Source organism: Geobacter anodireducens (assembly GCA_001628815.1).
GTDB classification, from domain to species: Bacteria; Desulfobacterota; Desulfuromonadia; order Geobacterales; family Geobacteraceae; genus Geobacter; species Geobacter anodireducens.
On record CP014963.1, the window covers coordinates 1063530 to 1294215 of the forward strand.

The window sequence follows — 230686 nt, forward strand, 5'->3', positions numbered from 1 at the left end:
CAGGAGCACCGGGAAGATGCGGCAGGCCAGGACCCCGCGCCTGAGCGCGCCCCGCAGCCGGTCGGCGGAGATATCCTTGTCCTCCAGGAGATCGGCGAGGATGGCGTCGTCGAAATCGGCGGCCGCCTCGGCAACGGCATCCCGGGCCTCGCGCGCCGCGTCCAGCAGGTCCGCCGGCACGGGACCCCGGCTGACGGTCCGCCCCTGGTCCCCCTCGGCAAAGGCAACCAGCTCCGCGGCAAGGAGGTCGATCACCCCGCGGAAGCCGGTTTCCTCGCCCACGGGGAGTTGGAGGAGCACCGGCCGGGCCTTGAGCTTCTCCTCCATCTGGCGCAGGGTGCCCCGCAGGTCGGCGCGACCCGGTCCATCTTGTTGATGAAGCAGATGCGGGGGACCCGGTAGCGGTCGGCCTGGCGCCAGACCGATTCGCTCTGGGGCTGGACCCCCTCCACGGCGCTGAATATGGCCACTGCGCCGTCGAGGGCCCTGAGGCTCCGCTCCACTTCGATGGTGAAATCGATGTGCCCCGGCGTGTCCACCAGGTTGAGTCGGTGGTTGCGCCAGGTGCAGACGGTGGCGGTGGAGGTGATGGTGATCCCCCGCTCCTGCTCCTGGGGCATCCAGTCCATGACCGCGTCGCCGTCGTGGACTTCGCCCATCTTGTGGGTTTCGCCGGTGTAGAAGAGGATGCGTTCGGACACCGTGGTCTTGCCGGCGTCAATGTGGGAGATGATGCCGATGGTGCGGACCTGGTCGAGGGGGGGGCGGGCCATGGGACCTCCGGGACGCGAATTGTCCGACAGTATAGCGAAAAGGAGCGGTCTTTGCCAGACGGATGGAGGGTGCGTTGCGGCCCGTTCATCCGCCGCTACAATTGTGAAACAGCCCGGTGTCCCGCGCGGGACGCCGGAGGGGAGGTTGATCATGGGAATCGCGAGTCGCGCAGCAGCGTTGTGCGCCGTTGTGATCCTCTGGGCCGCGTCGGCTGCCGCCGCGGCCCAGTTGGGCACGGCCCGGCTTTCGCTGGTGGCGGGAGACGTGCAGATGCTCACCGAGGACACCAATGAGTGGGTAGCGGCGGCGGTCAACACGCCGCTGGCCGAAGGAGACCGGCTCTGGTCGCCGGAGGGGAGCCGGGCGGAGATCCAGGTGCGGGGAGGAGTCCAGGTGCGGGTCGATGCCCGGACCGCCCTCGACATCGTCGACCTGGGCCGGGAATCGTTCCAGCTCAGCCTGGCCGAAGGACGGGCCTATCTCACCAATCGCAAGGGCGGGGTCGACCGCATCCGGGTCGACACCCCCTACGCCTCGACCGGCATCTACGACAACTCCATCGTCATGGTTGACGCCACGAGCGGAGGCGCCGCGGTCGTGGCCGTGATCAAGGGCTATGCCGTGGTGGAGACCCGCCAGGGCACGACGCGCGTCTCCGCCGGCAGCGAGCTGCGGCTGACGGTCGACGAGCAGGCGGAGATCGCCCCGATCGGCTCGCCCGACGAGTGGGAAACCTGGAACCGGAAGCGGGACCGGGTGCTGGCCGATGCGGCCGAAAGCCTCCGCTACGTGCCCGACGAGCTGGACGACTACGCGGCCGACCTGGACGCCAACGGCCGGTGGCTCTACGCGGGGGAGTACGGCTACGTCTGGTCGCCCCGGGTCTCAGCCGTCGTGGATTGGGCCCCCTATCGGCTGGGGCGGTGGACGTGGGTGCGCGGCTCCTACGTCTGGATATCCTATGAGCCCTGGGGGTGGGCGCCCTACCACTACGGGCGGTGGGTATTCGTGTCCCGGGTCGGCTGGTGCTGGGTGCCTCCCTCCCGCGGCGCCGCCTACTGGGGGCCGGGGTACGTGGGGTGGGTGTACAGCTCGGACACCGTGGCCTGGGTCCCGCTGGCGCCGGGCGAGGTCTACTACGGCATCGGCTTTTACGGCCCCTTCAGCGTCGATATCACGAACGTGGCGGTGAATCCGGTAGTGGTCCGCACATACCGCCACATCCACGTCCGCAACGCCGTCACCATCATCGACCGGGACACCTTCATCACGGGGAGGAGAGGGCGTTCGATTGCGCGGGAGAACCCGTTCATCTCCGCCAGGGTCGAGGTGGGTCCCCCGGCCATCAGGCCCGCCCGGGAAACCCGGCGCCCCATCGACAAGCGGATAGCCCCCGAACGGCAGCCGCCGGAGCGCATCAGGAAGCTGAAGCCGGAGGAGGTACGGCGCGACCGCCGCCCGGTTCCCGGCGATGCGGGATCGGTCTTCGGCCCCGGCCGCCAGGCCGGCGAAATGCGGGTGAAGCACCGCGAAACGCCGCGCCGCCAGGAGACGGCGCCGGCACTGTCCGGCAATCGGCAGGGCGGAAAAGGTGCCGGGCTCCCCACCGGTCGCGAACGGTTACCAGAAGGGAAGGGACGCAACGCGTCCCCGCCCCCGCGCGCCGTTCCCGGTAAGGAGCCGTCCCCCCGGCCACGCCCGGATGACGCGGCGCGCCAGCCCCGCGTCCAGCAACGGTCGCCCCAGGTGAAGACGCCTGCCCCCGACACGATGAAGCAGGTGCCGGAGAGGAAAAAGCAGGCCCCCGCCCCTGGGAAGCAGGCACCGCAGGTAATGCCGGCGTCCCCCGGCAGTGCCGGCAGCCAGGGACGGGAAATCTCGGAGCGTCCCGCGCCCCGCCCGGAACAGGCCCGCGAGCCCGAACTCCAGCGTCCGGCCCGTGAGCGACGAGACGAGGGGCAGGGAAAGGGTCGAAAAAAGTACGACAAAGATGATCGAGAATAGTACGGTGTATTGCCGGAAATATTTTATTGTTTTAAGTACGACATTTGTGTGGTACCCTTTGGTAAAATTATTTACCAAAGAGGTAAACAATGCGATTCGATCCGCAACAGCTCAGAATTGACGGCGTGTATGCCCAGCGGCACCCCGGAACCTTCATGCTCCGGATAAAGGTGCCGGCGGGCATTCTTTCAGCGGAGCAGGCCGAGGCGGTGGCCGGCATCGCGGACCGGTTCGCCGGCGGCCTGCTCCATCTTACCACCAGGGGAAGCATCGAGCTGCACGGCCTCACCGAGGATCACCTCCCATCGGTCTGGCGCGGCCTTGCCGCCGTGGGCCTCACCACCCGCGGCGCCTGCGGCGGGGCGGTACGCGGGGTGGTCTGCGGCTCGGTCACCGCCGCGGCCTGGCCCCTGGTCCAGTCGCTGGCCCACAAGCTCCATCTGCACTTTACCCGCAATCCACATTTCGAGGCACTGCCTAAAAAATTCAAGATCGGCGTGTTCACCGGCGACAACGAAGGGCGCCACCTGATCCAGGATCTGTCGCTCGTGCACCGGGAGAACGAGGCCGATGCTCCGCGCTACGACGTCTGGGCGGCCGGCGGCCTCGGCCGGGAACCCTTGCCGGCATTCCTGGTGGAGGAGGCGGTGGCCGAGGATCGGATCATCCCCCTGGTGGAGGCCATTGTCCGGGTCTACAAGGAGCGTGCGCCCAAGGGAAAGCGTCTCAAGCATCTGGTCCGCGACCTGGGCCGCGAGGAATTCCTCGCCCTGGTGGCGGAGCGCCGGGGAGACCAGCCCCTGCCCCTGGCCGACTTCTTCAGCGGCGAGCTGTTCCCGTCCGTCGCCGCCGGCAACGTCTGCGTGGAGGCACCGGTCTTTGCCGGCGAACTGACAACGGGCGGCCTGCGGTCCTTGGCCGCCGTGGCCCGTGACGTTGCCGGCGGCTTCATGGTGCTCACCGGCGATCAGAACGTGCGCTTCCTCCTGCCCGAGGCCGCGCGCCGTCAGGACGCCCTCGACGCCATGGCCGCCGCCGGGTTCGCTGCGGACCGCCCCGAACAGCGGGTAGCCTTCCGCATCTGCCCCGGCAGCCACGAATGCGCCATGGGGCTCGCGCCGACCAGGGACGTGGCCCGGGCCGTCATCGGCGCCATGAACGACGACGCCGCGGCGCTCCGGTGGTCCATATCCGGCTGCCCCAACTCCTGCTCCCAGCCCCAGCTTGCCCGGGTGGGGATCGTCACCGCCAAGAGCGTCAAGGGAGAGGACGGACAACGCCGCCCCCTCTTCGACCTCTATCGCCGCGAAGATGACGGCAGCCTGGGTGTCCTGGTCGGGAGCGGGCTCGAACTGGAAGAGCTCGTGGCGGCCGTGCGTCTCGAACGCTGACCGCTGCCACGTGCCGGAGGGACGGGTTGGCATGTTAATTGTAAATTTGCATTACCTAACGAGTTGTATTATACAGGACGGGGTAGTGCGAAGGATCTGCAATGGCCGCAACTCTCCGGAGAAACTTCCGTTTCGCGGAGAGGGCCCTGGTGCCGGTGTAAGCCAATTGACGGGAGGTTGACGTGGAGTTTCTCCATAATGTCACCATAGTGACTATCGTTGAGGTCTTCTTCTGGCTGATCGCCGCCATCATCAGCATCTATTTCAGCATCGGCAATGCCCGCCTCTGGACTAGCATCGCCATCGGCTTCTGCCTCATTTTCTTCAGCCAGGCGTACGCGCTCAACCCCTTTTCCATGTACCACCATCTGGCGGCGGTCCACTACGTGATCAGCACCATCGCCATCATTGTCCTGACATTCGGGTTCCGGGAGTACTACCTCTTCACCCGGACCCTCGAAATAACCGGCAGCAAGCGCACCGTCGCCACCCTGACCGTGGGAGCCATCGCACTGTCGGCTCTGTTCATTTACACCAACCCGCCGCCGTCCGATTACGTCCTGCGCCAGATCAGGATGATCGACAACGCCAACTGGGTCTTTCTTTCCATCGTCAACTTCGACATGATTCTGAAGATTTACCGCCAGATCAAGGACTCCCCCATCTCCGGCGGATTCATCGCCTTCGGCGTTGCCTTTGTCTGCCTGTTCCTCTGGAAGGGGTCGGCCCTCTACCTCCAGGTCTACCAGTGGGACCCGGAGTGGGTTGACCTGATCGAGTTCCTGGGCGGGGCTTCCAATGCGGCCGACTTTCCGGGCCGGATAGCCTTCTCCATGTCGGTCCACCAGGCCATGAGCCTCGTCTCGGCCATGACGGTGGGGGGATCGTTCATCTACCTGTGGCGGTTGATGCGCTGATGGAACTGCTCGAAGGGATTTTTTCGCGCCGCAGCGTGCGGCAGTTCACCGATGAGCCGGTGAACCCCGCGGAGGTGAAGGAGATCATCCGGGCCGGGGCATGGGCACCGTCCGGACTCAACAACCAGCCGTGGCGGTTCGCCGTTGTCCGCGACCGGGAAAAGCTCCGGGACCTGGCGGGGCTCACCCGCTACCGCCACATCGTGGAAGGGGCGCCGGTCAGCATTGCGGTGTTCTGCGACCGGGACGCCATGTACCACGAGACCAAGGACCATCAGGCCATGGGGGCCTGCCTCCAGAACATGCTGCTGGCGGCCCACGCCCTGGGGCTCGGGGCCGTGTGGCTGGGCGAGATCCTGAAGAGCGCCGGCCAGGTGCGAGACCTGCTGGGGCTCCCGCCGAACCTGGAGCTCATGGCGGTGATCGCCGTGGGACGGCCGTCCGGGGTTCCCCACCACTCGGACCGCAAGCCCCTGTCAGAACTGATCGTCGCGGAATTCTGACCCCGCGGTACCTGCCGTTTCCTATCCCCCGTCGCTTCCGCCCCCGTGCAATCCATGCCGCGCCATCTTGTAGCGCAGCGTTCCCCGTGGAATCTTGAGAATCTGGGCCGCCTGCAGCACGTTGTTGCCGGTCATGTCCAGGGCCGCAGCGATGAGCTGCTTCTCGTAGCGGTCGGTGGCCGCTTCGAGCCCCAGGGCCAGGTCCGCGGTCACATCCGTGGCCGGCGGGGCAGCGGCCCCCTCGGTCTGCTTGATCTCGGGCGGCAGGTGGTTCGGGGTCAGTTCCGGGCCGTCATGCATGATGCAGATCCGCTCGATGACGTTTTTCATCTCGCGGATGTTGCCGGGCCAGGGGTGCGTTTCCAGCAGCCGCAGGGCCTTGGCCGAGATGGTCTGGAAACTGCGGTTGAAGGTGCGGCCGTAGCGGTCCAGGTAGAATTTCGCCAGGACCGGGATATCCTCTTTCCGCTCCCGCAGCGGCGGGATGTGGATGGGAAAAACGTTGAGACGGTAGTAGAGGTCTTCCCTGAAGTTCCCCTCGCGGATGGCGTCGCGCAGGTTGCGGTTGGTGGCCGCGATCACCCGCACGTCGATGTCGATGTTCCGCGTCCCGCCGACCCGCCTTATTTTCCGGTCCTCCAGCACCCGCAGCAGCTTGGCCTGGATGGAGACGTCCATCTCGCCGATCTCGTCCAGAAAGATGGTCCCCTTCTGGCTTCCTCGAAGAGGCCGGGCTTGCGCTGGCTGGCATCGGTGAACGCCCCCTTCTCGTGGCCGAAGAGCTCGCTTTCCAGCAGTGAAACCGGCATGGACGCGCAGTTGATGGCGACGAAGGGGGCCTCGCGCCGGTCCGAGAGGTGGTGGATGGTGCGCGCCACCAGTTCCTTGCCGGTGCCCGACTCGCCGGTGATGAGGACCGTTGAGAGGGGGAAGCGGGCCACCTCCTTGACTTGGCGGATGATCTCCTTCAACCCCTCGCCGGCCCCCACCAGGGGGACGTTTTCGAACAGGGTCAGGTCCCCTTTGCGGAGATTGCGGACCTCGCGCCGCAGGGTCTGGGTCTGGAGCGCCAGCTTCACGATAACCCGCAGGCGTCCGCCTTGAAGGGCTTTTTCATGTAGTGGAAGGCGCCCAGCTTCAGGGCGTCCACGGCGCTTTCCACCGAGCCGAAGCCGGTGATGATGATGACGAGGAGCTCCGGGTCCAGGATCTTCAACTCCTTGAGCACCTCGATGCCGTCCTCGGTGCCCAGGTTCAGGTCCAGCAGGACCAGGTCCACGTCCTCGTCGGCAACGATCTCGCGCGCCTCGGTGCCGGAGGCGGCGCAGAGGGCCTGGTAGCCGTCTTCGGTGAGGATCCGCTCCACGTTTTCGCGGATGAACGCCTCGTCGTCTATGATGAGAATCTTTTCCATGGTGTGTAATGACGGGGGAGCGTCGAGCTGCGGGTCAGGCGGACCGGGTGCCGAGCCGGGTCCCGGTCAGCTCGCCGATGAAGGCGAGGGCCGGTGGGGAGAGTTCCCGGCCGGTGCGGGCGACGAGATAAAAGGTCCGGGCGATGGTCAGCCCCTCCACCGGCAGTTCGACCAGCTCGCCCCGGGCGAGCTCCTTGCGCACCGACAGCTCCGACACGAACGACAGCCCCAGACCGGTTGCCACTGCCTGCTTGACCGCCTCGTTGCTGCCCAGGCAGGCGCGGACGTGGAGCCTCTCGGCGGGTAGGCCCGCCTCCGCCAGTGCCTCGGCAACGCTCTTGGCCGTGCCCGACCCCCGCTCCCGGAAGACGAAGCCGTGGTTCGCCAGTTCGGCGAGGGGAACGGCTCCGGTGCCCGCCAGGGGGTGGCCCGGGGCGGCGATGAGCCGTATCTCGTCCCGGCCGAGGGGGGTGAAGGTGAACCCCTCCTCGTCGAAACGGCTGCCGATGATGCCCACCTCCGCGTCCTCCCGCTCGATCCGGTCCAGGATGTCGCGGCTGTCCCCCTGGAGCAGCGTCACCTGGACGCCGGGGTGCCGCCCCAGGAACGAGGCGAGCATGGCGGGAATCAGGTAATCGGCCGGGATGGTGCTGCCGCCGATGCGCAGCTCCGCCTCCTCCAGCCCCCGGAACCGCCGCATGACTTTGCTGATTTCGCGGCTGCCGGCCACAACTTTCCGGGCGTGCTCCAGCAGGATTTTCCCCCCCTCGGTGAGGAGCGCCCCTCGGCTCGTCCGGTCCAGGAGCCGCACGCCCACCTCGCTCTCCAGGGCGGCAATGTGCTGGCTCACGGTGGATTGGGTAAGGAAGGTGGCTTCCGCGCCGCGGGAGAAACTGCCGCTCTCGGCGACTGCCAGAAATACTTCGAGCTGCTTGAGGTTCATGGCGTGATATCGTCTTTCCCGATTGAAGTTATTTCATATATGAAAAATATCAATTTGACCTGATTCTGTCAATTAGTCGATAATTTGCACGGTTTTATCCTATGAATGTATCACGGAGGGATTCTCATGAAAAGGGAAGAAACGGAGTGCCCGGAGTCTTCGGCAGCGGATGCGGTTAGCAGGGGCGACTTCCTCAGGACCATCGGCATGGGGCTCGGCGCGGCAGGCCTTGCCGGGCTCATGGGTGGCCAGGCCTTTGCGGGTGACCCGGAGGGGAAAGGCAAATACGTCATCGTCATCACCCATGGCGGCAATGATCCGAACCGCGCCATCTTTGCCCTGCTCATGGCCCAGGTGGTTGCCGACAAGGGCTGGGGCAAGGTCCACGTCTGGATGACCCTGGAAGGAGCCGATCTGGCCAACAGCAACAAGGCCGGGCGGATCGAATCCCCCATCTTCAAGAAGTTCGGCAATGCCGAGAGCATCATGAAAAAGCTCAAGGACAAGGGGGCCTGGTTCGGCGCCTGCCCGCCGTGCGCCGAATATGCCGGCGCCGTGGGGGGCGACAAGTTCGATTTCGTGGAAAAGGCTGCCGGCGACTGGCTCATGAAGAACATCCAGGACTCCTGGGTCCTCTGGATGTAGGAAGGTTACAGCTTCTATGAAAACGATCGATTGCAGGAACATGGCGTGCCCGGCGCCGGTGGTGTCCACCAAGCGGGCGCTGGAGGAGGCGGGCGGAGAGACCGTGCGGGTGCTCGTCGATGGGGGGCCCCCGCGAGAACGTGGCCCGCTTCGCCGCCAACCGGGGGTTCCGGGTGGCCGTCGAGGAGGCGGACGGCGGCTTTGCCATCACCATCGGCAGCGGGGAGGGCGCCCCTTCAGCCCCGGCGGAGAACCCCGCGCGGCAGGGCCGGACGGTCATGCTCATCACCTCGGACCGCCTGGGCGACGGCCCCGAGGAACTGGGCCGGCTCCTGATGAAGAACTTCATCATCACGCTCCTGGACCAGGAGAGTCTCCCGGACCGGATGATGTTCCTCAACTCGGGCGTGCTCCTCACCACCGAAGGGTCGGAGGTGCTTCAGGCGCTGGAGCACCTGGGCAACCGGGGGGTGGAGGTCCTTTCCTGCGGCGTCTGCCTCGACTTCTTCCACTGCAAGGAGAAGCTCGCGGCCGGAACGGTAACCAATATGTTCACCACGGCCGAGGCGATGCTCACGGCCGGTTCCGTCATTCGCCTGTAATGGGTGCTGATTGTGTGATGCCGCGGCGCGGCTGCGGCGGGAGGCAGATATGGTGAGTGTCGGGATCGACATCGGCTCCACCGCCACCAAGGCCGTCGTGTTCGACGGCATGGTTCGCGGCCGGGCAGTGGTACCAACCGGCTGGGAGCCGCGCGAGGCGGGCCTTCGGGCCTTTCGCGAAGCTCTTTCGTCCGCCGGGCTCCGGGAAGAGAGCGTCTCCCGCGTGGTGGGCACCGGTTACGGCCGGGTGTCCCTGCCGTTCAGCGATCAACGGGTCACGGAGATTTCCTGTCACGCGCGCGGGGCCTGGTACCTGAATCCCGACACCCGCGCGGTCATCGATATCGGCGGCCAGGACAGCAAGGTCATCCTGGTAAGCGATGACGGATCGGTGTCCGACTTCATCATGAACGACAAGTGCGCCGCGGGCACCGGCCGTTTTCTCCAGGTCATGGCGGGCATCCTCGACCTCACCCTCGACGAGCTCGGCTCCCTGGCCGCGTCCAGCGAACCGGTGCCGCTCACCAGCATGTGCACGGTCTTCGCCGAATCGGAAATCATCGGCCTCCTCGCCCAGGGAACCCCCAAGGGCGCCATTGCGGCCGGCATCATCGACGCCATCGCCCGCCGGATGGAAGGGCTGGTGGGGCGGCTGGAGGCCCACGAGGGGATTACCTTCACCGGGGGGCTCGCCACCAACGGCTCCATCAGCGGCGTCATCGCCCGGCGGCTGGGGCTGTCCCTGCACGTGCCGGAAGACCCCCAGACCGTGGGCGCCCTCGGCGCCGCCCTCATCGGCTGCAATGCGTAGTATCCCGGTCCGGAAAGAGGCCATCCTGTCGCCATGATACATTCAGAAACCTTTGTCGAGATAGCCACCCTCAAGGAGCGCAATCTCATTGCCCTCAAGGAGGCCAGGGAAGCCGGCCGGCATGCGGTGGGCACCTACTGTCTCTTTTCGCCGACGGAACTGATCCTGGCGGCCGGCGCCATTCCCGTGTCGCTCTGCGGGACGAGCCAGAAGCCGATCCCCGCGGCCGAGAAGGTGCTGCCCCGCAATCTCTGCCCGCTCATCAAGTCGAGCTACGGGTTTGCCGTCACGGACACCTGCCCCTATTTTCACTTTGCCGACTTCCTCCTGGCAGAGACCACCTGTGACGGCAAGAAAAAGATGTATGAGCTTCTGGGGGAGCTCAAGCCGGTCCATGTAATGCAGCTTCCCCAGATCCAGGACGAGGCTGCCCTGGAATACTGGCTCCTTGAGGTCCGACGGCTCAAGGAGCGACTTGAGAACGAGTTTGGCGTGCAGATCACCGGCAAGGCCCTGACCGAAGCCATCCGACTCATGAACGAAGAGCGCCGGTCCCTCCAGGCGCTCCAGGACGTCTGCAAGGCCATCCCGTCCCCCATCAGCGGGCTCGACCTGCTGACCGTCCTTCACAACCGCGGCTTTTCCGTGGACCGGCGGGCAGCCATCGGGCTGGTGGATCGATTCGCGGCCGAGTTGCGGCAGATGGCCGCAGCGGGCATCTCGCCCTTCACCGAATCCACGCCGCGGATTCTGCTCACCGGCGTGCCCGTGGGGATCGGTTCGGAAAAGCTGATCCGGATCATCGAGGAGAGCGGCGCCTCGGTGGTCTGCCTGGAGAGCTGCGGGGCTTACAAGAAGGTGGAGCAGGTGCGGGAAGACGGCGACCCGCTTCGGGCCATCGCCGAACGGTACCTGAAGGTACCCTGCTCATGCATGTCGCCCAATGCCGGCCGATTGGAGCTGGTGGAGCGCCTGACGCGCGAATTCCGCGCGGACGGAGTCGTGGACCTGACCTGGCTCGGGTGCCATACCTATGCCGTTGAATCATCGGTCCTGAAGAAGCATCTTCAGCAGCGGACCGGTCTGCCGTTCCTCCAGATCGAAACCGACTATTCGGAGTCGGACACGGGCCAGCTGAAGGTCCGGGTCGAGGCATTCCTCGAAATCGTCCACCGTTCAATGAAGAGGACCGCCTAGGGCGGTCCCGGAAAAAAGGAGAATCGCATGAGAAGAGTAGTAGTCCTGGCAGCAATGATGGTGGTGGCCTTGGCGGTGGCGGCGCTGGCGGCCGATTACCGGTACGTGAATCAGGACACGTTCAAGCAGTGGGTCGAAGGGGGCAAGTCCATGGTCATCGTCGACATCCAGACCCCCGAGTCGTTCCAGAAGCGGCATTTCAAGGGTTCCCTCGAAACCAACGCCTATCCCGTCAAGAGCGACGAGGACAAGAAACGGCTCGACGCGACCCTCGAACGGATCAACGCCACCGCCGACGAGGTGGTGATCGTCTGCCCCCGGGGCGGCGGCGGGGCAAAGAACAGCTATGACTACCTGAAGTCCCGCGGTGTGGACGAGAAGCGGCTCTTCATCCTTGAAAAGGGAATGGAGGGGTGGCCCCATCCCCAGCTCTGCGAATCGGGCTCATGAGCCGTCCCCCCTGGTCCGCCGGTGACGTGGCAACGCGTTGCACCGCCTGCGGCATCTGCGTAGCCGAATGCGCCTTCCTGCGGGAGCACGGCACGCCACAGGCGCTGGCAGCGTCCTTTGATCCCCGGCGACAGGACCAGTCCCATCTCCCCTTCGGGTGCAGCCTGTGCGGCCTCTGCCGCGCGGTCTGCCCCGAAGGGGTCGATCCTGCCGCCCTGTTCCTTGCCATGCGGCGCGCCACCGCCGATGCCGGCACGCTGCAACTGTCTCCCTACCGGGGGCTCCTGTCCTACGAACGGGCCGGGACATCGAGACTTTTCACCTGGTACGGGCTTCCCGACGGGTGCCGCACGATCTTCTTTCCCGGCTGCGCGCTGCCGGGGACCCGCCCCCGGACAACGCTGAAGCTCTTCGACCTGCTGCGCGGCAACGACCCTTCCCTCGGCATGGTTCTCGACTGTTGCACCAAGCCGTCCCACGACCTGGGGCGGTCCGGGCACTTTGCGGCCATGTTCGGCGAAATGAAGGCCTACCTCCTGGCGCAGGGGGTGAAAACCGTCCTGGTGGCCTGCCCCAACTGCCACGGGGTGTTCTCCCGCTATGCTCCTGAGCTGGAGGTGGTCACCGTTTACGAGGTGCTGGCCCGGGCGGACATCGGCGTCGCCCGTGCCGCCGGCGGAGAGGTGACCGTGCACGATCCCTGCGTCTCGCGCGATAACGCCGGGGTGCACGCGGCCGTGAGAACACTGCTGGGCGCAGCCGGGCTCAGGGTTCGGGAAATGCCCCACCACGGCGCCCGGACCCTCTGTTGCGGCGAGGGGGGAGCGGTCCGCTGCACCGCGCCCCGCCTGGCCGGCGCGTGGACCTCCCTGCGCGCGGCAGAGGCCGGCGGCAGCACGACGATCACCTACTGTGCCGGCTGCGCCTCGTTTCTCGGCCCGCACACGCCCACCAGCCACGTGGCGGATCTCCTCTTCGAGCCGGAGGCCGCCCTGGCGGGCAGGGTCAAGGTGGCCAGCGGGCCCCTGACCTACCTGAACCGTCTCCTGCTTAAGAGGCGGTTGCGCCGCACCCTCCCGGTTGCCTCGTCGCGGGAGCGGACCTTTCGCGGCGATGCCGATGGCACCCGCAGACCCGCCGGCAGGAGCCGCGCCGCGCTCGTCCTCCTGGTGCTGGCGGTCGCCTGCGCCGTCGCACTGTTCATCCTTGGCAGCGGCATGCCGGGGGGGAGCGTTTTCAGATGATCGCAGGGAAGGCCGGTGTGCTGCGCCGGTCCGGGCGCGGTCAGGCCGGGTTCGACGCGGAGCGCACGGGATGATGTCGAAATGAGGAGGATTTCCCTGATGGAAAGATGCCGCGGGCGTTTCGTTCTGTTGACCGTTCTGGTCGCAGCCGTTGTGGTGGTGCTTGCCGCTTCCGGCGCATCAGCCCGCGATTTCGGGCTGATGGAGCCCCAGTCCCTGGCGCGCGCCGCCGGAACCTGGGTGGTGCTCGACGGCCGGCCGCGCTCCGACTGGCAGGCGGGTCACATCCCCGGCGCCCGGTCCTTTTCGTGGGAGAACTACACCAGGACAGACGACAGGGGGGTCCCCTACAAGCTCTGGCCGCCCCGCGACCTCGCCCGGGCCCTGGGAGCCATGGGGATCGACGAGCGGACTCCCGTGGTGGTTTACGGGGATGCGGACAAAAGCTGGGGAGGGGAGGGCTGGGCCGCCTGGGTCCTGGCCTGGCTTGGGCACAAGGGCCCCGTGCGGATGCTCGACGGCGGCATCCAGGCCTGGACCGCCGCGGGGCTTCCCCTCACGCGGGGCCATGAACGGTACAGCGGTGGCACCCTGACGTACCGCTCTGCCGTCCGGCCCGAGGAAGATATTACCACCGCCGAGCTGGAGCGTTCGCTCGGCACGGTCGCTATCATCGATACCCGCTCTTTTTTCGAGCGGCTCGCCGGCCGCATCCCCGGCTCGGTGCACATCCCCTGGGACAAGTTCTTCACGGGCAAGGAACGCCGGCCCCTGGCACCGGCCGAGGTGCGCAGGCTCCTGGCCAGGAACGGGGTCGATGCGGACCGGCCCGTTGTCTACTACTGCGCCGGGGGAATCCGGTCGGCGTACGCCTGATGGTGCACGAACTGGCCGGCCTGGGCCCGGCCCGCAATTACGAGGGCGGGATGGAGGAGTGGAAACGGCTGCATCGTTGAGCGACGCCGTTTTTCCGGCTGCCTCCCGGCGAACGGACCGAACTGTATGTGAGCCCCAATGCGGGGCATGATGCCCGCGCCCGCTGATCCGGGCCGGTTACCCAAAGGAGGAAGGTAGATGAGGCGAATCGCGCTGTTTGCACTGGTATGCGCTGCCGTGGCCCTGGGCGTCCTGGCCGGCAGTCCCGTCCGGGCCGCCGGGGATTACCCGGTTGTGACCACGGACCACCTGAAGGCCATGATCGACGAGAAGCAGGATTTCCTGCTGATCGATGCCAGGACCCCCGAGGAGTACGCGGAAGCGCACATCGTCGGAGCGGTCAACGTGCCGGAGAAGACCTTCGACAGCGCTTCGGCGCAACTCCCCGCCGACAAGGCGAAGCTCATCGTTCTCTACTGCAACGGCGTCAAGTGCGGCAAAAGCAAGCGGGTGGCCAAAAAGGTGGAACCCCTGGGGTACACCGCCATTGCCGTCTATAACGAAGGGATGCCGGTCTGGGAAGAGCGGGGCCTCCCCATCGTCACGGGGGCGGGCTACGGCAGGAAGATCGATACGACCAAGGTTCCGGCCGCCGAGCTGGACCGGATGATCCGCTCCGGCAGCCAGGACTATATCCTGATCGACGTGAGGGACGAGATGGAGTTCGAGGAGGGGCACATCCCCACGGCCATCAATATCCCGGCCGAGCAGCTTGCGGCCCGGTCCGACCAACTGCCCAAGGAAAAGAAGATCATCGTTTACTGCAATACGGGCAGCCGCAGCTACATGGCCTACAAGAAGCTGATCGGCCTCGCCTATCCCTCAATATTCCAGTCGCTGTTCGTCGAGTGGAAGGAGGCGGGGCTGCCGACGGCACGGTAACCGGATGCGGAACGGAAGGATTGGGCGGAAAAAGGGCCACCGGAGTCGGTGGCCCTTTTCGGTGGCGGGGCTACTGTTTGTGGAGGCTCTGCACGAAGCCGACCAGGGTGTCGATTTCGATTTCCTGGAAGGCTGACCCGAAGGCGGGCATGCCGTTGGGACGCCCCTTGACAATGCTTTCCTTGATAGCCTCGGGGGTCCTGCCGTACTTGAACTGGGCCTGGTCGAGGGCCGGTCCGCTGCTGGTCCCCGTGCCGTTGCCGTCCGTGCCGTGGCAACTGGCGCACCGCTTGTTGAAGATGGCCCGTCCCATGGCGGTCTGTTGCTGGTCGTTCATCCCCTCGGGCATGGCGGCCGGACCACCGGCGGACGGTGCGGGAGCCTGGGGTGCCTCCTGCTTCGAACAGCCGGTTGCGGCAAGGGCGGACATCACTGCCACGAGGACGGTGGCCCGTTGCAGGCGGCGGCGCTGGGCACTGATAGTTTTTGGAATCATGGCGTACCTCCGTTTGATAAAATACATCTCATGAAGTATAGTGAGGACCGATTGCCTGTCAAGAGGAGGGTTGTCAAGGGCCGTCCCACGGCACGTGCCGGGGGATGAGCCGGGCGAGGAGATCCAGGGTGTTGCTGCTCCCGCCCGCTGCGATGATCGGACACCGCGCCGCGCACCCTCACGTGCGCGGCGTTTTTTGTGCAACCATCACCAGGGTACCGCCCCGTCCCAGGAGCGTTTCCCCGATCACCAGCAGCGTCGCTGCCGGCGCGAAGAGCACCGCCAGCAGGAGGCTGATCAGGGTGAGAGCGCCGTGCCCGCCGCGCCGCCGGCCGGTCAGGGCGGCAAAGAGGATGTTGGGCACCGGCAGCAGCGCGTTGAGGGCGCTCTGGAGCCACCCCATCAGGTCGTACTCGAACTCGTGGTGCATGGTGCGGACAACCGCACATCCGTCAGCGGCCAGGAGCCGCCCCAGGGCCGCGCGGTTGAAGTGGTAGAGGTGTCTCGGCACGTCCAGGTGCAGCCAGTGTCGGCCGAAAAGCCAGCATTGAAGCCCGCCGGCATCCGGCACGGCCACCACCAGCACCCCGCCGGGGCCGAGCATGGCGGCGAGCCGCGCCAGGAGCCTCCGGGGGTCAGTCATGTGCTCCAGGCTGTGCCAGAGGGTGATGCAGTCGTAGGGGATGCCGTCGTCGGCGGCATCCACGCTGTGGCGCACATCGAGCCCCGCCTCCCGGGCCGCGGCCGGGTTCAGCTCGGTCCCCACCGTCCGCCAGCCCCGCTGTCCCGCCTCCAGGAGAAACGTCCCGTCCCCGCACCCCACGTCCAGAAGGCGCCTGCCCGCGCCATCGCCCCCGCAGGCAACGGTCACCCACCGGATGCGGCGTCGGGCGCACCAGGCGGCGGTCACGCCGTGCCGGCCCCCGTGATAGGCTGCCCCGTAGTAGGGTGCCATGTCGGCGGGTTGCGGCTCCGTATGCCCCAGGCCGCACCGGCCGCACCTGGTGAGGTGAAACCGTTCGCCGGTCTGGGGGTCGGCAACCTTGTCCAGCCAGGGGGCCAGCGGCCCGCCGCAGGCCCGGCACGCAGAAAGGCGGGTCATTGCGCCGCCGCCTGATCGTTGCGGGGGGTGAATCGCTCGGACCTGATCAGGCCCATCCGCGCCAGCCTGAACTCCAGGGCCGTGCCCAGGACCCCGAGGCCGTAGATGACGCTCCGCCGGAAATTGATGGACGAGGCATCCTCGAAGTACTTGGTCGGGCAGCTCAGCTCGCCGATCCGGTAGCCGTGCCAGATGATCTGGGCCAGCATCTGGTTGTCAAAGACGAAATCGTCGCCGTTGGCGTCCAGGGGGAGCTGCTCCAGCACCTGGCGGGAAAAGGCCCGGTAGCCGGTATGGTACTCGGACAGCTTGTGGCTCAGCAGCAGGTTCTCCACCAGGGTCAGCACCCGGTTGGCCACGTACTTGTAGAGGGGCATGCCCCCCTTCAGGGCGCCGATGCCCAGGATTCTCGAGCCGAGGACCGCGTCGAATTCGCCGTAGGCGATCATGGCGGCCATGGCGGTGATCAGCTTCGGGGTGTACTGGTAATCCGGGTGGACCATGATCACGATGTCCGCGCCCAGATCCAGGGCGGCCCGGTAACAGGTCTTCTGGTTGGCGCCGTATCCCTTGTTCCGGTCGTGGACGATGGTCCTGATCCCGAGCCGCTCGGCCACCTGGGCGGTCCGGTCGCGGCTGGCGTCGTCCACCAGCAGCACGTGGTCAACGTGCTCGAAGGGAATCTCGGCGTAGGTCATTTCCAGCGTCTTCTCGGCGTTGTAGGCCGGAAGCACGACAACTATCCTGCGTGAATTGAGCATGTAGGCACCGGGTCGGGGCCGCCGGCAGCGAAATGGCCGGTCGTGCCGCTTCCGCGCCGGCAACGGCCGGAGACGGAAGGTTGGGGTGTCGGGGAATGCGGCGTTCCGGTCAGGGGGCAGGGGCAGCCCCCGCCGTAGCCCCGGCGGGGGCCGTGGCGCGGAGCTTCGCGAGCCGCGCTTGCACCTCGGGCACGTACTCGCCGTACTCCACCGGCACGTAACGCAGGAAGAGCTCGTACTGTTCCGCGGCCCGGGTCGGCTTTCCCTGGATTTCATAGATCCGGCCCAGGTTGTAGCGGGCCATGACATTGGCGGGATTGGCCTCGACCGCGGCCAGGTAGCGGGCCGTGGCGCCGGCCAGGTCCCCCTGCCGCGCCGCCAGGTCCCCAACTGGGCCAGGGCGCCGGAGTGGCGCGGGTCGATCCCGACGGCGCGCTCCCATGCCGCGCGGGCGCCTGCCGTGTCCCCCCGTTCGATCAGGGCCGAGCCCAGATTGAAATACCCCTCGGCAGAACGGGGGTCGGTCTTGACCACGCTGGCGAACAGGCTGACGTCGTCGCGCCAGTCGCGGTTCCGCTCGAGGGTCGCCAGGGCCAGGAGAACCGTGATGCTTCCCACCACACCCCAGCCCGCCCGGGCCCCCCACCGGTCGAACAGCGGCCGCCCGGGCCCCCCACCGGTCGAACAGCGGCCCCCCCAGCACGGCCCCCGCAACCAGGCAGAACCCGGCGGCGGGCAGATACATGAACCGCTCGGCCATGGGGTAGCTGGGGATGGGGACGATGTTGGCGACCGGCAGGAAGTTGACCCCCAGCCAGAGCAGTCCGAAGCGGGCGGCCGGGCCGCCCCGGCGCAGGAGCAGCCACAGGCCGGCCGCGATGGCGAGCCATGCCGGCACGAGCCAGGGGGCCGACGCCCAGTCCGGCGGCACCGCATGAAAGATGGTGAGCCCGGCCGGGAAAAGGAACAGGGCCAGGTAGCGCGGAATGACATAGAGATTGCGGACCAGGCGCTGGGGAAGCTCCGCCGCTGCCATGCCGGTGCCGAGCACCCCTTCCAGGGCCGCAGACCGCATCAGAAGGTAGATGGCAATGGCGGCAATATAGGGGAGCAGCGACAGCCCCGGCCGGAAAAGGTCGCTTTCCCTGTCGCCGGTACCGTGAAATGGCCGGATCGCGTAGAGGAAGACGGGAACGATCACCATCAGAGCCGTTTCCTTGCACATGAGTCCCAGGAACAGCAGCAGCGCGCCGGCCAGGTGCCACGGCCAGCCGCCGGTGTCCCGCCCCCGCAGGAACGCCAGGAAGCAGGACAGGGCGAAGAAGAGGGCGAACAGGTTGTTGCGCGCCGAGATAAAAGTAACCGTCTCCACGTTGATGGGGTGCACCGCAAAGAGCAGGGCGGCCACCAGCGCGGCCGGCCCGGCGCTGAACAGGCGCCTCCCCAGCAGGTAGACGAGCAGGACGTTCAGCGCATGGAGCACCATGTTAACTGCGTGGAATCCCGCCGGATTCATGCCGAACAACTGGAAGTCAAGCAGGTAGGAGGCCCGGTTGAGGGGCCGGTAGTAGGGTTTCACGATATCGGGCGACAGGAGGATGTCGCGCAGGCTGGTGAAACTGCGGGTGGCCGGGTTTTCCACGATGATGTAGCCGTCGTCCCAGACGAAACCGTTGGCCAGGGTAATGAGATAGACCCCCAGGGCAACCGCCGCCAGGATGAGGGGTGGAAGCAGGGGGTGAGCGCCCGCGGCAGGGGAGCGGGAAGTGTCCATGGTGGTGTGACCTCGTGTGTGCGGAGCTGGGCAGTTGCCCACGGCTTTCAAGTTGAGTGCCATTTCAGCGGTGGCCCGGAACGACGGTTTCCGCCGTTAGCCGGGGTTAATTTGTTGTTGGCTGGCATGGATATTGTTTGTCACCCACGGGGGTCTGCACGGCGCAACTGATTGTTAGTGAATTATCATCATTGGGGTGTGGCACACATAACTGTATTGTTATAATTTGCATATATTGTATTTAAATGTAATGTTATTTCGAGTCCCGCTTTGTCCATGCGCAAAATCAGCCTGAAAACGAAAATCGTCACGATCGTGCTGCTGGTCTTTTTCGGCGTTGCACCGGCCACCTCCTATTTCGTCATCGGTTATTTCAAGGACCGGTTGCAGGAGTCGATTCAGAATCAGCAGATCATCCTGGTGAGCCGGACCGCGTCGGAACTGGATTTCAAGATATCCTCCGCCCAGAGGATGCTGGTATCCGTGGCCCTGAGCATTCCCGAGCCGGTCATCCGCGATCCGCGGGCCGCGGAGCGCTTCCTCTACGAACGGTCGTTCCTCAGGATGTATTTCGACAGCGGCACCTTCCTGCTGGACCCCAAGGGGCACCTGATCGCCGAGACCGCCTGGAAGCCGAGCCGCATCGGCCGCGACTATTCGTTCCGGGAGTATTTCCAGGCCACCATCTCCACTGGCAAGCCGGTCATTTCCGCCCCCTATGTCCCCCGGACCCTGCACCATCCCGTGGTGATGTTCACTGCGCCGGTGTTCGGCGCCGGGGGCAGGCTGATCGCCATCCTGGCCGGCAGCACGGATCTCTACAAGGAGAACCTCCTGGGCGATCTCTCCACCTCCCGGATCGGGTCTCTGGGGTACTTCAGCCTCTATGACCACGAGGGGGTGGTCATCATGCATCCGGTCCGGGAGCGGATCTTCAGCCCCGCGGACAAACAGGCCGAGCATATGAGCCAGCGCATCGCCCGGGCGAGAACCGGCGCCAATGTCCAGGGCGAGCTCGAACTGCGGGACGGCAGCCGGACCCTCTCCACCATGAAGAAGCTGGGCAGCATCGACTGGGTCCTGGCGGCCTCCTATCCGGTGGAGGAGGCCTACGCGCCCGTGCAGCGCCTGGTTCGGCTCTCCTGGTGGATCATGGGCTGCGGTGGCGTCTTTGCGGCCCTGCTCATGTGGATGACCATGAGCCACCTCATCTCCCCGCTGCTCTCCCTCACCCGCCAGATCAGGCAGTTGGGAGCGTCCAACGGCGATCTGCCCATGGTGCTGGTCGACTCCAACGACGAGATCCGCGAAACCGCGGAGGCGATCAATGGCCTGCTGGAGCGGCTGCGGATCAAGGAGATCGAGAAGGAGACGATCCAGAAGGACGCCATGCAGACCTGGCACCTGGCATCCCTGGGCGAGGTGGCGGCCGGCGTGGCCCACGAAATCAACAACCCCATCAACGGGATCATCAACTGCGCCCAGATCCTGGCGGCGGAGCCGTGCCTCAGCGAGCCGGAACGGGGGGTGGCGAACCGGATCATCAAGGAGGGGGAACGGGTGGCCGTGATCGTCCGGAGCCTGCTCTCCTTTGCCCGCTACGAGGGGAGGGAGCGGGTCCCCGCCTATGTGCCCGACATCCTCAGCGATACCCTTGAACTGACCAAGGTCCAGTTGAAGCGGGACGGGGTTCAGCTCCACGTGAACCTGCCGCCGGACCTGCCGGCGCTGCTGGTTCACCCGCACCAGATCGAGCAGGTGTTCCTCAACCTCATCAGCAATGCGCGCTATGCCCTGGACAAAAAATTCCCCGCGAGCGGAGGCGGGGGCAAACGTCTCGATATCAAAGGGGAAAAAATCATCGGCGATGACGGCGTCTTTGTGCGGATCGAATTCAGGGACAACGGCATCGGCATCCCGCGCGACGTGATCGGCAGGGTCATCGACCCCTTTTTCACGACCAAGCCGGCCGCTGAAGGCACGGGCCTGGGGCTGAGCATCAGCCACGGCCTGATCTCGGACCATGGAGGGCGACTGAAGGTTGAAAGCGTCGAGGGAGAGTTCACCCGTGTAATGATTGATCTGCCGTAATGACCTGGGAGGACGAGTATGGCCAGAAGGGTTCTGATAGTAGAGGATGAGGACACGCTGCGGTTCACGTTCGAGCACTTTCTCGCGGCCGAGGGCTATGCCGTCGATACGGCGGCCGATTTCGCGGAGGCGATCGGCAAGGTCGAATCCGCCGACTATGACCTTGTCTTCACCGACATCATCCTGGGCAACGATAACGGCATCGATGTCCTGCGCGAGGTCAAGGAGCGCCAGCCAGCCACCCCCGTGGTGATGATCACCGGCTATCCCAACGTGGAGACGGCGTCCGACGCCGTCCGGCTCGGGGCCTTCGACTATCTCCCCAAGCCGGTCAAGCGCGACGCCCTGTTGCGGGTGGCCCGCATGGCCCTTGACCACAAGGATCTCATGGAGGAGCGGGAGAAGTACCGGACCAACCTGGAGGCCATTTTCCAGAGCGTGGACGATGCCATCCTCACCGTGGACCTGGACATGAACGTGGTGGCCTACAACGAGGCCGGGAAATACTTTTTCAGCCTCGCCGCCGAATCCATCGGCAGGCGCTACGTGCCGGGGGAGGGGAACGGCGCGTTCCTCCATGCGCTCACGGAAACCCTCAAGACCAAGCGGCCGGTGGAGACTCAGCGGACCGAATGCGTGGTCGGGGGGAGCGAAAAGCGCGTGGTGAGCCTCAAGACCTCCCCCCTGGTGGACCGGACCGGCACCTTTTCCGGGGCCGTCATGGTGGTGCGCGACGAAACGCGCCTGGATGACCTGGAAAAGAGCTTCGAGGGGCGGGAGACGTTCCACAACCTGGTGGGGAGCAGCCCCCGCATGAAGGAGATTTACGCCTTTGTCGAGTCCCTGGCCGATGTCCCCACCACCGTGCTGGTCACCGGCGAGAGCGGCACCGGCAAGGAACTCGTGGCGGCGGCCCTGCACTACAAGGGGGGCCGGAGCACCAAGCCCTTTGTCAAGGTCAACTGTTCCGCCCTGGCGGAACCGCTGCTGGAGAGCGAGCTGTTCGGCCACGTGAAAGGGGCCTTCACCGGCGCCATCAAGGACAAGATGGGCCGTTTCCAGAAGGCGGACGGCGGCACGATCTTCCTGGACGAGATCGGCGACATCTCGCCGGGGATGCAGGTGCGGTTGCTGCGGGTCCTGCAGGAGAGGGAATTCGAGCGGGTGGGGGACTCCACCCCCCTCAAGGTGGATGTGCGGGTCATCGCCGCCACCAACGTCGATCTGGCGGAAAAGGTGCGGCTCGGCCAGTTCCGGGAAGACCTCTTCTACCGCCTGAAGGTCGTCCGGATTCACATCCCGCCGCTGCGGGAACGGCGCGAGGATATCCCCCTGCTTGTGGAACACTTCCTGGCCAAGTTCCGCGGCAAGTTCAAAAAGGACGTCAGCGCGGTGTCCGACGAGGTCATGAAGGTGTTCATGTCCTATCCCTGGCCGGGCAATGTCCGCGAACTGGAGCACGTGCTCGAACACGCGTGCATCGTCTGCACCTCCGGCCTGGTCACCCAGGAACACCTGCCTTCGGACTTCATGGAACACCATGAGATCCACGGCCACGAACCGGCCACCGAGCGGGAGACCACCCTGCAGGCGATCCGGAAAGCCCTGGAAAAGTCCGGGGGCAACAAGGCAAAGGCCGCGCGTCTGCTCGGCATCAGCCGCATCACGTTGTACCGTAAACTCAATGAATTAAATATTGTTCACGACGAGTAGCTGTTTAGGGTGTATCATGTAACACATATGTTTCTTAACACCTGTGTTACATGATACACTTTTCCAGCGGCCGGTCGGTCGAAAGCCATAAGTGAAATAGCGATAAGCGAAATTTAATTTATGATCAGGAATGCACTAACATATTAAAATCCAAACATTCATATTCTGATATATAGATGCGGCACTCCCTGCACCCTGTCATCACATCCCCCGGAAACACCTCTGAAACGTGTAACATTCCCTAACGAACCCCCCCTTATCCTGAAAACGCACTTGAAACACAGGGCAACGGAGCAACGGCAGTAGCATCTGAGAAGAAGATTCTTCCTGATTAGCGCTGATCTTCCGCTTGGATGTCACCCCCCCGTTGAGAACGGGGGGCAGGGGGGATTTCGTCGCGAAAGCTCAAAGGCAAATCCCCCTAACTCCCCATTTTCAAAGGGTAACGTGCTCTGGCGGAAGATCGAAGCTGAGCGGGACATTATTTTACATTCATTCGGCAACACCCCGGCGGGGTAGGCGAGATATCGGGTTAACGTAGTGATTTATCTGCTGCTCTGCTGCTCTGTGTTATTCCCATTGCCGTTTTCAGGATTACCCTTCTCCCCCCGAAGCACCGTCCGCACTCCGTTTCCCCGCCGCCCGCCCCTGCGGCGGTCCCCGATCCCTGGCTGCGGGCCGATCCCTGGCCGCGGGCCGATCCCGCGTTCTCTTCCCTGCATGCGTAAGTGTCCCGGCCCGGTTTTACGCCTGGCCCATCCCTGCCGGTGACTTCACGGATACCTCCGGCCACCGGGGCGGACCCGTCGGAATCCAGTCAGAACAAGGGGTTGTGCGGCATGAACCGATCCGGCACCGGCGTTACGGTGAAATCGCAGTGCGTTTTCGCCAAATGACCGCGATGTGCCCGGCTGATTTAAAAAAAATATCTTAATTTTTTTAAAAAACGAACAATTATCGCTAGATACGATTTTGTTACCATAATTAAAAACCGCTTAGGCATGCGCTGTGCTAACTCACTAGAAAACAAACACATTTTGCTGGCAGTCGCTAGAGGCAAAACTTGATTAATCATCTATGCAAACATATTGAAACCCAAATGAAACGGACCGGCAACCGGCACGTGGCACTTCTGGTCATTCTCGCCGCCGTTCTCATGGGTGGACCCACCAATGCGAGCACGGGTGAATTCAAGGTTACGTATCTGTACAACCTGTCGGACTTCACGGGCACGATTCCGTACAGCCTGGCCAAGATCGCCCTGGACGCAACGGCCCGCGAGACCTATGTGATCTCGGGCGAAACGGTCAAGGTGTTCAACAACAGCGGCATGGAAGTCTACCGGTTCACCAACACCATGGAGTCCGGGATCGTGTACGACGCCGCCATCGACGAGCAGGGGCGGATCCTGGTCCTGGCCTACAACAACGGCACGCCCGGCCTGACCCTCTGCAACTACCGGGCGGAACCCATCAAGCCCATCGAGTTCAAGGGACTGCCCGAGAAGCTGGCCGCGTTCAAGCCGAACCGGCTCATCCTGAAGGACGGCACGATCTGCCTGGTGAGCCTGGGTTCCATGATGGTCGTGATGCTCGATCCGGAAGGGAACTACGTCAAGCACATGGACCTGGCCGAAGCAGCGGGCGTAACCGAGGAAGACCGCCTCAACACGGGCATCGGCGCAGTGGCTTTTGATTCGGACGGCAGCGTGCTCTTCACCTCGCCGGTCACCGGCAAGGTGTTCAGGGTCGCGGCGGACGGCAAAGTGGACTCCTTTGGCAAGCGGGGCAGCGCGCCGGGCAAGTTCGGTGTCCCCACGGGGATTACGGCGGACGGCCTGGGCAACTACTACATCTCCGACAAGCTCAGGTGCGCGATCCTGGTGTTTGACCGGCAGTTCAAGTTCATCTACGAGTTCGGCGGTCGCGGCGATGCCCCCGGCAGTCTGGTGGGCCCCGACGACCTGGCAATCGATGCCGAGGGGAAGCTGTACGTGGGTCAGCTCGGCAAGCGCGGAGTAAGTGTATTCAAGGTGACACGCGACTGAACGGGAGTCGTAACTCAGGCCGGCATCCCGCCTTGGAAGGGAGGTGGAGGGACCACACAACGCTGGGGATGCACTGAAGACCATTTTGTATTGCATTGCAGGCACAACACACACGAGCCGAAAGGCGAAACCAAATTTCCTCCGAAAAGAGTAAACCCATCGCAAGGTGGGGACACAAAGCCGACGGGTGCCGCAGGAGCGGGACGGCCGGGTTGCCGGAGAAACCAACCAAATGGAGGAAATGATGAAAAAGGGGATGAAAGTAAGTCTTTCCGTGGCAGCAGCAGCTCTTCTCATGAGCGCCCCCGCGGCGTTCGCGTTCCACTCCGGCGGCGTTGCCGAGTGCGAAGGGTGCCACACCATGCACAACTCGCTGGGCGGCCAAGTGATGAACGGCGCCACTGCCCAGTTCACCACCGGCCCCATGCTGCTCCAGGGCGCCACCCAGAGCTCGTCCTGTCTGAACTGCCACCAGCACGCCGGTGACACGGGTCCTTCCAGCTACCACATCTCCACCGCTGAGAGCGATATGCCTGCCGGTACCGCTCCGCTCCAGATGACCCCGGGCGGCGACTTTGGCTGGCTCAAGAAGACCTACACCTGGAACGTTCGTGGCCTCAACACGAGCGAAGGCGAGCGCAAGGGTCACAACGTCGTGGCCGGCGACTACAACTATGTTGCCGACGCCACCCTGACCACGGCCCCGGGCGGCACCTATCCGGCCAACCAGCTCCACTGCTCGAGCTGCCACGATCCCCACGGCAAGTACCGTCGTTTTGTTGACGGCAGCATTGCCACCACCGGCCTCCCCATTAAGAACAGCGGTTCCTACAACAACAGCGCCGACCCCACTGCCTGGGGCGCCGTTGGCGCATACCGCATCCTGGGCGGCACCGGCTACCAGCCCAAGTCCCTGAGCGGCTCCTATGCCTTTGCCAACCAGGTTCCGGCTGCTGTTGCTCCGTCCACCTACAACCGGACGGAAGCTACCAACCAGACCCGCGTTGCCTACGGCCAGGGCATGTCCGAGTGGTGCGCCAACTGCCACACCGACATCCACAATAGCAGCTACCCGACCAACCTGCGCCACCCGGCCGGCAACGGGGCCAAGTTCGGCGCCACCATCGCCGGTCTGTACAACTCCTACAAGAAGTCCGGCGACCTGACCGGTACCCAGGCTTCCGCGTACCTGTCCCTCGCTCCGTTCGAGGAAGGCACTGCTGACTACACCGTGCTCAAGGCCCACGCTCAGATCAACGACAGCGTGCTGACCGGCGCCGACGCCACCAGCAACGTGAACTGCCTCTCCTGCCACCGCGCTCACGCTTCGGGCTTCGACAGCATGACCCGCTTCAACCTGGCCTACGAGTTCACCACCATCGCCGATGCCTCCGGCAACTCGGTGTACGGCACGGGCGACCCGAGCGCTTCTTCGTCCCTCCAGGGCCGGACGGTCAACGAGATGACTGCTGCCTACTATGGCCGCACTGCCGACAAGTTTGCTCCTTACCAGCGCGCGCTCTGCAACAAGTGCCACGCCAAGGACTAATCTTGTCACCATCTGTTGTTGTGTGATTCCGCCGGGGTCCGCCTGAAAGGGGGCCCCGGCACCTCCTTACCGCCAACCGGAGTCCGACAGAGATCGCCAGGAGGTATTGTATGAAACGCTTCAAGACTCTTCCCGTCACCGCAGCAGCGCTTCTGGTTCTCGGCGCAACCGGCACGGGATGGGCTTTCCACTCAGGTGGCGTGGCAGAGTGCGAGGGGTGCCACACCATGCACAACTCCCTGGGCGGCCAGCAGATGAACGCCGCCACGGCCCAGTTCACCACCGGCCCCTATCTGCTCCAGGGAACGGACCAGAGCTCGTCGTGCCTCAACTGTCACCAGCATGCCGGTGACACGGGGCCCAGCAGCTACCACATCAGTACCGCAGAATCCGACATGCCCGCCGGTTCCCCGCCGCTCCAGCTCACTCCGGGCGGCGATTTCGGCTGGCTCAAGAAGACCTACAGTTGGGTGCCGCGCGCCGGCGCCGCCACGGAGTGGAGCCACGGCGAGCGCAAGGGGCACAACATCGTGGCCGCCGATTACAATTACGTGGCCGACAGCACCATCACCGCGGCGCCGGGGAGCATGAACACCCCCTATCCGGCCAACCAGTTCAGTTGCATCAGTTGCCATGACCCCCACGGCACCTACCGGATCACCTCCCTGGGTGTCCAGGCCAAGACCGGCAAGCCGATCAAGAGCTCCGGCTCCTACGGCGCCGTTCCGGACGCAACCACTGCCGTTGGCGTCTATCGTCTCCTGGGCGGGGCCGGGTACAAGCCCAAGTCCCTCTCCAGCGGCGATGCCTTCGCGTTCGCGGCACCCTATGCCGTGGCCCCCAACAGCTACAACCGTTCGGAAGCCACCAGCGACACGCGGGTCGCCTACGGCCGGAGCATGTCCCTCTGGTGCGCCAACTGCCACGGCCAGATGCACACCACCTTCGGCACCCTGGTCCACCCGGCCGACCAGAACCTGGGCCCCTACGTGACCCAGATCTACAACTCGTACAAGAAGTCGGGCGACCTGTCGGGCTCCGTGGCCGCGTCGTTCAGCTCGCTGGTTCCGTTCCAGAGCGACAACACCCACGACCTGAACGCGCTCAAGACCCAGACCACGTCCACTGCCGGCCCCATCTCCACGGACCGGGTCATGTGCCTTTCCTGTCACCGGGCCCACGCGTCCGGCTTCGACAGCATGATGCGGTACGGTCTCGGCAACGAGTTCATGACCGTTGCCGATGCGGCAGGCAACCCGGTATGGCCCGACCCGGTCACCAACGCGGCCCAGGCCCAGGGACGGACCGTTGCCGAAACGCAGCAGGCGTATTATGGAAGACCTCCCACCAATTTCGCCCCGTTCCAGCGGGTCCTGTGCAACAAGTGTCATGCCAAAGACTGATTCATATGTGATGTAGTCCTGGTCGCGGCCGGCCTCCGGCCGGTCGTGGCCGCTTTTTTCCCGACAACCGGTGAAACATCCCTCGGTTTCCGGCCTCTGCCGGGGCGAGGGTTTTGAGCGTACCATGCCGATCCTCATTACCGCTCTCATCTATCTGATCTTCTTCCTCTCGGGAGCCACCGCCCTGGTCTATGAGGTCATCTGGGTCAGAAAGCTCAGCCTCGTCTTCGGCGGCTCGCACCTGGCGGTAACCACGGTGCTGGCCGTGGTCATGGGAGGGCTCGCCCTGGGGAGCTGGCTCTTCGGCCGGCGCGTCCGCACCACCCGGAACCTGCTGCGGCTCTACGGGGCCCTTGAGATCGGCATCGCCTTTTTCGCCCTGCTCTTCATCGCCCTGCTGAACCTCTACTCCCTGATGCCCGCCTACTCCTTCGAGTCTCTGACCGAGCATTCGCACCAGCTTTCCCGCGTGACCACGCTCGCCCTGCGGGTCGTGCTCGCCGCCATCGCGCTCATCGTCCCCACGACCCTGCTGGGGGGGACGCTGCCGGTGCTGGCCGCGTTCATGGTCCGGGGCCGGCGCGCGGTGGGGCGGGGAGTGGCGTACCTCTACGCCCTGAACACCTTCGGCGCGGTGGCCGGCTGCTTCGGGGCCGGATTCTATCTGCTGGGACGGTTCGGGGTATCGGACACCATGGCCGGGGCAATCACCGTGAACGTGCTGCTGGGCATCGCCTGTTTCGCGCTCCAGGGGCCGGCGGCCCGGCACCTGGCACCCGGCGGGGAGGAGGCCCCGGCGCCCCTGCCCGCCGTTACGCAGGCCGGGGAGAGAGCCCGCATCGGGCTCGTGGTCTGGGGGATCGGGGTCAGCGGCTTCTGCGCCCTGGGGTACGAGGTGCTCTGGACCCGGATCCTGGGGATCGTGATCGGCACGAACGTGTATGGCTTCACCCTGATGCTGGCGGCCTTCCTGACCGGCATTGCCGCGGGCAGCGGGGCCTACGGCCTGTGGGCCCGCCGTCTCCGGCCGCCCGAGGCGGGGGGCTGCCCCGTGTCGAGGCTGATCGGCGGGTTCGGCATGGTGCAGATCGCGATCGGCGTCAGTGCGCTGGTGGTGACGGTCCTCATCCGCGATCTTCCCACCAGGGGGCTCTTTCTCCAGGACTTTTTCACGGCGCACGGCACCGACCTGTTCCGCGCGCGGCAGTTCGCCAGTTTCGCTCTGGTCTTTTCCTACCTGTTCATCCCGGCCTTTTTCATGGGGGTTGCCTTTCCCCTGGCCGGGACCCTTGATGCCTGCCGCCGGCGCAAGGTGGGGCATGCCGTGGGCGAGGTGCTGACCTGCAACACGATCGGCGCCATTCTCGGCACCGTGGCGAGCGGTTTCGTGCTGCTCCAGATCTTCGGCATCGAGCGTTCCCTCTACCTGCTGGCCGCGATGAACGCCGGTTTCGGCCTGCTGATCCTGGCGAGCCTGCTGCGCGGCACCGCACGCGGGCTGGTCACGGCAGGCACCGTGCTGGCCGTGCTCGGCGGCATGGCCGCCGCAAGCACCATGCCCCGGGTCTGGGACGCCAAGTACTTTGCCATCTACCGCACCAACCAGCCGGAGGTGTTCAGGACCCCGGACCTGATCGCCGAGGCCAAGCGGCACACCGATGTCCTCTATTACGCCGAGGGGATCCAGTCCATCGTCAGCTCCATCAGGATCCGGGGGGGCTACCAGGCGTTCCTGCGCAACGGCCGGATCGAGTCCTCCGACCACAGCGAGAGCCTCCAGAACCAGTACGCCCTGGGCCACCTGCCCATGCTCCTGCACCGCAACCCGCGCAAGGTGCTGGTGATCGGCGCGGGCAGCGGCATCATCCTCGGCGCCGTATCGGTCCATCCGAGCGTGTCCGAAATGACGCTGGCCGAGGTGGAGCCGAAGGTGCTGGGGGTGACGCGCTCCTTTGCCGCCTACAATCACGGCGTGCTGGACGACCGCCGGCTGAGGGTGGCGTTCAGCGACGGCCGCAACTACCTGGCGACCACGGGCGAGCGCTACGACGTGATCACCGCCGATCCCATCCACCCGTGGCTGAGCGGCGCCGGCTACAACTACACCCGGGAGTATTTCGAGCTGGCCGCCGAGCACCTGCGGGCCGGCGGCATCATGTGCCAGTGGCTCCCCCTTTACGACCTTTCCGCCGACGATCTCAGGTCGGTGGTCCGGACCTTCCGGCAGGCCTACCGCCACGTCCTGGTCTGGATGACCCAGGGCGATGCCATGCTCATCGGCAGCAACGCCCCCATCCTCCTGAGCGAGGACGAGCTGGCCGCCCGGATCGCCGCGCCGGCGGTGGCCGCCGATCTGGAGCGGGTGCAGATGGGGAGCGCCACCGATCTGCTGAGTTTCTTCGTCATGGGCACGGCGGGTGCCGACAGGTTCAGCCGCACCGGTAGAATTAACACGGACGACAACCTCTATCTCGAATTCTCGGTCCCCCGCTCCACCGGCAAGGCTTCGCTGCCCGAGGTCAACGTGAACGCCCTTGCCCGGCACCGGGAGAGCGTTCTCGCCTACCTGGACGAAACCGTGTCCCCGGCGGACCGGCTCGCCCGGGAGAACCGCTGGATGACGCTCGACCGTGCCGCGTCCCTGGCCCTGGAGGCCCGGGCCATCTTCCTGGGGGGGCGGTACGATTCGCCCCGGTTCGGTCTCCTGGTCTCGGCGCTGGAACGGAACTATGCCTCGTTCGCCCCGTGGCGGTTCCTGCGCAACGAATACCTGGAGGAAATGGCGAGCAGTCCGCAGCCGCTCGATCAACTGGCACTGGCCTTGCTTGATGAATCTGGTCGCCGGGTCGTCGTAAACGTTGCCGCGGTCATGAGCCGCGTCAGCCGTGAGCTGACGGTGGTTGATTTCGTGGACAGCGACGAGCGGGTGATCATCGGCCAGGCGGATATTAACGGCAGGGAACGGGACGGTTCGGCCAAAAGGCTGGCCGCCGAGGTGATGGAGGCTGTCCGGGTTGCCTACAACGAGGAATTGACCGGGGCGGAGGCGCGCGGCAAGCCGCTTCCGGACCAGGCGGTATTCGTCCGCAGGATGCGCGAAATCATCGCGACCATGACGGGCCGGCAGCACGGCAACCCGTACCCGGCCCAGGGACGGCCCATTAAGGAATCGGCGTGAAAACACCCAAGGCCATACTTGCGCTCCTGGTCCTGCTGCCGGCACTGCTGCCGGCCACGGGGGGCCGTTCCCTCGCCTTTCACGAGGGGGGCGCGGGCGAGTGCGAGGGGTGTCACACCATGCACAACTCGGAAGGGGGCTTCGCGGTGGCCTCCAACGGCCGGCCGGCGGGCATGGGCAACCGGTATCTCCTGAAGGGGGGCGATTCCAGCTCCACCTGCCTGAACTGCCATGAGAAGGCGGGGGACGTGGGTCCCACCTCCTATCACGTGAGCACGCCGGGGTCCGAGATGCCGTTCGGCGTTCCGCCCAAGCAGTTGGGGCCGGGCGGCGATTTCGGCTGGCTCAGGAAGTCCTACACCTGGATTCCGGCCTTCGGCTCGACGCTTTCGAACAGCGAGGGGGACCGGCACGGCCACAACGTGGTTGCGGGGGACTACGGCTATCTCCAGGATGCCCTGAAGATGACGGCCCCCGGCGGCAGCTATCCGGCGGCGAGCCTGTCCTGCGTTGCCTGCCACGACCCCCACGGCCGCTACCGCCGCGACCAGGACGGCTCCATTGCGGTCACGGGCAAGCCGATCCGGGGTTCGGGGAGCTACGCCACCGGCGCCGAGCCCGATGCCGCCATGGCCGTGGGCGCCTACCGGCTCCTGGGGGGGAACGGCTATTACCCCAAATCGCTGGGACCGGCCTTTTCCTTCATCAACGGGCCCCCGGCCGCGGTGGCCCCGGCCGACTACAACCGGAGCGAGAGCACCACCGCGACCCGCGTGGCCTACGGCCAGGGGATGTCCGAGTGGTGCCGGAACTGTCACCCGAACATCCACCGGGACGGCAGCGGGGGAGGGCTGGTGCACCCGGCCGGCACCGAAGCCCCCCTGGGCGGCGTCATGGTGGATTACTACAACCGCTACATCAAGACCGGGGATCTGTCCGGCGTGGAGGCCACCTCCTGGCTGTCGCTGGTCCCCTTCGAGGCGGGGACCAACAACTATGCCCTGCTGCGGAACATCGTGACGGCCACCCCCACCAAGGGGCCCAGCACCGCGGACGGCACCCCGCGCGTCATGTGCCTCACCTGCCACCGGGCCCACGCCAGCGGCTGGGACAGCGCCACCCGCTGGAACACCAAGACGCCCTACGTGACCTACAGCGGCAAGTATTCCCAGGAAGGGGAGGCCTACCAGCCCTACGGCCAGGGCCGCAGCGAGATGGAAGCCCTCAGGGCGTACTATGACCGGCCCGCGTCGCTCTTCTCGCCGGAGCAGGCGGCGCTCTGCACCAAATGCCACACGTCCGTGCCATGACCGTGGCTAGGGGATCGGGGAGCACCATGAACGAGAATCCTCCCAAGCGCATGACGTCCCGCGGGACAGCCCTCCTCATCGTCCTGTGGGCCGCCGTGCTCGCCGTGCTGGCGTGCAGCGGCTGCCACGCGCCCGTTGTCGTCGCCAAGCCCCAGTTGTTCGCCGAGGGTGAGCTGTTCCTCTACCTGGAGCCCTTCCCCCGGGACGCCAACCGGCTCGATTTCACCGTGGCGGGGGTTTCGGCGATCAAAAACGACGGCACGGAGATACCCCTCACCCTCAGGTTGACCGAGGCGACCCCCGCCACCATGAAGTGGCAGCGGATGCTGGGGTCGGCGATCCTGCCGGGGGGGCGGTACAGCGGCCTGTCGTTCCGGATTGCGGGGGCGGGCATCAAGACCGACGAGGGGCGGATGGCCCTGCTGCCGCCCGAGAAGCCGGTCATGATCGAATTCCCCTTCGTGGTGGAGCCCCAGAAGGCGGTCCTCGTCTCCCTCACGCTGGATGAAGAGGCATCGGTCAGCAAGCGCTTCAGCTTCTCGCCGGTCTTCAAGGCCGAGATCCCCGGGCGGCCCCTGTGGGGACTCACGGGCTTCGTCACCAACAAGGGGGCCAACACCATTGCGGTGTTTGACAAGCGGGAGGCCCGGGTCACGGAGTTCATCGAGACCGGGCGGGCCCCGGCCGGCATCGTCTTCGACCAGGCGGCGCGGCGGGCCTATGTGGCCCTGTCGGGCGACGACGCCGTGGAGGTCATCGACCTGATGGCCGACTATTCCCTGACCCGCATCCGCCTCAGCATCGGCGACGCCCCGGCCGAACTGGCCCTGACCCCCGACGGCAGGACCCTGCTGGTCTCCAACAGCGGCTCCAATACGCTCAGCTTCGTGGACCCGGCCTCCCAGTCGGAACTGGCTCGGGTCATCGTGGGGAGCAGGCCCGGCGCCGTGATCGTGGACCGGCTGGGACGCACGGCCTACGTGCTCAATACCCTGTCCAATTCGGTGTCGGTGGTTGACATCGCGCGGCGCGCGGTGGTCGCCACGCTGCCTACCGAAACCTCGCCGCTCTGGGCGCAGTTGAACCGAAGGGGCGACCGGCTGCTGGTCATCCACGAGCTCTCCCCCTACCTGGTCGATATCGATCTCACCACCCGGAGCACGGCCAAGCGGGTCTACGTGGGGATGGGGGCGCGGACGATCAAGATCGATACCTCTACCGACCAGATCTATATCGCCAAGCGGGGCGACTCCGTGATCGACGTCTTCGACCCCTTCTCGCTCCTTCCGGGCAATTTCATCACCGGCGGGGGCAGCCCCTCGTACCTGACCATCGACGGCGAGCACAACAATCTCCTGGCCCTCCTCTCCGGCTCGAAGCGGCTGCAGTTCATCGGCCTGGTGGGCAAGAGGGAGGTCGCGCAGATCGACGTGGGCGACGAGCCCTACCGCGTGGTCGTGGCGGGCGAAAGGTAAGGCGGAGCGTGGGCAACGGGATGCGGATACTCCGGAGGGTCATGGCGGCAGCGGCACTCGCGGCCGCGTTGCTTCCGGCCGCGGCAGGGGCCGAGGGGCTCCGGGGGTTCCTGGAGCTGGGCTACGTCACGTCCGATACCCAGTCGACGGATGCCGGCAACGTGACCACGTCCACCAAGAGCAGCTCGATCCTTCAGCGCTACAACCTGTCCCTGGACCGGATGCTCTACCCGACCCTCCGCTTCACGGGCGGCGGCACCGTTGACTACACCATGACCAGTGCGGAGTTGAACGACACCCAGCTCGATACCACCCTGCTGAAGGTGAGCCCCTTCCTGGACCTGACCCTGGGCACCCCCCTCTATTCCGCGGGGCTCGGCTACAACCGGCGCCAGGAGATCGCCGATACCGAGGGGGTCGGCTCGTCCAACATCATCCACGAGAACTATAACGCCAAGCTGAGCCTCAGGCCCGAGGGGCTCCCCTCCCTGGAGTTCCTCTACACGCGGACCAATTCCTATGATTCCGAACGGGCGTTCCAGGACGTGGTGCTCAATTCGTACAACCTGGGCTCCCGCTACAAGCCGGTGGATCAACTGGAGCTGAACTACCAGGGCCTCTACACCGATGCCACGGACAACCTGACCCGGAACAACGCCACGGTCCTGACCCACACCGGCCGGGTGACCTACAACGATCAGTTCTGGCAGGACCGGGTCACCCTGTACGCCAACTACAACATCTCGTCCCAGGAGACCAACAGCGCCCTGTTCCGGCTCTTTCCCACGGCCGGCCTGTCGGCCCTGACCGATACGCCCCTGCTGGTCACCCTGGCCGCCAACCCGGCGCTGGTGGACGGGAACCTGAACACGGGGAGCGCCGTCAATATCGGCATCCAGCCGGTGGGGGGCGACATCAGGCCCCGGAACCTGGGCTTCGATTTCGGCGGCGCAGTGTCCGTGAACCGCATCCGCGTCTGGCTCAACACGGACCTCCCCCCGGACATCGACAACCGGTTCTCCTGGACGATCTACACCAGTAGCGACAACCTGAACTGGACCCTGGTGCAGCTCCTGCCCACGGCCCCGTTCAGGAGCAACGAGGCGGGCACCGGCTGGTTCTACGAGCTGAGCTTTTCCGGCGCCACCTCCCGGTACCTGAAGGTCGTTACCTCGCCCCTGCCCCTGGGCACTGTTTCGTCGAGGGACCCCACCGCGAACCTGACCGACATCCAGGTGACCGAACTGGAGGCATTCGTCCAGTTCGAGGAGGTGCAGCGGCGTACCACGACCCAGCTTTCCCACGTGCTCGACACGAACATGCGGGTGCGGATTCTGGAGAACCCGAACCTGAACTACGAACTGAGCTACTACTACGACCGGAGCGACTCGGATTTCATCTCCACCTCCCGGTACATCCTGTCGAACGGCCTCTCCGCGAGCCACCGGTTCAACCAGTACCTCTCGGCCAGCGCCCGGTTCGCCCGGGAGGACTCCAAGGAGAACCAGGGCGCCCGCGTCTCCTACATCTACAGCACCCTGCTGACGGCCACCCCGCTCCCCACGCTAATGCACAGCCTGGTCTTCAGCGGCCGCAACGAGGAGGTCGCGGGGAGGAAGAGCGACACCAATTCGCTGTTCCTCAACAACAGCGCCACCCTCTACCGGGGAGTGGACGTGAACCTGAACGGGGGCTACAGCATGGCCACCGCCGAGTCGGGCCAGAAGACCAATACCACCATCATCACCTTCGGCCTCACCCTGCTGCCCCACTCGACCCTGACGGTGAACGTGAGCTATTCCGGCAACATGACCGATCAGACCGGCGGCGGCTTGCCCGACAACTCCACCTTCACCCACCGCGGCGACCTGTCGGCGGCCTTTAACCCGCTGCGCTCCGTTTACCTGTTCGGGGCCTTTGGCGTCATCATGGAAAAGAACAAGGACATGGTCACCACCCGGAACATCGGCGGAACCTGGTCCCCGTTCCGGGACGGCGCCCTGCAGTTGAGCTTTTCCTACAACGAGGCGTACAATTCGTCCGCCAACCAGAAGGACCGGACCATCGTGCCGAGCCTGCGCTGGAACATCCGGGGCGGTTCCTACCTGGATGTGTCCTATCTGTACCTGAAGAGCACGTCGGTCAGCCAGTCGTCCGACTCGCGCACCTTCAGCAGCACCCTGAGATTCGCGTTCTGACTTCCACGGAGAGAGGGCATATATGAGATCACGATTCGTCACCCACACCGGCGCCTGATACGGGCATTCTGCGGAATCTTCGGCCTCGTCGCGCTCCTGCTGATGCAGGGCTGTTCCCACGTGGAGCATTTCCGGGACCCCAACATGGACTTCGGGTCGATCCAGAGCGTGGCCGTGATGCCCTTCGGCAACCTGTCCAAGGATACCCAGGCCGCGGAGCGGGTCCGGGACGTGTTCAACACCAAGCTGCTGGCCACGGGGGCCCTGTACGTCATCCCCGTGGGCGAGGTCAGCCGGGTGACGGGGGTGGCCGGCGTCATGAACCCCACCGCCCCCACGCCCGAGGAGGTGGTGAAGCTGGCCAAGATGATCAAGGCCGACGCGGTCATCACGGGCATGGTCCGGGAGTACGGCGACGTCCGCTCGGGCTCGTCCATGGCCGACGTGATCTCCCTGAGCCTCCAGGTTATGGAGGCCCAGACCGGGAGGGTCGTCTGGTCCGCATCGGCCACGGAGGGGGGGATCGGGTTCACGGACCGCCTTCTCGGCGGCGGCGGCAGGCCCCTCAACGATGTGACTGAGAAAGCGGTCGATGATCTCATTTCGAAGCTGTTCCAATAGACTGCTCGCACTGCTGCCGCTGGTGCTGCTTCTCCTGGCGGCGGGATGCGCGCGGCTTCCCGTGGAGGCCGGCCGGACGGACGGGCCGCTGGTGGCGGTCTACCCAATGGAGGACCTGAGCGGCGCCGACGCGCCCCTGGCGGCCATGCGCAGCGGCATTACGGAGCGGCTCCGGCAGAGCGGGATGCGCATCATGGACGAGGCGGATCTGCGGCGGTTCATGGAGCAGCAGCGCATCCGCTACACCGGCGGCCTCGATCTGGAAACGGCCACCGCGTTCAAGGCCAGGGCCGGGGTGGATGCGGTGCTCATCATGACCCTGGAGTACTACAGCGAGGTGAGCCCCCCCAAGGTGTCCCTGGTTGCCCGCCTCGTTGCCACCGGGGAAAAGCCGGAGATCCTCTGGATGGACAGCGTGGGGATGGCCGGGGACGATGCCCCGGGAATCCTGGGGATCGGCATCGTGGAAGACCCGTCGGTCCTGTGGAACCGGGCCCTTGACCGCCTGTCCGGGTCGATGCTGCAGAATCTGGCCGGGAAGGCGGTTCCTCCCTCCGGCTGGGAGGGGCGGTTCCGGCCCAAGGAGGCGTACCGCTTCATGGCGCTGGACCCCAAGCGCCGTTACAGCGTGGCGGTCCTGCCGTTCTTCAACGAGAGCGAGCGCACCTATGCCGGGGAGATCATGGTGCTGCACGTGGTGAAGCAGTTGGCGTCGTCCACGATGTTGTCCGTGCTCGAGCCGGGGGTCATCCGGGGCAAGATGCTGGCCATGAGGATCATCATGCAGAACGGCATTTCCCTGCCCGCGGCGGACCTGCTGGCCAACAACCTGGAAACCGATTTCATCCTCACGGGCCGGGTCTTCGAGTACCGGGACATGCCCAGCGGCTCCGGCCGGCCCAGGGTGGATTTTTCGCTGCAACTGCTGGAGCGCTCCAGCAAGATGGTGGTCTGGGCCACCAAGAGCAGGAACACCGGGGATGACGGTGTTTTCTTCTACGACTGGCGCAGGATCTCCACCGCCAATGTCCTGACCGAGGGGATGATGAGGGCCCTGCTGGGGGTCATGGTCGAGGATACCCGCGAAGTGAAGATGACGCCGCCGCGGATGAGCCCGGAAGAGCTCGAACGGATATTGATGAGCCCGTAACGGAATTTCGTAGTGCCAATCGTCCTGACGGCCGGCCGGAGCGGAGTGCCCGGCGCGGCCACAACCTGCATGGAGAGAAAGGGGAGTCTGATGAAGAAGTCTTTGGTTACGCTGATGGTAGCATGCATTGCCGCGGGAGCTCCGGTGGCGGGATATGCCGGCTCTACGGCAAAGCCGGAAAACGTGGAAGCCGCGCCGGCATCGGCCGACGTGATGACGATCAGGGTGAAGGTGCCCCTGTTCTCGCCGCTGTTTGCCGAATTCCCCGTGGCAACGGTCAACGACGAGCCGATCACCGTCAACGACCTGAATGCTTCCCTTGAAACGGTACACGAGGGGATGGCGGAAGGAACGCAGGCCCCCCGCCGGAACTTTACGGATATCCTCAACCGGATCATCACCTCCAAGCTCATCATCCAGGAAGGGCGCAACATCGGCCTTGACCAGCAGGAGCAGCCCAAGGAGATGATCGATACCTTTTCCCGCAAACTCCTGCGCGAAATGGTGCTCAAGGATCACGTGAAGGACATGCGGCCCGATCCCAAGGAGGTGGAGAAGCGCTACGGCCAGCTCAACGTGGAGTGGACGTTCTCTACCCTCATTTTCAAGGATGAGGCGGATGCCAAGAAGGCCCGCAAGGCCCTGGACAACGGCACGTCCTTTGACGATCTGATGGCCGCGGAGGTCAAGGAGAAGCGCGCCGAGGCCAAGCAGAATGAGAAGCTGAGGTACGAGCACATCCACCCCGATATCGTGAAGATCATCGATTCGCTGAAGCCCGGCTCCGTGGGCCCGGTGATCGACATGCAGAAGGGGGCCATGCTGTTCCGGCTCGATGCCGTGAAGCATTCCGACGACCCGAGGCTGAAGGAGAAGGCCGAAAAGGAAGTGCTCACCGCGGCCCGCTTCAAGGCCCTTGAAAAATACCGCTCCGACCTGATCGAGAAGCATCTCAAGCAGGACAAGAAGCTGATCAAGTCGCTCGATTTCGAGAAGGACAAGGCGGCATTCACCAAATTCCTGGAGGACAAGCGCCCCCTGGCCACCATCAAGGGGGAGAAGCCGGTGACCGTGGCCGACCTGGCCGAGGCGATCCGGATGAAGTTCTACCACGGGGTGGACATGGCCATCGACCAGAAGAAGGTCAACAAGGCCAAGGACTCCCTGCTGTTCGAGATCCTGGCAACGCGGGCCATTGAGAAAGAGGGCCGCGACAAGGGCTTTGACAAGAAAAAGGAATACCTGGACAAGGTCGCCGACTACCAGGACTCCGTGATCTTCGGCCATTTCGTGGAAAAGGTCATCCGCCCGGACGTGAAGGTAACCGAGGATGAGCTGAAGGCCTACTACGAGGCGCACAAGTCCGAGTACTCCTACCCGATCATGGTGGTGCTGGACGGCATTGCCTTCAACGATCAGAACGCGGCCCAGTCCGCCGCGGAAAAGCTGCGCCAGGGCATGGATTTCAAGTGGTTCAAGGAGAACGCCGAGGGCCACGTGGATGCCAAGGCCGCCGGGGTCATCCAGTTCGAGGACGTGCCGGTCACCCTCAAGACCCTGCCCGAGGGGCTGAACAAGGTCATCACCGGTGCCCAGACCGGTGAATACCGCGTCTACTCGGATCCCAACGGCTTCAACTACGTCATTCTGGTCCGCAACGTGATCCCCGAGCAGGTGCAGCCCTTCCCCGAGGTTGAGGCCGCCATCAGGAAGAACGTCCAGTCGGAACAGCTCAACAAGCTGATCGTTGAGTGGGCGGACAAGCTGAGGAAGGCGTCGGACGTCAAGATTTTCGCCGAGTTTTAACGGACTGGAGGAGCTATGCGCACCGTGCATGCACAACGACAACTCTTATTCCTGGTGGTGACCCTCCTGGTGGGGGGGCTCATTCTTCACCTGTCGGAGAGCCCGGCGCAGGCGGCGAAAAAGTTCGCCCGCAAGGAATGCGTCGACTGTCATGGCAAGTTCAATGACAAGTACCTCTCCATGAAGTACATCCACACCATCGTCAAGGAGCAGAAGTGCGAGGACTGCCACCTGCGCCACGGCATCGTGCCGAAACTGCTGCTCAAGAAGGACGGCAACCAGCTCTGCTTCGACTGCCACGGCCGGGACAAGATCGGCCTGGACAAGCCCAAGGTGCACACCCCCCTGCGCCAGGGGAAATGTACCCTCTGCCACAATCCCCACGCCTCCACCACCCCGCACCTGCTCAAGGGTGACGGGCCGGAGTCCTGCTACGTCTGCCACAAGAAGGAGGATTACGAGAAGGGGACCATCCACGGCGCCATCACGAAAAAGGGCTGCGGCTCCTGCCACGCGGCCCACAGCTCCACCGAGGACAACCTCCTCAGGGACAAGGAGCCGAAGATCTGCCTCGGTTGCCACGACAGCGGCGCCGGCAGCTTCAAGAAGGCCCACGGCGGTTATCCGGTGGAAAACAAGCGCTGCACCATCTGCCACAACCCCCACTCGTCCACCGGCAAGAAGCTCCTCCGCTCCAGCGCCCATAACCCCGTTGCCACGGGCGGCTGCGACGGCTGCCACAATCCGGCCGGCGGGCCCGAGCCTTCGGGGTGACCCAGAAGGGGAGCGAGCTCTGCTACCAGTGCCACGATGCGGCCATGCTCAAGGGGGCTGGCGGGGTGGTCGAGCACGCGCCGTTCAAGAGCGGCGACTGCCTCTCCTGTCACCGGGCCCACACCTCCGAGTTCGCGAAACTGCTCACGGCCGACGGCAACAACCTCTGCTTCGAGTGCCACAAGGACAAGAACCTGCGCGTTGCCGTGCCCCACAAGGTCATCACCGGCGACAAGAAGGGGTGCCTCTCCTGCCACCGGCCCCACGCGGCTCCCAACAAGGGACTGCTCACCCTGGCCGGCTCGGATCTCTGCTACTCGTGCCACGCCAAGACCAAGGAAGGCTCAAGAACAAGGTGCAGCACGTGCCCTTCAACGGCGGTGACTGCAGCTCCTGCCATGACCCCCACGGCACCAACTTCGCCGCCATGCTCAAGGAGCGGGCCGATACGGTCTGCTACGGCTGCCACACCGATGCCGAGACCAAATTCAAGAAGACCTTCACCCACAAGCCGGTCATGAACGCCGACTGCGTATCGTGCCACGGCGCCCACGGCTCGGCCGAAAAGAACCTGCTCAAGAACACCGTGCCGCAGCTCTGCGCCCCCTGCCACGCGGACCTGATGAAGGCCGAGTCGGGCGGCTCCAGCCACATGCCGTTCAACGGCGGCCAGTGCCTCACCTGCCACGATTCCCACGGCAGCAACGTGCGGGGGATGATCGTGGACAACGAGGCGAAGCTCTGCTTCGGCTGCCACACGTCACTGGCGCAGGGCGACAAGGCCGCCAAGAGCTCCCATGCCCCGTTCCGGGGAGGGGACTGCACCAAGTGCCACAGCCCCCACAAGGCGAAGCTCAACAAGCTGTTGCTCGCCCAGGGGACCGACCTCTGCGTGTCCTGCCACAAGGGGACCAAGGAGCGGTTTGCCAGCGAGAAGGTTCACACGCCTGCGGAGCAGGATTGCCAGACCTGCCACAAGCCCCACAACGCGGGCCAGCCCTCGCTGCTCACCGAACAGCTCGTGGCCCTGTGCGGCCAGTGCCACTCCTACGACCGTAAGCCGTTCGCGGACGCTCACCTGGGGATCTCCGCCACGGTGATGAACTGCATGAACTGCCACGATCCGCACAGTTCCAAGGACCCGAAGTTCTTCAAGAAGGTGATGCACGCCCCCTTTGCTTCGCGTTCGTGCTCTGATTGCCACGTGACAGGAAAACAGTAAAAGGAGCTCCCATGCACGCATATCGCACATATCTTTACACGCTCTGCGCGGTGCTTGTCATTCTGGGCGCATCCTTTGCGCTCGCCCAGGACAACGCGCTCAAATTCAAGCTCAAGCCGGATGCCACCGGCAAGCTCTGCTTCAACTGCCACGCGGCGTTCAAGGAGAAGATGTCCAAGCCCTTCGTGCACACCCCCCTGAAAAAGGGGGAGTGCACCGGCTGCCACAACCCCCATACCTCGACCCACGGCAAGCTGCTCTCCGCCGATAACGGCGGGGTCTGCTACCGCTGCCACTCGTCGGTGGTGCCCTCCGGCGCCAGGAGCGTCCACAAGGTGGTGGGCGAGGGGAGCTGCATGAAGTGCCACGATCCCCACTCGGCCCCCAACAAGGAGAACCTGCTCAAGGGTGGGAACGAGCTCTGCTTCGAGTGCCACAAGGAGATGGGAGCCACCCTGTCCAAGGTCAAGTACCGCCACATGCCCGTGGCCCAGGGGTGCCTCAACTGCCACGATCCCCACTCATCGGCCAAGAACCCGTACCTGCTGAAGAACGATATCATCCCGCTCTGCGTGGGCTGCCACAAGACCGACCGGCCCATGTTCGCCAAGAAGCACATGAACTATCCGGTGGCCAATGCCCGCTGCACCGGGTGCCATGACCCCCACGGCTCAGACAACCCGGGCATCCTCTACAACACGGTCCACAAGCCGGTGGCAACCCGCATGTGCAACCAGTGCCACGAGGAGGCCACCTCGCCGAACCCGCTGGCCACCAAGAAGACCGGCACCGATCTGTGCCGCGGCTGCCATAACGACATGGTCAACACCACCTTCGGGCTGAACCGGGTCCACGGCCCGCTGCTGAGCAAGCAGGGCTGCCTCAGTTGCCACAACCCCCACGCGGGCAAGCAGAAGGGCATCCTGCGCCAGCCCATGGCCGTGCTCTGCAACAGTTGCCACGTGGACAACATGAAGCGTCAGGAAAAGGTGGCATCGCCCCACGAGCCGGTCAAGAACGGCCAGTGCACGGCGTGCCACGACCCCCACTCATCCAACTACCTCTTCCTGACCAGGAAGTCGCTGGATATCGAACTCTGCGCCGACTGCCACGACTGGGCGCACCACTCGACCCACCCCATCGGCGAGAAGTTCCGGGATCCGCGCAACAAGAACATCCCGATCCTGTGCGTGAGCTGCCACGACGCCCACGGGACCGAGTTCAAGAAGATGCTCTACTATCCCAAGACCAGCGACCTCTGCGTCCAGTGCCACGAACAGTACAAGAGGTGATTCCATGGCAAAAACGATCATAACCATGCTTGCCCTTGCAGGAGCGCTCGCATCGCCGGCCCTGGGCGCCGACGCCATCAAGCTCAAGCACTTGACTACCGAGTTCAACGATGAGAAGGGGGGGACCATGAAGGCCCCCGAGGGGATAGCCTGCGGCAAGAGGCACCTGGTGGTTTCCGACACCGGCGGCGGACGGCTGCTGAGCTACAGCATCGAGAACGGCTCGGTGCGCGGCGGCACCGAGATCAAGGCAGAGCAGGTGCCGTACCCCACCAAGGTGCAGTTGACCTCCAAGGGGGACATCCTGGTCATCGACGGTAAGCTCCGCCGCATCGCCCACTTCTCGCCCGAGGGGAGCTTTGCCGGCTACCTGGATCTGAAGGGGGTTCCGGCGCCGGCCGCCATCGCCCCCCGCGGCATCCGCGTGGACGACAAGGACAACATCCATATCCTCGACATCTTCGGGGCGCGGGTCATCGTCACCGATGCGGCCGGCACCTTCCAGTCGCAGATGCCGTTCCCCGAGGGGTATCGCTTCATCTCAGACCTGGCGGTCAGCGCCGGCGGGACCACGCTTCTCCTGGACAGCGTGGCGTCCAGGGTCTATGCGGCCGCCCGCGGCGAAACCGCCTTCAAGCCCCAGACCGACGGGATGAAGGAGTATCTCCAGTTCCCCTCCAGCATTGCCACCGACAAGCAGGGGAAGATCTTCATCCTCGACCAGACCGGCAATGCCGTCGTCACCCTCGGCCAGGACGGCTCCTTCCAGGGCCGTCAGCTCAACATGGGCTGGAAGAACTCGTTCCTCCACTATCCGTCGCAACTCTGCATCAGCGAGGAGAACGACATCGACGTGGTGATCGCCGACAGGAACAATAACCGCATCCAGGTGTTCAGAGTGGTAAGATAGTTGCTAATGAAATAACAAAGCCCTCCACACGACAAGGCGGGAAGGCTCCTTTCAATTGGCCCGGAGATTTATTCTCCGGGCATTTTTTTTGTACGGCGAGCAATATCAGGCGGTTGGCGGCGCCGGTGGGGCGGCCGGGCGGGGGCAGCACGGATACGGGCCTGTTTCATGAGATACAGTTCTGTTACGTACACTTGTGTAACATGTGACACTTGATTAATGATATTCTTGGGTTACGTTAATGTTGTTCCGGGCGCGGAGGCGGCAGCGAAAAAAAAGAGGGAACACGTCAGGCGGGCAACACGGGATACGAGGAGCCTGCCGGACATGGGAGATCATAGCGGAAATTCGGCTGGGCAAGGACAGGTTTCGTTGATTTTTGGAGCCACTAGTTGTTCTATTGACCGATAACGCGGCGGGATATGGACCACCCGACCGGATTCGCAGCCGATCCGCCCTGAAAAACTATTGCGGGGCCGGTCTGTGGTGCTGACTCGGCCATACGGCCTCGTCCTTCGGGCAGCTTTGGCTGTCCAATGTGCTCCGCACATGGTGCCGTTCGCTCAAAAGCTCAACGTACCGATGGGTATGCCTCGCCTTTTCGCTCTCGTGCGCCGGGCATCCCGGCCTCCTCATAACGTTTTGCAACAGCCTGCTGAGTCCGACAGGCGTCCTAGACGCCATGTCTGGGGAGGACGATGGTGAAGGTCGTTCCTGCCCCGGCGCTGCTTTCCACGCTGATCCTGCCGTGGTGCTCCTCGACGATGCGCTGGGTGATGGAGAGCCCCAGGCCGGTGCCCGCCCCCTTGCGGGTGAAGAAGGGCTCGAAGATGAGGGGCAGGTCGTCTCCGGCGATGCCGGGGCCGGTGTCGGCAACCGTTATCACGGCAGTGTCGCCGTCAACGCCGGTGGCCACCCGGACCGACCCGCCATCGGGCATGGCCTCCAGGGCGTTTTTCACCAGGTTCAGGAGGGCCTGCCGCACCTTTTCCACGTCGATGCGGAACACCGGCACGTCGCCGGGCTCGAAGCCGAGCGCCACGTTCCGGCTCTCGCACTCCCGGCGCAGGAGCAGGAGCGTATCCTGGATGACGCGGTTCAGGTCGGCCTCCCGCAGGAATGCCTTGGGCGGGGATGAGAAGTTGAGCAGCCCGGCCACGAGCCGCTCCACCCGCTCGATCTCCTGGAGCGCCTTGCCCATCATTGCCTGGCTTTCGGGGTCGAGCCCGGCCCGGTCGTGGAGGTCGTCCAGGAGCAGCGACACCCCCGTGAGCGGGTTGCGCACCTCGTGGGCGATGCCGGCGGCCAGCTTGCCCAGGGAGGCCAGCCGGTCCAGCCGCGTCATCTCCTCCCGGAAGCTCTCCTTCTCGGTCTCGTCCCGGATGGTGACGGTGAGCCCGCCGGAGCGGTCGGCATAGATGGGGAAGAAGCCCACCTCGAAATGCCGCTCCTTGCCGTCGGCCCCGAGCACGAGCGGCTCGCGTCCGTACTCGCGCCGGCCGGCCAGGGCAGCGGCGATCCGGCCGGTCATGTCGCTCCATTGGCTGAACACCTTCTGGTAGGGGGCGCCGATGACCGCTGCCGGCCCCAGCAGGCGCGTGCCGGTGCCATTGATGGAGGTGAGCAGCCCCTCGGGCGACAGCGTCATGATGGCACTGGAGATGCTTTCCAGAACGCTTTCCTTGAAGTTGCGCTCATCCATCATGTGCCGCCGCGATTCCTCCAGCTCCTCCAGGGTCTTGAGGAGCCTGTTCTTGCGGAGCTCCAGCTCGTCGGCCATCCGGTTGAAGGTGTCTGCCAGCTCGCCCACTTCGTCGCGCGCGGCCACCTCCACCGTGGCGCCGGATTCGCCCCCCGCCAGCCGCCTGACCCCGTCGGTCAGCAGGGCCAGGGGGCGGGTGACGCCCCGGGAGAGGAGCCAGGCGCAGATGACCACCATCAGGGACGTGGCGGCCACGATGATGGCCGAGAGCCGCAGGTGTTCCCTGAGCTGGAGGTTGATGACCGCGGCGCCGGCCCGGGCCGTTTCGTGGAACTGGTCCGCCTGGAAGCCGATGGTTACCCCCCCGAAGATGCCGTGGCGCTTGTAGTCGCCGGTGGAGTAGGGGATCGGCGCGAAGGCCATGATCTTCTTGGCCCCCCCCACGTTGGTGATGTCCACGTAGCCCGACTGGCGCTCCCGCACCAGTTGGGCCACCCGGGGGTAGTTGGGGTGAATGAAGCCGGCGTGGTCCAGGTTGAAGGGGATGCGGCCCGCCTCGACGTCGGCGGGGGGGGAGTTCTTCGTGTAGGGGGGGACCAGGATGCCGTCGGCGTCCACCCCCCGGATGTCCCAGAACTTGGGATGGGTGATGATCCATCCTTCGTCGTCGAAGATGAAGGCGTAGTTGCCGCTGCGGTAGGAGGGGAAGACCACAGCCCGGTTCTGGCCGGGGCTGATGTGCTGGGAGAATTCCATCAGAAGGCGGTGGTCGAGGGACAGGACCATGACCCCGTCGAACCGGCCCCGCTTGTCGAACAGCGGGGTGGCGAAACGGATCACGCCCCGGAATTCCCTTCCGCCGTAGGCGTCCTCCGGTTCCCGGGCGCCGGCCAGTTGCTCGTCTTTGCCCACGTGGAAGCCGGTGACGTGCGTCACGATGATTTCGCCCCGTTTCAACTGTCGGGCGCGCTGGAAGTAATCCTCCCGCAGGAACTCGGTCCGGGCGGGATCTGCCACGGTGCGCAGCCCGCTTTCGGGCACGATGGACCCTTCGCGGATCACCAGGGTTTCCCGGCCGTGGGCATCGATCACGGCCAGGGAGGCGTAGCGCGGGATCGACTCCCGCACCTCCCGGGGGGCCGCGGCGGTGCCGTCCCGCCGCCAGACCTCGCCGTGGCGGCTCTCGTAGAAGGCGGTCAGGATCCCGGGGGTGCGGGGGAGGGTGACGCAGAGCTTCAGATCGGCCTCGCAGTCCTGCAGGAAGCCGGCTATGCCCTCGGCCACCTGCTCGGCCCGCAGGCGCAGGCTTTCGGATGCCTGCCGGTCCGCGGCATCGGCGATCCGGTCGGCAAGGGTTTCCCGCACGTTGCCCAGGTTCAGGGCCAGGATGGCCGAAGAGACCAGCAGCGGCACCAGCGACAGGGTCAGCATGGCCAGCAGGATCTTCTGGAACAGGGAGAGCCGGTTCACCTTCGGCCTCCGGCCATGCGCGAGCTCTCGGGGCAGCGGCGCAGCAGCCACATGAAGATGGGCCCCGTGAGTGCGCCCGCGCCGGCCGTGGCAAAGGCGATCCCCCACTCGCCGCTCACCCCGGGCAAGGGCTCCCACCCCCGGCAGAGATCCAGCGCCCAGCCGAACACCGTGGGCGAGATCATGCCCAGCGAGTAGCCCACCAGCGACTGGAGCCCCATGGCCGCCCCCAGGTAGCCGGGGGCCACCAGCTCCGTGAGGCCGGTGGAGAAAACCGGCGACTCGGCCACGATGAGATAGCCGTAGGCCAGCCCCACGGCCACGGCCAGGTACGGAGAGACGTTGACCAGCCAGCCGAAGAGGAAGGACAAGGAGCGCTGCCGAGCATGACCAGGGTGATGGTCCGGGTCCGGCCCAGCCGGTCCGAGAGGGTGCCGGTGATGGCCGTGGAAAAGGTGCCGATGCCGACGATGGCTGCCGCCGCGGTGGCAGCCCAGCCGGTGGCCGCCCCCTGGTCGATCCCCTGCCGCACCAGCGACGCCGTAAAGAACGGCGCCAGCCAGCTCCGCATGCCGTACATCTCCCACATGTGCGAGCCGTAGCCCAGAATCATGAGAAACGCCGGCTTGTTGCGCACGATTTCCTTCTGGAAGGTCTGGTCTGATGTCACGTGCCGGACCGGCTCGTATCCCCGGAAGACGATCAGGGAGAGCCCCGCGCCCAGGTAGACCCCGGCCGAGCAGACGAGAATCGCAACCCGCCAGCCCGCCACCGAAGCCACGGCCCCGGTCAACGCCAGCGACAGGGATGCCCCCAGCACCAGCGCCCCCACGTAGATCCCCACGGCACGCCCCCGCTTGGACGGCTCGAACCGCTCCGCCACCAGCTTCAGCCCCGGCATGTAGGTGCCCCCCATGCCGATGCCGGTCAGGGCGCGTAGGACCATGGCGGAGGCGTAGTCATGGGCGTAGAGGCCGAACAGGAGGTTCGCCGTTCCCGACCAGAGGGCCGCGCCGATGAAGATCCGCTTGGTGTTGAGCCGGTCGGTGAGGGCCGACAGGATCACCCCCGACGCGATGTAGCCCAGTTGGTAGACGGAAAAGACCGACCCCGCCATGGTGTTGTTCATCCCCCATTCGGCCTTGAGCAGCGGGAGCACGGCCGAGTAGTTGATGAACACCAGCATGATGAATATCTGCGCCAGGCAGAGTATGAGAAGCCAGCGTGCCTTGTCGGACATGGGGCGTTCCGGGATCGTGGTTGACTGTTGTTTTCAGGTTTAATGAATACGAAAAGTATAGCCAGTTTGATTCACCGGGACAACGGATTTGACCGGTGATCACAAAAAAGAAGGCCCCGCCGGAACGGGGCCTTCACTGGTGCTGGATACGTCCGTGCGGACTGCTTGGTTAACGCATGCCGCGCGGGGTGGAGGGGGTGAAGCCGAGGAAGTCGGCCCAGCCGCGCATGAAGCTCTCCATGAAGTCGCTGCGGGGAACCGGCTGCGCCGCGGCGGTGGCCGGGGTGGCGGCCTTTGCCGGTTTCAGGGCCAGGGAGACGAGGGCACCCACCGTGAGCAGCGCGCCGGCCAGGATGAAGGAGGCGTTGAAGCTGCCGGTCTGGGTGTTCAGCATCTCGGAGGCGCGTCCCATCACGAAGCCGCCCACGCCCCAGGCGGTGAAGAGAATACCGTAGTTGAGGCCGTAGTTCTTGAGTCCCCAGTAATCCTTGCTGAAGGAGGGGAACAGGGCCAGGTTGGCGCCGTAGTTGAAGCCCATGAAGGTTGCCAGCAGCACCACGAGGACGGCGTTGGGATGACCGGCGCTCACGACCGGGATGGCTGCGAACATGAGAACCGCCTGGAACACGAACATGATGAGCAGCGTCGCCATGCGGCCGATCCTGTCGGAGAGGACGCCCGCCACGACCCGGCCGCCCGCGTTGCCCAGGGCCATGATCGCCACTGCCAGGAACGCCATGCTTCCCATGCTCTTCTTGGCGATGCCGGCCACGCTGCCGATGACCATGAGTCCGGCGCCGGCGCCGATGAAGTAGGTGATCCAGAGGATGTAGAACTTGCCGGAACGGAGCATCTCGGAGGCCGTGGCATTGACCGCCGGCTTGGCCGGGGCTGCCTTGGCCGCGCCCTCGGCCTTGGGAACGTCGGCAGGCACGTAGCCGGCCGGCGGGTTGACCAGGAAGAAGGAGAGGCCGCAGACGATGACCGCGAAGGCGGCGGCGTAGATCAGCATGGCCTGTTGGATGCCCACGGTGCCCAGGAGATAGCTGGAAACCGGAGCGATGTAGACCGGGGCGAGGCCGAAGCCGGCCACCACGATCCCGGCGATGAGGCCGGTCTTGGAGGAGGGGAACCACTTGAGGGCCGGGGGCGTGGCAGCGGAGTAGCCGAAGCCGAAGCCCGCGCCGGCCAGGATGCCGAAGCCCATGACCCATGCCATGTAGGCATTGCTCTGGGAGAGGAGGGTGAAGCCGATGCCCACCAGCAGGCCGCCGATGAGGGCGGTGCGGGCCGGGCCGATCTTGTCCTGGCACTTGCCGGCAAGGATCATGGCAAAGGCGAAGGTCAGGCAGCAGACCGCGTAGGGGTCGTTGATGGAAGCCAGGTTCCAGTCGAAAGCCCCCGGGCCCCCCTTCTCGATGGACGTCTTGATGGCGCCCTTGAAGATACTCCATGCGTAGAGAACGCCGAGTGCCAGGTTGATCCCGGTGCCGGCGAGGGCTACTTGCCACCCCTTGTTTTTGACCTGTTCCGACATCGCGCTACCTCCTTATGAACGAGTTCAGACTCTGTGGACGAACGAAGTGCGTTTGTTTCAGATAGAGCAACTTGCATACCATTGTTATAAAATTCTGTTTATTTTAAAAATCGTTTTAAAAACAATATGTTGTAATGATATGAAAATGTGTGGAACATTGCGAAGAGCTGGGGAGATTTTGCATAACTGCAAATTCAGTTATACCTGTTTGGAGCCGTTGGCCGGCGGCACGGGGGGTGGGGTGAGAAATTACGGCTCTAAAATCAGGGGGTTGGAGTTGTGTGCCGCACCGGCGCGATGGAGTTTGCAGAAATGCGAGGGGCAACGGTCACGTGCGAGGATGCGAAAAGGGGGAGGCGTCCGAGGAGGGGCTTACCCCACCTCGGCATATTCGCGCTCCCGGAACTCGACGCCCAGGGACTCGGCCAGGGCGCGCACGGCGGCCACGTCGATGCCCGGCACGGTGACGGCCGTGGCCACCACCGTGGGGATGTACTGCCGGGCCTCCTCCAGGAACCGGCAGATGCCGGTGAAGCCGTTGGTGCCGAAGGGGGTGTTGCAGATGCGGGCGTAGGTGTCGGCGTCGGCGGCGTTGAGGCTCACGGAGATGCAGTCCACCAGGCCCTGCAGTTCGGGCAGGACGTTGCGGCCGTGGACCAGGTTCGCCTGGCCGTCGGTGTTGATGCGGATGCGGAAGCCGCGTTTCTTCAGTTCCCGCGCCACTTCCACGATCAGGTCGATACGGAGCATGGGCTCGCCGAAGCCGCAGAAGACGATTTCATCCACCGGCCCCGGCTCGCCCACGGCGGCCAGCACCTCGGTGCTGTCCGGCTCGTGGTCCAGCCGGAGGTGATGCCCTTTCACCGTGTAGTCGTCGAACTTGGCGCAGAAGGAACAGCGGTTGGAGCAGCGGTTGGTGATGTTCAGGTAGAGGGAGTTCCTGATCCGGTAGGCGATCCGGGCCGCCTGGTCGCTCTCCCCGATGCCGAAGAGCCGCCGGGCGTTGAGGGAGGTGATCCGTCCCACGTCCTCCAGGGAGAGCCCCTTGAGTTCCGCCACCTTTTCGGCGGCGAGCCGCACGTAGGCCGGTTCGTTCCGCTTCCCGCGGTGGGGGACCGGGGTGAGGTAGGGGCAGTCGGTCTCCACCAGCAGGTGCTCGACCTTGACGCCGCGCACCACCTGGCGCAGGGCTTCGTTGGAAGGGTAGGTGACGGTGCCGGGGATGGAGATCAGGAAACCCATGTCAATGCACTCCCGGGCCATGGCCAGGTCGCCGGAGAAGCAGTGGAGCACGCCACCCACGTCCCGGGCCTTTTCCTCGCGCAGGATCGCCATGACCCGCTCGTGGGCGTCGCGGTCGTGCACCACGATGGGCAGGGCCAGTTCCCGGGCCAGCCGGATGAAGCGGCGGAAGACCCGTTCCTGCTCGTCGCGGGGTGAGCGGTCCCGGAAGAAGTCGAGGCCGATCTCGCCGATGGCCGCCACCTTGGGGTTTCCCTGGGCCAGGGTCCTGATCTCGTCGTAGCAGCGGTCGGTCACCCGCCCCGCGTCGTGGGGGTGGATGCCCACGGCGCACCAGATCCGCTCGTGGCGGCTGGCCAGTTCAACCGCGGCCCGGCTGGACTCCAGGTCAGCTCCCACCGTGACGATGTGAGACAGCCCCGCCTCCCAGGCGCGGGAGAGCATGGCGTCGAAATCGGCCGCAAAGTCGCGGCCGTCGATGTGGGCGTGGGTGTCGATGAGAAAACCTGACAGGTTCATGGTGGTCCTTCCCGGTCCGAGAATGCCGATGGCGGCCGAAGAGCCGCCATCGGTGATAAGGCTACCACGAACGGCCGTGCCGTGACAAGCCCGGCCGGGGAGGGTCATCCCTTCAGGTTGTGCCAGAGATTGACCATGAAATCCTGCACGTTGGTGAGGATGGCCCGGGCCTGGCCCGACCCCCGGTTGGCCAGCTTGTCGGCCCCGAATTCGGACATGTCCACGATATAGAAGTATACCGGCCGCACGGTGCCGTCATCCAGCACCCTGTAGCTGGGGGTCATGTTGCCAACGGCAATGGCATGCAACTGGGTGGCCAGGGCGATGACCGTGGTGGCCCGGCGGGCGTGGGCGCGCATGGCGTCCTGGGCCTGGCGGGAATCGGTGATCACGTCGGGGAGCGGCCCGTCGTCCCGGATGGAGCCCGCCAGGACCACCGGCACCCGGCGCTCCAGGCAGGCGCGGATGATCCCGTCGCGAATCCCCAACTCGGCGATGGCCCGCTCCAGGGAGCCGTGCCGCATGACCTCGTTGATGACGTCCAGGTGGTGGTAGTGGCCGCCGGTCACCAGGGCCTGGGTGTAGATGTCCTGGCCCAGCCCGGTATGGAACAGGGCCGCCTCCAGATCGTGGGTGGCCAGGGCGTTGCCGGCCAGGAGCGCGTGGCAGTAGCCCGCCCCGACCAGGCCGGCCATGGCGGCGCGGCTGTCCCGGTCGAACGCCACGGCGGGCCCCAGGACCCAGACGATGTGGCCGCGGTCCCGGTCGTGGCGCAGGATGTCGTACAACTCGTCATAGGAGCGGGAAAAGGGGCTCTCCCGGGTGCCGCGGCTGCGGAAGGTGAACTTGCCGCCCCCCGCCCGGCCGGGCGTCGAACCCCGTGGTGTGCACGTAGATCCCCTCTTCGCCGTTCTCCGTCCGCCCCATTACCACCCGGTCGCCCCGCCTGACCAGGCGGGGCTCCACCACCCTGAGCATGTCGCCGTCCAGCACCAGCACCGCGTCCATCCTGCTTCCCGCTGCCAGGAGCCAGCGGCCACCCCCCAGGTGGACGTATTCGGGATAGTTTGAGGTGGCGTGGAACCCGGCGGGGAGCACGCCGTTGCCGGGGGCCTCGGCCACGCGGACCGGCGGCGCGGCGGCCAGGTCGGGCCGGGTGAAGTCCGGGGACACATAGGCGGGAAAAGGTGTCATGGGCCATACCTCCCGGGGAAATCTCGGTAGCGTCAGGCAAAGTAAAGCCCCTGCCGGGGCGGTTGTCAATGGCCGGGCCTGCATCCGGTCGATCTCTGTGGTACCATTCCTGAGTCATTCATGAAGCCCGGGCCCCGGCAAGGGCCGCGGCAGGCAGATCACCACAGGGGAGAACCCATGACCGACAGCCCGAACCGGCCCATCCTGCTGGTCGCCCTCGGCGGCAATGCCCTGATCCGCCCGGGCGAACGGGGGACCTGCGCGGAGCAGTTCGCCAACCTGCGGCGTCCCATGGGGCAGATCGCCCGGCTGACCGACCGGTACCGGCTCATCATCACCCACGGCAACGGGCCCCAGGTGGGCAACCTCCTCATGCAGCAGGAGTCGTGCGCCGAGGTGCCGGCCATGCCCCTGGAGATCCTGGTGGCCCAGACCCAGGGGCAGATCGGCTACATGATCGAATCGACCTGGAGAGCGAGCTCTTGGCCCTGGGCGGCGAGAAGCGGTGCCTAGTGAGCCTGATCAGCTACGTGCAGGTGGCGGAGGACGATCCCGCGTTCCGCGCTCCCACCAAGCCCATCGGCCCCTACTATGCGGCGGCGGAGGCCGCGCGCTTCGCCTGGCCCATGGTGAGCACCCCCCGGGGATTCCGCCGGGTGGTGGCCTCGCCCGAGCCCCTGACCGTGGTGGAAAAGGACGAGATCCAACGGCTGGTGGAGATGGATTTCATCGTGGTCTGCTGCGGGGGCGGCGGCATCCCCGTGACCCGGGAGGGACGCGCCTTTCACGGGGTGGATGCGGTGATCGACAAGGACCTGGCCAGCGCCTGCCTCGGCCGGGAAGTGGGGGTGGATACCCTGGTCATCGCCACGGACGTGGCCGGCGTGGCCACCGGCTTCGGCACGGCAGGGGAGACGTTCCTGCGGCAACTGGATGCGGCGCGGGCGGAGCAGTTGCTGGCGGCGGGCGAGTTTCCCCCCGGCTCCATGGGGCCGAAGGTGGAGGCGGCCGTCCGCTTTGTCCGGGAGGGCGGCACGCGGGCCGTCATCTGCCATCTGGACGAGATCGGGGCCGCGGTGGCTGGAACGGCGGGGACGGAGATAACCGGAGGGACGACATGACGCGGAAACGGATCATCATCATGGGGGCGGCCGGCAGGGACTTCCACAACTTCAACTGCTGCTTCCGGGACAACCCGGCCTGCCGGGTGGTGGCCTTCACCGCGACCCAGATCCCCTACATCAGCGACCGGCGCTACCCGGCGGAACTGGCCGGAAAGCTCTACCCCCGCGGCATTCCCATTTTCCCCGAAGAGCAGTTGGAGGAGCTCATCCGCCGCCTCAGGGCGGAGCAGGTGGTGTTCGCCTACAGCGACGTGGCCCATGAGCGCCTGATGCACACGGCCTCCCGCGTGCTGGCCTGCGGGGCCGATTTCACCCTGCCGGGGCCCGATGCCACCATGCTCGCGAGCCGGCTCCCGGTGGCCTCGGTCTGCGCGGTGCGCACCGGCTGCGGCAAGAGCCAGGTGGTCCGCTACTTCTGCGATATCCTGCGGGAGCGGGGCATCCGTCCCGTGGTGGTCCGCCATCCCATGCCCTACGGCGACCTGGCCGCCCAGGCCGTGGAGCGGATGGAGAGCATGGCCGACCTGGACCGCTTCCGGTGCACCATCGAGGAGCGGGAGGAGTACGAGCACCTCCTGGACCATGGGGCCATCGTCTACGCCGGGGTGGACTACCAACGGATTCTGCGGCGGGCGGAAAAGGAGGCGGCGGTCATCATCTGGGACGGGGGGAACAACGATCTCCCCTTCTTCCGCCCCGACCTGGAGATCGTGGTGGCTGACCCCCTGCGTCCCGGCCACGAGACTTCCTGGTATCCGGGAGAGGTGAACCTGCGCCGGGCGGCAGTGGTGGTGGTGAACAAGGTGAATGCCGCCGAACCGGCGGCCGTGGCGGCGGTGGAGGAGGCGGCCCGGAGCGTGAACCCGTCGGCTGCGCTGGTGCGGACGGAATCGGTCATCACCGTGGCGGACGGGGAGCGGATCAGGGGAAAGCGGGTGCTGGTTATCGAGGACGGCCCCACCATCACCCACGGCTCCATGCCATCGGGCGCCGGGCTTGCCGCGGCCCGCCAGTACGGCGCCGCGGAGGTGGTCGACCCGCGCCCCTGGGCGGCTGGCTCGCTGCGGGAGGTCTATGCCGCCTGGCCCCACATCGGGCCGGTCCTCCCGGCCATGGGCTACAGCCCCGCCCAGGTGGCCGACCTGACCCGGACCATCGACACGGTGCCGTGCGACCTGGTGATTGCCGCCACCCCCATCGACATCGCCCGCCTCACCGGCACCGGCCGGCCGGTGCTGCGCGCCTTCTACAACGTGGTCGAAGGGGAGGGAGCTCCGCTCCGGCGGACCTTTGAAACCTTCCTGAACACCTGGCAGGCTACATCTCGACCCGCGTCACCACCCCCTGAAGCTTGCTGACCGGCAGCTTGTTGAACTGGACGAAGTTGGCGCTCTGGCGCTTGATGGTGGCAAAGATCCGCCAGACGGGGTTGCCGGTGTCGATGTCCTCGATGCCGTAGAAGATGACCTTTTCCTCGACCCCGTTTTTCTTGAGCAGTTTCTCGATGTCCAGCCGCTCCATGTAGCCGGCGTTGACCTCGAAGGCATCGAGCCCGGTGCCGATTCTCCGCGTCAGCTTCGTCCTCACGTCAAAGGGCTCGTCGGTCCGCGTCAGGGAGACGAACAGGTTCCGCTCGTAGATGATGTTGCTCCGGATGATGCAGTGGATCACGTAGGGGGGCACCACGTGGGTTTCCCGCACGAAAAAGAGTGCGGTGCCGGGGATGTTGTGCCCCTTGGCGTAGATCTGTTCGTAGGAGAGGAGGAAGGTGTCCAGGTCAAGGGGCTTGAGGGAGCGGTACAGGGCTCGCTGGCCCCGGGTCCAGATCACCATGATCGCCAGGGGGATGGAGGCGAGCACCAGGGACCAGTAGCCGCCGTGGGGCAGCTTGTGCATGTTGGCGATGAGATAGGCGAAGTCGATGACGGTCACGGCCAGGGCGATGGGCACCTTCCACTTCTTGGTGGTGCGGGAGAAGATCATGATCATCATGATGCCGGTGATGGTCATGGTGCCGGTGACTGCCAGGCCGTAGGCCGCGGCCAGGTTTTCAGACCGCTGGAACAGGATCATGATGAAGATGACCGCCACCAGGAGCGACCAGTTGACCGAGCCGATGTAGATCTGGGACTTCAGGTGGGTGGAGGTGTAATCCACTTTCATCAGCGGCAGGATGCGGGTGGTGATCCCCTGGTAGACGATGGAGAACACCCCGCTGATCAGGGCCTGGGAGGCGATGATCGTGGCCGAGATGGTGAGGAGCAGGAACGGGATGTAGAGCATCGGCACCTGGCTCTTCACCATGGAGAAGAGGATGTTCGTGGCCTCGGGGTTGCGCAGGATGAAGGCCCCCTGGCCAGGTAGTTGATGACCAGGGCGCAGAAGACGAAGTACCAGGCCCGGATGATCGGCTTTCTCCCCAGGTGCCCCATGTCGGCGTAGAGGGCCTCGCCGCCGGTGGCGCAGAGGATGACCTCGGAGAGGACGAAAAAGCCGGCCAGGCCGTTGTGCTTGAGGAAGAGGACGGCGTGGTGGGGGCTGATCGCCTGGACCACCGTGGGGGTGCCGATGATCGAGGCCAGCCCCGACACCGTCAGGGCCGAGAACCAGACGACCATGATGGGGCCGAAGGCAGCGGCCACCTTGTCCGTTCCCTTGAACTGGAAGATGAAGAGAAACACCGCGATGACCGCGGCCACCAGGATCAGGCCCCCCTGGGCCAGGTCCTCCAGGCCGGGGATCAGCCGCATCCCCTCCACGGCGGAGAGGATACTGATGGCCGGGGTGATGACCCCGTCGCCCAGGAGCAGCGAGACGCCGAGGAAGGCGAGAAAGCCCGCGAAGGCCGCCTGGCGCCCCGATTTGAGCAGCCGGATCAGGATCTCCTTGAGGACGATGGTCCCCCCTTCGCCCTTGCGGCCCAGGCTCATGGCCAGCCAGGCATACTCGACCGTGACGAGGATGATGAGGGTCCAGACGATGAGGGAGAGGATGCCGAGCACGTGCTCCGCGTCGGGCTTGGTCAGGGTCATGATGACCGTGAGGGTGTAGATGGGGCTGGTGCCGATGTCGCCGAACACCAGGCCCATGGATTTGATGATCCCGCCCCAGTAGGATTGGGCTTCGGTCTTCATGTACGCGCCTCCCGGATGATGTGCGTGAAGGGGCGGGAAACGGAAAAGCCGCCGGCAGACGCCGGCGGCCCTGAGACCGCTGTCGTGCCCTTCCAGATGCCTACGAGGTTAGCTGACGGGCTCGAGGCTGAAAGTCCTCTATCCGGCGCCATTGCCGGAATACGCCCCCAAAGTGGGTCCCCCGCATCCGTTCTCGCGAACGGATCTCGGCTGCATGAATATCCTCCATAGTATGCTCCGTTCCACCGGCAGGTCAAGTCCCCCGTGACGGCCGGCGGCGCGCCGTTCATTGGACCCTCAGGCGATAGCCGACCCCGGGCTCGGTCACGAGGTAGCGGGGACGCGAGGGGTCGGGCTCGATCTTGCGGCGGAGATTGCTGACGTTCACCCGCAGCACGTGGGGCTGTTCCAGGTGGGCAATCCCCCAGATCTGCCGGAGGATCTGGCTGTGGGTCAGGACCTTGCCCGCGTGGACCGCCAGGAGGCGCAGCAGCTCGTACTCGGTGGGGGTGAGTTGCACCTCGGCCCCGTCCACGGTCACGCGGCGGCGCGGCAGATCCACCTCCAGCCCGCCGATCCGGCAGATCGGTTCGGGCGCCTGCCGGATGGAGCGGCGCAGCACCACCCGCATCCTCGCCAGCAGTTCCCCGATGCCGAAGGGCTTGGTCAGGTAGTCGTCCGCCCCGGCGTCCAGGGCATGCACCTTGTCGTCCTCCCGCTCCCGGACCGACAGCACGATGATCGGCACCGGCGACCACTCCCTGATCCGCCTGATGACCTCCACCCCGTCCAGGTCCGGCAGCCCCAGATCCAGGAGGATGAGATCGGGCCGGACGGCCGCGGCCGCGGCCAGGGCCGCGTGACCCGTTTCGGCCTGGTGGAGCGAGAACTCCTCCCCATCGAGGACGGTGCGGAGAAAGCGGCGGATTGCCGCTTCGTCGTCCACGATCAGGATCCGCGGCCGGTTGATGCCGCTCGCTTCATGGGCCATGGGAAACACCCTCCTTCGCCCCGATGGCCAGCGGCAGGGTCAGGGTCACCCGGAGCCCCCCCCCGGCCCGGTTCTCGGCCCGGATGGAGCCGCCGTGGGCCTCGACGATTCCCTTGCAGATGGAAAGCCCCAGCCCGGTTCCCTGGGCCCCTTCGGGCACCGCAATGCGGTAGAACTTGTCGAAGACCCGCTTCAGGTCCTGCTCGGGAATGCCCGGGCCGCGGTCCGTCATCTCGATTCGGAGCCTGCCGCCGTCCACCCGGGCCGTAATCTCCACGCCGCTGTCGGGCGGCGAATATTTCAGCGCATTGTCGAGCAGATTCACCAGCACCTGGGTCATCAGGACCATATCCATCCTGACCAGGGGCAGGTCGGGGGGGAGGCGCACGTCGATCCCGCGCTCGCCGATCCGCCGTTCCAGGGCCGCCAGGGCGCACCCGATCAAGTCCTGAACATCGCTCAGCTCCTTCTTGAGCTTGATGGCCCCGGACTCCAGGCGGGTCATGTCGAGGAGGTTGCCCACGAAGCGGTTCAGTCGCTCTGCCTCTTCCCACGCGGTGTCGAGCAGCTCCAGCCGGGATTCGTCGGCCAGGGTGTGGACCTTGTCCCGCAGGGTGTCCAGGCGCCGGTGATGGAGACGAGCGGGGTGCGCAGGTCGTGGGAGATGGAGTTGAGCAGGGCCCGTTCGAGGTTTTCCCGGGCCTGGAGGATCTGGGCCTGCTCGGCCTGGCGGGAGAGTTGGACCCGCTCCAGGGCCATGGCGGTCTGGGAGGTGAAGGCGTCCAGTAGGCGGCGGACCTGGGTGGAGCGGTAGTCGGCATCGTTTTTCAGCCTGACCCCCAGCACCCCGAGGATGGAGCCCGCGGTCTGGAGCGGCAGGTAGAGAAACCCCGCCGAGGCGAGGGTTTCGGTCCCCTGGCCCGCGGTCTGGCGGTTGCGGAACGCCCAGTCGGCCACGGCCATCTCCTTGACGTCGGGCTTGAGCCCCTTGCTGGCGGCGGCGACCCTGAGCCGGTCCCCCTCGGGAAGGAGCACGGCAACCCTGGCGGACAGGGACTCGCCGATGTTCCTGACCACGGCCCCAACGAGGGTTCCGATGTCGGCGGCGGCGGCCAGGTCGCGGCTCAGGTAGTAGAGGGAGGCGGTCTGCTCTTCCCGTTCCCGCACGGCCTCGGCCCGTTCGCGCACCGTGGAGACCAGGGTGCTGATGACCACGCCCACGGTGAACAGGGCGACAAAGGTGATCAGGTACTGGGTGTCTGCCACGGCAAAGGTCAGGTGCGGCGGGATGAAGAAAAAGTCGAAGGCCAGGACCCCCAGAAAGGCCGTGAGGATGGCCGGCTTGAGGCCGAGCCTCAACGCGGCCAGCACCACTGCCAACAGATAGATCATGACCATGTTGGTCGGCGCCAGGAAGGGACGGAGCAGGAGGCAGGCCAGGGAGGCCGCGACGACCAGTGCCAGGCTCGCCAGGTAGCCGGTGAGGGGAATCGGCCTCCGTTGCGCGGGAGGGGCCGCCCCCTTTCCGGCTTCGGCCGGCCCGTAGCTGACCACGTGCACATCGATGGCGCCGCTCAGGCGGATGATCCGGTCCACCAGGGGCAGGCGCAGGAACTCGCGCCAGCGCGGCTTGGCCGGCTTGCCGACCACGATCCTGGTCACGTTGTGCCTGCGGGCGTAGTCGATGACCGCCTCCGCCACCGACGTGGCAGTCACGGTGGCGACCTGGGCGCCGAGGCTTTCCGCCAGGCGGAGATCCTTCCAGACCCGTTTCCGGTTCTCCTGCTCATGCCTGCCGTCGCCGGGTGTCTCCACGTAGACCGTGAACCAGGGGGCCTTCAGTTCGTCCGCCAGGCGGCGGGTGGTCCGGATCAGCCGCTCGCTGAACGGGCTGCCGCTGATGCTCACCAGGAGCCGATCGGCCGCCGGCCAGGGGCCCGGAATGGCCCGCGCCTCCATGTAGGCCCGCATCTCCCCGTCCACGCGGACCGCGGTGCGGCGGAGCGACAGCTCCCGCAGGGCGATCAGGTTGCCGGGGCGGAAGAACTTCTCCGCGGCAAACGCGGCCTGCTCCGGCACGTAGACCTTTCCCTCGCGCAGCCGCTGCAGGAGATCCTCCGGCGGGATGTCCACCAGCCGGATCTCCGCCGCCAGGTCCAGGAGCCGGTCCGGCACGGTCTCGCGCACGGCGACGCCGGTGATCTGCGCCACCACGTCGTTGAGGCTTTCGAAGTGCTGGACGTTGACCGTGGTGTAGACGTCGATGCCGGCCGCCAGGAGCTCCTCCACGTCCTGCCAGCGCTTCTCGTGCCGGGAGCCGGGGGCGTTGGTGTGGGCCAGCTCGTCCACCAGGGCGAGCTGGGGCCGGCGGGCCAGTACCCCGTCGATATCCAGCTCCGGGAGCATGACCCCTTGGTACTCGATCCGGGCCGCGGGGAGGATTTCCAGCCCTTCCAGGAGCGCATCGGTTTCCGGCCGGCCGTGGGATTCCACGTAGGCCGCCACCACGTCGCGCCCCTCATGCCTGCGCTCCCGGGCCGCCTGCAGCATGGCGTAGGTCTTGCCGACGCCGGCGGCGTAGCCGAGGAATATCTTCAGTTTTCCCCGCGCCCCCTCCGCCTCTTCGGCCTGGGCCAGTTTCAGCATCGCCTCCGGCGAGGGGCGTCTCTCGTCGTCCATGTCGCTCATGGCATCAGTGTATCCAATGCCAGATTCAGGGCAAGCACGTTGACTCGCGGTTCTCCCAGGAACCCGAACTGGCGGCCCTCGGTATGGGCGGCGACCAGGCCGGCCAGGGTCTCCTCGCTCATGCCGCGGGCCCCGGCGACGCGGGGAATCTGCGCCCGGGCCGCTTCCGGCGAGATGTGGGGGTCGAGCCCGCTGGCCGAGGCCTGGACCAGGTCGGACGGGATCGGGCCGGGAACGCCCGCGGCCCTGAGCGTCGCGACCCGGTCGGCCACCGTTTTCAGGTACGCGGGATTGGTCGGCCCGGCGTTCGAGCCGCCGGAACCGGCCGGGTTGCAGGCGAAGCCGGGGGTGGCCGAGGGCCGGGGCCAGAAATACTCCGGCGCGGAGAAGGGCTGGCCGATCAGGCCGGAACCGATCTCGCGGCCATGCCGGTCAATGATGAGGCTCCCCGCGGCCTGCTCCGGGAAGGCGAGCGAGGCGATGCCGGTGACGAGCGCCGGGTAGATGCCGCCGCAGATGACGGTAAAGGCGATGACCAGCAGGATGGCGGGTTTCAGGTCCTTCATGGCTGCGTCCCCCTTGTCACACAAATATCCCCACCACCAGATCGATCCCCTTGATCCCGACGAACGGCGCCACGATCCCCCCGACCCCGTAGATGAGGAGGTTGTGGATCAGGAGCTTCTCGGCCGGCATGGGCCGGAACCTGGTTCCCCTCAGCGCCAGCGGCACCAGCAGCGGATGATGAGCGCGTTGAAGATGACCGCCGAGAGGATGGCGGAGAGGGGGGTTGCCAGGCGCATGACGTTCAGCGCGCCCAGTTGCGGATAGACCGAGATCATCATGGCCGGGATGATGGCGAAATACTTGGCGATGTCGTTGGCGATGCTGAAGGTGGTGAGGTTGCCCCGGGTCATGAGGATCTGCTTCCCCACCTCCACGATGTCGAGAAGCTTGGTCGGGTTCGAGTCCAGATCGATGATGTTGGCCGCCTCCCGGGCCGGCTGGGTGCCGGTGTTCATGGCCACGGCCACGTCCGCCTGGGCCAGGGCCGGGGCGTCGTTGGTGCCGTCGCCGGTCATGGCGACCATGAGGCCGGCCTCCTGGCTCTCGCGGATCAGGCGCAGCTTCTCCTCCGGCTTGGCCTGGGCCAGGAAGTCGTCCACCTGGGCCTCGGCGGCGATGGCCGCGGCGGTGAGGTAGTTGTCGCCGGTGATCATAACGGTCTTGATCCCCATGCTCCGCAACTGCTGGAAGCGTTCCTGGATCCCCCCCTTGACGATGTCCTTCAGGTTGACGACGCCGAGGATCTCGGTGTCCACGGAAACCACGAGGGGGGTGGCCCCGGCGCGGGCGATCCTGTCGACCACGTCGGCCAGGTCGCCGGGAACGGCCCTGCCGCCGAGCCCCGTGACAAAGGCGACGGTCGAATCGGACGCCCCCTTGCGGTAGTGCCTCCCTCCCGCATCCATGCCGGAAAGGCGGGTCTCGGCGCTGAACGGTATGTTCACGGCACCGGCGGGAAGCTCATCCATGCGCAGGCCGTACTTCTGCTTCGCCAGTACCACGATGCTGCGCCCTTCCGGCGTTTCATCGGTCAGGGACGCCATCAGGGCCGCCTCGGCAACCTCCTGTTCGGTATGCCCGCCCACCGGCACGAAGGCGACGGCTTCCCGGTTCCCCAGGGTGATGGTGCCGGTCTTGTCGAGCAGCAGCACGTTCACGTCCCCGGCCGCTTCGATGGCCCGCCCCGACAGGGCCACGACGTTCTTCTGGAACAGCCGGTCCATGCCGGCGATGCCGATGGCGGGCAGGAGCGCCGCGATGGTGGTCGGCGCCAGGCAGACGAAGAGTGCGGTCAACACCGTGAGGGAGACCGGCGTTCCCCGGCCGGCCGTCTGCACGCTGTACAGGGAAAGGGGGCTCAGGTTGATGCAGACCAGCAGGAAGACCACCGTGAGCGCGATCAGGAGCACCTCCAGGGCGATCTCGTTGGGGGTCTTGCGCCGCCTGGCCCCTTCGATCATGGAGATCATCCGGTCCAGGAACGTCTCCCCCGGGTTGGCGGTGATCCTGACGATGATGGCGTTGGCGGTCACCGTGGTGCCGCCGGTCACCGCGCTCCGGTCTCCGCCCGATTCGCGCACCACCGGCGCCGATTCGCCGGTCACTGCCGCTTCGTTCACCAGGGCCGCGCCGGCCACCACCTCGCCGTCGCCGGCAATCAGCTCCCCCGCCTCCACCAGGATGCAGTCGCCCTTGCGGAGCTGGTTGGCGCCGACCGGCGTGACATCGCTGCCAAATTCGGGCGTGCCCAGCCGCTTGGCCGTCACCTCCGTGCGGGTCTTGCGCAGGCTGGCGGCCCGGGCCTTGCCGCGCCCCTCGGCCAGGGACTCGGCAACGGTGGAGAAGATGACCGTCAGCCAGAGCCAGAGAGAGACGAGGCCGGTGAACCAGGCCGGTTCCCTGCCCACACCGGCGAGCGACATGACAAAGGTGGCGAGGGTGATGACGCTGGCGATCTCCACGCAGAACATGACGGGGTTGCGCCAGAGGCTGCGCGGGTCGAGCTTCCTGAAGGATTCCGCCAGGGCGGGGCGCACGATCCGGGCGTCGAAGAGCGATATCGGTTGCGCTGAGTGTTTTGACATCAGTGTCTCCTGTAGGGGCACTTCATGGAGTGCCCTTACGAAATCACGGTCAGGTGCTCCACGATGGGCCCGAGGGAGAGGGCCGGGAAAAAGGTGAGCGCACCGATGATCAGGATGACCAGGGTGAGCCAGAGGGCGAAGGGCACCTTGTCGGTGGGAAGCGTGCCGAGGCTCGGCGGAACATACTTCTTCCCGGCCAGGGAGCCGGCCAGGGCCAGCATGGACACGGCCGGCACATACCGGCCGAGGATCATTGCAACCGAGCCGAGGAGGTTGTAGAAGTTCGTGGTGGCGTTCAGGCCGGCAAACGCGCTGCCGTTGTTGTTGGCCATGGAGGCGAAGGCGTAGAGCACCTCGGTGAGGCCGTGGGCGCCGGGGTTGGCCATGGACGACACCGCCTGGGGGGTGACCATGGCGAGCCCCGAAAGCACCAGCACCGTGACGCCGGCAATCAGGACCGTGACGACCGACAGCCACATCTCGCGCACTTCGATCTTCTTGCCCAGGTACTCCGGCGTGCGCCCGATCATGAGGCCCGAGACGAAGACCGCGATCACCGCAAAGGCGAGCATGGTATAGAGGCCGGAACCGACCCCGCCGGGGACCAGTTCCCCCAAAAGCATCAGGGTGAGGGGGACCATGCCGCCGAGGGGCGTGAGCGAGTCGTGCATGGTGTTGACCGCGCCGCAGGAGGTGCCGGTGGTCGCCACCGTGAACAGGCTGCTTCCGGCCGGACCGAACCTGGTTTCCTTTCCCTCCATGTTGCTCCCGTGGACGCCGAGTTTCGCCACCAGCGGATTGCCGCCGGATTCCATGGCATGCAACGCCGCGAGGGAAGCGGCCAGGATCAGGAGCATGACCCCTAGCAGCGCCCATCCCTGGCGGGTGTTCCCCACCATGGCGCCGAAGGTGTAGGTGAGCGAGACGGGGACGAGGAGGATCAGGAGTATCTCCACCAGGTTGGTGAGCGGGGTCGGGTTTTCGTAGGGATGGGCCGAGTTGGCGTTGAAAAAGCCGCCGCCGTTGGTCCCCAGCTCCTTGATGGCCTCCTGGGAGGCGACCGGCCCCATGGGGATCGTGACCTCCTTCACGGTCACCCGTTCGACGGCCGGAATCCCCCCGGCATCGGTCTTCGGCGTGTCGTGGACGACCGGCTGGACCAGGGACACCGTCCTGTAATCGCTGACGTTCTGGATCACCCCCTGGGAAACCAGGACAAGGGCGGCGATCAGGGAGATCGGCGCCAGGATGTAGAGTGTGGCGCGGGTCAGGTCGACCCAGAAGTTGCCGATCAGGGCGGTCGTCCGCCGGGCAAAGCCGCGGATCACGGCGATCGCCACGGCGATGCCGTTGGCGGCTGAGACGAAGTTGTGCACCGTCAGTCCCGCCATCTGGGTGAAGTAGCTCGCTGCCTGCTCCCCGGCATAGGCCTGCCAGTTGGTGTTGGTGACGAAACTGACGGCGGTGTTGAGCGCCAGGGGCCACGGGAAGGCCGGCAGCCGCTGTGGATTGAGGGGGAGCAGGTGCTGCAGCGTCAGCATGGCAAAGAGCGCCGCAAAAAGGACCAGGTTGAAGAGGACCAGGGCACGCGCGTAGCGCTTCCAGTCCATCTCCTCCTCGTGCTTCACCCCGCAGATGCGGTAGAGGAGGTTCTCGCAGGGGACGAGAACGGGAGACAGGACGGTTCGCTCCCCTTGGAAGACCCGGGCCATGAAGGCGCCCAGGGGCTTGACCATAACCAGGAGGAGGGTGAAAAAGAGTACGGTCTGCAGCCATTCGTACAGGTTCATGGTTCAATCTCCGGATTGAACAACGCTAGTAAGTGTATCACATCGGTGGGATGCCGGCGGGGGCCGGTCCCGGCTCTCGTGTTTCGTGCGGGAAGCCCCCGGAAGTAATGGTGAGGCATTGTGGCTGCTGCCGAGGCGCGACGAGTGTCCTGCCCGCTTCATGTCCGACCTGAGCAGAGCCTCAGTCCGGCGTGGGGTGGGGTTTCGTCTTCTGCGGGAGCGTCGTCACGGTCCATGTCCTGCTCCGGCACTGGTAGACCGGTATTTCCCCCCTGCCGTAGGGCGGCGGCGCCACGGTCGTGGCCCCGTCAATCGTGCCGGCCATTGTTTCGTCCTCGAACCCCTCACCCTGGTACACGCCCGTGACGCAATCGAAAAAATAGATTTTCATGGCCGTCCTCCCGCGTGAACTCCTTGTCACTACCATAGCGGAAGGCGCCTCAACGCAGGCTCAAAAGAGGGGGGGACCGCATCAAGAAATCATCAAGAAGAGAGGCCCCGGAGAAACCGTTCTTTCCTGAGGCAGGGGCGGGAAAAAACAAAGGCCCCGGTTGAGCGGGGCCGTGCAGGACGGGAACTTGGCGGTCGGGATGGCGGTGGTTGTCGGGTGATCCGGTGCCGGGCCGGCCGGCGTTCATCCCTGTCGAAGAAGATCTGTCGCATCGCCCGGCTCAGATGTCCGGGAGGTCATGGCGGCAGCTTACTGCAGAACCGGCAGCCCGCTCGCGGTTTCATCGGCGCGGAACACGAAGTCCTGGGCCCGGACGGAGTCGCACAGCAGGCACGGCTTGACGTGGCCAGTGGCACGGCTGTCGATCCAGGCCATCAGTTTGTCGTAGTTGCCCTTCACCGTGCTGTCAGGAAAGGATCGGCACGCCCGTTCCAGGAAATCGAGGGACGTGTCGATCTGGTTGCGTGCAAGGGCACTACACGCGTGCTGGTTGAGGATGATGTTGCCGATGGGGAAGCCCAGCTCCTCTGCCCGAGTCAATGCCGCCGTGGCTTTGTCGAACAGGCCCGCGCGAAGGTATGCGTTGGCGAGCTCCACATGGACAGCGGGCACGTCAGGCAGGAGGGTTGCGACGGCTTCCCTTTCCGCCACGGTATATTCGTAGCCGCCGATGGTTCCGATGCTGCAGTAAACATGCTGCATGACCGTATCAAGGTCTTTTTTGCGCTTTCTTTCCACGGAGATATCCATGAAGTCGTTCCGGAAGAAGATATCCGAGGTCAATCCCTGTTGTTGGCACAGATGACCGTAGTCTTCCGTGCCCGGCAGAAACATCAGGGGCGTGAGGTCGTAGCTGTTGGGCCGACCGGCCCGGATCAGGTCGATGCTCGCCTGGAGCGTGTCGGGCGTTTCTCCGCGATTGATCACGATCATGTAATAGTGAACGAGCATGCCATACTTTTTGGCCGCGCGGGTCACCGTGAGGACCATTTCGGGGGTGATTCCCTTGTGCATCCTGTCGAGGATCTCCGGTGACCCCGATTCCACCCCGATCATGATCTCCTGGCAGCCTGCCCGCCTCATCCTGTGCAGTACCTCGTCCTCCATGGCATCCACGCGGGTGCTGCAGCTCCAGAGAACGTCGAGCTTGTTCCCGATGATCGCGTCGCACATCTTCAGAGTACGCTGCTGGTTGGCGGTGAAGGTGTCGTCTGCGATCATGAGGTAGGGCACCGGCAGCCGGGCCAGTGCCTTCCTGAACATGTCAATGCAGTAGTCTGTGGAGTAAAAACGGATCTTCCGCCCCCACAATACGGGATTGCCGCAGAACGAGCATTTGGAGGGGCAGCCGCGCGACGTCATCACGATATTGCTCGAATAGTAGTCAAAATGGGATGCAAGCGTGTCGAGGTCACTGATCCGGGGGCGCAGTGGACCGAGCGCCACCTCGTCGCCGTTTCGCCACGCAGTGCCCGGGATTCCCACTGCCGGCCGGTGCGAGCGGATATGATCGAGCAGCTCCATGAAGGTCTCTTCGCCTTCGCCGATGACAACCGTGTCGATCGCGCGGTAATAACGCAGCGTTTCAAGGGGGAGCGTCGTTGCGAAGGGGCCGCCGACCGTAATGTGGGCGTGGGGATGATACTGTCTGATCAGGGCGCACAGCGCGCCCATGCCGCGCCGGTTGGAGTTGTAGCCGGATACGCCATACACGTCGGCCCCGGTTTCGGCGATGAGGGCCACGATGTCGGCCCAGGGCGCGTTGAACAGATTGTACACGCGCACGTCGTGCCCGGCTTTTTTCGCCTGGGCCGCGATGGACAGCACGCCCTGGGTAATGGTCTTGAGTTCCCTGCTGATGGCGACCGGTCCGCCGGCGGTGGCGGGCGGACCGAACGGCATGCCTTCCGGTACGTTCAGATCCGCGGACGGTATCTGCCACAAGGGAGGGTAGATCAACACAATGCGCAGGGGGCGGGGCGCGTTTTCGCCTCTCTTGGCAAGGGCTCCCGCTTCGGCAGATCCGTCATGCTCATGGGAGGGGACCCGGTACTTCCGGTCGAGCGATTCGACGGAAGACGCCGCCAGGTGTGACGATAGTTCCCGGGGTGACGGGTGAGGCTGTCCCTCTGCCGCGTCCGCGGCGGGATACTCGGGACCGCGGGTCAGATCCCCGTCCATGAGCAGGGGGTTGGTCAGGCGCTGTAATGCGTTCGTCCAGTCCTCCTGATGCGCAAGAGACAGTTTCCAGCTTTCGAGCGCCTCATCCAGGCGGCCCATTTCCTTAAGGACGTTGCCGAGGCTCGCGTATGCCTCTTCATACGAGGGCCTGATTGCCACTGCGCGGCGATGGCAGCTCTCCGCTTCCTCCAGGCGGCCCAGGGTCTGAAGCGTGCAGCCGAGGTTGTAGTGCGCCTGGGCCAGATCCGGGTTGTTCTCCATGGCGCGGCGGAAACATGCCTCCGCCTCGTCCAACCGCCCCAGGCTGCTCAGGATGTTGCCGAGATTGTTGTGCGCGATGGCGTCGTTCGGCCGCAGCTTCAGCGCGTAGCGGCAGTAGTATTCAGCCTCGTTGAGCTGATTCAGCTCATAGTAGATGATGCCGATATTGCAGTGGATATCCGGGTCTTCGGGCAACAGGCCGGCGGCCTTCAGAAACAGGGGCAGCGCATCCCCGTTCCGCCCCAGCAGCAAGGTGCAGGTTCCCAGTATCTTCCAGCCGAAACCATGATCGGGGAACCGTTCGGTAAGGCCCTTTGCACGATGCGCCGCCTCTTCGTAGCGACCCTGCCGCATGGAGTTGATTACATTGCCGATCTCGTGGGGCGTCGGCTCGCTTGCCTTCAGGTTGGCTCGTCTCAGTTTGCGGTTCATTGATTCACCGTGAAGAGGTTACATAAGTGATGCATGCGTGATCCGCCCCATTCGGGCGGATGTCACGGGGTCACTATCTTTTTCAGAAAGAACCAGCAGGTCCTGATGTCGTGGGAGGCGATGATCTGCGCAACCTGGCCGGGCTGCACGTCGATGGGGGTCTTGAAGAGATACACGCAGTGCTGCCAGCCGGATGCCACATTCCTCTCTGCCGGATGGTTCTCAAAGACGAAGGTATCGTCCATTTCAAGGCGTATCCACTGGATGACGCCGCAGCACCTGCCGGCCCTGGTGATCGGCACGTCTATGCCGTAGCTTCTGCTGGCGGGGAAGTGATCCGTGCCCATGAAGTCGAAATGAATGGCCCCGATGCCGTCGCTCAGCAGCTCGATGTTGAGATCGTTCCTGCCGACATACTGCTTCGGGGGCACGATGTCGTTGAACCTCGACAGGTCGAAGCCGTAGACCTCGTCGACCCGGACGTTCATTTCGATGTCCCGTCCGCCGAACAGGGCAATCCGGACCGAGCCCCGGGCGGGGATGATCCGGGCTCCCGGTTTGAGCAGCCGCCGTTTTGCGTCTTCGATGCTGCTCAGAACGCCTTCGCCGAGAAATTCGCTCGACAGGATTTCCGAGACGAGCAGGTCGGCCCGCTCTTCCAGGTCGACGCCGACCTCCAGGGTGGTTGACAGTTTCGGAATCACGGTGACCTGGTCCGCGAACCCGTTGTCTTTCACGATGGACGCGGCAGTCTCGGCAATTGCCGTGACCACCTCGCAGGTGGTCACGTGCCGGGCGCCCAGGCGGGCCGACATCATTGACAAAAGGCCCGATCCGGTCCCGATTTCCAGAACGCGCGTCTCCGGGGTGACTGCCGCCTGCAATGCATTGAAATAGGCATCGTTCCTGGGCTTGTCGTTCATCATGGGCAGATGCCACAGGGGAACCGTGTCGCCGAGGGTCATGCTCAAGCCGTCATGGGCTTCCAGTTCGTAGGGGGAAAGCTCGATTGCCCGGCGGAAGCTCGCCGCTGCCTTGTCCGGCTGGCGGAGCTTCAGCAGGGTGTGGCCCAGGCCGATGTGGGCGCGGGTATAATCCGGCATCAGCGACAGGGCCTTCCGGTAGGTGGCTTCTGCCTCCTCCAGCCGGTTCAGGCCTTTCAGGCTCGTGCCCAGGTTGTTGAGGGCTTCGGCAAAATCCGCCTTAAGGGCTATTGCCCGCCGAAAGCACTCCTCTGCCTCCCCATACCGCTTTTGATCATTCAGCACATTGCCGAGATTGTTGAGCGCCTCGGGGAAATCCTTGGTGATTTTCAGCGCAGTGCGGTAGCTGCTTTCCGCCGCCTGGAGAAGCCCGATCTCTGCCTGGGCGATACCCAGGTTGGCGAAGGCCTGGGCATAATCCGGCTTGAGGCTGGTGGCCCGCTGCAGCCAGGGTACGGCATTTTCATGCTGCTCGAGCCGCAGGTATGCCACCCCCAGGTTGTGGTGCAGCTGCGCATCGCCCGGCGCCAGGTTTGCCGCCGTGGTCAACGGTTCGATTGCTTCCTTGAACCGCCCCTCCATGAGCATGATGACGCCGATCGCCTTCCAGACCACGGCGTGGTTGGGCCATTTGTGCACGGCCCCATTGATCTTCTGGTCCAGCAGGTCGAAGCGTCTGGAGTTGAACAGCGCCAGCGTGTCTTCAAAAAAAGTGCGGGGGGGATTGGTCACGGACAGATTCGGCCCTTGTCCCGCGGCATGCGCCTTCTTTTTTTTCATGCAGCATCTCCATAACGGGGAATGAACTGCCGGTTCGGGGTTATGTCTCGTGCAAAGTTTGCGCCATGCGTATCCCGCATGGCGCGAGTGGCTGAACGCCAAAGGGGTCCGTCATGGCGCAGGCGGTGCCCGGCGCCGGCGAGCGGCGCAGTAAGCGAGATCGCTACCGCCAATCGTCTTTTAACAGGCACGGCCAGTGCCCTGATCGGCCGGCACCGGCATTCGGGCCGGCCGTGCCGTCGGTTCCCGGGCTGCCGCTCTCAGATCTTCACCGTCTTGTACAAGAAATTCTTGAACTTGAAGAACCGCTTCCGTTCCTCGTCGTTTTCTTCCACATCGTCGCCCACGGCCTTGAGGTAGCGGGCCACCTGGGGCATGCTCCGGCCCGCCGCGTCGCGGCTCCGCTCGATGACGAGCCGGACGGCGTCGCGGGGGATGGCGTTGCGGGAGTAGGGCTCGTAGACCGCTTCCCAGAAGGTTTCGCCATTGGCGATCTTGTCCAGGATTTCCGTCACCATCCGGTCGTTCAGCTCCTGGGTGGCGGTGGCAGGGGCGAACTCGCGCATGCCCGCGGCCAGGGCGCGCCGGACGTCGTCGGCGGTGAGCACCGTGCCCTTGCGGAAGAAGAGCGCCCGCAACAGGATGCTCCGCAGCTCCCTGATGTTGCCGTGGTAGTGGTGGTTCATCAGGAGCCGCTTGGCCTCCTCCGCCAGGGTGGGGGCGGCGTCCTTGGACTCGTCCCCCCGGTAGGTGCGGTAGAGCTTGCCCAGGAAGTGGGTGGCCAGGTCGGGGATGTCCTCGCGCCGCTCGTTGAGGGACGGCACCTGCACCGCCAGCTCCGACAGCCGGTGGTAGAGGTCCTCCCGGAAGTTGCCCTTGCGGATCTCTTCCGCCAGGTCCTTGTTGGTGGCGGCCACCAGGAGCACCCGGCTGAAGCGTTCCTGGTTTTCCCCCAGCCGCACGAACCCGCCGTTGTCCAGGAACCGGAGCAGTTGCACCTGGGTCTTGGGGTCGGCATCGCCGATTTCGTCCAGGAAGACGATCCCGCCGGCGGCATCCTCCAGGATGCCCTTGCGGTCGCTGTAGGCGCCGGTGAAGGCCCCCTTCTTGTGGCCGAAGAGTTCCGAGTAGGTCAGGTCACCGCTGTAGGCCGCGATGTTGGTCTTTTTCACGGGGAGCTGGCCCGCGGGGTTGAGCTTCTCCCGGTACATCTCGTTCAGCTTGTTGTAGAGGTTGTTGAAGAAGAACTCCTTGCCGGCACCGGTCTGCCCCTGGACGAGGATGGAGGGGAGGCCGATGGTCGCCTCCTGGAGGACGTTCTTGCTCCAGAGGGTGATCCGGTTGAAGAGGGGCACCGACACGGTGTTGATGAAATCGACGATCTCCTGGGCCTTGCGGCTGTTGCCGATGATGTTGCCGAGCCGGTAGGAGGATATCTGGGGGTCCTTGTAGGCCACGTCGGTCTTGAGCCGGGTCACCTCGCTCTGGAGCCGTTCGATCCGCTGGATGTCGGAGATGTGCCGGGAGGTGAGCCGGTCGATGATCTGCAGGATCCGCTTGTGCTCCTCCGTGAACCAGGCGGGCTTGAGCGAATTGAGGCAGACCACGGCGATCACCTCGTCGTCGCAGACGATGGGGACCGCGATCTCGCTCTTGATCAACTCGTGCATGGAGCGGTGGAACCCTTCACCCCCCTGCTCGTCCGCCACGTGGGCGATGATCTTCGGCTGCTTGGACCAGGCCACGTAGCCGGTGAGGCTCCGTTCCTCGGGGGGAAGCTCGTGGCCGCCGATCCTGAAGGGGGGAATGTACTTCTTGAGCCACGACTTGTTCTTGGCCCCGACGATGGTCCCTTCCTCGTCTTCCACCACGAGCCATTTTTCGCCGTCGCGCTCCTGCACGATGGCGATGCTGCCGGTGTCGGCGCCGATCAGCTCGGTGGCCATGGAGAGGACCCGGGTGAGGAAGGGAGAGAGCTCCTCGTTGCGCTCCTGGAGGAGTTCGGTGATCTCGGCCAGGACCCGGATCTCCAGGTGCTCGCCGCCGATCTCGTTCACCATCCGCTCCGCCATCTCCGCATGGGTCTGGAGCAGGCCCATCTCAAAGTCGGAGAAGCGGTACAGGTCTTTGGTGAAATAGTTGACCAGGCAGATGACCTTGCGGCTCGATGCCTCGTAGCGGGGCACCACGTAGAGGGAGCGCAGCGCCATCTGTTCGGTGAGGGCCTTTTTCTGGAGCTCCTGCTGGGTCAGGTCCGGGATGAAGAGCGGCCGCAGGAGCCGCTCGTCGGCAATGACCGCGTTGTCGTCCAGGAACCGGGAGATGAGGGAGGTTCCCCTCTGGAGGGCGATCTCTCCCTGCTCGTCGTATTGCTTTTTGAGGCTGGGGTCTTCCGAGTGGCTGGCCAGGATGGCGAGGCGCGACGAGCCTTCCGGGCCGGCAACGGGCACCAGCACCGAAGCGAGGGTCAGCCGGTCGATGAGGCGCACGGCCGACTGCACCATGAACGAGGCCGCTTCCCGTTTCTTGTACTCCTCGACCCGGCGGGCGAGCAGGAGCTGCTGGTGGTAGATGCGGGCGACGTCGAGCCGGTCGGCCACGGAGGTGACGAACTCGCCCAGGAGCGCCTTCCCCTTGCCCCGCAGGATCTCCCCCGGCCGGAAGCGGTCGATGCAGACCACGCCGATGGATTTCCCCTGGCTCACCACTGGCAGGATGTAGCTGTGGCCGATGGCGAAGCGCTCGGCAAAGCCTCGGTCGAAGGTGTGTTTTCCTTCCGGCTCGTAGTGGAACTCGGCGGCGTACTGGGACACGAAGACGCTGGAAACCGACGCCTCCCGGGAGATGATGGGAAAGCTCACCTCACGGATCTCCTCGGTCAGGGGGCCCGAGGCGTGGACACAGGTGAGGACGCCGCGGGTCAGGTCTTCCAGGTAGATGCGAAGCCGGTCTTGGCCGGAGACGAGGCGCACCCCTTCGGCCAGCAGGTGGAGCATCTCCGCCAGGTTTTCCTTGCCATAGGCAACGATCTGATCTCGCAAAAGGGGGAGGTGCGACGAACGGGACTCCATTGGGACCTCTGAGTGTAGAAAGTGTACTCAGGGCCAGTGTAGGTGAAGGGAGGGGGGAAAGTCAAGGGAGGCGGGCGCGCCCGGTCAGCTCAGCCCTTTTCGGATCTGGTACAGCTCCTCCAGGTCCAGGTCGTTCAGCTCGAAGTACTCCCGCTCCAGCTCTTCCACGTAGAAGCGGTCGAGGCCCGAGTTTTCCAGGAAGTCTTCGCGCAGGGCGGTGTCCCGGTCGGCAATGATGCGGGGCAGGAGGCCGTGGAGGTAGACCGCTTCCTTCTGGATGGTGAGGATGGCTTCGTCGAAGAGCCGGTCCGGGACGTTCCCGTCGACGAGCTTCTTGGCGATCAGCTCCTCGTTCACCTCGCGCCTGAGGGCCTGCTGATCCGCCTTGGTGGTGTACTTCGAGTAGAAGTTCCGGATGCGGTCACGCACGTGGGACAGGAGCAGGATCGCCAGGCGCTCCTCCTGGTCGATGGTCAGCAGGTGCTCCATCAGGGCGGCCACCGTGAGCCGGTTCTGCTCGATTTCAGTCAGGCCGCGCCGCAGGGTGGTGATCTTCATCCGGCCGTAACGCCCCAGATACTTGTTTTCCAGGAGCCCCGCGATGAAAAGCTCGTCGAACAGGCCGTCCCGGAGCGAGTCGAAGGCGATCTTGTTGCCCAGCAGGCTGCGGACCATTTCTTCGGTGATCCGGACGTTTTCCATGAAGGCCAACTGGTTGATGGCCTGGGAGGTGGTGTCGTACCGGTCGAAAAAGGTGATCAGGTAGGAGAATCCCTCGATGATGGCCAGGTCGGCGCCGTCGCGCATCTTTTCGTCGCAGAGGCGGCTGGCGTCCAGCAGCAGCTCCTCGAAGGCGTGGTCCCGGTTTTCGGCGGCCTTCTTCTTGGCGAACAGGAGCCGGGCCATGTCCTCCCGGTCGATGACGCTCTCGATGTCCCGCTCGGACAGGAAGATTCCTTCCAGGATCTGGCGGATATCGGAGAGATAGTCCTGCTCCTCGGGCGCAACCAGCTTCTTGTCGTTTTTCAGGACTTCGTCCAGGGTGTAGAAGAGCGCGCCCGGGATCTTGTTGCGGACCGACAGGGTCTTGAGCCGAGTGAGACGGGCATTCTCGAGCCGGCTGATCTCCCCCTTGCGGTGGCAGCCGATCAGGATGTTCTTGTACTCGTCAACGATCCGGCGGTTGGCCGGGTGCTTGTACATGACATCGATCCTGATCCGCTCCTGCTGGTAACGGTCGATGCCGTGGCGTTCGGCAACGGCGGTGAGCATGGCGAAGTCGTCGTCGGCGATCTTCTTGTTCCTGAAGTAGAGCCGCCGGAAGGTGTCGTGGTACTCCCGGTGGTGGACGTTGATCAGCTTGAAGAGGAAGAACAGGGCCGTGGGATCGCCCAACAGGGCCAGCACCTCGGCGATGAGGGCGTTTTCGTCCTGCTCCCCCACGGCGACCGACCGCTTGAGGGTCTTGCCGATGGTCCTGACGATGGATTCCTGCTGCCGTCTCAGGGGGCCGGACACCCGGGCCGGGGAGATGAAGAAAAAATAGTTGACCACGGCGTTGCCTTCGAAAAACATCTTTTCGAACCCGAGCTGGCCACCGGTTCGGTCGTCGAAGACGAGGTTGCCGCTCTCCTCCTCCATGCGGGCGCCGTACATGACGAGCCGGTTGATGACGTCGCCCTTGGCCAGGTCCGGCACCGGCTGGTCCACGCCGAACATGTACTCGCAGAAGGAGCCGCCATTCCCCTCGTGCCTGATGCCCCCCGGGCCCAGGACGAATTCGTTGCCGGGCGCGAAGAAGCGAAGCTCCCCCCCGGGACCTTCCGCGGCATTGAAGAAGTAACGCTGGTGCGAGTCCTCACCCGCCACGATGGCGTAGTACTCGATCCGTTCGTCTATCTGGCCGTGGAGGCGGATGTCTCTGTGCATGGCTGCCCTGTCAGGGGATGCGTCACCCGGAGCGTGTTCACGAATATGCTCTTATATCGGTAAATCACGGGTTTTTCAAGGGTGATGCGCTAGGGGGACGACTCAGAGCGTGACGGTCATTCCGTCGTGGGCGAACTCCACCCCATTCGGCAGCCGGATGCCGTCGGCGTAGGCCACTTCGTGGGTCAGGTGGGTGAAGATCGTCCGCTTCGGGCGCAGTGCCGCAACCACGCCGAGCGCCCCATCGATGTTGAAGTGGTTCTCGTGGGGAGTGTAGCGGAGCGCGTCGATCACCAGCAGGTCGAGCCCCCCCAGCAGCGCCAGGGATGATTCGGGGATGCGGCTGCAGTCGGTCAGGTAGGCAGCCCCGTCGATCCGGTAGCCCGTGGCGGGCATGGCGCCGTGGTGCAGGTGGATGGGGACGATGGTCCGGCCGAACAGGGCGAACGGATCGTGGATCACGTGGGGGTCCAGCAGCGGTGCATAGCCGGACACTTCCATCCCCTTGAAGATGTAAGAGAAGTTCCGCAGTACCGCGTCCATGGTTTCGCGGCTGCCGTAGCAGGGGATCACGCGCCGGTGGATGAAGTGGAATCCGCGCAGGTCGTCGATGCCGTTCACGTGGTCGGCGTGGGAGTGGGTGAGGAGCACCGCGTCGATGTGGGGGATTTTTTCCCGCAGGGCTTGGCGCCGCAGGTCGGGGGAGGTGTCCACCAGGATGTAGCGGCCCGCCGCCTCGATGAGGAGGGAGGCGCGGGTCCGCTTGTCGCGCGGGTCGGTCGACGAACAGACGGGGCAGGTGCACCCCACCATGGGAACGCCGGTGGAGGTGCCGCTGCCGAGTATGGTAATCTTCATGGGGTGAGTCTCCCTGCGAGATGGGCCACGATACCATGAGCGGAAGCGGCCCGGCAAGGGTCTTTGTCCTTGCGTCCGCCGCCGGTTCGGGCTACCATCGGCACCCTGCGGAAGGGATGCGAGCCACCCATGAACATCACCCTGATTACCCCCTATTATCACCCCCCTGTCCGGGGGAATGCCGTTACTGCCAGGCGGATCGAGCGCCAGCTCCGGGCCGCGGGGCACGGGGTGACCGTCCACGCCCTGGACGCCGCGCCCGCCGAGGAGATCCTGAGGCGGATCGCGGCCGATCCGCCGGACCTGATTCACGCCCTGCACGCCTATCTGGGGGGGCGCGTGGCCCGGGAGGCCGGCCGGGCCACGGGCATCCCGTACCTGGTCACCCTGACCGGTTCGGACGTGTATGAGGCGCTGGAGGACGCCCGGCGCCGGGATACCCTGGCGGTCCTGCGCGATGCCGCCGCGGTGGCGGCGTTCCACAAGTGCGTCCGGTGCCGGGTGCTTGATCATCATCCTTCCCTGGCCGAAACGATGGCGGTCATCCCCCAGGGGGTGGAACTGCCCGGGGAAGAGTTCGAGTGGGGGGAAGAGCGGTTCGAGGGGGGCGAGTTCGTCTTCTTCCTGCCGGCCGGACTGCGGCCGGTCAAGAATGCGGCCTTCGCCCTCGGTCCCCTGGCGGAGCTCCACCGGGAGGACCCGCGGGTCCGCTTCCTGCTGGCCGGGCCGATCCTGGACCGGGAGTACGGCGCCGCAACACTGGAGGCCATGGACCGCCATCCCTTTGCCCGCTACCTGGGCGAAGTGGGGCGCGGCGCCATCGGCGCCCTGTTCCACCGGGCCGACGTGGTCATCAACAGCTCGATCTTCGAGGGGGGGATGGCGAACAGCGTCCTGGAGGCCCTGGCCTTCGGCACGCCGGTCCTGGCGTCGTACATCGACGGCAACCGCTCGGTGGTGAAGGAAGGGGCCACCGGTTTCCTGTTCCGGGGCGAGCGGGAATTCCTGGACCGTGCCCGGGACCTGCTCCGCAATCCAGCACTGGGCCGGCGCCTCGGCGAACAGGGACGGGAGCTGGTGCGGGAGCGTTTTTCCCCGGAGCGGGAGACGGAGGCCTACCTGGAGCTCTACCGGCGGATCACCGGCGCGTGAGCGGAACCCGGCGGACGATCGCCGGGTTTTTTTGTGTGCGGAGGCCTAGCCCCGCTCCACGCGGGCCAGGAAGTCCCGCACCATGGGCGCGAAGGTTTCGTGCTCCAGGAGGAAGGCGTCATGGCCGTAGGCCGAGGGGATCAGGTGGTATTCGGCCTCCTTGCCCAGGGCCCGGAGCGTGGTGGCCATCTCCTCGGTCTGGTAGGGGGGGTAGAGCCAGTCGGAGGTGAAGGCGAAGAACTGGATCGGGGCCGCGACGCGGCTGAGCGCGTCCTCCAGCGACTCGTACCCCCAGGCCACGTCGTACATATCCAGGGCCTTGGCCAGGTAGAGGAACGAGTTGGTGTCGAAGCGGTCCACGAAATTGTAGCCGTTGTAGGTGAGGTAGCGTTCCACCTCGAACTGGCCGAAGAAGTCGAACAGGCCGTCCCGGGCCGAGTAGCGGCGGCCGAACTTCTGCCACATGGATTCGTCGGAGAGGAACGTGATGTGGCCGATACCCCGGGCAAGCGCCAGGCCGTCCTTGGGGTTTTTCCGGTACTCCCCCTTTTTCCAGGACGGATCGTTGAAGATGGCCCAGCGGGCCACGGCGTTCAGGGAGATGGCCTGGGGCGACGGACGGCTCGTGGTGGCGAGGGCGATGGCCGAGCGGACCCGGTCCGGGAACTGGGTTGCCCATTCCAGGGCCTGCATCCCGCCCATGCTCCCGCCGAGGACGGTCAGGAGCCGGTCGATGCCCAGGTGGTCCAGCAGCAGGGCCTGGGCCCGTACCATGTCCCGCACGGTGATGACCGGGAAGGAGAGGTTGTAGCGCTTGCCGGTCTTCGGGTTGATGGAGGCGGGGCCGGTTGAGCCGTAGCAGGAACCGATGACGTTGGAGCAGATGACGAACCAGCGGTCGGTGTCCAGGAGCCGGCCCGGGCCGACGATGGCGTCCCACCAGCCCGGCTTGGGGTCGTCTTCGCCGTGCCTGCCCGCCAGATGGGCATTGCCGGTCCAGGCGTGGGCCACCAGGATGGCGTTGGACCGCTCGGCGTTCAGCCGGCCGTAGGTCTCGTAGGCCAGGGTGATGGGCCCCAGTATCCGGCCGCTTTCCAGCCTGAGATCCGTTGCAAAGGTGACGGATTGTTCTTCGACGATGCCGACGGACATGATTCCCCATGGGCGCGTGCGCGCGGCGGCGAAAACGAAAGGCCCCCCCCGGAAACGGGAAGGGGCCTGTACGTGTCGCTGGTCTCAAGCTCCCTCTCATCGCTCCCTTTCGGGCAGGATTTAGCACCTGGCGTCCGCTGCCGGACCGGTTGCTGTGGTTTCACAGGGCCTTTCCCTCCACCACTCTTGATAAGAAGGTCTACTATTCTCTTTTGGTGAAGGATACGGAAGCCCCTGCCGGTTTGTCAACCGGATTTTGCCGCCAAGCTTCCGTATCTGCGTAAACAATGAGCAATTCGTTTGCAAAAGCAAGGACCGTTGGCTATAGTTAACCGCACGCTAAAGCAGCAGCAACGGCGGCCGGGGCCGGGGCCTGTCGGCAGGTGGGCTCCTTGCAATCCCCGTCCCGTGCACTATACTGTTTCCCATTAAGACCGTGGAGGGTCGACTTCATGAGCATTGGCGCACTTGCCGTACTGGTAATGGCCTGCGCACTGGTTGTGCTGGTGGCGTTTCTCATTCCGACGCTGGTGGAGATCAGGAGAACCGCGGCAGAGTTCAGGAACGTCATGGCCCAGGTGGGGCAGGAGTTGAAGCCCCTCACCCAGGAGCTCCAGCAGACCCTTGCCGAGCTGAAGGTCGTCACCGAGGGGGTTGCCGAGCGGGTGGACGACGTGAAGGAATTCATGGAAGCCGTGGGCGACACCGGGCGCAACATCCGGACCATCAATGCCGTCATCGGCAGCGTTGCCCACGCGGCAGCGGCCTCCTCCGCCTGGAGCACCGGCGCCCGGGTGGCCGGAAAGTACCTCATGGAACGACTCATCAAGAAAAGGGGGTAATTCGTATGTCAGAAGAAAGAGGAACGAGCGTCGGAACGGTATTCCTGTCATTCCTGGCCGGAGCCGCGGTGGGGGCGGGCCTGGGGCTTCTGCTCGCACCCAAGACCGGCAGGGAGATGCGCGAAAACATCATGGATCTGACCGATGAGGCCCTCGACAAGATCAAGGGCTTCACGAAAGAGGCCCAGTCCAAGATCAAGGACACCTACGAGGAGACCAAGGACCTCATTACCGAGAAGAAGACCATCATCAGCTCCGCCATCGAGGCGGGGAAGGAAGCCATGGACCGGGAGCGGGAGAAGTTCAAGGAGATGTAGCCACTCCCGGCGCCGCACGAACCAGCCCACCCCGCGTGGGCTTTTTCGTGCGCACTCCGGCAGGGCGGGGGACGCGGATGGAGCAGGGACCAAAGAGTACAATCACCCGCTATCTGGATGCGTTCCGGGCCATGGACACCGACGGGCTCGGGCCGGTCCGCGGCCGGCTGGTGGCCGCGCTCCAGGCGGCGGTGGCCGCCGTGGGCAACTTCGTGGACGACCAGTGCCTGCTGCACGCCTCGGCCCTGACCTATTCCACGCTCCTGTCGATCGTTCCCTTCTTTGCCCTTGCCTTCGCGGTCCTCAAGGGGCTGGGGGTGCAGAACACCCTGGAACCCTTCATTCTCGATCAGGTCGCGGCAGGGTCCCATGAAATCGTCGACCGCATCATTACCTACATCAACAACACCAAGGTCGGCTCCCTGGGCGCCGTGGGCCTGGTGACCCTCGTGGTGTCGGCCGTCACCCTGCTGGGGAACATCGAGGAAACCTTCAACTCCATCTGGGGGGTGCGGGAAACCCGGTCGCTCTACCGGCGGTTCAGCGATTACCTGAGCGTGGTGGTGTTCGGTCCGATCCTGATCTTCGCCGCCATCAGCGTCACCACAACCCTCGAGAGCCAGAAGGCGGTCCTGTGGCTGATCGGTACCGCCTACCTGGGAGACGTGCTGGTGGCGGTTTTCCGGCTGGTCCCCTATCTCAGCATCTGGCTCGCCCTTGTCTTCCTCTACATGCTCATCCCCAATGCCAAGGTGCGCTTCCGCTCGGCCCTGGTGGGCGGGGTCATCGCCGGCACGCTCTGGCAGGCCGCCCAGTGGGGATATATCCACTTTCAGGTGGGGGTGGCCAAATACAATGCCATTTACGGCACCCTCGCCGTGCTGCCGGTCTTCATGATCTGGCTCTATGCGAGTTGGGCGATCGTGCTGTTCGGCGTGGAGGTGGTCTATGCCCATCAGCATCGCCGCACCTTCCGGCGCGAAACCCACATCCCCGACCTGGAGCCCGCGGCGCGCGAGCGCCTGGCCCTGGCCCTGCTGCTGGAGGTGTGCCGGGCTTTTTTTCACGACCGGGCGCCCTGGAACGCCGAACGCCTGGCCGAGCGGCTCGACGTGCCGGAGCGGACCGTGCGGGAAACCCTGGGCATGCTGGTCGCCAAGGGGTGGCTTGCCGAGAGCTGCGGCGGGGAAACCCTCTACCTGCCGGCCCGGGAGCTGGAGCACATGCGGGTCCGGGAGCTGGTCGCGTCGCTCAGGGGCCGGGCCATGCCCCTGGCTGACGGGCGGTTCGACCCGGCGGTGGAGTGGCTGGCAACGAGAATGGAAGGGGCCGTGGCCGCGGAGCTGGGGGATGTGAACTTCAGGACCTGGCCAAGGGGGCCGGGACCGATTAATTATGGCTCATGTCGGCCCGTCAACGGGCGCCGACATTGACAATGCGGGTCTTTTGCCTATATAGTGACGGCAGTCTGCCATCCATTCACAGTGACCCCGCATCCGGGCCGGCGACGCCGGCCGCGATGTTCGCGCGGAATGAACATATATGCAGGATTTTAAACATTTAACGAACAAGAAGCGATTCTCTGCCTCATCCTTCCTCCCGTCGAGGAAGAGCGCCTCCCGCAATGCCTTCAAGAGGCTCGACGAACCACCTCCCCGCAAAAAACGCCTCCGCTTCCTGCTTCCCCTCATTGCCGCGCTCCTGGTAGCCTATCCGGTGCTGTCCCTCCTTCTCTCGGGCCGGCCCGCCGTTTCCAGCGTCCGCGAAGAGGCCCATTCGGGCACGCTGAGCCTCAGGGACCTGGACACCTACGGCGCCTTCCGCGTGGCCGCCGGCGCCTTTCCCACGGCCCGCGCCGAAGGGGGGCGCCTCGTGGCATCCCTTGCCGGCGGAGGCACGGTGGTGTATGCCATCAACGAAGAGGTCCAGGAGCGGGTCAAGGACGTCCTGGCCCGGTTCCAGGTTCCCTACGGGGTTTTCGTGGCAATGGAGCCGCGCAGCGGCCGGATCCTGGCATGGTGGCCCATTCCTCGGTCCTGCCGGGCTGGGAGCAGCAGGCGTTTTACGGCATCTACCCCATGGCGTCGCTGTTCAAGATCATCACCGCCACCGCTGCCCTCGAACAGGGCAAGGTCTCTCCCGACACCGTGATCCCCTTCAGGGGGGGGCTCTATTCGGAGAGTTCCCGCCACTGGAGCGACCTGCCCAAGCGGGGCGCCCAGGAGATGGACCTGACCACTGCCATGGGAAAATCGGTGAACCCGGTCTTCGGCCGGCTCGCCTGCGACGTGGCGGGCCGCGATTCGGTCCTTCGCTGCGCCGAGCGGTTCGGCTTCAACCACGCGCTGCTCCCCGGCACGCCCGTCCTGCCCAGCAAGGCCGAGCACCCCTCCACCGACGACGACCTGCGCCTCATGGGGGCCGGGCTCGGGCGCGAGGTGAAGATATCACCGCTCCATGCGGCGGTGCTGATGGCCACGGTTGCCAACGGCGGCACCATGCTCGCCCCCTCCCTGGCAGACGAGATCCGCGATCCGTCGGGAAAGGTTGCCTATACCCACCAGCCCCGGCCGCTGCGGACCGTGACCACGGCCGAGGTCTCATCGCAGCTCACGCGGATGCTGTCCACCACCGTGACCACCGGCACTTCCCGCCGGGCGTTCCATGACCGCAACGGACGTCCCAAGCTGGCGGACGTCTCCATTGCCGCCAAGACCGGCTCCATCAACGGCACCGACCCCGAGGGACACTACAGTTGGTTCGCCGCCTATGCTCCCACCGACAACCCGCAAATAGCCCTGGCTGCCCTCGTCATCAACCAGGACAAATGGAAGATCAAGGCGTCCTACGTGGGCGAGCAGGCCCTGGAGGCCTTCTTCAAATAGGACGGGCGGCGGCGGTCGCCTGAAATCCGTAGCCAATGATCCGGGTTTTTATGGACTGTCTCAGATGCGGGACCTGCTGCACCGCACCCGACATCAGCACGCTGGGCAAGCCGGTGGGCGTGCGTTGTGCCCATCTGGGCGCGGGGGGGCTGTGCGCCGTCTACGACGAGCGGCCGGCGGTCTGCCGGGGGTACCGTCCCGACGAGATCTGCCTCCGGATTGCGGCGCCGACGCTGGAAGAGCGGGTGAAAAGGTACCGGGAGCTGTTCGGGGTCTAGCGGCGGGGTTACGGTGTTCCGTAGGTCTTCAGCGAAAGGGTGCCGTCGATCCATTCGCCGTAGGTGTAGTGGGTGAGCCAGTCGCCCAGGGAGAGCAGGACCGTGCCGTCGTCGTTGCGATCGATGAACGGCTGGTGGAAATGTCCGGCAACGACCGCGCGGCATCCTTCCCGGAAACGCTCGGCGGCGAAGGCCCGGAGCATGGCGGCGTAGTCCCAGCGGTGCCGGCGCCGGCCATGGTTCTTGCGGCTTTCCCGCGACATGCCCACGGCGATCCGGCAGGCCACGGCGGGCGGAACGATGCGGGTGGCCACCCGCGTCAGGGGGCTGTGGAGAATGAACCGCAGGAGCCGGTAGGGATAGTCCTTCCGGTTGACCTCGTCCCCGTGGCAGAGATAGAACCGTTCCCCCCGGATGTCGACCACGGCGGGGCCCGGGTGGACCGTTGCCCGGAGCGTCTCCGTGAAAAACGGCCCCATGTGGAAATCGTGGTTCCCCTCGAAGTACTCGATCCGGACTCCGCTGTCGACCAGTTCCCGCAGCCGGTCGAGCAGGGGGAGGTAGTGGGTGAAGGGGACCGGATCGTAGCCGATCCAGAACTCGAACAGGTCACCGAGAATGTAGAGGGTGTCGACGTTGCCCCGGAGTCCGGCCAGGAACTCCATGAGCAGCCGGTAGTTTTCGTCCCCCGGTTGCCGCAGGTGGGCGTCGGCGATGAAGATTGCGCGCATGGCGGCACTATAATCGAAAGGCCGCCAAAGGTAAAGGCGCGTTGAGGCGGGCGAGGCGTAAGGTGACCATGGGATTCATGCGAGACATTGAAATACTCTGGGATGATCTTCTGGAGGCGTTCGAAAATCCGGAAACGATGCTGGCCTATTTTCTCGACAGGGAAACGGGCGATATCTTTGCCGTGCCGTCCGATTTCGACGATGACGATTTCTGGCTGGAAATGGAAGAGAGCGAGGACCGTTTCCTCCGCATCCCCGGCTTTGATTACGAGCAGGAGCGGCTGCTGCTCCACGAGTTCATCAGGGGGCTCGACAATGCGAGCCTCAAGGGGATGCTGCTGCGTTCCTTCGAAGGGAAAAAGCCCTACGGCCGGCTGGACGAGATCCTGTCGTTCTATCCCGAGGAATTCGACCGCTACATGGCCATGAAGGAGGAGCTCATCTCCGACCGGGCCCGGCGGTGGCTGGAGGAGAACGATCTCTTCGGCGCCGAAGAGGAGGATTTCTGAGGTGCCGACCTCCGGCGCCCCACAGGAGCAGGCGATGGCTGACAAACAACCGGCGATGAACAGGGTCGTGGCGGCGCTGCTGGCGGGCGGGGCGCTGATCGCCGCAGGCTATGCGATCAGGCATACGGTCTCCTGCTTTCTCCTGTCCTTTGTCACCGCCTATCTCCTGGATCCACTCCTGGTGGCGATGGAGCGCCGCGGCGTGCGCCGCCCCTGGGGCATCCTCTTTCTCTACGCGCTTCTCGCGGTCTTTTCCGTCTTTTTCTTCATCGTGCTCGTGCCGTTTCTCAGCATGCGCTGGGAGGCGTTCATCGCCGGGCTCCCCGCCTATCTCCAGAAGGGCAAGCAGATCGTGCTCGCCTGGAAGAGCCGGACAGTCCCTCCCTATGCGGCGGATGAGTGGCGCTGGCTCTTCGAAACGGCCGCCGGCCAGGCCGACAAGCTGCTGGCCAAGCTCGGCGCCGGGGTCTACGCCGCGGCCGAGGGGCTCGTCTTCAATCTCTTCAACCTGGTGCTCGCGCCGATCCTCGTGTTCTTCATGCTCTGGTACAAGAAGGAGTTCATGGAGACAACGGCGGCGTGGCTCCCCGCGTCCCGCCGCGAGGTCATCCTGGCCCTGGGGCGGGAGGTCAACGGGAGCATCGGCGGCTATATCCGCGGCCAGCTCATGGTCTCGGTCATCGTGGCGGTCCTGTCCACGGTGGCGCTCTTCGTCATCGGCATCGACTATCCCATCGTCAACGGCATCTTTGCTGGACTCGCCTCGGTCCTTCCCTTCATCGGGGTCATCCTGGCGACCCTGCCGCCCCTGTTTTTCGCCTATATCCAGTACGAGAGCGGCATGGTGCTCCTCCAGGTGCTCGCCGCCTTCTCGGTCATCTACTTCCTCGAGGGCTACCTGGTGAAGCCGCTGGTCTTCAAGGAGTCCATGGACCTGAACCCCCTGGTGACCATCATCGCGGTCATGGTGTTCGGCGAGCTCATGGGCTTCTGGGGCATCCTGCTGGCCATTCCCATTGCCGCTGCCGTGCGCGCCGCCGCCGACCACCTCCGCCGCGGCGATTTCCGGAGCTAGGCGGTGCGCCCCCGCGACGCGGCCCATATCACCTGGTCCCTGGCCATAACCTTCGGGCTGGTGCTCCTGGCGGGCCATTTCGCCGGCCACTCCCTGTCGGCGGTCCTCACCTCGCTGGTCATCGCCTATCTCCTCAATCCGGCCATGAAATTCCTGGAGGCCAGGGGGCTGGGGCGGCTGCCGGCCATTGCCGTGCTCTATCTCGCCATTGCCGTGGGGATCTTCCTGGCCCTGATCCTCCTGATCCCTTATCTCAGCCACCAGTTGGAGGCCTTCCCCCGGGCGGTCCCCCGTTACGTGGACAACCTGCAACTGGTCATGGAGACGTGGAAGGGGCGCCTCACTCCCTATTACGGCGGCGAGGAGGGGGCCTGGCTCATCGCCCGGGCCGAGGAGTCCCTGAAGAAGCTTGCCCTTGAGCTCACGGGCAAGGGATACCAGCAGCTCACGCGGGCCGTTTTCGGGCTCTTCAACCTGGTGCTCGCCCCGATCCTCGTCTTCTTCATGCTCTACTACAAGGATTTCGTGAAGGATCTGATTCTCCGGTTCGTCCCCCACCGGGAGCGGCCGTCGTTCCGGCAGGTGGGCGGGCGGATCAAGCATTCCCTGGAGCGCTTCATCCTGGCGCAGTTGCTGGACTGCCTTCTCGTGGGGATTCTGTCGGCCCTGGCCCTCTATGCCATCGGCATCGAGTTTCCCCTGCTCAACGGCCTGGTGGCGGGGTTCGCGTCGGTGGTCCCCTTCGCGGGGGTGATGGTGGCGGTGATCCCGCCGGCCCTGATCGGCTATGCGGAAACCGGCGACGTGTCGGTGATTCCCCTGGTCTGCGCGGCATATTTCGTGATCAGCGTTATCATAGAGGGAAACCTGATCAAGCCCCTCCTCATGCGGGGGACCTTGCGGCTCAACCCCCTGGCGGTTATCTTTGTCCTCATGGCCATGGGCGAGCTCATGGGCTTCTGGGGGGTCGTGCTGGCGGTGCCGGCGGCGGCAGTGGTGAAGATCTGCGCGGCCGAGCTGCGGGGATATCTGACGGAGGGACATCCGAATGCGTAAGGTCTTGTTACCCATCACCGGCATGAGCTGCGCCGGGTGCGCGGCCCGGATCGAGAAGGAACTGGGCGGCGTGGCGGGCATTGCCTCGGCCCTGGTCAACTTTGCCACTGCCGAGCTGTCCGTGGAGTTCGACGAGCGGGTGGTCGACGAGGATGCCGTGGCGGCGCGGGTGGAGGCCCTGGGCTACGGCGTGGTGCGCACGACGGCCGGGGAGCTGCGTTTCGGCGTGCGGGGGCTCCACTGCGCCTCCTGCGTGGCAAACCTGGAGAAAAAGCTCCTGGCCGACCCGGCCGTGTCCGCCGCCGTGGTGAACCTGGCCCAGGAGGAGGCCCTGGTCCGGTTCGATCCCTCCCGCCTGGGCAAGGCGGACATTTTCGCCCTGGTGGTGGCCGCGGGATACACCCCCGTGGAGCCCGAAGCAGAGGGGGGGGAGGCCGCCGCGGAGTTGAAGGGTCAGCGCAACTGGTTCATTGCCAGTCTTCTGCTCTCGCTTCCCATCATGGCCACCATGACCCTCCACGACAACCGGGCCGTGGGCTGGATGAACCTGGTCCTGGCCAGTGCGGTCCAGTTTTCGGCCGGCCTCACCTTCTACCGGGGGAGCTGGTTCGCCCTGAAAAACCGGAGCGCCAACATGGACGTGCTGGTGGCCCTGGGCACCTCGGCCGCCTATTTCTACTCCCTGTTCGCCTTTTTCGGGGCTTTTGGCGAGCATGGCGGCCACGTGTTCTTCGAAACCTCGGCCATGCTCATCGCCTTCATCCGCCTGGGCAAGTACCTGGAAGCCGGGCCCGGGGCAAGGCGGGGGAAGCCCTGAAAAAGCTCCTGCGGCTCCAAGCGGATAAGGCGCGGCTGGTGACCGGCGACCAGGAGCGGGAAGTCCCCGCGTCGGCGGTGCGGGTGGGCGATCTGGTGCGGGTGCGGCCGGGCGAGACGATCCCCGTGGACGGGGAGGTGGTGGAGGGGACCTCGTCGGTGGACGAGTCCATGGTGACCGGCGAGTCGATCCCGGCGGACAAGGGACCGGGGGCCGCGGTCACCGGCGCTACGGTGAACCGCAGCGGCGTGCTCCTGGTGCGGGCCACCAGGATCGGCGAGGAAACGCTTCTCTCCCAGATCGTGCGGATGGTGCGGGAGGCCCAGGCGGACAAGGCGCCGATCCAGCGCTTCGCCGACCGGGTGTCCGGGGTCTTCGTGCCGGTGGTGATCGCCCTGTCGGCCCTCACGTTCGCCCTCTGGTTCTGGGGGCTCCACCAGGAGTTCCTTTTTGCCTTCAAACTGGCCATCTCCGTGGTGGTCATCGCCTGCCCCTGCGCCATGGGCCTCGCCACCCCCACCGCCATCATGGTGGGGAGCGGGGTGGGGCTGTCGCGGGGGATTCTGGTCAAGCGGGGCTCGGTGCTGGAGAACATCTCCCGGGTCCAGGCGATTCTGCTGGACAAGACCGGCACCCTCACCCGAGGCGAACCCTCCCTCACCGACCTGGTGCCGGCGCCGGGGGTGACGGAAGAGCGCCTGCTGGCGGTGCTGGCCGCGGCCGAATCGCGCTCGAACCATCCCCTGGCCCAGGCGGCGGTGAGCGGTGCCGCCGGGCGGGGCGTGGTGCCGGCCCCGGTGGCCGACTACCGGGAGACCGAAGGGGGAGGCGTGGCCTGCGTCCTGGACGGCGAACCGGTCACGGCCGGCAGCGCCCGGTTCCTGGCCGGGGCGGGCATCGACACTTCGCCCCTGGAGCAGGCCGCATCCCGGCTGGCCGGGGAGGGGAAATCGCTCATCCTCGTGGCCGAAGCGGGACGCCTGCTGGGGGTGGCGGCCCTGGCCGACCGGCTCAAGGAGAGCTCGCCCCGGGCCGTGGCCGAGCTGAAGCGGATGGGGATCGCCACCTGCATGATCACCGGCGACCACCGGGAGGTGGCGGCCGCCGTGGCCCGGGAGGCGGGGGTTGACAGCTTCGAGGCCGAAGTCCTGCCGGGCCGCAAGGAGGAAATCGTGCGGGAGTACCAGGCAAAGGGGTACTTCACTGCCATGGTGGGCGACGGGATCAACGATGCCCCGGCCCTGGCCCGGGCCGACGTGGGGATCGCCATCGGCGGCGGCACCGACGTGGCCAAGGAGACCGGCGACGTGATCCTGGTGCGGGACGACCTCATGGATGCCGTGCGCGCCATCCGCCTGGGGCGGGCGACCCTGGCCAAGGTGAAGCAGAATCTCTTCTGGGCCCTGTTCTACAACATCCTCGGCATCCCCGTGGCCGCCGGGGTCCTCTACTATCCGCTGGGGATCACGCTCCGGCCCGAATTCGCCGGGCTTGCCATGGCCTTTTCCTCGGTGTCGGTGGTGACCAACTCGATCCTGCTCCGCCGGGCGGGAAGGAAGCTGGGCTAAGGCGCAGGGAGCACGGAGGCGCATCATGAAAAGGAAGATCGAGAAAACCGATGCCCAGTGGCGCGGGCAGTTGACCCCGGAGCAGTACGAGGTCACCCGCCGCAAGGGGACCGAGCCGGCCTTCACCGGCGCCTACTGGGACTGCCACGACAGGGGGATCTACCGCTGCGTCTGCTGCGGCGCGCCCCTGTTCGATTCCGCGGACAAGTTCGACTCCGGCACCGGCTGGCCCAGCTTTACCGCCCCCGTGGACGGGGCCGGGGTAGAGAGCGAGGAGGACCGGAGTTTCTTCATGCACCGGACCGAGGTCCACTGCGCCTCCTGCGGCGCCCACCTGGGGCACCTGTTCCCGGACGGCCCGGCCCCCACCGGCCGGCGCTACTGCATCAACTCGGCCTCGCTCGTACTCGACCGGGCCGGCGAGGGGGAGAAGGAATGATCTCGCGCCGCCTCCGTTTTCCTGGCGGCCGCGGCGCGGAACTCGCCGGCATCCTCGATCTGCCGGAGGGGCGGGAACCGGTCGCCTTCGCCCTCTTTGCCCACTGCTTCACCTGCTCCAAGGAACTGAAGTCCGTGGTCGCCATCAACCGGGTGCTCACGGAGCAGGGGATCGGCGTGCTCCGCTTCGACTTCACGGGGCTCGGGGAGAGCGGGGGGGACTTCAGCGAAACCGGTTTCACCTCCACCGTGGACGATCTGCGGGCGGCGGCCTCGTTCCTGGAGCGCTCCCATGCCGCGCCCCGCCTGCTCATGGGCCATTCCCTGGGCGGCACCACCTGCCTTGCCGCGGCCGGAAGCATCGCGGGCTGCCGGGCGGTTGTGGTCATCGGCTCACCGGCGAGCCCGGCGGGGCTGCGCCACCTCTTCACCGGCAAGGAGGACGAACTGGCGCAGAACGGCTCGGCCCGGGTCATGGTGGCGGGCCGGCCATTCCGCCTCGGCCGGTCATTCCTGGACGACGTGACCGGCGTCCGCCTGGATGACACCATTGCCGCCCTCGGCGTGCCGCTCCTCATACTCCACGCCCCCGACGACCAGGTAGTTGGCTTCCACCATGCCGAGCGGATCTTCTCCCTGGCTCCCCAGCCCAGGAGCCTGGTAGCCCTGGACCGGGCCGACCATCTGCTCCTGGCCGAGGAGGACGCCCGCTATGCCGCCGGCATCATCGCCGCCTGGGCCGTCAGGTACCTGTCCCCCGGCCCTGGAGTCTGAGATCATCACTTCCTTGGAGTAGCGCCATGACCGAAGAAAACATCATGTTCCAGCCGGTAGGAACGTTCTGTCAGCGACAGGTGGTGACCTGTGCGCCCGGCGACCGGCTCGTGGACGTGGCCGCCACCATGAGTGAGCGCAACATATCCAGCGTGGTGGTCTGCAAGGGGGATACCCCGGCCGGGATTGTCACCGACCGGGACCTGCGGAACAAAGTCGTGGCCCGGGGCGCCGACTGCCACGCCATGACCGCCGGAATGATCATGAATGCTCCCCTCATAACGGTGGGTGAGGACGACTCTATCTTCGAGGCGCTGCATCGCATGTCGCGTCGCGGCATCCACCGGGTCTGCGTGGTGGACGGGGCCGGCCGCCTCACCGGGATAATCACCGATTCGGACATCCTGCGGCTCCAGAGCCGCTCCCCCCAGCAGATGGTCCGGGAGATCGAGGAGGCCTGCTCCGTGGCCGACCTGGAGAAACTCCACGTCCGGGTTCAGAACCTGGTGGTGCATCTCGCCGGAACAGGGGTGCCGACCAGGGACTTGGTCCGGATGATAGCTCACCTCAACGACCAGATCCTGGTGCGTCTCATAACGCTGCTGCGACGGGAGCGCTACCCCGACCTGACGGACCGCTTCGCCTTCATCGTGCTGGGGAGCGAGGGGCGCCAGGAGCAGACTCTCACCACCGACCAGGACAATGCCATTGTCTACGCCGACGACCTCTCTGAATCCGACGTCAGGCGCCTCGAAGCCTTTTCCCTCGACCTGATCGACAATCTCGTCGCCATCGGGGTTCCTCCCTGCCCCGGCGGCATCATGGCCCGAAACGAAGCCTGGCGCCGAAGCCTCAGCCAGTGGCGCGCAGTGCTGGATCAGTGGCTCTCGGCACCCACTCCGGAGAATATCCTCAACACCAGCATGTTCATGGACATGCGCTTAATCGACGGTGATCACTCCCTGGAACAGGCGCTGAAACCCCACATCGTCGGCCGGCTTGCGGGCGACACCGCCTATCTGGCCCACATGGGCGCCAACGTGGTCCGGTTCACACCTCCCCTCGGCATGTTCGGCAGGATCAAGGTGGAGCGCAGCGGTGATCACCGGGGGCTTGTGGACCTGAAAAGGGCGGGAATCTTCGCCATCACTGAAGGGGTGAAGATCCTGGCCCTGGAGGCCGGACTCCTTCGGGGGGGGACGTGGGAGCGCCTCCAGTCCCTGGTCACGGCAGGCACGTTCACCGCCAAGGAAGCGGAGGACCTGGAGGAGAGCTTCAACTTCCTCGTCCTGTTGCGCCTGAGGGGCCAGGTGGAAGCCATTCGGCAGGGCCTCACGCCCACCAACCACATCCCCCTCGACCACCTCAACCGTATGGAGCAGGGCCGCCTGCGGCTCGCCTTCGAGGAGGTCCGTACCCTTCAGGCGTTCATGGCCCGCCGCTTCCGGCTCGATCTGTTTACCTGACGCTGCCGGCCCCGAGCCGGCCGACGCGCCTTTCCACCGATGTTCTGCCCCGCGTACGCCGGCCCGCTTTGAAACCACTCCCCCCTTTGTTATACTTATCCGCGTCACTTCAATCGAGGGCGCTGTCATGACTTTTGCCGCAGGGGCCGACCCCGAGTTCATCGAATCCCTTTTCCAATCCTGGCAGACCGATCCCGCGTCGGTTTCCGCCGAGTGGCGCGCATTCTTCGCCGGCTACGAACTGGGGCGCGGCGAGCCGCCGACCGAGTGCCCCACCCCCGAACTGGCCGCCAAGCAATCGGCGGTCGACTCCCTCATCTACCGCTACCGCGACCTGGGCCACCTGCTGGCCTGCACCGATCCCCTCTCTCCCTGCAAGCTGGAGCACCCGCTCCTGGCGCTGGAGCAGTACGACCTGGACGAGTCAGACCTGGACCGCACCTTCCGGGCGCGCCGTTTCCTCACGGCCGAGGCGACGCTGCGGGAGATTCTGGCAACGCTCCGGGAGACCTACTGCCGTTCCATTGGCGTGGAGTTCATGCACATCCAGGATCCCGCCGAACGGACCTGGCTCATCGAGCGGATGGAGCCGGTCCGGAACCGGCCGTCTTTTTCCCCGGACCAGAAACTGCACATCCTCGAGAAGCTCAGGGAAGCGTCCCTGTTCGAGGAATTCCTGCACCGGAAATTTCTGGGTCAGAAGCGCTTCTCGCTGGAAGGGGGAGAGGCGCTGATCCCGGCCCTGGACGCCGTGGTGGAGCGCGCGGCCCGGCTCGGCGTGGATGACCTGGTCCTGGGCATGGCCCACCGGGGGCGGCTGAACGTGCTGGCCACCATCATCGACAAGCCCCTGGAGAACATCTTTGCCGAGTTCGCCGATAACGTGGAACTGGCGTTCGTGGGGGACGGCGACGTGAAGTACCACAAGGGGTTCTCCAGCGACCGCCGGTTCGCCGACGGCAGCGCTATCCACCTGACCCTGGCCTTTAACCCCTCGCACCTGGAGGCGGTGGACCCGGTGGTGGAGGGGAAATGCCGGGCCCGCCAGGATGCCCGGGGGCCGGGGGGAGACAAGCGGGTCCTGCCGGTGCTGATCCACGGCGATGCCGCCTTCGCCGGCCAGGGGGTGGTGGCCGAGACCCTGAACCTGTCGCAGCTCGAAGGGTACCGGACCGGCGGCACCCTCCACATCGTCATCAACAATCAGATCGGCTTCACCACGATCCCGGCGGACGCCCGTTCGTCTCTCTACGCCACCGACACGGCCAAGATCGTGGCGGCGCCGGTGTTCCACGTCCACGGCGAAGATCCCGAGGCGGCAGTCCACGTGATGGAACTCGCCCTGGAGTACCGGCAGACCTTCGGCCGCGACGTGGTGGTGGAGATCATCTGCTACCGCCGGCACGGCCACAACGAGGGGGACGAGCCCTACTTCACCCAGCCGGTCATGTACGGCCGGATCAAGGACCGGCCGCCGGTCCACGAGCTCTACGCGGCCCGGCTGGCGGAGGAGGGGATTCCCCGGGACCGGCTCGACGCCATGACCGCAGCCATTGCCGCGCGGCTGGAAGAGTCCCTCGCTGCCCCGCCGCGCCCCGTGGCCGGCGGCTTCGAGGGGAAGTGGGGGGAGTACCGGCGGGACTATTCGCCCGCCAAGGTCGATACCGGCGTGGACCCGGCGCGGCTGCGGCACCTGGCCGAAGGGCTGGCCGGCGTGCCCGAGGGCTTTTCCGTCCACCCCAAGGTGGCAACCATCCTCCAGCGGCGGCTCAAGGCCGTGCAGGCGGGAGAGGGGATCGACTGGGGCAATGCCGAGACCCTGGCCTTTGGGACGCTTCTGGCCGAGGGAACCTCCATCCGCCTGTCCGGGGAGGATTCCCGGCGCGGCACCTTCGGCCACCGCCATGCGGTCCTCTACGACATGAATACCGAAGCGGTCCATGTGCCCCTGGACGGCGCCGCCGCCGGCAACGCGGTCTTTCGCGCCTGGGACAGCATGCTCTCCGAATTCGCGGTCCTGGGCTACGAATACGGCTATTCGGTCCAGTCGCCCGAGATGCTCGTCATCTGGGAGGCCCAGTTCGGCGACTTCGCCAACGGCGCCCAGGTCATCATCGACCAGTTCATCGCCGCCGGCGAGTCCAAGTGGGAGCGGGTGAGCGGCCTCGTCATGCTCCTGCCCCACGGCTACGAAGGGCAGGGGGCGGAGCATTCCAGCGCCCGCATCGAGCGCTACCTTCAACTCTGCGCCGATGACAACCTCCAGGTGGCCTACCCCTCCACCCCGGCCCAGCTCTTTCATCTGCTGCGGCGGCAGGTGAAGCAGCCGTTCCGCAAGCCCCTGGTGGTCTTCACCCCCAAAAGCCTGCTGCGCCATCCCCGCTGCGTGTCCCGGTTGGAAGAGTTGTCCGGCGGCTGGTTCCGGGAGGTGATTCCCCCCGTTGCCGATCCTGAAAAAACCCGGCGGCTCCTGCTCTGCTCCGGCAAGATCTATTACGATCTGCTGGAGCGGATGGAGCGGGACGCGGTTGCCGACACGGCCATTGTCCGGCTCGAACAGCTCTATCCCCTGCGGACCGATCTGCTGCGCGAAGCGGTGGCGCCTTTCCGGGGGGCCGGGAGCATCGCCTGGGTCCAGGAGGAACCCCGCAACATGGGGGCCTGGAGCTTTATCCGGCCCCACCTGGCCGATCTCTTCGGCCGCGAACCCCGCTACGTGGGGCGGCCCGACAACGACGTGCCCGCCGTGGGATCGCACCGGCTGCACGGGGTGGAGCAGGAACGGGTCGTCACGGAGGCGCTTGCGGTATAGGGAGCCACCCCTTCGCACGGGGGCCGGATTGCGCATGACGATTGATGCAGATTGACAACATTGTTGCAACGGAGAATTCCCATGGAAATAAAAGTACCATCAGTGGGTGAATCGGTATTCGAGGCCCTGGTGGCCACGTGGCTCCGCCAGGACGGCGACGCGGTCCGCAAGGACGAGCCAATCTGCGAGATCGAAACCGACAAGATCACCATGGAACTGAACGCTGAGGCCGACGGGGTTCTCTCCATCGCGGTGCCGGCCGGGACCACGGTGAAGATCGGCACGGTCATCGGCACCATTCGCGAAGGAGCCGCCGCCCCCGGTGCCGAGCCGCCGGCTCCGGCACAGGCCGCTGCCCCTGCGCCCGCCGCAGAGCCCCCCCTTTCCCCGTCGGTGCGCAAAATGGCGCGGGAGCTGGGGATCAGCCCCGAGACGGTGCCGGGCACCGGCCGGGGAGGGCGGGTGACGGTGGATGACCTCTTCTCCCTTGCCGAAAAGCGGGAGCAGGGTGCGCCGACTCCGGCCGGGGCTCCTCCGCCGGCCGCTCCCCAGCCTCCCGCGCAACAGCCCCGGCCACCCGCGGAGCAGCCTCGCCAGGCCGAGCCGCCGGTGGTCGATCGCACCACCCGCGCCCCCATGACCCCCATCCGCAAGCGGATCGCGGAACGTCTCATGGCGGCACGCCAACAGACCGCCATGCTCACCACCTTCAACGAGGCCGACCTGGGGCGCATCGTGGAGCTGCGCGCCCGCCACAAGGAGCAGTTCGCCAAGCGGCACGGGGTATCCCTGGGGTTCATGTCGTTCTTCGTCAAGGCCTGCGTGGAGGCCCTGAAGGCCTATCCCCTGGTGAACGCCCGCATCGACGGCAACGACATCGTCCGGCACCACTACTACAACATCGGCATCGCCATCGGCGCGGACAAGGGGCTGGTGGTGCCGGTGCTCCGGGATGCGGACCGGCTTCATTTCTGGGAGATCGAGCAGGCCATCGCCGCCTTTGTCGAAAAGATCAAAACCAACCGGCTCGAACTCTCGGACCTGGAAGGGGGCACCTTCTCCATAACCAACGGCGGGGTGTACGGCTCGCTCCTTTCCACCCCCATCCTCAATCCACCCCAGAGCGGGGTGCTCGGCATGCATGCCATTCAGGACCGTCCCGTTGCCCGGGACGGGCAGGTGGTCATCCGGCCCATGATGTACCTGGCCCTGTCCTACGACCACCGGATCATCGACGGCCGCGAAGCGGTGGGATTCCTGCGCACGGTGAAAGAGTATGTGGAAGATCCGGAGGAGCTGTTCCTTGAGGGATAGGGCTGCGGTCGTGGTGTGCCGGGTCGTGACGGCGCTGGCCCTGTCAATGCTGGCGGTTGCGCCGGTGTGGGCCGCTTCCCGTACGGCAAAAGGCGCAAAGGCCGCCAACGGGTATGCCGCCACCCAGGCCGCGGCCCGGCGGGGGGACGCCGCTGCGGCATTCAGGCTCGCGCTGATGCACCTGGACGGCAACGGCGCTCCGCGCAAGCCGGCAGAGGCGGCGCGGTACATGAAAATGGCGGCCGAGCGCGGCCACGTGCGGGCCCAGTACTATCTGGGCACCTTCTACCACGAGGGGACCGGGGTCAAGCGCGACAGCGCGGCCGCGGCTTACTGGATCGGCAAGGCGGCCGCGGGGGGCGATGCCGAGGCCCAGTACGCGTACGGCATGGTCCTTCTCTCCGGTGACGGCGTGCCCGTGGACAAGGTGCGGGCCATGGAGTGGCTGGGCAAGGCATCCCGCCAGGGGAACGAAGGCGCCCGGGACGTGCTCCGGGAATTGGTCGCCTTCCAGGGCCGGCCGACGGAAATCCGTTCCCTGGAGCCGACCATCTCCTCCGCCGGCCCCGCTGTCCGGGGCGAGACGGGCGCCACGGGGGCGCGCCTCGAAGACAAGGGGGTAGTCCTGGACCAGGGCGAGTTCAGCCTCAAGTTTTCCATGCCCGGACTGGGAAGCACCGGTGACCCCTACCGGACCACGACCGACGAGAAACTCTGGGAGCACCTGCAGGGGGGCACCTTCGAGATCATCTACCGGCCGGGGAAATAGCCGGGCTGTGGCGCTGATGGTTCGACTGTTCTCCCCCCTGCTCGCTTCCCCCCTACTTTTGTAGGGAAGGATTGGGGGGCTCTGCGGTTAACGGTTTTTTTCAGGATAACTCTACTTCGCTCCGGGAGGATTTCCCATGGCTGACCAAACCTTTGATCTCATCGTCATCGGCGCCGGACCCGGCGGCTACGTGGCCGCCATCAGGGCGGCCCAGCTCGGCTTGACCGTGGCAGTGGCGGAACAGCGCGACACCCTCGGCGGGGTCTGCCTCAACGAGGGGTGCATCCCCAGCAAGGCGCTCCTGGACTCATCGGAGCTCTTTGCCCAGGCCCGGGACGGCTTTGCCGGCCACGGCATCCTGATTGACCCTCCGCGGCTCGACCTGGCGCGAATGATGGCCCGCAAGGACGATGTGGTGAAAAAACTCACCGACGGCATCGCCTACCTCTTCAAGAAGAACCGGATAACCTGGCTGAAGGGGACGGCCCGCCTGGCGGGCAGGAACGGCGATCTCCTGCGGGTGGAGGTGAGCGGCAACGGCACGGCGGCCGCGCACCTGCTGGAAGCGGGCAAGGTGCTCCTGGCCACCGGCAGCGAGGCGGTGCCGGTGCCGGGACTCGCCTTTGACGGGGAGACCGTGGTCTCGGCCCGGGAGGCCCTGGCCTTCGACCGGGTGCCGGAGCATCTGCTGGTGGTGGGGGCCGGCTATATCGGGCTGGAGCTGGGGTCGGTCTGGCGCCGGCTCGGCAGCCAGGTGACCGTGGTGGAGGTGCTGGCCAAGCCGCTCCCGGCCACTGACGGTCAGGTGGCCGACGCCTGGTGCGCTCCCTGAAGAAGCAGGGGATATCCTTCCGCATGGAGACACGGGTGACCGGCATCGAGAAGCGGGAGGGCACGGCCGTGGTGACGGTGGAATCGTCCGCCGGCGGGCGCGACGCCATCGCCTGCGACCGGGTCCTGGTGGCCGCCGGCCGCCGCCCCGTCATGGCCGGGCTCGGCCTCGAACCCTTCAATCTCGCCATGGAGGGAGGGCGCATCCGGGTAGATGGCAACTACCTGACCTCGGCTCCGGGGATCTACGCCATCGGCGACCTGATCCACGGACCCATGCTCGCCCACAAGGCCATGGCCGAGGGGGAGGTTTTCGCCGAACGCCTGACCGGCGAGGCGTCGGTCGTGGACTATGAATACATCCCTGGTATCGTGTATACGTGGCCCGAGGCGGCCGGCGTCGGCCTGACCGAAGAGCAGCTCAAGGAGCAGGGGATTCCCTATGCCGCGGGCCGGTTCAATTTCATGGCCAACGGCCGGGCCCGCTGCATGGGGGAAACCGAAGGGTTCGTGAAGATCCTGGCCAAGCCCGACACGGGCCGGGTCCTGGGCATCCATGTGGTCGGCCCCCGCGCCTCGGACCTCATCACCGAGGCGGTCACCGTCATGACCTACGGCGGCAGCGCCGCGGACATCGCCATGACCTTCCACGCCCACCCGACCCTGGCCGAGGCCATGAAGGAAGCGGCCCTGGACGTGGAGAAGCGGGCGATACATGCGTAACTAAGGAGAGTTCCATGGGCAAGAACCTCGCGACGAAGATCCTCGAAGCGCACCTGGTCACGGGTGAACTGAAACCGGGCGCCGAGATCACGCTCAGGATCGACCACGCGCTCCTCCAGGACGCCACCGGCACCATGGCTATGCTGGAGTTCATCGCCATGGGAGTGGACCGGGTGAAGGTGGAGCTGGCGGCCCAGTACATCGACCACAACCTGCTCCAGACCGACAACCGCAACGCCGACGACCACGTCTTCCTCATGACCGCGGCCCAACGGTTCGGCATCCACCTCTCCAAGCCGGGGAACGGGGTTTCCCACCAGGTGCACCTGGAGCGCTTCGGCGTGCCGGGCAAGACCATGCTCGGGGCCGACTCCCACACCACGTCGGCCGCTGGGCTCTCCATGGTCGCCATCGGCGCCGGCGGGCTCGACGTCTCCCTGGCCATGGCCGGGCACCCGTTCCACCTCCCCTGTCCGAAGATCTGGGGAGTGAAGCTCACGGGACAGCTCCAGCCCTGGGTCTCGGCCAAGGACGTGATCCTGGAGATGCTCCGGCGCCACACCGTGAAGGGGGGCGTGGGCACGATCATCGAGTACTACGGCCCCGGCGTGGCGACCCTCTCGGCCACCGACAGGGCCATCATCGGCAACATGGGGGCGGAGTTGGGGGCCACCACCTCCCTGTTCCCCTCGGACCACCGGACCCGCGAGTTCCTGGAGGCCCAGGGCCGCGCTGAGGTGTGGCAGGAGCTTGCCGCCGACCCGGACGCCGCCTACGACGAGTACGAGGAAATCGACCTCGCCACGGTGGAGCCCCTCATCGCCTGCCCCTCGTCGCCGGACAACGTGGTGCGGGTGGCCGACATCGAAGGGCTCAAGGTGGATCAGGTGCTCGTGGGGAGTTCCGCCAACTCCGCCTTCCGGGACCTGATGACCGTCTGCCGCATCCTGGACGGCCGGCGCGTCGCCTCTCACGTCTCCTTCAACGTGAATCCGGGCAGCCGCCAGGTGCTGGAGAACGTGGCCGATCAAGGCGGAATCATGATGCTCCTCCTGGCCGGGGCCCAGATCCACCAGCCCGGCTGCCTCGGTTGCATCGGCATGGGGCAGGCGCCGGGCACCGGCCAGGTGAGCCTGCGCACCTTCCCCCGCAACTTCCCCGGCCGCAGCGGCACCAAGAACGACCGGGTCTACCTCTGTTCCCCCGAAACTGCCGCCGCCGCAGGCATCTTCGGCATGGTCACCGACCCCCGCAAGCTGGGCGACCTCATGGCGTGGCCCAACGTGCAGAACCCCGCCAAATACGTGCTGGACGACTCCAGCATCATCTTCCCCCTGTCGCCCGCGGAGGCGAGGCAGGTGGAGATCGTCACCGGCCCCAACATCGTCCCGTTCCCGGACTTCGATCCGTTGCCGGACACCCTGGAGGCCGAGGTCATCCTCACGGTGGGTGACAACATCTCCACCGACACCATCATGCCGGCGGGCAACAAGGTGCTGCCGTACCGGAGCAACATCCCGGCCATCAGCCAGTTCGTGTTCGAGCAACTGGACCCCGAGTTCCACACGCGGGCAAAGGAAAAGGGGTGCGGCGCGGTCATCGGCGGCGAGAACTACGGCCAGGGATCGAGCCGGGAGCACGCGGCCCTGGCGCCGCGCTACCTGGGCATCCGGGCCAAGATCGTCAAGAGCTTCGCCCGGATCCACAAGGCCAACCTGGTCAACTTCGGCATCCTGCCGCTCACGTTCAAGAACCCCGCCGACTATGACCTCCTGGAGCAGGGGGACCGGCTGGAGTTCCCCGACGTGCGGCGGCTCGTGGCCTCCGGGGCCGTGGAGATCCCGGTGCGGGCGGGCGGGAAGGAAATCGTCACCCTGCTGGACGTCTCGGACCGGCAGCGGCAGGAACTGCTGGCCGGCGGGACGCTGAACTACGTGAAGCGGAGCGCCTGATCATGGCCGGGCGTGGACGTGCCCGTGGCCTGTCGATCCTGTCCGCGTTCGCGCTGATTACGGTGCTCGTCGTCATTCTGGCGGCAACCGGGGGCTCCCGCGCCGAATCCGGCGCCGTGTCCCTGACCCCCGAGGAGCGGGCGTGGCTCAACGCCCATCCGGTCATCAAGCTCGCCCCGGACCCCGACTTCAAGCCCATCGAATATTTCGACGAAAACGGCGTCTACCGGGGGGCCGCGGCAGACCACATCCACACCCTGGAGAAGAAACTCGGCATCAGGATAACCATCGTCCACCTGCAAAACTGGGACGAGGTCATGGATGCCTTCAAGCGGCACGAGGTGGACCTGCTCGGGGCAGTGGAAGCCACTGAGGACCGGGAGCGGTACATGCTGTTCACCGATCCCCTCGTGGTGGTCCCCGGCGGGATCTTCTCGGCCAGGGAGTTCGGCAAGCCCCTTGCCATCAAGGATCTGCAGGGGCTGAAGGTGGCCGTGGTCTCCAACTACATGGCCCACGACTACCTGCGAAACGCCTATCCGCAGATCAGCCTGGACGTCGTGCCGGATGTCTCCACGGGGCTGGCCAAGGCATCCCTGGGGATGGTGGACGTCTACGTGGAAAACATGGCCAACGCCACCTTTTACCTCCAGGAGGCGGGGATAACCAACCTCCGGCTCGTGGGAAAGACCGATTTCATGTACCGCTGGGGGATCGGCGTCCGCAAGGACTGGCCCATGATGCGGCAGATCCTCAACAAGGGGCTGGCAGCCCTGAGCGAGGAAGAGAAGGCGGCCCTCATCGGGCACTGGATTCATGTGAAGGCTCCGCCGTGGCGGCCCAGTTGGGCGTTCGTGGCCGGCGTGCTGGCTTCAGTTGCGGGCGTTCTGCTGGTGGCGGCGGTGTTGATCAACCTGACGCTCAAGAGCAAGGTGAGTGCGCGGACCGCGGAACTGCAGCGTGAACTGGCGGAGCGCCAGAGGCTGGAACAAGAGCTTACCCGCCTGAACGAGCAACTGGAGGAGCGGGTCAGGGAGCGGACCGCCGAGCTGGAACGCCAGGTGACCGACCGCCGGCGGGCCGAGGAGGCGCTCCAGCAGCTCACCGCCGGGCTGGAACAGCGGGTGAGGTCACGCACTGCCGAACTGGAGGCGTCCAACCGGGAACTGGAATCGTTCACCTTCGCGGTGTCCCATGACCTGCGGGCGCCGGTGCGACACATCAGCGGCTATGCCGAGATACTCACCGAGGAGCTTGAGGCCAGGGAGTATCACTACGCGGGCGGCTATCTCGCCCGGATAATGGTCTCCTGCCGGCGGATGCAGGAGATGATCGACTCGCTCCTGGCCCTTTCCCAGATAAGCCGGAAAGAGCTCCAGTGCAAACAGGTGGATCTGAGCGCCATTGCCCGGCAGATCATGGCGGAAATGCGCGAGGCCGAGCCCCATCGCCGCGTGGACGCGGCCATCGCCGACGGGGTCGCGGCCACGGGCGATCCGGCCCTGCTGCGGAGCGTCATTGAAAACCTGCTGCACAATGCCTGGAAATACACCGGCAGGAAAGAGGTGGCGCACATCGAGTTCGGCGTCGACACCAGTGGCGGTGAACCCGTCTACTACGTCCGCGACGACGGGGCCGGTTTTGATGCCGCATACGCAGGCAAACTGTTCACCCCCTTCCAGCGGCTCCACACCGATGCCGAATTTGCCGGCACCGGGGTCGGCCTCGCCACGGTGCAACGGATTATCCACCGGCACGGCGGCAGGGTCTGGGCCTTCTCCGAGCCGGGCCGGGGGGCATGCTTCTTCTTTACCCTGAATACCGAATCCGCATGAGGTGAATCATGGCAACCACGCTCCGCGCCATTCTTCCCGATTCCGAACTGCTGAAGATGCACGAACAGATGGTCCTCTCCCGCGAATTCGAGGAATCGTGCGCCGAACAGTACACCAAGGGGCACATCACCGGCTTCCTCCACCTCTACAGCGGCCAGGAGGCGGTGGCGGTGGGCGCCACCGCGGCGCTGCGCAAGGACGACTACATCCTGTCCGCCTACCGGGAGCACGCCCAGGCCATCATCCGGGGGGCCGAGCCGCGGCGGGTCATGGCCGAGCTCTTCGGCAAGGCCACCGGCTTGTGCAAAGGGAAGGGGGGCTCCATGCACCTCTTCGCCCCGAGCCTCGCCTTCATGGGAGGCTACGCCATCGTCGGCGGCCAGTTCCCCATTGCCGTGGGGCTTGCCTTCGCCTCCAAGTACCGCAATGAACAGCGGATCTCTGCCTGCTTCTTCGGCGACGGCGCGTGAACCAGGGCACCTTCCACGAATCCCTCAACTGGGCCCGGCTCTGGGAGCTGCCGGTCCTGTTCATCTGCGAGAACAACTTCTACGGCATCGGTACCGCCGTCTCCCGGGCCTCGGCCCTCTCCGACATCCACAAGCGCACCTGCGGCTACGACATCCCCTCCGTGCGGGTGGACGGCATGGACGTCATGGCGGTGTACGAGGCCGTCAAGTGGGGCGCCGAGTGGGTCAGGGAGCACAGCCGGCCCTACCTGATCGAGGCCATGACCTACCGCTTCCGGGGTCACTCCATGGCCGACCCCGGCAAGTACCGCAGCGCCGCCGAAGTGGAACTCTGGAAAAGCCGCGACCCGATCCCGAACTTCGAGAAACGCCTGGTGGAAGAAGGCATCGCCACCGAGGCTGAACTGGCCGCCGTGCTGGAGAAATGCCGGGGCGTCGTGGCCGATGCCGTGGCATTTGCCGAGGAATCGCCGTGGCCGGAGGATGATGAGGTCTGGGCGGATATTTATGTGTGAAGGGCTCGGCCCTGTGTGCCCGTAGCGTAGTGTTGTGTGGAAATGATGGGCAGCCTTTTCGACAACCGGATATCTTGTTGGGTGATATGCGGTGATGTATATTGGTATCATTGATACCAGGGAGGTGGAATGTATGGGACGCAGCAAACAACTGGGGCTCAGGCTCGATGAAGCCGACAGCATGAACCTGAAGCGGATTGCCCAGCGGGAAGGGCGCAATGAACAGGATGTGCTCCGGGATTCGTTGCGGATGTATGTGCGGCACGCCGACGAACGGCAGGAGTTCTTCGATTCTGTTGAGCGAGGCTGGTACGAACTTCGTTCCGGCCTGGGGACTGTCGTTGCGGAAGGGGATGAATTCTTCGATTCCATGAGGAAAGAGCTGCGGAATGGCAAAACGCCCGCTTAAGCGTTCGCTGGAATATCAGGCCCGGGTTCGGCGGTATGCGGAGAATTTGGCGGAGCGCTACCGGGTAGAAGTTGCGGAGATGTTTCTGGAGCGTATTGAAGCGGCGGAAAGGCTCCTTTACGACAATAACTTTGCCGGCACCGATTCACCCTATCTGCTTGCCGGTCAGCAGGTGGTGCTTAAAGAGTTGTATATCGATTCAGGTCCGGTGAAATACTGCCTTATCTATGAACTGACAGAAGAGTACGTGGGCCTTGTTTTGCTATGGCATGGACTGGGCTCGCGAAAAACCGACATGCTTGTTCGGTTGTGGGGAACGAACAGGTAGAAATGTTCCAGTAGGAGGGATGAGCGGTTCACGCGCGTGCGCGCGTGAACCGCTTAATAGCGAGTTATACATGGAGATAGATAGTGAGAATAATACTTGCGATAATTAACTTCGTTGCTTTGATCGGGGCAATATTTTGGTGGGTAAAATCTCCTGATTACGAACCTGCGGTCACATCAATTGCTTTGTTTGGTGCACTACTCGCTCAAATATTCACAAGTGATGAAATAAAATCTAAGCTTAAACTTATTCAAAAATCCAAGAAAGACTCTCACAATTACCAAGCTGCAGGTGATCAAACCATCACTGATAATAAAAAGATTCAAAGTGGAGGTGATTATTCGCAGCAGTTTCAAGCAGGCGAGATGATAGTGCATGTCGGCATTGACGAGAAGCGAGCGCGAGAAATTTATCAAGAAATGAACCTGCAACTTAGAAATGACTATTCTAAGGAAGCACTAGAAATTGCAAATACCAGGGTTACAGATTTTGAAAATAGGCTCATGTCAAAAATGGATGCTGCAAATGGTGCTTTAGAAGCATTCGCAGACCCCAGTTTTCAGCTATTACTTGTAAAAGCACAAAAGGCTGCCGCTTCTACTGAAAGACCCGCAGATTATGACCTTTTATCCGAGTTGCTAATACACAGATTTCAGAAAGGTGAAAATCGAACTACACGTGCTGGAGTCAGTCGCGCTGTTGAGATAGTTGATGAAATTTCTGATGAAGCTTTACTTGGCCTAACGGTGTCGCATGCAATATCCTCTTTTTTCCCAGCTAGTGGAGATATTAATCAGGGTCTAACAGGTCGTTGAAAATCGGCCCTATTTGAGATTGAAGAACTTTTAGTTCGATTTTTTTGAATCAGTTGAGCGCTTTATCGGGTTTCAGTCCGCCGTTTTGCTCTTTATCAACCTCATATGCTGCTGTTGTTGCCTGATTCGAGGGATGTTCCCCCTGTCAGGTGACACCAAGGCCCAGGTTTTTCATCCGAACCAGGTTGTAGGCCGCAGCGTGCAGATCAAGTTGCATGGCGATCTTCTCGATTCCCCGGTACATCGTCTTGCGTAATCTGCCCACGGTCTTCATCCAGCCAAAGCCTTCTTCGATTCGTTTCCTGATCTTCTGGCTGATGGTGTAGTTCGGATGCTTGGTGGTGTTCGTGGTGTTCTGCGCCACGTGCGGTGTGATCCTGAGCCGGCGGAGTTCTCTGACGAAGGCTTCCGTGTCGTAGCCTTTGTCACCGCCAAGCGATATGCGGCGGGTGGTCCGGGGGAGACGCTGCACCATTGTCTTTGCCGCTTCGCGTTCGCCGGAACCGGATGCCATTGTTACCTTGGTCCTGACAATCAGGCCACTGCGGTTCTCCATCAGGGTGTGCCCCTGGTAGCAGAGCTTGGCTTCCTTGGTCTTTCCCTTGCGGTAGAGACGGGCATCGGGATCGGTAACAGAACCATGGGTTTCGTTGGTAAGCTTCTGCCCTTTGAAATCCACGGTCTCGTTTCTGCCTCCACCGCCAGCTGACGGTGGACCATCCTTGGGCTTGAAGCTCTTGATGGATGCCCAGGCTTCGATGAGGGTGCCATCAACCGTGAAGTGCTCGCGTGACAAAAGGCGCTTTCTTTCCGCCTGAGCCAGTATCCGTGACAGAAACTCGGCAGCAACCTCGGAACCGATCAACCGTTCGCTGTTCTTGGTAAAACTGGAATGGTCCCAGACCTTCTCATCCAGGCCCATACCAAGGAACCAGCGGAACAGGAAGTTGTAGTGGATCTGCTCCACCAGCTGCCGGTTGCTACGGATGGAGTAAAGAATCATCAGCAGTTGGGCTTTCAAGAGCTTCTCCGGCGGGATCGACGATCTGCCGGTTGTGGCATACATACTGTCAAAGAGCTTGTCCATCCCTGCCAGGGCTTCGTCAGCCATTTTACGAATGGCCCGCAAAGGGGTGGTCCTTCGGGACAAAGGATTCAGGAGTCACATAGGTAAAAAGTGCTTCTGTGTTGCTGTCAAAACCGCGCATAACTTTCCTCAATAATTGCAAAGTGTTATGCGCGATAAACTACCATAAAACGCTGTTTTCTCTATTTGAATTTCAACAGCCTGCTAAATGTCTTGAATGATTTATTTGGCAAAATATTTTACGGAAAGCTCCCAGTTGGGAACAGCTGGCTTGATCATTTGGATGTATTGGATGCAGTGCGAGTAACTTCCTTTGGAAATTTAAAAAAAATAGAACAATACTATCCAGAGCAGTTAACAGGATATGTTGATATTGGCATTGAAAAAGGATCAGAAAATTACGCTAAGGCTATTGATATCCTGAATAGCAACGGACTGCCTCCAAACATACTAGTTGATCATGCTTTGAATGACAATTTTCTGAGGATAAATTTGTCCAATAAAAAACAAATAAGTTCTCTTAGTTTACAGCAACAAATATATCACAACGGTAATATTTCTATTATTCCAGTTCCACTATCTAAAGAACAAGTAACAGCCATCAATTCAGTATACGATCTCTACAAACAAGACGGGAATGCAAAACAAAAGAATATTGCTACATTTATGGAAGAGTGGGACAAAAGACCTAACTTGAAGATTCTTAGAGACTGGTGGAACAATATTGATGGCTCATTCCAGATAACGTCAGTTGGAAAAGTGTTGGCCCATTCCAATGCTCAAAGATGTGATAAGAACTTGCCTCCACTTGACTAATCATTGGACGACAAAACAATGTATAACCACGTCCTTGGACCTGCCCGATGGCAGGTCAAGGCCGACCCCGTTATACGAAGGAGAAAAATTCAATGACCAAAGCAAAACTATTCTTTCTTGTCTGTTTTACGATCATGTGCTCTCCTGCAATGGCGGCCAGCGGGAAAAAATTATTTAAAACCTATGAATACGGCACACCCCTCAGTAAATTTTCAGAGCGCAGTGGGTACTATGATTGCTCTGCTGAAGTTAGCGTAGAAAAAGCAATGTGTAAAAATGACGTAGCTTTTTTGGATGAAAAATTCAAACTCATTCTTATGTTTGAAAACAAGAAACTTCAAACAGTTACTTTGCAGAAGTATTTTTCACAAGATATTTACGTCAAATTAGTGGCTGCACTATCTAAAGATTTCAAATTATATGCAATGAAAGGCAAAGATGATAGTTTAGATTTGTTGAATCTAACAGGTAATATTGGGAGTAAGTCAGACCTTGTTGCTTTGATTAATAATTTTGAGAATAACAATTTACTCAAAAGTAGCCTTGTATACTCTTTCATTGAAGCGTCAACAGAACAAACTCAAAAATACAAAAGTATACCCGAATTAATAGCTAATCTGCCAGATTCAGCAAGGAGCGCAGATTTAGCTGTTTATGAGTATGGCAATGAAGTGAACATTGCGGTTATATTTGCTTTACCTAAAACGATAATCAACAAGTTCAAAGAACAAATGAAGTCTCCTTCAGAAAAGTTCTAATTCAAGAGAAATACAATATGCGTATTCACTTAATTCTATTCATTTTGTTGCTATCTGCTACCAACGTAATTGCGGAATCACCACGGCAACCACGACCACCAAAAAGCATAGAACCCAAGCAAACAACGTGAATCGGGTCGGACCAAGCCAACTTGCCGAAATTTCGATAATTAAACCTCAATTTAGGGGGATTTTTACCCTTAGAAACGCATTTTTAGGGTCATAATCAAGCACTCGACATGGCATAGGCAGACCCCCGGGGGACACCTTGTTTATTGACCCGTCCAGAATTCTCCCGGGATTTCGAATCAATCCACACCCATAAGGAGATTTTCCGCATTGGACATCCCACGGATCTTCACCATCACCGAAAGTGCTCACCGCATCCATAATCCGATTACACCCGAAAAGCTCGCCACTCTCGGCGCGGCGCTGCGTCTGGAACCGGGGACCCGAGTGCTGGACCTGGGCAGCGGTTCGGGGGAGATGCTGTGCACCTGGGCACGCGATTACGGCGTCATTGGCACCGGCATCGACATGAGCCAGTTGTTCACCGCGCAAGCGAAACTCCGCGCCGAAGAGCTCGGCGTCGCCGATCGCGTCACGTTCATCCATGGCGATGCTAGCGGCTACGTGTCGGACGACAAGGCCGGTGTGGCAGCCTGTGTCGGTGCAACGTGGATCGGCGGGGGAGTCGCCGGCACGATTGAGCTGCTGGCGCGGAGCCTGCGCCCCGGAGGGATCATCCTCATCGGCGAGCCCTACTGGCGGCAGGTGCCGCCGACGGAAGATGTTGCCAAGGGGTGTCTTGCCAACTCGATCGCCGATTTTCTCATGCTCCCGGAACTTCTCGCGTCGTTCGGCTGGCTTGGCTATGACGTCGTTGAAATGGTTCTGGCTGACCAGGACGGCTGGGACAGATACGAGGCGGCCAAATGGCTCACCATGCGCCGATGGCTTGAAGCCAATCCCGACGACGAGCTCACGAAAGAGGTTCGAGCCCAACTGACCTCGGAACCCGGGCGCTACGCCGCGTACACGCGTGAATACCTGGGCTGGGGTGTGTTCGCGCTGATGCCGCGGTGATGCGTTGGCGCAGTATTCCGGGGACATCTCAGTTGATTCCAGATGAGATATGTGAGGTTTCCCCGAAATTTTGTCCGTTCGTTGTGACAACAGGTTTATCGGATGACCGACGAGAGGAGGGCTCAGCATGAAACGGTTGGCCATTGTTGTTCGAGATGACGCCTATCAGGTCGTTGAAAATCGGCCCTATTTGAGATTGAAGAACTTTTAGTTCGATTTTTTTGAATCAGTTGAGCGCTTTATCGGGTTTCAGTCCGCCGTTTTGCTCTTTATCAACCTCATATGCTGCTGTTGTTGCCTGATTCGAGGGATGTTCCCCCTGTCAGGTGACACCAAGGCCCAGGTTTTTCATCCGAACCAGGTTGTAAGCCGCTGCGTGCAGGTCAAGTTGCATGGCGATTTTCTCGATTCCCCGGTACATCGTTTTGCGTAACCTGCCTACGGTCTTCATCCAGCCAAAGCCTTCTTCGATCCGTTTCCTGATCTTCTGGCTGATGGCGTAGTTCGGATGATTGGTGGTTCTACCGTCAATGGCCGACTTTCTGTTCGTGGTGTTCTGCGCCACGTGCGGTGTGATCCTGAGCCGGCGGAGTTCTCTGACGAAGGCTTCCGTGTCGTAGCCTTTGTCACCGCCAAGCGATATGCGGCGGGTGGTCCGGGGGAGACGCTGCACCATTGTCTTTGCCGCTTCGCGTTCGCCGGAACCGGATGCCATTGTTACCTTGGTCCTGACAATCAGGCCACTGCGGTTCTCCATCAGGGTGTGCCCCTGGTAGCAGAGCTTGGCTTCCTTGGTCTTTCCCTTGCGGTAGAGACGGGCATCGGGATCGGTAACAGAACCATGGGTTTCGTTGGTAAGCTTCTGCCCTTTGAAATCCACGGTCTCGTTTCTGCCTCCACCGCCAGCTGACGGTGGACCATCCTTGGGCTTGAAGCTCTTGATGGATGCCCAGGCTTCGATGAGGGTGCCATCAACCGTGAAGTGCTCGCGTGACAAAAGGCGCTTTCTTTCCGCCTGAGCCAGTATCCGTGACAGAAACTCGGCAGCAACCTCGGAACCGATCAACCGTTCGCTGTTCTTGGTAAAACTGGAATGGTCCCAGACCTTCTCATCCAGGCCCATACCAAGGAACCAGCGGAACAGGAAGTTGTAGTGGATCTGCTCCACCAGCTGCCGGTTGCTACGGATGGAGTAAAGAATCATCAGCAGTTGGGCTTTCAAGAGCTTCTCCGGCGGGATCGACGATCTGCCGGTTGTGGCATACATACTGTCAAAGAGCTTGTCCATCCCTGCCAGGGCTTCGTCAGCCATTTTACGAATGGCCCGCAAGGGGTGGTCCTTCGGGACAAAGGATTCAGGAGTCACATAGGTAAAAAGTGCTTCTGTGTTGCTGTCAAAACCGCGCATAACTTTCCTCAATAATTGCAAAGTGTTATGCGCGATAAACTACCATAAAACGGCTGTTTTCTCTATTTGAATTTCAACAGCCTGCTATGACCGCCTCTACACGCCGTTAACCTTTGCCTATGTTGCGGCGAGCAAGGGCATTGCGGTCGACATTCTATTTGTCTTATGGGCGGTACGGGTTCTCACAGAGAAAGGCGCCAAGGCGGTCAAGATCGATAGCCGGCACGCTGCAGAAGAAGAGTGGTTCAAGGACAGGGTGCGGCGTGACGGTGACCCTCTCGAGATTTACGATTTCATCAAGCTGGTTAAGAAGACGGGCAACGCCTGGTTCTACGGTTGCCGACTCGCAGCGGCCACGTTCGACGTGGACGAGTCGCAGCTCATCCCGGAGGCGGATGGTATTGTGGATTCGCTCTGGTTTTTGGAAGAGAAAGCGATCAAGGCAGATCATTGTCAGTATTTCTGATGCGGAGCAGAACGGGGAGGGGTCTCCACATTTCATGGGTGTATGGTGGAGATTCTCCCCGACCAGGGCTGAAAAGCTCCCCGGTGCGGGTCAAGGGCCGGCCCGTTATCCCCCCCATGCGAAGCGCAGCGAAACCGCGCCGGAATGGTACAATGGTGTCGTACGTTGGCGCGGCAATATCGGCCGGGCCACTGCCCTTCGCCTGCGGACACATCGCTGACTTCGGCCCGGGGTGGCTCATCCCGAAGGAGAAATGACATGGACAAGCCGGCTAAGAACACGATTTGCCTGTGGTACGATGGCGACGCCGAGGACGCGGCGCGGTTTTACGCCCGGACCTTTCCCGATTCGTCCGTTGGCGCTGTGTTCCGCGCACCGGGAGATTTCCCGTCCGGGAAGAAGGGGGACGTGCTGACCGTCGAGTTTACGGTGATGGGCATCCCGTGCCTCGGACTCAACGGCGGACCTGAGTTCACGCACAACGAAGCGTTTTCGTTTCAGGTCGCAACCGTTGACCAGGACGAGACGGATCGCTACTGGAACGCGATCGTCGGCAACGGCGGCCAGGAGAGCGTGTGCGGCTGGTGCAAGGACAAATGGGGAATTTCCTGGCAGATTACGCCGATTGCCCTGACCAGGGCGGTCACCGATCCCGATACCGCTGCCGCCACGCGCGCGTTCGATGCGATGATGCAGATGAAAAAGATCGATATCGCCGCAATTGAGGCGGCGCACCGCGGGTGAGATTGCATTCCTCACACCACCATGAACCCGGAGGCTTCCCATGCCTGAAATGAACTACCGCGATGCCCTGAACCTGGCCCTGAAGGAGGAGATGCGCCGCGACCCGTCGGTGGTGATCTGGGGAGAGGATGTGGCCCTGTACGAGGGGTCCTTCAAGGTGACCCGCGGGCTGTTGGCCGAGTTCGGCGAGGAGCGGGTAAAGGATACCCCCATTTCGGAGAACTCCATCGTGGGGGTGGCCGTGGGCGCGGCCATGGGGGGCTTGAGGCCCGTGGCGGAGCTGATGACGGTGAATTTTGCGCTCCTGGCCATGGACCAGATCGTGAACCACATGGCCAAGATCCGCTCCATGTTCGGGGGCCAGACCTATCTCCCCATGGTGGTCAGGGCGCCGGGGGGCGGGGGGAGCCAGTTGGGGGCCCAGCATTCCCAGAGCCTGGAAACCTATTTCATGCACTGCCCCGGCATCCATGTGGCGGTGCCGGCCACACCGGCGGATGCCCGGGGGCTGCTCAAGGCGGCCATCCGCGACGACAACCCGGTCATGTTCCTGGAGCACGAGCTGCTCTACAACAGCAAGGGCGAGGTGCCCGACGACCCGGAGTCCGTCATTCCCTTCGGAAAGGCGGATGTGAAGCGGGAGGGCAAGGACCTGACCATTGTCGCTTATTCGCGCATGACCATCCTGGCGCTCCAGGCGGCGGAGGAGCTGGCAAAGGAGGGGATATCCTGCGAGGTGGTGGACCTGCGGACCCTGACCCCCCTCGACACGGCGACCTTCACGGCGTCGGTGAAGAAGACCGGCCGGGCCGTGGTGGTGGAGGAATGCTGGCGGAGCGCCGGGCTGGGCGGGCACCTGGCCGCGATCATTGCCGAGGAGTGCTTTGACCGGCTCCTGGCGCCGGTGCGGCGAGTGTCGGGACTCGACGTGCCCATGCCCTATTCGCGCAAGATCGAGAAGCTCTGCATCCCGCAGCCGGAGACGATCGCCGCGGCGGTGCGGGAGACGCTGAGCGGAACGTACTGAGAAAGGGATATCCTCATGGCAACCGACATCACCATGCCCAAACTCTCCGACACCATGACCGAAGGCCGTCTCGTCTCCTGGAAGAAAGGGGTGGGCGACCCGGTTGAGCGGGGCGATATCATCGCCGAGGTGGAGACCGACAAGGCCACCATGGAGCTGGAGGCGTTCGCCTCGGGCGTCCTGACGGAACAGCGGGTGAAGCCCGGCGAGCTGGTGAACGTGGGCACGGTCATCGGCGTGATCGGCGGAGCGAACGAGGCCCGGCCAACGGAGCAGGCCGCACCCGCCCCCCCGGAGCAGGCCGACTGGCAGCCGCCATCGGAGGAACCGGCGAACGGGGCGGAGCCTGAGATCCCGGAGCGGGTGCTGGAGTTGCCCGAAGCATCGGAGCCGCCGGCGCCCCTGTTGCCGGGCGACGACACCAAAGCCTCGCCCGCTGTGCGCCGCCTGGCGCGCGAGAAGGGCATCGACCTGCACCAGGTGCGGGGGAGCGGTCCCGAGGGGCGCATCCTGATGGAGGACCTGGACCAGGCTGCGGCGAACGAGGAAGCCGTGACGGAGCAAGCGGGGCAGCCCTCTGCGGGCGAATCTCCCGCCCCGCCCGAGGCCGAGCCTATGACGCGCATGCGGAGCGCCATCGCCCGGGTCACGGCCGAGTCGTGGCGCACCATCCCCCATTTCTACGAGACCGTCGAGATCGACATGAAGGCGGCCGGTGAGATCGTCCGGGAACTGAAGGGGAGCGGCAGCGCCGTGTCCTACAACGACCTGGTGCTCAAGGCCGCCGCCCTGGCCCTGACGCGGTTTCCCCGGATGAACGCCTCGTTCCGGGACGGAGGCGTCGTTGTCCACCGGGAGGTGAACATCGGTTTTGCCGTGGCCATGGAGGACGGGCTCCAGGTGCCGGTGGTAAAGGGGTGCCAGGGGCTGGCCCTGAAGGAGATCGCTCTCCAGGCCGTGCGCCTGGCCGAGCGGGCCCGGAGCGGCGCCATCACCCAGGAGGAGATTTCCGGCGGCACCTTCAGCGTTTCGAACCTGGGGATGTACGGCATCGATGAGTTTGCCGCCGTGATCATGCCGCCCCAGGCGGCGATCCTGGCCGTGGGGGCCGTGGCGGACCGGCCCGTGGTGCGGGACGGGCACTTGGCGGTCGGCCGGACCATGCGGGCGACCCTTTCCTGCGACCATCGGGTGGTGGACGGGGCCTATGGGGCCCAATTCCTGGGCGAATTACGGAGGGTGCTGGAGAATCCGGTCCTGATGCTGGTATGATGGGGCAGTTTCCGGGCAGGGAGGTGCCGTGAAGATCGTGGATCTCGCCGCCATGGAGTACGCCGAGGCCTTTGCCCTCCAGGAGCGGCTCGTTGCCGACGTGGCTGCCGGCCGCGCGGAGGAGACGCTGCTCCTGCTGGAGCATCCGCCGGTCTATACCCTGGGCCGCGGAGGCGGTGGCGAAAGCCTTCCGGACCCGTCGGTGCGCCCGGTGGAGATCAACCGGGGAGGAGACGTGACCTGGCACGGCCCCGGCCAACTGGTGGGCTATCCCATCCTGGATCTGGGCCGGCGGGGCCGGGACCTGCACCGGTACCTCCGTTTTCTGGAACAGGCGTTGATGGACGCGGCCGCTGCCTTTGAAGTGGCGGCCTGGCGGGTCCCCGGCCGGACCGGCATCTGGACCGACGGGGGGAAGCTGGCCTCCATCGGGGTCGGGGTCCGGCGCTGGGTCACCATGCACGGTTTCGCCCTCAACGTCTGCAACGACCTGGCCCCCTTCAGCCGCATCCATCCCTGCGGCATCGCGGGGTGCCCGGTCACCACCCTGTCCCGGGAAGCGGGCCGGGCGATCAGCGTGGCCGACGCAAAGGCCGCGGTTGCCGCCGCCTTTGCCGGTCTGCCGGCCGACGCCCTGCCGGAGCAGCCCCGGGACGCTGCCGTCCACGCTGCGCCATGCGATGAATTCCATGCACCGTCAACCACTTCAAGGAGGCCACCGTGTCCACTGACCGTCTGAAACTCCCCGTCGAGAAGCTCCGCTGGACCTGCGATCCGGCGCAGTTCGAATTCACCACCACCGATGACCTGCCCGAACTGGAGGGAACCCTTGGCCAGGCCCGGGCCCTGGCATCCATCGACTTCGGCCTCGGCATCCACGAGAGCGGGTTCAACCTGTTCCTGGCCGGAGAGCCCGGCACCGGCCGCAGCTCTACGGTCAAGAACATCCTGAAGAAACGGGCAAAGGGCGAGCCGACCCCCTCGGACTGGGTCTACGTCAACAACTTCAAGTCGCCGGACCTCCCCATCACCCTGGCTCTGCCGGCAGGCAAGGGGAGCGAACTGGAGCAGGACATGCGGGAGCTGATCTCCGCGGTCCGCTCCATCATCCCCAAGGCCCTGGACAGCAAGGAGTACGAGGCCAACAAGGCGACCATCGTCGAATCGTACCAGGAGCACAACAACGAGCTCTTCTCGGCCCTGGAGGCCGAGGCCCAGGGCAAGGGGTTCGCGCTCCAGCGGACCGTGTCGGGGCTGGTGATGGTCCCCCAGAAGGAGGACCGCAACTTCACCCAGGAGGAGTACGAGGCCCTGCCGGAGGAGGAAAAGGAACGGATCAGCACGGTGGGGCAGGAGTTGACCGACAAGCTGAACGACGTGCTCCGCCAGGTGCGCGAGAACGAGAAGCAGACCAAGGACGCCCTGGCCCAGCTTGACCGCGACCTGGGCAACGCCACCGTGGGGCATCACCTGGACCCCCTGCGGGAGAAGTACGGCGACAACCCCACGGTGGTGGAGTACCTGAACGCGGTTCAGGAGGACATCATCGCCAACCTGGAGGACTTCAAGCCCCAGCAGCCGGTCCAGTCCCCCATCCCGGGGCTCAAGCTCCCCCGCCAGGAGCCCTCCTTCGAGCGCTACCAGGTGAACGTCTTCGTGGACAACCACGAGACCGAGGGGGCGCCGGTGGTGTTCGAGCCCAACCCCACCTACAACAACCTGTTCGGCCGCATCGAGCACGTGATGCAGATGGGGGGCATGGCCACCACCAACTTCACCCTCATCAAGCCGGGGGCGCTCCACCGGGCCAATGGCGGCTACCTGATCGTGGATGCCCGGGAAGTCCTGATGAATCCCTTTTCCTGGGATTCCCTCAAGCGCTGCATCCGCAACGCCGAGATCAAGATCGAGGACCCCCTGGAGCAGTACCGCTTCATCACCACGGTTTCCATGAAGCCCGAGTCGATCCCCCTGCAGGCCAAGATCATCATGATCGGTTCCCCGTGGATCTACTACCTCCTCTTCCACCTGGAGCCCGACTACCGCAAGTTTTTCAAGGTGAAGGCCGATTTCGACAGCCGCATCGCCCGCACCGCCGAGGTGATCAGGGATTATGCCCTGTTCGTGGCCACCCACTGCAAGAACGAGAAGCTGCTCCCCTTCGACCGGAGCGGCGTGGCCGGGCTCATCGAGTACTCGGCCCGGCTGGTGGAGGACCAGAACAAGCTCTCCTCGCAGTTCATGGAGATCGCCGACCTGATCCGCGAGGCGAGCTACTGGGCCGGCAAGGACGGCGGCCAGGTGGTTGACCATGGCCACGTGACCCGCGCCATCGAGCAGAAGATCTACCGGAGCAACCGGATCGAGGAGCGGATGCAGGAACTCTTCGACGATGGGACCATCATGGTGGATACCGACGGCGCGGCAGTGGGGCAGATCAACGGCCTGGCGGTCATGACCGTGGGGGATCACACCTTCGGCCGCCCGTCCCGGGTCACGTCCCGGGTCTGGCTGGGGCGGGCCGGCATGGTCAACATCGAGCGGGAGGTGAAGCTCTCGGGCCCCATCCACGACAAGGGGGTCCTGATCCTCACCGGTTACCTGGGCGGGAAGTTCGCCCATGACAAGCCCCTCTCTTTTTCCGCCTCCATCTGCTTCGAGCAGAACTACGAAGGGGTCGAGGGGGACAGTGCCTCGTCCACGGAACTCTACTGCCTCCTCTCGGCCTTCTCGGGCCTTCCCGTCAAGCAGGGAATCGCCGTGACCGGCAGCGTCAACCAGCACGGCATGGTCCAGCCCATCGGCGGGGTCAACTACAAGATCGAGGGCTTCTACGCCGTCTGCAAGTCCCGGGGGCTCACCGGCGACCAGGGGGTCATGATCCCCGCGTCCAACGAGCGGCACCTGATGCTGAGCGACGAGGTGGTGCAGGCGGTGCGCGAGGGGAAATTCCACATCTGGAGCGTATCCACCATCGACGAGGGGATCGAGATCCTGACCGGCGTTCCGGCCGGCGCGCTGCAGGAGGACGGCAGCTACCCGGAGGGGACCGTCAACTTCCTGGTGGACCGCCGGTTGCGGGAAATGATCGAGAGCATGAAGAAGTTCGGCTCGTCCGGCGAGAAGGACGAGAAGAAGAATGGCGGGACTCCCGCGCCCGCCCTCGAGGGAGGGCAATCGTCATGAGACGGCTCGCCCCGGTGGCGGCCTGCGTGGCCCTGGCCCTGGCGGCCGGCTGCAGTGGCGGGTCCGGCGCTGGAGGCGGCGAACTGTTCGCCACCCACTGCGCCGGCTGCCATCCGCAGGGAGGCAACACCGTCCACCCGGAAAAGACCCTGGCGCTGGCCCGGCGGGAGGCCAACGGCATCCGGACCGCCCGGGACGTGGCGGCCTACATCCGCAACCCGGGTCCGGGCATGCCCGCCTTCGGCGAAGCGATGATCCCGCCGGCCGATGCCCTGAAGATCGGGGAGTACGTCGTGGCGAGCTTCCCATGAGAGCCCCCGTTCCGGCCATGGCGGGATCCCGGCGGGGCATCCGGATCGGCGCGCTGATCGCCTGGTGCCTCATGATCTGCACCGGCGCGGCGCTCCTGGCGTCCACCGGGGGCGAGGTGCGGGTGGTCGGCCTCAGGGGGGCCGTGAACCCGGTCACCGCCTCATTCCTCAAGCGCAACCTGGACGATGCGGCCCGGAAGGGGGACCGGCTCGTGCTGGTGGAGATGGATACCCCCGGCGGCCTCGACACGGCCATGCGGGAGATCGTCAAGGACATCCTGGCCAGCCCCGTGCCCGTGGCGGTTTACGTGGCGCCGGCCGGGGCGCGGGCCGCCTCGGCGGGGGCGGTCATCACGCTGGCGGCCGACATCGCCGCCATGGCACCGGGGACCAACATCGGCGCGGCCCATCCCGTTGCCATCGGCGAGAAGCAGGACAAGGTCATGGAGCAGAAGGTGCTCAACGATGCCGAGGCCTACGTGGACGGCATCGCTTCCCGTCGGGGGCGCAATGCCGAGGCGGCGCGGCGGATGGTGCGCGAAAGCCTGTCGCTCCCCGCGGAAAAGGCCCTGGAGGAAAAGGTGGTTGACCTGATCGCCGTCGACCGGTCCGCTCTCCTCGCCCAACTGGAGGGGCGCCCGGTGCCCCGTCCGGGGGGCGACCGGGTCCTGCGGCTGGCCGGGGCTCCGGTCCGGGAGGCGGAGATGACGACCCGCGAGCGGATCCTCGACGCCATCGGCAACCCCAACGTGGCCTACGTCCTCATGATGCTCGGGTTCCTGGGGCTGTTCTTCGAGTTGTCGACCCCGGGCGTGATCCTGCCCGGCGTCATCGGCGGCATTGCCCTGATCCTGGCCTTCTTCGCCTTCCAGACCCTGCCGGTGAACTATGCCGGCGTGCTCCTCATCCTTTTGGCGCTCATTCTCTTCATCGCCGAGATCAAGGTCGTCTCGGGCGGCATGCTGACGGTGGGAGGCGTCATTGCCATGGTTCTCGGATCGATCCTTCTCTTCGACTCGCCGGAGCCCTATCTCCGGGTATCCTGGCAGGTAATCGCCGTGACGGTGGCTGCCGTGTCGGCCTTTTCGATCTTCGCGGTCACCATGGCGGTCCGGGCCCATCGCCGAAAGCCCACCACCGGCGGCGAGGGACTGGTGGGGGAGACCGGCCGGGCCCTGTCGGACGTGAACCCCGAGGGAAGGGTGTTCATCCACGGCGAATACTGGGGCGCCTGGAGCGACGAGCCCCTGGCCGAGGGGGACCGGGTGACCGTGGTCGCGGTGGACGGGATGAGGGTCAAAGTGAAAAAGGCCGGGATCCGGGACCGGTAACGGCTTGGAAACAACGACTGGAAACCGGATGCCGGCCCATTGACATTCATTTTGTTGCGTACTCCCATGACCCTGATTTTCCCGGTCCCCGGTCACCGATTCCGGGTCCCGGCTTCTTAAGGAGGTTTTCCATGTTCGATATTTTCAACTACGTGCCGTTCATGTTCCTCATCGTCCTGCTGATCATGTTCGTGGCCAGCGCCGTGAGGATTCTCCCCGAGTACGAGCGGGGGGTGCTGTTCCGGCTCGGCCGCCTGGCCGGGGCCCGGGGGCCGGGGCTGTTCTTCATCATCCCGGGGGTCGACAAGCTGGTGCGGGTGTCCCTGCGGACCGTGGCCCTGGATGTGCCCCCCCAGGACGTCATCACCCACGACAACGTGACCGTCAAGGTGTCGGCGGTCATCTACTTCCGGGTCATGGAGCCCCAGAAGGCCATCGTGGAGGTGGAGAACTACCTGTACGCCACCAGCCAACTGGCCCAGACCACCCTGCGGAGCGTCCTGGGGCAGGTGGAGCTGGACGAGCTCCTGGCCAACCGGGAAAAGATCAACAAGGAGCTCCAGGAGATCCTGGACCGCCACACGGGGCCCTGGGGGGTCAAGGTGACCGCCGTGGAGGTGAAGAACATCGACCTCCCCCAGGAGATGCTGCGGGCCATTGCCAAGCAGGCCGAGGCCGAGCGGGAGCGGCGGGCCAAGATCATCCACGCCGACGGCGAGTACCAGGCATCGGAAAAGCTGGCCCAGGCGGCAAAGGTCCTGGCCGCCGAGCCCACCTCGCTCCAGCTCCGCTACCTCCAGACCCTCACCGAGGTGGCCGCGGAGAAGAACTCCACCACCATCTTCCCGGTCCCCATCGACCTCATCAAGATGTTCATGGACAGGATCGGGACTGACAAGGATGCGCCGAAGTCCTGATGTCCCGGGGTGCAGATACAAAAAAGGCCCGTCGCTGTGGACGGGCCTTTTTGCGTGCTGCGCACGCCGTGAACCGGTGAGGGTTACTTGTTGGCCATCTCGATCTTTGCCTTCTTCTTCAGGCCTTCCACGAACTCGCTGATCCCTTCCTGAACCTTCTGCTGCTTCAGGAACTGAACGATCCGGTCCTTGGTCTCCTCGAACGTGACGGTCTCGGCGGGGCGCTTGTCGGTCAGCTTGATGATGTGGTAGCCGAACTGGGTCTCGACCACGTCGCTCACCTCGCCGGGCTTCAGGGCGAAGGCGGCCTTCTCGAACGGGGGAACCATCTGTCCCTTGCCGAAGAAGCCCAGGTCGCCGCCCTGGGGTGCGCTGGGACAGCCGGACTCCTTCTTGGCCACTTCGGCGAAGTCGGCGCCGCCCTTCACCTGCTTCAGGATCGCCTCGGCCTTTTCCTTGGCCTTTTTCTTGTCGTCGGCGGAGGCGTTGGGCTCCACCTTGATCAGGATGTGGCTCGCCTTCACCGTCTCGTCCCGCTTGAACTTGTCGATGTTGTCGTTATAGAACTTCTTGGCCTCTTCGTCGGATACGGCGGTCTTGGCCACGACGTCTTTTTCGATCAGATTGTTGATGACCAGGTCTTCCCGGGCGAAGGTCTCAACGTCCTTCTCGGTCATGTCCATGTTCTTGAGGGTCTTCAGGTACTCTTCCTGGGAGGGGAAGCGGGCCTTGCCCTGGCTCACCCGCTCCTGGACCTGCTTGTCCAGGTCCTTGATCTCCAGTTTCCTGCCGGCCTGGTAGAGGAGTTCCTTGGCGATGAGCTGGTTCACCGCCGCCTCTTCCACCTTCTGGGCGATATCGGGTGTCATGGGCTGGGTCATCCGGTTCTGGGAGAGGAGGACTTTCTTTGCCCGGTCAACCTCGGCGCGGGTGATGGATACGCCGTTCACCTTCGCCACCACCGCCGCCGGATCGAGGGGGGCCACGTTCTTTTCTTCCTGCTTGGCCGGGGCCGCCGCAGGCTTGTCGGTTTTGTCTTCCTTCTTGGCGGGTGCCGCCTCCGCCCCGATCGCCGCTCCGGAGAGTGCAACCAGTGCCGCGAGGGAGAGGATGTTCGCACGCAGTGTCTTTGTCAGGTCCATTGCCGTCAAATCTCCTTTGGTAGGGTGCAAAGCGCTTTGATACTATCACTATATGCGTATTCGTGTAACGAAAAAAGTTGTTCCGGGCGGTCCGGCGCCGGCAGCCGCGCTGGCGTGAGCCGGCGTCGGCGGGTCGGCCGGTTGTGAGGTTTTATGTAATGAATGGATTGATTTTAGAACACAAGTTTATCGTTGACAACGTGGGGGCAATCTGATTTATTCGTTTACTCGTGCGCGGTCTTGTAACTATATAAAATAACGAAATAATTTTAGTTTGGCTAAAGTTTTAATTAGGTTGTATTTGTTTTATTTTAGGTAAAAACCGGGGAGGTTCCGATGGAAAAGAGAAAGTTCAGAAAAGTAATGGCCGCCAACCGCGGAGAGATCGCGATCCGCATCTTCCGGGCCTGCACTGAGCTGGGGATCAGCACGGTGGCCATCTACTCGGAGGAGGACAAGCTGTCCCTCCACCGCTACAAGGCGGACGAGGCCTACCTGGTGGGCAAGGGGAAAGCCCCCATCGATGCCTACCTGGGGATCGACGAAATCATCTCCATTGCCAAGCGGGCGGACGTGGACGCCATTCACCCGGCTACGGCTTCCTTTCGGAGAATGCCGAGTTCGCCGAGGCGTGCGAGCGGGCCGGCATTGCCTTCATCGGTCCCCGGGCCGAGATGCAGCGGGCCCTGGGCGACAAGGTCTCGGCCCGCAAGGTGGCCATTGCCGCCGAGGTGCCCGTGGTTCCCGGAACCGAGGAGCCCATCGAGCACGAGGAAGAAGCCCTCATCTTCGCCAAGCAGCACGGCTATCCCATCATCATCAAGGCGGCTGCCGGCGGCGGCGGCCGGGGCATGCGGGTGGCCCGCAACAAGAAAGAGCTGCTGGAGGGGCTGGTGGCGGCCCGCAGCGAGGCCAAGGCCGCCTTCGGCAACCCGGCGGTCTTCCTGGAACGCTACCTGGAGAATCCCAAGCACATCGAGGTACAGGTGCTGGGGGACCACCACGGCAACCTGGTCCACTTCTACGAGCGCGACTGCTCCATCCAGCGCCGTCACCAGAAGGTGGTGGAGTTCGCGCCGTCGCTCTCCCTGACCCAGAAGCTGCGCGACGAGATCTGCAACGCGGCCCTCAAGATCGCGGGGCAGGTGGGCTACGTGAACGCCGGCACCGTGGAATTCCTGCTGGACCAGGAGGGGAACTGGTACTTCATTGAGATGAACCCCCGGATCCAGGTGGAGCACACGGTCACCGAGATGATCACCGGCAGGAACCTGGTTCAGGCCCAGATCCTCATCGCCGAGGGGAAGAAGCTCTCGGACCCCCCCATCAACGTCCCGAACCAGTCGGCCATCGCCATGCGGGGCTATGCCATCCAGTGCCGGATCACCACCGAGGACCCGGCCAACAACTTTGCCCCGGATTTCGGCACCATCACCACCTACCGCTCCTCGGCCGGCTTCGGGGTACGGCTCGACGCGGGCAACGCCTTCACCGGCTCGGTCATCACCCCCCATTACGACTCGCTCCTGGTTAAGGTCACCTCGTGGGGGCTCACCTTCGACGAGGCGGCCCACATCATGAACCGCTCCCTCCAGGAGTTCCGGGTCCGGGGCGTGAAGACCAATATCCCGTTCCTGGAGAACGTGGTCACCCACCCGGTCTTCCTGGCCGGCACCTGCGATACGTCATTCATCGAGAAGCACCCGGAGCTTCTGGCCATCAGCGAGAAGAAGGACCGGGCCACCAAGGTGCTCAATTTCCTGGGCGACGTCATCGTGAACGGCTCTGCCGGCATTGCCAAGCCCCTCAAGTCCGCGGAGATGATCGAGGCCCGCGTGCCCGAGGTGGACTGCACGGTTCCCCGGCCCGCCGGCTCCCGCGACCTGTTCATGAAGCTCGGCGCCGAGGGGCTCTCCAAGTGGATCCTGGAGCAGAAAAAGCTCCTGATCACCGACACCACCATGCGGGACGCCCACCAGTCGCTCCTGGCGACCCGGGTCCGCACCTATGACCTGCTGAAGATCGCCGAGCCCACCTCGTACCTGGGTGCCGGGCTCTTCTCGCTGGAGTGCTGGGGCGGCGCCACCTTCGACGTCTCCATGCGCTTTTTGAAGGAGGATCCCTGGCAGCGGCTCCACAAGCTCTCGGAGGCGATCCCCAACATCCTCTTCCAGATGCTCCTGCGGGGTTCCAACGCCGTGGGCTACACCAACTATCCCGACAACGTGGTGCAGCGCTTCGTGGAGGAGGCCGCCGCCAGCGGCGTCGACATCTTCCGGGTCTTCGATTCCCTCAACTGGACCAGGGGCATGGCCGTGGCCATGGAGGCGGTGCGCAAGACCGGCAAGATCTGCGAGGCGGCCATCTGCTACACCGGCGACATCACCGATCCCAAGCGGGACAAGTATCCGCTGGAATACTACGTGGCCATGGCCAAGGAGCTGGAGCAGATGGGCGCCCACATCCTGGCCATCAAGGACATGGCGGGGCTGCTCAAGCCCATGGCCGCCCACAAGCTGGTAAAGGCCCTCAAGGAGAACATCGGCATCCCGGTCCACCTCCATACCCACGATACTTCCTCCAACGGCAACGCCACGCTGCTCATGGCCTGCCAGGCCGGGGTCGACATCGTGGACGCGGCCCTCTCCTCCATCTCCGGCCTCACGGCCCAGCCGAACCTGAACGCGCTCCTGGCCGCCCTCAAGGGGACCGACTGGGACCCGGCCCTGGACGACGAGGGGCTCCAGCACCTGGCCAACTACTGGGAGACGGTGCGGGACTACTACGCCCCCTTCGAGTCGGGGCTCAAGAGCGGCACCGCCGAGGTCTACCACCACGAGATCCCCGGCGGCCAGTACTCCAACTACAAGCCCCAGGTGGCCGGTCTCGGCCTGCTGGACCGGTGGGAGGAGTGCAAGGAGATGTACTTCAAGGTCAACAGGCTCTTCGGCGACATCGTCAAGGTGACCCCCTCCTCCAAGGTGGTGGGCGACATGGCCATGTTCCTGGTGAAAAACAACCTGGACGTGGACGACGTCTTCACCAAGGGGGACGAGCTCACCTTCCCCGAGTCGGTGGTGGGGATGTTCAAGGGGATGCTGGGCCAGCCCTACCAGGGGTGGCCCGCTGAGCTGCAGAAGATCATCCTCAAGGGAGAAGAGCCGATCACCTGCCGCCCCGGCGAGCTCCTGGAGCCGGCCGACTTCGAAGAGAAGCGCCTGGAGGCCGAGACCAAGGTGGGGCACCCGGTGAACGACAAGGATCTCATGTCGTACCTGCTCTACCCCCATGTCTACCCCGAGTTCGACAAGCACCGTCAGGAGTATTCGGACACCTCGGTCATCCCGACCCCCATCTTCTTCTACGGCCTGGAGCCGGGGCAGGAGACCTCCATCGACATCGAGCCGGGCAAGACCCTCATCATCAAGCTCAACGCGGTCGGCAAGGTGCATCCGGACGGCACCCGCCACATCTTCTTCGAGCTTAACGGCCAGCAGCGGCAGGTGGTGGTGCGCGACCAGTCGGTGCAGACCGACGAGGCCGAGCGGGAAAAGGCCGACAAGGGGAACGCCAAGCACATCGGCGCCCCCATGCCCGGCAAGGTCCTGAAGCTCAACGTGAAGGCGGGCGACGTCGTGAAGGCGGGCGACGTCCTCATGGTTACCGAGGCCATGAAGATGGAGACCAACATCAAGGCCAAAGAAGACGGCGCCGTTGCCGAGGTGAAGTTCAAGGAAGGCGACAAGGTGGAAAAAGAAGACCTTGTGATCGTGATGGCATAGCGAGTCGTAGCGAAAAACACTCGAAACCGTCACGGGAACGTGGTATTAAAGGGGGGCCGCCAATGGGGCGGCTCCCCTTTTTTCGATGACGGTGCCGGATTTCCGCGAACATACGGGGACACAACCCAATCCCAGCAAGGAAGGAGAAGCGCTCGTGTCAAAGAAGCCCGAAGTAACCTTCAAGTACATCTTTACCTATGATTACAATCCGGTCTACGTGAATGGCGCCCATGGCGGCATCTCCCCCCGGGGCGACCTGGTCGTGAACTTCTATCTCGAGCGCCCGCCGCTCCCCAACGAGGTCACCCACGAACTGACCCCCAGCGGCACCATCGGCGCCGAAACCAGTGTGGAGCCGGAAGACTTCGCCCAGAGCCTTGTCCGTTTCGTTCCCACCGGCGTGGTGCTCAACTACCACACTGCCCGTGAACTCCACCACTGGCTCGGCGAGAAGGTCCGCGAGCTGGATGCCCTGGAGCAGCACAAGGCCGCCCTGCGGGCCGCTGCCCAGCAGCCCGGCGACGAGGACGTGCAGCACTGAGGTTGACGGGAAGGCGGGGGGCGGACAGAGTGCCGCCTCCCGTTTTTTGTTCTTCGGAGCGGCACCATCCGGAGAACGTTCCGAAGGGAGAATAGCATGATGAGCGTTGCACGAATCGTTGCGGCCGGGGCGCTCGGCCTTCTTCTTGCCGCACCGGTGGCTGTTTTTGCCGACGAGTCCGGGGCGATCCCCCTGCCTCCTCCCCGGACGGAGGGGGGCACGCCCCTCATGGATGCCCTGCGGGAACGGAAGAGCTCCCGGGAGTTCAGCAAAGAGGCCCTGTCTCCGCGCCGGCTTTCGGACTTGCTCTGGGCCGCCTTCGGCATCAACCGGCCCGATACGGGGGGACGGACCGCCCCCTCGGCCATGAACCGGCAGGAGATCGACATCTATGTGGCGACAGCCGACGGCTTCTATCTCTATGACGCCCGGGGCCACCGGCTCATCCGGAAGGGCGCCGTGGACATCCGCGAGTTGACCGGTCAGCAGCCCTTCGTGGCCGGAGCGCCCGTGAACCTGATCTATGTGGCCGATTACGGCAGGATGGGCGAGGCCAGGGGCGAGGACAAGGCATTCTACGCCGCCGCCGATGCTGGTGCCATCAGTCAGAACGTGTATCTCTTCTGCGCCTCGGAAGGGCTTGCCACCGTGGTGCGTGCGTCCCTGGACGCCCCGGCCCTGGCAAAGGCCATGGGGCTGCGCAGCGAACAGCGGATCGTGCTTGCCCAGTCCGTGGGTTTGTCCGGGACAAAGGCGGAACCAACGAAACCGGCGGCAAAGCGGACCCCGGCGCCGGAGGCCATCTGGTCGACTCCCGCCCGGGTCGACGGCCCCCCCACCTCGGGGGCGCCCGAGGATGCGGTCACGGCACCGCCCCAAACGCCTGCGCCGAAGTCGCCCAATCCCCTCGGCCAGCCGAAGCTGACCATCGAGAAGCCGACGGAATACTGATCGCCTTTCGTATCAGGCCGCGATCAGCACACACGAAAAAGCCTGCCGGATTTCCGGCAGGCTTTTGTGCGTCGTGGGGCAGTGTCCGCTATTTCCGGCTTGCGGCCAGGGCCTGATCCACATCGGCGATGATGTCGTCGATGTGCTCGATGCCGACGGAAAGCCGGATCAGGTCGGGCGTGACTCCGGAGGCGGTCTGCTGCTCGGGGGTCAGCTGGCGGTGGGTGGTGCTGGCCGGGTGGAGGACGCAGCTGCGGGCGTCCCCCACGTGGACCACCAGGGCCACCAGCTTGCACGCCTCCATGAACTTCTTGCCCGCCTCGGCTCCACCCTTGATGCCGAAGGTGAGGACGCCGCTGCATCCCAGGGGCAGATACTTTAGCGCCCGGTCATGGCTGGCGTGGCTCTTGAGGCCCGGGTACTTGACCCAGCTGACCGACGGGTGGCTTTCCAGGAATTGGGCCAGGGCCAGGGCGTTGTCGCTGTGGCGCTGCATCCGGAGCGGCAGGGTCTGAAGGCCGTTGGCGAAGAGGAACGAGTTGAAGGGGCTCGGCGTGGTGCCGATGTCGCGCATGAGCTGGACCCGCGCCTTGATGATGTAGCCATGCTGCCGAAGGTCTTCACGTACTGGAGCCCGTGGTAGGAGGAATCGGGCTCGGTCAGCTCCGGGAAGCGGCCGTTGCCCCAGTCGAAGTTGCCGCCGTCCACGATGATGCCGCCGACGCTGGTGGCGAGGCCGTCGATGTACTTGGTGGCCGAGTGGACCACCACGTTGGCCCCGTGCTCGAAGGGGCGGCAGAGGTAGGGGGTGGCAAAGGTGCTGTCGATGATGAGGGGCACCCCTTTTTCTTTGGCGATGGCGGAGAATTTCTCGAAGTCAAGGACGTTCAGCCCCGGATTGCCGATGGTCTCGGCAAAGAGGGCCTTGGTGTTGGGGCGGAAGGCGGCCAGGATCTCGTCGGCCGGGGCCTCCGGGTCCACGAAGGTCACCTCGATCCCCATCTTGGGCAGGGTGCAGGCGAAGAGGTTGTAGGTGCCGCCGTAGAGGGTGCTGGCGGTCACGAAGTGCTGGCCCGCCTGGCAGATGTTGAAGATGGAAAGGGTGGTGGCCGCCTGGCCCGCCGAGGTGGCCAGGGCGCCGACGCCCCCTTCCATCATGGCCAACTTCTGCTCGAAGGCGTCGGTGGTGGGGTTGCCCAGGCGCGTATAGAAAAAGCCGGCCTCCTCCAGGTCGAAGAGTTTCGTCACGTGGTCCGCGCTGTCGTACTTGAAGGTGGTACTCTGGCAGATGGTGACGACGCGGGGGTCGCCCGACTTGGGGGTATAGCCCCCCTGGATGGCCTGGGTCTCGATCTTCCACGAACTGCTCATGGCGGTCTCCTTTCAACGATGGGTGAGGCCGCGATGATACCAGAGAAACGCCGTTCGGGAAACGGGGAAATGGCAGGATGCCGCCGAAGCGTCAATGGAGTTCCATCTCCCGCGCCACCTGGCCGAGCATCCGGCGGACGGTCCGCTCATCCACGAAGCTGAGGAGGTCCCCCTTGCCGAAATCCACGTCGGTCCAATCCTGCCAGCTCCGAATGGTCACGGGCATCTCGCTGACCCCGTTCCCCAGGAGTCCGTGGAGAACGTGCATCGCGCCGCCGCTGCGGCGGGGATGCTCGGTCCGGCGGAGTTCGAAATAGACGGCCTGGTCGAATTGGTCCGTGGTGAGATAGATCATGACGCACCTCCCGGTTGTGTGATGATGACAGTAAAACCGATTGGTGCGACATAATATGTCGTATATAGTAGTGTGAGGGCCGCCGCGCCACTTCGCTCCGTGTGCCGCCCGCACGAATTCAGGTCGCTATATAAAAAGAGGCCCCCATCATATCGCTCCAGATGGGGGCCTGCCAGGATTGCGGCGTGGCGAACCCCGGTTCAGCAGGCGGCGTTGTCCAGCCTGAACTTGCTCACCATGCTGGTGAGCTTGGTCATCTGCTGGCCGAGTTTGTGCGATACCTCGGACGACTTGAGCGCGCTGTCCGCGTTCTGCCTGGTGATGGTGGTGATGTGGTTGACGGAGCGGCTGATCTGCTCGATGGCGCTCGCCTGCTCCTGGCTGCTCTGGGAGATGTCCTCGGTCAGGGCGCAGATCGTCGTTGCCCCGGTTACCGCCTCGGTGAGGTGGACGTCGATCTTGCGGGACAGGTCCTCTCCCCGCCGGGCCTGCTCGACCGATGTCCTGATGAGCGTGTCGGTCTGCCGCGCCGCATCGGTGGAACGCCTGGCCAGTTGGCGGATCTCTTCGGTCAGCGCCTGGAAGTCGTTGCCGGCCCCTTCCACATGGGCCGCCGAGATCGCCGCGTTCACTCCCAGCAGGCCTGAGCTGGAGGCCACGCTCTTCAATTCGCGAATCAGTTCCAGGTACTCGCTTTCAAGCGCATCGCCCGTGTCCCCGCTCTCCCCGTTGGGGGTGAGAGTGGCCCGGCGCCGGAAGTCATGGAGCCGTGTCACGGCGTCCTCGCACCGTTTCGACAGGTTCCTGATTTCAGAGGCAACCACGCTGAAGCCGTTGGCAGAGGAGCGGATCAGGGTGGCCTTGCTGGTGGCGTTGGAGGAGAGCTGATCGGTTTCCTTGGCAATGGAGTCGATCTGCTGGACAATGCCCACGGTGTTGTCCGCCGCGCTCCGGATCTGCCCCATGGCCTGGAGCATCTGGTCCATGACCGACTTGGCCGTTTTGATGGACTCGGCGGAGCCGCCGGCGGCCTGGCGGGCGTCAATGGTGCTCCGGGCGCTCTTCTGGGAGGTGGCGGCGATGTGATCGAGCACGTTGGACGTTTCGGTCAACTGCGTCTCCTGCTCCCGGGCCCCCTGGGTCACCAGCTGGCTGCTGTCGGCGATCTGCCCGCTGACGGCGGAGACCAGCTCTACCGTTTCGGTCATCTGGGTCACGGCCGAGTGGAGCGATTCCGCGGTGGAGTTCATGGCCTTCTTGATGGCGGCGTGCTCGCCGTGGTATTTCCCCCGCATCCGGCGCTCAGGTCATACTCGGCCAGGTGGCGGAGCACGGTTCCCGCCTCGTTCACCGGATCGATGACCGCGTCGAGGGTGCCGTTCACACCCTTGATCAGATCGCGCCAGATCCCCTCGAAATCCCAGTCGTTGCCCCGGGTCTGGAGTCTTCCCTCGCCGATGTTGCCGATCAGGTGCTGGGTCTCGCTGTGGAGGCCGTAGAGGGTGGCCAGGAGGGTGTTGAGGTTGCGCTTGAGGTTGTTGTACTCCCCGGCGTAGTCGTCGATGACAAAGGGAGGGATCCTGCCGTGGGCGATCTCGTCGATGGCGCCGGCGGCCAGGCGCAGCGGCGTCACCAGGGTGTCCAGCATCCGGTTGACCATGAGAACCAGTGCGGCGTCGTCGCCGGTGAACTGCGCAGGGTCCCCCCGTTCGTCGAGTCTTCCGTGCATCATGGCCTCGGCAAGTCGCTGGATTTCACGGTGCAGGGTCACTTCCGCTGGTTTGGCGCCTGATTTCTTCATGTCAGATTCCTTGTCCGAGAGTATGGAGATAGTTACGGATCAGGGCGACGGCCGGTTCTATGGCTGATGCCACCGCCGGCGACATGGCGTCGCGGGGCCGGTCGAAGCAGCGCCCCTCGATTCCCACCAGGGTCACCGTCGGCGGCAGCCGCTCCGGGTAGAGGAGCTTCCCGATGTCCATGGTTTCCTTCAGGCCGATGGAGTGGGCCGAGATGGACCCGCCCCCGAAATTCGGGAGCTCGTCCCACGCCAGGTGGTGGATCGTTCCGGCCGGTGCGCCGAACTGGACCGCGTCCACCACGATCATGGCCGCTTCCCCGCCGGTCAGGTAGTCCAGGAGGGCGATTCCGCCCACGGCCGCGTAGTGGAGCCGTACGCCCGCGGGGAGGGGCGCCCCGGCCAGCCGCCGGTGGATCTCGTACCCCACGGCGTCGTCGGCCACCAGGTCGTTGCCGACGCAGACCACCACGACCCCCTGGGCCGCTACTGGGTCCTGAGGGTCAGTCGGCACTGGTCCCCGCATGACACGACCTCCGATTTCACCGGGCGGCAGATGAGCTCGTTCAGGATGCCGTCCAGGTAGGCGTGGAAGAGGCGGCACAGGGCCGTGCCCATGGTGAGGCCCCGCTTGGCGCAGACCTCCCGCAGGACGCAATGGTCGAACAAGATGGTGCGCTCGGTGCCGTCCCCCTCCAGCCGGAACCGGTACCCGGCTTCCATGCGGGAGTTGAGGATCGCCACGACCTCGTCCAGGGTGGGGTTGGCCAGGTGGACCGGCAGCTTCCGCGCCATCTCCCGGCCGGCGATCCGGCCGACCGAGGCCGTTGCCCCGCCCATGACGTTGTCGACGGTGGCGGCGAAGATGTCCAGCAGGAAGGCCACTTCCGTGGCGGCGTTGACGTGGTCGTCAAGGGTGACCTGTTCGGTGATCGCGCTCATATGAACTTCTCCATCTTGGTGCAGAAGACCAGGTCGCGGTAGAAGTTCTTGACCACGTGATAGTTCTCCTGGCTGATGGCCCCCGAGGGGCAGATATAGGTGCAACTCAGGCAGGCGATGCAGTCCTCCTGGTGCTCCACCACGCAGAGCCGCTTTTCCTCGTCATAGGCAAAGACCGTGGTGGGACAGATGTCGACGCACATCCGGCAACCCCGGCACGCCTCTTCATGGACCTTGATCTCGACCATCAGCAGTTCCTCCGGATGACGCGGGGCCTTGCGGCACGGTTCACGACGATTTCCAGGGGCATGGCGCCCAGGGCATGGGTGGCGCAGGAGAGGCAGGGGTCGTAGCAGCGGATGCCGAATTCAACCGCATTGAGCAGCGCCTGGTCGTCGGGGCGGTTGATGACGTGGGAGGTGGCGGCCTGGGCGATCATGGCGTTGATCAGGGCGTAATTCTGCTGGGTCGCCACGATCAGGTTCGCCGCCCGGACAATGCCGTTCTCATCGATCTCATAGTCGTGGATCAGGGTGCCCCGGGGCGCCTCCACATGCCCCACGCCCCGGCCACCGGAGAAGGTCACGGGCACGCGGGTCTCGCCGTGGATGGCCGGATCGGCCATGATTTCCCCGGCCCGCTCGGTGCAGTGGAGGAGCTCGATGAGACGGGCCCAAGGCTGGAGCGCATTGGCGTGGCAGGGGCGCCCCACGGTACGGATGAACTCTTCCCGCTCCCGGTCCGCCAGGGGAGTGCCGTAGCGCTCGGAGACGTTGAGCCGGGCCAGGGGGCCCACCCGGTAGTCGTGGCGATTGTCCCCGTCCACAAAGGAAACCTGCTTCATGTAGGAGAACTCCACCGCCGACTCGGACATGTACGAATCGTAATCGGCCGAGGGGAACCGGGCCTTCAGGGCGCCGCCCTCATCCACGGCCCGGATCTCGCCGTTCACCAGGGCCAGGGTGCCGTCGGCCTTGACCGTGCCGACGCTCCAGGCCGGGGCGACCCATTGCTGCAGCATGGCCGGATGGGTGTCGAGCATCTTCATCAGGAGCTGCTTCACCACGGGCGCCAGCTCCAGCACAAGGCCGCGGGCCTCGTCGATCCAGGCGTTGAGCTGCCGCTCCCGGTCGGCGTCGAGCACGAAGGCGATCCCGCCGGCCACCGAGGTGACGGGGTGGGTGCCCCGCCCGCCGACCAGCTCGTTGATCTTCTGGCCGATGGAGCGGCACTGGAGGGCCTTCTTGGCGATATCCGGGGCCGCCTGCACCACCCCGACCACGTTGCGGACGGCGGGGTCGGCGTCGAGGCCCAGGACCAGGTCGGGACCCTGCAGCACGAACAGGGAGAGGCAGTGGGAGTGGATCACGTGCCCCATGTACATGAGCTCGCGCAGCAGTTTCGCGGCCGGCGGCGGTTCCACGCCCGCGGCATTGTCCAGGGCGTTGGTGGCGGCCAGGTGGTGGGCCGTGGGGCAGACCCCGCAGATGCGGGCCGTGACCAGGGGCATCCGGTCCGCGTCCATGCCGGTCAGGATCTTCTCGAAACCGCGCAGCTCGTTCACCACGAGCCCCGCGGCCGTGAGCGCACCCGCATCGTCCAGGTCGATGAAGACCCGCGCGTGCCCCTCGATGCGGGTTACGGGATCAATGGTTATGGTCTTGTTCATAGTCGTCTCGTTCCTCGTCGGTCCATTTCCGGATCAGGAAGGTGGGCTTCTCGCCGATCATGGGGGTGGCCATGGTGTAGGAATAGTGGGTCTTGGCCGTCCGCTCGATTTCCCGGACAATGGCCTCGCGCGGGATGCTGGTCAGGCGCGACATCCGCTCGGCGATCTCGGTCCTGATGTCGCGGTTGGGCTCGGCCAGCACCTGCATGGTGGCGCCGGCGCAGCCGCTGCACGGGATGCCGTTCAGGGGGCAGGGGGACATGCAGCGGTCCAGGGTCACCGACCCCATGCAGAGGTAGCCCTGGCTCAGGAAGCAGCGGTCCGGGTCGGGCACCCCTTCCGAATTCTTCCTGATCCGGTCCACCTCGGTCTTTTCCATGGTTCTCCGGCAGCGGGCACAGACCGTCTCCCGGTTGGCGATGCGGGGCGAGCGTCCTTCCAGGAGCGCCAGGAGGGCATCGAAGACAAAGGCCGGGTGGGGGGCACAGCCGGGGAGGTAGAGGTCCACGTCGATCACGCTGTCCAGCGGCGACACGGACGGTTCCAGGGCCGACACTTCCCTCGTGGGCGGAGTGGTGGTCGCCGTGGTCTTGTTGCCGGTGTAGACCGTGTCCATGATCTCCTGGCAGGAGTGGACGTTGCCGGCCCCGGCGATCCCGCCGTACACGGCGCAGGAGCCCCAGGCAATGATCAGGTCGCAGCTCTTGCGCATCTCCATGGCCGCGTGGCGGTCGTGCTCGGTCCGGATGGCGCCGGAGACCAGCCCCACTTTCGCCTTGGGGTAATCCTTCACGTCGGTCAGAACCGGGCAGCGCTGGATGGTGACCGAGTCCAGGACCGACAGGATCTTTTCGTGCAGGTCCACGATGGCGATATGGCAGCCGGAGCAGTCACTGAGCCATTCCAGGTTGATCGGGACGGTGCTCACGGTTTCTCCTCCCTTTTCTTGTGGATCACCAGCCGCTTCAGGCAGGCGTTCTCGCCGGCGTGCATGATCTCCAGGGTCGAATCGACCCCCATCACGTTCAGGAGCGCGCCGGAGAAGAACCCGAACATCATGGTGCAGAGGGAGCCCTTCTGGTGGTGCCCGAATCGGAACAGGGACTGGCGGATCATGCAGTCCCGGAAGACCAGGTGGATATCCTCGTCGCCGTTGTCGGTGGCCTGGATCAGGGCCGGCCGGTCGTGGGCCTGGAACGTCTCGAAGTGCCAGAGGCAGTTGTTGTCCTGGAGCACCGTGCGGACGGCGGCCAGGGCCTCTTCCACGTCGTCGGTCTTCCGGATGTCGGCGGAAAACTGCATGCCGAGCCGCTTGCCGGCCAAGTAGGTGATGCTGTTGGCGGATTCGCCGATGGCCTCCTCCATGCCGCTGGCGATGGCGCCGAGAAACGTCATGGTTTCCTGGAGGGCGGCTCGGGTAGTCATGAGGTCGGACATGGTCAGGCCACTCCTGTCAGATTGGTGAGTTCATCCTCGGAAAACAGCCGCTCGATATCGAGCACGATGATCAGGCGGTCTCCCATGGAGCAACGCCCGTTATGGCCTCGCCGCCCTGGTCGCCAATGCCGGTGGGGGGTGGGGAAACGGCATCCCGCGGCACCTTCAGCACCTGGCTCAGGGCATCCACGGTAAAACCGACGGTCGTGCTCCCGGCGGCGGCGACGATCACCACCTTTTCCGATTCGTCCACCGTGCACTCGCCGGTGATGTTGAACCGTTTGCGGAAGTCGATGATGGGGACGACCGCGCTCCGCAGGTTGATGATCCCCTCCACGTGGGGCGGGGCGCTGGGCACGGCGGTGATGGGAACGGTCCGGATGACTTCCCGGACCTTGAGGATCTCGAAGCAGTACTCTTCACTCCCCACGGAGAACACAACCACCTGCAGGGGGGCACCCGCAGTCGCGCTTCCGGTCGATAGGGTCGGCAGAGTCGTCATGGGGGGAATCCGTCCTTTCAGTGCCACAATGGAACCGAACTGCTCGATTTATCTCTGTAATCAAGGATGCGCCGGTCTGTATACAAACGCTTTTCGGAGCGGCAGGTCGAAACTTTAGAACTAATTTCTAAAAATCGTCGAATAGAGCGTGGGGTGCAAAATGATGTTTTATGGGGAAGAATGGCTTGTTGCCGTGTAATAGCTGAATATGGCCCGTATTTTCAACTGTTCGGGGCGTGGGGCGTGGAGGGTATTTTCTTAGTGATACTATGTAGTAAGGATTGGCGTTGAATGTGATACGCCATTTGATTTTATCCGCCTAATGGCGGAGTCTGATCGATGGCCTTGATCGCGTAGGGAAGTACCGTATCGGACACGATCCGGTATCCCTCGGCCGTGGGGTGGATGCCGTCGGCCTGGTTCAGGTCGGGGCGCCCTGCAACCCCTTCCAGGAAAAAGGGAATCAGGATCAGGTCATGGCGCTTCGCCACGGCCGGATAGACGGCGGCAAAGGCGCGGGTGTAGTCCCGGCCCAGGTTCGCGACCATCTTCATCCCGCCCAGGACCACGGTGACGTTGCGCTCCTTCAGCGTACGGACCATCTCGTCGAGATTCTTTTCCGTCACCTTCGGGTCGATCCCCCGCAGGCCGTCATTGGCGCCGGTGACCAGGATAACGATATCCGGCTTCAGGGTCAGGACCCAGTTCACGCGCGACAGGGCGCCGCTGCTGGTCTCGCCGCTGATCCCCGCGTTCACCACCCGCCAGGGGCGACCGGCCTCCCGCAGCAGCCGCTCCAGTTGGGCCGGGTAGGCATCGTGTTCGTCGAGGCCGTAGCCGGCGGTGAGGCTGTCCCCCACCGCCACGATGGTCCCTGCCGTGGCCCGGGCCTCCTGCTGCGCCGGAGCAGCGGGCCGGGCAGCCTCCCTGCGGTCGCACTCGGCCAGGGCGGTCAGCGCAATGACCGTTATCAGACCTTTTCTGAGATTCACGATATGCCTCCGTATTCCGGTCCCGACGGCGCCGCTACTCCTCGGCCTGCTCCCGCAGGAAAACCACCGGCTTTTTCCTGATGATGGACAGGGACGCCCCGAGCCCCACGGCCACCACCAGCGCCACCGTTGCCGCCACCAGGGCGGCGCTCACGGCCGGGAAGGCCTGCCAGGATACGTCCAGGACCCGGGTGCAGACGATCCAGCTGGCCGCCTGGGCGAGCCCCAGGGCCAGGAATCCGCTTACCCCGCCGATGATCAGGTTCTCCATGGTGAAAACCGACAGGACGAACCTGCCCCGGGCCCCCAGAATGGTGAAGAAGACCGCTTCCCGCAACCGGGCCTGCCGGGTGGCGATGACTGAGCTGACGATGATCAGGGCCCCGGCCACCACGCTGAACAGGGTGAAGAAGCGGACGATGACCGAGAGCCGCCCCATGACCCGGGCAAAGACCGCCACGGTCTCGGTCAGGTCAAAGATGCTCACGTTGGGGAAGCGGGCCGCGATCCGGTTCTGGAGCTGCGCTATGCCCGGCTTTTCCACCCGCACCGCGGTGAAGAGGGTCTGGGGGGCATCCCTGAGCACACTGGGCTGGAACACGAAGTAGAAATAGGGCTGCACCGCGGCCCTGGTCCGGGTGCGGATGCTGGAGATCCGGGCCTCGATCGGCACCCCCTGCACCCGGAAGGTGATCACGTCGCCCACCGCCATGGGGCTCATCTCCACCACCGTGTCCAGGACCGATACCTGGACCCCCTGCCAGTCGGGGCGGAACAGGCTCTTTCCCTCGACGATCCGCTCGTCCTCCAGCAGGCTGTCCCGGTAGGTCAGGTTGAATTCGCGGGACAGGTTGTCCCCCCGCTTGCGCCGCTCCGCCTCCCGGTCGACCGGCCGGCCGTTGATGGCGGTCACGGTCCCCCGGACAATGGCGTGGAACAGGGCCGGCATCCCCAGGGCATGGCTGAAATCCTCCTTCTGGCCCGGCTGGATGTCGATGAAGAACAGGTTCGGCGCATCCGGGGGATAGGAGCGGATGTAGGAGGCATCCAGGTTCCGCTCCACCAGGGTGATGGCGAAGATCACCGCCAGGGCAGCCGTGAGGGTGACGATGATGGGCCGGGTGGCATTGCGGGGGCGGAAGAGCCCCCGCAATGCCTGGCGCGCTGCGAGCCGCCGGGGCCGCGCCCTGCGCAGGAGCCGCAGCACCGCCTCGGTGCAGGCAAGGGACAGGAGGATCAGCCCCCCCACCCCCAGCACGAAGTTGACGCCGCTCCGGGGCTCCTCCACCTTCCAGAGAACCATGGCCAGGAAGAAGAGGACCACGGCTCCCGTCGTGACCCAGACCGCGCGGCTGCGCACCGCCGGCTCCTCCTTGCCCAGGATGGCCCGGGGCTTCACCGCCCGCAACTGCCAGAGCGGAAGGAGGGTGAAGAGGGTCACGGTCAAAAAGCCGAGCACGAGCCCCTCTGCCACGGCCGGGGCCGCGATGCGGAACTCCACCGTGGCCGGCAACAGCCCCCGGAACAGCTCCGGCAAGACCCCCTGGAGGAGGAAGCTCGCCCCGATCCCCAGCGCCGTCCCCACGATTCCCAGCACCGAGGCCACGGCCACGTAGTGGACCACCAGAAAGCGGCCCGTGGCCCCCAGGGCCTTCATCACGGCGATGGATGGCCGCTGCTCGGCCAGGTAGGCGGCCAGGGAGCTCTGGATGCCGATGCCGGCCAGGAGCAGGGTGAAGATGCCGATCAGGTTCAGGAAGAAGAGGAAGTTGTCGAAGAAGCGCTTTACCCCCGACTGGGCGGTGCGGTAGGTGTCGACCCGCTCCCGGTCGCGCAGGGCCGAGGCCCGCAGCTCAGCGGCGATCCGGTCGGTCTCCCTGGGGTTCGCCACCTTCAGGAGGATGGTGTGGCTCACCCGGCTCCCCTGGCCCACCAGCCCCAGGGAGGGGAGATCGGCGGCGGCCACGAAGAGGCGGGGCCCCAGGGAAAAGACGTTCACGGGCCGATCCGGCTCCTGGGTGACCACGTCGGCAACGGTCAGGGTGGCGTCCCCCAGCCGGAGCCGGTCTCCCACCCGGAGGCCGAGCCGGTCCAGCAGGGTCTGCTCGGCAATGGCCCGGCCCGGCGCCAGCACCTGCCGGAAGGGGCGGCCCGAGGCCAGATCCACGGTGCCGTAGAAGGGGTAGCCCGGCTCCACCGCCTTGATGTGGGCCAGGAGGGATTCCTCCCGCCCTGCCGGGCGGATGATGGAGTAGAACTCGTTGATGCGGGAGCCCTGGGCCCTGCCCGCCGCGATGACCCGGTCCACCGCCGCCGTGAGCCCCGGCGACAGGGGCGAGCGGGACTCCACGATCACGTCTCCCCCGTGGAGTGCCCGGGCGTCCCGCAGCATGGAGCTGTGGACGCTGCGGCCGAAGCCGGCCAGGGAGACCAGGGTAACGATGGAAAGGGCCACGCAGAGGACGAAGATGGCCGACTGGCGGCGCGAGGTGGCGAGCTGGCGGCGGAGGAGGCGGCCGTGGAGGGTCATGGGGCCTGAATCCGGCCGTCGTGGAGCCGCACCACCCGGTCGGCGGTGCGGGCGATCTCGGGGCTGTGGGTCACCAGGACAAGCGTTGTCCGCCGCTCCCGGTGCAGCTCCAGCAGGATGTCGAGAATCCCCCGGCCGTTCACCGAATCCAGGTTGCCGGTGGGCTCGTCCGCGAAGATGATGCGCGGGTCGTTCACCAGGGCCCGGCAGATGGCGCAGCGCTGCCTTTCGCCCCCGGAGAGCTGGTGAGGCAGGCTCGCGGCCCGTCCCGTGAGCCCCACCCGGGCCAGGAGCGCCTCGGCTTTTTCCCGGGCCGCCCCGTCCCCCCGCAGCTCAGCCGGGAACATGACGTTCTCCAGGGTCGACAGGGACGGCACCAGGTGGAACGACTGGAACACGAAGCCGAAGGTTTCGTTGCGCAGGGGGGCCAGATCGTCCTCGGAGAGGTCGGTGATGTCGCGCCCCTCGATGATGACTCGGCCCGAATCGGGACGGTCGAGCCCCGACAGGAGCGAGAGCAGGGTGCTCTTGCCGCTGCCGCTTTCCCCTTCGATGACCAGGAATTCCCCCGGCCCCACGGCCAGTGAGACCCTGTCGAGGACCTGGATGCGGCGGTCGCCGACGGTGTAGGTTTTTGATAGGTCGCGGGCTTCGATGATCATGGCCTGTTCATCATACCAGCAGGGGCGTTGGGGGACAACCGTGCCGGCGGAAATGGGGCGCCGGCGCGGGTGAACGCTTTTGGGGATCTGCGGATGACGGGAATAACCTTCCCGCGTGAATGAATCAGAAGTCGAGCAGGCTGGTGGCCACCTGGTCCCAGCAGGTCACGGCGCCGTCATGCCAGTGGACGAACAGCACCTGGCCGTCCTGGGAGATCACGATGGCCAGGGCATCGTGCAGGGCGTTGCAGAGTCGGTAGGCCGACCGGTGGCGGGTTCCCCGCCCCTTGACCGCCTCGGGCTGCCGGGTCTCTCCCTCGATATCCAGGGCTACCTGCAACCGGGTCACGTTCTCCAGCCCGCCGGAAATCTCCGCCCCGAACCCGAGCACCTCGAACCGCCGGTTCAGCACCACTGCCCCGTCCACCAGGGAGAGGTCGGCAACGAAGTGGGCCAGCTCGAACAGGGTCTCGTCCATCCGGGTCAGGACCGGATCGCTGAGGGCCAGGTATTCGTCCCACCCCAGGGGTCTGCACTCCCGCTGCGACCTGCTGGCCACCCGGGCGAATTCGTTCATGATCCGACGATGTGGGGGAAGATCCGCCGCCGGCCGATGTCGGTCAGAAACGGGTACTTGATGTTCAGGTAGGGGTTGGCCTGTTTCAGCTCATCGGTCCGCTCGCTGGGGATGATCAGCAGGGTGCCGCCGTGGCGATAGCTGCGCATCAGGCTGATGACCCGGCGGAGCAGGTTCTGGCCGAGGATGACCGGGAATTCCGGGTCAATGGGAGGCCAGATGTCGCCGGACTTCTGGCGCGCATCCTGGTGCAGGTCCCACAACTCGTCCCGGTGGGTGGCGAATATCGCCCGGAGCCATGAGGCGGCGAAGACCTCCCGCGCCATGCTGACTACCTGGCCGCCCCGCAGGCCGGCGATCATGGTCGATCCCACCGAGACGCTGATTCGTCCCGGCCCGGTCACGAACACGATGAGCGAGTCGGGCACCGGGTTGATCAATTGGGTGCCCCCGTGGATCGCCTGCATCCAGCGGGTGCCCGAGTGAACCACGCCCCAGATCTGCAGCTCCCCGGCGACATTCAGGTTCACCCCGATCATGGCGCGGTCGAAGCTGATCGCCGGCGAGAGGCGGCGCAGCTCATCCTCGGTGCAGGGGCGCGGTTCCAGGAAAACCATGCGGTGCAGGCCGTCCGGAGGATCCTGGCCCGCCGGGAACCGTTCGGGTTCGCGGAAGATCAGGCGGAAGCGGACCTGGCGCTCCTCCTCCCGCATCAGGCTCGCCTGGTAACAGGTGGAGATGAGCACGGACAGGATCGAGCAGCCGGGGCAGTCCTCCCGGGGCCGTTCCGGGACCTCGGTTTTCAACTGCCGGCAGATGTGGGCCGCGAATTCGCGGGGATACCAGTGACTCATAGTTCTGTAATGGTAGCCGAAAGCCCGCCTTTGGCAAGGGAAGGGCGGCTAGCGGGGTTTGCGGCCCCGGCGCGGAGCGGCGGCCCTGCTCCGCGTCAACTTCGTCGATCCAGCCGGCTCTGGCGTCGGGAAAGGCATCCGCGTAGGGGACGTAGGGTTTGATGTCCAGCACGGGGGTGCCGTCCAGGAGATCCACCCCCCGCAGGTGGAGCGTCCGGCCATCCACGGCCACCAGTTCCACCGCCGACAGGCCGATGGCATTGGGCCGGTGGGGGGCCCGGGTGGCCAGGACGCCCCGTTTCGGCCCGCCCCGCGGCGGTTTGACCCGGCTTTTCCAGCCCTCGCTCAGATGAAAGGCAAAGATGAGCCACAGCCTGCCGAAGCCGCCCAGGTCCCGGATCGCGCTCTCGTCCAGCCACTCGTGAAGCTCCAGGGTGGCAAGCGCCGGCTCCCCGGTTTCCGTCCCCTCCACCACCGTGCCCTGATGGGGCGCGTCAATCCGGCGGGCATAGGGGGAGCGCAGGATGCCGATGGGGCGATAGGTGAACAGGGAGTCGCTGGTCATGGGGGGTGATTGTAGTTGCGATCGCTGCAAAGTGCAATGGGGCGGGACAGGGTGCTTATTATCAGGCATCCCCCGGCTTGCCGTGTGCAGATGATATAATGGTAACGGTTTTATTCCACTTCCAAGGAGGCTCCCCATGTTCACCAAGCTGGCGATAACGGTTGCATTCGGTCTTTTGAGCACTGCTACGACCCACGCGTTCGACCCCCTGGTGATCGAACGCGCCAAATCACTCGGAGAGTGCGAACATTGCGATTTTGTGAGCGCAGACTTGAAGGGGGTTGATCTCAAGGGAATAAAGCTGGACGAATCCGACTTCACCGGGTCAGACCTGCGTGCCGCCGCAATTGATGACTGTGGCGAGTGCAACTTTACCGGCGCAAACCTGACCGGCGTTCACATGGACGGTGCAAGCCTGGATGAGGCGATATTCAATAAGGCCGACATGACTTCGGCACACTGCAGCGGGGCATACATTCATCATTCGAAGTTCATTGGCACGAACCTGTCGGGTGCCGACATGCGCAAGGTGAACGTCGAAAAGGGCAACTTCAGCCAGGCAAACCTGACCAATGCGAATTTCTCGGGGGCCAAGCTCAAGTATGCCAATCTCAGCGGTACCGTGCTGAGGGGGGCAAACTTCTCCTTTGCCGATCTTTCGTCAACCGATCTCGGTTCCCTGGACCTTGAAGGGGCCACCTTTCGAGGGGCAACGTTCAACGGCACAATGCTCAGGGATGCGAAACTGAAGGGAGCGGATTTCACGGGAGCGGATTTACGGCAATCCAGGTTTCACTCCGTGTCGATCTATGACACGGCAACCAACAGATTGGGGGAGAGCTTCGATCCGGTCAGGTGCGCCGATCTTCAGGAGGCAGGAGCTCTGTTCGACGCAACGACGAAATGCGGGAAGTAGAAAAGTGATCCGAGGGACGGTGGTCTGCGATAACGGTTCTGCCGATGACCTGTGAGCAAGGCGCAACAGATCATCAGCGCAGTGGGTGCACTTCTTTCAACGTAGACTGGTTGTATGAGGGAAAGAGCTTTACTGCTTCAATAGAATTATCTGCTTGAATATAAATTGTTTTCCGTATAAAACTTTAAATATGAAAAAAATACGGAAAAAGTATCATTGGATTGATATAGGTGAAGATGCCAGACGTCAATATATCGACGCTCAAGCAACGTTCACGGCTTGGGAAGATGCCCGAAAAGCTGCTTCCGAAGTACGCGGAGGCATGTATTGGAAGAGACAGGGCGAAACGGAATACCTGATCCGGACGTCCCCCGGCAACGCTCAAAAAAGTATTGGTCCTCGCTCTGAGAAGACGGAGCAGATTTACCGGAATTTCACTGCCAGAAAAGCTGAAGCCGAGCAAAGGCTCGCAGATCTTACCAGCGCACTTGAGCGACAACAGCGGATGAACCGGGCGCTCTTTGTCGGCCGGGCGCCTCGTATACTCATCGACATACTGAACAAGCTCGTAAAAGTAGGGCTTTCGGAATATTTCACGGTTATTGGCACCCATTCTCTCTACGCCTATGAAGCTGCCGCGGGCGTTGGTTTTGGAGAAGCGGCAGCATTGGCAACCCAGGACATTGACCTTCTTCTGGATACCCGAAAGCGTTTGAGCTTTATCACGCAGATGACCACCATGGGTACATCGATGCTGAAGCTGATACAGAAGGTAGATCCCACCTTCAGGATTCGCGACGACCAGAAATACACGGCCGTCAACAGCAAGGGTTTTGAAGTCGATATCATCCGAAGGGAGCCGAAAGACGGTGATCCCCACCCGCTGCGGCTGACTGACGAGGATGATGAGTTCTATGCCGTACCGGCCCGGAATGCTGGTTTGCTTCTCGATGGGCCGCGTTTTTCCGCGATGATCGTTGCCACGACCGGCCACATGGCAAGGATGAACACTATTTCTCCGGCTGCCTTTGTCAGGTTCAAACGATGGATGGCTGAACAGCCTGATCGGGACCCCATGAAGCGCCAAAGAGACATCCTGCAGGCAAATATGGTCGAAGAGTTGATTGTCGAATACCTGCCCCACCTCCAGCAATAACCAGAAGAATTCCCCGATTTCGATGAAGCCTCGTCGATAGTGTCAGGGAGTTATCTTTATTCAGATACATACGTACACTCCTGGACACAGCACGTTAACAGCATCCCCCTGAGGGCAGGGGCACACATTCCCTTGCGGCATCATCTGCGCCATTCAAACGGGACTCCATGGCGTGCCGCCTCACCTTCCAGGTCGACGAGTTTCTGCTCCAGAGCCTCGAGCTGTTTTTCGCCCTCGCGGATATCATCGTGCGCGGCCCGGTAATTGTTACGGTTTTCCCTGGGATTGCCGAAAATGCCCTGGGTCGTGGCGTTGCTTACGGCCATTTTGTAATGGAGGGTTTTGAGGTTCTGCCGCTTGGTTTCCAGGTCGGCCCTGGTTTGCGCTATCTCCGCCCGGGTGTTGGAAAATTGTTGCCGCCACCAGCCCTCGCCATGACCGCCATAGCTTTCCACCCTCTGCGGCTGCTGCTTTTTGACAGGGGTGGTCTTCTGCTCAATCACCGCCTGTGACGCTTCTCCTGTGATGGCCGCCCTCCTTTTGATCCGTTTCCTCTGGTTGTCCGGAATGCGCGCCGGATTGTCGGAAAACGTAACCGTCCCCTGGTCATCCGTCCATTCATAGGTGGCCGAATCCTCGGCACGGACCCCTGGACAAACAGAGGCCGAGAAGCACATCGCGGCTATTATGAATGCAGGGCTGAGAGAAACGGCCAGTCTCATGCCCGTTTCTTCCGCCAATAGATTCGGTTCCCGATTGCCAGTTGCTCTACCACGCCCTGCTGCTCAAGAAGCTCCAAGGCTATCTGAGTTGTTACGTCCGATCCTTGGTACATCCCCCAATCTATCCACCAGCATCTGATCCCCTCCACGGTGTCTGCTGAATTGGGGCGAAGCTCGAGGTAGCGCGTAATCGCGTCAGCCACAGCTTGGACCGATAGCTCGCTATAGCCCAAAAGCGGCGGATTGCAGAGTCTGTAAATTGCCACAAGGGCATCCGACAGGGTTTCGGCTTGATCGAAGCTGATCTCTTGGATGGAGAATCGGACAGACTCGGTGTGAGCAACAAGGTCAGAGGCAGGCACCTGTCCAAGAGGATGTCCAAGTCGTATCGTGTCTCGGAACACGTACTCGGATACTGGGTCGATGTCAACAATTGGACCTGTGACGAAGGCACGCATAGCACTAGTCGGGTCATCCAGCATGACACCGATAACGAGTACGCCAGCCTTCCTGGTCTCCGCCGGCAGAGTCATCCGATAGGTCCCGAAAGAATCGCACACCGCTGTCCCGAGAGAACCTTCTTTCTTGTTTCCATAGTCGTCTACCAAGAATGCCTCTACGACTGCCCCGCTAAAGTTGGCGAACGCTGCCTTGGCAACCACGTTGTCCTGTGCCCCCGAAGGGGCCGTGTTGAATTGGAGTTCGGCCACGTGTCCAGACACCATGAACTCGGAAGAATGGTTCCTGTCTCCGCAACTGGCGAATAGTAGTGCTAAGCTCAAGAAAATAGTGCGGGCAAGCAGCTTCATCATTATTTCCTCTCGGCGGCAGAATTCTGGGGAACTCTGGGGGAATTCTTGGAATTCTTGGGGACACCATACTCATCTCTCTTGAATTAGGTATGGTGTCCCCGGAACTCCGGAACTCAGCATTCCTCTCGTGATGAGTATCCACAAAAGAAGGCCGCTCCGAAAGGGACGCGGCCTTCTTCGTCCACCACAAAACACTATTTATTTCATAGTCTTCAGCATCTTTTTCGCCATCGCCAGGTTATGATAAGCAATCATGCGAAGCTCAGCGGTTTTGGAGCTGTCACCTTTCTTTTCCAGCTCTGCCAGAAAGCGCCCGAGTTCATCACGTGCCGCATCGGTCCGCTTCTTGTTATAGGGAATGGCAAAGTTTATTCCCGCCACGTCCCAGGCAGTGGCCGGCAACACAGCAAACGGGGCGAAATCCTCAAGTTTACGGTTTGGTGCCAGACTCGGCTGCTCCCACCTCACGTCAGTGAAACGGATTCCGTTATTATCGGCAACAATTGTATAACTCCCCGCAAATGGTTTGGTTACGTCACGATCTTCAAAGAAACTCCACTCCGACTTACCGACCTGAGCACTGCTGTCATGACAGCTTCCGCAATTGCGAGGCTTGCCCATGGCATGGCTTAGTTTATCCATCTGAATCCAGAGAACTGCGTTGTTGCCCGACGCCAGGTCCTTGCGAGTTCCCACCACAATATAGGCATCATTCACATCGGTGGCTTTCCGTGAGACTTCGAATGTCAGCGGTTCGCCGATCTTTGGGTTACCCGGCACGGAACGCTTGGGAATAGCACGGAACAGCAGTCCGGTCGGCCCTAATTCCTTGGTTTGATTCAACACCGCCATGGGATATGGCTTGACCGGAATCCAGCGGCCGGCAGGATTTTTGATAATGGTGGGCAGATCTCGGGTACCGTAGTATTCCTTGTGTTTACCATAGGGGGTCTCCACCCCGTAGTAATGCCCCTGTCCCCAGAATGTATACTGATATGCCCCGGAAACCGTAATATGGCATGATGTGCAGTCGACCTTTCTGTGTTTTGAGGCAGCCACCGCCTTAACAATAGCAGCATGACATTTTTTGCAGGCATTTCGGGCATCATCAGCGGCCAAATGCCCGAATTGGTGGTTGACTGGCTTGTGACAATCAAGGCATTCCAGACCGGCCTTGACATGGGCGCCTTGGGGCAGATTCGCCGGGAATGCATACTCGCCACGCACGTAGCCGGCTCCGCGGCGACGATCCATGGGCCCGGCGTGGCAGATACTACCCCTTCCCTCACCATAACAGCTGGGAGTATCCGGCTTGCCAAACGCATGGGTTCCCTTGCCGGCAACCGGCTTGAAATGGCAGTCGTTGCACGAAGCATGACACATATTGCATGACCGCTCCATGGCCCCATTCATCGCCGCAGTATAGGGAATTGCCGTCCGACTGCGAATCAGTTCCTCGTTCTGACCGGGCCACATACCGCAGTTTTGTGGTCCGGGCTGTTTCTCAGTCCAATCGCGGAACGCCCGTTGGTTCTTGGTCAATCCCTTTGCGGAACGGTTATAGTCCTTCACGGTCCTTTCATGGCACTTGCCGCAGGTCTGCTCCGCCACTTTCGGTGCATAGGCCATCGTATCGGGATCACGGTCATGCCATTGGATGCCGACTATCCGCTTGATCCCGGCAGCTTCCAATTTTTGGGGATCACCATTTGGAATCATACTGTTCATGCCGTCCCCCTTCGGCACCAACGGCTGAAGAGCCCCAACTGCAGCACGGGGAACTGCCTGTCCCTTAAGGGTTTTACCTGCAGCTACCAGAAAAGGAGCCAGCATGCCCTTATGGGCTGAAACCTTGTCCCGGGCTTTTGGATCACCGAGGTGACAGTCCACGCAGGTCGGTTTTCCGTTCATCCCGACTTCGCGATCGACCTGTTCAGGATCGAGATACATGGCCTCAGCCCCCTGCTCCCTGAGAGAAACCCTGTCACCATGGCAGATCACGCAGCCGGAGGTTGCATCACCCCCCCAGGCAGCCCCGGCACTTAACAACAGTACTGCTGCAATCATCGCCTTCATCTGGTAATCCTTTCTTCCTCGGAGTTGTGAAGAATTAACCATAGAAGTATATCTTCTGCAGGAGGGTAAACAAGGAGAATCTTACAGGGGACTAATGGGGTCTCTTAAATTTCGGGGGCACCTTACGTATCTCATTTACAATTAAATAAGGTGTCCCCGGAATTCTCCGGAATTCTTTGATAAGGTGTCCCCGGAATTCTTTGTCCCCGGAATTCTCGGCCTGGTTTTTCAGCTTAGAACCATCGAAGCCACTGCGAGTATGATTGACAAAAGGCCCAAGCTAGCAGCAACAAACAACCATTTTTTCCTGTGGGTGTTATTTCATTCAGTAGGGCGGGGTCCCACGGTGACATGCGATACTTTCCTCCATGTGCGTAACCGACAAGGATCATAATTATGAAGGCTGTTAGAAAACAATACCCTGCGGCATCTGCTAATATGCCCAGCAACTTCATCTTAAATCCTTTGGCATTTTGATTTCGTCCAACGGGCCGGGGGCGCACCAGCGGCGCAGGTTTATCGCGCCGGCTGCGTGCCGCCACCTGTTGAACAACGGCTCTGGAAACGATAGGCAACATATACACAGGCAGCATGTGCTTGCGAAGAGAATGACAACGGTGTCAGAGCTACAACTGAACGACCGTATATTTCCCGTTTCTAATTCTCTACTTGCTGTTCTTGAGCCGGTGCAAAGGTTATCGTTATATATCTGTCTTCAATAGAAACATTATAAGGTTGCATTCGTAATAAATTAAAGACCACCCGAATCCGATCTGCCACATGCCACACGTTGCAGCTACGCAAATCGGCCTGATAAAAGGTTAAAGAGGTTTGACCCATCCCGTTGTCTGTATTCGGTAAATCGACTACAACACGGGCCGGATTTAAGACAGCAAAACTACTTAGTTGGCCTGTGTATGAATCTCGAAATGCTAAAGTTACGATTGCTTCACCACCTGTCGATGTTGCTTCAATGCTTTCAAGTACATTGGGACTGGAGGCTGAGGCTCCCGGTGGAAGTGGCTCGAAAGTATTTATCGGGTCTGAAGTCTCACCCCCACTACCACATCCCATCATAGAGCACATTAATAAGATAAGTACGGCTACCAAAATCTTCATGTTTTCCATTTTATCTCCTGAAAACTTCGTTAATACAAGCTGTTTTCATTCATGATTCCTCTGCTGTTCAACGGGTCGGGAGATCACCTGACGGATTTTAGGTCAGGTGCATCTTCCTGGTGTACGCCCGGCATGGGCGTGAACTAATGGGGTGCAAGTCCCCTGTACGTAGAATCCAACACTGTCTCGAGACAGGGTACCAAAGTACTAGCCGACGGCAAGGGCGCCTCCGCGAGGAGGGGTCTGAAGGAAGCCCGAGCGCAAAGCTATGAGCCGACGAACAGAAACAGCATACAAGGCCGGGGTATCCGGGCAAGTCAGCACAACATGACGAAGTCCCACGGATTCAGGATGCCAAGGTAAATGCTGCGGTTGTGTAGCCACAGTTCACGTTCTTATCCGGGGAGACCTGCTCCACATGCTAGCGATGTTTGCTGGCGCGGCCTCTGGTAACAGCTGCCGTGACATCCCGGAGATCGACGGCTGGATACGGCGGCGGGTGCGGCTGTGCTACTGGAAGCAGTGGCGGTGGTGCCGCACCAAGATTCGGAACCTGCTCAGACTGGGTGTGCAGCTTGGCACATCCATCAGAGCAGGGCTGAACCGCAACGGCCCGTGGGCCATGTCCCGCAGGCTGGCCGCCCAGCACGGTATGACCAACCAGTGGCTGAAGGATCAAGGACTCGTATCTGTCAAAGAACTGTGGGTGAAGATCCATTACCCGGCCACGGCCCGGTAACTTCGTCGAACCGCCCGGTGCGGACCCGCATGCCGGGTGGTGTGGGGGCTGGGGGGGTAAAACCCCCGGATGTGTAGTGCTGGTAATCACCAGACACTTGGCCGTTTATAAGGGGTGGCCATACCGCCCTTGAATGGATTAAAGATGAAGTTGCTCAGACAACATCTTTCCATCAAGGAGGAACGGTATGACCACCGCAGAGAAAGTAGCACGAAGAAAGCTCAGTTTGCTAGACCTTGCCGGAGAACTTGCCAACGTCAGCAAGGCATGCAAGGATGGGCTATTCACGGCAGCAGTTCTACGAGATCCGGCGCAACTATCAGACCTATGGTGCCGTCGGTTTGCTCGACCGCCTGCCCGGTGCCAAGGGACCGCATCCTAACCGGGTCGATGAGGCAGTGGAAACAGCGATTCTGGAGCACTGCCTGAACCACCCCGGTCATGGGCCGTTACGGGTTTCTCAGGAACTGTCCCTGAAAGGGATTCAGGTCAGTTCTGGCGGCGTGCGGGGTGTCTGGAGTCGGCACAGCCTGTTGACGAAGCAGGAACGTATGCTCCGGCTCGAAAAGAGTGTCAGAGAACAATCTTTCGAACTTTCCGACGAACAGATTCGGCTCTTGGAGCGTTTCAGCCCGGGGTTCCGAGAGCGGCATATCGAGACGAAACATACCGGCGATCTGGTGGCCGTGGACACCTTCTTTGTCGGCACTCTCAAGGGCGTCGGCAAGATCTACCTGCAGTCGGTGATCGACTGCTATTCCCGCTATGCCTGGGGCAGGCTCTACACTAACAAGCTGCCCCTAACCGCCGTGCATGTTCTCAACGAAGACGTGCTACCGTTCTTTGAGGAGCACAACGCCAGGATCAACACCATCCTGAGCGACAACGGCCGGGAATTCTGTGGCAGGCCGGACAACCATCCCTACGAGCTGTTCCTGCAGCTTGAAGAGATCGAGCATCGTACCACCAAGGTCCGGCGGCCCCAGAGCAACGGTTCGTCGAACGGCTTCACAAGACCCTGCTGGACGAGCATTTCAGGGTCATGGGACGCACCAAGTGGTACGAATCTATCGAGGAGATGCAGGCCGATCTGGACGACTATTTCCGGCACTACAACCATGAACGCCCGCACCAGGGACGCAACATGAACGGCAGAACGCCGTACACCGCCTTCATAGAAGGCTTGCCAAAGGACGAAGAATCGGATACTGAGAACTCGAATCTGGCAGCGTAAATCTGAAACCCATTCAAGGACGGACTGTCAGGTGATTACTGTCTCTGTACACTCAAGGCATAGCAATATTTAGTCGCGTTTATGAAAAGAGGTCACTGAGTCATGTCATTGCAACGAATTTCTTTCAATATCACTCAGACCAGTAAAAAGGTTACGCTTGTGATCAAACTCCATGTTTCTGGTGTAATCAGGGTTCAGGAAGTACTTAAATAATATAGTTGCTGTTTTTTTATCTCTTGGTTCAAAGACGATATCTCCATATATCTTCCCATACATGGCCCTGAATAGTTTCCCATTAGTATTAATTTCTGAACGAATACGGAAATAATAGTTATTATCTTCACAAAAACTTGATTTTAAAGACGTACTTGGTGCTTTTTTGACAAAATGTGATATTTCAGATTGATAACCCTCTTCTGGAGCTGATCGTGACAGCTTAAGTCCGCTTCCAATCCTACGCTTTTGCGCTAACAACTGTATTCCGTCGTATTTATTAGGGAATAAAACAGTTAATTTACTGCTGAAATTATTCCTGTCTGTATATTCTTTATCCAGTTTGAAGATCATATCCGGATAAACACCCTTGCCATACGGTGGTACCCAATCGAATTCAATTAGATCAAAACCAACCTTCTTTCCAATTACAGGAATTTCTATTTTTGAGTATTCAGTGTTTCGTGCATACATAGGGACAAGATTGCCAATTTTATACAGTACAATTTTGACTTGTGGATTCCATGGCTGCCAAAATTTAAATTTTACTCTCTTAAACGTATAACCCAATCCATTGAAATAATAGTTATCCTTAGTAGCTGTCAAAGAGTATTCATTAGTTCCACTTAGCGTAACAGAATATTTTCCATTATCATCGGTATAACCATTAACTGAATTTTCTTTTTTACCTCCAACCCCAGTATATGATGAAACAGTTACTGCTGCATTTTTAATGGGATTTCCATATTCGTCTACCACCTCAACAGATAATTTTGCTATATTTATTAAATTGTTATTCAAAATACAGCCATTAAAAAATATAATAACAAATATAGACATCAAACAATGCTTGATCATTTTATATCTCCATTGAAAACGAAGGCATCAAACAAAGTGTAATTATATGGATATGATATATCAACTATATCGCTATGGAGCCAAATGTCATTTCTTTGGATATTTGTTCTTGGCCAAACTATATTGCCACCTATTGATTTAATAAATTTTGTTTGCATATCAATATTATGTTCTGCAACAAGGTCCATTATCGGATTCCTTCCTGCCGCAGCAGTTCTTGCCGGTATAGCTTCCGCCAAAAGCCTGTCGCGATTTGTTGTCGCATAATCACTGCCAGTCAATTCATTGATCAAGGGACTGTCACTCTGCTTGATATTGAAGAATGGTTTTGTTTTTAAATTATTTTCTGGAATATTATTTGCCAAGACAAACGAAATGGGTTTGGGCCAGACAGAATTCGGGACAGAATTCGGGGGACACCATACTGACAGAATTCGGGGGACACCATACTTAACTATCATTACCTTTTGGTCCCGGCTTCCCTTTCTTTAACGGGCGTTCAAGGGCCGATTCCAGGCGTTCGACAAATTCTTCTGTTCCAAGAGGTCTGCCGGTTCGCTCGTGTTTTCGGATATCGTTCAACTGATCTTCTTCTCCTGTTCCGGCAAGAAACAGACTCCAGTCTCCAACCAATTCCAATAGAGGTGCAACCTTGACCAGTTCATCGTCCATCCGGTCAAGGTGCGCCCGAGCACTACTCCAGGGCCACAACGCAGCATTCGGCGTCAAGCGGGCGCGTACCGGGTTCATTTCTACATAGCGAGCGGCAGCGAGAAGATAGGATTCATCCATTGGAAACGAGGCAAAACGCCCTTGCCAGAGATGGCCGCGCCAGTTCTCACGGAAGTTGATCATGCGACTATATCGCCGGTGTGCCTCGCCGATCCCGCGACGCAAGCCGTCATCGGTTTCTGGGACAGCAATAAGATGAACGTGGTTCGGCATAAGGCAGTACGCCCAGATATCTACGCCACATTTCCGGCACCATTCACCGAGCAGAGCGATATATGCTCGATAATCCCCATCATTGAAGAATGTTGGCATTCTTCGGTTGCCCCGTTGCGTAACATGATGGGGAATTCCCGTTGCTATGACGCGTGCAATTCTGGCCATGGAGGCAAGTTAGTGATGGTTAATGCGCTTGTCAATAGGTAATTAAGTATGGTGTCCCCAGAATTCCTAGAATTCCTGTCCCCAGAATTCCTCCCTTGTCTGGTGTCCCCAGAATTCTCAAGCTGTTTTCATTCATGATTCCTCTGCTGTTCAACGTGCATGAGGCGCAGCAGCGTAGCGTCAGCGGTGACTGTCTGCCGCCGATTGTTATACCTTCTGCTCCTCCAACTCAAAGGAGGAAAGACGATGACAGACATTGAGAAGGAGTTTTGCGAGAGGCTCACCGACTTATTACTTGATTGCGGTTTAGGTATTGCCGGTGAGCCCCATATTTACGAGTTGCAAAGTGGTCCAGATAGCGATTATGGCCGTGTCGCCACTATAGATGATGAAGGTCGTCTCTTGTTCGTTTAAGGTAGCTTCGCGCTTAATCCAGAGTTCGGGCCTGCGGGCAATCCAAGCGCCGTGTCAATTCCGATGTTGTTGCAAAGGTCGGCAAGAAGCGAAGCGGGGTTAATAGTAGTTCCTATTTTGGCTTCTGATTCGGCTCTCGGGTTGCTTACTGCTTTAGCACGATAAATTACAAGGTGAGGGATATTATTTTGAATTGCTCGCAGACAAAGACCTCTGAGATAAAACCTATTGAACTCTCCCTCTGCCAACATTTCATGGGCGTTTACGGGAACACTGGCGCTAATTATCTTGCCTTTGACGTTTCGGTTTTCCGTAGCGTTAAACTTCCCCTGGAGTTGAGCTGCAAACCAAGTATCGTCATGTTGTTCAGCGGCCAACTTGAGGATTTCAGGGTAACTTTGTACTCCGGAAGGCTGAGTCGGGCGCTAATGTAGAGTTTCCCTGCGGCGATGTCGGCAAGTATTTCTTGAGTTATGAAACTGCGAGTTTCGGAGTCAAGATTTGTGAGAGTTAAAGCCATTTTGATTCTCCTTTTCTTGGTTTTTTACTTCTTGGTATAACGTTCTGGAAGTTGACCGGGCGGCTGTTCTGCCCCGGTCCAACTTTTTGGTTGGACACCCCAGCTCCTCCTTGCTTATATCTGCTGCCTTTCCATTAACTTAATTCTTGTCACGGCGTTAGCTCCGATATAGATAATCCTACTGCGATAATTTTCATACATCCACTTAAACAAAGTTGTCATAGCAATGACTACCGTAAAGGATATAGAGATAGAAGGTGGCACAGCATCAGAAAACTTTGAACTGGACGCAACAAAGACCGGGACCAGCAGCAACAGAATGCCCCCAAATCCAACATTTGTTTTGTGTATATCAAGATCCAATTTAATTTCACTGTAAATTTGATCTACAACTTTCATATCAAATTCATCTAACAAATCTTTGTTAAAATAGTATTTTTTTATATTAATTGCGGTGACAATATACTTGTCTTCAATATAAGACAAATCTGAAGCTACTGATCTGTAGTAGTAACCAAATGTTACTACAATACATAATAAAACTACAAACAGCATGTACCCATCAATAACTGAATTATAAACTGGTATATAACCTGTAAAAGCGGTGCAAAATAAAAACACTGTGAACAATCCTGAAAACATTGCACCTATATTGTCAATTTTTCTAAATTGAGGCTTAACCGCTCCCGCCCATGTGACAGACAATGGCACTCTTATTGTGCGTGAATTCTGCGAGTTGAGTTTTTCAACGAGACTTTCAATCAACTGCGGCTTATAAGCGTATTCAGCAAGCAAGTAGACTATAGTTTTATCAAATTTACCTGTTATTGTACGCCTGGGTAGAAAACCAGATACTGCAATTACCAAACATAGTAATATCAAAAATCCGAGTACTAAATAGCCGAGCCAGTTCATTTTACATTTCCCTCACATTATCCTGTTGTCCACTTAGAATTCCGGAAAGGGCTGACCCCGCCTCTCGCCGCCTCCACTTCTCTGCTCCTTAAATTCTTTCTGCGATGGTAAGAAGTGGGTTAAATCCGATACATACAGTAGACCCTGATGGAACATATATACCCGGAGCTTTTTCCTGAGAAGCTGACGTTACGGCTCTTTGCGTTATCACCCCTACTGCTTCCCCTTTAGCATTGATAACTGGCCCGCCGCTAGCACCGTAATGCATTCCATTGTCAACATAGAACACGTCACATTCTATTTTAGCGCTTTTGTTCGCAGCGAATATCCTCCTGCAATTTCCAACCACAGCACGTTTTATGAGTGGCCCTGTCATATCAGCCATATAGCCATTATTCATGGCATTGATGAAATCAGTAGCTCCAGTGATCTTTTTGTCTAATAGCTTGTCCACATCAAATGGAAGCTTCAATTCGTCGGAATAACCTGCAATGAATACTTCCTCTCCCAGTTTAGGTGGAGCAGTTTGTACTCTAATATGTGGAAATTCTGTTGCTTTTGTCATTGGCGCTAAAATGGCCATATCGATCTGGACATCTTCTAGGAAGCCAGGCACCTTGATAGTGATGCAACACAGCCCTACTTTGTATTCAGTGACTGGATATGACGGGAATTTTGTGAAAATCTTCAACTCAGGGTCGTTGGCGTCTCTTTGCCGAATAGGATATCGTCCTGTTACAACGTGAGCAGCTGTCATTATTTCTCCAGTTGCTAAAAAACTGAACCCTGTCCCTTGACTTATCTTCTCTGCTCCCAAAAACACGGTAATGATGCAACACGCATTAGATATCTCATTATATAAATCGTATAGCAAACCTCGCACCTCCTCTGATCACCGGGCCGGGAGATCACCGGGCGGCATTTCGGCCCGGTGTATCTTCCTGGATACTATGTAAGGCCCCCCTTGGGCATACGGAATTTTGCCGTATGCTGGACTTTGGCGAAACCCACTCTCCAAAGGAGGCCTTACACATGAGATTCTACACGAAATCACACACACATTACTGCGGCATCGATCTTCATGCGAAGAAAATGTTCGTCTGCGTCCTAGATGCAGGGGGCGAAGTGCTGCTGCATCGGAATATTGCCAGCTCTCCGGAAGCCTTTCTGAAAACGGTAGCGCCTTTCCGTGATGACCTGGTGGTCGGCGTGGAATGCATGTTTGCCTGGTACTGGCTCGCTGATCTCTGCCGCAAGGAAGGTATCGAATTCGTTCTCGGTCATGCCCTGTACATGAAAGCTGTTCACGGCGGGAAGGCAAAGAATGACAAGATCGATTCCCACAAGATCGCGGTGCTTTTACGTGGCGGCTCGTTCCCTATCGCTTACGTCTACCCGCCGGAGATGCGCGCCACCCGCGATCTACTGCGCCATCGAACCCATCTGGTGCGCAAGAGGGCCGAACTTTATGCTCACATTCACAATACGGCCATCCAATACAATCTGCCGGAAATCGGCGTCCATCTTGCTGTTGAAAGCAACCGGCAAGGTGTTGACAAGCATTTTCCCGATCTACAGGTGCGCAAGATCGTGCAAATCGATCTGGCAATGATCGATGCCTATGACGACGTGCTCAAAGCTCTGGAATGGGACATTGAGAAGACGGCCCACCGCCATAACTGGCACTCGCTTTAGAATTCCGGGGACACCATACTTAACTATCATTACCTTTTGGTCCCGGGAGAAATTCCGGACACCTCCCACATTACGTTTTACTTCAAAGTAGTTAATGAACACCCGCACCGAAACTATCTCAGCGCGCACTCACCCTGTCAAGCCAGTGCATGCCATGGGGTCAGGCTTGACAGGTTGCATCTTCAAGCTCACCCCCCCGTCCTAGTCTATCGGCAATTCATGGATCTATTTTCCGTCGCTGTTCCAGTCTGCTGACTGCAGCACTCATGGACGAGACGTCTCGTTCGAACCTTTTGGCAAAATCAGACAACGTTACACCACTGAACTCCTGAACCGCCCATGCGGCCACTCCCCGTGCTTCGGCCGCCCATCTCTTCTGCCCGGGAGAAGCAAGCTCCTCTTCCTCGATCAATAGTTGTTGCTCGTCCGCAACACGCAATAATCACCGACCATTAATCCCCTCGTGTAAACATAGCGCGACGCGTACCTCATGGGACGTAACCACTCTCCCCATTGAGACCGCTCTTCACAAGCCTTTTGGGGACTCCTTTCACATATTCATATTGAAAGAGTTAATGAACACCCGCACCGAAACTATCTCAGCGCGCACCCACCCTGTCAAGTCAGGAAAATCCCGATAAAACGCGGCGATCAACGGTTATAGAAACGAAAAAAGGGGAGCCGATGCTTCGGCTCCCCTTGGCGGGAATCAGGAATGGATTGGTGCTGAGTACTGCGCGGGGGAGGGGGGGCTGGCCTACCGGCCTATTCCCCCGCGGCGGCCTTGCCGTCCGCCACCATCAGCTCGGCCACGAGCCGGGTGAACCGGAGCGGGTCGGCGATGGGCGATCCTTCGGTGAGCAGGGCCTGGTCGTAGAGGAGGTCGCAGTAGTCGGCCAGGCGCGGGTTGCTCTTGTCCTTGCCGAAGAGGGTGGCCATGACCTGCATGATGGGGTGGTCCGGATTAAGTTCCAGGATCCGCTTGGACTCGGGCACGGTCTGGTTCATGGCCCGGAGAATCCGCTCCATGTTGGCGTTGAGGCCGTGCTCGTCGGCAACCAGGCAGCAGGCGCTGTCGGTGAGGCGGTTGGAGAGCCGCACCTCTTTCACCCGCTCGGCCAGCTTCTCCTTCACGAAGGAGAGGAGGTCGCCGTACTGCTTTGCCGCCTCTTCCCGCTTGGCTTCCTGCTCCTTCTTCTCTTCCTCGGTGGCGGGGATCACGTCGCCCCGGTCAACGGCCTTGAGCTTCTTGCCGCCGTATTCCGGCAGCCCCTGCACCACCCATTCGTCCACCGGATCGGTCAGGAACAGGACTTCGTACCCCTTCTTGCGGAAGATTTCCAGGTGGGGCGACTGCTCCAGGGCCGTCCGGCTGGTGCCGGTGATGAAGTAGATCTCTTCTTGCCCCTCGGGCATCCGCTCCTGGTATTCCTTGAGGGAGACGAACGAACCCGCGTCGGTGGCGGTGCTCTCGAACAGGAGCAGTTCCTGGAGTTTGTCCCGGTTGGCGTAGTCGAAGTGGACCCCTTCCTTAAGGACCGGGCCGAACTCCTTGTAGAAGGCCAGGTAGTCGTCGGCTTCCTTCTCGCGCATCTCGGAGAGGGTGGAGAGGATCTTCCCGACGAGGCTCTTCTGGATCCGCTTGATCTGCACGTCTTCCTGCAGGATCTCACGGGAGACGTTGAGGGGCAGGTCGCTGGAGTCCACCACCCCCTTGACGAAGCGAAGGTAGTCGGGGAGGAGCTGTTCGCAGGAGTCGGTGATGAAGACCCGGCGCACGTAGAGCTGGACCCCTTTCTTGCGCTCGGGCATGAAGAGATCGAAGGGCTTGTGGGCCGGCAGGTAGAGGAGGGCCTTGAACTCGCTGGTCCCCTCGGCCGAGTAGTGGATGGTTTTCAGCGGCTTTTCAAAGTCGTGGGAGACGTGCTTGTAGAACTCCTCGTACTCCTCCTCGGTCACCTCGCTCTTGGAGCGGGTCCAGATGGCCTTCATGGAGTTGAGGGTTTCCTCCTCGGTCTTCTCGATGGTGCCGGCCCCTTCGATCTCTTCGCCGTTTACCCCCTTGGGCACTTCGGTGCGGGTCACGTCCATGACGATGGGGTACTGGACGTAGTCGGAGTACTTGCGGACGATGGAGCGGATCTTCCACTCGTCCAGGTATTCCTTCATCTCTTCCTTCAGGTGGAGGGTGATCTCGGTGCCGCGGGTCTCTTTGGCGCATTCCTCCACGGTGTAGGTGCCGTCGCCGGTGGACTCCCAGCGGACCCCGGCCGCCTTGTCGTGGCCGGCCCGGCGGGTGAGGAGGGTGACCCGGTCGGCCACCATGAACGAGGCGTAGAAGCCGACCCCGAACTGGCCGATCAGCTCCGGGTGGTCGGCCACGTTCTGCTCCTTCAGGTTGGCCAGGAATGCCTTGGTGCCCGAATGGGCGATGGTGCCGATGTTCTTCTCCACTTCCTCCAGGGTCATGCCGACCCCGTTGTCGCGGATGGTGATGGTGCCGGCCTCTTTGTCGGGGATCAGCTTGATCTTTCCTTCGGGCTCGCCCTCGATGACCGCCGCGTTCTGGTGGGACTCGAAGAGGACCTTGTCGATGGCGTCGGAGGCGTTGGAGATGAGCTCCCGCAGGAAGATGTCCTTGTTGGAGTAGAGGGAGTGGATCACGAGGTCCAGGAGCTGCTGGACTTCGGTTTCGAATTTCTTGACGGTCTTGCTCATGGGGATGGTGATCTCCTTTGGGGTGTGGTGTGCGCGTGGTCATTAACCTAATCATCGCCGCAACGAATTTCAAGGGGGATGATGTGACGGAGTGGCGTTTCCGGTTCCGGGGCGTAACCTGTGGGGTGTGGAACACTGTTTGCAGACCATCGGGAGTTGCTCGACAGGGACATGCGTAGCCGTGTTGAGGACATTCGTCCACGGAGGAACGATTCCCATGGTAATCAGGCCCGTTACGCGGCTTTTCGCCCTGCGCCCGGCTGCCTTGCTCGTGTGTGCGGCTGTCATGGTTTCGACCATGTCGGGATGCCGACGCGACGACTCTTTGAAAATCGGCTATCTGGGCACCCTCAGCGGCCGCCATTCCGATCTGGGCGTTGCCGGCCGCGACGGCACCATTTTTGCCGTGGAGGAGATCAACCGGGCAGGCGGTATCAACGGAAAGCGCCTGAAACTGGTGGTCCGCGACGACGAGGGCAAGGCCGAGAGCGCGCAGACCGCCGTGCGCGAGCTGATCGCGGCCGGCGTCACCGCCATCGTCGGTCCCATGACCAGTTCCATGGCCGTGGTAACGGTGCCCATCGTCAACAATTCGCGGGTGATCATGGTAAGCCCCACCGTGAGCACGGGCGAGCTCAGCGGCAGGGACGACAACTTCCTCCGCATCTATCCCACCAATGCCCAGAAGATCCGGCAGTTGGCCGAATATGCCCGCAAGAGCCTGGGGCTGTCCCGGCTGGCCGTGGTGTACGACCTTTCCAACCGCTCCTACACCGACGACTGGCGGCAGGCGTTCACCCGGCAGTTCGAGTCGCTGGGCGGCACTGTCGCGCCGGCGGTCTCCTTCGATGCGTCCGGCCAGACCGATTACCTGTCCGTGGCCAGAACGCTCCTGGCAAAGAAGCCGCAGGGGGTTCTCATCCTGGCCGGTGGCGTGGATTCCGCCATGTTCTGCCAGCAGATCCGCAAGCTCGACACCGCCATGGCCCTGTTCGCCACCGAATGGTCCAGCACGCCCGAGCTCCTCGTGCACGGCGGTTCCGCCGTGGAGGGGATCGTCTACTGCCAGAACTTCATCCGTGATGATGACTCCACCCCCTATGTGACCTTCTGCCGATCCTTTGACGCACGCTTCGGCCAGATTCCCGACTTCGGCGCCGTCTATGCATACCAGGCGGTGCGGGTGATCGGCAAGGCGTTCGCGTCTGCCCGCACCGTCGGGGACCTCAAGGGGGCCATCCTCGGCATCGGCACCTTCCCCGGCCTTCAGGGCGAGTTCACCATTGACCGTTTCGGCGATGCCGACCGGAAGCCGTTCCTGATGACCGTGCGTCAGGGCGCGTTCCGGCGGGTGGAGGTGCCGTGAACCGGAGGATAAGCTTCAAGACGGCTCTGCTGGTTGCCCTGCTCGTGGTTGCGGTGGTGCCGGTGCTCACCGTGGGCCTGGTCGCGCGGTCGGTCCAGCGCGGCGACCTTCTGCATCACGTGGGGGCAAGCAACCTCACCCTGGCGCGGTCGGTCGCGCGGGAGGTGGAGAGCAGCCTGCGGGAACCGTCCAACTTCATCGAGCACATCGGCAAGGTTCTGGAGGATGATAAGGACCTGGCCAGCCAGTCTGTCGAACTTGCGGAAGAGATCAGTTCCACCGGTCTCTTCGAATCGCTTTTCCTGCTCGACCGCACCGGCAGGGTCGTGAACGTTGCACTTGCGCGCAATGCAAAGGGCTCGGCCGGCGATTACCTCGGCATGGATTTCTCCAGGCTGCCGATCTTCCTGGAAACGCGCACCACAGGGGAGTTGAGCCGGTCCAAGGTGTTCCTGTCGTCCGTTTCCGGAGATCCGGCGGTCATGTTCGCTGCGCCGGCCGGGGAGGGGGTCGTGGTCGGCACCCTCGGGCTCAGGGTGCTGAGCGACATCTCCGCCCATGCAAACCCCGACGACAAGGGGACGGTCATCATCGTCAGCAGGTACGGCAAGGTCATCGGCCATCCGGATTACTCCCTGGTCCGACGGCAGACCGACCTGGGCGGGCTCGACATCGTCCGCGAGGGGCTTGCGGGCAAGGCCGGCACCCATACCTACATGGTGAACGGCGAGAGCCACCTCGGCAGCGTGGTGCAGATTCCGGGGACGGGCTGGCTCGTCATCGTCGAGGTTCCCCTGGCCACGGCACTGGCCCCGGTGAACGAGATCGAGATAATTTTCCGGATCGCCACCCTGTCGACCATCGTGCTGGCTTCGCTGCTGGCCCTGGCGGGGAGGTCGGTGATCTTCCGTCCGGTCACGGCGCTTATGGCCAGCGCCCGGCAGATCGCCCACGGCAACTATGACGTTGTGCCTCTGCCTCGCAGCTTCCGTGAAATAGACGAACTGGGGGGCGGATTCCGCTCCATGGCCGACGCAGTCAAGACGCGGGAAAGCGAACTGAAGGAGCGCAACGAAGAGCTGGCCATGACCGAAGAGGAGCTGCGCCAGCAGCTTGACGAATACCAGTCGAGCCAGGACCGGCTGGTGGAAAGCGAGGAACGCTACCGCCAGCTCGTGGAATCCGCGCCCGATGCCATCGTCATCCATTGCGAGGGGCGTTACGTGTTCGCCAACCCGGCGGCCCTGCGCCTGTACGGTGCGGACACCGCCGCTCAGCTCCTGGGGCGGGAGATCACGGATTTCGTCCATCCCGACAGCCGCCAGGTGGTTGCCGAGCGGATCAAGCTGCTCTACCAGGAACACAGTCCGGTGCCGCTGTGCGAGCAGCAGGTCATTCGCCTGGACGGAACCGTGGTTGACGTGGAAGTGGTGGGCATCCCCTACACCCATCAGGGCAAGCCGGCCGTCCAGGCGGTGCTGCGGGAGATTACCGAGCGCAAGCAGGCGGAACTGAGGATTCGTCAGCTCAATGCGGAGCTGGAGGAGCGGGTGCGCGAGCGGACTGCCCTGCTGGAGGCAGCCAACCGCGAACTGGAATCGTTCAGCTATTCGGTATCCCACGACCTCCGGGCGCCCTTGCGCCACATAAACGGGTTCGGCCTGGCGCTGATGGAGGAGTGCGGCGACGTTCTTCCCGACGACGGAAAGATGTACCTGGAACGGATCAGGAGCGCGGCCCGGCGCATGGGCCAGCTCATCGACGACCTCCTGGATCTGTCCCGCGTTTCCCGCGAGATCATGAGGCGGGAGCGGGTGAACCTGAGCCGGATAGGACGGGAGCTGGCCCGGGAGCACCAAGAGAGCTGGCCGGAGCGGCGGGTTTCCTTCGAGATCGAAGACGGAATCACGGCGGAGGGGGACCCGACGCTTCTGCGCGTCGCCCTTGCCAACCTCGTGGACAATGCCTGGAAGTACACGGCGAAAAACGAGGAGGCCCACATCCGGGTCGGCGCGACCGACATCGGCGGCACCCGGGCCATCTTTGTCAGCGACAATGGCGCCGGTTTTGACATGCGCTACGTGGACAAGCTGTTCCGCCCGTTCCAGCGGCTCCATCGGGCCGAGGATTTCGAGGGGACCGGCATCGGGCTCGCCACGGTCCTGCGGATCGTCCAGCGCCACGGTGGCCGCGTCTGGGCCGAGGGCGAGGTGGGCAAGGGGGCAACCGTGTATTTCACCCTGGGGCAGTCCGAGGGGGGCAGCATGGAGCAGATCCCTAAAGGGTGAGCACTGAGAACCGAGGCGCCCCATTGCCGATGCGGACCGTGGCGGCGCCACTGCGCCGGTCGACCGGCGGGCGGGCACGGCTATGCCAATGCCCCCGGCGGCTTGTTGGAGTCCAACTCTTTCCTGGAGTCGATGCCCCACCTGACGCCCGGTCCGTACCTTTTCCTCCTGCGCCCTTTCTTGACACTCCGCCGTATACCGTGCTAGTTTAACCCATTCTAAAAAGGGTCTTTTTTCCGTTCCACCTCCCGTGCCGACCCGTTCCGGAGCCTCCCTGTGTATTTCCCCGATGTGGATACCTTCCGCGCCCTGGCGCCCGGGGCAACCTGATTCCTGTCTGCCGCGAGATCATGGCCGACATGGACACCCCGGTCAGCGCCTTCCGCAAGCTCGACGACGGCCGCTACGCGTTTCTCCTGGAGAGTATCGAGGGGGGCGAAAAGTGGGCCCGCTATACCTTTCTCGGCGCCAGTCCTTCCACGGTCATCCGCAGCCGGGGCAACACCGTCGAGATCATCACCAACGGCGAGACCCGTGCAGTGACGACGGACGACCCCCTCGGCTTTGTCCGCGATTTCCTGGCCCGGTTCCGGCCCGTGGAGATCCCCGGGCTTCCCCGCTTCTTCGGCGGCGCGTGGGGTACCTCGGCTACGACATGGTCCGCCACTTCGAGCGGCTTCCCACGGACAAACCCGCCGTGATCGGCGCCTGGGACTCCTGCTTCCTCATCACCGACACCATCGTGATTTTCGACAACATGCGCCAGAAGATCACAGTGGTTTCCAATGCCCACCTGGACGAGGGCGTTTCCGTCGAAGCGGCCTATGCCGACGCCGTTGCCCGGATCGAGGGGATCATCGCCCGGCTCAAGGCGCCGCTTCCGGCCCAGCCCGCCGCGGCCGCGGCCCGGAAGGTCTCCTTTTCTTCCAACGTCACCCGGGAGGCGTTCGAGGATGCCGTGGAACGGGCCAAGGAGTACGTCCGGGCCGGCGACATCATCCAGGTGGTCCTGTCCCAGCGCTTTTCCGGCGAGCTCACCGTGGATCCCCTCGACATCTACCGGGTATTGCGGACCCTGAACCCGTCGCCCTACATGTTTTTCCTCCGCCTGGACGATACCCTGGTGGTGGGCGCTTCGCCCGAAGTCATGGTGCGCCGGGAGGGGAGCCGCGTGGAGCTTCGCCCCATCGCCGGCACCCGTCCCCGGGGCGCCACGCCCGAGCGGGACGAGCAACTGGCCGAGGAACTCCTGGCCGACCCCAAGGAGCGGGCCGAGCACGTGATGCTCGTGGACCTGGGGCGCAACGACCTGGGGCGGGTCTGCCGCACCGGCACCGTGAAGGTGTCGGAGCTCATGGTGATCGAGCGCTATTCCCACGTGATGCACATCGTTTCCAACGTCCAGGGCGAACTGGCCGAGGGGAGGGACGCCTTCGACGTGGTGCGGGCCACCTTCCCGGCCGGCACCCTCTCCGGCGCCCCCAAGGTGCGGGCCATGGAGATCATCGACGAGCTGGAGCCGGTGCGCCGGGAAGTCTACGGCGGAGCCGTGGGCTACTTCTCCTTCTCCGGCACCATGGACCTGGCCATTGCCATCCGCACCCTCGTCATCCGCGACGGCGTGGTGCACCTCCAGGCCGGGGCCGGCATCGTGGCCGACTCTGACCCGGCCTCCGAGTACCAGGAGACGGTCAACAAGGCCATGGCCGTGGTGAAGGCCATCGAGACGGCGGAAAAGGGGTTGGATTAGCCGGTTATGGACGCGAGAAAGCTGCAACAGGCCGTTGTCTTGGGAAAGATATCGTGGCAACGACACGCTTTGACCAGGATGCTTGAGCGCGGCATTTCCCGACAAATGGTATTGACCTGTCTCAGTGACGGTGATGTCATTGAGGTGTACGAGAAAGATAAACCCCTGCCGAGCATTCTGGTACTCGGATTCCCTGCCGGCGACCCGCTCCACGTGGTCGCGGCCTATGATGAAACGTCGGGGAGTTGCTACGTGATAACCGTGTATCGGCCTGATTCACGGCATTTCGAGGCGGATTTCAAGACCCGGAGGTTGCCATGATGAGCGAAAATACTGGCGTCTGCCCGTTATGCGGCGGGGACATGGAAGCAGGAAAGACGACGTTTACGGCTGACCTGGGTTTTGGCGTGGTCGTGGTCAGGAATGTCCCGGCCACCGTGTGCTCACAATGCGGTGCCGACTGGATTGACGACGCCACCGCCGCCAGAATCGAAAAGATAGTGGAAGATGCCCGGTCGCGGCACGCCATCGTCGATATTACCGATCTTGCCGCCTGAGGTTATCTGATTCATGCTCCTGATGATCGACAACTACGACTCCTTCACCTTCAATATCGTCCAGTACTTCGGCGAGTTGGGCGAGGATGTGCGGGTCTTCCGCAACGACGGCATTACCCTGGATGAGATCGAGGCCCTGGCGCCCCGGCGCCTGGTCATCTCCCCCGGACCCTGCTCCCCCGAGGAGGCCGGGATATCGGTCGCCGCCATCCGGCATTTTGCCGGGAAGATTCCGATCCTGGGCGTCTGTCTGGGGCACCAGTCCATCGGCGCGGCCTTCGGCGGCACGGTGGTCCGCAGTTCCACCCTGATGCACGGCAAGACCTCCCCGATTCATCACAACGGACAGGGGCTGTTCCGGGGGCTGCCCAACCCCTTCAATGCCACCCGGTACCACTCCCTGGTGGTGGAGCGGGCCAGCTTCCCGGACTGCCTGGAGATCACCGCCTGGGTGGAGGAGGGGGAGATCATGGGCCTCGCCCACCGGGACCTGCCGGTCTGGGGGGTCCAGTTCCACCCCGAGTCGATCCTCACCGAGGGGGGGATGGACCTGCTCCGTAATTTCCTGGAGATGACGAAGTGAAACGCGGCTTTTCCGCAATCTCCGCGTTGTCCTGCGGAAAGACATGCTCGACGTACTGATCGATACGCCTGCGCTGGCTTTCCCCGGACGCCTTGACCTTGCACGAAATCCACGTTTCACGAGGAAGGTACAATGATCAAAAAAGCAATCGCCAAGGTTGTCGAGCGCATCGACCTCACGGAAGCGGAAATGATCGAGGTGATGGACCAGATCATGTCCGGCGGGGCGACCCCGGCCCAGATCGCGGCCTTTATCACCGCCCTGCGGATGAAGGGTGAGACGGTGGAGGAGATCACCGGCGCGGCCCGCGTCATGCGGGATCGGGCCACCCCCATCCGGGTCGGCAAGGGGGTCCTCGATATCGACCGGGACGACATCAACATCGACCAGGAAACGATCCTGGACGTGGTGGGCACCGGCGGGGACGGCACCAACACCTTCAACATCTCCACCACCGTCGCCTTCGTGGTGGCGTCCTGCGGGGTCAAGGTGGCCAAGCACGGCAACCGGGCCGTGTCGTCGGCCTGCGGCAGCGCCGACGTGCTGGAGTCCCTGGGCGTCAACCTGGACGTGACCCCGGAGACCGTGGAGCACGCCATTGCGAAGATCGGCATCGGCTTCCTCTTCGCCCCGGCCCTGCACGGCGCCATGAAGCACGCCATCGGCCCCCGCAAGGAGATCGGCATCCGGACCATCTTCAACATCCTCGGCCCCCTCACCAACCCGGCCGGCGCCGACTGCCAGGTGCTGGGCGTCTACCGGGAGGAACTGGTGGAGCCCCTGGCCCGCGTCCTTCACAAGCTGGGCTGCCGCCGGGGCTTCGTGGTCCACGGCATGGACGGCATGGACGAGATCACCCTCACCCGCGAAACCCGCCTCGCCGAGGTGACCCGGGAGGGGGTGTCGGTGCGGACCATCACGCCCGAGGAGTTCGGGTTCGCCTTCTGTCCCCCCGGAGAGCTTCGCGGCGGCGACGCGGCCGGCAATGCCCGCATCGTCCGCGGCATCCTTGAAGGAGCGAAGGGGCCGCGCCGCGACGTGGTGCTCCTGAACGCCGCCTACGGCCTGGTGGCCGCCGGCAAGGCCGTTGACCCGGCCGAAGGGGTCCGCATCGCCGCCGAGGCCATCGACTCGGGCCGTGCCCTGGCAAAGCTGGAAGAACTCATCACCCTGACCAACGAGTAAACCCATGACCGATACCCCCGATATCCTGAAGAAGATCGTCGAGCACAAGCGGGGCGAAGTGGCCGCGGCCCGCTCCGCCTCTCCCCTGGCCGAGGTGAAGGCCCGCATCGCGGACCTGGAGGACCAGCCCCGCGGCTTCGAACGTGCCCTGCGGGACTGCCACGCCTCCGGCTGGACCGCCGTCATCGCCGAGGTGAAGAAAGGGTCCCCCTCCAAGGGGGTCATCCGCCCCGACTTCGATCCCCTGGAGATCGCCGAGACCTACGAGCAGAACGGCGCCGCCTGCCTCTCGGTCCTGACCGACGAGCAGTTCTTCCTGGGCAACCTCCGCTATCTGGCCCTGATCCGGGAACAGGTGCGGCTGCCGCTGCTGCGCAAGGATTTCCTGTTCGACCCCTATCAGGTGTACGAGGCCCGCGCCGCCGGTGCCGACGCCATCCTCCTCATCGCCGCCATGCTGGAACCGGCGCAGATCGAGGATCTGGCCGGGTTTGCCCGGGAGCAGTATCTCGACGTGCTGCTGGAGGTCCACGACGAGCAGGAGCTGGAGACGGCCCTTGCGTCGAGCTGCACCCTGATCGGGATCAACAACCGCAACCTCCGCACCTTTGTCACCGACCTGGGCACCACCGAGCGGCTCATCCCCATGATCCCCGCCGACCGGTTCGTGGTGGCCGAGAGCGGCATCACCAGCCGCGACGACATCCTCCGCCTCCAGGCTGCCGGCGCCCACGGCTTCCTCATCGGCGAGTCCCTCATGCGGGAGGAGGATATCGGGGCCACGTTGCGGGAACTTCTGGGGTAGTTCAGTGACCCCCACGATCAGACAGACGCCATCGCAAAGGAGATCCGATGCAAACTAAAATAGTGCTGGACGAAAGCCGCATCCCGACCCACTGGTACAACATCATCCCCGACATGCCCGGCCCCCTGGCGCCGGTCATCAACCCCCGGAACCTTCAGCCGGTGACCCCCGACGACCTCCTCCCCATCTTCCCCATGGCCATCATCGAGCAGGAGGTTTCGGGCGAACGGTGGATCCCGATCCCGGAAGAGGTGCGGGAGATCTACCGGCTCTGGCGGCCGTCCCCCCTCTACCGTGCCCACCGGCTGGAGCAGGCCCTCGGCACCCCGGCCAAGATCTACTACAAGTACGAAGGGGTGTCCCCGGCCGGCTCGCACAAGCCCAACACCGCCATTCCCCAGGCCTGGTACAACAGGCAGGCCGGCATCCGGCGGCTGGCCACCGAGACCGGCGCCGGGCAGTGGGGGAGTTCCCTGGCCCTGGCCTGCTCCATGTTCGGGCTCGAGTGCACGGTCTACATGGTCAAGGTGTCGTGCACCCAGAAGCCGTACCGCAAGAGCATGATGCAGCTCTGGGGGGCCAACGTGATCCCGTCGCCGTCCGAGTTCACCAACGCCGGGCGCTCCATCCTGGCCCACGACCCGGACAGCAACGGCAGCCTCGGCATCGCCATCTCCGAGGCGGTTGAGGATGCCGCCTCCCGCGCCGACACCAACTATGCCCTGGGCAGCGTCCTGAACCACGTCTGCCTCCACCAGACCATCATCGGCCAGGAGGCCAGGGAACAACTGGCCCTGGCCGGCGACTACCCCGACGTGGTCATCGCCTGCTGCGGCGGCGGCTCCAACTTCGCCGGCACCGCCTTCCCGTTCCTGGCCGACCGGGCCGCCGGCAAGAACGTCCGCTGCCTGGCCGTGGAGCCCGCCTCGTGCCCGACCCTGACCAAGGGGATCTACGCCTTCGACTACGGCGACACCGCCAAGATGGCCCCCATCGCCATGATGTACACCCTGGGGCACGACTTCATGCCGCCCGGTATCCACGCCGGCGGGCTGCGCTACCACGGCGAGTCGCCCCTGGTGTCGCAACTCCACCATGCCGGCCTCATCGAGGCCAAGTCGTACCGCCAGACCGCCTGTTTCGAGGCTGCCCACCTCTTTGCCCGGCACGAGGGGATCGTGCCGGCCCCCGAATCGTCCCACGCGGTGCGGGCCGCCATTGACGAGGCAGTCCTCGCCAAGGAGGAGGGGAAGGAAAAGACCATTCTCTTCTGTCTCTCGGGCCACGGCCAGCTGGACATGGTGGCCTACGACGCCTACCTCTCCGGCGGCCTGGAAGACGTCGAATACCCCGAGGAGATGATCCGGGAGTCCCTGGCCAAACTGCCCAAGGTGGAACTGTGAACGGATGGTCCGCGTCAAGATCTGCGGCATAACATCCCTTGAGGATGCCCTCGTGGCGGTGGAGGCCGGGGCCGACGCCCTGGGCTTCGTTTTTCACGACGAATCGCCCCGCCACGTGACGCCCGAACAGGCCGCCGGCATCATCGCCGGGCTTCCGCCGTTTATCCAGACCGTGGGGCTCTTCGTGAACCGTCCCCTGGCATTCGTCAACGACACGGCCGCCCGCTGCCGTCTCGATCTGGTCCAGCTCCACGGCGACGAGCCGCCCGAGTTCTGCGCCGCCGTGGAGCGTCGGGTGATCAAGGCCTTCAGGGTGAAGGACATCACCAGCCTCGACCCGATCCGGCACTACCGCGTGGCGGCCCACCTGCTGGATGCCTATTCCCCCAAGGCCTACGGCGGCACCGGCCTCACCTTCAACTGGGACATCGCAGCTGCGGCAAAGGCGTTCGGCCCGCTCATCCTCGCCGGGGGACTCACCCCCGACAACGTGCGGGAAGCGGTGGAAACGGTGAAGCCCTATGCCGTGGACGTCTCGGGCGGCGTGGAAAGCGCGCCCGGCCGGAAGGACGCGGCCAGGGTGCGGGAGTTCATCCGGCGGGCCAAGGGATGGTAATTAGAAGGGCGGGACTGTGAATGGAAAAGGGGACGGAAGTATTTCCATCCCCTTTTCTTGTTTGAGATGAAGGGGATGATTACCATCAAATTTCGATTTGTGATTCCTAAATATCATGGTATGCCGAATCGTTGTCTGGTGCGATGAACCCTACTTCCAGAGTGTGCACGCCGGCGCGGAGCTTGATTTGTTGATTCAGCAAACCGGGCGGAATCTCGGATTCGAATTCAAGCTGACACGGTCGCCCAAGTTACACAACCACAGGCCCCCCCAATGAACGAAACAACCGGCAACATCTGGGACCACCTCGGCACCGCAATTATCTGCATCACCACCAACGGCCACCTGACAAAGAAGGGGGAGGCCGTTCTGGGGCGCGGCTGTGCCCGGCAGGCCCGGGAGCGGTTCCCTGGTCTGCCGGCCCGGCTCGGTGCTGTGCTGGCCGAAGGGGGAAACCATGTCCACGCCATCGGCGACGGACTCGTCAGCTTTCCCGTGGAGGAGAGCCCGTGGGCGAATCCAGACCTGCGCCCATCCGGCGCTCCGCCGCGGAACTGCGGGCGCTTGCCGACCGGGAAGGGTGGACCCGCGTCATCGTCCCCCGTCCCGGCTGCGGCGGGGGCGGCCTGGCGTGGCAGGATGTGCGGCCGCTTCTGGCGGATATCCTTGACGACCGGTTTACAATGATCACTGCCCCTTGATGGGGCTTGCCCTGATGTGCGAGAATGGTCGGCCTCGGTTTCCGGCTATCAGCCACCTTAACCACTACACGAATACAACCACTGGAGGATATATGAAATTACCCGACAGGCAGGGCCATTTCGGCCAGTTCGGCGGCCGCTACGTGCCGGAAACCCTCATGCCGGCCCTGCTGGAGCTGGAGCAGGCCTACAACCACTACCGGCACGACCGCGAGTTCAAGGAGGAGTTCGACTACTACCTCCGCCAGTACGTGGGGCGGCCCAATCCGCTCTATTTCGCCGAAAAGCTCACGCAAAAGCTCGGGGGCGCGAAGATTTACCTCAAGCGCGAGGACCTGAACCATACCGGCGCCCACAAGGTGAACAACACCATCGGCCAGGGGCTCCTGGCCAAAAGGATGGGGAAGAAGCGGGTCATCGCGGAGACCGGCGCGGGGCAGCACGGGGTTGCCACGGCCACCATCGCGGCCCTGTTCGGTATGGAGTGCGAAGTCTTCATGGGGGAGGAGGATATCCGGCGCCAGGCCCTGAACGTCTTCCGGATGAAGCTCCTGGGCGCCACGGTCACGCCGGTGACCGCCGGGACCGCCACCCTGAAGGACGCCATGAACGAGGCCCTGCGCAACTGGGTGACCTACATCCACAACACCTTCTACGTGATCGGCACCGTGGCGGGGCCCCACCCCTATCCGGCCATGGTGCGCGACTTCCAGGCGGTCATCGGCCGGGAGGCCAAGGCCCAGCACAGGAAGGTCGAGGGGCGGCTGCCGGATGTGCTGGTGGCCTGCGTCGGCGGCGGCAGCAACGCCCTGGGGCTCTTCTATCCGTTCCTCAATGACCGCGAAGTGCGGATGGTGGGGGTGGAGGCGGCGGGCCACGGCATCGCCTCCGGCGCCCACGCGGCGCCCCTGTGCGCGGGGAGCGTCGGGGTCCTCCACGGCAACAAGACCTACCTGCTTCAGGACGAGTTCGGCCAGATCGCCAATGCCCACTCCATATCCGCGGGTCTCGACTACCCCGGCGTCGGCCCGGAGCATGCCTGGCTCAAGGATGCGGGCCGGGCCGAGTACGTGTCGGTTACGGATGAGGAGGCCCTGGCGGCCTTCACGCTCCTTACCCGCGAGGAGGGGATCATGCCGGCACTGGAGTCGTCCCACGCCATCGCCCACGTGGTGAAGCTGGCGCCGACGCTGCCGAAGGAGCAGACCATCGTGGTCTGCCTCTCGGGCCGGGGGGACAAGGATATTCATACCGTGGCCGATGCCATGGGGGTATGCTTTTAGGTGCTCGATATCCGGGGGAAACTCGCTGAAAATGCAGTGTAACATATTGAAAGTAGAGGCGAATCTCAGAAAAAAGCTTGACAAGGCAAACTGTTTTAACTTATAACTTATTTCGCCTGTAAAATAGAACAGGCACAGGGAAAGGACCCCACAGGGGTCCTTTTGCCGTTTCTGCAACGGTTCTCATTCATTGACCAACCTGTCCATAGCCATCGGGCGGCCCCGTTGCCGTCCCCGTTTGGTCCCGCCCGCTGTCCGGGGCGAGGCCGAAATTTACTGAAAGGAGGTTTCAGCCGGAGCCGTTCCCACTGATCACCGCCCGTACTTCGGACCGTCCGGCAAAGCTGCGTACCCCGACCAAAAAACCACTATGAAAAAGATGATACTAGTATTGGCAGGAACGATGCTCTTCAGCGTCTCCTGCAACCAGAGCGGACTTCGCAAGGAAGCCGGTCCGACGGCACACTTCGCCGCCGCGACCGATCTGGAGGTCCGCAGGCTCATGGAGCAAGGCGTCGAGTATGATGAACGACAGCGCCAGGCCCGGGCCATCGCAGTCGTCTTCGCCAAGAGGACGACCCCTGAGCGCGCCCACAAGCTCGCAGCCCTCTGCTACCTGAAAACCCTCGGCACCGACCTCATGCCGCTCGACCTGGCGGAAATAGCCCTCTCGGAAACCGGTTCCCTCGGATTCAATGCCAAGGCAGTCTCGCCCAAAGGGGCGCTCGGCGTGTGGCAGTTGATGCCGTACCGCGCCGCCAGCCACGGTTACCGGCCCGAGGAGATGCAGGACGACGAGAAGTGCGCCGAAGCCGCCGTGCGGGAGCTCTACAGCAAGCTCGACATGGCAAACGGCGACCTTGTCCGTGCCAAGAAACTTTACTGTGGCGTCGGCCCCGAGGCCGATGCCTACGAGATCAAGCGGCGCCGCTACCGGAGAGAGATCCTCCGTGAACTGGAGCCGTCGCTTCCGGTGCGGGCCCAGGAGCTCCGCATCGAAGTGGAGCAGGCTTCATGACAGGAGTGGCTTTCCCGTGAAACAGGTAGTGTTTGCCTCATTCATGCTGCTCTTTCTTTCGGGCTGCTCCCTGTTCCTCTCCGAACCGCGGGTCGCGGTCAAGGATGTGGCAGTGACCCGCATCGGAGCGGACGGGGTCGATATCGAGCTGCTTCTCGGCGTGACCAATAACAACTCCTTTGCCCTGACGCTGACCGGGTACAGCTATGATCTCCAGGTGCTGGCTCTCCCCCTGACCACGGGGGGAGACCGACGGCGCATCGAATTCCCCGGCACCGCCACTACCGATGTGCGCCTTCCTTTCCGCGTCCCCTTCCGCTCTGTCATGGAGATTCTCAAGCGGCATCCGGACCCGGCCGCGATTCCCTACCGGCTGACCGGGGCGCTGGAGGTCGAGACTCCCCTGGGGGCCAGGCTGGTGCCGGTGAGCTCGACGGGCACTTTTTCAGTACCGCAGCGGTACCGTCCCGCAGAGATCCTTAAAGGATTCACAGGAGCCATCAACAGCCTCCGGCGCTGATCGTGCACCCCATGCGGCGGCGTCACGCATCACCGGCGTGGCGCCTCCTTTTCGCTTGATAATGCGGACACCCCTCTGATATATCAGAATCCATCACCTCTACGTGTCCCTTCGGAGTTCTCCGCCATGTTCAAGGAAATGAAACTCGGTTACCGGCTCATCGGCTCCTTTGCCATCATGGCCGTCATCGTCGCTGTCACAGGATTTATCGGCATCCGCTCCATCGGGATGGTCGGGAGCCGGGTTTCGGATCTCATGCAGACCCGTGCGGACCAGCAGAAGCTGGCGTTGCAGCTCCAGGCCGCCGAGCGCACCAGCCGCGTCGCCCTGCTGGAAGCGATGATGGGGCACGTGGATGCCAAGACCATGGCGACGAACGTGGAGTCCTACCATAAGAACCGGGACATCTTCAGGCGCTACAGCAATGCGCTGCGCAAGGGTGACCCGGCCCTGGGCATCCGGCTGGGCGCCGTCGATACCGTCATGGAAGAGCACGCCAAGGCGCTCATGGAGACCTGGAGCGAGTATGAAAAGGTGGCGGACAAGATCATCGCCTACAAGGCAGGGGTCCTGAGCGGCTCGGAGTCCCCTTCGGCGCTCGTTGAGTCCCGGCTCATCTCCGAACTGTCCGGGGCGAGCGAATTCGTTGCCCGCGACATCGATGACCTCATCGAGACGGTCAAGGGGCTGATGCAGGCGGTGGGGCAGGAAACGCGCCAGATCCGGGCTTCGGTCAGCATCACCTTCGTCATCGTCATCATCGGGGCTGCCGTGCTGGCCTTCGTCTTCGGCGTCGTGGCCACCCGCAACATCATCCGGCGGGTGAACATGATGGTCAAGGCGCTGAACAAGGGGGCGGAGGGGGACCTGACCGTCCGGGTGACCACCAGTGCCACGGACGAGCTGTCGCTGCTCGGCCGGGACTTCAACATCATGCTGGAAATGCTGGGAGAGCTGGTCCGGAAGGTGAACCACTCCCTGGTGGAGGTGGGGCAGATTTCCGCCAACATCTTCGAGGCTTCGCGCCGGGTCATGGCTGCGGCGGAAGTCCAGGCCGAGGGGGTGTCCCTGACTTCGTCGGCCGTTGCCCAGATCAATACCTCCATCAAAGAGGTGTCCCGCGGCGTCGACGGCCTCTCCCTTTCCGCCTCGGAAACCTCGTCGTCGATCCTTGAAATGGCCGCCAGCATCGAAGAGGTGGCCGTGAACGTGGACTCCCTGGCCCAGGCCGTTGAGGAGGTGAGCTCTTCGGTGATGGAGATGGCCGCGTCCATCAAGCAGATCGCCAACAGCGTCGTGAGCCTCCAGGATGTGACCACCACCACTGCCTCGTCCGTGGCCGAGATGGACAGCTCGATCAGGCAGGTGGAGAAAAACGCCATGGAGACCGCTGCCATTTCCGAAGAGGTGCGGCGGGATGCGGAAATGGGCAAGGCCTCGGTTGAAGCGACCATTGCCGGTATCCACGAGATCAAGCGTTCTTCCCGGATCACCTCGGAAGTGATCGAAACCCTTTCCGTCAGGGCCACCGACATCGGCGCGATTCTGTCGGTCATCGACGAGGTGGCCGAGCAGACCAACCTGCTGGCCCTGAACGCCGCCATCATCGCGGCCCAGGCGGGCGAACACGGCAAGGGATTCGCCGTTGTGGCCGACGAGATCAAGGAACTGGCCGAGCGGACCACCAGTTCCACCCGCGAGATCGCCCAACTGATCAAAGGGGTCCAGGACGAAACCGCCCGGGCCGTGGAGGCCATCGACCTGGCCGAAAAGAGCATCGCCGACGGCGAGGCCCTGTCCCATAAATCGGGCGAGGCCCTGGCCAAGATCGTTTCCGGCGTCCAGGGGGCCACGACCCAGGTGGAGAGCATTGCCCGGGCCACCATGGAACAGGCCAAGGGAAGCCAGATGATCCGCAGCGCCATGGAGCGGGTTTCAGACATGATCGCCCAGGTGGCCAGCGCCACCCGTGAGCAGGGCAAGGGGAGCGACATGATCATGGCCGCCGCGGAGCGGATGAAGGGGCTTACCTCCCAGGTCAGGATCTCCACCCGTGAGCAGAGCAAGGTGGGCTCGTTCATCGCCCGTTCCACCGAGAACATCACCGACATGATCCAGCAGATCAAGCGGGCCTGCGACGAGCAGTCGCGGGGCAGCGACCAGATCATCCGCGCCGTGGAAGACATCCAGGAGTCGACCTCGACCAACCTCGGCTCGGCGCGGATGATGGACGATGCGGTTTCGCGGCTGTCCCGCCAATTGGAGGTCCTTGAGCGGGGGATGAGCAGTTTCAAGGTGGAGGATCGGCACCCCGGAACCGGGGCCGGGGACCTGCGCACTCCCTGAAACCCAGACCGGCAACCATTCCGAAAGGCTTCCCATGAGCAGAATCGCTGGCACGTTTGCCGAGTTGAAACATAACGGCCGCAAGGCCCTCGTCACCTTCATCACCGCCGGGGACCCGGACCTGGCCGCCACGGAAGCGCTGATTCCGCTTCTGGCTGAGAGCGGCGTCGACATCGTGGAATTGGGCGTTCCCTTTTCTGATCCCATGGCCGACGGCCCCACCATCCAGCTCTCTTCCGAACGGGCGCTCGCCGCGGGGACGACCCTGCCGAAGATCCTCGACATGGTGCGCCGCGTCCGCACCCGCTGCCAGGTGCCCATCGTGCTCATGGGCTACTACAATCCGATCCTGATCCACGGCCCTGAGCGCTTTGCGGCGGATGCCTCGGCCGCGGGGGTCGACGGCGTGCTCCTGGTTGACCTCCCCCCGGAGGAGGCGGTTGAGTTCACGTCATGTGCCGACCGCCACGGGCTCGATGTCATCTTTCTCCTTACCCCCACCTCCGATGAGGGGCGCATCCGGAAAGTGGCGCGGCAGGCTCGCGGCTTCGTCTATTACGTGTCGGTGACCGGGGTGACCGGTGCGCGGAACGGCGTGGAGGAATCCGTTTCCGCCAATGTGGCCGCCATTCGCGGGGCGGTCGCCGTGCCGGTCGTGGTCGGCTTCGGCATCTCGACCCCCGGCCAGGCTGCCCAGGTGGCCGCCTCGGCCGACGGCGTGGTGGTGGGAAGCGCCATCGTCAAATTGTTCGAGCGCTTCACGGGCCCCGAGCTCGGGCGAGAGGTCACAGCCTTCGTTTCCGCGCTGCGCGAAGCGATCGGAAATTGACTTTAGCTGACTTTTTTGGTAATAAAACTTTTCAATTTCACTAAAAAATCCGGGATGCGAACGTCCCGACGGAGTGACGACATGGCGTGGTTCAAACGCGACAAGGCACCGGGCGCGGCTGACAAGAAGGTGAAAGTTCCCGAGGGTCTCCTGACCAAGTGCGTGAGCTGCAAGGAAAACCTTCTGACCAAGGACCTGGAGAAGAACATCAATGTCTGCCCCAAGTGCGGACACCACTACCGGATCTCGGCCCGCCAGAGGATCGATCTGCTCCTGGACCCCGGCAGCTTCACGGAATACGATGCTGTCATGACCTCGGTGGATGTCCTCGATTTCAAAGACTCCAAGAGCTACAAGGACCGGATCCAGCAGGCGGTTGCCAAGGGGGGCTCGCGCGACGCGGTCATCTGCGGCGAGGGCGCCATTGAGGGTATCCCGGTGCAGATGGCGGTCTTCGACTTCTCCTTCATGGGGGGGAGCATGGGGAGCGTGGTGGGCGAGAAGATCACCCGCGCCATCGAGCGGGGGATCGAGAAGCGGACCCCGGTCATCATCATCTCCGCTTCGGGCGGTGCGCGGATGCAGGAAAGCATCCTGTCCCTGATGCAGATGGCCAAGACCTCGGCGGCCCTGGCCAAGCTCAAGGAGCTGGGGCTTCCCTATATTTCCATCCTGACCGATCCGACCACCGGCGGGGTGACCGCCAGCTTCTCCATGCTCGGCGACGTCAACATGGCCGAGCCCAAGGCACTCATCGGTTTCGCCGGCCCGCGGGTCATCGAGCAGACCATCCGCCAGAAGCTCCCCGAAGGGTTCCAGCGGGCCGAGTATCTCCTGGACCATGGCATGGTCGACGTCATCGTGGAGCGCAAGGAGATGCGGGCGAGCCTCGCCCGGATACTTTCCATGCTGTATCGCGGCTGACTCCCGTTCCCGACCGGGATACGCACGAATGGGGCCGGTTCGTTGACCGGCCCCTTTTTCGTGCCAGGTCAAATCAGTGGACATTTATCCTTCCATTTCCTATAATTCCGGCCAGCAATGACCTACGGGGAGATCCTGGCACATATCTACGGCCTGCGGCGCTTCGGCATCAGGCCGGGACTCGAACGGATCGCCACTCTCCTCCAGCGGCTCGGCAACCCCCAGGAACGGCTCAGGGTCGTCCATGTGGCCGGGACCAACGGCAAGGGGTCAACGGCCGCCTTTCTGGCTTCCATTCTGGCGGAGGGGGGATACCGGGCAGGACTTTTCACCTCTCCCCATCTCACCCGCTTCACCGAACGGTTCAGGGTCAACGGCAGGGAGATCGCCGAGGAGAGCGCCGCGCGCGTGGCCGGGCAGGTCCTGGCAAACGCGCCGGAAGGAACCACCTTTTTCGAGGTGGTGACGGCCATGGCGCTGCTCCATTTCGTCGAGGAAGGGGTTGACGCGGCGGTTCTCGAAGCGGGAATGGGAGGCGGTGCCGATGCCACGAGCGCAGCCACGGGAATCCTGACGGTCATCACTCCCGTTGCCCTCGACCATTGCGAGTGGCTGGGCGACACCATCCCGGCCATCGCCCGGGAGAAAGCAGGCCTCATCAGGGCCGGCCGGCCCGTGGTCCTTTCGCGCCAGCCGGCTGGAGCCCGTGACGTCTTCATTGAGCGCGGTCGCAGCCTGGGGGCTCCCCTGGTATGCTTCGGTGCTGATTTTTCCGCCGCGTGGGATGAATCGTCCCTCGCCTATGACGGGTTGTCGCTTCAGCTTGCGGGCCTGCGGCCCGGCATCGGCGGCCGCTATCAGTCGGCGAACGCAGCCACGGCCCTGGCCGCCGCCGAGATCCTGGCCGATAACGGCTTCCGCCTCGACTCCTCCGCGCTACGGGCGGGCATCGATGCGGCCCGTTGGCCCGGCAGGATGGAACTCTTGTCCGGCGCCCCGCGGGTGCTGCTGGACGGCGCCCACAATCCCGACGGTGCCCGGGCGCTCGCCGACTCGCTGACCGATTATCCCCGACAACGCCTGATCGTGGTGACCGGCGTCATGTCTGACAAGGATGCGGCGGGGATTCTCGCCCCTGTTCTGCCCCTGGCCCATGAGGTGGTGGCGGTCACGCCCGCGGTTGAGCGGAGCCTTGATGCCGGACGCCTCGCTGAACTGTGCCGGGAGAAAGGGCTCAATGCCGTTGCCGGCGGCACCGTAGCCGAGGGGCTCGATCTCGCCCGGCAGCGGGCCGGCGCACAGGATCTCATTCTCGTCTGCGGCTCCCTCTTCACGGTGGGCGAGGCACGGGCGATTCTTCTCTCGCAGCGATACGAGCCGTTTCGCGGCTGACCGGCAACCGGCCATGCCGCTCATGTGCAGTTAACGACCCGGACACGGAAACCGTCCATGCCATTGAATCCCATCCGTATAGCTGGAGGCATCGTTCTCGCGCTGCTCCTGGCCCCGCCCCACGCGGCCCGGGGCGCTGGCGGGGGCGAGGAGCCGTTCTACCTCGATGCCGACACCCTGACCCATGAGGCGGCCGGCGACACGGTGGAGGCGAGCGGCAACGTGCGGATCAGGGGGAGGGGGATGACGCTCCTCTCGGACCGGGCGTTCCTGTTCGGCGACAAGGAGGAGGCCGAGGCCCGGGGGAACGTGATCCTCATGCGCGATGGCGATACCCTGCGCGCGGACCGGATCCGGCTCAACTACCGGACCGACACCGGCGTGGTGGAAAACGGCGCTGCCTTCATGCCCAAGGGCAACTTCCACCTGCGGGCGCAGCAGATGGAAAAGCGGGGTCCCGACGCGTATCGCCTGGAACGGGGGGTCTTCACCACCTGTGACGGGGACAATCCAAGCTGGAAGTTCTCCGCTTCCGAAATCGACGTGAACGCCGAGGCTACGCCACCGGCAAGAACGCCCTGTTTTACGTCAAGGACGTGCCGCTCCTCTACTTTCCCTACCTCATCTATCCCGTGAAACGCGAGCGGCAGTCGGGCCTGCTCACGCCCCGCACCGGCAACTCCAGCAAAAAGGGATTCATGGTGGACCTGGCCTATTACTGGGCCATCAGCCCCAGCCAGGACGCGACCTTCAACCTCGACATCCTGACCAAGCGCGGAACCGGGCTCGGCGTGGATTACCGCTACATCCGGAAGCGGGGCAGCGAAGGAAACCTGCGGGGCTTCGTCATCTACGATACCGAGCAGCAGCGTTTTCGGGGCGACCTCTCCCAGCGGCACCAGGAGATCGTTTCGGATACGTTCAACCTGAAGTCCGACATCAACCTGGTGGCCGACCGGAATTTCTACCGGGACTACGCAGAAGAGAGCGGGGTTTACAACCAGAGCCAACTGGAGACCACCCTTTCGGCCACCAAGTATTTCGATCGTCACATCCTTTCCGGCGAGTTCCGCTACGTGCAGGACCTGCGGGAAGAGGTTCCCGACAACCGCAAGACCCTCCAGAAGCTCCCCACCATAACCCTGACGGGCATCCGCCAGCGGCTGTGGGAAACCCCGGTGTTCTTCTCCTTTGATTCCAATTTCATCAACTTCTACCGCAGGGAGGGGATCAAGGGGCAACGGCTCGACCTCTCCCCCGTGCTCACGGGGTACGCAAAACCGTTCGGTCCCCTGGAAGCCGCCGCCTGGGTCGGCTACCGCCAGCGCCTCTACTATGCCCACGGCGTGGAGAGCGGCGAAGGTATCCGCGGATCGGGGCTCTTTTCGGCCGGGACCTCGCTTTCCTCAACGCTTTCGCGGGTGTTCGAAACGGCCAGTCCCACCATGCCCCGGGTCCGCCACGTGATGATCCCCGAGATTCGCTACAACTACGTGCAGGACCGGGACCAGGAATCGCTTCCGTTCTTCGATTACAACGACCGCATCGTGCATGAGAACCGGGTCGTCTACTCCCTGACCAATTACGTGACCGGCCGGTTCGACCGGGGCGACGGGCCGCCCGAGTACCGGGACCTGCTCTATCTTCGCATCGCCCAGGGCTACGAGTTCAGCGGCACCCGCCGCGATCTCCTCACCCTGGTGGATGAGAAGCGGCACTTTACCGATGTGCAGGTGGAGGCCGCGGTGCACCCCCACCGGCTGGTGTCGCTATCCACCGACCTGCGCTACAATCCCTACCGCACGGTCCTTTCCACGGTGGCCGTGTCGGCCGATGCCCGCGACGAAAAGGGGAATGCGGCCGGCATCACCTACCGCCACGCCCGGGACGAGGTGGAGTACCTGGAGGCGAAGGCATCGCTGGCCCTGTTCTCACCGGTGTTCGCCACTTACGCCAACCGGTATTCCTTTGATCGCAAGGGGACCCTCGAGTCCTTCTATTCGCTGGAGTACCGGCACCAGTGCTGGAGCGTGAGCTTCTCCTACCGCGACCGGCCCGATACCAACGAGTTCTTCGTCACCTTTGCCCTGGCCGGCATCGGGTCGGTGGGCAAGATACGGGCATTCTAATTCCCAGGAGGTTGTCATGGGTGACTCCTTTTCCCCTTCCGCCGTGCTCGTGACCGGCGGCGCCGGCTTCATCGGCTCCAATTTCATCAACCACTTCCTGCCGGCGAACCCCGGTTGCCGGGTGATCAACCTGGACCTTCTCACCTATGCCGGCAATCTGCGCAATTTGACCGCCGTGGAGCAGAACCCGGCCTACCGCTTCGTGAAGGGCGACATCGGCGACGCAGAGCTGGTCCGGCGCATCCTGGCCGAGGAGCGGATCGACGCGGTTGTCCACTTTGCCGCCGAATCCCACGTGGACCGCTCCATCCTGGGACCGGAGATTTTCGTGAGGACCAACGTCCTCGGCACCCAGGTGCTCCTGGAGGAGAGCCGCCGCCACTGGAAGTCGGGCGCGGCGGAGCGCTTGCGCTTCCTGCACGTTTCCACCGACGAGGTGTACGGGACCCTGGGGGAAACCGGCTACTTCACCGAGGAGACCCCCCTGGCCCCCAACTCCCCCTACTCGGCGAGCAAGGCCGGTTCCGACCTGCTGGTGCGGGCCTACAACGAGACCTTCGGCCTGCCGGTCCTGACCACCCGCTGCTCCAACAACTACGGCCCCTTCCAGTTCCCGGAGAAACTGATCCCGCTCATGATCCACAACATCGTGGCCGGAAAGCCCCTGCCGGTGTACGGCGACGGCCGCAACGTGCGCGACTGGCTCCATGTGAAGGATCATTCCACGGCCATCGAGACGGTGCTCAAGGAAGGCAAGCCGGGCGAGGTCTTCAACGTGGGGGGCAACAACGAGTGGTTCAACATCGATATCGTGCACCTGCTCTGCGATCTCCTGGATGAACGGCTTGGCAGGGCCGGCGGTGAAAGCCGCGGCCTCGTCACCTTTGTCAAGGACCGTCTCGGCCATGATCGCCGCTACGCCATCAGCGCTGCCAAGATCAAGCGGGAGCTGGGGTGGGAGCCCTCGTACACCTTCGAGCGCGGCATTGCCGAAACCGTGGACTGGTACCTGGCCAACCGCGCCTGGGTGGACGAGGTGACGTCCGGCTCCTACCGGGATTACTACGAAACACAGTACGGAGGCGGGCAATGATCCTGGTGGTCGGTGCCAAGGGAATGCTCGGCCGCGACCTCATGCGGGTGCTGCCGGGGGACGTGCGGGGGGTCGACATCGAGGAGATCGACATTACCTCGCCGGAATCGGTACGGCGGGTCATTCTGACCCTGAAGCCGCGAGTGGTGGTGAACTGTGCCGCCTACACCGATGTGGACGGCTGCGAGACCAACGCGGACCTTGCCATGGCGGTGAACGGCGAGGGGGTGGGGCACCTGGCCGCCGTGACCCGCGAGATCGGGGCGCTGCTCGTGCAGGTGAGCACTGATTACGTGTTCGACGGCACCAAGGGGAGCCCCTTTCAGGAGGATGATCCGGTCAATCCCCTGAGCGTGTACGGCAGGTCGAAACTTCTGGGCGAGGAACAGGCCCGCTGGAATCCGGACCATCTCATCGTCCGGACCCAGTGGCTCTACGGGCTCGGCGGCAAGAACTTCGTGGAGACCATGCTGCGCCTGTCGACGGAGCGGAGCGAAATCGCCGTGGTGGACGACCAGTTTGGCTCCCCCACCTGGACAGTGGACCTTGCCCTGGCCATCAGCGAACTGATCGAGAACAACTGTCGCGGCACCTATCATGCCGCCAACAGGGGGATCTGTTCCTGGTTCGAGTTCGCCCGGGCCATTTTTGCCGAAGCAGGAGTGGAGATGACCGTCCGGCCCCAGACCACCGCCCAACTGGGGCGCCCGGCCCCGCGTCCCCTCTATTCGGCTCTCTGCTGCGACAAGTTGACCCGTGACACGGGACTCGCACTGGAAGGCTGGCGCGAAGCCCTTGCCACCTATCTCGAAAAGCGGCGCGAAGCCGGATTGTCCTGACGGAGGAACACGACGATGGAACTGGAGCGCGGCGAACGCCCCTGGGGCACCTATACCGTTCTCGAAGAGAACAGGAACTACAAGATCAAGCGGATCGAGGTGAAGCCGGGGCAGCGGCTGTCGCTTCAGATGCACCATCACCGGAGCGAGCACTGGATCGTGGTTTCCGGAACGGCCCGGGTCACCTGCGGCGACGACGAATACACGGTGAACGTGAACGAATCCACCTTCATCCCCATTGGCCGCAATCACCGGCTGGAGAACCCGGGCAAGATACCCCTCGTCATCATCGAGGTGCAGAGCGGGGAATACCTGGGAGAGGACGACATCGTCCGATTCGATGATGATTACCATCGCTGCGAGACACCTGCAGCATCCTGCGCCGACGAGGAAGGGTAGGGGAGCCTTCTCTTTTCCCGACAATTCTCAGGCAGGCTGCGGCGTCCCGTTTTCGCGCCGCGCCATCCCACTGATTTCCCGGTTGGTTGAAAACTGAATATGGACAGCGGGTTGATGGTGGCGTGTTCAGCCCTTGAACGATTGTGTCACCATTGCCCTGTTGTAGGCAGCGGCAATGGCGTGGCGGGTGAGGATGCCGACCACCCGTCTCCGCCCGCCGGGCTCCACAACGGGAAGTTCGTCAAGGGGGGTGCGCTCGAACACCCGGAGCGCTTCCGCCAGGGAGTCTTCGCTGGCGATCGTCAGAATGTCCACGGCAGCCATTTCCCCCAGAGTGACCCGGTCGAGAAGCCCGGGCTCGAATGCGGTTCCGAGAAAATCGTGGATGACCACGACTCCGGAAAGCTCTCCCCAGGCAGTGACCACGGGGAAAGTGGTCTGGCGCGGGGAGTGGCTGCGCGCCAGGAACTGGCGGATGGTCATGGTCTCCGGCAGTATTTCCGGGTCGCGCACCATGACACCCCGGACCCGTATCTGTTCCAGCACCGCCTGTTCGCGCCCTGCCCGCAGATCGATCCCCCGTGCCGCCAGATCGGCGGTGTCGATGCCGTCCTTATGGAAGTGCCGGGCCACGGCGGTGCCGATGGCGCAGGCCAGCATGATCGGGACGATGACCTTGTAGGAGCCGGTCATCTCGAAGAGCAGAAAGATGCCGGTCATGGGGGCGTGGGTGACCGAGGCGAGGAACGCTCCCATGCCCACCAGGGCATAGGCGCCCGGCGTTGCGGTGTGGAAGGGGAAGAGGCCGTTCGCCAGGAAGCCGAAGCTCATGCCGGCGACCGAGCCGATAAAGAGCGAGGGCGCGAAGGTTCCCCCGGGGAGCCCCGAACCGACCGTGACACAGGTAGCAACCATCTTGCCGGCAATGAGGAGCGTGACGAGGAGCCACCCAACATCGTTGGAAACGGCTTTTTCGATGAAGTCATAGCCGTTGCCCTGGACCTGAGGCAGGAGCACTCCCACACAGCCGGCGAGAAAGCCGCCCAGAATCGGTTTCCAGAGGGGATTGACCTGAAGGCGTGCAAAGAAGCCCCTGGTCTTGCCGTAGCCGGTGATGAAAAGAGCCGCAAGGCAGCCGCACACCACTCCGAGCAGGGCGTAGAGGGCGAGTTCGAGAGGGTGGACGAGCTGGTAGGCCGGCACGTCAAAGGCGGGGATGTCGCCGTACATGGCCCGGGAGACAACGGTTGCCATGCCTGACGAGATGACGATGCTCGTGAAGGAAGAGAGCTCGAAGGAGGAGAGAAGGACGATCTCGTGGGCAAAGAACACCCCGGCAAGGGGGGCGTTGAAGGTGGCGGCCACCCCGCCCGAAACCCCGCAGCCGATGAGAACCTTGAGCCGTTCTCCCGACATGCCGAGCAGATGACCCACCACGGAGCCGGCCGTGCCGCCGATCTGGGCGATGGGGCCTTCCTGGCCGGCGGAGCCGCCGGAGCCGATGGTGAGCGCCGACGCGATCCCCCTGGTGAACATGAGCCTGAGTGGCAGCCGTCCGCCCCGCAGGTTGACTGTTTCCAGAAACCGGGGGAAGCCGAAGGCCATGTCTTCCCTGAATCTGATAAACAGGGGGAGCATGACGACGGCGCCGGTGACGGGGAAGGCGATGGCCCAGAGACGGTTCGCGTTCCAGGCATAGGGCGAGTAGCCGGTCAGCTGTCCGCCGCTGTCGATGATGAGCCAGCGGAACAGGTCGATGCACGAGCGGAAGGCATGGTTGCAGAGTCCAGCCAGCAGGCCGATCCCCACGGCGAGAATCGCCATGAGCGTGTTTTCGCTGATCCGGACCCGGGAGAGGAGCGAAAAGACCGCCCGCCGCGTTCGGACGAACCGCCGCAGCAGGTGGAAATCCCTGATGAGGACCAGTGGGGTGGTCCAACGGGCTGCTTTTTCGGGGGATTCTGGTTTCATGGCAGGATGTGGCTCCTGGGCGCGAAGGCCCGGCGGCCCGGAACGCTGGATGCCAGGCCCGCTTCAACTGTTTGTATGCAAACTATATACTGCCGTAATTACGATTCGGCAACAGATTTTCCCCGCATTGCCCCCGATTATCTTGTGTTACGTTAAAACCGGCGATAGGATGGGTGCTGGAGGCAGCCACCCCCATTTCAAGCCGGAGCTGACAATGAAAACCACTGATGAACTTATCGCCGATGTGACCGATAACCTGCGCCGGGTCTTTCAGGTGGTGAACGAACACTCGAAACGGGCCATGCGCGAGACGGGGCTCACCGGTCCCCAGCTCTGGGCCATCAAGGTCGTTGCCGGTCACGGTCCCCTCCGGGTTTCCGATCTTGCCCGCAGGCTCTATCTTCATAATGCCACGGTGGTGGGAATCATCGACCGGCTGGAGGCCCGGGGGCTCGTGCAGCGGACCCGGTCCCGGGAGGATCGCCGGGTGGTGATGGTCGACCTGACGGAAGAGGGGAAGGATCTGGTGGCGCGGGCCCCCGAGGTGGCCCAGGGACTTCTCGTGTCGGGGTTGGAGACCATCCCCCGGGAGAAGCTCGAAACCATCTCCGAAGGGTTTCAGCTCATGGTCAGCATCCTCGGGGCCCAGAACCTCCCTCCCCAGCTCATTTTCTCGTCGGAGGTGAACCGGGCGCGGGCAAGGGGCGCCCGGAAGGGTCGAACGGATACGGCGTGAAACAGGATGTCCCAACGAAAAAAGGAGCCATGATCGGCTCCTTTTTTCGTTGGGACAGAAGCGGTTAGCGAAACTCCCGCAAAAAAGGAGCCATGATCGGCTCCTTTTTTCGTTGGGACAGAAGCGGTTAGCGAAACTCCCGCAGTACCGTTTCGACCCCGCGCAGGTAGATGGGAACCCGTTCGGGGCGGTTGGCGAGGGCATAGCCCAGTTCGTAGAGGGCATTGTCCAGGAGAAACGAGCGGAGGAGCGTTTCCAGGTCGCCCCGCTCCGTCGGAACAAGGGGGCTTGTGCCCATCCGCTCCAGGTAGCCGGCCAGGTAGCGGCAGCTTACGTGGTACCACCAGGCCTCCGCCCAGGGCCCCAGGAGCGACATGTCGTCGGGATGGCCCGCCCCGTGGCGGGCGAGGGCGGTCAGGGTAGCGTTGTGGAAGGAGCGGATCATTCCCGCCACATCCCGCAGGGGTGAGCGTTTGATGCGGCGCTCGCCAAGGGTCCGATCCGGCTCGCCCTCCAGATCGATGATCATGAAGTCCTTGCCGGTGAAGAGAACCTTCTCCAACCTGAAATTGCCGTGGATGCGGCTCTTCATGGCTTGAATCCGCTGGCCGACGATGGGGCGCAGGCAGGCGAGGATTTCCTTTTCCGCGGCCAGGATCCGGTCCACCGGTGCCAGATCGTCTGCGGACAACTCCTTGCGGCGCTGGGCCAGGAGCTGGAGGGTACGCCGGGCCTGGTTGCGCATGGACTGGTACACGGCGCGCTGGTAGAGGGTCGAATACTCCTCGGGTCGCCAGGCCGGGTCGTTTCCGCCTGCGGCAAGGGCCTGGTGGAGTTCGGCGGTGCGGCGGCCGAGGAGTCCTGCCATCTCCAGGTAAAAGCCGCCGATGAGCTCGGCCGTCGGCTCCGGCACGGCGCAGGCGCTGCCGTCCATGAGGCTCGAAGACAGCGCCGGCGGGGGAGGCAGTTCGCCCCGGCGCGAGAGAATCCGCTCGAAATACTGTCCCAGGATGTGGAGGGAGAGCCGCCAGCCATCGCCCTGGTTCTGTACGTATCCCTGGAGCAGGCCGATCGTGCGCGGCTCTGCGCCGGGATATCGCAACTCCAGGCTCCCCTGGAACGGGGCAACGTTGGAGTAGCTGGATTGTGCGGTGAGAAACCGCGCCATTTCCACCTCGGAATTGATGCCCGGCTCCACCTTGCGGTAGAGCTTGAGCACGTGGCGGTCGCCGTACGTGATGATGCTGTTGGTCTGTTCCGCCTTGGGGAGTTCAGAGGTGAGATGATGCGTCTCGTCCCTGGGGCCGGTGCGGACTGCCCCGGCGTGGACCGGCGCGACGAGGCCGTTTTTCTCGCCGTGGAGCCGGCGCCGGCCAAGGGCCAGGGCAAGGAGCGCATCCCTGAATTCCCGGTCGTGGACCGCATCGCAGAGGATGCCCTCTTCGTCCCCCACGGCAAGGGCAGCAATGGCCGCCCGGGGGGATTCGGCGCACACCCGCTTCGCCCCGGAGCCGGAGAGGAAGGCAACCGGGATCAGGTAGGTCTCCGAGGGCCCGTCCTGGTAGCGCACCTCAAGGAAGAAGATGGGGAACACCCGGTCACCCTGCCGCAGGAGCACGGTGTCGTGCAGCACGTAGCCGATAATGGCCCGTGCCTTTCCCCGGAACCAGCCGCTTCGCTTGAGGTAGTCGGTGGTCACCCGTTCCAGGTGGGTGTCGCCCCTGGCCTGGCTGAGCGCCTCCCACCAGGGGAGTTCGCCCCGGAGCTTGATCCGCGGCAGTTCTCCCTCGGCCTGAAGCGGTGTCTCCCTGCGTCGCAGCAGGAACCAGAAGTGGTCGTGCGGCCCCAGCGTGAGGGGGTAGGGCGCTTCGCGGATGACCGGAAAACGGTTCCGGCTGAACAGGTCTTCGGGGGATATGCCGGCAAATTCCTGCAGGTCCAGGCTCACCGCCTGGGCGAAGCGGGAGAGGTTGACCACCACGAGGATCACCTCGTCCTCGTGGCGGCGGAGAAACGCCAGAACCTTGTGGTTGGCCGGATAGAGCACCTCCATGGCGCCGCGGCTGAAGGCCCGGTAACGGCGGCGCACTGCGATGATGCGCCGCATCCACCAGAGCAGCGAGGAGGGGTTGCGTTCCTGGATATCCACGTTTACCGCTTCGTAGTGGTATTCGGGGTCAATGATGACCGGCAGGAAGAGTCGCTGGGGGTTGGCGCCGGAGAACCCGGCGTTGCGGTCGGGGCTCCATTGCATGGGGGTGCGGACGCCGTTGCGGTCTCCCAGGTAGTAGTTGTCCCCCATGCCGATCTCGTCGCCGTAGTAGATGACGGGGGTGCCGGGAAGGGAGAAGAGGAGTGCGTTCATGAGCTCGATCCGCCGCCGGTCCTTGCCCAGCAGGGGCGCCAGCCGCCGCCGGATGCCCAGGTTGATCCGGGCCTTGGGGTCCGAGGCGTAGATCCGGTACATGTAGTCCCGCTCTTCGTCGGTCACCATCTCCAGGGTCAGTTCGTCGTGGTTGCGGAGAAAGGTGGCCCACTGGCACCCCTCGGGGATCGGGGGGGTCTGGTCGAGGATGTCCACCACCGGGAAGCGGTCCTCCATCTCGATGGCCATGTACATGCGCGGCATGAGAGGAAAGTGGAAGAGCATGTTGCACTCGTCCCCGTCGCCGAAGTAGGCCACGGCGTCCTCGGGCCACTGGTTGGCCTCCCCCAGCAGCATCCGGTTGGGGAACGAGGCATCCACGTGCTGCCGGAGCCTTTTCAGGAACTCGTGGGTCTCGGGCAGATTCTCGCAGTTGGTCCCCTCGCGTTCGAAAAGGTAGGGGACGGCATCCAGCCGCACCCCGTCGACCCCCATTCCCAGCCAGTAGTCGATGACCCGGAGCATTTCCGCCTGGACCCGGGGATTGTCGAAGTTGAGATCGGGTTGATGGGCGTAGAACCGGTGCCAGTAGTAGGCCTTGGCCACCGGGTCCCAGCTCCAGTTGGAGGTTTCGAAGTCCTGGAAGATGATCCGGGTTTCCCGGTACCGGTCGGGGGTATCGCTCCAGACATAGTAGTCCCGGTGGGCCGAGCCCGGTTTTGCCCGGCGGGCCCGCTGGAACCAGGGGTGCTGGTCCGAGGTGTGGTTGAGGACCAGCTCGGTGATGACCCGGATGCGGCGGGTATGGGCCTCCCGGAGGAATTCCCGGAACTCGCGCAGGGTGTTGTAGCTGGGGTGAACGCTGTAGTAGTCGGCGATGTCGTACCCGTCGTCCCGCAGTGGCGAGGGGTAGAAGGGGAGAATCCAGATGGCGGTGATCCCCAGGGACTGGAGATAATCGAGCTTCCCCATGAGGCCCCGGAAGTCCCCCACGCCGTCGCCGTCGGAATCGGCGAAGGCCTTCACGTGGAGTTGGTAGATGACGGCGTCCCGGTACCAGTGGGGATTGTCGTCCGGCAAGAATACTCTGCGTGTCATGGCGTACCTCCTTTTTCATCCTCGAAAAGCAAATAACACAGCGCAACGGAGAACATGGGGTGACATCGACTGGTTGCTGCTCAGAATCCAGGTTGGCATCGCGTGCCGGACCGACGGCACGCAAATGCAGCACAGCGTATTTGTTGTGTGTTCTCCGTCCCTTCGCGCTATTCAGTGATTGTCACTCATCCCCCACCGCCTCCAAAAGCGCCACCGGGAAATCCGCCAGCACCGCGGTCAGGGGGAGGACCGTCCGCCTCTCCCGCAGTGCGGTTACGACCCGTTCTCCGGTGAGGACGTTGCGGTAGGCGCGGCCGGCGCTCTCAAAGGGGACCACGAGCCGCGTATCTCCCCAGGCCTCCGTCCCCAGCCGGGTAAAGAAGCGGGGCGCCACGGCAATGACCGTCTCCCCGTCGCTGTACCGCTCGAAGGCGCAGACGTTGTCGCTCCGCTCCCCCAGCACCTCAAGGGGAAGGTACTTGCCGGCCTCGAAGAGGGAGCGGTGCTCCCGGCGGTAGTTGAGGGACTTCCAGGTTAAAAAGAGCTTCACTCTTCCGTCGGCCATGGTCTGGAGAAGCGCCCGCGCCAAGGCGAGTGCCCCCCGTTCCCGTTCGATGCTCTGCAATTCCGCCAGCATGCCCATTCGCTTCTCGAAATCCACCGGCCGCCGGTTGTCCGGGTCCACGAGGCTGAAGTCCCAGAGCTCGGTCCCCTGGTAGATGTCGGGGATGCCGGGGGAAGCTACCTTGAGAATGGTCTGGGAGAGGGAGCTCAGCATGCCGCAGCGGACCAGGGGTGGGAGCGTCCGGCGCAGGTCGGCCAGGAAACCGTTGGCAGGGATGTCCCGGAGGATGGCGGCGACGAAGTGCAGGGCCGCTTCCTCGTGGGCCGGGTTCGGGTTGATCCAGCTCGTGTTCACCTTGGCCTCCCGCATGGCCTTGAGCATGTACTCCCTGATCCGGCCGACGAACACGCCATACTCCCCGTCCGTGAATTCATCCGCGGGCCATGCGCCCACGATGGTCTGGTAGATGAGGTACTCCTCGTTCCGGTCAGGCACCTTGACCCCCTGCACGGTCACCTTGTGGCCGCGGTTCATCCGGCTCCAGCGCATCAGGCAGTCATGCCAGGCGGCCGGATCCTCGGACAGCACGCTGATCCGGGCCCGGACATCCTCGCTCCGCTTGGTGTCGTGGGTGGTGGTGGCCAGCATGGCGAAAGGGGTGCTGCGGGCCCGCTCGATGTTCTGGCCGTGGAACGCCTCCAGGGTGAGACCGAACCGCTCGGGCGTTCCCCCCACCTCGTTGAGGGAGACGAGCCGGTTGAACACATAGAAGGCGGTGTCCTCCAGCCCCTTGGCCATCACCGGTCCCGTGAGCTGCTGGAACCTCATGACAAAGTCGAGCCACTGCTCCTGCTCTTCCTTTCCGGTGTTGTCGTAAAAACGGAGCAGAAGGACATCTTCGATAAAGGTAAAGATCGATTCGCTCATGGCCGAGTTGCGCCGCCTGGCCTTGGCCACGGCGTATTCGATGTACTGGCGGTCCCGGTCCGCCACCTTGCGGCTGGCCGTGTAGGTGCGGTAGACGGGAAAGTGGGCGATCACCTCCATCAGGGCCTTGATGAGGCTGCCGAGGGTGAAGTCGCGGGTGTGGCGGTTACTTTCCGAAAGGGTGTTCAGGTGGTGCCCCAGGGTGTTGATCTCGCCCCCCATGGAGAAACGCATGACCTGCTTCTTCTTCTGGCAGGCGATCTCGGCGAAGTTTGGCCGCTCCTGGATGAACCGGGCGTAAATGGCATCGAACTCCCGTCCGTTGCGGGTGTCCACCATGAGGCCGGTCACGGCGTTGGCGAATTCGTACCCGGTGGTGCCGTGGATCGGCCAGTCCTCGGGGAGCCGTTCGTTCTTCATGAGGATCTTTTCGCCGACGATGTAGAAGGGCATGGTCTGGGGCGAAACCTCCAGCATCTCGTCGTACATCTGCAGGATCGTTTCGGCCAGGGCGCCCGGGGACTGGTCACCGGAGCTGCCGAGGCTTGCCAGGCGCCTTTCCAGGAAGCAGGCCCGCTGGAGCCGCCGGAAATACTCGGTGGGGTCATAGAGCCCGTCGGCATGGTCGATCCGCAGGCCGGTTACCGCGTTTTCGCGCACCAGTTCCATGACCAGGCGGTGGGTGTCCTCGAAGACCCGCGGTTTTTCCATCCGGATGGCACCCAGGGCGTTGATGTCGAAGAGCCGGCGGTAGTTGATCTCGTCCGTGGCCGTGCGCCAGTGGGCCAAGCGGTAGACCTGCTGGCGCAGGAGCCCGTCCAGCAGGTCGAAGCTGTGGGGATTCCCTTTCTCTCCGTTGAAAATACGGACGTTTTCATCGATGAATTCCTTTATGGGCCAGTTTTCGGCGCAAAGGACCAAGAGACGCCGCTTGATCACCTCCTTCTCCCGGTAGCGCTCACGGACCCGCTCCGGCTCCAGCTCCGTGTAGAAGGGGAGGTGGCCGATGGCGGTCACGATGCTCAGGAGTTCCCGGTATGCCTCGTGGTTGGCGGGGAACAGCCGCTCCAACTCGTGGAGCCGATGGGTGAGGATGGGGCTGTAGGTTTTGGGGATGATGGGAAAGCGGTGTTCGTAGTAACTGATGAAGAACCCTCCCTCCTCGAAGGAGAGAACCAGCTCGCCGTTTTCCAGGATTCTGCCGTACTGGTCCCCCAGGACCGGGATCAATACCTTGTTGGTCAGTTCTTTCTTGACCGGCGCCCAGTCCACGTCGAAAAAATCCCCGTGGGCGGAGCTGGGGCCGTTTTCCAGAAGGTCGAGCCAGCGGTCGTTGCCGCCTCCTTCCACGCACATGTGGTTGGGCACGAAGTCGAGGATCTGTCCCATGCCGTGGCGCTGCAGCGCCGCGCAGTAGGCGTTGAAGTCGTCCCGGCTGCCCAGTTCGGGGTTCAGGCGGTTGTGGTCGACGATATCGTAGCCATGCATGCTTCCGGTCCGGGCCTTCAGGAAGGGGGAGGCATAGATGTCGCTCACTCCCAGGGCGTCAAGATAGGGGACGATCCGCGCCGCATCGCAGAACCGGAAACCGCCGTTGAACTGCAGGCGATAGGTTGCCGTGGGGATGCGTGCATTGGCAGGGTTTGTCTGATTCATGGGGCACTCCCTTGGAGCCGGGCCGGTCAGCGGGCATTATCCGCTGCCATTGATGGTGACGCTGACGGGGGCGAGGACGAGCCCGGCCCCACCGGCCCCCGCATCGAGGTATTCCGGCCAGGTGCTGCCGGGCCCTGAAGTCGTAGGTGCCGTGGATCGCATCGAGCCGCAGGCCGTCCAGATGGTGCTCGCTTACCCAGTGGAGGGCGTTGGCGATCAGGCAGTGGCGCACTCCGTCGCTGCCGGGTCCGTCGAAGTCGACGGGATATCCCCAGGGGAGCGGTAGCGGTCGGTGAAGTAGGGGGCAAAGGCGTCCGGGTCCACCACCCGGGAGAGGGGGTACGATGCGTCCTCGCCGTCGGCGTAGCGGATGACCTCCACGGAATCGACATGGGGGTTCCATACCCTGAAGTGGCCCCTCCCGGCGACGGGAGTCGCCCCGATATCCAGGCGCCACTGCGCCATGTCAGGCCTCCTCCCGGAGAAGCGACTCCCCCTGCTGCAGCCGAACGGCGTGCATGGGGACGGGGATTTCGATCTTTTCCGCAGCGTAGCGCCGGTGGAGCCTCTTTATGAACTCATGTTTCAGGAGGTGCTGATCAACGTATTCCTGTCCCCTCAGGATCACGGTGAAATTGACGCTGAAATCGGCAAAGGTATGATACCGGATGAACGGCTCGAACCCGGCAACACCCCCCTGGGCTTCACGCATGAGCTCTCTGGCGACCTCCACCGTTACTCTTTCCACCTGTTCGAGGTCGCTCCCGTAGCCTGTCCTCACCTGAACGAGAACTGCCAGTTCCCGGTCCGGCAGGTAGCAGTTCGTGACGATGGCGCTGGCCAGCTTGGTATTGGGGATGATGACCATGTTGTTGGGAAGGGTCCGTATGGTGGTGTTGCGCCAGGTTATATCAGTCACGTATCCTTCCTCGCCGCTGGCGAGCTGGATGTAGTCCCCCTGGCGGACCTGGCGGGTGGCGATGATGTGGAGCCTGAGAAAATATTCGACAGGGTATCCTGGAGGGCAAGCGCCACGGCGAGGCCGCCGACGCCGAGGGCGGTGAGAACCGGCGTTATGGAGATGCCGAGGGACTGGAGGATGATCAGGCGCCGATGGAGAAGACAATGACTTTGGCCAGATTGCTGAAGATGGAGATGGATGGCAGCACGGCCTTTTTCGCATAGTGGGTCACGAAGCCCGCAGCCAGTCTCATGAAAAAGAGCGTGGCGATGAGGATGATGGTTACGAGAAACATGTTGTCCGTCAGTCTCTGCAGCCCGGCCGTCAGCGGGAACTGCGCCGCAGCGGCGTACAGTCCCGTCAGGAGGGCGGAGTAAAGCAGTAGCCCCCGCAGGGATTCGACGACGATTTCGTCCCCCTCCCACGGCGTGCGTTGTGTGATGACCTCCAGGCGACGAAGCACCACCTTGTCGAGCACGAGTCCGGCCAGCAGGCCGGCCGCGAGCATTACCGCCGCCTGTGCGGCACTATGTATGTCGGCTAGGATAGTCATAGAATTTTCCAATTCTATAAATACCTCGTGTGCAAATCAACCGTCAGGGAGCGTTGTTGCGGGTAATGCCGTAAATTCAGGCTGTTGCGCGGTCGCATGCATTGGCGGCACGCGGTCGGGAGGGGTTATGCGTCCGGTGCTTCACGCCAGGATGAGCGGACTGGAGCCGGTCGAGCGAGCGGGTGCATGCCTCCAGTTGACGCCGCTGCTCCGCCAGTTGCCGGTTGCGGGCGAAGCGTGCCGGGAGCGAGGCCAGGTACATGGTGAGGGCACCCATGGCGAAGCTCATGAGGAGGACGAGAACAAGGGCCCCCTCGAAATACCAGCCGAGAAAGTGGACCTGTACGGTTTGAGCGTTCTGGAGCGAAAAGGTCACCATCAGCGCGGTCAGGGCGATGGCGAGGGTCAGAGCGGATTTCATGGTGCCTCCTTTTTGTGGCGGATGGGATGAAGCGTCCCCCGGGCCGGCTGTCACCAGTAATCGTACTGGTAGGTGAGGCCCATGATGAAGAGGAGGTCCGAGTTGCGTTTCCCAGCTTCCGGTCTGCTGTTGAAACGATAATCCACCTCCAGGTTGGCCGCGATGTCGTTCACCAGGGAAATTCGCACCCCCTGGTCAGCCCTGAGCGTGACCCCGGACACCGAGGGGGTGTAGTACCTTCCTGGCGGTGGAAGACCTTGAGCCTGTCGGGGACCGCCTCCCATTCGAGGCCCGCCGCCCAGCGCCCCGCGGCATCCTGCCGGTCTTCTCCCACGATGACGTCTTCGTTGAAGTAGGAAATGCCGGCCTCCGCGTAGAGGCTGAGGGCACGATCGTCGAAGAACTGGTAGCCGGCGCCGAGGCCTTCGGTGTTGCGCAGGTTGAGGTTGGCGAAGGAGTCCTTTTCCAGCAGGGTCTGGGCGTAGGTGTAGACCTTGTCGGTCGTGAAAAAGTCGTATTTGAGACTGCCGAGGGAGTTGCGGACAGTGGTCCGCGAGTCGGCCTCCCCGTAGGCGTACTTGGCCTCCACGGTGAACCGGTGGCGTTTCGTCCGCACCTGGAACAGGGTCGAGAGCGTTGCCGCCTTGGTATCCGTGTTACCCGTGGCAATGCTTCCGCCGGCGGTCAGGAAACCGTGGTAGGTGGCCGGATTCACGGTGCGGAGTTCCTTGAGGGATATGGGATTCGAGGTTCCGGCCCGGGAGCTTTTTATCTGGATGGCGCCGTCAGTGCAGGTCACGGGCCCGACGAGGACTTCGTAGTCAGAGAGCTCCACCGTGAGGTCGCGTTCAGAAGCGATGCACTCCACCTGCTTCCAGTCGATGCGCACCTTGTCGTCGGCGTAGGGGAGCTTCACCGTGAGGCGGTCCTTTTCCATCCTGATTATTTCGCCGTTCAGGCGGTCTCCGTTTTTCAGCCTGATCTCGTCGGCCCGGGCCGTGGCGGCGGCAAGGCTCAGAAACAGGAAAGAGCAGGTCAGGTGTCGGATCATTCGGTACGCCTCCCGGTTAGTTTGGATACCAAGAATAACAGGCAATGCTACAGCGTGCAAAGGGGCAGCGGACAGACGGCTGCGGAACGGGAGGATTCCGGGGAAGTGTCTGAACTGAGGCGGAGTCCGACACGTCGGTTGTGGTGAGGGGGAATTGCTGGTACTGTTAGAGAACGCTGAATAGCGCTGTCTGAGACGACGGCAGAGGAGCGCCGTGCCGAACGCCTACATCCGCTACAGGATAAAACGCCTGCGCGAGTACATCGCCGAGCGCACTTCCGGGATCGACCACCGGGCCATCATCAAAAACGCCGTGGCAGGGGCCGAGCTTACCGGCAGCTACGTGTCCCTGCTGCTCCTGGCGAGCCTCATAGCCCTGCTCGGGCTTCTGACCAACAGCGTGGCCGTGGTCATCGGAGCCATGCTCATCTCCCCCCTCATGGGGCCGATCCTTTCCTTTGGCCTGGCGTTCACCATCGGCGACCTGGCCCTGGCGAGGCGGGGGCTCCGGGTCATTGCCGTGAGCGTGGGACTCACCATTGCCCTGACCGCGTTCGCGACGCTCCTGTCCCCGCTCAAGGAGCCAACGGCCGAGATTATGAGTCGGGTCCGGCCCAATGTCTATGATCTCTTCGTGGCCGTCCTGGCCGGCACGGCCGGGGCCATTGCCCTCTGCACCAAGAAGAACTACATGATCACCGCGACCGGAGTGGCCGTGGCCACCGCGGTCATTCCTCCGCTGTCGGTGGTCGGTTTCGGCCTGGGCAGCGGGCATCCCCTGCTTGGGCTCGGCGGATTTCTGCTGTTCTTCACCAATTTCGTGGCCATCGTCCTGACGGCCGACCTGGTGTTCTTCCTCTTCAACTTCCGTAGCTCCATGGTTTCCGAGGAAGCATACCCGGCCCGCAAGCGGCTCCTGATCCTCGGCACGGTGCTTGCGCTGTTGTCCATCCCGCTCGTCCACACCTTGGTGAGCGACCTGCGCACGGTGAAGCTCGCCAAGCGGGTGGAACGGGTGTTGAAGATGCACCTGGAGAAGGAAGCCCATTCCAGGGTGACCGGATTCTCGGTAGAGGAGAAAAACGGCGGGATCAGCGTGAACGTAACGGTCAACACGGTAAGGCCCTTTGAGAAAAAGGCCGAGGAGGAGATCGAGAAGGAGATAGGCGCGTTTCTCGGACGGAAGGCAGATCTGAACCTGGAGCAGGTGATGGTGACGGCCGGTTCCATCGAGCCGAAGGCCGAGCTGCCGGCCGTCTCTCCCGGGGGCCAGCCTGCGTCTGCCAGGGACGAGAGCGCGGCAGTGGTTCAGGCATCCGCGTCCCGCCTGCTGAGGGATGTCCGGACTGAGCTGGAGGCGCTCATGGCCCCCTTTGCCGTGCAGGACATGGGGCTGGGCTTCGGCGAAAAACCGGGGCCGGCCCAGGTGTCCGTCGTTATCCGGCGGGATTACCCCCTCACCGATGACGAACGGCTACTGCTTGCCCGGGTCCTGGAGCGCAGGCTGCAGGTGCCGGTGTCCCTGCGGGTGGAGCTGGCACCGTTCCTTTCTCCGGTCACCTTTGACGAAAAGGGGGACCCTCCGGGGAGAGCCTGGCGGCCATGGCGCTGGTCAAGGGGCTGCCCGGCGGTCCCGGGGCCTTTTCGTTCAGGGTGGAGGCGGGGGGAAAGGACGGCAGGCGGCATGCCGACCGGCTGAAGCGCTATCTGATGGAGGAACTCGGTGTGCCGGCCGCCAACGTCGGGGTGCATGTCCGGCCCGGGAGCGGTGCGGACACGGGAGCATCGGTCGTGGTGGTGCGGCGGTAGCTCCGCGTGGCAACTTACGGGGGGAGACTTGCATGGTAACGGAAAAGGGTGGGGGATGCATGCCAGAACAGGCACACCCGGCAGGGGACGGCGTGGCCGTGGCGAGCCGCATCCAGCAGTTGCTCCTGCCGAAGACCCCGCCAGCCTGCAGGTGGGGATGCATCGGGGTGATGAACCGGATGGCGACCGCGCTGGGGGGCGATTACTTCGATTTCATTTCCATGCCCGACGGCCGGGAGATGGTGTTCATCGGCGACGTAACCGGCCACGACATCCAGTCGTCGGTGGTGATGTCCCTGGTCTACGGTTTTTTGCACCACTGCGCCCTGACCGTTGACAACCCCCTCAGCATGGTGTCCCAGTTGAACCGGTTCCTCGTCCGTTTCGCCGACCACGGCGTGGAACTGGATCATCATTTTTCATCGACCTTGTTCCTGGGGATCATCGACCCCGCCTCCCTGCGCATGGAGTACGTGAACGCCGGGCACGTCCCGCCGCGGGTGCTGAGGCGGAACAGCCTTCACCGTCTTGCGTCCACGTCGCCGCCGGTCGGCTTCTTTGCCGAAGCCGAGGTGACGACCGGTTTCTTCGGGTTCGAGCGGGGGGACCGCCTGCTCCTCTATACGGACGGCATCCTCGATGCGTCCAATGGTACCGAGACCTTCGGGGCCGAACGGCTTGACGCGTTCCTCAAAACCACGGCCGGGAGCTACATCCGGTTCATGGACGAGCTTGCCGCCGCGTTGCGGGACTTCGGGGCGGGCGACCCGCCCGATGACGACTGCAGCGCCATCGTGATCGACATCCGGGAACCCGGGACAGGAGCCTGAACCGGGCCGTTCCCCTGCCGCCGCCTGCTTCGCGGTGGGCATGGAGTACGCGGGCACTCCGCTGACAACGGGGCTATTCCTATGATTTATGCCATTCTCTCGGGATTCGGGGCCGCTCTGGCCGCCCCTCTGATCCACCGCCGGGTTCCCCGGTGGGGCGGGTGGCTCTGCGCCCTGGTTCCCCTGTCCCTTTTTTGCTTCTTCGGGATGCAAACCGGGACAGTGGCGTCTGGACGAGCGCTCCGAACCGCCTACGAGTGGATTCCGTCCCTGGGGGTCGACCTCTCCTTCTCCCTTGACGGCCTGAGTCTCCTGTTCGCCCTGATCATCAGCGGCATCGGCGTGCTCGTGGTGGCCTACGCCTCCTCCTACCTCCACGGCCACCACCATCTGGGGCGCTTCTACGGCCTGATCCTCGCGTTCATGGCCGCCATGCTCGGCACGGTCCTGGCCGGTGATCTGATTACCCTGTTCGTCTTCTGGGATTTGACCGGCCTCTGCTCCTATCTCCTGATCGGCTTTGACCACGGCCGGGCTGCGGCGCGCAAGGCAGCACTCCAGGCATTGCTGGTGACCGGCGCCGGCGGGCTGGCGCTCCTGGCGGGATTCATCCTGCTGGGGCAGGCGGCGGGGAGTACGGACCTGGCCACGATCTTCCAGAGGGGCGAACTGGTGCGGAGCCATGGGCTCTATCTGCCGGTCCTCCTTCTGGTCCTGGCCGGCGCCTTCACCAAGTCGGCCCAGTTCCCCTTCCACTTCTGGCTTCCCGGCGCCATGGAGGCGCCCACGCCGGTCAGCGCCTATCTCCACTCGGCCACCATGGTGAAGCTGGGAATCTATCTCCTGGCGCGCCTCTCGCCGGTGCTGGGGGGGACCGATGCCTGGTTCTGGTGGGTAACCGTGGCGGGCGGAGCCACCATGGTGGCGGGCGGAGGGGTGGCCCTGCTCCGGAGCGACCTGAAGCAGATCCTCGCCTATTCCACGGTGAGCGCCCTGGGGACCCTCACGCTGCTGCTGGGGCTCCATACCCCGGCCGCCACCACGGCCGCCATGGTCTTTCTCATGGTCCACGCCCTCTACAAGAGTGCCCTGTTCCTGGCAGCCGGAGCCGTGGACCACGGCGCCGCACCCGGGACCTGGCGCGGCTCGGCGGATTGGCGCGGGCCATGCCGTGGGTCGCCGCCGGGGCGGGGCTCGCGGCCCTCTCCATGGCCGGGGTGCCGCCGTTGGTGGGGTTCATCGCCAAGGAACTCCTCTACGAGGCCAAGCTCCAGGCGCCCCTGGCGGCAGGGTTCGTGACCGTTGCCGGTTTCATCGGCAACGCCTTCACCGTGGCGGTGGCGGTCCTGGTGGGGTATCTCCCCTTCTTCGGGCGCAGGCCCGATCCGGATCTGCACCATCACCGGGTGGAGCCGCTCCTCTGGTTTCCTCCCCTGGTGCCGGCCCTGCTGGGGTTCGTGATCGGCGTCTTCCCCGGCCTGGTTGGGCAATGGCTGGTGGAGCCGGCAGTGGTCGCGGTGCGGGGGGAATCGGTGCCGGTGGACCTGGCCCTCTGGCACGGCGTGACTCCGGTCCTCCTCCTGGGCGCGGCCACCGTGGCAGCCGGCGTCGGCATCGCCCTTGCCCGGGAGAGGGTGCTTCGTCGCCTCCCCGCTGGTGATGGTACGGGTTGGGGACCCGAGCGTTGCTACGGGCTCCTCCTCGCGGGAATGATCGCCCTGGCCGAACGGCAGACCCGCATGCTTCAAAACGGCAGGCTCCGCTATTACCTGATGACCGTGGTGGGGACCGCGGTGTTTCTCATGACCGTGGCCATGTTCCGGAGCGGGGAGTTCCCGCGCCAGCTTCCCCGGCCGGACGGCGGGCTCCACGAATGGTTCGCCGCCGGCGTAATCATGGCCGGGGCCCTGACGGCGGCGACGACCACCTCGCGGCTGGCGGCGGTGGCCGGGCTCGGCGCGGCGGGGTACGGGGTGGCCCTGGTCTACATCCTTTTCGGCGCACCGGACCTGGCCATGACCCAGTTCTGTATCGAGACCCTCTCCATTGTCCTGTTCGTTCTGGTGCTCTACCGTCTGCCGCGCTTCTCGCTGCTCTCGCGGCCGGCGGGGAGGATGCGGGATATCCTGGTGGCCTGCTCCATTGGCGGCTTCATGACGGTGCTGGTCCTGCTGGCGGTGTCCCAGACCCTGGTCCCCCACATCAGTTCCTATTTCCTGGAACACAGCATGCCGGCGGGGCATGGCCGCAACGTGGTCAACGTGATCCTGGTGGATTTCCGGGCACTGGACACCCTGGGGGAGATCACGGTTCTGGCCGTGGCGGGCCTGGGGGTCTACGGCCTCATGAAGGCCCGGGACAGAGAGGGGGGCTAGGCCATGCAATCACTCTTTCTGGCAACCGCGGTCCGGCTTCTCCTGCCGCTGCTGCTGCTCTTCTCGCTCTTTCTTCTCCTGCGCGGGCACAATGAGCCGGGCGGGGGGTTCGTTGGGGGGCTCGTGGCCGCGGCCGCCTTTGCCCTCCACGCCCTGGCCCATGGCGTGGCCGCGGCCCGGCGGGTGCTCCGGGTGGAGCCGCGTCGCCTGGTGGCGGTGGGGCTCCTGACCGCCCTGGTGAGCGGCCTCATCCCCCTGGCCCTGGGGCTTCCCTTTCTCACGGGGCTCTGGAGCATCCTGCCGGTGCCGGTCATCGGCCATGGCGGCACGCCGATCCTGTTCGACACGGGAGTCTATCTGGTGGTGGCCGGGATGGCGCTCATGATCGTGTTCAGCCTGATGGAGGAATAGGTGGAAAGCGTTCTGGCAATCGTCATCGGCGGGCTGTACGCAGCAGGGCTCTACCTCATGGTGCGGCGGAGCATCGTCAAGATGATCTTCGGCCTGGCGCTTCTGGGGAATGCGGCCAATCTCCTCATCTTCACCGTGGGGCGCCTCACCCGCGGGCGGCCCCCCTACGTGCCGGTCGGCGGGACCGAGCCGGTCCCGCCGGTGGCCGACCCGCTGCCCCAGGCCCTGATCCTGACCGCCATCGTCATCGGCTTCGGGGTGCAGGCCTTTGCCCTGGTCCTGATCAAGCGGGTCTACCAGACCGTGGGCACCGATGACCTGGACGAGATGACCACGACCGATACCGATCCCCGGAGCAATGGATGAAACTTTTTCTCTTCCTTCCCCTCATCATTCCCCTGGCCACGGCTGTGGCAGGGCTTCTCGCCTGGAACCGGCGAGGGGTGCAGCGGCTGTTGGGCATCTGCGGCACGATGGCGCTCCTGGGGACAGGGGTGGGGCTCCTCGCGATCGTGCAGCGCCAGGGGGTGGTCAGCGTCCAGGCGGGGAACTGGCCCGCCCCCTTCGGCATCACCCTGGTGGCCGACCTGTTCAGCGCCGTCATGGTTGTGGTGGCTGGTGCCATGGGGCTGGCGGTGGCGGTCTACTCCCTGGCGAGCGCCGACATCGAGCACGAGTCCCTGGGGTACCATCCCCTCATGCAAGTGCTGCTGCTGGGGGTCTGCGGATCGCTCCTGACCGGGGATCTGTTCAACCTCTACGTCTGGTTCGAGGTGATGCTCATCGCCTCATTCGTCCTGTTGGCCCTTGGCGGGCGCCGGGAGCAGATGGAGGGGGCCATCAAGTACGTGGCCCTGAACCTGATCGCCTCGGCCTTTTTCCTGGCCGGGATCGGCATTCTCTACGGAATGGCCGGCACCCTGAATATGGCGGACCTGGCGAGGCAGCTCAGGGAGGTCCCCCACGGCGGCACCGTGCCGGTCATCGCCGCGCTCCTCTTTGCTGCCTTCGGGATCAAGTCGGCGGTGTTTCCGCTCTTTTTCTGGCTTCCTGCCTCCTACCACACCCCGCCCGTGGCGGTAACCACCATCTTTTCGGCATTGCTGACAAAGGTGGGGGTCTATGTGCTGGTACGGATATTCACCCTGATTTTCGTCCAGGAGGCCGAGGCCGGCCAGGCCCTGATTCTGGCGGCGGCCGGACTCACCATGGTGACCGGGGTCCTGGGAGCCGTGGCCCAGCACGAGATGAGGCGCCTGCTCTCGTTCCACATCGTGAGCCAGATCGGCTATCTGGTCATGGGGCTCGGCCTCCTGACCCCCCTGGCGCTGGCTGGCACGGTATTTTTCATGGTCCACGTCATCGCGGCCAAGTCGGCCCTGTTCCTGGTGGCCGGCATCGTGAAGCGGCTGACCGGCACCACGGAACTGGGTGAACTGGGAGGGCTCTACGAGGGCGCCCCTTGGTGGGGATGCTTTTTCTGGTGCCGGCCATGGCCCTGGCGGGCATTCCGCCCCTGTCCGGTTTCTGGGCCAAGCTGGCCCTGGTGCGGGCAGGCCTTCTGGAGGGGCGGTACGTGGTGGTGGCCGCGGCCCTGGCCGTGAGCATCCTGACCCTCTTCTCCATGACCAAGATCTGGGCCGAGGCGTTCTGGAAGGATCGTCCCGTGCCGCCGGGGGAGCCCCGCGTCCTCTACCATCCCCACGTCGCCGGAAGGGCGTGGCTGCTCCTGGGAATGCCGGCCCTGCTCCTGGCCCTGACCACGGTGGTCATGGGGGTAGGGGCGGAGCCGGTATTCCGGCTTTCCCTGGCAGCGGCCGATCAGTTGCTCAATCCCGATCTTTATATCGCTGCAGTGCTGGGGGCGAAACCGTGACCCCGTTTCTTGCCAATATCCTTCTGGCCCTGGCCTGGATGGCCCTTACCGGCACCTACACGGCCGGCGGGTTTTTCACTGGCGTGGCCGTGGGGTTCTTCGTGCTCTGGATTGCCCGCCGGGGACGGGGCACGACCGGTTATCTCGCCAGGGTGCGGGCCGTGGCGGGTTTCATTGCCTTCTTCTGCCGGGAACTGGTGCTGGCCAACCTGCGGGTGGCCCACGACGTTCTCACGCCGCGCCATCATATGACCCCGGGCATCGTGGCGGTGCCCCTGGATGTGGAGAGCGACCTGGAAATTACCGTGCTCGCCACCGTGATCACCCTTACGCCGGGAAGCCTGAGCCTTCACCTGGCCGACGACCGGCGGACCCTTTATGTCCATGCCATGTATGCAAACGACCCGCAAGCCCTGGTGAGGGAGATCAAGGAGGGGTTTGAGCGCCGGGTCAGGGAGGTGTTTCGGTGACCCTCGACGCATTTGTCAGTTATGTGGTCCTTCCCCTGCTCGGAGGGGGAATCGTGCTGGCCTTCGTGCGGCTGGTCCGGGGGCCGAGCCTGCCGGACCGGGTGGTTGCCCTGGACCTGATGGCGACCCTCATCATCGCCCTGTCCGCCGCCTATGCTGTGGCTACCGGACAGCACGCCTACCTGGACGCGGCCATCGTCCTCGCCCTGGTCATCTTTCTGGGGACCGTGGCCTTTGCCTACTATCTGCACCGGAGCGGCGGCGGTGCGTGACACGATCATCGCCATGCTCCTGGGCGGGGGGACCTTTTTCGCCGTGGTGGCCGCCATCGGCATCGTGCGGTTCCCTGACATCTATGTGCGGCTCTCGGCGGCCACCAAGGCATCCACCCTGGGGGTAAGCCTCATGCTGGCAGGGGTGGCGCTTTTCTTCGACGACGCCGCCGTCACCGGGAAGATCGCCGCCATTATCGTCTTCATCGTCCTGACGGCGCCGGTGGCGGCCCACATGCTGGGCCGGAGCGCCTATTTCAGCGGGGTCCCCCTCTGGGAGAAAAGCGTCCGGGACGACCTGGCGTCCTCGGGGGAGCGGTGCTCGCGGGACGATGGCGCCGGGGACGGCGGCCCGGCCGATTCCGGTGTCAGAAAAGGACCCGATTAGCATCAAGTCTTCCGCTACCCTTGCCAAACTCCCCATCTCCCGTGCGGGGAGGCCGGGGTGGGGGAGGGTCGTCGGAAGATCAGTGCTGATCAGGGAAAAGGATAAGGAGTCTGCATGATTTCACTACGATCGCTGCGCTTGTCATTACGCTTCATCATTCCGCTGGCCGTGGCGCTGGCGCTGCTGGCCTACGCGGTGGTGCCGCTGGTGGACAGATTGACCCTTCACTGGTTCATCAGAGACCTGGACATCCGCTCCCGGCTCATCGCGGGCACCCTCCGGGAACCTCTTGCCGAGTTGCTGCCGCAGGGAGACCGGACAAAGATCAATACGCTCCTGCTTCGGGCCATTCAGGATGAGCGCCTGCTGGCATTGGGCTACTGCGACGGCAACGGAGTGCTGCGCTACAGCACTCCCACCTTCCCCGATTCGCTCGACTGTTCGTCGGTTGCCCGGCCGGAGGACGGGACCGAGGGATCGCTCCGCCATCTTCCCCAGGGGGCGGTCCATGTCTCCCTTCATCCATTGGGGCTGAAGGGAAATCGATGGGCACCCTGATCCTGGTCCACGACATGAGCTTCGTGGAGCGTCGCAGCGCTGACACGCGCAAGTACGTGATCGCCCTTTTTGCGGTGCTTGGCGTGGTAATCTCCCTTATTACGGTATTCGTCGCCCACCTCAGTTGGCGCGGTTGGGTGGAGGGGGTCCGCGCCATGCTGCGGGGCGAGGGAATCCTCCGCCCGTTCAGCCCGCAGGCCCCCAGCTCCGAACTCCAACCCCTGGTGGGAGACCTGAAGGCGCTCCTGCGCGCCCTCGATGCCGAGCGCCGCTTCGCCGACGACGCCACCATCACCTGGAGCCCAGAGGCTCTGCGGACACTTCTGCACAAGCATCTGGTCGGGGAACGGATCCTGGTCGTTTCCAACCGTGAACCCTATATCCATGACAGAAAGGGCGACAGCATCGAGGTCCACCGTCCGGCCAGCGGCCTGGTCACCGCCGTGGAGCCGGTCATGCGGGCCTGCTCGGGAACCTGGATCGCCCATGGCAGCGGCTCAGCCGACCGGGAGACGGTCGACGTCCACGACCGGGTCCGGGTGCCGCCCCACAAGCCCGAATACAACCTGCGGCGGATCTGGCTCACCAAGGAAGAGGAAGAGGGGTACTACTACGGATTCGCCAACGAAGGGCTCTGGCCCCTCTGCCATATCGCCCACGTGCGCCCGGTGTTCCGCACCAGCGACTGGCAGCAGTACGTCAGGATCAACCAGCGGTTCGCCGACGCCGTGGTCAAGGAGGCGGACAGCGACGATCCGGTGGTGCTGGTGCAGGACTATCACTTCGCGCTCCTGCCCGCTATGATCCGCAAGGCCCTGCCCAAGGCCACCATCATCACCTTCTGGCACATTCCCTGGCCCAACCCGGAGTCGTTCGGCATCTGCCCCTGGCGGGAGGAACTGCTCAAGGGGATGCTGGGGAGCACCATCCTCGGTTTCCACACGCCCTACCACTGCAAGAACTTCCTGGAGACGGTGGATCGCTACCTGGAGACCCGGATCGAGCATGAATCGTCCACCATTTCCCGCCGCGGCCAACTGACCATGGTGGAGAGTTACCCCATCTCCATCCAGTGGCCGCCGGCCTGGCAGGGGACCCTGCCGCCGGTGGACGTGACGCGGAGCGAAATCCTTGGTGAGCTGGGGCTTCCCCCGGACCACCTGATCGGGGTCGGGGTCGACCGGATGGACTATACCAAGGGAATCCCGGAGCGATTCATGGCGGTGGAGCGGCTGTTCGAACTGCACCCCGAACTGGTGGGGCGCTTCACCTTTGTCCAGATCGCCGCGCCGAGCCGGTCGGCCCTGGAGGAGTACCAGGCATTCGAGGCGCGGGTCCATTCCCACGCGGAGCGGATCAACGGGCGTTTCAGCCGTGACGGTCGCCCGGCCATCATCCTCAAGGCCGAGCACCACGAACCCGAGCAGGTCAACCGTTACTACCGCGCCGCCGATGTCTGCATGGTCACCAGCCTCCACGACGGCATGAACCTGGTGGCCAAGGAGTACGTGGCGGCCCGGGAGGACGAGCGGGGAGCCCTGGTTCTGAGCCAGTTCACCGGCGCGGCCCACGAACTGCACGAGGCCCTGATCGTCAATCCCTACCATGTGGAACAGACCGCCGAGGCCCTTCACCGGGCCCTCACCATGCCCGACTACGAACAACGTGAGCGGATGCGGAGCATGCGCTCGCTGGTGCGCGATTTCAACGTCTACCGCTGGGCTGGCCGGATGCTGCTGGATGCGGCGCGGGTCCGCCAGCGGGAGAGGCTGGCCGCCCGGATCGGGGGCGAGTCATGACCGGGGATCACGGGATGACCTATCTGTTCAGCCATGCCGGCCGCGAAGAGCTGCGGGATTTCGTCGACCGGTCCACCCTGTTCGCCTTTGATCTCGACGGCACCCTGGCCCCCATTGTTGCCGACCCGTCACGGATCATGATCCCGCCAGACGTGCACGAGCGCCTGGTCCGCCTGAACGGCATGGCATCCGTTGCCGTCGTTACCGGCCGTGCCCGGGCCGATGCGGCGCGGCACCTCGGCTTCGAGCCCCGCTTCCTGGTGGGAAACCATGGTGCCGAGGGGCTTCCCGGCGCCGATGCCGCGGAGCGCGGATTCGTCAGCCTCTGCCGCGGCTGGAGGACGCAGTTGGGGGCCCTTCTGCCGGAAGGGGAGGGCACCGGCATCGTCATGGAGGACAAGGGGGCCACCTTGTCGCTCCATTACCGAAGCGCCCCTGCCCGCGAGACAGCTCATCAACGCATCCTGGATGCCGTCTCCCGCCTGGTGCCCGCGCCCCGGCGGGTTTCCGGCAAGGAGGTCGAGAATCTCGTGCCGGCGGCCGCGCCCCACAAGGGGGACGCGCTTCGTCGCATCATGCGCCATCTCGGCAACGCCCGCGCGCTCTTTGTCGGTGACGACGTGACCGACGAGGACGTGTTCCGCCTCGGCGACGAAGCCATCTTCGGGGTTCGGGTCGGGAGCTCTGCCGGCACCGCGGCCCGCTACTTCATCCGGGGACAGGATGAGATGGCCTCTCTGCTTGATGAGGTTCTGGCCACGTTCTGAAAGGTTCCCGGTGCACGGGGGCGGTTGCCGGATGCCATCCTCGCCCATGCCCGTGAGAAGTTGAAACCCGTTACGGGATAATTCTGGTAAAGGCATGGTATTTCGAGTTGTTATGAAATAATGCCCACGATCGGCCTGATGGCGATGTATCGTATCGGCACGTCTTTTCATGGCATTCCCGATTTCGGACAAGGAAGGGAGGGGACGGAATGAAAATTCTCCTTGCATTCGATGGCTCACCCAGCAGCGATGCCGCGGCCATGGAAGTATGCCGCCGTCCGTGGCCCCCGGGGAGCGAGGTCCGTGTTATCACCGTGCTTTCTCCTGTTGAGCCGAACCTGTTGGGCGGTGAGGGCGACCAGGCTACGGCCTTTGACTACATCATCAGTCGTCAGGAAACTGCTGCAATCGAGCGCCTTGACGCGGTAACGGCCGAATTCGAGCAACGGGCGCCGGAATTAAGCGTTACCTCGGCACTGCTGGCGGGACGCCCCAAGGACGCCATTCTCACCGAAGCCGAGCGCTGGGGCGCGGACCTGATCGTCGTCGGGGCCCACGGATATGGCATGGTCAGGCGTTTGTTGCTTGGCTCGGTATCCCTGGCCGTTGCACTTCATGCACCCTGCTCCGTGGAGATCGTGCGGGGGGCCTGAAGGAGCCATACCGCGGATTCAGTGATGCTGCGGCCAGATCCTCCCGCGCCGGACGTCATCGCCGAACAGCCGGATCACGGCTCTGTTGCACATAGATATCACCCAAGGGAGCTTGTTGATGGTCAAAAACCGATCTCTTCTCATTCTTGCCGCCGTGTTCGTGGTCCTTCCCGCCGCGCTGTCGCTGATCACCTTCTACACCGACTGGCTCTTTTTCCGGGAAACCGGTTACACCCAAGTGTTCACGACGGCGCTCACGGCCAAGATCGGGGCCGGGCTCGCCTCAGGGCTCTTCATGTTCGCGTTCACCATGGTCAATCTGCACTTCGCGAACCGGGCCTCCTTCCCCCTCACCCCCCGCGGCGTGTTTTTCGAGGGAGGCAATGTCTACCGCCTCCAGCGCGACGAGATGGCGCAGATGGCGAAACCCCTAAGCATCCTGGCCGCCCTTGTCCTGTCGCTTCTTGCCGGCAGGTGGGGCGCCCTGCAGTGGCAGAACCTGCTTTTGTTCGCGAACGGCGTCACGGTGGGCACCAGCGATCCGATCATGGGGAAGGATCTGGGGTTCTACCTGTTCAGCCTGCCGCTGCTGGAGCATGTGAAGGGGTTTGCCGCCTTCACGGTGCTCGTCACCGGCGTCATGGTCGGGGCGGTCTACTTCTTCCGCGGCGGTATCGCCCTGTCGGAGCGGGGGGCCGATGTGGACGGCGCGGTGAGGCGTCACCTGGCCATTCTGCTGGGGATCTTCTCGCTCACGCTGGCCGCGGGCTTTTACCTGGAAGCCGTGCAACTCCTCCTTGCCGGCGGCAACTCCTTCCACGGCGCCGGTTATGTGGATGTCAACGCCCGGCTCCCACTCTACCGGGTTCTCGCCCTGGGCACCCCCCTTGCCGGCGCCGTGGTGGCGTTCGGCATCTGGAAGGGAGCCTGGCGCCCGGCGCTGATCCCGCCGATCATCGTGGCCGCCGTCTACGGCATCGGCATCGCGGGGTATCCGGTCTTGCTGCAGAAATTCAAGGTCGCCCCCAACGAACTGGCCCTGGAAACCCCCTACATCGCCAATTCCATCCAGTTCACCCGGCTCGGCTATGACCTGGACAAGATCAAAACCGTTCCCTTTGATGTGGAACTCAACCTGTCGGCCGCCGACATCGCACAGAACGACGCCACCATCAGGAACATCAGGCTGTGGGATCACGGGCCGCTCCTCAAGACCTACAGCCAGTTGCAGCAGATCAGGACCTACTACAAGTTTTTCGACGTGGACAACGACCGGTACCTGGTGAACGGCCAGTACACCCAGGTGATGCTCTCGCCGCGGGAGCTCTCCTACAACGATCTCCCCAGCAGAAACTGGATCAACGAACGGCTCATCTTCACCCACGGCAACGGCCTGGCCGTCGGTCCGGTCAGCAGGATCAGCAAGGAGGGGCTTCCGGAATTCTTCATCAAGGATATCCCGGCGGTCAGCTTGGCCGACATCAGGGTGACGCGACCGGAGATCTACTACGGCGAGCTCTCCAACGACTATGTCATCGTCGGGACCAGGGTGCCGGAATTCAGCTATCCGACCGCCACGGGCAACATCAATACGGCCTACGGGGGCAAGGGGGGGGTGGCGCTGGACTCAATGCTCCGCAAGGCCCTGTTCGCCGTCCGGTTCAAAACGGAGAAAATCCTCCTCTCGTCCGACATTACCGACCAGAGCCGCATCCTCTACTACCGCACCGTGGGTGAGCGGGTCAAGACGGTGGCCCCCTTTATCCGGTTCGACGGTGACCCCTACCTGGTCGTGGCCGACAACGGCACCCTCAAATGGATCATCGACGGCTATACCCATTCGAGCCGGCTCCCCTATTCGAAGCCGCTCAGGGGCGGCATCAACTACATGAGAAACTCGGTGAAAGCGGTGATCGACGCCTACGACGGCACCCTGGACTTCTATATCAGCGATCCCGACGACGTCATGATCAAGGTCTACGCCCGGATCTTCCCGGGACTCTTCAAGCCCCTGTCCGTCATGCCGGCCGACCTGCGGGGTCACATCCGCTACCCCCACCAGTTCCTCCAGGTCCAGGCAGCCATGTTCGCCACCTACCACATGACCGATCCCAAGGTCTTTTACAACCGGGAGAACCTCTGGGAGATCCCCGTGCTGGGCGAAGCGCCCATGGAGCCCTACTACACGGTCATGAAGCTGCCGGGGGAGACCCGGGAGGAGTACATCCTGCTCCTGCCCTTCACCCCCTCCAAGCGGGACAATCTGGCCGCCTGGCTCACGGCCCGCTGCGACGGCGAGAACTACGGCAAGCTCCTGGCCTACACCTTCCCCCGTGACCGGCTCATCTACGGGCCCAAGCAGATCGACGCGCGGATCAACCAGGACTCGCACATCTCCCAGCAACTGACCCTCTGGAGCCAGCGCGGCTCCCAGGTCATCCGGGGGAGCATGCTGGTGATCCCCATCGAACAGTCGCTGCTCTACGTGCAGCCCCTGTTCCTGGCCGCGGCGGACAAGGCTGGGTTGCCCGAATTGAGGCGGGTCATCGTTGCCTACGGTGACGAGGTGGTCATGGAGGAGAGCCTGGAACTGGCCCTGCAGCGGATCTTCGGCGGGAAACGGGCGCCGGTGGCCGGCGTTGCGGCAGCCCCTGAGGACGGGAAGTCCTCAACGGGCGACCTGGCCCGGGAGGCCATGAGCATCTTCGAGCGGGCCACCAACCTGCAGCGGCAGGGGGACTGGGCCGGCTACGGCGAGGAGTTGCGGAAACTGCAGCAGGTACTGAAGCAACTGGCCCGGTGAAGGGGGGCAGGTACACGGGACCGCGGGCTTGAACCCGTCCGCATGCATCCCTTAGCCCCGGCGACGCTTCTGAACCACTTGTCCAGCGAGATGGCCGGCAGGACGGCTGCCCCCGCCAGCATGGCATAGAGCCAAGAGCTGCCGTCGAGGGGGGCCGTGCCAAAGACGGCCTGCAACTGCGGCAGGTAGATGAAGCACGCTTGCAACAGCAGCAGGATGCCGATGCCGATGAATATGGATGGATTGCTGAAGACCCCCTGGGAGAAGAGGGAGTCGTGCAATGACCGGCAGTTGAGCAGGTAGAAGATCTGGGAGAAGGTAATGCCGGTTACGCAGATGGTCTGGGCCTCGGCCAGGGCGAGGGCATGCCGGGCCGACGTGAGCGGCTCGGGGCCGGCGATGCGGAAGTACTCCCAGAGAAAGAGGCCGCAGCCCCCGGCGGCCATCAGGGCCGCGACGATGATCAGGCGCGCTACGATGAAGCGTGAAAAGACCGGTTCGTCGGGAGAGCGGGGGGCGCGCCGCATGGCGTTGGGCTCCAGCACCTCGAAGGCCAGGGGGATCGACAGGGCAACGCTCGCCACCAGGTTGATCCAGAGCGTCTGGCTGGGGGACATGGCCGTGAGCAGTTCGTTGACCCCGTCGACCCTGATGGTGGGAAAGAAGAACATGGACAGGGACAGGGTGCAAGCCAGCCCCAGGTTGGTGGGGAGCACGAAGGCCAGAGACCTGATCAGGTTGTCGTACACTCGACGGCCTTCCTCCACCGCCGCGGCGATGGAGGCGAAATTGTCGTCCATGAGCACCATCTTGGCCGCTTCCTTGGACACCGCCGTGCCGGTGATCCCCATGGCCACGCCGATGTCGGCCCGCTTCAGGGCCGGGGCGTCGTTCACCCCGTCCCCGGTCATGGCCACCACGTATCCCCGGGACTGAAGGGCCTCCACCAGCCGGATCTTGTGCTCCGGCGCCACCCGGGCGAAGACGTTGGTCGCCTGGGCCACCTCCTGAAGCTGCGCATCCGTGAGCCCGTCCAGCCGGCGCCCCTCCACGGCGTTCTGCCCGTCCTGCAGCAGCCCCAACTGACGGCCGATGGCTTCGGCCGTCACCGGGTGATCGCCGGTGATCATCTTTACGGTGATGCCTGCCCCGTGACAGGCCCGGATGGCATCCATGGCCTCGGTCCGCGGCGGGTCGATCATGCAGAGGAGTCCCGCAAAGGCGAGCCCCCCTGCCACGTCCGCCGGGGAGATCTGCTCCGTCCGCCCGGCATCCTTCCCGGCAAGGGCGATCACCCGCATCCCCTGGCGGGCGTAGGTGTCCATGGCTGCGTGGATCAGGCGCCGCTGCGCTTCATCAAGGGCGCACCGCTCGACAACGATCTCCGGCGCGCCCTTGAGCAGAATGCGGTGCGCGCCGTCCAGCCGGTTGAGGGTGGCCATGAATTTGGTGTCCGACTCGAAGGGGATCACGTCCAGGCGCCCGTGGCGGGTGCGCAGCTCGTGGTCGTCCAGCCCCGCTTTCCGGCCGGCAACCACCAGGGCGGCCTCGGTCGGGTCGCCGGTGATGGCCCAGCCGTCCCCCTCCGGGTGGAGCGCGGCATCGCTGCACAGCACGGCGCAGGTCAGAAGGTCCGCCAGTGACGGCGGGATATCCGCCTGGCGGATGCCGTCATGCTCGATATCTCCCTCCGGCGCGTAGCCGACGCCGGAGAAGCGGTATTCGCGGCCTTCCAGCCAAGCCACCTGCACCGTCATCTCGTTGCGGGTGAGAGTGCCGGTCTTGTCCGAGCAGATGACCGAGGTGGAACCCAGGGTTTCGACCGCCGGAAGATGGCGGACCACGGCGTGGCGGTCGGCCATGCGCCTGACGCCGATGGCCATGCAGATGGTGATGACCGCCGGCAACCCCTCGGGGATCGCGGCCACGGCCAGGGAAACGGCAACCATGAGCGCCTCGCCCGTCGGCGCATCCTTGATCCAGATACCGAAGACTATCAGCACCGTCACCACGACCACCACGGCCACGGTGATCCCGCTGCTCACCGTGGCCAACTGCCGGGTGAGGGGGGTCTCCAGTTGCCCGGTCTGATTCAGCAGCGCATTGATCCTCCCCAGTTCCGTACCGTTCGCCGTGGCCACCACCACTCCGGTGGCCGTCCCCTGAACCACCAGCGTCCCGCTGTATGCCATGCAGGCCCGGTCTCCCAGCGGGGCGTCCGGCGCCACCGGATCCGTATGTTTCGCCACCGGCAGGGACTCGCCCGTGAGAGCCGCTTCTTCTGCCAGGAAATTCTTGACCCGGATCAGGCGCAGGTCGGCCGGGACCTTGTCACCGCTCTGGAGGGTCACGATGTCGCCGGGGACCAGATCCTCGGCCGGCACTGCCACGGGTTGCCCCTCCCGCAGGGCCGTGGCCGCCTCCGGGATCATGGCGGAAAGGGCTTCGATGGCCTTGCCGGCCCGGTATTCCTGGATGAAGCCGATAAAGGCGTTGATCCCCACCGCGCCGAACACCACCATGGCGTCGGTGGGCTTGCCCAGGGCGAGGGCCAGGGCGCCGGCGGCGATCAGGAGCCAGCCGATGGGGTTGTTGATCTGGCGCCAGAGCAGGAGCAGGGGGCCGTCGCTCCCCGTGCGGGACAGAATGTTGGGACCGACCCGCCGGAGCCGCTCCGTCGCCTCGGCCGCCGTCAGCCCGGTGGGGCCTGACTGCAGCCTGGTCAATGCGTCCTGCTCCGGCAAGGCATGCCACGACGGTCCGTCCGGTCTGGGCGCGCTGTTATTCGATGTGCCGGTCAATCCGGATTGTTTCCGCACATGACCCTCTCAATTGCAGTGACAGAGATCACGTCCCGCTTCGGCTGGCGAAATGAGGTGCTGGCAACGGGGAAGTCCGCAGATGGGGCACCGGGGGAGCGCGACGGCATGGTCGGCATCCGTGGTGGAGTCCCGTGGAGTGTCGATTCGATTCTAGCATGGAGATGCCGTTGCGCAACGCACCGCCTGAAAAACCGGTCTCTCATGAAGCCGATTGCGTCCATTCTGGTATAGTTTATTGTCACCGGCCGACGGAGGCCGGAGAACGAAACGATCAAAGAGGGCGCGCGGCCTTTCGTTCGGGAGTGCATCGGTGACCATGGAAATCATGATCGTGCTGGGACTGGTCGTCTCCGCGATAATCCTTTTCGCCACAGAGCGGCTTCCGGTCGACATCGTTGCCCTGATCCTCATGGCAACGATGCTCCTCTCCGGCATTATCACCCCGGCGGAGGCCATCGGCGGGTTCAGCAACCCGGCCACGGTTACCGTGGGGGCCATGTTCGTCCTCTCGGCAGGACTCTACCGGACCGGCGCCGTCAATGCGGTGGGGGGCGCACTGGCCCGCCTCGGGCGGAAGAGCTCCTGGCTGGCTCTTGGCGCATGATGCTCTTCATCGGGACCATTTCCGCCTTTATCAACAATACGGCGGCCGTAGCCATTTTCCTCCCCATCGTCCTCGGCGTGGCCCGCGACACCCATACCAGCGCCTCCCGCCTCCTGATGCCCCTTTCCTTTGCATCCATGTTCGGCGGGGTCTGCACTCTCATCGGCACATCCACCAACATCCTCGTCAGCTCCATTATCGAGCGCCATGGACTTCCCCCGATCGGGATGTTCGAGCTGACCGGCATGGGGCTCGTCTTTTTCTGCGCCGGGACTCTCTATATGCTCCTGGCAGGGGTGCGGCTCATTCCCGACCGGGGAGGCGAGGATAATGGCGAGAGGCGGCTCCGGTCCGGCGATTATCTGACCGAGATCATCATCCAGCCCGAGGCCCGCTCGGTGGGCGCAGTGCTCGCCGAATCGCCGCTGCTGCACGAGTTGGAGTTGAAGAGCGTGGAGGTCTTCAGGGACGGGCGCCGGCTCGACAACGCTCAGGAACAGATCGTGCTCCGGGCGGGGGACCATCTGAAGGTCATCTGTGATCTGGAAAACTTCCGCAAGCTCCAGCAGCGCCGGGGTATCGCCCTGAAGCAGGAGCTCGATCAGGGCGCTGCGGGCGGAGAACCGGAGGCGACTACCCTGGTGGAGGCGGTGATCGCCCCAAACTCGACCCTCGACGGACGGAGCCTCAAAGAGGCCCGGTTCCGCTCCCGCTATGGTGTCACTGCCCTTGCCATCAGGCATCGGGGGCGCGTCATGCGGGAGATCCTGGAGACGACCGTGCTGAGGGCCGGCGACGTCCTCCTCTTCGGCATGGCTCCCCGGGAAATCGAGCGGCTGCGCCTGGACCGCACCTTTGTCGTTATCTCCGAGGTGCAGGCACCGGTCTTTCGCAAGCGCAAGACCGCCATCGCCCTTGCCGTAGTGACGGCCGTGGTGACGGCTGCCGCCCTCAACGTGATCCCCATCATGACCGGTGCCATCGTCGGGTGCATCGTCATGGTGCTTGCCGGCTGCCTTTCGCCGGACGAGGCCTACGAAGCGGTCGAGTGGAAGGTCATCATGCTCATGGCCGGAGTGGTCACCCTCGGCGTTGCCATGGAAAAGAGCGGGGCAGCCCTGTTCCTGTCGAAGTTCATCGTCTCCGCCGTGGGGAGCGCGGGGCCGACGGCAATGGTGGCAACCCTGTACCTCTTCTCGGCCCTTATTACCGCGGTGCTCTCCAACAATGCCACCGTGGCCCTGCTGATACCGATCGTTTTCGCCACCGCCGACTCACTGGACGTCGATCCGCGTCCTCTCATCATGGCGATCACCTATTCGGCGTCCCTTGACTTCATGACCCCCTTCGGCTACCAGACCAACACCCTCATCTACGGACCGGGGCGTTACCGGTTCAGTGATTATCTCCGGGTCGGCACGCCGCTCAACATCCTCTTCTGGATACTGGCGACGATCTTCATCCCCAGGTTCTGGCCCTTTTAACCAGGAGGCCCGATGGAAACGTTCCGCGATATTCTGGTTCAGCTCAGGCAATTTCTCGAGGTTCCCCTCGTGAGGCTGGGAGGGGCTCCGGTCACCCTCTGGGCCATCATTCAACTGGTGGTGCTGGTGGTGCTCCTCTTCTACCTGTCGGGCAAGCTCCGGACCTGGATTGTCGATCAGCTTCTCTCCCGGACCAGGATGGAGCCGGGTGCCCGCCAGGCCACCGGCTCCATCATTCGCTACACGGTCATTGCCGTCGGGTTCGTTGTCATCTTGCAGACCGCGGGCATCGACCTCACCGCACTCAACGTCCTGGCAGGCGCCGTGGGCATCGGTCTCGGTTTCGGCCTTCAGAACGTCGTCAACAACTTCGTCAGCGGCATCATCATCCTCTTCGAGCGCCCCATCAAGGTGGGGGACCGGATCGTGGTGGGGACCGTGGAGGGGGATGTGATCCACATCGGCGGCAGGAGCACCACGGTGGTGACCAACGACAACATCACCATCATCGTGCCCAATTCCAAATTCATCACCGAGAATGTGGTGAACTGGAGCCACAACGAACGAAAGGTCCGGTTCCGGATTCCGGTCAGCGTCGCCTACGGCAGTGATGTTCACCTGGTGGAACGGCTCCTTCTGGAGGTGGCGGCCGCCAACCCCGATGTGCTGGAAAAGCCGGCTCCGGGCGTGCGCCTGATGGCGTTCGGCGAGAGCGGCCTCAACTTTGAGCTGCGGGTCTGGAGCACGACCCTCATCCATCGGCGGGGATTCCTTACGAGCACGCTCAATTATGCTATTTACAAAATATTTGCCGACAATGGCATTGAGATTCCGTTTCCCCGGCGCGATATTCGCGTGCTAACGGATGGTGTCGGTAACCGGGTGCAATGATGAAACAGTCTTCCAAGGCAAAGCACTATGCGGTGCTCATGGGTGTTGCGTGGACTCTTGCCGTTGGCGTTTCGCTGCTCTGGAGTTTCGTCCAGGAGCGGGATGCGAGCCATGAGGCAGCGAGGGTGGCCGCCAGGGCCCAGTTCGAGAAGGACATCGTATACCGGCGCTGGAACGCCGGTCACGGCGGCGTATATGTCCCGGTAACGGAACGCGCCCAGCCCAATCCGTGGCTTGCCGGCCAGAGATACCGGGATGTGGAAACCACCACGGGGCAGCGGCTCACCCTCATCAATCCCGCCTACATGACACGCCAGGTCCACGAGCTCAGTTACGAGAGTTCGGGCATCCGCGGCCACATCACGAGCCTCAGGCCCATCAGGCAGGCCAATGCCCCTGATCCGTGGGAAACCCGGGCCCTGGAATCCTTCGAGCGCGGGCAGCAGGAATACTCCTCGGTCGAACAGATGGACGGCGTTGCCCATCTGCGCCTGATGAGGCCGCTGATGGTGGAGCAGTCCTGCCTGGGATGCCATGCCGGCCCGGGCTATTCAGTGGGAGACGTTCGCGGGGGGATCAGCGTTTCGGTCCCCCTTGCGCCCTATTCGGCCCTTGCCCGGAAACAGATGGCCGCAACGGGCGCGGGCCATCTGACCTTCTGGGCCGTGGGGCTGGGGGGCATCATCCTGGCGGCGCGCCGGATCTCCCGCGACGACCGCTCTCTTCTCTTGCAGCAGGCCCGGCTTGCCGAGAGCGAAGAGCGCAACCGGCTCCTTTCCGAGGTGGCCCTGGAGGGGATCGTTATCCACGACCAGGGCGTCGTCCTGGATATGAACGCCAGATTCGCGAAGCTTTCCGGCTATTCCCGGGAGGAGCTGCAGGGCGTAAACGTGATCTCCCTGCTGTTCCATCCGGACGATATCGGCTCCCTGCTCGATAAGATTGGCAGGGCATATTCCGAGCCCTACCAGGTGCGGGGGGTGAAAAAGGACGGGACAGTCTTCGATGTGGAGATCGAGGGCTATAATATGCAGTACGGGGGCAAGTCCGTGCGGGTCGTGTCGGTGCGGGACATCACCGAGCGCAGGCGGGCCGAGGAGGCCCTGCGCGAAAGCGAGGTGCTCTTCAGGACTCTGTTCGAGCATCATGCGGCCGTGAAGCTGATCATCGATCCCGCCACCGGTGCCATCGTTGACGCCAATAACGCGGCGGCGCGCTTCTACGGCTGGTCCCGCGAGCGGCTCAAGGCCATGAATATCCGGGATATCAACATCCTTTCACCCGCAGAACTGGCGAAAGAGCTGGAACATGCCGAAACAATGGAGCGGATCCACTTCTTTTTCCGTCACCGCCGGGCTGACGATTCCATCAGGGACGTGGAGGTGTTCTGCAGCAGGATCGAGGTAAAGGGGAAAAGGTATCTGCACTCCATCGTTCACGACGTTACCGAGCGCAAACGGACAGAGGAAGAGCTCGTTCTCGCCAAGGAGCAGGCCGAATCCGCCAACAGGGCAAAGTCGGACTTCCTCGCCAACATGAGCCATGAGATCCGCACTCCCATGAACGGCGTGATCGGCATGATCGGGCTGCTGCTGGAAACGGGGCTCGCGGACGAGCAGCGGCGGTATGCCGAAACCGTCCGGACCAGCGCCGAATCACTGCTGCAGATCATCGACGACATTCTCGATTTCTCCAAGGTCGAGGCCGGCAGGCTGGAGATGGAAACCGTGGACTTTGACCTGCGCATCCTGCTGGATGATTTGGCAGAGCAGATGGCGTTCAAGGCGAATGAAAAGGGGTTGACGTTCACCTGCTCGCTCCCGTCCGAGGTGCCCCGATTCCTGAGGGGCGATCCGGTCCGGCTGAGGCAGGTGCTGGTCAATCTGGCGGGGAATGCCCTCAAATTCACCCACCAGGGGGAAATCTCCGTGCAGGTCAGCCCCCTGGCGGAAACGGACGATTCGACCATGCTCCGCTTTGCCGTCTGCGATACCGGCATCGGCATCCCGCCGGAGAAAACGGAGCTTCTGTTTGAGAAGTTTACCCAGGCGGATGCCTCGATCACGCGCAACTATGGCGGCACCGGCCTCGGCCTGGCCATCTGCAGGCGGCTGGTGCAGATGATGGGCGGAGAGATCGGGGTCACCAGCCGGCCCGGCGCGGGGTCAGAATTCTGGTTCACGGCCTCCTTCGGCACACAGCACCTCCCGGACCGGAAGTACTCTCCGGAGAACAGTGCCCGTCCGGGCGACGGAGACGACCCGCTGCAACTGCTTCGGGCTCTGGCGCGCGACAACATCCGTATCCTGCTGGTGGAAGACAACGCCACCAACCGGCAGGTGGCCCTCGGGATCCTGAAACGGCTCGGCCTGCGGGGCGAGGCCGTGACCAACGGCGCAGAGGCATTGGACGCGCTGGCGGCGACTCCCTACGACCTGGTCCTGATGGATGTCCAGATGCCGGTGATGGACGGTTTCGAGGCAACCCGGCGCATTCGCGACGTCCGTTCCCCGGTCCTCAACCACGAGATTCCCGTCATCGCGCTCACGGCCCATGCCATGAAGGGGGACCGGCACAAGTGTCTGGACGCGGGCATGAACGACTATCTGGCCAAACCGATCTTTCCCCGCGCCCTGGCCGAGATGCTGGTCAGGTGGCTCACTGGCCGCTGCCGGGTTTCAGGCGGCAGCGACGGGGAACGCGCGGACCCGGTGCCGGGTGTGCCGGATGGGATTCCCGTGTTTGACCGGCTGGGTTTGCAGGAGCGGCTCATGGGAGACGAGTCGCTGGTGGCAGAGGTCGTTGCGGCATTCCTGGCAGATATGCCCGGTCTGGTAGGACGGCTCAGGGCGGGCGTTGCTGCCGAAGAACCGGCAACCGTGGCCCATTGGGCCCATACCATCAAGGGTGGGGCCGCCAGTGTCGGCGGGGAGCGGCTGCGGACGGCGGCCGCCGCCATGGAACATGCGGCTGTTGCCGGAGACGCGGGTGGTGCCGCCCGCTGCATGAGCGTGCTGGAAGATGAATTCGGTCGTTTGCGCAAGGCCATGGAGCAGGGCTGCGCCAAGGAGTGATGCCTATGCGGATTCTCATCGCCGATGATGATGTAACCTCACGCACCATGCTTACCGGACTGATGAAACGGTGGGGTTACGACGTGGTGGAGGCTATCGATGGGGCGCAGGCCTGGGAAGAGCTGCAACGGAGCGATGCCCCCAGGCTGGCGGTCTTGGATTGGGTCATGCCCGTCATGGACGGGGTTGAGGTGATCCGGCTGGTCCGTGCCCGGTCAGCGGAACATCTGCCTACATTCTGCTGCTCACGGCCAAAAATGGCACTGACGACATAATCCGCGGCCTTGATGCCGGCGCCGACGATTATGTGGCAAACCGTTCAGCCTCGGAGAGCTGCGTGCCCGGATCCAGGTGGGTCGCCGCACCGTTGAGCTGCATTCGATACTGCTCGAGACCCAGAGTGCACTGAATCACCAGGCCACCCACGACCCGTTGACCGGCGTCCTGAACCGGCGCGCGATTCTCGGCCACCTGGAGAAGGAACTGTCCCGGATCAGGCGGGATGGGGGAAGCCTGAGCATCGGCATCCTGGACATCGATCACTTCAAGCGGGTAAACGACCGTTACGGCCATCAGGCCGGGGACGAGGTGCTGTGCGGCTGCGTCGAGGTGCTGGGGGGGCTGCTCAGGGATTATGATCTGCTGGGCCGCCTGGGAGGAGAAGAGTTCCTCGTGGTAGCTCCCGGTACGGGAGATGAGAGCGGGCATCTCTATGAACGGCTTCGGGCGGCCATATCCTCGACAACGTTCACCTCCAGGGTTAAACCGGTGTCCGTAACCGTGAGCATCGGTGTTGCCTCGTGCGACGGCACCACCTGCCTGGACGATTTGCTGGCAGCGGCCGATGACGCCCTGTACCGGGCCAAGAGATCGGGCCGTGACCGGGTTGTTCATTCGGACTCCCCGGATCGGCGGGAGTGACCGGTTGGGGGTACGCGCCCTTTACCGGCCAGGGCCCATGTGCTGCCGCTCCTACCTGAGCACCTCGAACCGGCCCTGCTCCGGCGCATAATCGAGCAGTTCGCCCGCGGCCAGGTCGAAATACCAGCCGTGGAGGGTCAGTTCGCCGCGGGACACCCGCTCATCGATCCAGGGAAAGGAGAGGAGATTTTCCAGGGAAAGGATAATGGCGGCCTGCTCGGCGGCCCGCTGCTGCAGCTCCGGTCCCTTGTCCGGCAGTTCAGCCAGCACCCGCTCCCGGGCCGGGATGGCGATGGACATCCAGCGGGAGATGAATCCGCCTCCCTTGCAGCCGCAGGACCCTTTCATGAGGGCATTGATGCCGCCGCACTGGGAATGTCCCAGGACGATGATGTGCTCGACTCCCAGGTGGCAGACCGCGAACTCCAGAGCTGCGCTCACCCCGTGATGCCCGCCGTTTTCCTCGAACGGAGGGACCATGTTTGCCACGTTGCGGACGCTGAAGATATCGCCCGGCGCGCAGTTGGTGAGGATGGCCGGTCGACCCGGGAGTCGGAACAGGCGATGATCATGGTCTTGGGGGTCTGCCCCTGCTTCAGGTGCTCAAAGGGCGAGTATTCGGAACCGAAGTAATCCTCCCTGAACCGGCGGAACCCCGTGATGAAGCGTTCGATATCCTTCATGGTGCCTCCATGGCGCGGCGCCCCGCCCGGGGGAAGGGGCGCCGCGAGCTCTCATCTCCGTTACTTGACGCACAAGGCGAGTTTTGCCAGGGCCTCGTCGGCGGTCAGGTCGTAGCGTTCGCGCTCCTTCCGGGCCGCCTCCTCCAGGGCTTTGTCGATCTCCGGGTATTTGAGGGCCAGGATTCTGGCCGCCAGCATGGCCGCATTGCGGCTCCCGTCGATGGCCACCGTGGCCACCGGCACGCCCGGGGGCATCTGCACGGTGGAGAGGAGGCTGTCCATTCCCGAAAGGGGGCCGTTGCCGAGCGGCAGGCCGATGACCGGCAACCGCGTGTGTCCGGCGATCACGCCCGCCAGGTGGGCGGCCACGCCGGCGCAGCCGATCAGTACCTGCACCCCTTCCGTATGGGCCCGGTCCAGGTAGGTGAGGACCTTGTCGGGGGTCCGGTGGGCTGAGGCCACCACGATCTCGCTCGGGATGCCGAGCTCGGTCAGGGTGTCGCGCACCTTCACCACCGTGGGCAGATCATTGGGGCTCCCGGTCAGGATTCCCACCAGCGGCGCGCGGTCGGCGAGAGTGCCGGTTGCGCTCGATGTTGCGGCTTTTTCCATTGCTATCTCCTTGCGAATGGGCAGATTCAGCGCTTGGGGATGAACTCGACGCGCCGGTTCCCGGCCCAGGCGGACTCATCGTGGCCTTCGACGGCGGGCTTCTCTTCTCCGTAGCTCACCACGGTCATGCGACCCGCATCGATGCCGAGAGTCTGCAGGTACTTCATGGCAGATTTGGCCCGCTGCTCCCCCAGGGCGAGGTTGTAGGCGTCGGATCCCCGTTCGTCGGTATGTCCTTCGAGGGTGACCGCCACTCCGGGGTTTTTCCGGAGCCATTCGGCATTGGCGGCCAGGATTTCCCGGGTCGCAGCGGTGAGGACCCAGGCGTCAAAGTCGAAGTAAACGGTTTTCAGGGGACTTGCCTGGGCCGCAGTGCCGGCCGGTGCTGTGCGATCCTCGACAATGTCCGCTGCGGCAATGGGTTCGTGTGCGTCAATCGTCGCTGCCGGCGGCGCAGCAGGTTCCGTGGCAGGGGGCTGGGCCGATGCGGAGGTGACCGCCGGCTCCGGCACGATGAGCTCCTTCTTGGCACAACCTGTGGCACAGGCGATGCTGAAAACGACGAGAAGCGTGGCGCGTAGGTATTTCATTGGATTCTCCTTGAGTGTGGTGGTCATGCAATGGTCAGATCGCGGCCGGCGAGGACATGCCGGACGCACGCATGCGCAGGCACGGGCGACAATGGCAAACCTCCCGTGTCGCGTGCCCTGCACTGGGAACGACTATGCGTTGCTGCAGTTACTCTTGCGTCGGTGATGCGTCAGGCGATGTTCTGGGGGGGGACGGAAATCTCCGGATACACCTGTGGCGGCAGCCGGAACGGCTCGGCGAACAGGAGGCGGGATTCGCTGGGCTGGTAGATGGGAACAAGCCCGCTGGGGCAGAAGTAGGTGGTATAGTCGATAAACGAGTGCTTCGGCGGCTTGAAGTCGTCAATATCCGCCTGGGCGCCGTCCGCCTCGATGTTGGCGCTGCAGCAGAAGGCAATCTGCTCCTGAAGGGGGGCAAAGGCCTGCCCCGTGAGCATGAGGGAGCAGCCCGCCACGTGGAGGATAACGATAAGCAGCAGGAGCGCCTTGGCTCTTTTCTGACAACCGTGACGGTACATGGCCGGATCTTTCCTGGAAGATCATGAATCATCCGCATCTTAATCAGGGACGCACATTTGTCAAGATGCAATTTCCGGCCAACTCAGGGGATGCGTCGCACGTTCAGTGCCCTTCCGAGCACGATCGCCACAATGGAGATACCTCCCGACAAAAGGCTCCCATTTTGGCCGACCCCTGGATGTCCGGCTCGATAAAGGCCACTCCAGCCACAAACAGGGCCACGGTGAGGCCGATGCCCGCCACCAGCCCCGTCATTGCCAGTTCCTTGGCACCGACCTGTTGCGGAAGGGGAAAACCGAGGGTTTTGCCAATGTATCCCATGACAAAGATACCGAGAGTCTTGCCGATAACGAGCGATGCCAGCACGAGCCAGGTTGCCGACCCCACGGACGAAAAGCCGACTCCCGCATTGGCAAGGCCAAACATGAAGAGGCCGAAATCCACGATGACCTTCCAGTCGTGCTCGAATCGGGCGAGGGTCGAGCTGTCATACGGATCGGCCTCGAACAGGTGAGCCGTTTCACGGGGGGGATGGGGCAGGAAGGGGATGATGAAGACGAGGGCAAGGGCGGGATGCAGATGGGCCTTGAACAGGCCGGTCCACGCAAGCCCCCCCCCACGATGACATAGGGCCAGTAGTTTCTCAATTTCAGGCTTCTGAGGATGTAGGCGGCAACCATGCCTGCAACCGTCAGGAAAAGCCAGGCCGGTTCGCTCGGATGGCTCGGGTCGGGATAGAACACGGCAATGATGGCAAGCCCTATGGCATCGTCCGCCACGGCGAGCAGAAGCAGGAACGATACCGCCGGGTGCCCGGCTCCAAAGACGAGCCGGGCCACCAGCCAGGCCAGCGCGATGTCGGTGGCGGTCGGAATGCCCCAGCCGCGTGTCAGCTCCGGGCCGCCGATGACGGCATTGAGCCCCAGATAGACGAGCACCGGGCCCACCACCCCCCCGAGAGTTGCCAGAAGCGGATTGACCGCCTTTCGCAACGGGTTCAGATCGCCGCCCGGCAGGCAACTCTGGGTTATTTCCACAGCAGCGATACCGAAAAAAAGGACCATGAACAGCTCGTTCACCACGAAATGGAAGCTCATCCCTCCGAAGAAAGGCTGTTCAATGAAGGAGTGGTAGCCGGCCGGGTCGAAGTTGGCCCAGAACAGGGCAACCATGACCCCTGCGATCAGCGGTACCGAAAATTCACGCAGCAGATTGATCCTTTTTCTCAAGCTCTATCCTTTCAGTCAGCCATACGCGACTGCTATGCGGCATTGCAGAGCCGGCGTCCCGCCATTCTCATCCGATGGTGCTCGTCGATTCCCGCCAGATCACGTACGTGACGGGCCAGGGACCTTACGTCCACTACCGGTCGCGCCCCCGGCACGAGCGGGTCCCTGCCGAGGCTGAGCGCAGTTCCCCCCTGGTTGAGGGTCCAGCGCAGGGCCGTGGCGTCGTTCTCGTCACTGCCGGCACAGACCACTTCTCCGCGGTATCCCAGGAACCGGCACAGCGCGCGGGCGCCGAACTCCATGGTGATCTCGGGAAGGAACTGGATCTCCACCATGGTGGTATTCCGGTAAAGGGCCACCCTCCACCCCTTGAGCACGGCGGCGAGTCGGGCAAAGAGCGTCTGGCGCGCTTGGTGCTCGCCTCCTGGGTGTGGAGCGCCGCGGACCAGCGCCGGTCTTCCAGTTCCACGCCCGGCAGGTCGGCGACTGCCCGCAGCGCAGGCAACAGGGCGTCGCGGGTTTCCATCAGCATATCCTTGGGCTTGCCCGAAAGGGTCATTGATTCACCGCCCGGAATGTGCCATTCGGTCCCGCAACTGCCGCCGAGGTAAATGCCCTCGATCGGCACGCGGGAAACCAGGTCGTCGAGGGGACGGCTGGACAGAACAGCGACACGGTGGCCGGGGAGCGCGGCAAGTTCTTCCAGGAACTGGCGCGTCACCCGGTGCAGGCGAGCCTTGGCGTAGCAGGCTCCGGCCGCGGTGAGCGTCCGGTCGAAAGAGAAAATCCAGAGACGTTTCAAGGTATCTGTAGCAAGCATCGTTGCACCTCCGTTTTCCCGGGACCGCGGTGGGCGGCTTCCCGGAATGCTGTTGCGGCCGAGATTAATGGTAAAAAACGGCCGAGCGCACTATCGGTTGACAGGGACGGGGAGAAACGGTGAATCAGCGCCGGCTGGCGACAAACCAACGACCGGCAGCGCTCTGATCTGACCGAGCCCGGTGAACGAGCGGCCGGTGGGAACGTCATGGCACCGAGGGCTGATTCGCTTCAGACCTGATTCTGTGGTGGGACAAACCAGTCAAGATAGACCTGGGGCGGTGCGCTCAGGGGGTCGTGAGCAGCGAGCAGGGCGAAGGACGGGCAATAGGCCAGGAGGAACGTCTCTTCCGCACAGCAGGGGGGCAGGTCCCCGTGGGCGGAGGAGCACTCGGACGCCGGTGGCGAGCCGCCGTCGTTCCGCTCTTCGTCCGTGGGGCAGAGCCGGTCGGTATCGTGGTGGTGGGACGAATCGACCACCGTGGGGACGACCAGGTGACACGCCACGCCGAACCCCGCGGTGGAGAAGAGGACGATTGCTGTCGCCAGAACTGCCGCCAGGCAGGTATGGAAGATACTCATGGTACGCATACAGGTTATTTTGTACAACATTATGATAATTTTTGTCAAGAACAAGGGAGGCCGGTGCCGCTGAAGCCGTTTGAGTAACTTCGGTAATTGATCAGTCGGTTGATGTCGAAAAGGCCCCGGCTTACGCTGCTCTGACAGCGGGATGCCGGCTGTCGCGAGCCTGCAGTCGTGGAACGGCGTGTGCCCCGGTGTGCCAGCGAGGGGCAGGAACGCTGAATGAAATATAATGGCGGAAATGAAAGAGGGCGGCCCGTGGGCCGCCCTCAATGCGAGGCGGTCTATTTTTTTGCAGCCCTCTTTGCGAAGCGTCCGCCGGTCTGCATCGGGTCTCCTTTGTACCCCAGGGCCTTCCAGTTCATCCGGTTGCCCCCCATGTGGCACTCACCGCACTGCAGCGCCTTGTCCCCAGTCGCCACCTCGTGGTTGATGCTGCCGTAGAAGGCAGTGTTCACGAACTGGTACCTGCCGCTGTAGGGGACCTGGGATCCTTGGCGCCTTTCTTCAGGGCGTTCTCCCAGTCATAGTCCTTCCAGAGCGCATTGTGGGTCTGGGGAATCAGGAGGCAGTTGCTGAGCGAATCCATGGGCTGTTTGCCCGTGTGGACCTTGAAGGGGAAAATCCTGGCTTTCTTGTCAGTGATATCCCCGAGCGGCTTGGAGATATTGACCACCTTTGTCGGGTCCTTGACCTTCTGTCCCTTCAGGTAGCGCTCGATGGAGCCGTTATACCAGGCATAGGTGGGGATGACGTCCTTGCCCCAGGTAAAGGTTCCCTTGTGCTTCATGAAGGTCTCCTTGTCGAACTGCTCCTCGGGCTCGATGTCCTTGCCCACATCGGACCAGTCCCAGCTCATCTTGGTTGCCTGTCCCTTGGCAAAGACCGGAATGTGGCAGGTCTGGCAGGCAACCGTGGCCAGGTGCCGGTTGATGAGGGCTCCGTTTTTCGACTTCTGGTGAGGGGCATTGGCGCCGGTGTGGCAGTCCTCGCACGCAACGCGCTCCGAATAGGTGGCAAGGAACGTGGATGCCCCGGCGATCTGGTGATGGCTCGTTTTGTGGCACTGCTGGCAGGTCATTCCCTGGCCGCCGCTCTCGGTGGTGCCCATGTGGACGTCATGGTCCCGCTTGGGCTTCTCCATGGTCGAGTCCAGGTCGCCGTGCTTCACCGCGTCTCCGCCGCCGCCGTAGAAGTGGCAGACTCCGCAGTTAGAGAGCCCCGGCTTGCCTACTTTCTGGGCCGCCCTTTCCAAGTCGAGCTTGCCGGCCGCAATGGCCTTGGGGTCGGGTTGGCCGGCCAGCCCCTTTTTGTACTGCCGGTCGCTGGTGTGGCACACGAGACAGTCGATGTTGTTCTTGTTGGTGAAGTCGAAGGTGTTGTCGGTCCAGCCATAGCTCGGATGGCATTTGGCGCAAAATTCCTGGTTGTCGCACCGGTCACCCCCCTCGATGGAGATGCAGAAATTGTTGATCAGGTTCGCCTTGCCATACTCGACCGTGCTCTTCTCCAGCCCCTTCACCAGTTTGGGCGGTCCCTTCCACTTCCAGTGGGAAGAGGAAAGAACCTGATCCCCGGCCCCGGTGTGGCATTCGAGGCAGGCCTTGGTCACGTCCTGGCCGGTCTTGAAGGGGCCCTTCACGAACTCCGCGTGGTCTGCGCCGGCAAAGGCGCTAATGGCAGCCATTGTGATGACTGATGCTGCGATGATTGATCCCGTTTTCACTCTCATGCGCTGATTACCCCCGTTGTGCAAGCTTTATATGTAAGGCAGCATATATGAACATATGTATAATTTTGTGTCAACATTTTGTTTTGTTGGATCAGTCCGTTCCGTATCCGCACATAAGGCACGAAGGACTGGACAGTCTCGCGTGCAGCGGAGTAGTATGCACTGGTGAGATAACCGCCATCCGCAAAGAAAGAGCATAACCCGTGAAAAAAAGAGTGATTGCCATGGTCTGCGCGGCCATCATGCTCGGTCATGGTGCCGAGGGGAACGCATCCGAGGTGGCGGTTGCGCCGTCGGAATCGCTCACCTGCGAGGAGTCGCTTGAGCGCCGGCAACAGTTCGTGGAGGAGCTTCAGGCTCTCCAGGTCAGGCTGGAGCAGAAAATCCGGGAGATGGAGTGCAGTCCCACCGTTTCCGGCAGCGAACTGCTGGCGAAGAACGTGCGGCACCTGCAGGAACTCTCGGCCAACACCCGCGCCCAGCGCCAATCCATGGCCGATTTCGAAAAATTCGTCACCTGGATGAGTTCAAGCCTGGCCGGCTACGAAAAGTACATCCAGGCCGGCTCCATGGTGGCCGCTTCGCCCGGGTCCTGCCGATCCCCTACGCGGGACAGGCATCGGTCCTGACCAAATTCGTTTCCCAAGGGGTCCTCTCCCTGAACGCCGCATCAGGTTCCATTGCCTCGTACCTCAAAATCTCAGACAGGTACCTGGCCATGGTCGACGCCATAGATCCCGCCCGGCCCGATGCCGCCCGGGTCTCTGCCGCTGCCCGCTATGCGGATGGCGAGCTCCTGCGTGCCATGACCGATGTCCAGGCTAAACTGCGGACTTCGGCCGATGTCTCCGCGTCCACCCTCTCGTTCCTGGAAACCCTTGATCATTACGCTGGGAATACCGATGAATACTGGGCAAAGACAAAGGCTTTCGTCACCCGCAACGACGCCTATAAAAACGATAAAAGCTATCTGGCCACCAGTATCGAGGGGCTCAGGAACCGCACGGCAGGCTTCAACGGGCGGCTCAGACTTTTCGAAGAGGCGGCGAAAAAGGATCTGCCCCTCATCAAGAACCTGGTGGCCTATGATGATCTCATGCGTGAACTGGACAGGAAAAGGGCGTCCGGTGGCGGGAACGGCGCGACGACACATGTCGTAAATTGACTTGTATAATTGACAATGCGAATATTTAAATGTAATGTTGTTTACTCATTGGTTTTATCGATAGCGCGAACGGCCATGACCCCGGGAGGGGCTTTGATATGCAGGTCTGACGGCGTTTTGCCACGCTTCGGCAAGAACCGCGTGGGTCCGGGTAATGAATCTCAAACAGAGAATGACACTCGCCATATCGGCGTTGATGGTTTTGTTCGCCGTGTTTATGGCGGTAGTCGCGGTCGGCTATTTCGAGCGCAAACTCAACGAGACCATTATCGATCAGCAAAGCTCGCTGGTCAGTTACATTGCCGGTGAAATCGACAACACCCTCGGCATTGCCCAGGGCCTTCTCGTTGCGAGCGCAACCTTTGTTCCCGTCGATGCCCTCGATTCCCCGGAGCGAACCCGGCGCTTCCTCCAGAGCAGGACGAGCCTCAACAAGTTGTTCGGCAACCGCCTGCTGGTCATCTCCGCCAACGGACGGCTGGTCGCCACGTCCCATACCGTTGCCGGTAGCAAACCTCCGCCCAATTTTACCGACACCCCTTTTTCCCGCGAAACCCTCAGAAAGCGAATTCCCCTCATCTCCGAGATAACGACCTGCTGCATCTCACCCCATTCTTCGGAAATCGTCATGACCGCGCCGATCTTTGGCGCGGGCAACGAGGTGCGGGGAGTTCTCGCCGGGACCATAGCCCTGCGCGAAACGAACCTGCTGTCGCGCTTCGGTTCCCTTCGCATCGGCAAAAGAGGCTATCTTCAACTGGCAACCGCGGGCCAAACCTTGATCCTGCACCCTGAACGGGAGTGCATTCTCCAACAGGTCGGACCCCTTCACGGTGATCTTGTGGCGGATGCTGTCACGGGATTTTCAGGCACCCGGCGAACGGTGAACAACAGGGGCGTTCCCATGTTCACCACGGCGCGCAAGCTGGCGTTGAAGGATTGGGTCGTGATGGCCAACTATCCCGAAAAGGAAGTGTTGGCGCCCATACGCGCCGCCCGGGTTGTCATGGGGATTACGACGGTAGCGGGGATCGGTGCGCTGATCGTTCTCATCTCCCTGTCGATTCGGTACCTCACCCGGCAACTCACCGCGTTCACCGGCCACATCCGCGGGCTTTCCGAAAAGGAGGGCGCTGACCGCCGGTTTCCCGTGCCCGATACCGGCGACGAGATCGCCGCCCTGTCAACTGCCTTCAACGAGATGGTAACGTCCCTTGATCAACGGACCGAGAGCCTGCGCGAGAGCGAAGAGCGTTTCCGCAGTACGTTCGAGCAGGCTGCGGTCGGTATTGCCCATGTGGATATGGATGGACGGTTCATCAGGCTGAACAGCCGCTTCAGTGACATCCTTGGCTATGCCGGGCACGAGTTGCTCGGCATGACCGTTACCGACATCACCTGTCCGGAAGATCTGGAGAGCTGCCGGGTTTGCCGGCAGCAACTTCTTGGAGGAAAGCGTTCGTGCGCCACTGAAAACCGCTATCTCCGCAAGGGGGGGACACGGGTCTGGATCAACCAGACGGCATCGGTGCTGCTTGATTCATCGGGCACGCCTAAGTATTTCATCATGGTCATCGAGGATATTTCGGCCCGGAAAGGGGCGGAGGAAGAAGTCCGCCGTCTCAACGCCGGTCTCGAAAAACGGGTTGCCGAGCGGACCGCTGAAATCGAATCGGTCAACGCCCGACTCATGGCGGAAATCGAGCAGCGGGCCCAGGCACAGGAGGAGATCGGCTGGCTGAACGAGGACCTCATGCGGCAGAAGGCGGCCCTGGAAGCCGCCAATCGCGAGCTTGAGGCGTTCAGCTACTCGGTATCCCATGACCTGCGGGCGCCTCTGCGGCACATTGCCGGATATGGCCTCGCCCTTCGGGAAGACTACGGCGGGCAGCTCGACACCCAGGCCCTTGAGTACCTCGAACGGATGAATGCCTCCGCTCGGCGGATGGAACACCTGATCGAGGCCATGCTCAACCTGTCGCGGCTGGGGCAGGGCGATGTCATGCGGGTGTCCATCGACATGAGCGCCATGGCCCGCGAGATCGTGGCCGAATTGCACGAGGCCGAGCCGGACCGGAATGCCGTGATTGCCATTGCCGATGGGATCGCCGCCAATGGGGATCCCCACCTGATGCGCATTGTTCTGGAAAATTTGCTTGGAAACGCATGGAAATATACGAACAGATCGTTGCTGGCCGAAATCGAGTTCGGTGTCCTGGCTGGCGGGCAACCGGTGTTTTTCGTGCGGGACAATGGGGCGGGATTCGACATGGCCTTTGCCGATCGGCTGTTCGGGCCGTTCCAGCGGTTGCACCGCGATGACGAATTCGTCGGAACCGGCATCGGCCTTGCCACGGTCCGGCGTATCATCAACCGGCACCGGGGGCGCATCTGGGCCGAAAGCGCACCAGGTGCAGGCGCCACGTTCTATTTCTCAATCTGATAGTTCTGGGGTGGAAAAGGGAAGATCCGCCCGGCGGAGGGTGAGGGGCGGCGGGAAGCTCAGAGGAGGAACAACTCGTCAACGGCTGCCCGGATTTCAACGATGGAGCCGTCAAGTTCGGCAACGATCAGCTTTTCGTCAAAATCCGACCTGCCCAGCGACCGGCGGATAATGCCCCATGACGGGTGATTTTCGAGAAGCGTGCGGATCGAGTCCACGGGTTTGTGCCCCTCAAACCCCAGGCGCCGCAGGGTGCAGTACTCGTCCGCAAAGGCGACCATGGCCACGATGGCGGCCTGTTTGTAAGGCACTGCCTCGATGTCGTGGTGATACAGAATTGTGTCGCAGATAAACTCATTCAGATTCCACCGCTTGGCTAGAGCGAATCCCACTTCGCAATGGGATGTTCCGAACAGCCTCTCCTCTGCCTGGCCGAAGGTGATCTTTTCATCGTCGACCAGCGTGACTACCTGGGAGAATTCCTTGCCCCTGAAAAAATTGATGAAAACCTCGCCCACATCGTGGAGCAACCCTGCCACATAGACGTTGACGGGATTGAGGAATCCGGTGCGTTCGGCAATGAGCTTGGCAATGCGGGCAACGCCCAGGGAATGAGCCAGAGGGTGGAGCGGTTGAGGGGGCCTTTGCCCGTTTTGAACAGATCCACGATGGCACAGGTGAAAATCGCTTCCCTGAGCAGATCGAGACCCAGGTAGATGACGGCATCTCTGATTGAACTTATCGGGCGGGCGGCACTGTACAACGGTGAATTGGCCAAGTGCACCACCCGGGCGGTCAACACCTGGTCCTGCAGAAGCAAATCCGCCACTTCGTCGATGGCGACGTCGGGGTCGTTAAGCTTGCCTGCTATTCGCAGAACAATGTCAGGGACGGTCGGTAGTTCATCGACCCCAGACATGAATTCCCGTGCCAAGGTGAGCCGGGTTTCCACGTCGCGTCCGGAAATTTCCATCAGTAGCCTCCAATAGGACTCATCATATCATATTATTGCCCCTATTTCCATTGGTTAACACCCATAGTGGCCGGTTTGGCGACTCGCCTGCCCGGCACATACGCGTATCGGTGCACATTCGACACGCCAATGCGCAGTAATTGCACCCTGTTAGCCGTTTCAATGGTGTCGAAATTATAATACATGAATTAAAACGAGCTGTTGGAGGTGGCGGTAGAACGGCACGCCTTTTGGTTTCGTCCTGGATATATCATCGACTGATTGGTTCTGGGGAGGAAAAAGCTTGAGTGAGGTGAACCGGATGGAAAACGGACACAACCATGTATCCTGATTCTAATTGCACTGGTCATGGCTTGCATGGCAACGGCCGTGGGAGTTTTCCACCTGGCCTCCCGTGCCGATGACGGGCTGCTGACCAGCCACGCGGAGCTTTTTTCCTTCTCGGTGCCCCCCACGGCATCTGTCCGGTACCTGGACTCCGGTGGGCGGAGAGGATGGGAAACCCTCTATACCATGGACCTGGTCTATGAGATGTTCGAGGGGACTGGCGTGGAGCACAGGACCCTTGATACCCTGTGCAGGCAATTGGACATGGACCCGCAGCATGCCCGACACACGTTGCGGCAGCGGGGCGTAACGATACGTCCGGCCGAAACCCTCGGCACTGCCGCCCGTCGCTACGGCGTCAATCCGATTGCTCTGCTTCAGGCGCTACTGGTGGGGGAAGAGGTGCGGAGCGGTCAACGGCGGATTGAGGAGGTGCCCCGGCTGCGCCTCATGCCATAGGGGTGGCAATTCATGCAGCTTGCCGTTGTACCAGCCAGTCCCGCGGAGATGGTTTCCATGACCGTCGCCGACGTCCTGGTATGGCATCGCAGGCAAGGAAATACCTCTGCGTTGATGACCGGATTACCACCATGCCAACCCTTTTCGGCATGGGTAGCCTCCAGTGGTCCCAGGTGGCAGCGGGCGCACGTGGAAGGGGTCGTTACGGTGTGCCTGACACCGTCATGCACGGTGGCGTTGTGGCAGGCAAGGCATTCCCGCGAAAGAGAGATCGTGTAGCCGCCAGCCGGCAGGTCATGGAGCTGGTGGCAGGCAAGGCATTCCATTCCTGACCGGGAGATGAGCCGATGGTGCCGGTCTAGATTGGAACCGGCATGACAGGCTCCACAGTCGCTGCTGGTCAGGGTCAGCGCCGAGGTTGCGGGCGGCAGCGAGCAGAGAACCGCCAGTGCCGCTGGTACCGTGGGGCGAAGGGCTCTGAAAAAAGAACGCATGGATATCTCCTCGCAGGGTGGTGTTCTGTCGGTTTTGTACAAACGTTAATAACGTATCATGATTAGAATTGACTTATCAAGCAGGATGTTCGCCCTGTTGAATCATGCGATGCCAGGGGGGGTGTCCGGCGGGTGAGATGTGGCCTACTCTCTGGGCTCCGGGCGGGGCAGGCGAGATCCCGAGTCCGTTCGACGACGAAGTCGGGGGGGATGAGGCTGGGGTGGCCGGTGAGGTGAACGGGCATAGCGTCCCGGTCATGGATGATGACAATCAAGCGGCAGGCGCCGGCCCTGCAGTCGGTCTCCAGCATCATCATTTCCGTGCCGACCGGAACAGGTGTCTCGGTCAGCTACGAATGGATTCACGCCAAGCTGAGGGCTGCGGTGCGGCGCGTCCGGATGGCTGCGCTCTGCTGATAAGAAGGAACCTCACAGCATCCTCAAAAAATCATGATACATGAAAGCCAAATTTTATGCTGTCGCGTAGTTAGCGTGCCTTTTCGTAAGTGCGGATAATTCCTAAGGCATTGCAAAAAAATGTGCGGGGTGAGGGCGCTGGCTCTGCGTCGTGCATTCAGGCGGTGCTACTGTTCGAACTGGCTGTCGGTGACCACAGGGACGAGACCGGATTGGAGGCTGCTCTCGACCCGTTGGGCCAGAAGAGATTCCACGAAGCGAATGCCAGGGTCATCATGCCGTAAATAGCCGTGACGCCGGCAAGCTCATCATAGCGGGCAAGCCCGGGCAGGCACTTGATACAGACTACCAACGCCACCGCACCGAGGGCGCACAGCCCGTGCCGCATCATCCAGCCTTTCTGTCCCGCGATAAGCGCCCTGAGCGCTTCGTCATTCCGGTCACGCAAAAACTCTTGGTAGCGCAGCCAGTCAAGCATGATACGTGGAATCATGACGGCTGAAACGATGGTGGTGAGAACAACCATCATGGTGTAGAGCATTTCCATGTCATCCTCC

136 protein-coding genes, 48 pseudogenes and 2 other annotated features (1 of these 186 running past the window's edge) are annotated in these 230686 nt (G+C 63.4%); of the genes and pseudogenes, 113 read left to right on the forward strand and 71 right to left on the reverse strand.

All coding sequences use genetic code 11. The features are described from left to right. Nucleotides 1-773 (reverse strand): annotated as a pseudogene (gene fusA / locus A2G06_04965) (elongation factor G); it reaches 1296 nt to the left of the window's first position. 151 nt (nucleotides 774-924) lie between these two features. Here fusA and A2G06_04970 point away from each other — a divergent pair. The 4 genes from A2G06_04970 to A2G06_04985 all read left to right on the forward strand — a co-directional run bounded on the left by A2G06_04970 (nucleotide 925) and on the right by A2G06_04985 (nucleotide 5589). Further along, nucleotides 925-2778: an iron dicitrate transport regulator FecR gene (locus A2G06_04970; GenBank protein ANA41595.1), complete on the forward strand. Its 1854-nt coding sequence runs from the start codon at nucleotides 925-927 to the stop codon at nucleotides 2776-2778. 89 nt (nucleotides 2779-2867) lie between these two features. Next, the gene (locus tag A2G06_04975; GenBank protein ID ANA39809.1) at nucleotides 2868-4169 is read left to right on the forward strand and encodes a nitrite reductase; all 1302 of its coding nucleotides are present in this window, start codon (nucleotides 2868-2870) and stop codon (nucleotides 4167-4169) included. A gap of 182 nt (nucleotides 4170-4351) precedes the next feature. After that, nucleotides 4352-5086: a hypothetical protein gene (locus A2G06_04980; GenBank protein ANA39810.1), complete on the forward strand. Its 735-nt coding sequence runs from the start codon at nucleotides 4352-4354 to the stop codon at nucleotides 5084-5086. Beyond that, nucleotides 5086-5589: a nitroreductase gene (locus A2G06_04985; protein ANA41596.1), complete on the forward strand. Its 504-nt coding sequence runs from the start codon at nucleotides 5086-5088 to the stop codon at nucleotides 5587-5589. The genes A2G06_04980 and A2G06_04985 overlap by 1 nt, the downstream gene beginning before the upstream one ends. Nucleotides 5590-5610: 21 nt before the next feature. On the opposite strand, the pseudogene A2G06_04990 reads toward A2G06_04985, so the two are convergent. Both A2G06_04990 and A2G06_04995 read right to left on the reverse strand, forming a co-directional pair. After that, nucleotides 5611-7003, reverse strand: a pseudogene (locus A2G06_04990) (Fis family transcriptional regulator). 34 nt (nucleotides 7004-7037) lie between these two features. Beyond that, nucleotides 7038-7946 carry a LysR family transcriptional regulator gene (locus A2G06_04995; protein ID ANA39811.1) on the reverse strand — a complete coding sequence of 303 codons (909 nt, stop codon included), beginning with the start codon at nucleotides 7944-7946 and terminating at the stop codon, nucleotides 7038-7040. Nucleotides 7947-8072: 126 nt separating this feature from the next. On the opposite strand from A2G06_04995, the gene A2G06_05000 reads away from it, so the two are divergent. From A2G06_05000 to A2G06_05035, 8 genes and pseudogenes are all read left to right on the forward strand, one after another. Then, complete coding sequence (locus A2G06_05000) at nucleotides 8073-8591, forward strand: hypothetical protein (protein ANA39812.1); 519 nt, start codon at nucleotides 8073-8075, stop codon at nucleotides 8589-8591. Nucleotides 8592-8607: 16 nt separating this feature from the next. Continuing rightward, a pseudogene (locus A2G06_05005) lies at nucleotides 8608-9193 on the forward strand (SirA family protein). Between the two features lie 49 nt (nucleotides 9194-9242). After that, nucleotides 9243-10004: a 2-hydroxyglutaryl-CoA dehydratase gene (locus A2G06_05010; protein ID ANA39813.1), complete on the forward strand. Its 762-nt coding sequence runs from the start codon at nucleotides 9243-9245 to the stop codon at nucleotides 10002-10004. A 33-nt stretch (nucleotides 10005-10037) separates the two neighbouring features. Then, the gene (locus tag A2G06_05015; GenBank protein ID ANA39814.1) at nucleotides 10038-11201 is read left to right on the forward strand and encodes a hypothetical protein; all 1164 of its coding nucleotides are present in this window, start codon (nucleotides 10038-10040) and stop codon (nucleotides 11199-11201) included. Between the two features lie 27 nt (nucleotides 11202-11228). Further along, nucleotides 11229-11651, forward strand: coding sequence for a hypothetical protein (locus A2G06_05020; protein ANA39815.1), 423 nt, complete (start codon nucleotides 11229-11231; stop codon nucleotides 11649-11651). After that, nucleotides 11648-12859, forward strand: a pseudogene (locus A2G06_05025) (sulfurtransferase). The gene A2G06_05020 and the pseudogene A2G06_05025 overlap by 4 nt, the downstream one beginning before the upstream one ends. 159 nt (nucleotides 12860-13018) lie before the next feature. Continuing rightward, a pseudogene (locus A2G06_05030) lies at nucleotides 13019-13851 on the forward strand (sulfurtransferase). A gap of 118 nt (nucleotides 13852-13969) precedes the next feature. Continuing rightward, entirely contained in the window at nucleotides 13970-14713 is a 744-nt protein-coding gene (locus A2G06_05035) for a sulfurtransferase (protein ANA39816.1), read from the forward strand. 70 nt (nucleotides 14714-14783) lie between these two features. Here the strand turns inward: A2G06_05035 and A2G06_05040 are convergent, their stop codons facing one another. From A2G06_05040 to A2G06_05055, 4 genes and pseudogenes are all read right to left on the reverse strand, one after another. After that, entirely contained in the window at nucleotides 14784-15209 is a 426-nt protein-coding gene (locus A2G06_05040) for a cytochrome C (GenBank protein ANA39817.1), read from the reverse strand. Nucleotides 15210-15387: 178 nt separating this feature from the next. Continuing rightward, a complete protein-coding gene (locus A2G06_05045; GenBank protein ID ANA39818.1) occupies nucleotides 15388-16311 on the reverse strand; it encodes a hypothetical protein in 924 nt (307 codons plus the stop codon). Beyond that, on the reverse strand, nucleotides 16308-17072 hold the full coding sequence (locus A2G06_05050; protein ANA39819.1) for a glycosyl transferase family 2: 765 nt from the start codon (nucleotides 17070-17072) through the stop codon (nucleotides 16308-16310). The genes A2G06_05045 and A2G06_05050 overlap by 4 nt, the downstream gene beginning before the upstream one ends. 109 nt (nucleotides 17073-17181) lie before the next feature. Further along, nucleotides 17182-18846: pseudogene (locus A2G06_05055) on the reverse strand (hypothetical protein). Nucleotides 18847-19122: 276 nt separating this feature from the next. On the opposite strand from A2G06_05055, the pseudogene A2G06_05060 reads away from it, so the two are divergent. From A2G06_05060 to A2G06_05130, 15 genes and pseudogenes are all read left to right on the forward strand, one after another. Continuing rightward, a pseudogene (locus A2G06_05060) lies at nucleotides 19123-20987 on the forward strand (histidine kinase). Next, nucleotides 20956-22650 carry a sigma-54-dependent Fis family transcriptional regulator gene (locus A2G06_05065; GenBank protein ANA39820.1) on the forward strand — a complete coding sequence of 565 codons (1695 nt, stop codon included), beginning with the start codon at nucleotides 20956-20958 and terminating at the stop codon, nucleotides 22648-22650. Before A2G06_05060 ends, A2G06_05065 begins: the two are co-directional and overlap by 32 nt. A gap of 1099 nt (nucleotides 22651-23749) precedes the next feature. Then, nucleotides 23750-24697 carry a hypothetical protein gene (locus tag A2G06_05070; protein ANA39821.1) on the forward strand — a complete coding sequence of 316 codons (948 nt, stop codon included), beginning with the start codon at nucleotides 23750-23752 and terminating at the stop codon, nucleotides 24695-24697. 139 nt (nucleotides 24698-24836) lie between these two features. Further along, nucleotides 24837-24917: a binding site (cyclic di-GMP riboswitch class I), on the forward strand. 24 nt (nucleotides 24918-24941) lie between these two features. Next, nucleotides 24942-26246, forward strand: a complete 1305-nt coding sequence (locus A2G06_05075) for a cytochrome C (GenBank protein ID ANA41597.1) — start codon at nucleotides 24942-24944, stop codon at nucleotides 26244-26246. Between the two features lie 110 nt (nucleotides 26247-26356). Further along, nucleotides 26357-27649, forward strand: a complete 1293-nt coding sequence (locus A2G06_05080) for a cytochrome C (GenBank protein ID ANA39822.1) — start codon at nucleotides 26357-26359, stop codon at nucleotides 27647-27649. A gap of 124 nt (nucleotides 27650-27773) precedes the next feature. Then, nucleotides 27774-30827 carry a spermidine synthase gene (locus A2G06_05085; protein ANA41598.1) on the forward strand — a complete coding sequence of 1018 codons (3054 nt, stop codon included), beginning with the start codon at nucleotides 27774-27776 and terminating at the stop codon, nucleotides 30825-30827. Next, nucleotides 30824-32137 (forward strand): cytochrome C, encoded by a 1314-nt coding sequence (locus tag A2G06_05090; GenBank protein ANA39823.1) that lies wholly within the window; start codon nucleotides 30824-30826, stop codon nucleotides 32135-32137. The genes A2G06_05085 and A2G06_05090 overlap by 4 nt, the downstream gene beginning before the upstream one ends. 26 nt (nucleotides 32138-32163) lie before the next feature. Further along, nucleotides 32164-33612 carry a YVTN family beta-propeller domain-containing protein gene (locus tag A2G06_05095; protein ANA39824.1) on the forward strand — a complete coding sequence of 483 codons (1449 nt, stop codon included), beginning with the start codon at nucleotides 32164-32166 and terminating at the stop codon, nucleotides 33610-33612. Between the two features lie 20 nt (nucleotides 33613-33632). Further along, nucleotides 33633-35810 carry a hypothetical protein gene (locus A2G06_05100; GenBank protein ANA41599.1) on the forward strand — a complete coding sequence of 726 codons (2178 nt, stop codon included), beginning with the start codon at nucleotides 33633-33635 and terminating at the stop codon, nucleotides 35808-35810. Nucleotides 35811-35864: 54 nt separating this feature from the next. Next, nucleotides 35865-36431 (forward strand): penicillin-binding protein activator LpoB, encoded by a 567-nt coding sequence (locus tag A2G06_05105; GenBank protein ANA39825.1) that lies wholly within the window; start codon nucleotides 35865-35867, stop codon nucleotides 36429-36431. Next, a complete protein-coding gene (locus A2G06_05110) occupies nucleotides 36403-37581 on the forward strand; it encodes a hypothetical protein (GenBank protein ID ANA39826.1) in 1179 nt (392 codons plus the stop codon). Before A2G06_05105 ends, A2G06_05110 begins: the two co-directional genes overlap by 29 nt. 90 nt (nucleotides 37582-37671) lie before the next feature. Continuing rightward, nucleotides 37672-39387 (forward strand): hypothetical protein, encoded by a 1716-nt coding sequence (locus tag A2G06_05115; GenBank protein ID ANA41600.1) that lies wholly within the window; start codon nucleotides 37672-37674, stop codon nucleotides 39385-39387. A 57-nt stretch (nucleotides 39388-39444) separates the two neighbouring features. Continuing rightward, nucleotides 39445-41383 (forward strand): annotated as a pseudogene (locus A2G06_05120) (cytochrome C). Between the two features lie 11 nt (nucleotides 41384-41394). Further along, the gene (locus A2G06_05125) at nucleotides 41395-42675 is read left to right on the forward strand and encodes a cytochrome C (GenBank protein ID ANA39827.1); all 1281 of its coding nucleotides are present in this window, start codon (nucleotides 41395-41397) and stop codon (nucleotides 42673-42675) included. 4 nt (nucleotides 42676-42679) lie between these two features. Further along, nucleotides 42680-43585: a hypothetical protein gene (locus A2G06_05130; GenBank protein ANA39828.1), complete on the forward strand. Its 906-nt coding sequence runs from the start codon at nucleotides 42680-42682 to the stop codon at nucleotides 43583-43585. Nucleotides 43586-44258: 673 nt separating this feature from the next. Here the strand turns inward: A2G06_05130 and A2G06_05135 are convergent. From A2G06_05135 to A2G06_05155, 5 genes and pseudogenes are all read right to left on the reverse strand, one after another. After that, nucleotides 44259-46757, reverse strand: coding sequence for a histidine kinase (locus tag A2G06_05135; protein ANA39829.1), 2499 nt, complete (start codon nucleotides 46755-46757; stop codon nucleotides 44259-44261). Beyond that, a pseudogene (locus tag A2G06_05140) lies at nucleotides 46754-47997 on the reverse strand (MFS transporter). Before A2G06_05140 ends, A2G06_05135 begins: the two are co-directional and overlap by 4 nt. Before the next feature lie 169 nt (nucleotides 47998-48166). Further along, complete coding sequence (locus tag A2G06_05145; protein ID ANA39830.1) at nucleotides 48167-49534, reverse strand: MFS transporter; 1368 nt, start codon at nucleotides 49532-49534, stop codon at nucleotides 48167-48169. Between the two features lie 372 nt (nucleotides 49535-49906). Next, nucleotides 49907-51295 carry a radical SAM protein gene (locus tag A2G06_05150; GenBank protein ANA39831.1) on the reverse strand — a complete coding sequence of 463 codons (1389 nt, stop codon included), beginning with the start codon at nucleotides 51293-51295 and terminating at the stop codon, nucleotides 49907-49909. Nucleotides 51296-51399: 104 nt separating this feature from the next. Continuing rightward, nucleotides 51400-52489 (reverse strand): annotated as a pseudogene (locus tag A2G06_05155) (hypothetical protein). Nucleotides 52490-52666: 177 nt separating this feature from the next. On the opposite strand from A2G06_05155, the pseudogene A2G06_05160 reads away from it, so the two are divergent. Together A2G06_05160 and A2G06_05165 are read left to right on the forward strand one after the other, a co-directional pair. Then, a pseudogene (locus tag A2G06_05160) lies at nucleotides 52667-53610 on the forward strand (carbamate kinase). Beyond that, nucleotides 53607-54971 carry a GTPase gene (locus A2G06_05165; protein ANA39832.1) on the forward strand — a complete coding sequence of 455 codons (1365 nt, stop codon included), beginning with the start codon at nucleotides 53607-53609 and terminating at the stop codon, nucleotides 54969-54971. Before A2G06_05160 ends, A2G06_05165 begins: the two are co-directional and overlap by 4 nt. Here A2G06_05165 and A2G06_05170 read toward each other — a convergent pair. From A2G06_05170 to A2G06_05225, 12 genes and pseudogenes are all read right to left on the reverse strand, one after another. Continuing rightward, nucleotides 54931-56747: pseudogene (locus A2G06_05170) on the reverse strand (potassium transporter Kup). The gene A2G06_05165 and the pseudogene A2G06_05170 overlap by 41 nt on opposite strands. Before the next feature lie 286 nt (nucleotides 56748-57033). Continuing rightward, nucleotides 57034-57738, reverse strand: a complete 705-nt coding sequence (locus A2G06_05175; GenBank protein ANA39833.1) for a DNA-binding response regulator — start codon at nucleotides 57736-57738, stop codon at nucleotides 57034-57036. Next, nucleotides 57728-60426 (reverse strand): annotated as a pseudogene (locus tag A2G06_05180) (two-component sensor histidine kinase). The gene A2G06_05175 and the pseudogene A2G06_05180 overlap by 11 nt, the downstream one beginning before the upstream one ends. Next, nucleotides 60423-60992, reverse strand: a complete 570-nt coding sequence (locus A2G06_05185) for an ATPase (protein ID ANA39834.1) — start codon at nucleotides 60990-60992, stop codon at nucleotides 60423-60425. Before A2G06_05185 ends, A2G06_05180 begins: the two are co-directional and overlap by 4 nt. 16 nt (nucleotides 60993-61008) lie before the next feature. Then, nucleotides 61009-63077, reverse strand: a pseudogene (locus A2G06_05190) (potassium-transporting ATPase subunit B). Between the two features lie 35 nt (nucleotides 63078-63112). After that, on the reverse strand, nucleotides 63113-64867 hold the full coding sequence (locus tag A2G06_05195) for a potassium-transporting ATPase subunit A (GenBank protein ID ANA39835.1): 1755 nt from the start codon (nucleotides 64865-64867) through the stop codon (nucleotides 63113-63115). A 181-nt stretch (nucleotides 64868-65048) separates the two neighbouring features. Next, nucleotides 65049-65258 (reverse strand): hypothetical protein, encoded by a 210-nt coding sequence (locus A2G06_05200; GenBank protein ANA39836.1) that lies wholly within the window; start codon nucleotides 65256-65258, stop codon nucleotides 65049-65051. Nucleotides 65259-65567: 309 nt separating this feature from the next. Further along, on the reverse strand, nucleotides 65568-68192 hold the full coding sequence (locus tag A2G06_05205) for a B12-binding domain-containing radical SAM protein (protein ANA39837.1): 2625 nt from the start codon (nucleotides 68190-68192) through the stop codon (nucleotides 65568-65570). A gap of 62 nt (nucleotides 68193-68254) precedes the next feature. Next, nucleotides 68255-69955 carry a hypothetical protein gene (locus A2G06_05210; GenBank protein ID ANA39838.1) on the reverse strand — a complete coding sequence of 567 codons (1701 nt, stop codon included), beginning with the start codon at nucleotides 69953-69955 and terminating at the stop codon, nucleotides 68255-68257. 260 nt (nucleotides 69956-70215) lie between these two features. Beyond that, entirely contained in the window at nucleotides 70216-73026 is a 2811-nt protein-coding gene (locus A2G06_05215) for a Fis family transcriptional regulator (GenBank protein ANA39839.1), read from the reverse strand. Nucleotides 73027-73110: 84 nt separating this feature from the next. Then, nucleotides 73111-74955 carry a TIGR04442 family protein gene (locus A2G06_05220; protein ANA39840.1) on the reverse strand — a complete coding sequence of 615 codons (1845 nt, stop codon included), beginning with the start codon at nucleotides 74953-74955 and terminating at the stop codon, nucleotides 73111-73113. A gap of 102 nt (nucleotides 74956-75057) precedes the next feature. Beyond that, a complete protein-coding gene (locus tag A2G06_05225) occupies nucleotides 75058-75813 on the reverse strand; it encodes an MBL fold metallo-hydrolase (protein ANA39841.1) in 756 nt (251 codons plus the stop codon). A 129-nt stretch (nucleotides 75814-75942) separates the two neighbouring features. Between A2G06_05225 and A2G06_05230 the strand changes: the two genes are divergently transcribed. Then, nucleotides 75943-76965, forward strand: coding sequence for a glycoside hydrolase (locus A2G06_05230; protein ID ANA39842.1), 1023 nt, complete (start codon nucleotides 75943-75945; stop codon nucleotides 76963-76965). A gap of 45 nt (nucleotides 76966-77010) precedes the next feature. Here the strand turns inward: A2G06_05230 and metX are convergent, their stop codons facing one another. After that, nucleotides 77011-78117, reverse strand: a complete 1107-nt coding sequence (gene metX / locus A2G06_05235) for a homoserine O-acetyltransferase (protein ID ANA39843.1) — start codon at nucleotides 78115-78117, stop codon at nucleotides 77011-77013. A 93-nt stretch (nucleotides 78118-78210) separates the two neighbouring features. Beyond that, nucleotides 78211-78313: a binding site (SAM riboswitch class I), on the reverse strand. A gap of 256 nt (nucleotides 78314-78569) precedes the next feature. Here metX and A2G06_05240 point away from each other — a divergent pair. The 5 genes and pseudogenes from A2G06_05240 (at nucleotide 78570) to A2G06_05260 (ending at nucleotide 82439) form a co-directional block, all read left to right on the forward strand. Then, on the forward strand, nucleotides 78570-78959 hold the full coding sequence (locus tag A2G06_05240; protein ANA39844.1) for a hypothetical protein: 390 nt from the start codon (nucleotides 78570-78572) through the stop codon (nucleotides 78957-78959). 5 nt (nucleotides 78960-78964) lie between these two features. Beyond that, the gene (locus A2G06_05245) at nucleotides 78965-79276 is read left to right on the forward strand and encodes a hypothetical protein (GenBank protein ID ANA39845.1); all 312 of its coding nucleotides are present in this window, start codon (nucleotides 78965-78967) and stop codon (nucleotides 79274-79276) included. A gap of 77 nt (nucleotides 79277-79353) precedes the next feature. Continuing rightward, nucleotides 79354-80643 (forward strand): annotated as a pseudogene (locus A2G06_05250) (ribonuclease BN). A 175-nt stretch (nucleotides 80644-80818) separates the two neighbouring features. Then, nucleotides 80819-82161: pseudogene (locus tag A2G06_05255) on the forward strand (penicillin-binding protein). A gap of 50 nt (nucleotides 82162-82211) precedes the next feature. Next, the gene (locus A2G06_05260) at nucleotides 82212-82439 is read left to right on the forward strand and encodes a hypothetical protein (protein ID ANA41601.1); all 228 of its coding nucleotides are present in this window, start codon (nucleotides 82212-82214) and stop codon (nucleotides 82437-82439) included. Nucleotides 82440-82447: 8 nt separating this feature from the next. Here the strand turns inward: A2G06_05260 and A2G06_05265 are convergent, their stop codons facing one another. Beyond that, entirely contained in the window at nucleotides 82448-83170 is a 723-nt protein-coding gene (locus A2G06_05265) for a UDP-2,3-diacylglucosamine hydrolase (GenBank protein ANA39846.1), read from the reverse strand. A gap of 68 nt (nucleotides 83171-83238) precedes the next feature. Here A2G06_05265 and A2G06_05270 point away from each other — a divergent pair, with 68 nt between their 5' ends. The 16 genes and pseudogenes from A2G06_05270 to A2G06_05345 all read left to right on the forward strand — a co-directional run bounded on the left by A2G06_05270 (nucleotide 83239) and on the right by A2G06_05345 (nucleotide 102831). Continuing rightward, the gene (locus A2G06_05270; protein ID ANA39847.1) at nucleotides 83239-83679 is read left to right on the forward strand and encodes a hypothetical protein; all 441 of its coding nucleotides are present in this window, start codon (nucleotides 83239-83241) and stop codon (nucleotides 83677-83679) included. A 34-nt stretch (nucleotides 83680-83713) separates the two neighbouring features. After that, on the forward strand, nucleotides 83714-84754 hold the full coding sequence (locus A2G06_05275; GenBank protein ID ANA39848.1) for an AI-2E family transporter: 1041 nt from the start codon (nucleotides 83714-83716) through the stop codon (nucleotides 84752-84754). Between the two features lie 3 nt (nucleotides 84755-84757). Beyond that, nucleotides 84758-85810 carry an AI-2E family transporter gene (locus A2G06_05280; protein ANA39849.1) on the forward strand — a complete coding sequence of 351 codons (1053 nt, stop codon included), beginning with the start codon at nucleotides 84758-84760 and terminating at the stop codon, nucleotides 85808-85810. After that, a pseudogene (locus A2G06_05285) lies at nucleotides 85803-88195 on the forward strand (ATPase P). The gene A2G06_05280 and the pseudogene A2G06_05285 overlap by 8 nt, the downstream one beginning before the upstream one ends. 25 nt (nucleotides 88196-88220) lie before the next feature. Further along, nucleotides 88221-88634 (forward strand): peptide-methionine (R)-S-oxide reductase, encoded by a 414-nt coding sequence (locus A2G06_05290; GenBank protein ID ANA39850.1) that lies wholly within the window; start codon nucleotides 88221-88223, stop codon nucleotides 88632-88634. Next, entirely contained in the window at nucleotides 88631-89407 is a 777-nt protein-coding gene (locus A2G06_05295; protein ANA39851.1) for a hydrolase, read from the forward strand. Before A2G06_05290 ends, A2G06_05295 begins: the two co-directional genes overlap by 4 nt. 26 nt (nucleotides 89408-89433) lie before the next feature. Further along, nucleotides 89434-90873: a signal transduction protein gene (locus A2G06_05300; GenBank protein ID ANA39852.1), complete on the forward strand. Its 1440-nt coding sequence runs from the start codon at nucleotides 89434-89436 to the stop codon at nucleotides 90871-90873. Between the two features lie 127 nt (nucleotides 90874-91000). Beyond that, the gene (gene sucA, locus A2G06_05305) at nucleotides 91001-93685 is read left to right on the forward strand and encodes a 2-oxoglutarate dehydrogenase subunit E1 (protein ID ANA39853.1); all 2685 of its coding nucleotides are present in this window, start codon (nucleotides 91001-91003) and stop codon (nucleotides 93683-93685) included. An 81-nt stretch (nucleotides 93686-93766) separates the two neighbouring features. Beyond that, complete coding sequence (locus tag A2G06_05310) at nucleotides 93767-94999, forward strand: dihydrolipoamide succinyltransferase (GenBank protein ANA39854.1); 1233 nt, start codon at nucleotides 93767-93769, stop codon at nucleotides 94997-94999. A gap of 10 nt (nucleotides 95000-95009) precedes the next feature. Beyond that, the gene (locus A2G06_05315) at nucleotides 95010-95768 is read left to right on the forward strand and encodes a hypothetical protein (protein ID ANA39855.1); all 759 of its coding nucleotides are present in this window, start codon (nucleotides 95010-95012) and stop codon (nucleotides 95766-95768) included. 136 nt (nucleotides 95769-95904) lie between these two features. Further along, nucleotides 95905-97322 (forward strand): annotated as a pseudogene (locus tag A2G06_05320) (dihydrolipoyl dehydrogenase). Nucleotides 97323-97336: 14 nt separating this feature from the next. Next, on the forward strand, nucleotides 97337-99274 hold the full coding sequence (locus A2G06_05325; protein ID ANA39856.1) for an aconitate hydratase: 1938 nt from the start codon (nucleotides 97337-97339) through the stop codon (nucleotides 99272-99274). A 2-nt stretch (nucleotides 99275-99276) separates the two neighbouring features. After that, nucleotides 99277-101109, forward strand: coding sequence for a histidine kinase (locus tag A2G06_05330; GenBank protein ANA39857.1), 1833 nt, complete (start codon nucleotides 99277-99279; stop codon nucleotides 101107-101109). An 8-nt stretch (nucleotides 101110-101117) separates the two neighbouring features. Further along, a pseudogene (locus tag A2G06_05335) lies at nucleotides 101118-102094 on the forward strand (pyruvate dehydrogenase (acetyl-transferring) E1 component subunit alpha). Between the two features lie 133 nt (nucleotides 102095-102227). Next, nucleotides 102228-102503, forward strand: a complete 276-nt coding sequence (locus tag A2G06_05340; GenBank protein ID ANA39858.1) for a hypothetical protein — start codon at nucleotides 102228-102230, stop codon at nucleotides 102501-102503. Next, nucleotides 102484-102831: a hypothetical protein gene (locus A2G06_05345; protein ID ANA39859.1), complete on the forward strand. Its 348-nt coding sequence runs from the start codon at nucleotides 102484-102486 to the stop codon at nucleotides 102829-102831. The genes A2G06_05340 and A2G06_05345 overlap by 20 nt, the downstream gene beginning before the upstream one ends. Nucleotides 102832-103028: 197 nt before the next feature. Here A2G06_05345 and A2G06_05350 read toward each other — a convergent pair whose 3' ends face one another. Next, entirely contained in the window at nucleotides 103029-103247 is a 219-nt protein-coding gene (locus A2G06_05350) for a hypothetical protein (GenBank protein ID ANA39860.1), read from the reverse strand. Nucleotides 103248-103791: 544 nt separating this feature from the next. After that, nucleotides 103792-104854, reverse strand: a pseudogene (locus tag A2G06_05355) (transposase). 787 nt (nucleotides 104855-105641) lie between these two features. Between A2G06_05355 and A2G06_05360 the strand changes: the two are divergent. Then, on the forward strand, nucleotides 105642-106307 hold the full coding sequence (locus A2G06_05360; protein ANA39861.1) for a hypothetical protein: 666 nt from the start codon (nucleotides 105642-105644) through the stop codon (nucleotides 106305-106307). Nucleotides 106308-106646: 339 nt separating this feature from the next. Next, nucleotides 106647-107393 (forward strand): hypothetical protein, encoded by a 747-nt coding sequence (locus tag A2G06_05365; protein ANA39862.1) that lies wholly within the window; start codon nucleotides 106647-106649, stop codon nucleotides 107391-107393. 322 nt (nucleotides 107394-107715) lie between these two features. On the opposite strand, the gene A2G06_05370 is transcribed toward A2G06_05365, so the two are convergent. Then, nucleotides 107716-108801, reverse strand: coding sequence for a transposase (locus tag A2G06_05370; protein ANA39863.1), 1086 nt, complete (start codon nucleotides 108799-108801; stop codon nucleotides 107716-107718). Nucleotides 108802-108871: 70 nt separating this feature from the next. Between A2G06_05370 and A2G06_05375 the strand changes: the two genes are divergently transcribed. The 9 genes from A2G06_05375 (at nucleotide 108872) to A2G06_05415 (ending at nucleotide 118055) form a co-directional block, all read left to right on the forward strand. Beyond that, nucleotides 108872-109267, forward strand: a complete 396-nt coding sequence (locus A2G06_05375) for a hypothetical protein (GenBank protein ANA39864.1) — start codon at nucleotides 108872-108874, stop codon at nucleotides 109265-109267. A 258-nt stretch (nucleotides 109268-109525) separates the two neighbouring features. Continuing rightward, complete coding sequence (locus tag A2G06_05380; protein ID ANA39865.1) at nucleotides 109526-110011, forward strand: hypothetical protein; 486 nt, start codon at nucleotides 109526-109528, stop codon at nucleotides 110009-110011. 40 nt (nucleotides 110012-110051) lie between these two features. Then, entirely contained in the window at nucleotides 110052-111038 is a 987-nt protein-coding gene (locus A2G06_05385) for a pyruvate dehydrogenase (protein ID ANA39866.1), read from the forward strand. 15 nt (nucleotides 111039-111053) lie between these two features. Further along, nucleotides 111054-112310, forward strand: coding sequence for a branched-chain alpha-keto acid dehydrogenase subunit E2 (locus A2G06_05390; GenBank protein ANA39867.1), 1257 nt, complete (start codon nucleotides 111054-111056; stop codon nucleotides 112308-112310). A 28-nt stretch (nucleotides 112311-112338) separates the two neighbouring features. Continuing rightward, entirely contained in the window at nucleotides 112339-113049 is a 711-nt protein-coding gene (locus tag A2G06_05395; protein ANA41602.1) for an octanoyltransferase, read from the forward strand. After that, nucleotides 113031-115496: an ATP-dependent protease gene (locus tag A2G06_05400; GenBank protein ANA39868.1), complete on the forward strand. Its 2466-nt coding sequence runs from the start codon at nucleotides 113031-113033 to the stop codon at nucleotides 115494-115496. Before A2G06_05395 ends, A2G06_05400 begins: the two co-directional genes overlap by 19 nt. Further along, entirely contained in the window at nucleotides 115493-115807 is a 315-nt protein-coding gene (locus A2G06_05405) for a cytochrome C (GenBank protein ID ANA39869.1), read from the forward strand. Before A2G06_05400 ends, A2G06_05405 begins: the two co-directional genes overlap by 4 nt. Continuing rightward, nucleotides 115804-117138: a serine protease gene (locus tag A2G06_05410; GenBank protein ID ANA39870.1), complete on the forward strand. Its 1335-nt coding sequence runs from the start codon at nucleotides 115804-115806 to the stop codon at nucleotides 117136-117138. Before A2G06_05405 ends, A2G06_05410 begins: the two co-directional genes overlap by 4 nt. Nucleotides 117139-117269: 131 nt before the next feature. Further along, nucleotides 117270-118055, forward strand: a complete 786-nt coding sequence (locus A2G06_05415) for a hypothetical protein (GenBank protein ANA39871.1) — start codon at nucleotides 117270-117272, stop codon at nucleotides 118053-118055. A gap of 83 nt (nucleotides 118056-118138) precedes the next feature. On the opposite strand, the gene A2G06_05420 is transcribed toward A2G06_05415, so the two are convergent. After that, nucleotides 118139-119197 carry a peptidylprolyl isomerase gene (locus A2G06_05420; protein ANA39872.1) on the reverse strand — a complete coding sequence of 353 codons (1059 nt, stop codon included), beginning with the start codon at nucleotides 119195-119197 and terminating at the stop codon, nucleotides 118139-118141. Nucleotides 119198-119533: 336 nt separating this feature from the next. On the opposite strand from A2G06_05420, the pseudogene A2G06_05425 reads away from it, so the two are divergent. The 3 genes and pseudogenes from A2G06_05425 (at nucleotide 119534) to A2G06_05435 (ending at nucleotide 124471) form a co-directional block, all read left to right on the forward strand. After that, nucleotides 119534-122979 (forward strand): annotated as a pseudogene (locus A2G06_05425) (pyruvate carboxylase). A gap of 154 nt (nucleotides 122980-123133) precedes the next feature. Next, entirely contained in the window at nucleotides 123134-123520 is a 387-nt protein-coding gene (locus tag A2G06_05430) for a hypothetical protein (protein ANA39873.1), read from the forward strand. A gap of 96 nt (nucleotides 123521-123616) precedes the next feature. Further along, complete coding sequence (locus A2G06_05435) at nucleotides 123617-124471, forward strand: oxidoreductase (GenBank protein ID ANA39874.1); 855 nt, start codon at nucleotides 123617-123619, stop codon at nucleotides 124469-124471. An 88-nt stretch (nucleotides 124472-124559) separates the two neighbouring features. Here the strand turns inward: A2G06_05435 and A2G06_05440 are convergent. From A2G06_05440 to A2G06_05510, 15 genes and pseudogenes are all read right to left on the reverse strand, one after another. After that, nucleotides 124560-125842, reverse strand: a pseudogene (locus A2G06_05440) (O-acetylhomoserine aminocarboxypropyltransferase). Nucleotides 125843-125933: 91 nt separating this feature from the next. Further along, nucleotides 125934-126197, reverse strand: coding sequence for a hypothetical protein (locus tag A2G06_05445; protein ANA39875.1), 264 nt, complete (start codon nucleotides 126195-126197; stop codon nucleotides 125934-125936). A gap of 200 nt (nucleotides 126198-126397) precedes the next feature. Then, nucleotides 126398-127998 (reverse strand): annotated as a pseudogene (locus A2G06_05450) (chemotaxis protein). Between the two features lies 1 nt (nucleotide 127999). Further along, nucleotides 128000-128467 carry a peptidase gene (locus A2G06_05455; protein ANA39876.1) on the reverse strand — a complete coding sequence of 156 codons (468 nt, stop codon included), beginning with the start codon at nucleotides 128465-128467 and terminating at the stop codon, nucleotides 128000-128002. A gap of 14 nt (nucleotides 128468-128481) precedes the next feature. Continuing rightward, nucleotides 128482-128937, reverse strand: a complete 456-nt coding sequence (locus A2G06_05460; GenBank protein ANA39877.1) for a hypothetical protein — start codon at nucleotides 128935-128937, stop codon at nucleotides 128482-128484. Then, complete coding sequence (locus A2G06_05465; protein ID ANA39878.1) at nucleotides 128934-129185, reverse strand: ferredoxin; 252 nt, start codon at nucleotides 129183-129185, stop codon at nucleotides 128934-128936. The genes A2G06_05460 and A2G06_05465 overlap by 4 nt, the downstream gene beginning before the upstream one ends. Next, a complete protein-coding gene (locus tag A2G06_05470) occupies nucleotides 129185-130606 on the reverse strand; it encodes a methyl viologen-reducing hydrogenase (protein ID ANA39879.1) in 1422 nt (473 codons plus the stop codon). The genes A2G06_05465 and A2G06_05470 overlap by 1 nt, the downstream gene beginning before the upstream one ends. Continuing rightward, nucleotides 130584-131534 carry a methyl viologen-reducing hydrogenase gene (locus A2G06_05475; protein ANA39880.1) on the reverse strand — a complete coding sequence of 317 codons (951 nt, stop codon included), beginning with the start codon at nucleotides 131532-131534 and terminating at the stop codon, nucleotides 130584-130586. The genes A2G06_05470 and A2G06_05475 overlap by 23 nt, the downstream gene beginning before the upstream one ends. Next, nucleotides 131531-132043 (reverse strand): hypothetical protein, encoded by a 513-nt coding sequence (locus A2G06_05480; protein ANA39881.1) that lies wholly within the window; start codon nucleotides 132041-132043, stop codon nucleotides 131531-131533. Before A2G06_05480 ends, A2G06_05475 begins: the two co-directional genes overlap by 4 nt. 2 nt (nucleotides 132044-132045) lie before the next feature. After that, nucleotides 132046-132545 (reverse strand): annotated as a pseudogene (locus A2G06_05485) (chemotaxis protein CheW). Between the two features lie 311 nt (nucleotides 132546-132856). Then, nucleotides 132857-133537, reverse strand: coding sequence for an arylesterase (locus tag A2G06_05490; GenBank protein ID ANA39882.1), 681 nt, complete (start codon nucleotides 133535-133537; stop codon nucleotides 132857-132859). A 34-nt stretch (nucleotides 133538-133571) separates the two neighbouring features. Continuing rightward, entirely contained in the window at nucleotides 133572-136067 is a 2496-nt protein-coding gene (locus tag A2G06_05495; GenBank protein ANA39883.1) for a hypothetical protein, read from the reverse strand. Beyond that, nucleotides 136064-136729, reverse strand: coding sequence for an ABC transporter (locus A2G06_05500; protein ANA39884.1), 666 nt, complete (start codon nucleotides 136727-136729; stop codon nucleotides 136064-136066). Before A2G06_05500 ends, A2G06_05495 begins: the two co-directional genes overlap by 4 nt. Before the next feature lie 124 nt (nucleotides 136730-136853). Next, a pseudogene (locus tag A2G06_05505) lies at nucleotides 136854-138160 on the reverse strand (hypothetical protein). A 52-nt stretch (nucleotides 138161-138212) separates the two neighbouring features. Next, a pseudogene (locus A2G06_05510) lies at nucleotides 138213-138725 on the reverse strand (tRNA-Thr(GGU) m(6)t(6)A37 methyltransferase TsaA). A 136-nt stretch (nucleotides 138726-138861) separates the two neighbouring features. Between A2G06_05510 and A2G06_05515 the strand changes: the two are divergent. Together A2G06_05515 and A2G06_05520 are read left to right on the forward strand one after the other, a co-directional pair. Further along, entirely contained in the window at nucleotides 138862-139641 is a 780-nt protein-coding gene (locus A2G06_05515) for a hypothetical protein (protein ID ANA39885.1), read from the forward strand. A gap of 154 nt (nucleotides 139642-139795) precedes the next feature. Then, nucleotides 139796-140797: a hypothetical protein gene (locus tag A2G06_05520; protein ANA39886.1), complete on the forward strand. Its 1002-nt coding sequence runs from the start codon at nucleotides 139796-139798 to the stop codon at nucleotides 140795-140797. A gap of 140 nt (nucleotides 140798-140937) precedes the next feature. On the opposite strand, the gene A2G06_05525 is transcribed toward A2G06_05520, so the two are convergent. The 3 genes from A2G06_05525 to A2G06_05535 all read right to left on the reverse strand — a co-directional run bounded on the left by A2G06_05525 (nucleotide 140938) and on the right by A2G06_05535 (nucleotide 144407). Beyond that, nucleotides 140938-141519 (reverse strand): hypothetical protein, encoded by a 582-nt coding sequence (locus A2G06_05525; GenBank protein ANA39887.1) that lies wholly within the window; start codon nucleotides 141517-141519, stop codon nucleotides 140938-140940. Next, on the reverse strand, nucleotides 141516-142331 hold the full coding sequence (locus tag A2G06_05530; protein ANA39888.1) for a hypothetical protein: 816 nt from the start codon (nucleotides 142329-142331) through the stop codon (nucleotides 141516-141518). Before A2G06_05530 ends, A2G06_05525 begins: the two co-directional genes overlap by 4 nt. A gap of 198 nt (nucleotides 142332-142529) precedes the next feature. After that, on the reverse strand, nucleotides 142530-144407 hold the full coding sequence (locus A2G06_05535) for a cytochrome C (protein ID ANA39889.1): 1878 nt from the start codon (nucleotides 144405-144407) through the stop codon (nucleotides 142530-142532). 1537 nt (nucleotides 144408-145944) lie between these two features. Between A2G06_05535 and A2G06_05540 the strand changes: the two genes are divergently transcribed. Further along, entirely contained in the window at nucleotides 145945-146265 is a 321-nt protein-coding gene (locus A2G06_05540; protein ID ANA39890.1) for a hypothetical protein, read from the forward strand. A 187-nt stretch (nucleotides 146266-146452) separates the two neighbouring features. Continuing rightward, nucleotides 146453-147499: pseudogene (locus A2G06_05545) on the forward strand (transposase). A 1521-nt stretch (nucleotides 147500-149020) separates the two neighbouring features. Here A2G06_05545 and A2G06_05550 read toward each other — a convergent pair. The 3 genes from A2G06_05550 to A2G06_05560 all read right to left on the reverse strand — a co-directional run bounded on the left by A2G06_05550 (nucleotide 149021) and on the right by A2G06_05560 (nucleotide 151172). After that, complete coding sequence (locus A2G06_05550; GenBank protein ID ANA39891.1) at nucleotides 149021-149683, reverse strand: transposase; 663 nt, start codon at nucleotides 149681-149683, stop codon at nucleotides 149021-149023. Nucleotides 149684-150380: 697 nt separating this feature from the next. Then, on the reverse strand, nucleotides 150381-150617 hold the full coding sequence (locus A2G06_05555; protein ANA39892.1) for a hypothetical protein: 237 nt from the start codon (nucleotides 150615-150617) through the stop codon (nucleotides 150381-150383). 114 nt (nucleotides 150618-150731) lie between these two features. Further along, entirely contained in the window at nucleotides 150732-151172 is a 441-nt protein-coding gene (locus A2G06_05560) for a hypothetical protein (protein ANA39893.1), read from the reverse strand. Between the two features lie 1392 nt (nucleotides 151173-152564). Between A2G06_05560 and A2G06_05565 the strand changes: the two are divergent. Next, a pseudogene (locus A2G06_05565) lies at nucleotides 152565-152978 on the forward strand (transposase). A gap of 1014 nt (nucleotides 152979-153992) precedes the next feature. Here A2G06_05565 and A2G06_05570 read toward each other — a convergent pair. Next, a complete protein-coding gene (locus tag A2G06_05570; protein ANA39894.1) occupies nucleotides 153993-155945 on the reverse strand; it encodes a molecular chaperone HtpG in 1953 nt (650 codons plus the stop codon). 217 nt (nucleotides 155946-156162) lie between these two features. Here A2G06_05570 and A2G06_05575 point away from each other — a divergent pair, with 217 nt between their 5' ends. From A2G06_05575 to A2G06_05680, 22 genes and pseudogenes are all read left to right on the forward strand, one after another. Further along, on the forward strand, nucleotides 156163-157311 hold the full coding sequence (locus A2G06_05575) for an ABC transporter substrate-binding protein (GenBank protein ANA39895.1): 1149 nt from the start codon (nucleotides 156163-156165) through the stop codon (nucleotides 157309-157311). Next, entirely contained in the window at nucleotides 157308-159599 is a 2292-nt protein-coding gene (locus A2G06_05580) for a histidine kinase (GenBank protein ANA39896.1), read from the forward strand. The genes A2G06_05575 and A2G06_05580 overlap by 4 nt, the downstream gene beginning before the upstream one ends. 326 nt (nucleotides 159600-159925) lie before the next feature. After that, a pseudogene (locus A2G06_05585) lies at nucleotides 159926-161349 on the forward strand (anthranilate synthase). Between the two features lie 6 nt (nucleotides 161350-161355). Then, nucleotides 161356-161670: a hypothetical protein gene (locus A2G06_05590; protein ANA39897.1), complete on the forward strand. Its 315-nt coding sequence runs from the start codon at nucleotides 161356-161358 to the stop codon at nucleotides 161668-161670. Next, the gene (locus tag A2G06_05595; GenBank protein ID ANA41603.1) at nucleotides 161670-161906 is read left to right on the forward strand and encodes a YgiT-type zinc finger domain-containing protein; all 237 of its coding nucleotides are present in this window, start codon (nucleotides 161670-161672) and stop codon (nucleotides 161904-161906) included. The genes A2G06_05590 and A2G06_05595 overlap by 1 nt, the downstream gene beginning before the upstream one ends. Nucleotides 161907-161919: 13 nt before the next feature. After that, a complete protein-coding gene (locus tag A2G06_05600; GenBank protein ANA39898.1) occupies nucleotides 161920-162489 on the forward strand; it encodes an anthranilate synthase component 2 in 570 nt (189 codons plus the stop codon). Nucleotides 162490-162621: 132 nt separating this feature from the next. Next, nucleotides 162622-163674: an anthranilate phosphoribosyltransferase gene (locus A2G06_05605; GenBank protein ANA39899.1), complete on the forward strand. Its 1053-nt coding sequence runs from the start codon at nucleotides 162622-162624 to the stop codon at nucleotides 163672-163674. A 4-nt stretch (nucleotides 163675-163678) separates the two neighbouring features. Next, nucleotides 163679-164479 carry an indole-3-glycerol phosphate synthase gene (locus A2G06_05610; protein ID ANA39900.1) on the forward strand — a complete coding sequence of 267 codons (801 nt, stop codon included), beginning with the start codon at nucleotides 163679-163681 and terminating at the stop codon, nucleotides 164477-164479. Nucleotides 164480-164526: 47 nt separating this feature from the next. Beyond that, nucleotides 164527-165882: a TrpB-like pyridoxal-phosphate dependent enzyme gene (locus A2G06_05615; GenBank protein ANA39901.1), complete on the forward strand. Its 1356-nt coding sequence runs from the start codon at nucleotides 164527-164529 to the stop codon at nucleotides 165880-165882. Between the two features lie 4 nt (nucleotides 165883-165886). Continuing rightward, a complete protein-coding gene (locus A2G06_05620) occupies nucleotides 165887-166498 on the forward strand; it encodes an N-(5'-phosphoribosyl)anthranilate isomerase (GenBank protein ID ANA39902.1) in 612 nt (203 codons plus the stop codon). A 273-nt stretch (nucleotides 166499-166771) separates the two neighbouring features. Beyond that, nucleotides 166772-167199: pseudogene (locus A2G06_05625) on the forward strand (ADP-ribose-binding protein). 92 nt (nucleotides 167200-167291) lie between these two features. Beyond that, nucleotides 167292-168482, forward strand: a complete 1191-nt coding sequence (locus A2G06_05630; GenBank protein ID ANA39903.1) for a tryptophan synthase subunit beta — start codon at nucleotides 167292-167294, stop codon at nucleotides 168480-168482. 370 nt (nucleotides 168483-168852) lie between these two features. Then, nucleotides 168853-169500 carry a lytic transglycosylase gene (locus A2G06_05635; GenBank protein ANA39904.1) on the forward strand — a complete coding sequence of 216 codons (648 nt, stop codon included), beginning with the start codon at nucleotides 168853-168855 and terminating at the stop codon, nucleotides 169498-169500. A gap of 16 nt (nucleotides 169501-169516) precedes the next feature. Then, a complete protein-coding gene (locus A2G06_05640; GenBank protein ID ANA39905.1) occupies nucleotides 169517-170020 on the forward strand; it encodes a hypothetical protein in 504 nt (167 codons plus the stop codon). 126 nt (nucleotides 170021-170146) lie between these two features. Then, nucleotides 170147-172366: a chemotaxis protein gene (locus tag A2G06_05645; GenBank protein ID ANA39906.1), complete on the forward strand. Its 2220-nt coding sequence runs from the start codon at nucleotides 170147-170149 to the stop codon at nucleotides 172364-172366. A gap of 34 nt (nucleotides 172367-172400) precedes the next feature. Next, nucleotides 172401-173195: a tryptophan synthase subunit alpha gene (locus tag A2G06_05650; protein ID ANA39907.1), complete on the forward strand. Its 795-nt coding sequence runs from the start codon at nucleotides 172401-172403 to the stop codon at nucleotides 173193-173195. 81 nt (nucleotides 173196-173276) lie between these two features. Continuing rightward, the gene (locus tag A2G06_05655) at nucleotides 173277-174119 is read left to right on the forward strand and encodes an acetyl-CoA carboxylase subunit beta (protein ANA39908.1); all 843 of its coding nucleotides are present in this window, start codon (nucleotides 173277-173279) and stop codon (nucleotides 174117-174119) included. Nucleotides 174120-174236: 117 nt separating this feature from the next. Continuing rightward, entirely contained in the window at nucleotides 174237-175511 is a 1275-nt protein-coding gene (locus A2G06_05660) for a bifunctional folylpolyglutamate synthase/dihydrofolate synthase (GenBank protein ID ANA39909.1), read from the forward strand. Between the two features lie 57 nt (nucleotides 175512-175568). After that, nucleotides 175569-177640 (forward strand): annotated as a pseudogene (locus tag A2G06_05665) (lipopolysaccharide biosynthesis protein). Nucleotides 177641-177656: 16 nt separating this feature from the next. Next, entirely contained in the window at nucleotides 177657-178733 is a 1077-nt protein-coding gene (locus A2G06_05670) for a dTDP-glucose 4,6-dehydratase (GenBank protein ID ANA39910.1), read from the forward strand. Then, complete coding sequence (locus A2G06_05675; GenBank protein ID ANA39911.1) at nucleotides 178730-179572, forward strand: NAD(P)-dependent oxidoreductase; 843 nt, start codon at nucleotides 178730-178732, stop codon at nucleotides 179570-179572. Before A2G06_05670 ends, A2G06_05675 begins: the two co-directional genes overlap by 4 nt. Nucleotides 179573-179587: 15 nt before the next feature. Beyond that, nucleotides 179588-179971, forward strand: a complete 384-nt coding sequence (locus A2G06_05680; GenBank protein ID ANA39912.1) for a mannose-6-phosphate isomerase — start codon at nucleotides 179588-179590, stop codon at nucleotides 179969-179971. Between the two features lie 126 nt (nucleotides 179972-180097). On the opposite strand, the gene A2G06_05685 is transcribed toward A2G06_05680, so the two are convergent. Beyond that, on the reverse strand, nucleotides 180098-181942 hold the full coding sequence (locus A2G06_05685) for a chloride channel protein (protein ANA39913.1): 1845 nt from the start codon (nucleotides 181940-181942) through the stop codon (nucleotides 180098-180100). A gap of 214 nt (nucleotides 181943-182156) precedes the next feature. Between A2G06_05685 and A2G06_05690 the strand changes: the two genes are divergently transcribed. Further along, nucleotides 182157-182678, forward strand: coding sequence for a MarR family transcriptional regulator (locus A2G06_05690; protein ANA39914.1), 522 nt, complete (start codon nucleotides 182157-182159; stop codon nucleotides 182676-182678). A 127-nt stretch (nucleotides 182679-182805) separates the two neighbouring features. Here the strand turns inward: A2G06_05690 and A2G06_05695 are convergent, their stop codons facing one another. The 6 genes and pseudogenes from A2G06_05695 to A2G06_05720 all read right to left on the reverse strand — a co-directional run bounded on the left by A2G06_05695 (nucleotide 182806) and on the right by A2G06_05720 (nucleotide 192275). Then, nucleotides 182806-186141 (reverse strand): alpha-amylase, encoded by a 3336-nt coding sequence (locus tag A2G06_05695; GenBank protein ID ANA39915.1) that lies wholly within the window; start codon nucleotides 186139-186141, stop codon nucleotides 182806-182808. Nucleotides 186142-186322: 181 nt separating this feature from the next. Then, nucleotides 186323-189289: a maltooligosyl trehalose synthase gene (locus A2G06_05700; GenBank protein ANA39916.1), complete on the reverse strand. Its 2967-nt coding sequence runs from the start codon at nucleotides 189287-189289 to the stop codon at nucleotides 186323-186325. 216 nt (nucleotides 189290-189505) lie between these two features. Beyond that, nucleotides 189506-189754 carry a hypothetical protein gene (locus tag A2G06_05705; GenBank protein ANA39917.1) on the reverse strand — a complete coding sequence of 83 codons (249 nt, stop codon included), beginning with the start codon at nucleotides 189752-189754 and terminating at the stop codon, nucleotides 189506-189508. A 1-nt stretch (nucleotide 189755) separates the two neighbouring features. Next, a pseudogene (locus tag A2G06_05710) lies at nucleotides 189756-190803 on the reverse strand (mechanosensitive ion channel protein MscS). Between the two features lie 157 nt (nucleotides 190804-190960). Continuing rightward, nucleotides 190961-191224: pseudogene (locus tag A2G06_05715) on the reverse strand (hypothetical protein). Between the two features lie 50 nt (nucleotides 191225-191274). Continuing rightward, a pseudogene (locus tag A2G06_05720) lies at nucleotides 191275-192275 on the reverse strand (hypothetical protein). Nucleotides 192276-192489: 214 nt separating this feature from the next. On the opposite strand from A2G06_05720, the pseudogene A2G06_05725 reads away from it, so the two are divergent. The 13 genes and pseudogenes from A2G06_05725 to A2G06_05785 all read left to right on the forward strand — a co-directional run bounded on the left by A2G06_05725 (nucleotide 192490) and on the right by A2G06_05785 (nucleotide 207286). Beyond that, nucleotides 192490-194084, forward strand: a pseudogene (locus tag A2G06_05725) (hypothetical protein). A 59-nt stretch (nucleotides 194085-194143) separates the two neighbouring features. Next, complete coding sequence (locus A2G06_05730) at nucleotides 194144-194914, forward strand: serine/threonine protein phosphatase (protein ANA41604.1); 771 nt, start codon at nucleotides 194144-194146, stop codon at nucleotides 194912-194914. An 81-nt stretch (nucleotides 194915-194995) separates the two neighbouring features. After that, nucleotides 194996-197289 (forward strand): annotated as a pseudogene (locus A2G06_05735) (cation:proton antiporter). Nucleotides 197290-197292: 3 nt separating this feature from the next. Then, the gene (locus A2G06_05740; protein ANA39918.1) at nucleotides 197293-197700 is read left to right on the forward strand and encodes a cation:proton antiporter; all 408 of its coding nucleotides are present in this window, start codon (nucleotides 197293-197295) and stop codon (nucleotides 197698-197700) included. Further along, nucleotides 197701-198066 carry a cation:proton antiporter gene (locus A2G06_05745; protein ID ANA39919.1) on the forward strand — a complete coding sequence of 122 codons (366 nt, stop codon included), beginning with the start codon at nucleotides 197701-197703 and terminating at the stop codon, nucleotides 198064-198066. Further along, a pseudogene (locus A2G06_05750) lies at nucleotides 198063-199576 on the forward strand (NADH/ubiquinone/plastoquinone). The gene A2G06_05745 and the pseudogene A2G06_05750 overlap by 4 nt, the downstream one beginning before the upstream one ends. Then, nucleotides 199573-200046, forward strand: coding sequence for a cation:proton antiporter (locus A2G06_05755; GenBank protein ANA39920.1), 474 nt, complete (start codon nucleotides 199573-199575; stop codon nucleotides 200044-200046). Before A2G06_05750 ends, A2G06_05755 begins: the two are co-directional and overlap by 4 nt. After that, nucleotides 200043-200318: a cation:proton antiporter gene (locus tag A2G06_05760; GenBank protein ANA39921.1), complete on the forward strand. Its 276-nt coding sequence runs from the start codon at nucleotides 200043-200045 to the stop codon at nucleotides 200316-200318. The genes A2G06_05755 and A2G06_05760 overlap by 4 nt, the downstream gene beginning before the upstream one ends. Next, nucleotides 200311-200706, forward strand: coding sequence for a Na+/H+ antiporter subunit G (locus A2G06_05765; GenBank protein ANA39922.1), 396 nt, complete (start codon nucleotides 200311-200313; stop codon nucleotides 200704-200706). The genes A2G06_05760 and A2G06_05765 overlap by 8 nt, the downstream gene beginning before the upstream one ends. Before the next feature lie 114 nt (nucleotides 200707-200820). Next, nucleotides 200821-203063 (forward strand): annotated as a pseudogene (locus A2G06_05770) (trehalose-6-phosphate synthase). 14 nt (nucleotides 203064-203077) lie between these two features. Then, nucleotides 203078-203830, forward strand: a complete 753-nt coding sequence (locus tag A2G06_05775) for a trehalose-phosphatase (protein ID ANA41605.1) — start codon at nucleotides 203078-203080, stop codon at nucleotides 203828-203830. A gap of 209 nt (nucleotides 203831-204039) precedes the next feature. After that, the gene (locus A2G06_05780) at nucleotides 204040-204483 is read left to right on the forward strand and encodes a universal stress protein (GenBank protein ID ANA39923.1); all 444 of its coding nucleotides are present in this window, start codon (nucleotides 204040-204042) and stop codon (nucleotides 204481-204483) included. 118 nt (nucleotides 204484-204601) lie between these two features. Next, a complete protein-coding gene (locus tag A2G06_05785) occupies nucleotides 204602-207286 on the forward strand; it encodes a hypothetical protein (GenBank protein ID ANA39924.1) in 2685 nt (894 codons plus the stop codon). 68 nt (nucleotides 207287-207354) lie between these two features. Here the strand turns inward: A2G06_05785 and A2G06_05790 are convergent. After that, nucleotides 207355-210105, reverse strand: a pseudogene (locus A2G06_05790) (cation transporter). Between the two features lie 313 nt (nucleotides 210106-210418). Between A2G06_05790 and A2G06_05795 the strand changes: the two are divergent. The 4 genes and pseudogenes from A2G06_05795 to A2G06_05810 all read left to right on the forward strand — a co-directional run bounded on the left by A2G06_05795 (nucleotide 210419) and on the right by A2G06_05810 (nucleotide 217082). Continuing rightward, nucleotides 210419-212196 (forward strand): annotated as a pseudogene (locus tag A2G06_05795) (potassium transporter TrkA). 12 nt (nucleotides 212197-212208) lie between these two features. Next, nucleotides 212209-213087 (forward strand): mechanosensitive ion channel protein MscS, encoded by an 879-nt coding sequence (locus A2G06_05800; protein ID ANA39925.1) that lies wholly within the window; start codon nucleotides 212209-212211, stop codon nucleotides 213085-213087. Then, nucleotides 213084-216161: a histidine kinase gene (locus A2G06_05805; protein ANA39926.1), complete on the forward strand. Its 3078-nt coding sequence runs from the start codon at nucleotides 213084-213086 to the stop codon at nucleotides 216159-216161. Before A2G06_05800 ends, A2G06_05805 begins: the two co-directional genes overlap by 4 nt. Before the next feature lie 5 nt (nucleotides 216162-216166). Beyond that, nucleotides 216167-217082 (forward strand): annotated as a pseudogene (locus tag A2G06_05810) (diguanylate cyclase response regulator). 51 nt (nucleotides 217083-217133) lie between these two features. Here the strand turns inward: A2G06_05810 and A2G06_05815 are convergent. The 8 genes and pseudogenes from A2G06_05815 to A2G06_05850 all read right to left on the reverse strand — a co-directional run bounded on the left by A2G06_05815 (nucleotide 217134) and on the right by A2G06_05850 (nucleotide 223851). Continuing rightward, nucleotides 217134-217765, reverse strand: a pseudogene (locus A2G06_05815) (carbonic anhydrase). Between the two features lie 60 nt (nucleotides 217766-217825). Next, on the reverse strand, nucleotides 217826-218377 hold the full coding sequence (locus tag A2G06_05820) for a phosphoribosylaminoimidazole carboxylase (protein ANA39927.1): 552 nt from the start codon (nucleotides 218375-218377) through the stop codon (nucleotides 217826-217828). Nucleotides 218378-218403: 26 nt separating this feature from the next. Beyond that, on the reverse strand, nucleotides 218404-218967 hold the full coding sequence (locus tag A2G06_05825) for a peptidoglycan-associated lipoprotein (protein ID ANA39928.1): 564 nt from the start codon (nucleotides 218965-218967) through the stop codon (nucleotides 218404-218406). A gap of 170 nt (nucleotides 218968-219137) precedes the next feature. Next, nucleotides 219138-219485, reverse strand: coding sequence for a hypothetical protein (locus A2G06_05830; GenBank protein ID ANA39929.1), 348 nt, complete (start codon nucleotides 219483-219485; stop codon nucleotides 219138-219140). Between the two features lie 83 nt (nucleotides 219486-219568). Further along, nucleotides 219569-220715: pseudogene (locus A2G06_05835) on the reverse strand (sodium:proton antiporter). Nucleotides 220716-220747: 32 nt separating this feature from the next. Continuing rightward, nucleotides 220748-221535 (reverse strand): annotated as a pseudogene (locus tag A2G06_05840) (trehalose-phosphatase). A 230-nt stretch (nucleotides 221536-221765) separates the two neighbouring features. Next, a complete protein-coding gene (locus tag A2G06_05845; GenBank protein ID ANA41606.1) occupies nucleotides 221766-222125 on the reverse strand; it encodes a hypothetical protein in 360 nt (119 codons plus the stop codon). 278 nt (nucleotides 222126-222403) lie between these two features. After that, a pseudogene (locus A2G06_05850) lies at nucleotides 222404-223851 on the reverse strand (cytochrome C). A gap of 203 nt (nucleotides 223852-224054) precedes the next feature. On the opposite strand from A2G06_05850, the pseudogene A2G06_05855 reads away from it, so the two are divergent. Together A2G06_05855 and A2G06_05860 are read left to right on the forward strand one after the other, a co-directional pair. Further along, nucleotides 224055-225016, forward strand: a pseudogene (locus A2G06_05855) (hypothetical protein). Between the two features lie 154 nt (nucleotides 225017-225170). Beyond that, the gene (locus A2G06_05860; GenBank protein ANA39930.1) at nucleotides 225171-227459 is read left to right on the forward strand and encodes a histidine kinase; all 2289 of its coding nucleotides are present in this window, start codon (nucleotides 225171-225173) and stop codon (nucleotides 227457-227459) included. Between the two features lie 59 nt (nucleotides 227460-227518). Here A2G06_05860 and A2G06_05865 read toward each other — a convergent pair. Then, a pseudogene (locus A2G06_05865) lies at nucleotides 227519-228432 on the reverse strand (HD family phosphohydrolase). A 348-nt stretch (nucleotides 228433-228780) separates the two neighbouring features. On the opposite strand from A2G06_05865, the gene A2G06_05870 reads away from it, so the two are divergent. Then, nucleotides 228781-229218 carry a hypothetical protein gene (locus A2G06_05870; GenBank protein ANA39931.1) on the forward strand — a complete coding sequence of 146 codons (438 nt, stop codon included), beginning with the start codon at nucleotides 228781-228783 and terminating at the stop codon, nucleotides 229216-229218. Here A2G06_05870 and A2G06_05875 read toward each other — a convergent pair. Beyond that, nucleotides 229173-229712, reverse strand: coding sequence for a cytochrome C (locus tag A2G06_05875; GenBank protein ID ANA39932.1), 540 nt, complete (start codon nucleotides 229710-229712; stop codon nucleotides 229173-229175). The two genes, A2G06_05870 and A2G06_05875, sit on opposite strands and share 46 nt — an antisense overlap. Before the next feature lie 584 nt (nucleotides 229713-230296). Beyond that, nucleotides 230297-230676 (reverse strand): annotated as a pseudogene (locus tag A2G06_05880) (hypothetical protein). Between the last annotated feature and the right edge of the window lie 10 nt (nucleotides 230677-230686).

Bases quoted from the DNA above. Each gene is read 5' to 3' on its own strand.
- A2G06_04970 (ANA41595.1), top strand. From the start codon at position 925: ATGGGAATCGCGAGTCGCGCAGCAGCGTTGTGCGCCGTTGTGATCCTC.
- A2G06_04975 (ANA39809.1), top strand. From the start codon at position 2,868: ATGCGATTCGATCCGCAACAGCTCAGAATTGACGGCGTGTATGCCCAG.
- A2G06_04985 (ANA41596.1), top strand. From the start codon at position 5,086: ATGGAACTGCTCGAAGGGATTTTTTCGCGCCGCAGCGTGCGGCAGTTC.
- A2G06_04995 (ANA39811.1), bottom strand. From the start codon at position 7,946: ATGAACCTCAAGCAGCTCGAAGTATTTCTGGCAGTCGCCGAGAGCGGC.
- A2G06_05000 (ANA39812.1), top strand. From the start codon at position 8,073: ATGAAAAGGGAAGAAACGGAGTGCCCGGAGTCTTCGGCAGCGGATGCG.
- A2G06_05010 (ANA39813.1), top strand. From the start codon at position 9,243: ATGGTGAGTGTCGGGATCGACATCGGCTCCACCGCCACCAAGGCCGTC.
- A2G06_05015 (ANA39814.1), top strand. From the start codon at position 10,038: ATGATACATTCAGAAACCTTTGTCGAGATAGCCACCCTCAAGGAGCGC.
- A2G06_05020 (ANA39815.1), top strand. From the start codon at position 11,229: ATGAGAAGAGTAGTAGTCCTGGCAGCAATGATGGTGGTGGCCTTGGCG.
- A2G06_05035 (ANA39816.1), top strand. From the start codon at position 13,970: ATGAGGCGAATCGCGCTGTTTGCACTGGTATGCGCTGCCGTGGCCCTG.
- A2G06_05040 (ANA39817.1), bottom strand. From the start codon at position 15,209: ATGATTCCAAAAACTATCAGTGCCCAGCGCCGCCGCCTGCAACGGGCC.
- A2G06_05045 (ANA39818.1), bottom strand. From the start codon at position 16,311: ATGACCCGCCTTTCTGCGTGCCGGGCCTGCGGCGGGCCGCTGGCCCCC.
- A2G06_05050 (ANA39819.1), bottom strand. From the start codon at position 17,072: ATGCTCAATTCACGCAGGATAGTTGTCGTGCTTCCGGCCTACAACGCC.
- A2G06_05065 (ANA39820.1), top strand. From the start codon at position 20,956: ATGGCCAGAAGGGTTCTGATAGTAGAGGATGAGGACACGCTGCGGTTC.
- A2G06_05070 (ANA39821.1), top strand. From the start codon at position 23,750: ATGAAACGGACCGGCAACCGGCACGTGGCACTTCTGGTCATTCTCGCC.
- A2G06_05075 (ANA41597.1), top strand. From the start codon at position 24,942: ATGAAAAAGGGGATGAAAGTAAGTCTTTCCGTGGCAGCAGCAGCTCTT.
- A2G06_05080 (ANA39822.1), top strand. From the start codon at position 26,357: ATGAAACGCTTCAAGACTCTTCCCGTCACCGCAGCAGCGCTTCTGGTT.
- A2G06_05085 (ANA41598.1), top strand. From the start codon at position 27,774: ATGCCGATCCTCATTACCGCTCTCATCTATCTGATCTTCTTCCTCTCG.
- A2G06_05095 (ANA39824.1), top strand. From the start codon at position 32,164: ATGAACGAGAATCCTCCCAAGCGCATGACGTCCCGCGGGACAGCCCTC.
- A2G06_05100 (ANA41599.1), top strand. From the start codon at position 33,633: ATGCGGATACTCCGGAGGGTCATGGCGGCAGCGGCACTCGCGGCCGCG.
- A2G06_05110 (ANA39826.1), top strand. From the start codon at position 36,403: ATGATCTCATTTCGAAGCTGTTCCAATAGACTGCTCGCACTGCTGCCG.
- A2G06_05115 (ANA41600.1), top strand. From the start codon at position 37,672: ATGAAGAAGTCTTTGGTTACGCTGATGGTAGCATGCATTGCCGCGGGA.
- A2G06_05125 (ANA39827.1), top strand. From the start codon at position 41,395: ATGCACGCATATCGCACATATCTTTACACGCTCTGCGCGGTGCTTGTC.
- A2G06_05130 (ANA39828.1), top strand. From the start codon at position 42,680: ATGGCAAAAACGATCATAACCATGCTTGCCCTTGCAGGAGCGCTCGCA.
- A2G06_05145 (ANA39830.1), bottom strand. From the start codon at position 49,534: ATGTCGGAACAGGTCAAAAACAAGGGGTGGCAAGTAGCCCTCGCCGGC.
- A2G06_05150 (ANA39831.1), bottom strand. From the start codon at position 51,295: ATGAACCTGTCAGGTTTTCTCATCGACACCCACGCCCACATCGACGGC.
- A2G06_05165 (ANA39832.1), top strand. From the start codon at position 53,607: ATGACGCGGAAACGGATCATCATCATGGGGGCGGCCGGCAGGGACTTC.
- A2G06_05175 (ANA39833.1), bottom strand. From the start codon at position 57,738: ATGGCCCATGAAGCGAGCGGCATCAACCGGCCGCGGATCCTGATCGTG.
- A2G06_05185 (ANA39834.1), bottom strand. From the start codon at position 60,992: ATGAAGGACCTGAAACCCGCCATCCTGCTGGTCATCGCCTTTACCGTC.
- A2G06_05195 (ANA39835.1), bottom strand. From the start codon at position 64,867: ATGAACCTGTACGAATGGCTGCAGACCGTACTCTTTTTCACCCTCCTC.
- A2G06_05200 (ANA39836.1), bottom strand. From the start codon at position 65,258: ATGAAAATCTATTTTTTCGATTGCGTCACGGGCGTGTACCAGGGTGAG.
- A2G06_05205 (ANA39837.1), bottom strand. From the start codon at position 68,192: ATGAACCGCAAACTGAGACGAGCCAACCTGAAGGCAAGCGAGCCGACG.
- A2G06_05210 (ANA39838.1), bottom strand. From the start codon at position 69,955: ATGAAAAAAAAGAAGGCGCATGCCGCGGGACAAGGGCCGAATCTGTCC.
- A2G06_05215 (ANA39839.1), bottom strand. From the start codon at position 73,026: ATGGAGTCCCGTTCGTCGCACCTCCCCCTTTTGCGAGATCAGATCGTT.
- A2G06_05220 (ANA39840.1), bottom strand. From the start codon at position 74,955: ATGCACAGAGACATCCGCCTCCACGGCCAGATAGACGAACGGATCGAG.
- A2G06_05225 (ANA39841.1), bottom strand. From the start codon at position 75,813: ATGAAGATTACCATACTCGGCAGCGGCACCTCCACCGGCGTTCCCATG.
- A2G06_05230 (ANA39842.1), top strand. From the start codon at position 75,943: ATGAACATCACCCTGATTACCCCCTATTATCACCCCCCTGTCCGGGGG.
- metX (ANA39843.1), bottom strand. From the start codon at position 78,117: ATGTCCGTCGGCATCGTCGAAGAACAATCCGTCACCTTTGCAACGGAT.
- A2G06_05240 (ANA39844.1), top strand. From the start codon at position 78,570: ATGAGCATTGGCGCACTTGCCGTACTGGTAATGGCCTGCGCACTGGTT.
- A2G06_05245 (ANA39845.1), top strand. From the start codon at position 78,965: ATGTCAGAAGAAAGAGGAACGAGCGTCGGAACGGTATTCCTGTCATTC.
- A2G06_05260 (ANA41601.1), top strand. From the start codon at position 82,212: ATGGACTGTCTCAGATGCGGGACCTGCTGCACCGCACCCGACATCAGC.
- A2G06_05265 (ANA39846.1), bottom strand. From the start codon at position 83,170: ATGCGCGCAATCTTCATCGCCGACGCCCACCTGCGGCAACCGGGGGAC.
- A2G06_05270 (ANA39847.1), top strand. From the start codon at position 83,239: ATGGGATTCATGCGAGACATTGAAATACTCTGGGATGATCTTCTGGAG.
- A2G06_05275 (ANA39848.1), top strand. From the start codon at position 83,714: ATGGCTGACAAACAACCGGCGATGAACAGGGTCGTGGCGGCGCTGCTG.
- A2G06_05290 (ANA39850.1), top strand. From the start codon at position 88,221: ATGAAAAGGAAGATCGAGAAAACCGATGCCCAGTGGCGCGGGCAGTTG.
- A2G06_05295 (ANA39851.1), top strand. From the start codon at position 88,631: ATGATCTCGCGCCGCCTCCGTTTTCCTGGCGGCCGCGGCGCGGAACTC.
- A2G06_05300 (ANA39852.1), top strand. From the start codon at position 89,434: ATGACCGAAGAAAACATCATGTTCCAGCCGGTAGGAACGTTCTGTCAG.
- sucA (ANA39853.1), top strand. From the start codon at position 91,001: ATGACTTTTGCCGCAGGGGCCGACCCCGAGTTCATCGAATCCCTTTTC.
- A2G06_05310 (ANA39854.1), top strand. From the start codon at position 93,767: ATGGAAATAAAAGTACCATCAGTGGGTGAATCGGTATTCGAGGCCCTG.
- A2G06_05325 (ANA39856.1), top strand. From the start codon at position 97,337: ATGGGCAAGAACCTCGCGACGAAGATCCTCGAAGCGCACCTGGTCACG.
- A2G06_05330 (ANA39857.1), top strand. From the start codon at position 99,277: ATGGCCGGGCGTGGACGTGCCCGTGGCCTGTCGATCCTGTCCGCGTTC.
- A2G06_05340 (ANA39858.1), top strand. From the start codon at position 102,228: ATGGGACGCAGCAAACAACTGGGGCTCAGGCTCGATGAAGCCGACAGC.
- A2G06_05345 (ANA39859.1), top strand. From the start codon at position 102,484: ATGGCAAAACGCCCGCTTAAGCGTTCGCTGGAATATCAGGCCCGGGTT.
- A2G06_05360 (ANA39861.1), top strand. From the start codon at position 105,642: ATGACCAAAGCAAAACTATTCTTTCTTGTCTGTTTTACGATCATGTGC.
- A2G06_05370 (ANA39863.1), bottom strand. From the start codon at position 108,801: ATGCGCGGTTTTGACAGCAACACAGAAGCACTTTTTACCTATGTGACT.
- A2G06_05380 (ANA39865.1), top strand. From the start codon at position 109,526: ATGGACAAGCCGGCTAAGAACACGATTTGCCTGTGGTACGATGGCGAC.
- A2G06_05385 (ANA39866.1), top strand. From the start codon at position 110,052: ATGCCTGAAATGAACTACCGCGATGCCCTGAACCTGGCCCTGAAGGAG.
- A2G06_05390 (ANA39867.1), top strand. From the start codon at position 111,054: ATGGCAACCGACATCACCATGCCCAAACTCTCCGACACCATGACCGAA.
- A2G06_05405 (ANA39869.1), top strand. From the start codon at position 115,493: ATGAGACGGCTCGCCCCGGTGGCGGCCTGCGTGGCCCTGGCCCTGGCG.
- A2G06_05410 (ANA39870.1), top strand. From the start codon at position 115,804: ATGAGAGCCCCCGTTCCGGCCATGGCGGGATCCCGGCGGGGCATCCGG.
- A2G06_05415 (ANA39871.1), top strand. From the start codon at position 117,270: ATGTTCGATATTTTCAACTACGTGCCGTTCATGTTCCTCATCGTCCTG.
- A2G06_05420 (ANA39872.1), bottom strand. From the start codon at position 119,197: ATGGACCTGACAAAGACACTGCGTGCGAACATCCTCTCCCTCGCGGCA.
- A2G06_05435 (ANA39874.1), top strand. From the start codon at position 123,617: ATGATGAGCGTTGCACGAATCGTTGCGGCCGGGGCGCTCGGCCTTCTT.
- A2G06_05445 (ANA39875.1), bottom strand. From the start codon at position 126,197: ATGATCTATCTCACCACGGACCAATTCGACCAGGCCGTCTATTTCGAA.
- A2G06_05460 (ANA39877.1), bottom strand. From the start codon at position 128,937: ATGAGCGCGATCACCGAACAGGTCACCCTTGACGACCACGTCAACGCC.
- A2G06_05465 (ANA39878.1), bottom strand. From the start codon at position 129,185: ATGGTCGAGATCAAGGTCCATGAAGAGGCGTGCCGGGGTTGCCGGATG.
- A2G06_05470 (ANA39879.1), bottom strand. From the start codon at position 130,606: ATGAACAAGACCATAACCATTGATCCCGTAACCCGCATCGAGGGGCAC.
- A2G06_05480 (ANA39881.1), bottom strand. From the start codon at position 132,043: ATGTCCGACCTCATGACTACCCGAGCCGCCCTCCAGGAAACCATGACG.
- A2G06_05495 (ANA39883.1), bottom strand. From the start codon at position 136,067: ATGACCCTCCACGGCCGCCTCCTCCGCCGCCAGCTCGCCACCTCGCGC.
- A2G06_05500 (ANA39884.1), bottom strand. From the start codon at position 136,729: ATGATCATCGAAGCCCGCGACCTATCAAAAACCTACACCGTCGGCGAC.
- A2G06_05515 (ANA39885.1), top strand. From the start codon at position 138,862: ATGTTCACCAAGCTGGCGATAACGGTTGCATTCGGTCTTTTGAGCACT.
- A2G06_05525 (ANA39887.1), bottom strand. From the start codon at position 141,519: ATGAGACTGGCCGTTTCTCTCAGCCCTGCATTCATAATAGCCGCGATG.
- A2G06_05530 (ANA39888.1), bottom strand. From the start codon at position 142,331: ATGATGAAGCTGCTTGCCCGCACTATTTTCTTGAGCTTAGCACTACTA.
- A2G06_05535 (ANA39889.1), bottom strand. From the start codon at position 144,407: ATGAAGGCGATGATTGCAGCAGTACTGTTGTTAAGTGCCGGGGCTGCC.
- A2G06_05540 (ANA39890.1), top strand. From the start codon at position 145,945: ATGCTAGCGATGTTTGCTGGCGCGGCCTCTGGTAACAGCTGCCGTGAC.
- A2G06_05550 (ANA39891.1), bottom strand. From the start codon at position 149,683: ATGGCCAGAATTGCACGCGTCATAGCAACGGGAATTCCCCATCATGTT.
- A2G06_05555 (ANA39892.1), bottom strand. From the start codon at position 150,617: ATGGCTTTAACTCTCACAAATCTTGACTCCGAAACTCGCAGTTTCATA.
- A2G06_05560 (ANA39893.1), bottom strand. From the start codon at position 151,172: ATGCTGTTTGTAGTTTTATTATGTATTGTAGTAACATTTGGTTACTAC.
- A2G06_05570 (ANA39894.1), bottom strand. From the start codon at position 155,945: ATGAGCAAGACCGTCAAGAAATTCGAAACCGAAGTCCAGCAGCTCCTG.
- A2G06_05575 (ANA39895.1), top strand. From the start codon at position 156,163: ATGGTAATCAGGCCCGTTACGCGGCTTTTCGCCCTGCGCCCGGCTGCC.
- A2G06_05590 (ANA39897.1), top strand. From the start codon at position 161,356: ATGGACGCGAGAAAGCTGCAACAGGCCGTTGTCTTGGGAAAGATATCG.
- A2G06_05595 (ANA41603.1), top strand. From the start codon at position 161,670: ATGAGCGAAAATACTGGCGTCTGCCCGTTATGCGGCGGGGACATGGAA.
- A2G06_05600 (ANA39898.1), top strand. From the start codon at position 161,920: ATGCTCCTGATGATCGACAACTACGACTCCTTCACCTTCAATATCGTC.
- A2G06_05605 (ANA39899.1), top strand. From the start codon at position 162,622: ATGATCAAAAAAGCAATCGCCAAGGTTGTCGAGCGCATCGACCTCACG.
- A2G06_05610 (ANA39900.1), top strand. From the start codon at position 163,679: ATGACCGATACCCCCGATATCCTGAAGAAGATCGTCGAGCACAAGCGG.
- A2G06_05615 (ANA39901.1), top strand. From the start codon at position 164,527: ATGCAAACTAAAATAGTGCTGGACGAAAGCCGCATCCCGACCCACTGG.
- A2G06_05620 (ANA39902.1), top strand. From the start codon at position 165,887: ATGGTCCGCGTCAAGATCTGCGGCATAACATCCCTTGAGGATGCCCTC.
- A2G06_05630 (ANA39903.1), top strand. From the start codon at position 167,292: ATGAAATTACCCGACAGGCAGGGCCATTTCGGCCAGTTCGGCGGCCGC.
- A2G06_05635 (ANA39904.1), top strand. From the start codon at position 168,853: ATGAAAAAGATGATACTAGTATTGGCAGGAACGATGCTCTTCAGCGTC.
- A2G06_05645 (ANA39906.1), top strand. From the start codon at position 170,147: ATGTTCAAGGAAATGAAACTCGGTTACCGGCTCATCGGCTCCTTTGCC.
- A2G06_05650 (ANA39907.1), top strand. From the start codon at position 172,401: ATGAGCAGAATCGCTGGCACGTTTGCCGAGTTGAAACATAACGGCCGC.
- A2G06_05655 (ANA39908.1), top strand. From the start codon at position 173,277: ATGGCGTGGTTCAAACGCGACAAGGCACCGGGCGCGGCTGACAAGAAG.
- A2G06_05660 (ANA39909.1), top strand. From the start codon at position 174,237: ATGACCTACGGGGAGATCCTGGCACATATCTACGGCCTGCGGCGCTTC.
- A2G06_05670 (ANA39910.1), top strand. From the start codon at position 177,657: ATGGGTGACTCCTTTTCCCCTTCCGCCGTGCTCGTGACCGGCGGCGCC.
- A2G06_05675 (ANA39911.1), top strand. From the start codon at position 178,730: ATGATCCTGGTGGTCGGTGCCAAGGGAATGCTCGGCCGCGACCTCATG.
- A2G06_05680 (ANA39912.1), top strand. From the start codon at position 179,588: ATGGAACTGGAGCGCGGCGAACGCCCCTGGGGCACCTATACCGTTCTC.
- A2G06_05685 (ANA39913.1), bottom strand. From the start codon at position 181,942: ATGAAACCAGAATCCCCCGAAAAAGCAGCCCGTTGGACCACCCCACTG.
- A2G06_05690 (ANA39914.1), top strand. From the start codon at position 182,157: ATGAAAACCACTGATGAACTTATCGCCGATGTGACCGATAACCTGCGC.
- A2G06_05695 (ANA39915.1), bottom strand. From the start codon at position 186,141: ATGACACGCAGAGTATTCTTGCCGGACGACAATCCCCACTGGTACCGG.
- A2G06_05700 (ANA39916.1), bottom strand. From the start codon at position 189,289: ATGAATCAGACAAACCCTGCCAATGCACGCATCCCCACGGCAACCTAT.
- A2G06_05705 (ANA39917.1), bottom strand. From the start codon at position 189,754: ATGGCGCAGTGGCGCCTGGATATCGGGGCGACTCCCGTCGCCGGGAGG.
- A2G06_05730 (ANA41604.1), top strand. From the start codon at position 194,144: ATGCCAGAACAGGCACACCCGGCAGGGGACGGCGTGGCCGTGGCGAGC.
- A2G06_05740 (ANA39918.1), top strand. From the start codon at position 197,293: ATGCAATCACTCTTTCTGGCAACCGCGGTCCGGCTTCTCCTGCCGCTG.
- A2G06_05775 (ANA41605.1), top strand. From the start codon at position 203,078: ATGACCTATCTGTTCAGCCATGCCGGCCGCGAAGAGCTGCGGGATTTC.
- A2G06_05780 (ANA39923.1), top strand. From the start codon at position 204,040: ATGAAAATTCTCCTTGCATTCGATGGCTCACCCAGCAGCGATGCCGCG.
- A2G06_05785 (ANA39924.1), top strand. From the start codon at position 204,602: ATGGTCAAAAACCGATCTCTTCTCATTCTTGCCGCCGTGTTCGTGGTC.
- A2G06_05800 (ANA39925.1), top strand. From the start codon at position 212,209: ATGGAAACGTTCCGCGATATTCTGGTTCAGCTCAGGCAATTTCTCGAG.
- A2G06_05805 (ANA39926.1), top strand. From the start codon at position 213,084: ATGATGAAACAGTCTTCCAAGGCAAAGCACTATGCGGTGCTCATGGGT.
- A2G06_05820 (ANA39927.1), bottom strand. From the start codon at position 218,377: ATGGAAAAAGCCGCAACATCGAGCGCAACCGGCACTCTCGCCGACCGC.
- A2G06_05825 (ANA39928.1), bottom strand. From the start codon at position 218,967: ATGAAATACCTACGCGCCACGCTTCTCGTCGTTTTCAGCATCGCCTGT.
- A2G06_05830 (ANA39929.1), bottom strand. From the start codon at position 219,485: ATGTACCGTCACGGTTGTCAGAAAAGAGCCAAGGCGCTCCTGCTGCTT.
- A2G06_05845 (ANA41606.1), bottom strand. From the start codon at position 222,125: ATGCGTACCATGAGTATCTTCCATACCTGCCTGGCGGCAGTTCTGGCG.
- A2G06_05860 (ANA39930.1), top strand. From the start codon at position 225,171: ATGAATCTCAAACAGAGAATGACACTCGCCATATCGGCGTTGATGGTT.
- A2G06_05870 (ANA39931.1), top strand. From the start codon at position 228,781: ATGGCTTGCATGGCAACGGCCGTGGGAGTTTTCCACCTGGCCTCCCGT.
- A2G06_05875 (ANA39932.1), bottom strand. From the start codon at position 229,712: ATGCGTTCTTTTTTCAGAGCCCTTCGCCCCACGGTACCAGCGGCACTG.